This window comes from Microbacterium sp. 4R-513 (assembly GCF_011046485.1).
In the GTDB taxonomy this organism is placed as follows: Bacteria; Actinomycetota; Actinomycetes; order Actinomycetales; family Microbacteriaceae; genus Microbacterium.
The window spans coordinates 1,957,305-2,186,651 of record NZ_CP049256.1 but is presented as its reverse complement, the minus strand read 5'-3'; the positions used below and the strand labels follow the sequence as shown (position 1 = coordinate 2,186,651).

General features: G+C 70.5%; 205 protein-coding genes, 1 tRNA gene and 4 pseudogenes (1 of these 210 cut by a window edge). 90 read left to right on the top strand and 120 right to left on the bottom strand.

The annotated features are described in order from the left end of the window. Positions 1-62: 62 nt before the first annotated feature. Together G5T42_RS09515 and G5T42_RS09510 are read right to left on the bottom strand one after the other, a co-directional pair. Entirely contained in the window at positions 63-752 is a 690-nt protein-coding gene (locus G5T42_RS09515) for an NAD(P)-binding domain-containing protein (protein ID WP_165128006.1), read from the bottom strand. Positions 753-859: 107 nt separating this feature from the next. Then, positions 860-1,369, bottom strand: coding sequence for a tail fiber protein (locus G5T42_RS09510; protein ID WP_165128004.1), 510 nt, complete (start codon positions 1,367-1,369; stop codon positions 860-862). A 199-nt stretch (positions 1,370-1,568) separates the two neighbouring features. Here G5T42_RS09510 and G5T42_RS09505 point away from each other — a divergent pair, with 199 nt between their 5' ends. Then, complete coding sequence (locus G5T42_RS09505; protein ID WP_165128002.1) at positions 1,569-4,304, top strand: Ig-like domain repeat protein; 2,736 nt, start codon at positions 1,569-1,571, stop codon at positions 4,302-4,304. Positions 4,305-4,395: 91 nt separating this feature from the next. Here G5T42_RS09505 and G5T42_RS09500 read toward each other — a convergent pair whose 3' ends face one another. The 4 genes from G5T42_RS09500 to G5T42_RS09485 all read right to left on the bottom strand — a co-directional run bounded on the left by G5T42_RS09500 (position 4,396) and on the right by G5T42_RS09485 (position 6,885). After that, positions 4,396-4,665: a hypothetical protein gene (locus G5T42_RS09500; RefSeq protein WP_165128000.1), complete on the bottom strand. Its 270-nt coding sequence runs from the start codon at positions 4,663-4,665 to the stop codon at positions 4,396-4,398. 270 nt (positions 4,666-4,935) lie between these two features. Then, the gene (locus G5T42_RS09495) at positions 4,936-5,547 is read right to left on the bottom strand and encodes a GNAT family N-acetyltransferase (protein WP_165127998.1); all 612 of its coding nucleotides are present in this window, start codon (positions 5,545-5,547) and stop codon (positions 4,936-4,938) included. 136 nt (positions 5,548-5,683) lie between these two features. Further along, on the bottom strand, positions 5,684-6,079 hold the full coding sequence (locus tag G5T42_RS09490; protein ID WP_165127996.1) for a ChaB family protein: 396 nt from the start codon (positions 6,077-6,079) through the stop codon (positions 5,684-5,686). Positions 6,080-6,129: 50 nt separating this feature from the next. Next, entirely contained in the window at positions 6,130-6,885 is a 756-nt protein-coding gene (locus G5T42_RS09485) for a class I SAM-dependent methyltransferase (RefSeq protein WP_165127994.1), read from the bottom strand. A gap of 166 nt (positions 6,886-7,051) precedes the next feature. On the opposite strand from G5T42_RS09485, the gene dinB reads away from it, so the two are divergent. Next, a complete protein-coding gene (gene dinB, locus G5T42_RS09480; protein ID WP_165130175.1) occupies positions 7,052-8,248 on the top strand; it encodes a DNA polymerase IV in 1,197 nt (398 codons plus the stop codon). 15 nt (positions 8,249-8,263) lie between these two features. On the opposite strand, the gene G5T42_RS09475 is transcribed toward dinB, so the two are convergent. The 6 genes from G5T42_RS09475 to G5T42_RS09450 all read right to left on the bottom strand — a co-directional run bounded on the left by G5T42_RS09475 (position 8,264) and on the right by G5T42_RS09450 (position 16,379). Continuing rightward, positions 8,264-9,724 (bottom strand): family 1 glycosylhydrolase, encoded by a 1,461-nt coding sequence (locus tag G5T42_RS09475; protein WP_206535610.1) that lies wholly within the window; start codon positions 9,722-9,724, stop codon positions 8,264-8,266. Between the two features lie 5 nt (positions 9,725-9,729). After that, positions 9,730-11,967 carry an alpha-xylosidase gene (gene yicI, locus G5T42_RS09470; RefSeq protein WP_165127990.1) on the bottom strand — a complete coding sequence of 746 codons (2,238 nt, stop codon included), beginning with the start codon at positions 11,965-11,967 and terminating at the stop codon, positions 9,730-9,732. Beyond that, the gene (locus tag G5T42_RS09465) at positions 11,967-12,848 is read right to left on the bottom strand and encodes a carbohydrate ABC transporter permease (protein ID WP_165127988.1); all 882 of its coding nucleotides are present in this window, start codon (positions 12,846-12,848) and stop codon (positions 11,967-11,969) included. Before G5T42_RS09465 ends, yicI begins: the two co-directional genes overlap by 1 nt. Next, positions 12,848-13,867: a sugar ABC transporter permease gene (locus G5T42_RS09460; RefSeq protein WP_165127986.1), complete on the bottom strand. Its 1,020-nt coding sequence runs from the start codon at positions 13,865-13,867 to the stop codon at positions 12,848-12,850. Before G5T42_RS09460 ends, G5T42_RS09465 begins: the two co-directional genes overlap by 1 nt. Before the next feature lie 58 nt (positions 13,868-13,925). Next, positions 13,926-15,230: an extracellular solute-binding protein gene (locus G5T42_RS09455; protein WP_165127984.1), complete on the bottom strand. Its 1,305-nt coding sequence runs from the start codon at positions 15,228-15,230 to the stop codon at positions 13,926-13,928. A gap of 123 nt (positions 15,231-15,353) precedes the next feature. After that, the gene (locus G5T42_RS09450) at positions 15,354-16,379 is read right to left on the bottom strand and encodes a LacI family DNA-binding transcriptional regulator (RefSeq protein WP_165127982.1); all 1,026 of its coding nucleotides are present in this window, start codon (positions 16,377-16,379) and stop codon (positions 15,354-15,356) included. A gap of 185 nt (positions 16,380-16,564) precedes the next feature. Here G5T42_RS09450 and G5T42_RS09445 point away from each other — a divergent pair, with 185 nt between their 5' ends. After that, positions 16,565-17,308: an alpha/beta hydrolase gene (locus G5T42_RS09445; protein WP_165127980.1), complete on the top strand. Its 744-nt coding sequence runs from the start codon at positions 16,565-16,567 to the stop codon at positions 17,306-17,308. A 19-nt stretch (positions 17,309-17,327) separates the two neighbouring features. Here the strand turns inward: G5T42_RS09445 and G5T42_RS09440 are convergent, their stop codons facing one another. Then, a complete protein-coding gene (locus G5T42_RS09440) occupies positions 17,328-17,756 on the bottom strand; it encodes a cupin domain-containing protein (RefSeq protein ID WP_165127978.1) in 429 nt (142 codons plus the stop codon). A gap of 118 nt (positions 17,757-17,874) precedes the next feature. Between G5T42_RS09440 and G5T42_RS09435 the strand changes: the two genes are divergently transcribed. Next, a complete protein-coding gene (locus tag G5T42_RS09435; protein ID WP_165127976.1) occupies positions 17,875-18,084 on the top strand; it encodes a hypothetical protein in 210 nt (69 codons plus the stop codon). Between the two features lie 67 nt (positions 18,085-18,151). On the opposite strand, the gene G5T42_RS09430 is transcribed toward G5T42_RS09435, so the two are convergent. The 4 genes from G5T42_RS09430 to G5T42_RS09415 all read right to left on the bottom strand — a co-directional run bounded on the left by G5T42_RS09430 (position 18,152) and on the right by G5T42_RS09415 (position 19,980). Next, on the bottom strand, positions 18,152-18,823 hold the full coding sequence (locus tag G5T42_RS09430; protein ID WP_165127974.1) for a hypothetical protein: 672 nt from the start codon (positions 18,821-18,823) through the stop codon (positions 18,152-18,154). A gap of 1 nt (position 18,824) precedes the next feature. Next, complete coding sequence (locus G5T42_RS09425; protein ID WP_165127972.1) at positions 18,825-18,995, bottom strand: hypothetical protein; 171 nt, start codon at positions 18,993-18,995, stop codon at positions 18,825-18,827. A gap of 209 nt (positions 18,996-19,204) precedes the next feature. Continuing rightward, entirely contained in the window at positions 19,205-19,648 is a 444-nt protein-coding gene (locus G5T42_RS09420) for a DUF1622 domain-containing protein (protein WP_165127970.1), read from the bottom strand. A gap of 32 nt (positions 19,649-19,680) precedes the next feature. Then, entirely contained in the window at positions 19,681-19,980 is a 300-nt protein-coding gene (locus G5T42_RS09415; RefSeq protein WP_241245764.1) for a GNAT family N-acetyltransferase, read from the bottom strand. Between the two features lie 474 nt (positions 19,981-20,454). Here G5T42_RS09415 and G5T42_RS09410 point away from each other — a divergent pair, with 474 nt between their 5' ends. From G5T42_RS09410 to G5T42_RS09375, 8 genes are all read left to right on the top strand, one after another. Then, a complete protein-coding gene (locus G5T42_RS09410; RefSeq protein WP_165130174.1) occupies positions 20,455-21,189 on the top strand; it encodes a winged helix-turn-helix domain-containing protein in 735 nt (244 codons plus the stop codon). 153 nt (positions 21,190-21,342) lie between these two features. Further along, a complete protein-coding gene (locus tag G5T42_RS09405; RefSeq protein WP_206535609.1) occupies positions 21,343-22,341 on the top strand; it encodes a DNA-3-methyladenine glycosylase 2 family protein in 999 nt (332 codons plus the stop codon). A 45-nt stretch (positions 22,342-22,386) separates the two neighbouring features. Then, on the top strand, positions 22,387-22,773 hold the full coding sequence (locus tag G5T42_RS09400; RefSeq protein WP_165127966.1) for an STAS/SEC14 domain-containing protein: 387 nt from the start codon (positions 22,387-22,389) through the stop codon (positions 22,771-22,773). 116 nt (positions 22,774-22,889) lie between these two features. Next, complete coding sequence (locus G5T42_RS09395; RefSeq protein ID WP_165127964.1) at positions 22,890-23,306, top strand: VOC family protein; 417 nt, start codon at positions 22,890-22,892, stop codon at positions 23,304-23,306. A gap of 81 nt (positions 23,307-23,387) precedes the next feature. Further along, positions 23,388-23,627 (top strand): hypothetical protein, encoded by a 240-nt coding sequence (locus G5T42_RS09390; RefSeq protein WP_165127962.1) that lies wholly within the window; start codon positions 23,388-23,390, stop codon positions 23,625-23,627. An 82-nt stretch (positions 23,628-23,709) separates the two neighbouring features. Next, positions 23,710-23,895, top strand: a complete 186-nt coding sequence (locus G5T42_RS09385; RefSeq protein WP_165127960.1) for a DUF1918 domain-containing protein — start codon at positions 23,710-23,712, stop codon at positions 23,893-23,895. A 100-nt stretch (positions 23,896-23,995) separates the two neighbouring features. Continuing rightward, entirely contained in the window at positions 23,996-25,030 is a 1,035-nt protein-coding gene (locus G5T42_RS09380; protein ID WP_165127958.1) for a DMT family transporter, read from the top strand. Next, the gene (locus G5T42_RS09375; protein WP_165127956.1) at positions 25,027-25,767 is read left to right on the top strand and encodes an SDR family oxidoreductase; all 741 of its coding nucleotides are present in this window, start codon (positions 25,027-25,029) and stop codon (positions 25,765-25,767) included. Before G5T42_RS09380 ends, G5T42_RS09375 begins: the two co-directional genes overlap by 4 nt. A gap of 33 nt (positions 25,768-25,800) precedes the next feature. Here G5T42_RS09375 and G5T42_RS09370 read toward each other — a convergent pair whose 3' ends face one another. From G5T42_RS09370 to G5T42_RS09355, 4 genes are read right to left on the bottom strand one after another with little or no spacing between them, the layout of a single operon-like run. Further along, on the bottom strand, positions 25,801-26,646 hold the full coding sequence (locus tag G5T42_RS09370) for an aldo/keto reductase (RefSeq protein ID WP_165127954.1): 846 nt from the start codon (positions 26,644-26,646) through the stop codon (positions 25,801-25,803). A 31-nt stretch (positions 26,647-26,677) separates the two neighbouring features. Continuing rightward, positions 26,678-27,523 (bottom strand): Cof-type HAD-IIB family hydrolase, encoded by an 846-nt coding sequence (locus G5T42_RS09365; RefSeq protein WP_277601744.1) that lies wholly within the window; start codon positions 27,521-27,523, stop codon positions 26,678-26,680. After that, entirely contained in the window at positions 27,520-29,658 is a 2,139-nt protein-coding gene (locus G5T42_RS09360; protein ID WP_165127952.1) for an alpha/beta fold hydrolase, read from the bottom strand. Before G5T42_RS09360 ends, G5T42_RS09365 begins: the two co-directional genes overlap by 4 nt. Positions 29,659-29,706: 48 nt before the next feature. After that, on the bottom strand, positions 29,707-30,411 hold the full coding sequence (locus tag G5T42_RS09355) for a DUF899 family protein (protein ID WP_165127950.1): 705 nt from the start codon (positions 30,409-30,411) through the stop codon (positions 29,707-29,709). A 79-nt stretch (positions 30,412-30,490) separates the two neighbouring features. Here G5T42_RS09355 and G5T42_RS09350 point away from each other — a divergent pair, with 79 nt between their 5' ends. The 4 genes from G5T42_RS09350 (at position 30,491) to pgi (ending at position 34,830) form a co-directional block, all read left to right on the top strand. After that, a complete protein-coding gene (locus G5T42_RS09350) occupies positions 30,491-31,123 on the top strand; it encodes a TetR-like C-terminal domain-containing protein (RefSeq protein ID WP_165127948.1) in 633 nt (210 codons plus the stop codon). Between the two features lie 45 nt (positions 31,124-31,168). Then, entirely contained in the window at positions 31,169-31,636 is a 468-nt protein-coding gene (locus G5T42_RS09345; protein ID WP_206535608.1) for a DUF6194 family protein, read from the top strand. A gap of 466 nt (positions 31,637-32,102) precedes the next feature. Continuing rightward, positions 32,103-33,026 (top strand): phospholipase, encoded by a 924-nt coding sequence (locus G5T42_RS09340; protein WP_165127946.1) that lies wholly within the window; start codon positions 32,103-32,105, stop codon positions 33,024-33,026. A 121-nt stretch (positions 33,027-33,147) separates the two neighbouring features. Further along, positions 33,148-34,830, top strand: a complete 1,683-nt coding sequence (pgi, locus tag G5T42_RS09335) for a glucose-6-phosphate isomerase (RefSeq protein ID WP_165127944.1) — start codon at positions 33,148-33,150, stop codon at positions 34,828-34,830. Here pgi and G5T42_RS09330 read toward each other — a convergent pair. Then, a complete protein-coding gene (locus tag G5T42_RS09330) occupies positions 34,806-36,656 on the bottom strand; it encodes a DUF2207 domain-containing protein (RefSeq protein ID WP_241245763.1) in 1,851 nt (616 codons plus the stop codon). The genes pgi and G5T42_RS09330 overlap by 25 nt on opposite strands. 55 nt (positions 36,657-36,711) lie before the next feature. Here G5T42_RS09330 and G5T42_RS09325 point away from each other — a divergent pair, with 55 nt between their 5' ends. Continuing rightward, positions 36,712-37,158 carry a MarR family winged helix-turn-helix transcriptional regulator gene (locus tag G5T42_RS09325; RefSeq protein WP_165127942.1) on the top strand — a complete coding sequence of 149 codons (447 nt, stop codon included), beginning with the start codon at positions 36,712-36,714 and terminating at the stop codon, positions 37,156-37,158. Positions 37,159-37,173: 15 nt separating this feature from the next. Here G5T42_RS09325 and G5T42_RS09320 read toward each other — a convergent pair whose 3' ends face one another. From G5T42_RS09320 to G5T42_RS09300, 6 genes are all read right to left on the bottom strand, one after another. After that, positions 37,174-37,908 carry an ABC transporter permease gene (locus G5T42_RS09320; RefSeq protein WP_165127940.1) on the bottom strand — a complete coding sequence of 245 codons (735 nt, stop codon included), beginning with the start codon at positions 37,906-37,908 and terminating at the stop codon, positions 37,174-37,176. After that, positions 37,905-38,696 carry an ABC transporter ATP-binding protein gene (locus tag G5T42_RS09315; protein ID WP_241245762.1) on the bottom strand — a complete coding sequence of 264 codons (792 nt, stop codon included), beginning with the start codon at positions 38,694-38,696 and terminating at the stop codon, positions 37,905-37,907. The genes G5T42_RS09320 and G5T42_RS09315 overlap by 4 nt, the downstream gene beginning before the upstream one ends. Positions 38,697-38,982: 286 nt before the next feature. Continuing rightward, entirely contained in the window at positions 38,983-39,432 is a 450-nt protein-coding gene (locus G5T42_RS09310; RefSeq protein WP_165127936.1) for an Hsp20/alpha crystallin family protein, read from the bottom strand. 250 nt (positions 39,433-39,682) lie between these two features. Continuing rightward, a complete protein-coding gene (locus G5T42_RS17695) occupies positions 39,683-40,453 on the bottom strand; it encodes an L-serine ammonia-lyase, iron-sulfur-dependent, subunit alpha (RefSeq protein ID WP_241246061.1) in 771 nt (256 codons plus the stop codon). After that, positions 40,410-41,180, bottom strand: coding sequence for a serine dehydratase beta chain (locus G5T42_RS17690; RefSeq protein WP_241245761.1), 771 nt, complete (start codon positions 41,178-41,180; stop codon positions 40,410-40,412). The genes G5T42_RS17695 and G5T42_RS17690 overlap by 44 nt, the downstream gene beginning before the upstream one ends. A gap of 46 nt (positions 41,181-41,226) precedes the next feature. Continuing rightward, on the bottom strand, positions 41,227-41,595 hold the full coding sequence (locus G5T42_RS09300) for a methylmalonyl-CoA epimerase (RefSeq protein ID WP_165127934.1): 369 nt from the start codon (positions 41,593-41,595) through the stop codon (positions 41,227-41,229). A gap of 151 nt (positions 41,596-41,746) precedes the next feature. Between G5T42_RS09300 and G5T42_RS09295 the strand changes: the two genes are divergently transcribed. Together G5T42_RS09295 and G5T42_RS09290 are read left to right on the top strand one after the other, a co-directional pair. Further along, positions 41,747-41,905, top strand: coding sequence for a hypothetical protein (locus G5T42_RS09295; protein ID WP_165127932.1), 159 nt, complete (start codon positions 41,747-41,749; stop codon positions 41,903-41,905). A gap of 117 nt (positions 41,906-42,022) precedes the next feature. Beyond that, complete coding sequence (locus tag G5T42_RS09290) at positions 42,023-42,190, top strand: hypothetical protein (RefSeq protein WP_165127930.1); 168 nt, start codon at positions 42,023-42,025, stop codon at positions 42,188-42,190. Between the two features lie 15 nt (positions 42,191-42,205). On the opposite strand, the gene G5T42_RS09285 is transcribed toward G5T42_RS09290, so the two are convergent. Continuing rightward, positions 42,206-43,723 (bottom strand): glycosyltransferase family 39 protein, encoded by a 1,518-nt coding sequence (locus G5T42_RS09285; RefSeq protein ID WP_165127928.1) that lies wholly within the window; start codon positions 43,721-43,723, stop codon positions 42,206-42,208. Positions 43,724-43,953: 230 nt separating this feature from the next. Between G5T42_RS09285 and G5T42_RS09280 the strand changes: the two genes are divergently transcribed. Next, on the top strand, positions 43,954-45,351 hold the full coding sequence (locus tag G5T42_RS09280) for an FAD-dependent oxidoreductase (protein WP_165127926.1): 1,398 nt from the start codon (positions 43,954-43,956) through the stop codon (positions 45,349-45,351). A 1-nt stretch (position 45,352) separates the two neighbouring features. On the opposite strand, the gene G5T42_RS09275 is transcribed toward G5T42_RS09280, so the two are convergent. Next, positions 45,353-45,754, bottom strand: coding sequence for an ester cyclase (locus G5T42_RS09275; protein WP_165127924.1), 402 nt, complete (start codon positions 45,752-45,754; stop codon positions 45,353-45,355). Positions 45,755-45,933: 179 nt separating this feature from the next. On the opposite strand from G5T42_RS09275, the gene G5T42_RS09270 reads away from it, so the two are divergent. Further along, entirely contained in the window at positions 45,934-47,292 is a 1,359-nt protein-coding gene (locus G5T42_RS09270) for a D-alanyl-D-alanine carboxypeptidase (protein ID WP_165127922.1), read from the top strand. A gap of 4 nt (positions 47,293-47,296) precedes the next feature. Here G5T42_RS09270 and G5T42_RS09265 read toward each other — a convergent pair whose 3' ends face one another. The 3 genes from G5T42_RS09265 to G5T42_RS09250 all read right to left on the bottom strand — a co-directional run bounded on the left by G5T42_RS09265 (position 47,297) and on the right by G5T42_RS09250 (position 48,380). After that, a complete protein-coding gene (locus G5T42_RS09265; RefSeq protein ID WP_165127920.1) occupies positions 47,297-47,539 on the bottom strand; it encodes a hypothetical protein in 243 nt (80 codons plus the stop codon). 57 nt (positions 47,540-47,596) lie between these two features. After that, positions 47,597-47,824 carry an RNA-binding S4 domain-containing protein gene (locus tag G5T42_RS09260; RefSeq protein ID WP_165127918.1) on the bottom strand — a complete coding sequence of 76 codons (228 nt, stop codon included), beginning with the start codon at positions 47,822-47,824 and terminating at the stop codon, positions 47,597-47,599. 483 nt (positions 47,825-48,307) lie between these two features. After that, positions 48,308-48,380, bottom strand: a tRNA-Arg gene (locus G5T42_RS09250). A gap of 147 nt (positions 48,381-48,527) precedes the next feature. On the opposite strand from G5T42_RS09250, the gene G5T42_RS09245 reads away from it, so the two are divergent. After that, positions 48,528-50,615 (top strand): penicillin acylase family protein, encoded by a 2,088-nt coding sequence (locus tag G5T42_RS09245; RefSeq protein ID WP_165127914.1) that lies wholly within the window; start codon positions 48,528-48,530, stop codon positions 50,613-50,615. 25 nt (positions 50,616-50,640) lie between these two features. On the opposite strand, the gene G5T42_RS18000 is transcribed toward G5T42_RS09245, so the two are convergent. After that, on the bottom strand, positions 50,641-50,850 hold the full coding sequence (locus G5T42_RS18000; RefSeq protein ID WP_347103718.1) for a hypothetical protein: 210 nt from the start codon (positions 50,848-50,850) through the stop codon (positions 50,641-50,643). Positions 50,851-51,336: 486 nt separating this feature from the next. On the opposite strand from G5T42_RS18000, the gene G5T42_RS09235 reads away from it, so the two are divergent. Further along, positions 51,337-52,185 carry an SDR family oxidoreductase gene (locus G5T42_RS09235; RefSeq protein WP_241245760.1) on the top strand — a complete coding sequence of 283 codons (849 nt, stop codon included), beginning with the start codon at positions 51,337-51,339 and terminating at the stop codon, positions 52,183-52,185. A 6-nt stretch (positions 52,186-52,191) separates the two neighbouring features. On the opposite strand, the gene G5T42_RS09230 is transcribed toward G5T42_RS09235, so the two are convergent. Next, the gene (locus tag G5T42_RS09230; protein ID WP_241245759.1) at positions 52,192-52,623 is read right to left on the bottom strand and encodes a YdeI/OmpD-associated family protein; all 432 of its coding nucleotides are present in this window, start codon (positions 52,621-52,623) and stop codon (positions 52,192-52,194) included. A gap of 350 nt (positions 52,624-52,973) precedes the next feature. Between G5T42_RS09230 and G5T42_RS09225 the strand changes: the two genes are divergently transcribed. Further along, a complete protein-coding gene (locus G5T42_RS09225) occupies positions 52,974-53,387 on the top strand; it encodes a DUF4383 domain-containing protein (protein WP_165127912.1) in 414 nt (137 codons plus the stop codon). A 20-nt stretch (positions 53,388-53,407) separates the two neighbouring features. Then, a complete protein-coding gene (locus tag G5T42_RS09220; protein ID WP_165127910.1) occupies positions 53,408-53,965 on the top strand; it encodes a hypothetical protein in 558 nt (185 codons plus the stop codon). A gap of 37 nt (positions 53,966-54,002) precedes the next feature. On the opposite strand, the gene G5T42_RS09215 is transcribed toward G5T42_RS09220, so the two are convergent. The 14 genes and pseudogenes from G5T42_RS09215 to G5T42_RS09150 all read right to left on the bottom strand — a co-directional run bounded on the left by G5T42_RS09215 (position 54,003) and on the right by G5T42_RS09150 (position 74,939). Then, positions 54,003-54,953, bottom strand: a complete 951-nt coding sequence (locus tag G5T42_RS09215; RefSeq protein ID WP_165127908.1) for an aldose 1-epimerase family protein — start codon at positions 54,951-54,953, stop codon at positions 54,003-54,005. Positions 54,954-55,077: 124 nt separating this feature from the next. Continuing rightward, positions 55,078-58,050, bottom strand: a complete 2,973-nt coding sequence (locus G5T42_RS09210; protein ID WP_241245758.1) for an immunoglobulin-like domain-containing protein — start codon at positions 58,048-58,050, stop codon at positions 55,078-55,080. 86 nt (positions 58,051-58,136) lie between these two features. Next, complete coding sequence (gene araA / locus G5T42_RS09205; RefSeq protein ID WP_165127904.1) at positions 58,137-59,648, bottom strand: L-arabinose isomerase; 1,512 nt, start codon at positions 59,646-59,648, stop codon at positions 58,137-58,139. A 40-nt stretch (positions 59,649-59,688) separates the two neighbouring features. Next, positions 59,689-61,315 (bottom strand): annotated as a pseudogene (locus G5T42_RS09200) (FGGY-family carbohydrate kinase). Continuing rightward, positions 61,312-62,013, bottom strand: a complete 702-nt coding sequence (locus tag G5T42_RS09195) for an L-ribulose-5-phosphate 4-epimerase (RefSeq protein ID WP_165127902.1) — start codon at positions 62,011-62,013, stop codon at positions 61,312-61,314. The pseudogene G5T42_RS09200 and the gene G5T42_RS09195 overlap by 4 nt, the downstream one beginning before the upstream one ends. Beyond that, positions 62,013-63,080, bottom strand: coding sequence for a sugar ABC transporter permease (locus G5T42_RS09190; protein ID WP_206535606.1), 1,068 nt, complete (start codon positions 63,078-63,080; stop codon positions 62,013-62,015). Before G5T42_RS09190 ends, G5T42_RS09195 begins: the two co-directional genes overlap by 1 nt. After that, complete coding sequence (locus tag G5T42_RS09185; protein ID WP_165127900.1) at positions 63,077-64,165, bottom strand: ABC transporter permease; 1,089 nt, start codon at positions 64,163-64,165, stop codon at positions 63,077-63,079. Before G5T42_RS09185 ends, G5T42_RS09190 begins: the two co-directional genes overlap by 4 nt. Next, positions 64,162-65,763, bottom strand: coding sequence for a sugar ABC transporter ATP-binding protein (locus G5T42_RS09180; RefSeq protein ID WP_165127898.1), 1,602 nt, complete (start codon positions 65,761-65,763; stop codon positions 64,162-64,164). Before G5T42_RS09180 ends, G5T42_RS09185 begins: the two co-directional genes overlap by 4 nt. Before the next feature lie 122 nt (positions 65,764-65,885). Further along, positions 65,886-66,899 (bottom strand): substrate-binding domain-containing protein, encoded by a 1,014-nt coding sequence (locus G5T42_RS09175; protein WP_165127896.1) that lies wholly within the window; start codon positions 66,897-66,899, stop codon positions 65,886-65,888. 256 nt (positions 66,900-67,155) lie between these two features. Continuing rightward, complete coding sequence (locus G5T42_RS09170; RefSeq protein WP_165127894.1) at positions 67,156-68,178, bottom strand: LacI family DNA-binding transcriptional regulator; 1,023 nt, start codon at positions 68,176-68,178, stop codon at positions 67,156-67,158. Further along, positions 68,163-68,618: an LPXTG cell wall anchor domain-containing protein gene (locus G5T42_RS09165; RefSeq protein WP_165127892.1), complete on the bottom strand. Its 456-nt coding sequence runs from the start codon at positions 68,616-68,618 to the stop codon at positions 68,163-68,165. Before G5T42_RS09165 ends, G5T42_RS09170 begins: the two co-directional genes overlap by 16 nt. Continuing rightward, positions 68,615-69,682 carry a DUF916 domain-containing protein gene (locus tag G5T42_RS09160; protein WP_165127890.1) on the bottom strand — a complete coding sequence of 356 codons (1,068 nt, stop codon included), beginning with the start codon at positions 69,680-69,682 and terminating at the stop codon, positions 68,615-68,617. The genes G5T42_RS09165 and G5T42_RS09160 overlap by 4 nt, the downstream gene beginning before the upstream one ends. A 77-nt stretch (positions 69,683-69,759) precedes the next feature. Beyond that, entirely contained in the window at positions 69,760-70,386 is a 627-nt protein-coding gene (locus G5T42_RS09155) for a hypothetical protein (protein ID WP_165127888.1), read from the bottom strand. Positions 70,387-70,718: 332 nt separating this feature from the next. Beyond that, complete coding sequence (locus G5T42_RS09150; RefSeq protein WP_165127886.1) at positions 70,719-74,939, bottom strand: beta-L-arabinofuranosidase domain-containing protein; 4,221 nt, start codon at positions 74,937-74,939, stop codon at positions 70,719-70,721. Positions 74,940-75,122: 183 nt separating this feature from the next. On the opposite strand from G5T42_RS09150, the gene G5T42_RS09145 reads away from it, so the two are divergent. Continuing rightward, positions 75,123-77,819 (top strand): LamG-like jellyroll fold domain-containing protein, encoded by a 2,697-nt coding sequence (locus G5T42_RS09145; RefSeq protein ID WP_165127884.1) that lies wholly within the window; start codon positions 75,123-75,125, stop codon positions 77,817-77,819. Between the two features lie 247 nt (positions 77,820-78,066). On the opposite strand, the gene G5T42_RS09140 is transcribed toward G5T42_RS09145, so the two are convergent. Both G5T42_RS09140 and G5T42_RS09135 read right to left on the bottom strand, forming a co-directional pair. After that, complete coding sequence (locus G5T42_RS09140) at positions 78,067-81,027, bottom strand: immunoglobulin-like domain-containing protein (RefSeq protein ID WP_165127882.1); 2,961 nt, start codon at positions 81,025-81,027, stop codon at positions 78,067-78,069. Positions 81,028-81,145: 118 nt separating this feature from the next. After that, positions 81,146-84,637 carry a family 43 glycosylhydrolase gene (locus G5T42_RS09135; protein ID WP_165127880.1) on the bottom strand — a complete coding sequence of 1,164 codons (3,492 nt, stop codon included), beginning with the start codon at positions 84,635-84,637 and terminating at the stop codon, positions 81,146-81,148. A gap of 926 nt (positions 84,638-85,563) precedes the next feature. On the opposite strand from G5T42_RS09135, the gene G5T42_RS09130 reads away from it, so the two are divergent. Next, the gene (locus tag G5T42_RS09130; RefSeq protein WP_165127878.1) at positions 85,564-88,317 is read left to right on the top strand and encodes an immunoglobulin-like domain-containing protein; all 2,754 of its coding nucleotides are present in this window, start codon (positions 85,564-85,566) and stop codon (positions 88,315-88,317) included. Between the two features lie 173 nt (positions 88,318-88,490). Beyond that, positions 88,491-89,417 carry an oxygenase MpaB family protein gene (locus tag G5T42_RS09125; protein ID WP_165127876.1) on the top strand — a complete coding sequence of 309 codons (927 nt, stop codon included), beginning with the start codon at positions 88,491-88,493 and terminating at the stop codon, positions 89,415-89,417. A 137-nt stretch (positions 89,418-89,554) separates the two neighbouring features. Here the strand turns inward: G5T42_RS09125 and G5T42_RS09120 are convergent, their stop codons facing one another. After that, complete coding sequence (locus tag G5T42_RS09120) at positions 89,555-91,534, bottom strand: Ig-like domain-containing protein (RefSeq protein WP_165127874.1); 1,980 nt, start codon at positions 91,532-91,534, stop codon at positions 89,555-89,557. A gap of 27 nt (positions 91,535-91,561) precedes the next feature. Continuing rightward, positions 91,562-93,859, bottom strand: coding sequence for a beta-L-arabinofuranosidase domain-containing protein (locus G5T42_RS09115; protein WP_165127872.1), 2,298 nt, complete (start codon positions 93,857-93,859; stop codon positions 91,562-91,564). Between the two features lie 318 nt (positions 93,860-94,177). On the opposite strand from G5T42_RS09115, the gene G5T42_RS09110 reads away from it, so the two are divergent. The 3 genes from G5T42_RS09110 to G5T42_RS09100 all read left to right on the top strand — a co-directional run bounded on the left by G5T42_RS09110 (position 94,178) and on the right by G5T42_RS09100 (position 95,943). Further along, on the top strand, positions 94,178-94,426 hold the full coding sequence (locus G5T42_RS09110) for a twin-arginine translocase TatA/TatE family subunit (protein WP_165127870.1): 249 nt from the start codon (positions 94,178-94,180) through the stop codon (positions 94,424-94,426). Positions 94,427-94,493: 67 nt separating this feature from the next. Continuing rightward, entirely contained in the window at positions 94,494-95,339 is an 846-nt protein-coding gene (locus tag G5T42_RS09105; RefSeq protein ID WP_165127868.1) for an NAD(P)-dependent oxidoreductase, read from the top strand. A gap of 4 nt (positions 95,340-95,343) precedes the next feature. Beyond that, positions 95,344-95,943 carry a DUF1992 domain-containing protein gene (locus tag G5T42_RS09100; protein ID WP_165127866.1) on the top strand — a complete coding sequence of 200 codons (600 nt, stop codon included), beginning with the start codon at positions 95,344-95,346 and terminating at the stop codon, positions 95,941-95,943. 6 nt (positions 95,944-95,949) lie between these two features. On the opposite strand, the gene G5T42_RS09095 is transcribed toward G5T42_RS09100, so the two are convergent. After that, positions 95,950-96,168 (bottom strand): hypothetical protein, encoded by a 219-nt coding sequence (locus tag G5T42_RS09095; protein ID WP_165127864.1) that lies wholly within the window; start codon positions 96,166-96,168, stop codon positions 95,950-95,952. Positions 96,169-96,223: 55 nt separating this feature from the next. Further along, positions 96,224-96,718: a gluconokinase gene (locus G5T42_RS09090; RefSeq protein ID WP_241245757.1), complete on the bottom strand. Its 495-nt coding sequence runs from the start codon at positions 96,716-96,718 to the stop codon at positions 96,224-96,226. A 102-nt stretch (positions 96,719-96,820) separates the two neighbouring features. Between G5T42_RS09090 and G5T42_RS09085 the strand changes: the two genes are divergently transcribed. The 4 genes from G5T42_RS09085 to G5T42_RS09070 all read left to right on the top strand — a co-directional run bounded on the left by G5T42_RS09085 (position 96,821) and on the right by G5T42_RS09070 (position 101,463). After that, entirely contained in the window at positions 96,821-97,402 is a 582-nt protein-coding gene (locus G5T42_RS09085) for a hypothetical protein (protein ID WP_206535605.1), read from the top strand. A gap of 67 nt (positions 97,403-97,469) precedes the next feature. Beyond that, positions 97,470-97,871 (top strand): hypothetical protein, encoded by a 402-nt coding sequence (locus G5T42_RS09080; protein ID WP_165127860.1) that lies wholly within the window; start codon positions 97,470-97,472, stop codon positions 97,869-97,871. Positions 97,872-98,074: 203 nt separating this feature from the next. After that, positions 98,075-100,588 carry a circularly permuted type 2 ATP-grasp protein gene (locus G5T42_RS09075; RefSeq protein WP_165127858.1) on the top strand — a complete coding sequence of 838 codons (2,514 nt, stop codon included), beginning with the start codon at positions 98,075-98,077 and terminating at the stop codon, positions 100,586-100,588. Further along, the gene (locus tag G5T42_RS09070; RefSeq protein ID WP_165127856.1) at positions 100,585-101,463 is read left to right on the top strand and encodes a transglutaminase family protein; all 879 of its coding nucleotides are present in this window, start codon (positions 100,585-100,587) and stop codon (positions 101,461-101,463) included. The genes G5T42_RS09075 and G5T42_RS09070 overlap by 4 nt, the downstream gene beginning before the upstream one ends. Before the next feature lie 107 nt (positions 101,464-101,570). On the opposite strand, the gene G5T42_RS09065 is transcribed toward G5T42_RS09070, so the two are convergent. Next, positions 101,571-102,203: a TetR family transcriptional regulator C-terminal domain-containing protein gene (locus tag G5T42_RS09065; RefSeq protein WP_165127854.1), complete on the bottom strand. Its 633-nt coding sequence runs from the start codon at positions 102,201-102,203 to the stop codon at positions 101,571-101,573. A 70-nt stretch (positions 102,204-102,273) separates the two neighbouring features. On the opposite strand from G5T42_RS09065, the gene G5T42_RS09060 reads away from it, so the two are divergent. From G5T42_RS09060 to G5T42_RS09050, 3 genes are read left to right on the top strand one after another with little or no spacing between them, the layout of a single operon-like run. Then, a complete protein-coding gene (locus G5T42_RS09060; RefSeq protein ID WP_165127852.1) occupies positions 102,274-103,308 on the top strand; it encodes an agmatine deiminase family protein in 1,035 nt (344 codons plus the stop codon). Next, complete coding sequence (locus tag G5T42_RS09055) at positions 103,305-105,023, top strand: amidase (protein ID WP_165127850.1); 1,719 nt, start codon at positions 103,305-103,307, stop codon at positions 105,021-105,023. The genes G5T42_RS09060 and G5T42_RS09055 overlap by 4 nt, the downstream gene beginning before the upstream one ends. An 18-nt stretch (positions 105,024-105,041) precedes the next feature. Further along, positions 105,042-105,590, top strand: coding sequence for a YbaK/EbsC family protein (locus G5T42_RS09050; protein ID WP_165127848.1), 549 nt, complete (start codon positions 105,042-105,044; stop codon positions 105,588-105,590). Here the strand turns inward: G5T42_RS09050 and G5T42_RS09045 are convergent. The 3 genes from G5T42_RS09045 to G5T42_RS09035 form a co-directional block, all read right to left on the bottom strand. Continuing rightward, positions 105,587-106,945, bottom strand: a complete 1,359-nt coding sequence (locus G5T42_RS09045; RefSeq protein WP_165130166.1) for an aminotransferase class V-fold PLP-dependent enzyme — start codon at positions 106,943-106,945, stop codon at positions 105,587-105,589. The genes G5T42_RS09050 and G5T42_RS09045 overlap by 4 nt on opposite strands. A 219-nt stretch (positions 106,946-107,164) precedes the next feature. After that, positions 107,165-108,415: a D-arabinono-1,4-lactone oxidase gene (locus G5T42_RS09040; protein ID WP_165127846.1), complete on the bottom strand. Its 1,251-nt coding sequence runs from the start codon at positions 108,413-108,415 to the stop codon at positions 107,165-107,167. A gap of 70 nt (positions 108,416-108,485) precedes the next feature. Next, positions 108,486-109,223 carry a FadR/GntR family transcriptional regulator gene (locus tag G5T42_RS09035; protein ID WP_165127844.1) on the bottom strand — a complete coding sequence of 246 codons (738 nt, stop codon included), beginning with the start codon at positions 109,221-109,223 and terminating at the stop codon, positions 108,486-108,488. Between the two features lie 112 nt (positions 109,224-109,335). Here G5T42_RS09035 and G5T42_RS09030 point away from each other — a divergent pair, with 112 nt between their 5' ends. The 9 genes from G5T42_RS09030 to G5T42_RS08990 all read left to right on the top strand — a co-directional run bounded on the left by G5T42_RS09030 (position 109,336) and on the right by G5T42_RS08990 (position 119,392). Next, positions 109,336-110,745 carry an MFS transporter gene (locus G5T42_RS09030; protein WP_165127842.1) on the top strand — a complete coding sequence of 470 codons (1,410 nt, stop codon included), beginning with the start codon at positions 109,336-109,338 and terminating at the stop codon, positions 110,743-110,745. Beyond that, positions 110,742-112,496: a dihydroxyacetone kinase family protein gene (locus G5T42_RS09025; protein ID WP_165127840.1), complete on the top strand. Its 1,755-nt coding sequence runs from the start codon at positions 110,742-110,744 to the stop codon at positions 112,494-112,496. The genes G5T42_RS09030 and G5T42_RS09025 overlap by 4 nt, the downstream gene beginning before the upstream one ends. A gap of 1 nt (position 112,497) precedes the next feature. Next, a complete protein-coding gene (locus G5T42_RS09020; RefSeq protein WP_165127838.1) occupies positions 112,498-112,968 on the top strand; it encodes a ribose-5-phosphate isomerase in 471 nt (156 codons plus the stop codon). 40 nt (positions 112,969-113,008) lie between these two features. Beyond that, on the top strand, positions 113,009-113,773 hold the full coding sequence (locus tag G5T42_RS09015) for a triose-phosphate isomerase family protein (protein WP_165127836.1): 765 nt from the start codon (positions 113,009-113,011) through the stop codon (positions 113,771-113,773). Next, a complete protein-coding gene (locus G5T42_RS09010) occupies positions 113,770-114,564 on the top strand; it encodes a TIM barrel protein (protein ID WP_165127834.1) in 795 nt (264 codons plus the stop codon). Before G5T42_RS09015 ends, G5T42_RS09010 begins: the two co-directional genes overlap by 4 nt. Then, positions 114,561-115,469: a phosphogluconate dehydrogenase C-terminal domain-containing protein gene (locus G5T42_RS09005; RefSeq protein ID WP_165127832.1), complete on the top strand. Its 909-nt coding sequence runs from the start codon at positions 114,561-114,563 to the stop codon at positions 115,467-115,469. Before G5T42_RS09010 ends, G5T42_RS09005 begins: the two co-directional genes overlap by 4 nt. Before the next feature lie 35 nt (positions 115,470-115,504). Then, positions 115,505-116,284 (top strand): SDR family NAD(P)-dependent oxidoreductase, encoded by a 780-nt coding sequence (locus G5T42_RS09000; protein ID WP_165127830.1) that lies wholly within the window; start codon positions 115,505-115,507, stop codon positions 116,282-116,284. 1 nt (position 116,285) lies between these two features. After that, positions 116,286-118,043 (top strand): hypothetical protein, encoded by a 1,758-nt coding sequence (locus G5T42_RS08995; protein ID WP_206535604.1) that lies wholly within the window; start codon positions 116,286-116,288, stop codon positions 118,041-118,043. An 83-nt stretch (positions 118,044-118,126) separates the two neighbouring features. Further along, positions 118,127-119,392: a trehalase family glycosidase gene (locus tag G5T42_RS08990; protein ID WP_165127828.1), complete on the top strand. Its 1,266-nt coding sequence runs from the start codon at positions 118,127-118,129 to the stop codon at positions 119,390-119,392. 41 nt (positions 119,393-119,433) lie between these two features. Here the strand turns inward: G5T42_RS08990 and G5T42_RS08985 are convergent, their stop codons facing one another. Continuing rightward, positions 119,434-120,450, bottom strand: coding sequence for a substrate-binding domain-containing protein (locus G5T42_RS08985; protein WP_165127826.1), 1,017 nt, complete (start codon positions 120,448-120,450; stop codon positions 119,434-119,436). A gap of 245 nt (positions 120,451-120,695) precedes the next feature. Here G5T42_RS08985 and G5T42_RS08980 point away from each other — a divergent pair, with 245 nt between their 5' ends. From G5T42_RS08980 to G5T42_RS08970, 3 genes are all read left to right on the top strand, one after another. Then, complete coding sequence (locus G5T42_RS08980) at positions 120,696-122,012, top strand: extracellular solute-binding protein (RefSeq protein ID WP_241245756.1); 1,317 nt, start codon at positions 120,696-120,698, stop codon at positions 122,010-122,012. Between the two features lie 92 nt (positions 122,013-122,104). After that, a complete protein-coding gene (locus G5T42_RS08975) occupies positions 122,105-122,986 on the top strand; it encodes a sugar ABC transporter permease (protein WP_165127822.1) in 882 nt (293 codons plus the stop codon). Positions 122,987-122,997: 11 nt separating this feature from the next. Next, positions 122,998-123,912, top strand: coding sequence for a carbohydrate ABC transporter permease (locus G5T42_RS08970; protein ID WP_165127820.1), 915 nt, complete (start codon positions 122,998-123,000; stop codon positions 123,910-123,912). Positions 123,913-124,077: 165 nt separating this feature from the next. On the opposite strand, the gene G5T42_RS08965 is transcribed toward G5T42_RS08970, so the two are convergent. Then, positions 124,078-124,908, bottom strand: a complete 831-nt coding sequence (locus G5T42_RS08965) for an NAD(P)-dependent oxidoreductase (RefSeq protein WP_165127818.1) — start codon at positions 124,906-124,908, stop codon at positions 124,078-124,080. Positions 124,909-125,060: 152 nt separating this feature from the next. Between G5T42_RS08965 and G5T42_RS08960 the strand changes: the two genes are divergently transcribed. From G5T42_RS08960 to G5T42_RS17680, 8 genes and pseudogenes are all read left to right on the top strand, one after another. Further along, entirely contained in the window at positions 125,061-127,178 is a 2,118-nt protein-coding gene (locus tag G5T42_RS08960; protein WP_347103705.1) for a family 78 glycoside hydrolase catalytic domain, read from the top strand. Continuing rightward, a pseudogene (locus tag G5T42_RS17995) lies at positions 127,112-127,324 on the top strand (hypothetical protein); the annotation flags it as partial. The gene G5T42_RS08960 and the pseudogene G5T42_RS17995, both read left to right, overlap by 67 nt. Further along, positions 127,228-127,656, top strand: a complete 429-nt coding sequence (locus G5T42_RS17990) for an alpha-L-rhamnosidase C-terminal domain-containing protein (protein WP_347104471.1) — start codon at positions 127,228-127,230, stop codon at positions 127,654-127,656. The pseudogene G5T42_RS17995 and the gene G5T42_RS17990, both read left to right, overlap by 97 nt. Then, entirely contained in the window at positions 127,653-128,318 is a 666-nt protein-coding gene (locus G5T42_RS08955; RefSeq protein WP_165127816.1) for an aspartate/glutamate racemase family protein, read from the top strand. The genes G5T42_RS17990 and G5T42_RS08955 overlap by 4 nt, the downstream gene beginning before the upstream one ends. After that, entirely contained in the window at positions 128,315-130,351 is a 2,037-nt protein-coding gene (locus tag G5T42_RS08950) for a beta-L-arabinofuranosidase domain-containing protein (RefSeq protein ID WP_165127814.1), read from the top strand. Before G5T42_RS08955 ends, G5T42_RS08950 begins: the two co-directional genes overlap by 4 nt. Next, on the top strand, positions 130,351-131,613 hold the full coding sequence (locus tag G5T42_RS08945) for a RuBisCO large subunit C-terminal-like domain-containing protein (RefSeq protein ID WP_165130165.1): 1,263 nt from the start codon (positions 130,351-130,353) through the stop codon (positions 131,611-131,613). The genes G5T42_RS08950 and G5T42_RS08945 overlap by 1 nt, the downstream gene beginning before the upstream one ends. Further along, complete coding sequence (locus tag G5T42_RS17685) at positions 131,606-132,307, top strand: four-carbon acid sugar kinase family protein (protein ID WP_241245755.1); 702 nt, start codon at positions 131,606-131,608, stop codon at positions 132,305-132,307. The genes G5T42_RS08945 and G5T42_RS17685 overlap by 8 nt, the downstream gene beginning before the upstream one ends. Next, entirely contained in the window at positions 132,295-132,849 is a 555-nt protein-coding gene (locus tag G5T42_RS17680) for a nucleotide-binding domain containing protein (protein ID WP_347104469.1), read from the top strand. The genes G5T42_RS17685 and G5T42_RS17680 overlap by 13 nt, the downstream gene beginning before the upstream one ends. A gap of 157 nt (positions 132,850-133,006) precedes the next feature. On the opposite strand, the pseudogene G5T42_RS08935 reads toward G5T42_RS17680, so the two are convergent. Beyond that, positions 133,007-134,003, bottom strand: a pseudogene (locus G5T42_RS08935) (SDR family oxidoreductase). A 20-nt stretch (positions 134,004-134,023) separates the two neighbouring features. On the opposite strand from G5T42_RS08935, the gene G5T42_RS08930 reads away from it, so the two are divergent. Further along, positions 134,024-134,848 (top strand): alpha/beta fold hydrolase, encoded by an 825-nt coding sequence (locus G5T42_RS08930; protein ID WP_206535603.1) that lies wholly within the window; start codon positions 134,024-134,026, stop codon positions 134,846-134,848. On the opposite strand, the gene G5T42_RS08925 is transcribed toward G5T42_RS08930, so the two are convergent. From G5T42_RS08925 to G5T42_RS08880, 10 genes are all read right to left on the bottom strand, one after another. After that, positions 134,835-135,605 (bottom strand): enoyl-CoA hydratase/isomerase family protein, encoded by a 771-nt coding sequence (locus G5T42_RS08925; protein ID WP_165127812.1) that lies wholly within the window; start codon positions 135,603-135,605, stop codon positions 134,835-134,837. The genes G5T42_RS08930 and G5T42_RS08925 overlap by 14 nt on opposite strands. A 93-nt stretch (positions 135,606-135,698) precedes the next feature. Continuing rightward, positions 135,699-136,886 carry a 1,2-phenylacetyl-CoA epoxidase subunit PaaE gene (paaE, locus tag G5T42_RS08920; protein WP_165127810.1) on the bottom strand — a complete coding sequence of 396 codons (1,188 nt, stop codon included), beginning with the start codon at positions 136,884-136,886 and terminating at the stop codon, positions 135,699-135,701. Next, positions 136,886-137,464: a 1,2-phenylacetyl-CoA epoxidase subunit PaaD gene (paaD, locus tag G5T42_RS08915; RefSeq protein ID WP_241245754.1), complete on the bottom strand. Its 579-nt coding sequence runs from the start codon at positions 137,462-137,464 to the stop codon at positions 136,886-136,888. Before paaD ends, paaE begins: the two co-directional genes overlap by 1 nt. Beyond that, a complete protein-coding gene (gene paaC / locus G5T42_RS08910) occupies positions 137,461-138,264 on the bottom strand; it encodes a 1,2-phenylacetyl-CoA epoxidase subunit PaaC (RefSeq protein ID WP_241245753.1) in 804 nt (267 codons plus the stop codon). Before paaC ends, paaD begins: the two co-directional genes overlap by 4 nt. Before the next feature lie 53 nt (positions 138,265-138,317). Next, on the bottom strand, positions 138,318-138,623 hold the full coding sequence (gene paaB, locus G5T42_RS08905; RefSeq protein WP_165127803.1) for a 1,2-phenylacetyl-CoA epoxidase subunit PaaB: 306 nt from the start codon (positions 138,621-138,623) through the stop codon (positions 138,318-138,320). Continuing rightward, positions 138,620-139,705, bottom strand: a complete 1,086-nt coding sequence (paaA, locus tag G5T42_RS08900) for a 1,2-phenylacetyl-CoA epoxidase subunit PaaA (protein ID WP_165127801.1) — start codon at positions 139,703-139,705, stop codon at positions 138,620-138,622. Before paaA ends, paaB begins: the two co-directional genes overlap by 4 nt. Positions 139,706-139,795: 90 nt before the next feature. Further along, complete coding sequence (gene paaI / locus G5T42_RS08895; protein ID WP_165127799.1) at positions 139,796-140,200, bottom strand: hydroxyphenylacetyl-CoA thioesterase PaaI; 405 nt, start codon at positions 140,198-140,200, stop codon at positions 139,796-139,798. Next, entirely contained in the window at positions 140,197-142,260 is a 2,064-nt protein-coding gene (paaZ, locus tag G5T42_RS08890; RefSeq protein WP_165127797.1) for a phenylacetic acid degradation bifunctional protein PaaZ, read from the bottom strand. The genes paaI and paaZ overlap by 4 nt, the downstream gene beginning before the upstream one ends. Next, complete coding sequence (locus G5T42_RS08885) at positions 142,257-143,147, bottom strand: 3-hydroxyacyl-CoA dehydrogenase family protein (protein ID WP_277601740.1); 891 nt, start codon at positions 143,145-143,147, stop codon at positions 142,257-142,259. Before G5T42_RS08885 ends, paaZ begins: the two co-directional genes overlap by 4 nt. Continuing rightward, entirely contained in the window at positions 143,144-143,893 is a 750-nt protein-coding gene (locus tag G5T42_RS08880) for an enoyl-CoA hydratase/isomerase family protein (RefSeq protein ID WP_165127795.1), read from the bottom strand. Before G5T42_RS08880 ends, G5T42_RS08885 begins: the two co-directional genes overlap by 4 nt. 126 nt (positions 143,894-144,019) lie before the next feature. On the opposite strand from G5T42_RS08880, the gene G5T42_RS08875 reads away from it, so the two are divergent. After that, positions 144,020-144,643, top strand: coding sequence for a TetR/AcrR family transcriptional regulator (locus G5T42_RS08875; RefSeq protein WP_165127793.1), 624 nt, complete (start codon positions 144,020-144,022; stop codon positions 144,641-144,643). Positions 144,644-144,662: 19 nt separating this feature from the next. Here G5T42_RS08875 and G5T42_RS08870 read toward each other — a convergent pair whose 3' ends face one another. Further along, positions 144,663-145,016, bottom strand: coding sequence for a metalloregulator ArsR/SmtB family transcription factor (locus G5T42_RS08870; protein ID WP_165127791.1), 354 nt, complete (start codon positions 145,014-145,016; stop codon positions 144,663-144,665). A gap of 80 nt (positions 145,017-145,096) precedes the next feature. Here G5T42_RS08870 and G5T42_RS08865 point away from each other — a divergent pair, with 80 nt between their 5' ends. The 6 genes from G5T42_RS08865 (at position 145,097) to G5T42_RS08840 (ending at position 150,430) form a co-directional block, all read left to right on the top strand. Further along, the gene (locus G5T42_RS08865) at positions 145,097-146,401 is read left to right on the top strand and encodes an FAD-dependent oxidoreductase (RefSeq protein ID WP_165127789.1); all 1,305 of its coding nucleotides are present in this window, start codon (positions 145,097-145,099) and stop codon (positions 146,399-146,401) included. After that, complete coding sequence (locus G5T42_RS08860) at positions 146,398-146,910, top strand: GNAT family N-acetyltransferase (protein ID WP_165127787.1); 513 nt, start codon at positions 146,398-146,400, stop codon at positions 146,908-146,910. Before G5T42_RS08865 ends, G5T42_RS08860 begins: the two co-directional genes overlap by 4 nt. Before the next feature lie 24 nt (positions 146,911-146,934). Further along, positions 146,935-147,399 carry an arsenate reductase ArsC gene (locus G5T42_RS08855; RefSeq protein WP_165127785.1) on the top strand — a complete coding sequence of 155 codons (465 nt, stop codon included), beginning with the start codon at positions 146,935-146,937 and terminating at the stop codon, positions 147,397-147,399. A gap of 132 nt (positions 147,400-147,531) precedes the next feature. Continuing rightward, on the top strand, positions 147,532-148,680 hold the full coding sequence (locus tag G5T42_RS08850) for a zinc-dependent alcohol dehydrogenase (protein WP_165127783.1): 1,149 nt from the start codon (positions 147,532-147,534) through the stop codon (positions 148,678-148,680). Positions 148,681-148,696: 16 nt separating this feature from the next. Further along, positions 148,697-149,266 (top strand): hypothetical protein, encoded by a 570-nt coding sequence (locus G5T42_RS08845; protein WP_165127781.1) that lies wholly within the window; start codon positions 148,697-148,699, stop codon positions 149,264-149,266. Positions 149,267-149,476: 210 nt separating this feature from the next. Beyond that, on the top strand, positions 149,477-150,430 hold the full coding sequence (locus G5T42_RS08840) for a helix-turn-helix domain-containing protein (protein ID WP_165127779.1): 954 nt from the start codon (positions 149,477-149,479) through the stop codon (positions 150,428-150,430). 52 nt (positions 150,431-150,482) lie between these two features. Here G5T42_RS08840 and G5T42_RS08835 read toward each other — a convergent pair whose 3' ends face one another. The 8 genes and pseudogenes from G5T42_RS08835 to G5T42_RS08805 all read right to left on the bottom strand — a co-directional run bounded on the left by G5T42_RS08835 (position 150,483) and on the right by G5T42_RS08805 (position 157,115). Then, on the bottom strand, positions 150,483-151,379 hold the full coding sequence (locus G5T42_RS08835; RefSeq protein WP_165127777.1) for a hypothetical protein: 897 nt from the start codon (positions 151,377-151,379) through the stop codon (positions 150,483-150,485). A gap of 747 nt (positions 151,380-152,126) precedes the next feature. Then, complete coding sequence (locus G5T42_RS08830) at positions 152,127-152,861, bottom strand: dihydrofolate reductase family protein (protein ID WP_165127775.1); 735 nt, start codon at positions 152,859-152,861, stop codon at positions 152,127-152,129. Continuing rightward, positions 152,858-153,640, bottom strand: a complete 783-nt coding sequence (locus G5T42_RS17675) for a lysylphosphatidylglycerol synthase domain-containing protein (protein WP_347103704.1) — start codon at positions 153,638-153,640, stop codon at positions 152,858-152,860. Before G5T42_RS17675 ends, G5T42_RS08830 begins: the two co-directional genes overlap by 4 nt. After that, positions 153,556-153,852, bottom strand: a pseudogene (locus G5T42_RS17985) (hypothetical protein); the annotation flags it as partial. The gene G5T42_RS17675 and the pseudogene G5T42_RS17985, both read right to left, overlap by 85 nt. After that, positions 153,849-154,661, bottom strand: coding sequence for a class I SAM-dependent methyltransferase (locus G5T42_RS08820; protein WP_165127773.1), 813 nt, complete (start codon positions 154,659-154,661; stop codon positions 153,849-153,851). The pseudogene G5T42_RS17985 and the gene G5T42_RS08820, both read right to left, overlap by 4 nt. Continuing rightward, positions 154,658-155,746 carry a glycosyltransferase family 4 protein gene (locus G5T42_RS08815; RefSeq protein WP_165127771.1) on the bottom strand — a complete coding sequence of 363 codons (1,089 nt, stop codon included), beginning with the start codon at positions 155,744-155,746 and terminating at the stop codon, positions 154,658-154,660. Before G5T42_RS08815 ends, G5T42_RS08820 begins: the two co-directional genes overlap by 4 nt. Further along, a complete protein-coding gene (locus G5T42_RS08810; RefSeq protein ID WP_165127769.1) occupies positions 155,743-156,138 on the bottom strand; it encodes a 6-carboxytetrahydropterin synthase in 396 nt (131 codons plus the stop codon). Before G5T42_RS08810 ends, G5T42_RS08815 begins: the two co-directional genes overlap by 4 nt. Then, positions 156,135-157,115 carry a zinc-binding alcohol dehydrogenase gene (locus G5T42_RS08805; protein ID WP_165127767.1) on the bottom strand — a complete coding sequence of 327 codons (981 nt, stop codon included), beginning with the start codon at positions 157,113-157,115 and terminating at the stop codon, positions 156,135-156,137. Before G5T42_RS08805 ends, G5T42_RS08810 begins: the two co-directional genes overlap by 4 nt. Positions 157,116-157,198: 83 nt before the next feature. Here G5T42_RS08805 and G5T42_RS08800 point away from each other — a divergent pair, with 83 nt between their 5' ends. Beyond that, positions 157,199-158,008: a CDP-alcohol phosphatidyltransferase family protein gene (locus G5T42_RS08800; protein WP_165127765.1), complete on the top strand. Its 810-nt coding sequence runs from the start codon at positions 157,199-157,201 to the stop codon at positions 158,006-158,008. On the opposite strand, the gene G5T42_RS08795 is transcribed toward G5T42_RS08800, so the two are convergent. Then, entirely contained in the window at positions 157,971-159,032 is a 1,062-nt protein-coding gene (locus G5T42_RS08795) for an FUSC family protein (protein ID WP_241245752.1), read from the bottom strand. The genes G5T42_RS08800 and G5T42_RS08795 overlap by 38 nt on opposite strands. Positions 159,033-159,189: 157 nt before the next feature. On the opposite strand from G5T42_RS08795, the gene G5T42_RS08790 reads away from it, so the two are divergent. From G5T42_RS08790 to G5T42_RS08775, 4 genes are all read left to right on the top strand, one after another. Then, entirely contained in the window at positions 159,190-160,293 is a 1,104-nt protein-coding gene (locus G5T42_RS08790; protein ID WP_206535600.1) for an amino acid ABC transporter permease, read from the top strand. Then, on the top strand, positions 160,290-161,078 hold the full coding sequence (locus G5T42_RS08785) for an amino acid ABC transporter ATP-binding protein (protein ID WP_165127763.1): 789 nt from the start codon (positions 160,290-160,292) through the stop codon (positions 161,076-161,078). The genes G5T42_RS08790 and G5T42_RS08785 overlap by 4 nt, the downstream gene beginning before the upstream one ends. A gap of 165 nt (positions 161,079-161,243) precedes the next feature. Continuing rightward, positions 161,244-162,245 carry an ABC transporter substrate-binding protein gene (locus tag G5T42_RS08780; RefSeq protein ID WP_165127761.1) on the top strand — a complete coding sequence of 334 codons (1,002 nt, stop codon included), beginning with the start codon at positions 161,244-161,246 and terminating at the stop codon, positions 162,243-162,245. Positions 162,246-162,327: 82 nt separating this feature from the next. Beyond that, positions 162,328-163,563, top strand: coding sequence for an LLM class flavin-dependent oxidoreductase (locus G5T42_RS08775; RefSeq protein WP_165127759.1), 1,236 nt, complete (start codon positions 162,328-162,330; stop codon positions 163,561-163,563). Positions 163,564-163,696: 133 nt separating this feature from the next. On the opposite strand, the gene G5T42_RS08770 is transcribed toward G5T42_RS08775, so the two are convergent. The 14 genes from G5T42_RS08770 to G5T42_RS17670 all read right to left on the bottom strand — a co-directional run bounded on the left by G5T42_RS08770 (position 163,697) and on the right by G5T42_RS17670 (position 178,602). After that, on the bottom strand, positions 163,697-163,912 hold the full coding sequence (locus G5T42_RS08770; protein ID WP_165127757.1) for a hypothetical protein: 216 nt from the start codon (positions 163,910-163,912) through the stop codon (positions 163,697-163,699). Positions 163,913-164,006: 94 nt separating this feature from the next. Further along, complete coding sequence (locus G5T42_RS08765) at positions 164,007-164,471, bottom strand: pyridoxamine 5'-phosphate oxidase family protein (RefSeq protein ID WP_165127755.1); 465 nt, start codon at positions 164,469-164,471, stop codon at positions 164,007-164,009. Between the two features lie 432 nt (positions 164,472-164,903). Next, positions 164,904-166,007 carry an FAD-dependent oxidoreductase gene (locus G5T42_RS08760; protein ID WP_241245751.1) on the bottom strand — a complete coding sequence of 368 codons (1,104 nt, stop codon included), beginning with the start codon at positions 166,005-166,007 and terminating at the stop codon, positions 164,904-164,906. Beyond that, positions 166,007-166,522: a GNAT family N-acetyltransferase gene (locus G5T42_RS08755; protein ID WP_165127753.1), complete on the bottom strand. Its 516-nt coding sequence runs from the start codon at positions 166,520-166,522 to the stop codon at positions 166,007-166,009. The genes G5T42_RS08760 and G5T42_RS08755 overlap by 1 nt, the downstream gene beginning before the upstream one ends. Before the next feature lie 162 nt (positions 166,523-166,684). Further along, on the bottom strand, positions 166,685-167,542 hold the full coding sequence (locus G5T42_RS08750; RefSeq protein WP_165127751.1) for a DUF1684 domain-containing protein: 858 nt from the start codon (positions 167,540-167,542) through the stop codon (positions 166,685-166,687). 15 nt (positions 167,543-167,557) lie between these two features. Continuing rightward, complete coding sequence (locus G5T42_RS08745) at positions 167,558-168,928, bottom strand: NtaA/DmoA family FMN-dependent monooxygenase (protein WP_165127749.1); 1,371 nt, start codon at positions 168,926-168,928, stop codon at positions 167,558-167,560. A 23-nt stretch (positions 168,929-168,951) separates the two neighbouring features. Then, positions 168,952-170,157, bottom strand: a complete 1,206-nt coding sequence (locus G5T42_RS08740) for an LLM class flavin-dependent oxidoreductase (RefSeq protein ID WP_165127747.1) — start codon at positions 170,155-170,157, stop codon at positions 168,952-168,954. Positions 170,158-170,237: 80 nt separating this feature from the next. Beyond that, positions 170,238-171,290 carry an LLM class flavin-dependent oxidoreductase gene (locus G5T42_RS08735; protein WP_206535599.1) on the bottom strand — a complete coding sequence of 351 codons (1,053 nt, stop codon included), beginning with the start codon at positions 171,288-171,290 and terminating at the stop codon, positions 170,238-170,240. Beyond that, the gene (locus tag G5T42_RS08730) at positions 171,287-172,906 is read right to left on the bottom strand and encodes an ABC transporter substrate-binding protein (RefSeq protein ID WP_241245750.1); all 1,620 of its coding nucleotides are present in this window, start codon (positions 172,904-172,906) and stop codon (positions 171,287-171,289) included. Before G5T42_RS08730 ends, G5T42_RS08735 begins: the two co-directional genes overlap by 4 nt. Further along, positions 172,903-174,705 (bottom strand): ABC transporter ATP-binding protein, encoded by a 1,803-nt coding sequence (locus tag G5T42_RS08725; protein ID WP_165127743.1) that lies wholly within the window; start codon positions 174,703-174,705, stop codon positions 172,903-172,905. The genes G5T42_RS08730 and G5T42_RS08725 overlap by 4 nt, the downstream gene beginning before the upstream one ends. Then, entirely contained in the window at positions 174,702-175,637 is a 936-nt protein-coding gene (locus G5T42_RS08720; RefSeq protein WP_165127741.1) for an ABC transporter permease, read from the bottom strand. Before G5T42_RS08720 ends, G5T42_RS08725 begins: the two co-directional genes overlap by 4 nt. Next, positions 175,634-176,674 carry an ABC transporter permease gene (locus G5T42_RS08715; protein ID WP_165127739.1) on the bottom strand — a complete coding sequence of 347 codons (1,041 nt, stop codon included), beginning with the start codon at positions 176,672-176,674 and terminating at the stop codon, positions 175,634-175,636. Before G5T42_RS08715 ends, G5T42_RS08720 begins: the two co-directional genes overlap by 4 nt. Positions 176,675-176,836: 162 nt before the next feature. Then, complete coding sequence (locus tag G5T42_RS08710) at positions 176,837-177,916, bottom strand: Gfo/Idh/MocA family oxidoreductase (RefSeq protein WP_165127737.1); 1,080 nt, start codon at positions 177,914-177,916, stop codon at positions 176,837-176,839. Continuing rightward, positions 177,886-178,602 (bottom strand): ThuA domain-containing protein, encoded by a 717-nt coding sequence (locus G5T42_RS17670; RefSeq protein ID WP_165127735.1) that lies wholly within the window; start codon positions 178,600-178,602, stop codon positions 177,886-177,888. Before G5T42_RS17670 ends, G5T42_RS08710 begins: the two co-directional genes overlap by 31 nt. A 74-nt stretch (positions 178,603-178,676) precedes the next feature. Here G5T42_RS17670 and G5T42_RS08700 point away from each other — a divergent pair, with 74 nt between their 5' ends. Next, positions 178,677-179,693, top strand: coding sequence for a LacI family DNA-binding transcriptional regulator (locus G5T42_RS08700; RefSeq protein ID WP_165127733.1), 1,017 nt, complete (start codon positions 178,677-178,679; stop codon positions 179,691-179,693). A 6-nt stretch (positions 179,694-179,699) separates the two neighbouring features. On the opposite strand, the gene G5T42_RS17665 is transcribed toward G5T42_RS08700, so the two are convergent. Next, the gene (locus tag G5T42_RS17665) at positions 179,700-180,182 is read right to left on the bottom strand and encodes a rhodanese-like domain-containing protein (RefSeq protein ID WP_241245749.1); all 483 of its coding nucleotides are present in this window, start codon (positions 180,180-180,182) and stop codon (positions 179,700-179,702) included. Continuing rightward, positions 180,151-180,555, bottom strand: coding sequence for a rhodanese-like domain-containing protein (locus G5T42_RS17660; RefSeq protein WP_241245748.1), 405 nt, complete (start codon positions 180,553-180,555; stop codon positions 180,151-180,153). Before G5T42_RS17660 ends, G5T42_RS17665 begins: the two co-directional genes overlap by 32 nt. Before the next feature lie 418 nt (positions 180,556-180,973). On the opposite strand from G5T42_RS17660, the gene G5T42_RS08690 reads away from it, so the two are divergent. After that, positions 180,974-187,519: an SdrD B-like domain-containing protein gene (locus G5T42_RS08690; protein ID WP_165127731.1), complete on the top strand. Its 6,546-nt coding sequence runs from the start codon at positions 180,974-180,976 to the stop codon at positions 187,517-187,519. Between the two features lie 222 nt (positions 187,520-187,741). On the opposite strand, the gene G5T42_RS08685 is transcribed toward G5T42_RS08690, so the two are convergent. The 3 genes from G5T42_RS08685 to G5T42_RS08675 all read right to left on the bottom strand — a co-directional run bounded on the left by G5T42_RS08685 (position 187,742) and on the right by G5T42_RS08675 (position 191,350). Continuing rightward, positions 187,742-188,275, bottom strand: coding sequence for a MarR family transcriptional regulator (locus G5T42_RS08685; protein WP_165127729.1), 534 nt, complete (start codon positions 188,273-188,275; stop codon positions 187,742-187,744). Positions 188,276-188,434: 159 nt separating this feature from the next. Beyond that, positions 188,435-190,603: an RNA polymerase recycling motor ATPase HelR gene (gene helR, locus G5T42_RS08680; RefSeq protein WP_165127727.1), complete on the bottom strand. Its 2,169-nt coding sequence runs from the start codon at positions 190,601-190,603 to the stop codon at positions 188,435-188,437. Positions 190,604-190,747: 144 nt separating this feature from the next. Beyond that, complete coding sequence (locus tag G5T42_RS08675; RefSeq protein ID WP_165127725.1) at positions 190,748-191,350, bottom strand: TetR/AcrR family transcriptional regulator; 603 nt, start codon at positions 191,348-191,350, stop codon at positions 190,748-190,750. Positions 191,351-191,460: 110 nt separating this feature from the next. Here G5T42_RS08675 and G5T42_RS08670 point away from each other — a divergent pair, with 110 nt between their 5' ends. Further along, entirely contained in the window at positions 191,461-192,264 is an 804-nt protein-coding gene (locus tag G5T42_RS08670; RefSeq protein ID WP_165127723.1) for a sugar phosphate isomerase/epimerase, read from the top strand. After that, positions 192,264-193,400, top strand: coding sequence for a Gfo/Idh/MocA family oxidoreductase (locus G5T42_RS08665; RefSeq protein ID WP_206535597.1), 1,137 nt, complete (start codon positions 192,264-192,266; stop codon positions 193,398-193,400). Before G5T42_RS08670 ends, G5T42_RS08665 begins: the two co-directional genes overlap by 1 nt. Positions 193,401-193,564: 164 nt before the next feature. On the opposite strand, the gene G5T42_RS08660 is transcribed toward G5T42_RS08665, so the two are convergent. Both G5T42_RS08660 and G5T42_RS08655 read right to left on the bottom strand, forming a co-directional pair. Further along, entirely contained in the window at positions 193,565-193,789 is a 225-nt protein-coding gene (locus G5T42_RS08660; protein ID WP_165127721.1) for a hypothetical protein, read from the bottom strand. Between the two features lie 134 nt (positions 193,790-193,923). Next, positions 193,924-198,273: a family 43 glycosylhydrolase gene (locus G5T42_RS08655; RefSeq protein ID WP_165127719.1), complete on the bottom strand. Its 4,350-nt coding sequence runs from the start codon at positions 198,271-198,273 to the stop codon at positions 193,924-193,926. Positions 198,274-198,392: 119 nt separating this feature from the next. Between G5T42_RS08655 and G5T42_RS08650 the strand changes: the two genes are divergently transcribed. From G5T42_RS08650 to G5T42_RS08620, 7 genes are all read left to right on the top strand, one after another. Further along, on the top strand, positions 198,393-199,469 hold the full coding sequence (locus tag G5T42_RS08650; RefSeq protein WP_206535596.1) for a DNA polymerase IV: 1,077 nt from the start codon (positions 198,393-198,395) through the stop codon (positions 199,467-199,469). Between the two features lie 102 nt (positions 199,470-199,571). Further along, positions 199,572-200,336 (top strand): Rossmann-like and DUF2520 domain-containing protein, encoded by a 765-nt coding sequence (locus G5T42_RS08645; protein ID WP_165127717.1) that lies wholly within the window; start codon positions 199,572-199,574, stop codon positions 200,334-200,336. Then, positions 200,333-201,184, top strand: coding sequence for a pantoate--beta-alanine ligase (gene panC / locus G5T42_RS08640; RefSeq protein ID WP_165127715.1), 852 nt, complete (start codon positions 200,333-200,335; stop codon positions 201,182-201,184). Before G5T42_RS08645 ends, panC begins: the two co-directional genes overlap by 4 nt. Continuing rightward, entirely contained in the window at positions 201,184-201,579 is a 396-nt protein-coding gene (panD, locus tag G5T42_RS08635; protein WP_165127713.1) for an aspartate 1-decarboxylase, read from the top strand. The genes panC and panD overlap by 1 nt, the downstream gene beginning before the upstream one ends. Further along, positions 201,576-202,454 (top strand): 3-methyl-2-oxobutanoate hydroxymethyltransferase, encoded by an 879-nt coding sequence (gene panB, locus G5T42_RS08630; RefSeq protein ID WP_165127711.1) that lies wholly within the window; start codon positions 201,576-201,578, stop codon positions 202,452-202,454. Before panD ends, panB begins: the two co-directional genes overlap by 4 nt. Positions 202,455-202,654: 200 nt before the next feature. Continuing rightward, positions 202,655-203,515, top strand: coding sequence for a fumarylacetoacetate hydrolase family protein (locus G5T42_RS08625; protein WP_165127709.1), 861 nt, complete (start codon positions 202,655-202,657; stop codon positions 203,513-203,515). Beyond that, entirely contained in the window at positions 203,512-204,270 is a 759-nt protein-coding gene (locus tag G5T42_RS08620; protein ID WP_165127707.1) for an SDR family oxidoreductase, read from the top strand. Before G5T42_RS08625 ends, G5T42_RS08620 begins: the two co-directional genes overlap by 4 nt. Before the next feature lie 91 nt (positions 204,271-204,361). On the opposite strand, the gene G5T42_RS08615 is transcribed toward G5T42_RS08620, so the two are convergent. From G5T42_RS08615 to G5T42_RS08595, 5 genes are all read right to left on the bottom strand, one after another. Next, the gene (locus G5T42_RS08615) at positions 204,362-204,841 is read right to left on the bottom strand and encodes an ATP-dependent endonuclease (protein ID WP_165127705.1); all 480 of its coding nucleotides are present in this window, start codon (positions 204,839-204,841) and stop codon (positions 204,362-204,364) included. Between the two features lie 9 nt (positions 204,842-204,850). Further along, positions 204,851-205,552: an SDR family oxidoreductase gene (locus tag G5T42_RS08610; protein ID WP_165127703.1), complete on the bottom strand. Its 702-nt coding sequence runs from the start codon at positions 205,550-205,552 to the stop codon at positions 204,851-204,853. Between the two features lie 108 nt (positions 205,553-205,660). Next, a complete protein-coding gene (locus tag G5T42_RS08605; RefSeq protein WP_165127701.1) occupies positions 205,661-205,939 on the bottom strand; it encodes a GlsB/YeaQ/YmgE family stress response membrane protein in 279 nt (92 codons plus the stop codon). A gap of 173 nt (positions 205,940-206,112) precedes the next feature. Next, on the bottom strand, positions 206,113-206,916 hold the full coding sequence (locus tag G5T42_RS08600) for a DUF1206 domain-containing protein (protein WP_165127699.1): 804 nt from the start codon (positions 206,914-206,916) through the stop codon (positions 206,113-206,115). Positions 206,917-206,978: 62 nt separating this feature from the next. Beyond that, on the bottom strand, positions 206,979-207,671 hold the full coding sequence (locus tag G5T42_RS08595; protein ID WP_165127697.1) for a phosphatase PAP2 family protein: 693 nt from the start codon (positions 207,669-207,671) through the stop codon (positions 206,979-206,981). Positions 207,672-207,848: 177 nt separating this feature from the next. On the opposite strand from G5T42_RS08595, the gene G5T42_RS08590 reads away from it, so the two are divergent. Then, positions 207,849-208,193: a hypothetical protein gene (locus G5T42_RS08590; protein ID WP_165127695.1), complete on the top strand. Its 345-nt coding sequence runs from the start codon at positions 207,849-207,851 to the stop codon at positions 208,191-208,193. Positions 208,194-208,223: 30 nt separating this feature from the next. On the opposite strand, the gene G5T42_RS08585 is transcribed toward G5T42_RS08590, so the two are convergent. Then, positions 208,224-208,667, bottom strand: a complete 444-nt coding sequence (locus tag G5T42_RS08585; protein WP_165127693.1) for a MarR family winged helix-turn-helix transcriptional regulator — start codon at positions 208,665-208,667, stop codon at positions 208,224-208,226. A gap of 173 nt (positions 208,668-208,840) precedes the next feature. Here G5T42_RS08585 and G5T42_RS08580 point away from each other — a divergent pair, with 173 nt between their 5' ends. The 4 genes from G5T42_RS08580 to G5T42_RS08565 all read left to right on the top strand — a co-directional run bounded on the left by G5T42_RS08580 (position 208,841) and on the right by G5T42_RS08565 (position 213,933). Beyond that, the gene (locus G5T42_RS08580; protein WP_165127691.1) at positions 208,841-209,176 is read left to right on the top strand and encodes a hypothetical protein; all 336 of its coding nucleotides are present in this window, start codon (positions 208,841-208,843) and stop codon (positions 209,174-209,176) included. A gap of 136 nt (positions 209,177-209,312) precedes the next feature. Further along, complete coding sequence (locus G5T42_RS08575; protein WP_165127689.1) at positions 209,313-209,720, top strand: hypothetical protein; 408 nt, start codon at positions 209,313-209,315, stop codon at positions 209,718-209,720. 174 nt (positions 209,721-209,894) lie between these two features. Next, on the top strand, positions 209,895-211,094 hold the full coding sequence (locus tag G5T42_RS08570) for a hypothetical protein (RefSeq protein WP_165127687.1): 1,200 nt from the start codon (positions 209,895-209,897) through the stop codon (positions 211,092-211,094). 1 nt (position 211,095) lies between these two features. Then, a complete protein-coding gene (locus tag G5T42_RS08565; protein WP_165127685.1) occupies positions 211,096-213,933 on the top strand; it encodes a right-handed parallel beta-helix repeat-containing protein in 2,838 nt (945 codons plus the stop codon). Positions 213,934-214,047: 114 nt separating this feature from the next. Here G5T42_RS08565 and mmsB read toward each other — a convergent pair whose 3' ends face one another. From mmsB to G5T42_RS08540, 5 genes are all read right to left on the bottom strand, one after another. Further along, complete coding sequence (gene mmsB, locus G5T42_RS08560; protein WP_165127683.1) at positions 214,048-215,277, bottom strand: multiple monosaccharide ABC transporter permease; 1,230 nt, start codon at positions 215,275-215,277, stop codon at positions 214,048-214,050. Positions 215,278-215,299: 22 nt separating this feature from the next. Further along, the gene (gene mmsA, locus G5T42_RS08555; protein ID WP_165127681.1) at positions 215,300-216,826 is read right to left on the bottom strand and encodes a multiple monosaccharide ABC transporter ATP-binding protein; all 1,527 of its coding nucleotides are present in this window, start codon (positions 216,824-216,826) and stop codon (positions 215,300-215,302) included. Between the two features lie 104 nt (positions 216,827-216,930). Then, positions 216,931-218,061, bottom strand: a complete 1,131-nt coding sequence (chvE, locus tag G5T42_RS08550) for a multiple monosaccharide ABC transporter substrate-binding protein (RefSeq protein ID WP_165127679.1) — start codon at positions 218,059-218,061, stop codon at positions 216,931-216,933. An 11-nt stretch (positions 218,062-218,072) separates the two neighbouring features. After that, positions 218,073-218,879 (bottom strand): class II aldolase/adducin family protein, encoded by an 807-nt coding sequence (locus G5T42_RS08545; RefSeq protein WP_165127677.1) that lies wholly within the window; start codon positions 218,877-218,879, stop codon positions 218,073-218,075. A 129-nt stretch (positions 218,880-219,008) separates the two neighbouring features. Next, positions 219,009-220,022, bottom strand: a complete 1,014-nt coding sequence (locus G5T42_RS08540; RefSeq protein ID WP_165127675.1) for a LacI family DNA-binding transcriptional regulator — start codon at positions 220,020-220,022, stop codon at positions 219,009-219,011. 165 nt (positions 220,023-220,187) lie between these two features. On the opposite strand from G5T42_RS08540, the gene G5T42_RS08535 reads away from it, so the two are divergent. Next, positions 220,188-220,766, top strand: a complete 579-nt coding sequence (locus G5T42_RS08535) for a hypothetical protein (RefSeq protein ID WP_165127673.1) — start codon at positions 220,188-220,190, stop codon at positions 220,764-220,766. Here G5T42_RS08535 and G5T42_RS17895 read toward each other — a convergent pair. After that, positions 220,750-220,875 carry a hypothetical protein gene (locus G5T42_RS17895; protein WP_277601739.1) on the bottom strand — a complete coding sequence of 42 codons (126 nt, stop codon included), beginning with the start codon at positions 220,873-220,875 and terminating at the stop codon, positions 220,750-220,752. The two genes, G5T42_RS08535 and G5T42_RS17895, sit on opposite strands and share 17 nt — an antisense overlap. 65 nt (positions 220,876-220,940) lie before the next feature. On the opposite strand from G5T42_RS17895, the gene G5T42_RS08530 reads away from it, so the two are divergent. Then, complete coding sequence (locus tag G5T42_RS08530) at positions 220,941-221,309, top strand: MmcQ/YjbR family DNA-binding protein (protein ID WP_165127671.1); 369 nt, start codon at positions 220,941-220,943, stop codon at positions 221,307-221,309. Between the two features lie 27 nt (positions 221,310-221,336). Here the strand turns inward: G5T42_RS08530 and G5T42_RS08525 are convergent, their stop codons facing one another. Beyond that, on the bottom strand, positions 221,337-222,650 hold the full coding sequence (locus tag G5T42_RS08525; RefSeq protein WP_165127669.1) for a sensor domain-containing diguanylate cyclase: 1,314 nt from the start codon (positions 222,648-222,650) through the stop codon (positions 221,337-221,339). Positions 222,651-222,979: 329 nt separating this feature from the next. Here G5T42_RS08525 and G5T42_RS08520 point away from each other — a divergent pair, with 329 nt between their 5' ends. Next, positions 222,980-224,920: a family 43 glycosylhydrolase gene (locus G5T42_RS08520; RefSeq protein ID WP_165127667.1), complete on the top strand. Its 1,941-nt coding sequence runs from the start codon at positions 222,980-222,982 to the stop codon at positions 224,918-224,920. Here the strand turns inward: G5T42_RS08520 and cofC are convergent. The 4 genes in view from cofC to cofG are tightly spaced (each overlapping or abutting the next) and all read right to left on the bottom strand, a layout consistent with a single transcriptional unit that may run on beyond the window. Beyond that, a complete protein-coding gene (cofC, locus tag G5T42_RS08515) occupies positions 224,878-225,534 on the bottom strand; it encodes a 2-phospho-L-lactate guanylyltransferase (protein WP_165127665.1) in 657 nt (218 codons plus the stop codon). The genes G5T42_RS08520 and cofC overlap by 43 nt on opposite strands. Further along, positions 225,531-226,541: a glucose-6-phosphate dehydrogenase (coenzyme-F420) gene (fgd, locus tag G5T42_RS08510; protein WP_165127663.1), complete on the bottom strand. Its 1,011-nt coding sequence runs from the start codon at positions 226,539-226,541 to the stop codon at positions 225,531-225,533. Before fgd ends, cofC begins: the two co-directional genes overlap by 4 nt. Further along, positions 226,538-228,046: an NAD(P)/FAD-dependent oxidoreductase gene (locus tag G5T42_RS08505; RefSeq protein WP_241245747.1), complete on the bottom strand. Its 1,509-nt coding sequence runs from the start codon at positions 228,044-228,046 to the stop codon at positions 226,538-226,540. Before G5T42_RS08505 ends, fgd begins: the two co-directional genes overlap by 4 nt. Beyond that, positions 228,043-229,347, bottom strand: the 3' portion of a protein-coding gene (gene cofG, locus G5T42_RS08500) for a 7,8-didemethyl-8-hydroxy-5-deazariboflavin synthase CofG (protein ID WP_241245746.1). The gene runs 1,113 nt beyond the window's last position; 1,305 of the gene's 2,418 nt are visible here — the last part of the coding sequence; the start codon falls outside the window, past its right edge; it ends in the stop codon at positions 228,043-228,045. The genes G5T42_RS08505 and cofG overlap by 4 nt, the downstream gene beginning before the upstream one ends.

Genomic DNA, 229,347 nt, shown 5'->3' with positions numbered 1-229,347 from the left:
TTGGGAGGAAGCTCCCAGGGCTCGGCGATGGTCGCCCCCTTGATCGCCGTCGCGTCTGTCGCCTACTCCTCGGAGCGGAGCGCCGCCGCTCGGCGCCGGCCGCGCTGCGAATCGGCGAAGCGGTCGACGAGGGCGCGGAGCTCGGTCGCGTCGACGTCGGCGCCGAAGGGCTCCGTGCCGGGTTCGAGCTTGACCCCGTCGGCGAGGGGACCCACGACGACCGGGTCGAAGCCCAGGTCGTCCACGAGGTCGGCGACCAGGCCCACATCGCGGGCGTCGTCGCCGGCGATGCCGATCGCTTTGCGGCCTGCCCGGCCGCGCGGCCGGGACTCGTCCTCGACGTCGGCGTATCCCATGTGGTTGAACGCCTTCACGACCCGCGACCCGGCCAGGTGGCGCTGGACCACCTCGCTGCTGGAACCCAGCGGATCGGTGAACTCCGCCAGCAGACCGTCGGATTCCCACCAGAAGTTCATCGCATCGATCACGAGCTTGCCGGCGAGGGGCCGCGTCGGGATCTCCCGATATCTGCCCAAGGGCAGGGCGAGGATCACGACGTCGGCCCGCTCGGCGACATGCTCCGATGTACCGGCGCTCACGCGAGGCCGCAGCCGAGACGGCACGGAGATCCGCCCCGGGTCCCCGGAGCCGGCGACGAGGACCGTGTAGCCGGCGTCGGCGGCGAGTCTCGCGAGAACTCTTCCGAGCCGGCCCGCGCCGATGATGCCGATGACGGGCCTGTCGACGGTCATGCGTGGTCAGCCCCTCCGAGTCGCGGTGGTCCTCCCCATCATCACGTTTCGGAGGCGGACTCGGGCGGAACGGCGTGCGGCGGCTCCTGCTCCGCCCGAGCGCCGAATCAGGGGCGCGAGGGGAAGACGCCCTCCAATGCGATGCACCAGTTGAGCACGAGGTAGGGCTGCATGTTGTCGTGCGGCTGGGCGGATCCGCCGCCGCCGATCATCGACGGACTCATGGTCAGGTCCGTCGTCGTGCCATAAGAGGACCCCGCTCCGGTCACCGCCGGAAGCGAGCCCGACGGGTTCTTCGTCGTCGCCGTGGCCGATGCGGCGACGGTGTGGCCGTGGGGCGGAAGCGCGCCCGCCGTCAGGGTCACTGCCTCGGAGCCGGCCAGCTCACCCTGCGTGCGATTGGTCAGGCCCGGACCCTGGCCGAAGCCCAGGGAGGTACGGCCGCGCAGGTCGGGGAGGCCGAACGTCGTCTGGCCGTTGCCGCCGTACATCGTGCCGAGGAGCGAGAAGAGGGCGGTGTTCTGCGAGATGGACAGGAGCTGTCCGTTGCACAGCGCCCACCCCCTCGGGGCGAAGTTGAAGCCGAAGCAGCGGATCTCGCCGATGAAAGGGTCCATGCATCCTCCTGGATAGAAACGGGCCCTCCCCCGGGTCCGCGACGCCACCGCGCACTCTGTACACGGCACCCTTCGCAGTCATAGTGTGCCGTCAGAGGACAGTGTCCGCCAGCACCGCCCGAGGGGCGGCTCCGCGAAGCGGGTCTCTACGAGGGAGTGGCAGACGATGGCCGGATCCGACGCACGACGCCGAGCCGCCATGCCCTTCCGATCTCGGCGGCGGGGGCTCGCAGCATCCGTCGCCGCGGTCCTGGCCATCGTGGCAAGCGTCGTCGTCGCACCCTCTCTGGCCCGCGCGGACGGCCCGACGACGTTCTCGAATCCCGCGCCGATCGCCATCCCCGCCGCCGGGGCGCCGGATCAGACTGGGCCGGCCAGTCCCTATCCGTCCACCATCGCCGTCTCAGGCATGGCGGGACTGGTGACCAAGGTGCAGGTCGTCTTCACCGGCCTCACGCACAGCACACTCAACGACGTCGACGCCATGGTGGTCGCGCCCTCGGGGCAGAACCTCGTCGTGCTCTCGGACGTCGGCGACCCCAACACCCTGGCCTTCACGAACAACGCGACGCTCACCTTCGACGATGCCGCGGCAAGCGGCGTGCCCACGGGCAACGTCCCGAGCGGAACCTACCGTCCCACCAACACCGCCGGGGTGGAGGCTTTCCCCGCACCGGCACCCGGGCCGTCGGCGCAGACGACTCTCGCCGGCGCCTTCACCGGCATCAACCCGAACGGGAACTGGCAGCTGTTCATCGTCGACGACACCTCGGGGGACATCGGCTCGATGGCCGGTGGGTGGAGCCTCGTCATCACGACCGAACAGGCAGCCGTTGCAACGACGACCGTGGTGACCACGTCTGGCTCGCCCTCGGCGACCGGAGCGCCGGTGACCTTCACCGCGACCGTCACCGCGGCGGGCGGCCCCGTCACCGGGACCGTCGCGTTCACCGCTGACGGCGCACCGTTGGGTACCGTCGCCCTGAACGCCGCCGGGATCGCGCAGGTGACCACGTCGACGCTCACGGAGGGCACCCACGCGATCGTCGGCACGTACTCGGGCAGCACCGGCTTCCTCGCGAGCAACGGCTCGGTGTCGCAGCGGGTGGACAACCCCACCACCGTCACCGGCACCACGTACTGCAATCCGGGATCGCTGACCGTCCCGGCGAACGGTCCCGCTGCCCCGTACCCGTCGAACATCACCGTGACGGGGCTGACCGCTCCCGTGACGAAGGTCACCGCGACCCTCAACGGGGTCTCGCATGCCGTGCCGGTCGATCTCGACGTGCTGCTGTCGGGGCCGGTGCCGACGACGAACGTCATGCTGATGAGCGACGTCGGCGGGACCTCGCCCGTGAGCGGCGCGACGATCGTCTTCGACGACGCCGCCGCCGGTCCGGTGCCGACACCGCTCGCCTCGGGCACCTTCCGGCCGACGGACGACGACGCGGATGCAGCGGATGCCGCGTTCCCGGCCCCCGCGCCGGTCGTGAGCCCGGCGACGACCCTCGCGACCTTCAACGGCACCAGCGCAAACGGTGTGTGGAGCCTGTGGGTCGTCGACGACGCCTCGGGCGACGCCGGATCGATCAGCGGCGGCTGGTGCCTCACCTTCACGACAGCGAGCCCGACAGCGACGACCCTCACCTCGAGCGTCAACCCCTCGACCTTCGGACAGTCCGTCACGTTCACGGCGACCGTCACGGCGGACGGCCAGCCGGTCTCGACGGGCACCGTCGCATTCGCGGACGGCGTCAGCCCCCTCGCCGCCGCAGTGCCCCTGAGCGCGTCGGGAACGGCGACCTTCACCACCAGCACTCTCGCGGTCGGGTCGCACACCGTCACCTCGACCTACTCCGGCGATGCGGGCTTGAGCGCGAGCGACGCGACCGTGACCCAGGTGGTGGACCTCGCGCCGACCACGACGACGATCACGTCCAGCGTCAACCCCTCGGTCGTGGGTCAGGCTGTCACCTTGACGGCGACCGTGACGGCCGGCGGTTCGCCCGTTCCGACTGGAACCGTGGCCTTCTTCGACGGCGTCATCGCTCTCGGCGCCCCGGTAGCCCTCGCGCCGGACGGAACGGCGACCTTCACCACGAGCGCCTTCGCTGAGGGGACGCATCCCATCAGCGCCGTCTACTCCGGCAGCCCCGCCTACGCCACGAGCACCGGCAACCTCATCCAGGCCGTTCTGCCACCCGTCGTCGCGGACGCGGGCGGCCCCTACTCGGTCGCTGAGGGAGCCGCGCTCACCCTGGACGGGTCCGGGTCGAGCCCCGGCGCGACGTATGCGTGGGATCTGAATGCCGACGGCGACTTCACCGACGCCACCGGCCCGACACCGACTCTGAACTGGGCCGAGCTCGAGGCTCTCGGCATCGACGACGGCCCGTCGACGCACACCATCACACTGCGGGTGACTCTGGGGCAGCAGGAAGCGACCGACTCGACGTCGCTCGACGTGGTCAACACGGCACCGGACACCGTCGTCACGGGCGGGCTGACCGCGACGGTCGGGGTTCCCTTCACCATCAAGGTGGGGGCGGACGATCCGTCCTCGGCCGACATGGCGGCGAGCTTCACCTACACGGTGGACTGGGGCGACGGCTCTCCGGTGGTGAGCGTGGTCGGACCGGCCGACCCGCCGATCACCCACACCTACGCCGCCGCCGGCACGTACACCGCGTCGCTGACCTCGACCGACAAGGACGGCGGGACCGGAGCCCCGCTCGAGATCCAGGTCGTGGTGACGGCCGCGCCGGTGGTTCCGCCCGCCGAAGAGGCACCTCCGGTCGCTGCGCCGGCTGCAGGAGGCCTGCCGGTGACCGGGGCAGATCCGACGGGGCCGGCACTCGGGGCGGCATTGCTCCTGCTCGCGGGAGCCTCGCTCCTCGTCATCGGACGCTACCGCCGGACTCGCCGCAGCTGACGGGAGACCCACCACCGCCGCGCCGCCTCGATCAGGCGAGAACAAGCCGGCGCCGGTGCCGGTCGGCCAGCGACCGGCGACCAGCCGCGTGTCAGAGGTCGGACCACTCCAGCACGTCGCCGCAGGTCGTCGAGCTCACGTCGTCGGGGGCCTCGTCGGGGATGAGCGTGCGTTCGATGAACACCGGAACGCCCGGGCTGATCAGCACCGCCACGGTGGACTGCGTTCGAGGCGTCGGCAGGACGACCACCCCGCCGCCCGCGTGGACGGCGTCCGTCAACTCGATGAGCAGAGCGCTCTCGTCGGTGTCCATCGGCAGGCGATGGACATGCTCTCCGATGATCAGGTCTACTGCGTGCACGTCGTGCTCCCTCCGCCGTGAACCGCGGACCGAGAGCGCGTCGCCGCCTCCAGACGGCGGCCGGATATCGACCGGATGCTCGCGGGCGCGACGGACGCCGTACTGCGATGCAGGGTGCGCGTCATCGTTCCTCCTCGATTCAGGATCCTTCGAAGGTACGCGCGAGTGGGTTACGGCCAGGCCACAGGACAACCTCGCGCGTCCCACAATCTGCTCCGTGCGCGCAGCCGACGACGCCCGGCTGCGGACGCGCAGACCTGGCGAACCGCGTCAGGCGGCGGCGGGAGCGACCATCTTCCGCATCACCGTCTTGCTCTTGCCGATGTGACGCTCGAACCTGAATCCGGCCTTCTCGAACATCGCCCGGGTGCCGTTGTGCAGGAACGACGACGACGTCTTCTTGCCCGATACGAGCTCATTCGGGAAAGACACGACCTCGCCCCCACCGGCTCGGGCGATGAGGTCGAGGGCGCCGTCGAGCGCCTCCCGGGCGACCCCGGAGCGCCGGTGATCCCGGTCGACGAAGAAGCATGTGATGCGCCACGGCGCCGGGTGGTCCTCCCCCGCCTCGTACTCCTTGCGGTGATAGATGCCCGGCAGCTCGAGCGGACTCCCGTACTCGCACCAGGCAATCGCGTCGTCGCCCTCGAACACGAGCGCGGCGTGCGCCACCCCCTCCTCCACGAGTCGCCGCTTGAACGTCGCCCTGTCGTACTCGCTCTTGACGGTCTGCTCGGTGTCGCCGTGGAAGTAGGAGCAGTAGCATCCGCCCCAGACGCCGTTGTGCTTCTCGGCGAGCGCCAGCCAGGCCGGGAAGGTCTCGGGTGTGAGCGGCTTGATCACGTGCCCGGAAGGTCCCGTGGGGAGGTCGTCATCGGCCATGGCAGGCTCCTCGCATCGGTGGCTGCAAGTCTGCCCATCGGCCCAGGACGCAGACAAGGCCGATCGCGCCGTCCTCTCGCGGGTGGAACCGCCTTCGCGTCGGTGCCACATCGGCTCGAGGCCTCACCCGGTGCGATCACCGCTCCGCTTCGAGACTCCGCCGGCTCTCCCGGTCGTTCGCCTTCTGGATCGCCTCGACGAGCTCGTCCTTCGTCATCCTGGTGCGCCCGCGCACGTCGAGGCGCTTCGCGACGTCGAGCAGGTGCTTCTTCGTGGCATTCGCGTTGACGCCACCTGCCGTCTCGCCGTCCCGGCTCAGGGCGCCCTCGTCCGAGGGGCCCTTCTCCTCTTTGAGCTCCCAGTGGTCCCCGACCTTCTCGTACTGGTGCTTGAGCGCCGAGAACGCGGTCCGGTGTGCTCGCTCCCCTTCGCCGTATGTCTCCACGGCCGAGTCGTGCGTCGCGAGCCAGATGTCCTGAGCGTGCTTCGGCGACCGCTTGATCGTCGCCGGGAGTTCTTCGCGGGCCGGCATGGGCGCTCCTCTCGAACGGCTCTTCGGTCACGAGGCTACGCCGCGGCGGGTCACGCCGGAGGGGGTTGCCGTCGCGGAACGAGCTCGATCAGCCACGACGAATAGTGTTCGATCACCTGGCCGCCGAGCTCCCGCACGGCGTCCGCGGCTTCGCGGGCCTCGTCGGCAGACCAGTTGCTGAAGGTGCGGAACAGCCGGTCGATCTCGTGGGAGTCGAGGGCGATGCTCCATCGCCACTGGCAGATCTCGTGCACCGCGAACAATCCTGACCGGCTCAGCCTCTCGGCGGTGGCCGCCGCATCCTCCGGATCACCGCCCGAGACCGTCTCGCCTCGCCTTTCGACGATCTGACTGACCCGTCTCCGGAAGGGGGTCACGGGTGCCTCGGCGTCCCCGAAGACATTCCGCCACACGAGGAACCGCCCATCGGCCGTGAGCGCTCGGTGGACCGCGGGCAGCACGACATCGAGGTCCATCCAGTGGATCGACGTCGCCGCCACCGCGAGATCGAACGACGCGTCGGCCGGCGTGAGATCCTCCGCCCGCGCCACGACGACCTCCGCTCCGGGATGCCGCGCCCGCAGCAGCGCCGCCAGCCTGTGCCCGGGCTCGACGGCTGTGACGTCCGGTCCCATCGCCAGAAGCGGTCCGGTCGCCTGACCCGTGCCGGCTCCGAGATCCAGCGCCCGGCGACCGGGGCCCACCAGCCCGGTGTCGCGCACCCGCGCCCACAGCTCGGGAGGATACGGCGGCCGGGCGGCGGAGTAGTCGTCCGCAATCGCGTCGAAGTGCATCGGATCCCGCACGCCCCGAGCCTACGAGTCGCCCTGGCAGGGGGCGACCGCGGGCCACCTATACAGCGGGCGGATGCCTCGACCCCGGCCCCCGGCATCCGTCCCCCCTGATCGGCTCCCGGCGGTGTCGGCGGTGCGTGCGACGATCCGCAGGACGGATGGTCGGCGGGAGGCTGGGATGCGGGGCGAGGCCACCGTGCTGCACGCGGATCTCGACGCGTTCTACGCATCGGTGGAGCAGCGCGACGCACCGGAACTCCGCGGCCGGCCCGTCATCGTCGGCGGCGGCGTGGTGCTCGCCGCGAGCTACGAAGCGAAGGCGCGCGGTGTGCGCACCGCGATGGGTGGCCGGCAGGCCCGGGATCTCTGCCCGGATGCCGTGGTCGTGCCGCCGCGGATGGATGCCTACTCCGCCGCCAGCAAGGACGTGTTCGCGATCTTCCGAGACACCACACCGCTCGTCGAAGGCCTCTCGATCGACGAGGCGTTCCTCGAGGTGGGGGGCCTGCGGAGGATCGCCGGCACACCCGAGCAGATCGCCGTGCGGCTGCGGGAGCGGGTGCGCGCAGAGGTCGGCCTCGCGATCTCGGTGGGGGTCGCGCGCACCAAGTTCCTCGCGAAGGTCGCGAGCGCCGTCAGCAAGCCCGACGGGCTGCTCGTCGTCGAGCCCGAGCAGGAACAGGCGTTCCTCCTCCCCCTTCCCGTCGAGCGGCTGTGGGGCGTCGGCGCCGTCACCGCCGCGAAGCTGCACGGCCTCGGCATCCACACCGTCGGAGAGCTGGCCGAGCTGGAAGCGGCCACCGCCGAGAGGCTGCTGGGCAAGGCGACGGGGGCGCACCTGCACGCGCTGGCGCGCCTCCGAGACCCGCGGCCCGTCGACAGCACGCGGCGACGGGGGTCGATCGGGTCACAGCGGGCGCTCGGCAGTCGTCCCCGCTCGGCCGACGAGCTCGACCTCATCCTCACGCAGATCGTCGATCGCCTCGCGCGGCGCCTGCGCGACCGCGATCGCGTGTGCCGGACCGTCGTGCTGCGCCTGCGCTTCGGCGACTTCGCGAAGGTCACGCGCTCGCGCACCCTCCGTTCCCCGACCGAGCGCACCTCGGTCGTGCTCGCCGTCGCTCGGGGACTGCTCGCCGCCGCCCTCCCCGAGATCGAGGAGCGCGGCATCACCCTCATCGGCATCTCGCTGACGCAGCTCGGCAGCGCGGAGGGCGTGCAGCCGGAGCTGCCGCTCGACTGGGAGGACAGTGCACGGCTCGACACGGTCCTCGACGCGGTGCGGGACCGTTTCGGCGCCGCCTCCGTCGCTCGTGCCACGCAGCTGGGTCGCGACCCGGGCTGGTCGACGCCGCTTCTGCCCGAGCACGAATGACTTCGGCCCGACCGGTCAGTCCGGGATCGCCCGCTCCCGCACGAGCTCGGCGTACCACCTGCCCGAGTTCTTCACGGTGCGCTCGAGCGTGTCGAAGTCCACCCGCACGATCCCGAACCGCTTCGCGTACCCGTAGCCCCACTCGAAGTTGTCGAGCAGCGACCAGACGAAATAGCCCCGCAGATCGACGCCTCGGGCCATGGCCCGGTGTGCCGCGGTGAAGTGCCGGCGCAGATAGTCGAGGCGCTCCGGGTCCGGTACCGACCCGTCCTCCGCCACGACGTCGTCGAACGCCGCCCCGTTCTCGGTGATCATGAGCGGCTGCTCGGGGAACTGCTCCGACAGCGACACGAGCAGCTCCTCGAGGCCTTCCGGCGCGATGTTCCAGCCCATCGCCGTGTAGGGACCGGGCTGCTCGACGAACTCGACGACCCGATCGCTGCCAGGCCATGCGGTGCCGCCCGCGGCGCCCTTGTGGCCGTCGTTCATCTGCTTCGGCGAGACGCCGTCCCACAGTCTCACCGTGGCGGTCGAGTAGTAGTTGACGCCGAGCACGTCGATCGGCTGATGGATCGCCGCGAGGTCGCCGTCCTGCACGAACGACCAGTCGGTGACGGATGCCGTGTCCTCGAGCAGATCGGCCGGGTACTCGCCCTTCAGCATCGGCCCGGTGAAGGCGCGGTTCGCCAGCGCGTCGATGCGACGCACGGCGTCGGCCGCGCCATCCCCCGCTCCGCGAAGCACGTGGAAGTTGAGGGTCACGGAGTACTCGGGCGAGCCGGCCGAGGTCGCGCGAAGCGCGGAGACGGCCCGGCCATGAGCCAGGTTGAGGTGGTGCACCGCCGCGAGCGCGGCCGCCGGCTCGTGTCGCCCGGGTGCGTGCCCGCCCTGTCCGTAGCCGAGATACGCCGAGCACCAGGGCTCGTTGAGCGTCGTCCACGTGTGCACGCGGTCGCCGAGGGCTGCGCCCATGATCGACGCGTACTCCTCGAAGGCGTCGACCGTCGCGCGGACGGGCCAGCCCCCGGCATCCTCCAGCGCCTGCGGTAGATCCCAGTGGTAGAGCGTCGCGACGGGCTTGATGCCCCGCTCGAGCAGGCCGTCGACGAGGCGCGAGTAGAAGTCGATCCCCTTCTGGTTGACGACAGCGGTCGGTGAGCCCGCCGCGCCGTCGAACGACTGGATCCGCGGCCACGCGATCGAGAACCGGTACGCGTCGAGGCCGAGGTCCTTCATCAGATCGAGGTCGGCGTCGACCCGGTGGTAGTGGTCGCACGCGACGTCGCCCGTGTCGCCGTTCCAGACCTTGCCGGGCGTCTTGGAGAAGGTGTCCCAGGTGGACGGGCCGCGGCCGTCCTCGTCGAACGCGCCCTCCACCTGGTACGACGCCGTCGCCGAGCCGAAGGTGAAGCCGGGCGGGAAGACGAGACCCGAGTCGCGGTAGTCGGGATTCCCCTGAGTGGTGGGTTCAGTCACGAATGTCACTTCGTCACCTCCGACAGGTCGACCGTGAACGTCTGGGCGCGTCCGTCGGGGTTCGTGACGGTGACGGATGCCTCGCCCTCCCCGCCCGGGAAGACCCGCAGCTGCAGGCCGTCGAGGTAGTCGTAGTCGGGGCGGTCCGTCCGCGCGCCCCACGGGATGACCGCTCCGCCCCGCACGTAGAGCGGGAGCGACGTGAACCCGTGGTCCTCCTTGCGCCAGCCGCCGCCGCGCACGACCTCGCCGGTGAGCAGGTCGGTCCAGGTGCCGCGGGGAAGGTAGAACTCGACCTCGCCCGACTCCGAGAAGACGGGTGCGACGAGGATCGATGATCCCAGCATGTACTGCCGGTCGAGGTGACCGACGGCCGGGTCGTCGCAGAACTCGAGCTGCATCGGCCGGAGGACCGGCACTCCGGTGGACGCGGCATCCACCCCCGCCTGGAACAGGTACGGCATGAGACGCATCTTGAGATGCGTGAAGACCCGCGTGACCTCGACCGCCTCGTCGTCGAACGCCCACGGCACCCGGTACGAGTTCGAGCCGTGGAACCGCGAATGCGAGCCGAGCAGACCGAAGGCGGTCCAGCGCTTGTAGACCGCGGCATCCGGAGTCCCCTCGAACCCGCCGATGTCATGGCTCCAGTGCGCGAAGCCGCTCATCGCGAGCGACAGGCCGCCCCGGAGCGTCTCGGCCATCGAGGCGAAGGTCGACGTCGAGTCGCCGCCCCAGTGCACGGCCATCGACTGGCCGCCGGCCGTCGCCGACCGGGCGAAGACGACGGCGTCGCCCTCGCCCCGCTCCTCGACGAGGACGTCGTGCACGGCCTTGTTGTAGAGCTGCGTGTAGAGGTTGTGCATGCGCGACGGATCGGAGCCGTCGAAGTACTCGACCTCGAGCGGGATGCGCTCGCCGAAGTCGGTCTTGAAGCAGTCGACGCCCTGGTGGAGCAGGCGCCGCAGATGCGCCTGGAACCACGCGGTCGCATCCGGATTCGTGAAGTCGACCAACCCCATGCCCGCCTGCCACAGGTCCCACTGCCACACCGAGCCGTCGGGACGCTTGACGAGGAAGCCCTGCGCCGCGGCCTCCGCGAACAGCGGCGAGCGCTGACCGATGTAGGGGTTGATCCACACGCACACCCGGAGGTCCTTGTCGCGCAGGCGCGCGAGCATGCCGTCCGGGTCGGGGAAGGTGCGCGGGTCCCACTCGAAGTCGCACCAGTTGAACTCGCGCATCCAGAAGCAGTCGAAGTGGAAGACCGAGACCGGCAGTTCCCGCGCGGCCATCTGGTCGATGAACGACGTCACCGTCGCCTCGTCGTAGTCGGTCGTGAACGACGTCGACAGCCACAGACCGTACGACCACGCGGGCACGACCGGCGGCCGTCCGGTGAGCGCCGTGTACCGGCTCAGCACGTCCTTCGGCGTCGGACCGGCGATGACGAAGTACTCGAGCTCCTCCCCCGCGACCGAGAACTGCACGCGCTCGACGGCCTCCGACCCGATCTCGTACGAGACATGCCCGGGGTCGTTGACGAAGACGCCGTAGCCGCGGTTGGAGAGGTAGAAGGGCACGTTCTTGTAGGACTGCTCGCTCGACGTGCCGCCGTCGGCGTTCCAGATGTCGACGGTCTGGCCGTTCTTGACGACGGGTCCGAAGCGCTCGCCGAGGCCGTAGATGAGCTCTCCGACGCCGAGGTCGAGCTGCTCATGGACATACGTGTGCGAGGTCGGCGCTCCGAGGCCGCTGCGCGCGTTGCCCGCGACGCCGTGCGACACATCGGCGCCGTCGGCGAGCTGGATGTAGCCCTGCGCCTTGTGGCCAGACCCGGTGACGCGCTTCCCGTCCACCTCGAACGACAGCGACCAGGGCGCGTCGGGTGCGACCCGTGCCGTGAGCGGCCCGGTGCTCAGCACTCCCCCGTTGTCGTCGGTGGATGCCTCGCCCGCGCCGCCCTCGACGGCACCCGGAAGATCGAAGCCACCGTGCCAGCCGCGGCCGGTGTGGTGCGAGATGCGGACCCGCACGACACCCTCGAGGGGCGACGAAAGGGTCACGGTCAGCACGGGCCGGTTGAGCGTGTCGCCGCGGCGGCTGATCACCGTGGTGGGGGCGGTGATGACGAGGCCGTCGCCGTCCGGCGAGGCCGACGATTTCCAGATGTCGTACGCCTCCTGGGCGTACAGAGCCGTGACGCCCGGGCGCAGCTGCCAGAACCCGTCGGTGAACTTCATTACTTGACCGCTCCTGCCGTGATGCCGCGTGTGAGAGTGCGCTGGAAGATGAGGAAGAAGATGAGCGTGGGGATGATCCCGAGGAGCGCCGACCCGGCCGTCGTGGTGACGTCCATGAGCCGATCGCCCTGCAGCACGCTGATCGCCACCGGAACCGTCTGGTTCGAGTTCGACGCGAGGAACGTCAGCGGGATGAGGAACTCGTTCCACGTCCAGATGAAGAAGAAGATCAGCAGCACCGCGAGCGTGGGCCGGCTGATGGGGAACACCACCCGCCACAGGATCTTCCACCGACCCGCTCCGTCGAGGGACGCCGCCTCGAGTATCTCCTTCGGGAACGTGCCGAAGACCGAGGACAGGAGGTAGGTGCCGAAGGCCGCCTGAACGACGGTGAAGACGATGATGACCGACCACACGTTGTCGTACAGGTGAACCGACTTGAACATGTAGTACAGCGGGTAGAGCAGCGCCTCCTGCGGCAGCAGGTTCGCGAGGAGGAAGAGCAGCACGATCCACGTGCGGCCGCGCACCCGGCCGATGCCGATCGCGAAGGCGTTGAGCACCGAGATCAGGACTGCGAGCACCGACACGACGGCCGAGATGAAGATCGAGTTCCACACCTTCTCGGGGAAGTTGACGCGGTTCCAGAACTTCTCGATGCCGGACAGGTCGATCGCCTGCGGAAGGGCGAAAGGCCCCGAGGTGGCGTACTCGATCGGCGATTTGAAGGCGTTCACGAGGATCAGGTAGAAGGGCACGACGATGACGATGGCGCCGAGGATGACGGCGACGAGCAGCACCCAGTCGAGCGGCCGCTTCTTGGTCATGCCGCCCCGGGGGCGGCGGGGCTTGCCCGTGACGATTGCGGTGGTGGCGGCCATCAGAGCCCGGCCCTTTCCTTGCGCTCCAGCGAGCTCTGCGCGCGGATGAAGATGATCGAGACGATGACGACGAGGATCGTGAGGACCGTCGCGATCGTGGCGCCGTATCCGATGTTCCGCTTCGTGAAGAACTCGGTGTAGGCGTAGTACGCCGGGACGAGGGTCGCGCCGGCCGGTCCGCCCTGGGTGATGACGTACACGGGCCCGAAGACCTTGAGCGCCGCGATCGTGCAGGTGAGGGTCACGACGAAGACCTCGGGGCGGATGATGCTCAGCGTGATGGCCGAGAACCGCTGGAACCAGTTCGCGCCGTCGAGCTCCGCGGCTTCGTAGAGCTCGGGGTCGACGCGCTGCAGGGCGGCCATGAAGACGACGATCGGGTAGCCGATCTGCACCCACACGAGCACGGCCATGAGGACGAGGAGCGCCGACGGCATCTGGCCGAGCCAGTCGACGGGTGGGATGCCGAGAACGCCCAGCAGCTGGTTCATCGCACCTGTCGCACCGGGCCGGAAGATCCAGCCGATCACGATCCCGGCGACGGCGATCGGGAGGATCTGCGGCAGGTAGTAGGTCGCGCGGAGGAAGCTGCCGACCTTGCCGCCGAACTTGCGTCCGACGACGTCGAAGAGGAGCGCTGCCACGACGAGGCCGATGATCGTGGGGAGCACGACCATCGCGACGACCATCCAGATGGAGTTGACGAACGAGGTCCAGAAGTCCTCATCGGTGAAGACCTTGGCCCAGTTGTCGAGCCCGATGAACTCGGGGCTGCGCACGCCGCGCCACTTCGTGAACGTCAGATACACGTTGAAGATGAGCGGGATGACGATGATCACGAGGAGCAGGACGAAGCCCGGCAGGAGGTAGAGCCAGTAGCCGGCCGTGCCTCCCTTGCGCTGCGGGATCGCGGGCTCCTCGGGAGGAAGCTTGGTGCGCGCCTTGCGGCTCCTGCCGTCGGCACGGGTGGCGCCGGTCTCGGCGCGGGCGGCGCTCTCGGCGCGGGTGAGGACTGACATGTTCGACTCCGTTGAGGGGGCGGGGGCGGCGAGGCGAGTCACCGCCCCCGCGTGTCGGTCAGCGGAAGTCCGCTGTTCCTTCGTCGTACTGGGCGCCGAGGTTGGCGTTCGTCGTCTCCGCGTCCTGCGTCCCGGTGACGAGGCCCTGCAACTCCTGCACGATCACGTCGTAGAAGCCGGGCGCGGGCCAGTCCGGGTAGAACGAGAGGCCGTCGTCGTCGAGGATGCCGTTGAACGTCGCGATGAGCTCCTGGCTCTTCGCGTCGGTGATGTCAGCGGGATCGGCGGCGACGGGCAGGCCTCCGTTGTTGCCGATGATCGCCTGGATCTCGGGGCGCATCGTGATGTCGATGAACTTGTAGGCGAGCTCCTTGTTGGCCGCATTCTCGGGTACGACCCACAGGTTGCCCGACGAGCCGAGCGACAGGTCGGCGCCCGGGAAGGCGGTCATCGTCCAGTCGAAGCCGGTGGCCTCCTCGACGAAGCGGCCGTACCACCACGAGCCCGAGACGAAGATCGGCGCGGTGCCGTTGATGAACGAGACCCCGGCGTCCTCGGCCTTGACGGACGAGACATCCTTCGCGATGTAGCCCTTGTCGACGTACTCCTTGAGCGTGTCGGTCGCGTAGGAGATCTCGGGGCCCTGCCAGTCCACAGGGTTCTTGTAGAGCTGGTAGTCGTCGACGAAGGACCGGTCGGCCTTCGACAGCGCCAGCTGGTACCAGAGCTGACCCAGCGGGTATTCGGCTCCGGCCTCGGCGAGGGGCGTGATGCCCTTCGCGACGAAGGCGTCGAGCACCTTCACGAACTCGTCGTACGTCGTGGGGATCTCCAGGCCTGCCGCGGCGAAGGCGTCCTTGTTGTAGTAGACGCCGACGAACTCGCCGTAGTTCGGCACGCCGTACCAGGTGTCGCCGCCCATGACTCCGTCTTCGGAGTACTTGGCGGTCGTCTGCAGCGACGGCGCCAGCTTGTCGGCCCAGCCGTACTCGTCAACGGCGTCCGAGATGTCCGAGATGAGACCTGTCGAGGCGAGGAAGCCCGCGGTCGCATTGCCCTTGTTGAACTCCATGAGGTCGGGAGCGGCATCCGTGTCGAGCACCTGGCTCGCGGTCTTCTGGATCTGCTCGAAGGACTTCTCCTCGAACTCGACCTTCGCGCCAGTCTCCTTCTCGAACGTCTTGATGGCCTCGTTCCAGGCCTTGCCCATGGCGCTGTCTTCGCTCTCGTAGTGCCAGAGCTTGAGCGTGTCGCCGTCCGAGCCCGAGTCCGAGCCCGAACCCGAGCACCCGGCGAGCGCGAGGGCGGCGACGGCGAGGGCCCCGGCGACCGCGAGGGTCCTTCTCTTGGTGATGCGTGCCATCTTCGGCACTCCTTTCTTGGTCCCCTGTCGGGGTGGGGGTGGTGGGCCGAGCGCATCGAAGCGCTTCGACAATGGTGATGCGGGTGCGGTATCGAGTTGTGTGCGGAGAGTCGGCGAGCGCGGTCAGCCCTGCCGGCGGGCCGGCGCGGCGACCGAACCCCGGTCGTAGTAGGTGGGCGGGATCAGGTGGAGTCCGGGTGTCGGCCGGTCGTGAGGACCGAGGCTGCGGACGGCGAGGTCGACGGCGAGATCGCACGACGGCTCGGGCATGAGCGGGATCACGTCGACGGGGAGCGGCAGGCCGGCAGTGTCGAAGGATGCCGCGACGGACACGAGCGACACGTCGCCGGGGACGGAGAGCTCACGGTTCTGCAGCTCGGCGAGCACGGCGGCGTGCACATCGTCGGCGCCGTGCACGAGGAGCGCTGTCGCGCCCCCGTCGAGAAGCTCCGAGACGGCGGAGCGCGTCACCTCTGCGCTCGTCTGCCGGTCGCCCGACACCCGGAAGTCGTGACGGATGCCTCGTTCCCCGGCCCGCCGCTCGAACGCCCGGCGGACCCGCGGCGGGAAGTTCGACTTCTCGTACGCGACCTGGGTCTGCCCGACGAGTCCTATGGCGCGGTGACCCGCGTCGGCGAGCCGGTCGACGGCCAGCACCGCGGCAGCGTCGAAATCGAGATCGACGCAGATGAGGCCCTCGTGGTCGTCGGGCACGCCGATGAAGACGCAGGGCGTGTCGATCGCCCGCGCGAGCGCCACCCGCTCATCGTCGGGCGCGACGTCGAGAACGAGGATCGCGTCGACGAGCCCGCTCGAGGCGACCCGTGCCATGCCGGCGGAGGCCTGCTCCTCTGTGAGCAGGAGGATGTCGTAGTCGTTGCGTCGCGCTGCGACAGCGGTCGCGAGCACGAACGACATGTGGGTCGGGGCGTGCGTGTCGCGGCGGAGCGGCTCGGTCAGCGCGAAGATCTGGGTGCGGCTCCCGGCGAGCATGCGCGCGCCGGCGTTCGGGCTGTATCCCAGCTCGCGCACGGCCTTCTCGATGCGGATCCGGGTGGCCGGCGAGACGGGGCGCTTGCCGCTCAGGGCGTACGACACGGTGCTGATCGAGACGCCGGCGGCCTCGGCCACCTCGTTGATCTTCGCCACGTCGACTCCGTCGTTTCCGTGCGGCTGCCATCGCCGCAACTCGGCTGCGACTCCCGATCGAGCCGGGAGTCGAAGCGCTTCGCGAAGCGCTTCGACAGCATGCTACGCACACCTTCCGCCGGGGCGCAAGAGTTTCGTGGTCAAACCCAACAAATGCGTCCTCATCGCTCGGGTAGCGTCGAGGGATGGTCTCCCCCGGACACGTCGCGCGCTTCACGTGGCGCGGCGCGACGATCGTCGCGGAGCGCACGGGGGACGGACCGCGCACCTTCGTGCTCGTGCACGGGATCGGCATGGGCCGGAGCGTCTTCTCTGACCTCACGCAGCGCCTGGGCCATCACGGCCGGGTGGTGGCGATCGACCTGCCGGGTTACGGCGAGGCGCCCGAGCCGCCGCGCACCCTCACGGTGGAGCGCAACGCCGACGTCGTCTCGGCGTATCTGCGCGAGCACGACCACCCCGACGTGACGATCATCGGGCACTCGATGGGCGCTCAGATCGCCGTCGAGGTGGGGGCGAGGCATCCGTCGTCCGTTCGTCGTCTCGTGCTCGCGGGCCCCACCGTCGATCCGCGGGCCCGGACGGCATCCGCCCAGCTCGGGAGGCTGCTGCGCGACATCGCGATCGAAAGCCCTGTCGTGTGGTCCCGGGGCGCCCGCGAGTACCTCCGGGCGGGACCGAACGTGCGCACGAAGATGCGCGCGATGCTCGTGCACCGCCCGGAAGAGGCGTTCCCCCGCGTCCACGCGCCCGTCCTCGTGCTGCGGGGCGACGACGACCGGGTGGCGCCGCTCGAATGGTGCCAGGAGGTCGTGAGGCTGCTCCCCGATGCGACCCTCGCCGAGATCCCGGAGCACGGCCACGAGACGATGATCCGGGATGCCGCGCCCGCCGCCGAGCTCATCGTCCGGTTCGCCGAGCGGACGTGAGTCGCGGCTCAGGAGCGGCTCACCAGGGTGAGGGCCGGTGCTCGTCGCGCTCGCTGTCGTCGGGGAACTCCGGAAGCGCGTAGCCGCCGGCGCGGATGCACAGCCAGCGGAGCTCCTCGGGGCTGTCGGGCAGGCAGCGCCACGTCCGCCAGACGCCCTGTCCGACGCGGACGACCGTGCCGGGACCGACGTCGACGACGTCGTCGTCGAGTCCCATCTGGCCGCGGCCCTGGAGGAAGACGTAGAGCTCCTCGATCTTCGCGTGGGCGTGCCAGTAGCCCGCCTGCTCACCCGGCTCGAAGGCGTTCGCCGTGAGCCCGATGTACTGCATCGCCAGCTCGTGGTCGACGACGCGCCGGCCGTCCCGCGAGGTCGTCGGTCGGAAGCCGCCGTAGTGCTCCCGCCACTCGTCGAGGCCGCCCATCTCCAGCACCTGGTAGTCGCTCACGGCGCCACTGTAACGCGCTCGGATGGCCGCAGATCGCGCGATTCCTGCCAGCTTCGGCCCGCCCGGCAATGTCGTAACCCGCGCGTAGGTTTCAGACATCGGAACCAACGGAGGAATCATGCTCTCGATCGTCCATGGCGCAGAAACGCAGTTCCGTCACGAGTCGGCATTCCGCGAGCGCGAGCGAGCCGTCCTCGCCGCGATCCGCGAGCGCAAGGCCTACCTCGCCGAGCACCGAGCGCCGGCGCGGGCTCCGCGTCAGGTGGCTCCGTGGCCCCGGCCGATCGGCGTGGCCTCGTGCTTCGAGGCGGCCTGCGCGGTCGCCTGATCGGTCCGTGGCCCCTTCCTGATCAGCGTCCAGCTGATCACGAAGCGACCGTGATGGATGCCGCGGGTTACGCGTCGCCCGTCGTGATCTGGCGCGCGAGCTCCTGGATCTCCCCGTCGGGCAGGTCGATGCCGGACTGCTCGAGCCGCTGCTTGAGCACGTCGTAGACGCGCTCGGGCTGCGTGGAAGCGATGTCGTCGCGGGTCTGCACCACGATCCCCGAGATCTTCTCGACGTCGTTGGCGTTGTTCTGCGACATGGCGGGGAGGTTCTGCTCCTGCTCGGTGCCGAGCGCGCCCTGCCTCTGAGCCTCGCCGACGGTCATGGTCTCGCGACCGCCGTCCTGACCCTGATGACCGCCCTCGGCCTGACCGCCGTAGGTAGGGCCGTCCTGGCCGCTCTGCGACTGACCACCGGGCGTGCCGCCGGCCGCCTGCGGATCGGTCGTGTCGTCGTCGATCACGCCGACCCCGACCGCCTGATGCGTGGGCTCGTCGCTCGGGGGCGGGAACGACCCGCTCCAGCCCTCTTCCGCGGCGCCGGCACCGGGCACGCCGGCCGCCTGCTCGGGGTTCTCCACTTCACGCTGCACGGGCACCTCGGCGTTCTCGCCTTCCATGCTGCGCTGGTCGCCGCGCACGGGCTCACCGCCCGCGGGGGTGCCTGCTGCGCCGTCGGCGTCGTTGCGATCGGGGTAGTTCACACCCGGCTGCTCGTTCTCGTTGCCCGTGGTCGACATGTCACTGCTCCTCTTCCGTGTCCGCGTCCGCCGCCAGATCGGGGTCCGCCCCCTGCGTCGGAACGTCCCCCTCGACCTGTCCCACGTCCGTTCCGCCGCCCGTCCCCGCGGCGTTCTTCGCCTGCGGGATGCCGGACACCCAGCCGTCCGTGATCGCAGCGTCGTGCTGCATGTCCGACTCCTCGGCGGTCTCGCCGTCGGCCGACTGAGCGCTCTCCCAGCCCCCCGGCCGGGTCGGCGTTGATCACACCTTCGGGAAGATCCCGCTTCTCTTCGCGCATCGCCCGCTCCTCTCGACGATCCCAGCCTCACCCGGGCCGGGCCGCCCCGCATGGGGTTGACGATCGCCGACCCGGGGGCTACGGCGGGGCCGGGGTCGGGTCAGGACGGCCGAGCGGACGGGTCGGGCGGAGCGGCGGCGCGGGCCGCGGCATCCCGATCCCGAGCGACAGCCTGCCCGAGCAGCTGGCCGCCGTTCGTCAGGAGGGCACGCCGCCACGGCGCGACGCCGTCGATCTCGATTTGGATCGAGATCGAGAGGATCGTCCGGATGATGACGATGATGCCGAGGATCAGGGCATCCTCGAGCGAGGGCTTGGAGGTGATCGTGCGGACGAGGTCGGCGGCGACGAGCACCTCGAGGCCCAGCAGGATCGCGGCGCCGAGGGTCGTGCGCAACGCCGTGTAGGCGGCGTGCGCACCTTCGCCGCGTGAGAGGGAGCGGATGCCGAGCACCACCGCCATGATGAAGCCGACGACCATGACAGCGGCGCCGACGACCTCGAAGCCGACGGCGATGGCGGTGAAGACCGACTCGATGTCCACGGCGTCAGCGTACGCGGCGCCCGGCCCGGATGCTACGCCGAGCGGCGGTGCTGAAGAATCGCCGAGCGCTCGGGGTGGGCGGCGAACCAGTCCGCGACGTACCAGCACACCGGGATGACCGAGCGGTCGCCCTTCGCCTCGAGCTCGGCGACGGCCCGATCGACGACCTCTCCGGCGTAGCCGTGCCCGCGGAAGGTGGGGACGGTGTAGGCGCGGGTCATGGCGACGCTGCGCCCGTCGTCGCGGTAGTCGAGGACGCTCACGAGGTCCGACCCCTGGGAGAGCGTGTACCGCGAGGCATCCGGCTCGTGTGCGAAGGTCAGCTGGGTCACCCCGAAAGGGTACGCCCGCTGCACGGAGCCGGCGCCGAATGAGCGCGGGTGTTCGGCGGACGCGAAGGCGGCAGGAGGGTCCTCTTTCGCCTGACTGAGCAAAGTGTCATATTTCGTCATCGTCGAGGCCCGCCATCCGTGCGATTTGACACATTCCGACGCACTCGGACATAATCGGCGCATGACTGACAACGCACGCTCTCTGTCCGCCTTGGAGGCGAACGGGACTGCCGGCATGATGATGGCCGGCCGCGTTGCCATGTGTTGTCGAATGTGCCGCTAAATCGGTGACACCAGCCGACTCTCGCGCCGCTTGATCTGAATCGCGCGCGAAGAGTCCCCGAGGCCCGAGAGAGCGCCATGAGCGCGACTCCGGATGCCTCGCACATCGCCCTTCTCATGGGCCCGGCCGTCTCGGCCGAATCGCAACGCACCCACCGGCTCCGCCGGACACCCCCAAGGACTTTCATCATCATGTCGAACACCGCCCTTCTCGAGCGCACCGCCCCCGTCCGCCACCTCCGCGCCGTGACCGCCCCCGTCCCCACCGTCTCGCCCGAGCCGGCTCCCGCCGCCGAGGCTCCCGCACAGCGGGCCCTGCCGCCCGGGACGGCGCCCCGAGGCTTCGCCCTCTACGTCGGTCTCGACGAGGCGAAGGCCGCCGCCGCCGGCGTCTCGCTCGGCACGATCGTCGAGGCGCTCCGCCGGACGATCTCGGAGCTGGCGCCCAACGCCGAGACCTACGCGACCGTGGCTCTCGCGCCGGTCGGCTCCGGGGGCCGCGACGTCGACGTCGTCCGCCTCGCGCTGCACGAGCCCTCGGCGATCGCACGCACGAAGCAGGATGAGACAGAGGAAGAGGACCGCGCCCCCGGCGGGGTCGTCGTCGACATCTCGCGCAAGCGCGTGCTCATCGAGGGCGAGTCGGCTGCGTTCACCTTCAAGGAGTTCGAGCTGCTGCAGTACCTCGTGCTGCGGGAGGGCCGCACGATCGAGCGCACCGAGCTCGTGTCGTCGCTGTGGCACGCGGGCGACGAAGAGGCTCCCGGGGAGCGCACGATCGACGTGCACGTGCGCCGCCTGCGCGCCAAGCTCGGTCGCTATGAAGACATCGTGCGCACCGTGCGCGGGGTCGGCTACCGCTTCGACCGGCACGCCGACGTCGTCATCCGGTACGGGCACGGCACGCCGTCTCCCGACCGCTTCTGACACTCGCACCGCCCGCCGTCCGGCGTCCCCGCTCGTGCCGTTCGCACGGTCTGCGGGCGGCGCGCCGGGCCCCGGCGGCCTCGCCACGGCGTGTCGTCGATCGGTCGTGCGGACGGCACCAGGATGTCGGGGGCAGGCGCGTAGGGTGAGCCCATGACCACCTCGCTGTCGCGCATCCGCGCCGCCTCGGGCGCGCCGGCGAGACAGCGACCCCGCGATCCCCGGCCCGACCATGGCCGGCCGATCGAGACTGAGTACCGACCGACCCATCCGCTCGACCTCCGTCGCACCGTGCTGTACCAGCGGCGCGGCGCGGGCGACCCGACCATGACGACCGATGCCGCCGTCATCTGGAGGGCGAGCCGCACGCCGGACGGCGTCGCGACGCTCGCGCTCCGCGAGACCTCGCCCGGCGTGGTGAAGGGCGCCGCGTGGGGGCCGGGTGCCGGCTGGGCGCTCGCGCAGCTGCCGGCGCTGTGCGGGGCGGGCGACGACCCGACCGGATTCGACGCGGCGCGGCATCCGCTCATCGCCGATGCGCACCATCTCAACCCGGGGCTTCGGCTCAGCCGCACCGACCTCTTCTTCGACGCCCTCGCCAGCGCGATCTTCGAGCAGAAGGTCACCGGCATGCAGGCGTTCGGCGCGTGGCGGCGCATCGTCTCGTGGTTCGGCGTGCGGGCGCCCGGTCCGACGCCGCGCCCGATGTTCGCTCCGCCGACCGTCGAGGAATGGCGGCGCATCCCGTCGTGGGCCTGGCACCGCGCGGGGCTCGAGCCGCCGCAGTCGCGCGCCGTGGTCGAGTGCGCGCGCCGGGGTGAGTCGCTCCTGCGGGTCATCGCCGAGGCGCCCGATGGCGATGCGCACGAGCGCATCCTCACGAGTCTGCGGGGCGTCGGACCGTGGACGAGCGCCGAGACGCGCATCCGCGCCTTCGGCGATGCCGACGCCGTGAGCGTCGGCGACTACCACCTGGCCCACGAGGTCGGCTTCGCCCTCACCGGCGCGCGGACGGACGACGACGGGATGCTGGAGCTCCTCGCGCCGTGGAAGGGTCACCGCCAGCGGGTCATCCGCCTGATCGGCGCGTCGGGCGTGCGCGAAGCGCGCCGGGGGCCGCGGCTGCACCCCGAGGACCATCGGGAACGCTGAGTCAACCACCTTTCGGCCGGCGATCCCGGGGGCCAGGATGAGGGCATGATCGAGCCGCTCCCTGACCTGCCCGAGGGTGTGCTGGGCTTCCGTGCCGTGGGAACCGTCGACGCCGCCGACTACCGGAAGGTGCTCGACCCCGCGATCGACGCCTGGATCGCGAAGGGCAAGAAGGTCAATCTCGTCTATGTGCTGGGCGCGGAGTTCTCGCGCTACTCGCTCAGCGCGCTGTGGCAGGACATGCTGCTCGAGGGCAAGCCCGAGCACAGCTGGGGACGCGTCGCGCTCGTCACCGACCACCGGATCCTGGGCGAGCTCGTCAAAGGACTGGGGTCGCTCTCGTCTGCCGAGCTCCGTCGATTCAAGCTCTCGGAGCTTCCCGTCGCGCTGGACTGGGCGGCGGGGAAGGATGCCGCGGCCGCCGCGTCCTGATCCACGGCGCGCCTCGCCTCGGTGCTCTTGCAGATGTCGGAGGCCCCGAGGACACTGGGTGGCGCCGCGGGCCGGTCGCGGCATCCATCCCACCCGACACACCCCAGGAGATCGGCATGCCCATCCTGAACCCCTACCTCTCGTTCAAGAACAACGCCCGCGAAGCGATCGAGTTCTATCGGAGCGTCTTCGGCGGCGACCTTCAGATCTCGACGTTCGGGGACTTCCCCGGCATGGTCGAAGACCCGGCCGAGAACGACCTCGTCATGCATTCGCAGCTCACGAGCCCCGACGGCTTCGTCCTCATGGCCTCCGACACGCCGGACCGCATGCCCTACGAGGCGCCCGCGGGGGTCGCCGTCTCGGTGAGCGGCGAAGACGAGGCACAGCTCCAGGGCTACTGGGACGCCCTCTCCGCCGGCGGCAACGTCACGATGCCGTACGACACCCCGCCGTGGGGCGGCAAGTTCGGCATGCTCACCGACAAGTTCGGCGTCGACTGGATGGTGTCGCTCAACGCGCCGCAGCAATAGACGGCGCTTCCCTCCTCCGGAAGGGGTGGATGCCGCGGGTCCGGCTGTCCCCCGCCGCGCGGCCGCCCCTAGGCTGACGCCATGACGCAATCGGGTGCCGGGGGATCCGGACGGGGCTGGCCCAAGGGCCGCGTGGGCTGGATCGTCGGCTCGATCATCATGCTTATCGTCGGCGCGATCATCGGGCTCGTCCTCGGCAGCATCTGGCTCGGCCTGGTGATCGCGGCCGTCGTCGCTCTCGGCTGGATCATCGCGTACGAGTCGCAGCGAGGGCGCACACCCGATCTGTACGACCAGGACGACGACGGGGCGCGCCTCTAGTCCCTCTCGCGCAACGGTTCTCGCCTCTCCCCCTTTTGGCGGTGCGCCCCCGCGGCGTAGCGTGACGCGCAGGAGGTGCGCCATGCGAGCCAGCGTCGGCGACCGCGTGCTCATCCACGGGCGAGCGGTCGGAATGGTGGAGCGGACCGGCGAGGTCATCGAGATCCGCGGACACGAAGACGATCCGCTGCTCGTCGTGCGATACGACGACGGGCACGAGACGATCCTGTCCCCGGGGACTGACTGCGAGATCCTGCACACGACCTGACGGGCCGGCACACTCGGCTCCACCAGGCCGCGCGCCGGGCGCGGTCTGCGAGTTCGACTCGACCGAGCCGCGCGCCGGGTGGCGCCTAGAATGACTCGTCGTGTCGAAGCGCTGGCTGCCCCTCGGCGCGATCGGGCTCTCGGTCGTGCTGTGGTCGGCGGCGTACGTGCTGTCGGGGTGGGCGCTCGAGACCGCGTCGCCCGCGGTGCTGTCGGTGTCGCGCTTCGCGATCGCCCTCGTCGTGCTGGTGCCGATCGCCGCACGTCGGCCGTTGTTCCTGCGGACCCTGCGCGAGCCCCGCACGATCCTCCTCGGCCTCACGGGCGTCACGCTCTACTACTCGTTCGCCAACATCGGCCTGCTGTTCACCACGCCCGGCACGGCGGCGCTCGTCGTCTCGCTCCTGCCGGTCCTCACCGCCATCGCCGCGGTCGCGATGCTGCGCGAGCGCCTGACGCGCCGCACGATCGTGGGCCTCGCCCTCGCCACGATGGGCGTCGGGCTGGTCGCGGCATCCGGATTCCGCCTCGATCTCGGCGTCGTGCTCAACGTCGTCGCCCTCGCCTCCTACGCGATCTACACCGTGCTCCTGCGCCGCGACGGCGAGCGGCCGGACCGGCCGGACGCGATCGTGCTGGCGACCGCGACGGGCATCTGGGGCACCGCGCTCATGCTGCCCTGGTTCGGATGGGAGCTGGCCGTCGGCACGGCGGCCGTGCCGACGGATGTGCGCGGCATCCTGAGCATCCTCGCCCTCGCGCTCGTCGTCACGGCGCCGACGCTCGTGCTCTTCAACTACGGCGCCGAGCGCGTGCCGGCTGCCATTTCGGGCGTCGCGACGGCGGCCATCCCGGCCCTGGGCTACGGGTTCGCCCTGTTGCTCGGTGAACCGCTCGATCCGGTGAAGGCGATCGGCGGCGCCATCGCGCTCGCGGGCGTGCTGCTGGCGACCCTCGAGCAGCCGGACGTCGAGCCCAGCCCACCGGGGCTCGCCCTCCCCGAGCCTGCAGAGCTGGCACCGCGGCCTCTCCAGGACGAGAGACCGCCGCACCGGTCCCCCGCCGACGGGGGTAGCGTCGGGCCCAGCGCGGCGGACGACACCGCCGCGCACCCATCCGAGGGAGGGCGCACATGAGGATCGCGGTCGCAGGAGGCACGGGTCAGGCCGGTTCCGAAGCCGTCGCGACGGCTCGTTCGCGGGGTCACGACGTCGTCGTGCTGGCGAGGTCGACCGGCATCGATCTCGTCTCGGGCGACGGTGTCGCCGCCGCCCTCGACGGCGTCGAGGCGATCATCGACGCCTCGGGCGTGCGCGGCAACATCGACCCCACGGGGTTTCACAAGGCCGTCATTCGCAACCTCGCACGCGGCGGCGCGCGCCACCTCGTGGTCCTCTCGATCGTCGGCTGCGACCGCGCCGCTTCGTATGCGCTGTACGGCGGGAAGCTCGCGCAGGAGCACGCCGCCGAGGCATCCGGAGTCCCGTTCACGATCGCGCGCACGACGCAGTTCCACGAGTTCTCGCGCCAGATCTGGCACATCGGGCACAAGGGTCCGATGCACTTCGCACCCCGCATGCGCACGCAGCCCGTCGCAGTCGCCGAGGTGGGCGCGCGCCTGGTCGATCTGGCCGAGGCGGAGCCGGTCGGCGGACGCGCGGCGGACTTCGGCGGGCCGCGGGAGGAGTCGCTCGTCGAGATGGTGCGCGCCTATGCACAGGCCACCGGCCTATCGCCCCGCATCGTGCCGGTCAGCCTGCCGGGCGACTTCGGGCGCGCGCAGCGCGACGGGTCGCTCCTGCCGGGGTCGGATGCGGTGCTCGGTGCTCAGACCTTCGACGAGTGGCTCACGCTGCAGCGCGCGGAATCCTGAACCCAGGCCCCTGAACCCGCCGGGGCTGCCGGGTCACATCTCTTCGTGCGAATTCGGGTCGCCGCCCCACAGACGTCCGCGCTCGAGACCCGAGATCGCCGCGACCTCGTCGTCGGTCAGCTCGAAGCCGAAGACGTCGGCGTTCTCGATCTGACGCTCGGGGTCGGCCGACTTGGGGATCGGAGTCGATCCGAGCTGCACGTGCCAGCGGAGCACCGCCTGGGTCGGGGTCACCCCGTGCGCGGCGGCGATGTCGCCGACGACCTGCTCGCTCAGCAGCTCGGTGCGCCGGGCCAGCGGGCTCCAGCTCTCGGTGCGGATGCCGTGCTCGCGGTGGAACGCGCGCAGCTCGTTCTGCGGGAAGTACGGGTGCAGCTCGACCTGGTTGACGGCGGGGGTGACGCCCGTCTCGTCGATGAGCTCGGTGAGCATCGCGTCAGTGAAGTTCGAGACGCCGACCGACCCTACGAGGCCGCCCTCGCGCAGGGCGATCATCGCCTGCCACGTCTCGAGGTACTTGCCGACGCTCGGATTGGGCCAGTGGATGAGGTACAGGTCGATCCGCTCCAGGCCGAGCGTGGCGACGGATGCCTCGGCACTGCCCATCGTCGCGTCGTAGCCGTGGTCGCGGCCGGGGATCTTCGTCGTGACGATCAGCTCGTCGCGCCCGACGCCGAGCTCGCCGTCTGCGCGGCGCACCGCTTCGCCGACCTCGCGCTCGTTCTTGTAGTTGACGGCGGAGTCGAGCAGGCGGTAGCCGTTCGAGATGGCGGCGACCATCGCATCGACGCCCTGGGCGTCTCGCAGGTTGTAGGTGCCGAGCCCGAGCTCCGGGAAGGCCGTTCCGTCGTTCAGAGTCACAGTAGGGATCGTGGGCATAGGTCCATCCTGCCCCTGACATCCCGCGATGTCAGCGCGCCGGCGCAGCCTCTTCGAGCGGCTCACCGTCGAGGATCCGCCGGATCGTCGTCAGCACCCCGAGTTCGACGTTCGACGGCGCCCGGTACCGGGCACGGGCGAGCACGTCGGGGTGGGCGTTCGACATCGCGAACGACATCGCCGCCGCATCGAGCAGTTCGAGGTCGTTCAGGTAATCGCCGAACGCCGCCGTCTGCGACCGGTCGATGCCGAGAGCCGCCTGCAGCTTCTGCAGCGCGATGCCCTTGTTGACGTCGCCGTTCATGACGTCGATCCAGTGATGCCCCGACACGACGACCTGATGGGTCTCGCGCAGGTCGTCCAGCTCCGGTGCCGTCGTCTTCTCGGCCTCGCCGAAGTCGTAGATCGCGAGCTTCAGGATCTGGTCGTCCACGGTGAGGAGGTCATCGACGGTCTGGAGCTTCGCGTAGTACTTATCGGACTCGGCGAGGAACGACGCATCCGTCCTCTCGATGTAGGCGGAGCGCTTGCCGCACACGACCACTCCCGCGTCGAACCCGCGACCCACGAAGGACCGCACGCGCCGGACGACGGATGCCGCGAACCCCGCGTCGAGCGTGTCGCTGCTGATCTCATCCTCGCCCCGCACGACGTACGCGCCGTTCTCGGCGATGTACACGACGTCGTCGCGCGCGTGGTCGAACGAGCGCTGGAGCGTCGCGAGCTGCCGCCCGCTGGCCGGTGCGAACAGGATGCCGCGCTCGTCGAGCTCGTCGAGGAGCGGCCACAGCGCGTCGGGGATGTGCCCGTCGCCGTCGAGGAGGGTGCCGTCCATGTCGACGGCGATGAGCCGGATGTCGTGTGCGGCAGCGCTCACCCGAGCGCCTCGGGACGCACCCAGTCCCGACCTCGGACGTGCTGATCGAGGAACGCGAAGACCGTCTGATACCAGACCACGGCGTGCTGGGGCTTGAGCACCCAGTGGTTCTCGTCGGGGAAGTAGAGGTAGCGGTGGGGCACCGTGCCGTCCTCGGCGCCGAAGTGCTCGTTGAGCTCCGACCACAGTCGCAGGCCCTCCCCGATCGGCACGCGGTAGTCCTTGTCGCCGTGGATGACGAGCATGGGTGTGCGGATCTCGCGGACGAACCGATGGGGCGAGTTCTCGATCATCGCCTGCTCCGTGAAGATGCTCTGCCAGTACGCCGACGAGTCGGTCGTGCCCGCGAACTGGTCGAGAGCCCAGAGGCTGGCATGCGTGACGATCGCCTTGAAGCGATCCGTGTGACCGGCGACCCAGTTCGCCATGTAGCCGCCGAACGAGCCGCCCATCGCGGCCGTGCGCGACTCGTCGATGTCGCCGCGCGCGACGACGGCATCGGTGATCGCGAGGAGGTCCGTGTAAGGCGAGGCTCCCCACGCGTTCCAGCCGCGGGCGATGAAGTCGAGCCCGTAGCCCGTCGAGAGCGCGGGATCGGGCAGCAGGACCGCGTAGCCCTGGGCGACGGCGAGGTTCGGGTTCCACCGCCAGCTCCACGCGTTCCAGCTGTTGAGCGGACCGCCGTGGATCCAGAGCAGCAGCGGCGCGGGGTTCTCGTCGGACGCGCCCTCGGGCAGCAGCAGCCATCCGCGCACCCGCGCGCCGTCTTCGGCGGTCGCCTCGACCTCGGTCATGGTGCCCGGTGTCGTCGGCAGGGCGACCGGGCTCGCGAGCGGCGTGACGCGACCGTCCCGCGCGATGCGGACCGGATGCGACGGCGCCACCCACGACGAGCGCAGGGCGACGACGTCGCCGGTCTGCTCGTCGACCGACACGTGCGAGTACGCGAACCCGTCGTCGGTCAGCTGCTCGACGTCGCCGCGATCCAGTCCGATGCGGAACACCGGCCCTCGGCCGTCGTGGTCGGCCGTCACGACGAGGGCGGCGTCGCCGGCGTCGAAGGCGATGCTCGTCGCCCACCGGTCCCATTCCGCGGCGATCCGGCGAGCGCCCGACCCGTCGATGGCGGACGTCCAGAGCTCCGAGTGGTTGGGGCCGGCGGGCGTGCTCTTCGGCGTCCGCACGAAGGCGATCGCCCGTCCGTCGTGGCTCACCGCGGGCATCTCGAAGTCGACGTCGGGCTCGTCGAACAGAACGGTGTGCTCGCCCGACTGCGTGTCGATCGCAACGACGCGGTAGCGGTCGTCGCGCCCTGCGGGAACGGGCAGAGACACGACGAGCGTCGCGCCGTCGGGCGTGAGCGCCGCACCCGCAGGCGACGCCGTGCGCACCGGTCGCGGAGTGAGGTCGCGGGGACGGGGAAGCGTCGAGGGATACGGCTGCGCGGCATCCTTGTCGTCCTTGGCTGCGGAGGCGACGTCGTCCGACACGGCGGCCTCGACGGCGGCCTCGGCCTCGGCGGCCGACTCCTCGGGGATGGCCGCGAGGGTGTCGCGAAGCTCGCCCACGTCGAGTGCCAGCAGGTGCGGGAACGCCGGACCGAGATCGTGGTCCCAGAACCGCACCGGATAGGTGTCATGGAGGATCGCCGACACCTTCTTCTTCTTGCGCAGCGCGCGCAGGCGGGCATCGTCCTCGAGGGTCTCGGCGCCGGGCAGCAGGTCGGCCGCGATGACCACGCGATCGGATGCCGCGGCCGTCGCCGCGATCGACGAAGCGCCGCCGACGAGCCGCGTGACGGGGCGCGCCTCTCCCCCGCTTGCCGGCAGGACCCACAGCTGGCCGGACTCCTCGTCGGGCTCGCCCTCGGCGTCGGGGCGTGCCGACACGAACAGCAGATCGCCGTTGCCGATGAAGGCGGCACCGGATTCGCCCTTCGCCGAACGGGTGAGGCGCCGCGGCGCGCCCGAGCCGTCGGCGGGCACGAGCCACAGCGAGCGCTCGTACGCCGTGGCGTCCTTCTTGAGGGTGGCGACCGTCAGGACGGCGCGCGTGCCGTCCGGTGAGAGGGCGAGCGCCTCGATGCGGGGAAGGGCGATGTAGTCGTCGAGCGAGTGGAAGGGGGATTCCGGCATGCGTACACGCTACGACGTGCCGGCGACTTCCCGCCCGCGGAAGCGGCCTCAGGCCCCGTGCGGTCCGTAGTGCGCGGCGACGTCCTGCGCCGAGAACCAGCGCGAATAGGTGTCGTCCTGCGGCCAGCCGTCGGGCACGTCCTGCCACTTCTCCTGGCGGCCCCACGGGAGGAGGTCGATGAGCGGAAAGGTGTGCGACAGCTGCTCCGTGCCCCGGCCGTTGGTGTGCCACGTGCGATAGACGTCGTCGCCGTCGCGCAGGAAGACGTTGACCGCGAAGCCGCCCCGGGGCGGGGCATCCATGTCGGCTCCGAAATCGCTGTCGGCGGTCGAATACCACTCCATGCGGTTGCCGACCTTCTCGCGATAGGCCAGAGCATCGTCGATCGGGCCCTGCGTCACGATCACGAAGCGCGCGTCGTAGGGCTCGAGGAAGTCCAGGCGCGTGAACTGCGACGTCAAGCCCGTGCAGCCGGGGCACTGCCACTCGGAGTCGGGGAACCACATGTGGTTGTAGACGATGAGCTGCGACCTGCCCTCGAAGACGTCGGCGAGACGGACGGGGCCGTCCTTGCCGACGAGTGTGTACTCCGGGAGCTTCACCATCGGCAGACGCCGCCGCTGCGCTGCGATGGCATCGAGCTCACGCGTCGCCGCCTTCTCGCGAACGCGCAGTTCGTCGAGCTCACGCCGCCACGTCTCGTAGTCGACGACGGGCGGAAGTGCCGCGCGGGCCGTGTCTGCACTCGTCATGTCGATCGCTCCTTCATGATGTGAACACCGTACACATGATATGTTGACATCGTACACATCGGGAGGGCGGTGTCAAGGGATGCCTCGATCGACCGCCGCGCGCGCCGACCGCGACCGCCCGACGTATCACCACGGCAACCTCCGCGAGGCGCTCATCACCGCGGGCCTCGAGCTGACCCGCACGGGCGGCCCTGACGCCCTGTCGCTGCGCGATGCCACGCGACGGGTCGGGGTGTCGCCCAACGCCGCCTACCGCCACTTCGCGGATCGCGAAGCCCTCCTCGCGGCGATCGCCGCGCGCATCCAACAAGGCATGGCGGAGCGGATGCGCGGCTTCACGAGCCCCGCTCCCGCCCACCTCACCCCCGCTCGCGCCGCACTGCGCGCGGTGGGCCTCGGGTACATCGCCTTCGCCCGCCGGGAGCCGGGCTGGTTCGAGGTCGCATTCGGGAACGCCGACGCGGTCCCCGCCGTCGAGCCCGGCGCCATGCCGCCGCCGCTCGCGATGCTCGTGTCGGCCCTCGACGGGCTCGTCGCTTGGGGAGAACTGGATGCCGCGGCCCGCCCGGGGGCCGAGTGGCCGTGCTGGTCGGCCGTGCACGGCTTCGCGCTGCTGGCCCTCACCGGCCCCCTGCGCGGACTGCCCGCGACGGACGTCGACGCCGCCGCCGAGCGCACGGTGGATGCGATCATCGCCGGCCTGCTCGACTGAGCCGGCGGTATGGCGCGGACGGTCGCCCTTTTGCAGACTGAGGACATGAGCATGGAGCAGATCCTCGACGCCGTCCGCGCCTTCGACGGGGTCCTCGAGCTTGCGCCTGCGGAGGGCGGCCCCTACCCCGAGATCGCCTGGGGCGATCACTTCTTCTACTACGCCCCCGACGGCGAGGTGCCCGAGAACACCCAGCCGTACGCGACGATCGTGACGAAGGACTACCCCGACGACTCCGGCTCACGCCTCGGCGGCGGCCGCTGGAGGCTCAACGTCCACGTCGGGCGGCAGCGCTTCGTCGATCTCCTCGGCACCGATCCGAGGGATGCCTCGGCGGACGACTACTCCGCCGCAGACGTCGTGCTGCCGCATCCGGTCTACGGTCCGCTCGGCTGGATCTCGATCGTCGACCCGGCCGACCGCACGATGCCGCTCGCGCTCGAGCTTCTCGCGGCCGCCCACGCCGATGCCCGGACCCGCGCGGAGCGGCGGGATCGGCATCCCTCGACCTGAGCGCCGGCTATGCCTTTCAAAAGAGTCACGAAAAGATAACGCCGAACTCTTCCCTTCCGTTACCTCGCCGTTATAGAGTGCAAGCACGGTAGTTGTTTTGCTGTGGCAGCTACCGGCATGTGATTGCAGGACACTCTTGGTGCAAGGGACAAGGGCCGGTCGGGAGCCTCTCCGACCGGCCCTTACTCTTGCTCTCAGTACGCGAGCGGACTGACGATTCCCACTGAGCGGGCCTGCCGCGAGGTTCTGGCCGCCGCGCCGCGCACGTGCCGCCGTTCCGCGCCATGACGCGGAAAACAGCCCCTAGATCAGCCGTTTTCGAGATGGGCGCTCCCACGTTCCTCTCAGGCAAGCCTGGGGGACCGTCCAGAAACGCCACGCAGACTCGGGACTTCGTGCCCCGACCCGAGGGGCGCCGCTGTCGCATGCCGACAGCCATGCAACCTCGAAGGAACCGCCTACTCGTATGCTCGCTGATCGTCGCGCGCTCCGCGCTGCCCGTCCTCGCCGCCACCTCTCGACCTCCGCCCTCATCGCCGGCGCCGTCATCGGCGCCGTCGCGATCACCGGACTGACGGCGGCCGCGTCGGCGTCGGCGTACGCGGACCCCGGCGCCGGCTCGTCGCTCGCCGACGTCGTCGCGGCGACGACCCCCGCTGCGGTGGCGAGCTCGCGCGCCGAGTCGATCCACGAGATCTCGACCGACGCGAAGACCACCCTCGTCGCGGCGCGCACCGCCGTGACCGAGGCGTCGCTCGTCGCGACGGACATCGCCGCGTCCGGCCTGGACGTGGGGGCCGAGACGAGCGTCGACACGTCCATGCTCACCGATCACATCGCTGAGCTGTCTTCGATGCGGGTCCTCCCCCTGCTCCTCCTTCCGGGCATCGCCGAAGACACGGCCGCCGAGACCGCGAAGGTCGCCGCCCAGACGGCGACCCTCCGCACGAACCTCGAGGCCGCGCAGGAGAAGAAGGCCGCTGAAGAGGCCGCGGCCGCCGCAGCCGCTGCGGCCGCCGCCGAGGCTCAGCGTCAGGCCGAGGCAGCCGCCGCCGCGGCTGCCTCGCAGGCCGCCGCGAACACCCCCGAGGGGGCCCAGGCAGCCGCGCGCCAGATCGCGGCATCCGAGTACGGCTGGGGCGACGGTCAGTTCTCGTGCCTCGTGTCGCTCTGGGACCGAGAGTCTGACTGGAACTACCAGGCCTACAACTCCGGCAGCGGTGCGACCGGCATCCCGCAGTCCCTCCCCGGCAGCAAGATGGCCAGCGCCGGCGCCGACTGGCAGACCAACGCCACGACGCAGATCCGCTGGGGCCTCGGCTACATCGCCGGGTCGTACGGCTCGCCGTGCGCCGCGTGGGGCCACTCGAACGCGACCGGCTGGTACTGAACGACCGATGCCTCGGCCCGGCGGAGACATCGGGCCGAGGCATCCATCCCCCACGGCGCCGTGTGCGCCATCGGCGGAAACAGGCGGGTCCCCCCGGCCCACCGCGCGCTAGCGTGGACGCGTGAGTGCTCCCATCGATGCCACCTCCACGTCCGCCTGGGCCGAGCTCGACGCCCTCCGTTCGGGTTTCGAGCCCGACCTCAGAGGCTGGTTCGCGAGCGACTCCGAGCGCGTGCGGAAGCTGAGCCTCCCGCTCGCGGACTTGCACGTCGACCTGTCGAAGAACCTCGTCACCGACGAGGTGCTCGCGAGCCTCGTCCGTCTCGCCGAGCAGACCGGCGTCGCCGAGCGCTTCCAGCAGATGCTGCGCGGCGACCACATCAACACGACCGAGGACCGTGCGGTCCTCCACACGGCTCTCCGCCGGCCGCCCGGCGCGTCTCCCGACCTGAGCGTCGACGGGCAGGATGTCGACCACGACGTCCAGGCGGTGCTCGATGCCATGGACGCCTTCGCCGACAAGGTGCGCTCGGGTGAGTGGCGCGGCGTGACCGGCAAGAAGGTCGAGACCGTCGTCAACATCGGCATCGGCGGCTCGGACCTCGGGCCGTACATGATCTTCGAGGCGCTGAAGCCCTACGCCGACGCCGGGATCACCGCCCGCTTCGTCTCCAACATCGACCCGGCCGACATCTCGATGAAGACCGCCGGCCTCGACCCCGAGACGACGCTCTTCATCGTCGCGTCGAAGACCTTCACGACGCTCGAGACGCTGACCAACGCGAAGCTCGCTCGCGACTGGCTGTGGGCGGGGCTCGAGGCATCCGGAGCCATCACGTCCGACGAGTCCGACCGCACCGACGCCGTCGCCCACCACTTCGTCGCCGTGTCGACCGCTCTCGACAAGGTCGAGGCGTTCGGGATCGACCCGGCCAACGCGTTCGGGTTCTGGGACTGGGTGGGCGGGCGCTACTCCGTCGACTCCGCGATCGGCCTCTCGCTCGTCATCTCGCTCGGTCCCGACGTCTTCCGCGAGCTCCTCGCCGGCTTCCACGCCGTCGACGAGCACGTCGCCTCCACACCTCTTGCCCAGAACGGGCCGATCGTCATGGGACTCCTCAACGTCTGGTACTCGAACTTCCTGGGCGCCCAGACGCACGCCGTGCTCCCCTACGCGCAGCAGCTGCACCGGTTCGCCGCGTACCTGCAGCAGCTGACGATGGAGTCGAACGGCAAGTCGGTGCGCTGGGACGGCTCCCCGGTCACCACCACGACGGGCGAGGTGTTCTGGGGCGAGCCCGGCACGAACGGCCAGCATGCGTTCTATCAGCTCATCCATCAGGGGACACGGCTCATCCCGGCGGACTTCATCGCCTTCGTGAACCCCGCCTACCCCCTCGAGTCCGACGGTCGCGATGTGCACGGGCTGTTCCTCGCGAACTTCCTCGCCCAGACCAAGGCCCTCGCGTTCGGCAAGACGGCCGAGGAGGTCGAGGCCGAAGGCACGACCGGCGCCCTCGTCGCTGCGCGCACCTTCCCGGGCAACCGGCCCACGACGTCGATCTTCGCGCCGGCGCTCACCCCGCGCGTCCTCGGCGAGCTCATCGCGCTCTACGAGCACATCACGTTCACGCAGGGTGTGATCTGGGGCATCAACTCCTTCGACCAGTGGGGCGTCGAGCTGGGCAAGCAGCTGGCCCTGCAGATCGCGCCGGCCCTCGAGGGCGACGCCGAGGCCCTGCAGGCTCAGGATGCCTCGACCAAAGCGCTCCTCGAGTACTACCGCGAGCACCGCACGGCGTAGGCGGCGTCAGACCCCGCCGCCTCCGCCGCCCCCGCCACCGCCGCCGGCGGACCCGCCACCCCCGACCCGCCCGACGAGGACGACGACGATGCGCTCGTCGACAGCGTCGCGATGCCCGCCGAGAAGGCGGCGGCGTTGAAGCTGCCGCTGGATCCGGAGTACCAGCCCGGCGAGGCGCCCTCGCCGTAGAGGATGGCGAGCTCCTTCGCCCACTGCTTCTCCTGGCCGAAGACCACGGCGTAGGGCAGCAGCGCCTCGTAGAGCTTGAGCATCTCGCCCCTGCTCGTCGTGTCGATCCGCACCCGCTCCGCCCCCTGCGGCGACTGCAGCATGCGGATGCGGTCGGCCTCGGCCCATTCGATGAAGACCTTCAGCCCTGCGAGGTGGTCCCGCACCTCGGCGCCCAGCGCCGTGAGCGGCTTGTGCGACAGAAGCGCGATCGCGAGGAACTCCCCGCCGAACGCCGCCACGATGAGCACGAGCGGAATCCACGCGTCGACCGAGGCATCCAGCGCCGCCATCCCGAAGACGAACACGAGGCCGCCGGCCAGCGTCGTGAGGATGATCGGCCACGCGCGGACCCAGGCCGAGACCTTGCGCCGCAGGCCGCGGCGCTCGAGCTCGCTGTTGGCGGCCTTGAGGATCTTCTGCGCGGCCGTCGAGAAGCTCTTGTCGGTGCGCCCGAACTCGTACTCGTCGCCGGGCACGAACCCGGGGAAGAGCCCGTCGAGGAGCATGAGGCCGTCGCCGTCGGCCCGGGTCGGATCGACGAGCTGCGCCTTCAGCCGCGTCGCCCCGAACCAGCGCTTCTCGCCCTCCACGATGCGGATGCTGCCGACCACCGCCTGCTCCAGCACCTCTGCGGGGATCGCCTTGCTGGTCCGGCCGAGCAGCACGGCGCTCTCGAGCGCGTCGATGCGCGCCGGAGGCGTGTACTCGGCGATGATCGTCGGCCGGCCCGGGTCGTCGCGCAGCCGGCGCGCACGGGTCACGGCCGCCCACACGACCCCGGCGACGACCCCGAGCGCCGCGAGCAGCTGCAGCCAGCTCCACGGCGACGCGAGGTACGACGAGTCGAACGGCGTGAAGGTGCCGGGCTCGAAGCCGACGGCGATCGTCATCGTCTCGTACGGCAGGACGTCGCCCGTCTCGGCGATGACGCGGGTCGAGGCATCCGTCCCCGCCTCCGTGGTGATGGGGCAGGTGTCGGTCGCGCCCTGCGAGCCGTGGTAGCAGGCGAGGCCGCCCGTCATCGCGTCCGCGAGATCGGAGTCGAGGTGCAGGGTCGCCGTGATGCGCCCGAAGGGCTGCGCCCAGTCGACGCCGTTGACGTCCCAGTAGAACTCGTCGGCGTTCGTGTCCGCGAACGCTCCGATGACGTTCTCGAGGTTGTACGTGAAGACGTACGTCTGGGCGCCGTGGACGAACCCATCGGCGCGAGAGGTCATCGAATAGGCGCCGTCGTCGTGCTCAACCTCCTGCGCCCGCGCCGCTCCGTCGCCGTCGGTGATCGAGACGAGCTCGGGATGCAGCGGCACGCCGTTGTACGAATCGGGGATGATCCGCCGCATCCCGTGGTTCTGGTCGTACTCCGGGAACTGGGCGACGAACCGCTCCACGACCTCGAGCCGGCTGGTGCCGTCGTCGGCCCGCGTGAGGGTGTAGTCGACGTCGAGGCTCGTGAAGGTGAAGTCGTCGACGTTGGTCGAGACGGGCGCGCCGGAGGTGTCGTCGCCGACGGTCACCGACACGCCGCTGCACGCGGCCAGCGCGAGGACGGATGCCGCGAGCGCCGCCGCCGCGGCGCGCCGAAGGAGGCTCCCCATGCGCACAGCCTACGGCTCGTGCCCGACGCGGCTCGTTCGCCGTAGTCTGTTCCACATGAGCGACCGGCGACTCGCGATCGACGCGTGGGAGAGCCTGTTCCGTGCCCAGCACGAGATCTTCGGCGACATCAACGACGACTTCGATGCGGGAACCCTCTCGCAGGCGGAGTACGACGTGCTGCTCACCGTCACGCGCGGAGACGGCATGACGGCCCGCCTGCGCGACGTCACGGCGAACATGCTCATCAGCCAGCCGAGCGTGTCGCGCCTCGTCGACCGCATGGTCGCGCGGGGGCTCATCTCGAAATGCCCCGACCCCGACGACGGACGCGGGGCTCTCGTCCGCGCGACGGAGGACGGCGCCGCGGCCTTCCGGCGGATCGCGTCACTCCACGGGCGGGCGATCGCCGAGCGGATGTCGGTGCTCGACGACGCCGAGCTGGCTCAGTTGCGTGAGCTCACCGCGAAGCTGCGCAAGCCGAAGCCCGCAGACGACTGCTGATCCGTCCCCTCCCGGTTACGGCGTCCTCCGCCGGAGCGTCAGCGACGCCAGGATCAGCGCGCCGACGAGGAAGGCGAGCACGACCAGCAGCGGTCCATAGACGTCCCACCCCTCATCCCCCGCGGTGACGGCATTGATCGCGTCGATGGCATAGCTCAGCGGCAGGAACTTGCTGATCGTGTAGAGGGCGTCGGGCATCTGGTCCCGGGGCATGAAGAGGCCGCCCAGGAGGATCTGCGGGAAGACGATCAGCGGCATGAACTGCACCGCCTGGAACTCCGTGCGCGCAAAGGCGCTCGCGAGGAGGCCTAGCGCCATGCCGAGCACCGCATCGGTCACGGCGACGAGCCCGAGCTGCCACACCGGTCCGTCCGTCTCGAGACCGCACACCCAGACCGCGAACGACACCGTCACGACGGCCTGGAGAACGGCCATGAGCCCGAACGCGAGGGCGTAGCCGACGATGAAGTCGGCTTTGCCGAGGGGCGTCGTCATCAGACGCTCGAGCGTGCCGGACCGGCGCTCGCGCAACGTCGTGATCGACGTGATGAGGAACATGATGATGAACGGGAAGAGCGCCAGGATCGGCGGCCCGTAGATGTCGAAGACGCCGTCCTGCTCACTGAAGAGCCAGGCGAAGAGACCGACGAGCAGACTCGGGGCGATCAGCATGAGGGCGATCGACCGCGGGTCGTGGCTCAGCTGACGGAGGACCCGTCCGGCGGTGGCGAAGGTGCGGACGCCGTTCACTCGGCCGCCTCCTCGCGCGCCTCTCGGCGGGTGCGCGGGTGGTGGCCGTCACCGTGGGCGCGAGCCGCGGCATCCCGTTCGATGAGCGCGAGGAACGCGGAATCCGGATCGGGGGCCCCCGTATCGGAGAGCAGCCTCGAGGGGGTCGTGTCGGCGATGATGCGGCCCGAGCGCAGCAGCACGATGCGGTCGCAGCGGAGGGCCTCGTCCATCACGTGGCTCGAGACGATGATGGTCGTGCCCGTCTCCGCGACGGTGCGGAAGATCTCCCACAGCTCCGATCGCAGCAGGGGGTCGAGTCCCACGGTCGGCTCGTCGAGGACGACGAGGTCGGGATCGCCGAGCATCGCCACGGCGAGCGAGACGCGCTTCTCCTGTCCGCCGCTGAGCGAATCGACGGTCTGCTTCGCCTGGTCGGCGAGCCCCACCTGGGCGATGACGCGGTCCACGTCGCTCGAGGGCGCGCCGATGATGCGTGCGAAGTAACGGAGGTTCTGCTGGATCGTCAGGTCGCCGTACACTGACGCGGCCTGGGTGTCGTAGGCCACCCGCCGACGCTGCACGTGCGTGCCGGCGGGGTCGCCGAGAACAGCGACGGTCCCACCCGCGATCTTCTGCACACCCACGATGGACCGCATGAGCGTCGTCTTGCCGCAGCCCGACGGACCCATCAGGCCGGTGATCTGTCCGCGCGGGATGTCGAGGTCGAGCCCCCGGAACACGTCGGTCGTGCCGCGGCGCACGCGCAGGCCGCGCACCTCGACGGCGTTGACGGATGCCTCAGCCACGGCCGTCCCCGCGGAAGCGTGCTTCGTCGCTGACGTGACCGAGGATCGGCGCGGCGCACTGGGCCATGGCGTCAGCATAGATCCCGGCCGGCGCGGCGGCCGGTCGGCAGACCGGCCGAGATCACAGGAACGGCGGGCCGGCGGAAGCGCACCGGTCACTGCTGCGATCTCGGTGCCGAGTCGAGCCCGGACACGACGACAGCCCCGAGCCTGGGTGGGCTCGGGGCTGTCGGCGGTGCGGGCGCGCGGGAGCGCCGGCGTGGGCTCCCGCGACTCGCGGATCAGATCACTGCTCGACCGGCTGGGGCTCGCTCTCGTGCGCCATGATCGTCGGCTGCTCCGCCTCGGAGGTCACCTCGATCTTGCGCGGCTTCGCCTTCTCGCTGACGGGGATCGTGACGCTCAGCACGCCGTTGTTGTAGTTGGCGGTGATGCGGTCGGTGTCGATGCCCTGGCCGAGGTTGAGCTGCCGGAGGAAGCTGACGGCCTCGCGCTCGCGGGTGATCCACTTGACGCCCTCGCCCGTCGTGAGCGTGCGCTCGGCGCGGATCGTCAGCAGCTGGCCGTCGACGTCGATGTCGACCGAGCCCGGGTCGATGCCGGGCATGTCGGCGGTCAGCACGTAGTGGTCGCCGTCACGGTACAGGTCCATCGGCATGCGGCGGGGGCCGCGGCGTGCGTCGAGAAGGCCGGAAGCGAGGCGGTCGAGGTCGCGGAACGGGTCGTACTGGGCCATTGTTCTCTCCTTCTTGTGTGTTGTTCGGGTTGTGGTCGGTGGAAGTTGAGCCGTGGTGGCTCAACTACGTTCAGATTAGCACTCGGCGTGTGCGAGTGCCAACGCTTCGCCCACGGCGAACGCCTCCCCGACGCGCGGTCGTCACCCCACACATCCGCGCTCCACCCCGCACACCCGGTCAGCCTCGATATGGGGGTTCGCGCGGCGAAGTGAGGGCTCGCGGGCGCGGCGGGGCGCTCGCGGAGGGGTGTCAGCACTCGATGACGTTGACCGCGAGACCGCCCTCGCTCGTCTCCTTGTACTTGTGCGACATGTCGATGCCGGTCTGACGCATCGTCTCGACCACGGCGTCGAGCGAGACGTAGTGCTGCCCGTCGCCGCGGAGCGCGAGGCGCGCGGCGGTGACCGCCGTCGACGCCGCGATGGCGTTCCGCTCGATGCACGGGATCTGCACGAGCCCGCCGACCGGGTCGCACGTGAGGCCGAGGTGGTGCTCCATCGCGATCTCGGCGGCGTTCTCGATCTGGCGGTTCGTGCCACCCATCACCGCGGTGAGACCGCCCGCCGCCATCGCGCACGCCGACCCGACTTCGGCCTGGCAGCCGCCCTCGGCACCCGAGATCGAGGCGTTCGCCTTGAACAGCGAGCCCAGTGCGGTGGCGGTGAGGAGGAAGCGGCGGATGCCCCGGCGGCGGTTCGCCTCGGCGATGAGCTCGTCGTCCACGGCGTCGGGGACGATCGGCCCGAGCTGCTGCCGCGCCGCGAACCCGAGGAGGGCGCTGCCGACGAGCTCGCCGTGGGGCGTCACGGCATTGCCGACGCCGAGCCCGGAGTCGGCGAGGAAGCGCCACCAATACATCGCGACGGCGGGCAGGATCCCCGCCGCGCCGTTTGTCGGTGCCGTCACGACGCGCCCGCCCGACGCGTTCTCCTCATTGACGGCCAGGGCGAAGGCCCCGAGCCACTCCCCCGGAAGCTCACGGTGCCCGCTGGCCTCGGCATCCTCGAGCTGGGCCCGGATCGCCGCCGCGCGGCGCTTCGACGCGCAGCATGCCCGGAAGCTCCCCGTCGGCGGCCAGGCCCGCCTCGATGCAGGCCGACATCGCGTCCCAGATCGCATCCAGGCCTGCCGCGACCTCGGCCTCGCTCCGCAGCGCCTCTTCGTTGATTCGCGCGGCCTCGGCGATGGTGAGGCCGTGCTCGTCGCAGATCGCGAGCAGCTCCTCGGCGTTGTCGAAGGCCAGCGGGAACGGGTGCGACGCGACCCGCGCCGGCTCTCCGTCGCGACGGATGAAGCCGCCGCCGACCGAGTAGTACGTCTCTTCGGCGAGCGCCGCGCCGGCCGCGTCGAGCGCCGAGAGCGTCATGGCATTCGGATGCCCCGGCAGCCGAGTCCGGGGCGCGAAGACGATGTCGTCCTTCGCGAAGTCCACATCGTGCACGCCGGCGAGCAGCAGCGACCCGCCCGGCCAGTCGCTCCACGCTCGGCGGACCGCATCCGGATCCACCGTCGCCGGATCCTCGCCGCGGAGCCCGGCCACCACGGCGTCCGGTGTCCCGTGCCCGATGCCGGTCGCACCGAGCGAGCCGTACAAGGTGCACGTCACGCGGGCGACACGATCCAGCAGACCGGCGTCGAGAAGACGCGCGGCGAAGTCGCGGGCGGCGCGCATGGGGCCGACCGTGTGGGAGCTCGAGGGTCCTACACCGATGGAGAACAGCTCGAACGCCGAGACGTAAGCGCTCACCCGATCAGTTTACTGACCGATCGTTCAGTCCGCCCGCCCCCGGCGCTCAGCGCCGGCGCTGGAAGGCGATCAGCCCGATCGTGTTGCCCTCGGAGTCGCGGATGAACGCCTGCCACTCCTCGTGGTTCGCGGGCCCGAGGGTGTCGTCCTCGTGGGTGAAGATGACGTGGGGGTGCGACACGACCTCGACGTCGGCGCCGAGCCGCTCAATGGCCTCATGCACGTTGTCGACGCGCAGGTACAGCAGCGACGACGGCGCTTTCTGGTCGAGGAGGAGCCGCACGCCGTCGAGGTCGAAGAAGAGCAGTCCGGGCGGATCGAAATAGCCCGTCGGCTCGGCGTCGAGCAGCCCTCCGTAGAACGCCGCGGCGCGTTCGAGGTCATCGGCGTGCTGAGCGATCTGCACGAGTTGCATGGTGCCTCCCCGGGATTGCTGGCCGGACCCGCTGAAGGTCCGGCGGCGATCACGCTAGCAGCGCTCGCCGACGTCGGTACCGACGCCTTGCACAACTCGCCGACCGCTTCAAGGGCTACCCGTGGACGGTCGGGGATGGGAAAGTCGTTGCATGACCGCACTGGCTGTGATTCTGCTCATCATCGGAGTCGTACTGCTCCTCTTCGGCATCTTCGTTCAGGCCGCCCAGTTCCTGCTGTGGATCGGGATCATCATCCTCGTGGTGGCGATCATCATCGGCCTCATGCGCTACATCAGACGAGGGGCCTGACCGATCCGAAGTGGCGAGGGAGTCCGCATCGGACTCCCTCGCCCTTTGCGTACGATGAGAAGCATCCGCGGCGGCGCATCAGGCGCCGGCACCCGCGGGCTGACGGAGGTGTGACGGATGCTGTTCATCATCTACGGGATCCTGCTCGTGGGCGGCATGTTCGTCCTCGGCATCTCGTTCTCGCTGCCGGCCTTCCAGGCGCTGGTGTTCGTCATCGGCCTGCTCATGGTCGTGGGCGCGATCGGGGTCCCGATCGCCGCGGGTGCGAACGAGCACCGCAGATAGCGCCACCCGGCCCCGCTAGGGCCGTGTGAAGAGCAGGACCATCGTGCTGTGCAGCCGCACCTCGTCGACCTGCTGGAATCCCAGGGCCTCGAGGTCCGCGATGCCGTAGGTGTTGGCCTCGCCTTTCGTCATATACTCGACGACCCATACACGCTTGACGTCGACGAACCGGCCCATCGCAGCCGCTTCGGCGACGGAGTAGTCCGACGAGTGCCATGACGAGCTGTCGGCGTACGACGTCTTGAGGGTCGCATCGGTCACCGCCTGGAACTCGTCGGGGTTCGTGTCCAAGGCCAGCCGGGGGCGCCGGGACGGGCGCACCGAATCGTCGAAGACGATCGCGTCACCGGGCCGTGCGTGGGTCGCGACCGTAGCCGCGATGTCGTTCCAGTCCGACTTGTTCTTCGCCCACGGCTCGCGCTGACCAACCCAGATGGGCGCCGCGATGAGGACCGCCGCGGCCACCGCAAGCGCCGCGGCCCAGCGTTGGCGCGCGAGCTGGCGGACGCCGCAGGCCATGAGGATCGCGGCGGCGGGCGCGGAGAAGGTGCCGTAGCGCGGCGTGTAGATCGCCGTGATGGGGTTCGCCGCGATGAGGATGCCCATGGGCAGCACGAGCCACAGGAGCGCGAGGATCTCAAGGCTCCCGCCGATCCCTCGCCCGCGCCGGCTGTGGATGACGAGGCCCACGATCGCCAGGAGGATGAGCGCCCAGGCGAGCACCGCGAAGGGAAGCGCACCGAACCACATCTTCACGAGCACCGCTGAGAAGGTGACGCGGTCGCGGTGCTCGAGGAAGGCGATCTGCTTGCGCTGAAGGAAGGCGAGGACGATGACCGGCGATGCCGCCAGGACGGCGGCACCCGAGGCGACCGCCCACCGCCGCAGCTGCGAGCGGCTCCTGGGGTCCAGCGCGAGTGCGACACCGACGACGACGACCATCAGCGCCAGGTAGAGGAACGTGTAGATGCCGACGGCCAGCACGGCGGCGTAGGCGACCCACCACCGGCGGGACGGGGCATCCCTTCTCATGATCTCGACGACCACGACGCACAGGAGGGTCGCGAGCGCCGCGTCGAAGGCGTATGCCCGGGCCTCCTCTCCGGCATACGTCAGACGCGGGAGGATGGCGGCGAGAAGCCCCGCCACGATGGCGAAGCGCAGGGAGCCGAAGCGGCCGCAGATCCAGGTGACCGCGCCCCCGGCCACCCCGACCGCGATCGCCGACGGCAGACGCACGGCGAACGGCTCGGCTCCGAAGAGATCGACCCACAGCTGCAGTCCGAAGTAGTAGGCGCCGTGGACGGCGTCCACGTGCCCGAGCATCGCGACGAGCGACTCGGGTGGACGCATCGCCGAGAGCACGCTCGCGGCTTCATCCCCCCACAGCGAGGGGATCCACGAGCCCGTCGCACTGACGACGGCGGCGAACACGCCCATGACGACCGACGTCCAGAGCAGTGCCCGGTGGGCGGCGACGGGCCGGCGCGACGAGAGCGGAGAGCGCAGGACCGGCTCGGCGACGGCCGTCATCGCTCACCCGCTCGGGCGACCCGCCGGCACGCGGCGGGGCAGAGCCCCCGCTGACCCGCCGTCGACCTGGTCATGCGTCCATTGTCGCGGTCGATCCTCAGAAGCGGCACAGAATCCCGGGTCGCATGCGTGATATCCGGCTCGCAACGGATGCCCCGTTCCGGTTGCGAACCCTCCGCCGGCCGACCGCGGACTTCTGCTCCTGTCGTCCGCACGAGAGGATCGCTGTCATGCAGACGGTCTTCGAACGCCGCCCGCCGCGGGCGAGCGTCGTGCGGCACTCCCTCGCCTCGACGCGGCAGGGGGTGTTCTGGCTCGACGATGTCGAGCGGCCGAGGCATCCGTCCCTCTCGGACTCCCGCACAGCCGACCTCGTCGTCGTCGGAGCCGGATACACGGGCCTGTGGACCGCGCTCCGCGCGAAGGAGCGCGACCCGGGGCGGCGGGTCGTCGTCCTCGACGCGGGCCGCGTCGGGTGGGCCGCCTCGGGCCGCAACGGAGGCTTCTGCGAGGCGAGCATCACCCACGGCGAGGAGAACGGGCGGCGGCGCTGGCCCGATGAGCTCGAGACGCTCGAGCGGCTCGGCCGCCGGAACCTCGACGAGATCGGCCAGACCGTCGAGCGCTACGGGATGGACGCCGAGTTCGAGCGCACCGGTACCCTGTCGGTGGCGGTGGAGCCGCACGAGGTCGATTGGCTCGCGGAGGAGGAGGGATATCTGGATGCCGCGGCCACCCGCGCGCTCGTCGACTCGCCCACCTACCTCGCCGGCGCCTGGGAGCGCGACGACACCGCCCTCGTGCACCCGGGCAAGCTCGCCCTAGAGCTCGCCCGCATTGCGGGGGACCTGGGCGTCGAGATCTTCGAGGGCTCCCGGGTGACGGGGATCGACGACGACGGCTCGGCCGTCGTGGTCCGCACCCCCGCCGGATCCGTCCGCGCCGAGCGGGTCGCGCTCGCGACCAACGTCTTCCCCTCGCTGCTCAAGCGCACGCGCCTGCTCACCGTGCCGGTCTACGACTACGTCCTGATGACCGAGCCGCTCTCGGCGGAGCAGCGTCGCGCGATCGGGTGGGAGGGCCGCCAGGGCATCGCCGACCTCGCCAACCAGTTCCACTACTACCGGCAGACCGCCGACGGCCGGATCCTGTTCGGCGGCTACGATGCCGTCTACCATCCGGGGGGCCGCATCCGCGCCGGGTACGAGAACCGTCCCGAGACGTTCGAACGCCTCGCGAGCCACTTCTTCACGACGTTCCCGCAGCTCGAGGACTTGCGATTCACTCATCGGTGGGCGGGCGCCATCGACACCTGCTCGCGCTTCTGCGCCTTCTACGGGCTCGCCCGCAAGGGGCGGGTCGCCTACGCCGCGGGCTTCACGGGACTCGGGGTCGGGGCATCCCGTTTCGCCTCCGACGTCATGCTCGATCTCCTCGCGGGCGAGAAGACCGAGCGGACCGAGCTGAAGATGGTGCGCGAGAAGCCCATCCCGTTCCCACCGGAACCAGCCGCCTCGATCGGCGTCTCCCTGATGAAGCGGGCCATGGATCGCGCAGACCACCAGGAGGGCCGGCGCGGTCTCTTCCTTCGGACCATGGATGCCGTCGGCATGGGGTTCGACTCGTGACCTAGACGCGCGGGGCGCCGAGCTGCGCGAGCAGCTCGAACTCGTAGCCGCCGCCGGAGAACTCCGCGATGCGGCCGTTCGCCACGCGGTACATCGCGAACTCGGCGACGTTGACATGACGGCGGGTGGGGGCGATTCCGCGGAAGTCTCCGACATGCGTGCCGCCGGCGCGGAGGTGCGCGGCGATGCGGTCCTCCTCGACGACGAGCTGGATGCGCCGCCAGCGCCAGTCGGGGAAGGCGCGGAAGAGGTCGTCCAGGTCGGCGACCCACGCGTCGGCCCCGCCGGGAAGGTGGGCGCGGCGCACCGACGGGTCGACGAATCCGCGAACGGCGTCGAGATCGTGGCGATTGCAGGCGTCGAGGTAGTCGGCGTACCACTCGCGCATCTCCCAGGGCTCCACTTGCCCATTATCCGAGGCGGTGCTCTCCGCCGGCGCCGGCGACGTTGCGGGGCTCCGGGCACCGTTATCCACAGTCGGCCGACGCTCCCGCGGCGGCACGCCGGGACGTGAGAGTCTGGGGCGATGGGCGGTCCCGGGAAGCAGCGTGGGACGGGATCGGGCCGCGGCGGTGCGGCCTGGTGACGACCGACCAGCCCTCCCCCGACGAGTTCTCGACTCTCGCCGACCTGATCGGCGACGAGCGGGAGTTCGCGCGCCGCGCGACCGACACCGATCCGCGGGTCCGCCGGCGGCGCAGGCTCCGGCGGTCCATCATCGCCCTCGTCGTGATCCTGCTCCTGGTGGGCGTCCCGAGCGGCTACACGGCATGGGCGCTCACGGCGCCCCTCGCACCGCCCGTTGCGACGGTCCAACAGCCGCCGCCTGTCCTCACGGCGCCGGACGCACTCGCGATGCCGGCCGAAGGCGCGTCGGCGATCAGCGTCTCGGGCGGCGACGTCTACCTCGGCCCCACGGCGAGCGGCATCTGGACCACGAGCGGATCGGACGAGCCGCGGCCGATCGCGAGCATCACGAAGCTGATCACCGCCCTCGTCGTACTCGACGCCAAGCCGCTCGCGACCGCCGACGACGCGGGCCCGATCATCACCTTCGACAAGGCCGCCAACGATCTGTACGACAAGTACTACCTGATGGGCGCGACGATCGCGGCGATGCCGACGGGCACCCGGATGTCGCAGCGCGACGCCCTCGCGATGATGATCATCCCCTCGGCGAGCAACTACGCCGAAGCCGTGTCGACCTGGGCGTACGGGTCGCAGAGCTCGTTCCTGCGCGCCGCGCGCGCGTGGCTCGCCGCCAACGGCCTGACCGGCACGACCATCGTCGAGCCGACGGGGATCAGCCCCGAGAACACGAGCACGCCGACGGATCTGATCGCGCTCGGCAGGCTCGCGGCATCCCATCCGGTGATCGCGAAGCTCGCGTCCACCAGCTCTCTCGCCATCGAGGGCGTCGGCGCCTTCGGCAACACCAACAGCCTGCTCGGCAGCAGCGGCGTCACGGGGCTCAAGACCGGCAACCTGGGCGAGGGCGCGTTCACCCTGCTGTACTCCGCCACGATCGACGTGGGCGCGGATCAGCCGCTCGGTGTCATCGGCGTCGTGCTGGGCGGCGCGTCGCGGCAATCGGTCGATCACGACGTCGTGGCCCTGCTCGACAGCATCCGCGCCGGCTTCCACGATGTGACCGTCGCCACGCGCGGCCAGCAGATCGGCACATTCACCACCCCGTGGGGCGGCAGCGCCCGCATGGTGCTGGCGAAGGATGCCTCCGTGTTCACGTGGTCCGACACACCGATCACGATGAACGTGCAGACGGTGACGCCCAAGCGCTACGCGCAGGACGAAGAGATCGGCAGCATCACGTGGACGGCCGGGCCGAACTCCACGACGGTTCCCATCGTGATCGAGGGGACGATCGCGCCGCCGACCGATTGGTGGCGCCTGACCCATCCGTCCGAGCTCGGGGCGGGTTAGCGCCTCAGGGGGTGGGCGGAGCCCCGCCGGGACGGCCGCGGGTCTCGCGACGCCGTCGCACGGCGATCGCGATCGCGATCCCGATGAGCACGAGCCCCACGACGAGCACGATGGGGCCGATGACCGCCCACAGCGTCGAGCCGCTCATCGCGGAGCCGCCGAGGACGTTGAGACCCTGGAGCGTCCAGACGAGCCCGATGGCGACCAGGATGACGCCGGAGACGGCGAACGGCCACACTCGCTTCACAGACCCGACGATAGATCGTTCGATGCGCCTCCGGAAGACGGCACCGCCATCCGCCCTCTATGGGCAGACGCGCACCGTCCGACCGTCGAAGGTCACCGTGTCGCCGAGCTGAAGCTGTCTTCCGCGGCGGCGGTCGACCTCGCCGTTCACGAGCACATAGCCGTCGATGATCGCCTCTTTGACGTCGCCGCCCGAGTCGAGGAGTCCGGCGAACTTCATGAACTGCCCGAGCCGGATGCCACCGCCGCCGATCGGGACGTCGTCGATCGGAGCGGCGTTCGTCATCCCCGAATGCTAGCCGAGCCTTCGGTGGCCGCCCTCCCCCGTCCTGACCGGGCCCTGAGAGCGACCCCCGGCAGATCTGGTTCAGCCGAGCTGAGCGCTGCAGCGCGCGTCCTCGGTCTCACACAGCCGGCCGTATCCACGCAGCTGAAGGCTCTCGAACAGGTCGTCGGCGAGCAGCTCTTCATGCGGGGTGCGCGCGGGGCAGCGCCGACGCCCGCGGTTGCAGAAGGTGTCCGCGTCCAGCTCGTACCGGGATTGCCTGACGCGCTCTTCGACGCGCTCCGGGCCGGCACCTTGGACCTCGTCATCGCGTCGCAGCGGCCGCCAGGTCGCACCATGACCGCGGAGCCACTCGCCGACGCTCGCGCGTCGGATCCGCGCTAACCACCCTCAGCCGAAGGCTCATCCAAGGGCCGACTTATCGGAAACAACGAAGACCCGCGGAAATCCGCGGGTCTTCGTCAGTACTGTCTCAACACAGTGCGCGCCCGAAGGGACTCGAACCCCTAACCTTCTGATCCGTAGTCAGATGCTCTATCCATTGAGCTACGGGCGCACGTGCCCCGCACGAGACGGCGCGGAGGCACTAGGCGAGCTTACCCGATGGTCGGCCGAGGCGCGAAATCGAGCGCGGATCCCGTCGGGACAAGGCATCCGTCACCCGCGGTCGCCCGCGCCCGCGCTGGTGGGCCAGACTCGTGAGGTGACCGCCCGCCTCTACCGCGACGACCTCGGCATCCCGCATGTGCGCGCGGACCACGTGCTCGACCTGGCCGACGCGCAAGGCGAGGTCACGGCTCGGGACCGCGCCTGGCAGATCGAGGTGGGCCGGCTGAAGGCCGAGGGGCGGCTCGCGGAGCTCATCGGGCGAGCCGGGGTCGCGTGGGACGTCTTCGCGCGCCGCGCGCGGCTCGACGACACCGCCCGGCGCGCCTTCGGCGGGCTCGACGCCGGCACGACCGCGTTCGTGCGGGCGTATGCCGAGGGGGTGCGGCGCGGGCTCGCAGCGACGACGGCGAGCGAGTTCGCCGCGCTCGATGCGCACTTCGGAGTCGGTTGCGACCGAGGCGAATGGCCCGATCACGGTCCGCTCCTCGTCATGCACGCCGCGCACGTGCTCTTCACGTCGTACCCCGCGATCCTGTGGCGCGAGCACGTCGTGCGAACGCTCGGCGAGGACTGGGCAGAGCTTTTCGAGGCGGGCGAGGCGGGGCCGACCTCGGGCAGCAACGCGTGGGCGCTGCACGGCTCACGGACGGGATCCGGGATGCCGCTGCTCGCCGGCGACCCGCACCGGATGTTCGAGCTGCCCGGCGTGTACCAGCAGGTGCGGCTCGCGTGCGACGAGTTCGACGTCGTCGGCCTCACCTTCCCGGGGGTCCCCGGCGTGCAGCACTTCGGCCACGCGGGCTCGGTCGCGTGGGGCATCACGAATGCGATGGCGCACGGTGCCGACGTCCTCCGCGAGACGCTCCGCCGCGCCCCCGACGGCTGGGAGGCCCTCGGGCCCGGCGGCTGGCAGCCCGCGCGCGTCGAGCGCTCGATCATCCGCGTCCGCGGCGGCGACGACATCGAGGTGGAGGCGATCGAGACCGCTCGAGGGCCGGTCGTGACGGACCTGCGCGAAGACGGCAGTCACCTCGTGGGCTGGTCGGTCCGCCTTCCCGCGCGCGCCGACGGCGACCTCGGATTCAGCTCCCTCCTCCCCCTTCTTCACGCCCGCAGCGCCGACGACGTCGTGACGGCGTTCGGCGGGTGGGTCGACCCCGTCAACCGACTGCTCGCCGCCGACACGACCGGCGCCGTCCGCTCCGCGACGGTCGGCCGGCCCTTCGCCCGCCCCGCCGCGCAGCGCCTCCTGGCGCTCGACGCCCCCCTCGACGACGTCGCGCCGGCTGCACCGCTGCCGCGCGCGATCGACGTGGAGGACTGCGCCGTCGACGCGAACGAGCGCCCCGACCGCCCCGACGTCGACCTGGGGTCGGGTTACGCCGCGCCATACCGCGCGGACCGCATCCGCGTGCTGCTCGACGAGCTTCGGCCGCGGAGCATCGACGACTTCCCGCCGATCTGGGGCGACACGCGGCTCGGATCGGCGGAGGCCCTCCTCGCGCACCTGCCGAGCGGACCGCTCGCGGGCCCGGAAGAGGACGTGCGGCGCGCACTCGCACAGTGGGATGGACGCATGGATGCGGCATCCGTCCCCGCGGCCATGTTCGCGGCATGGCGGGACGCACTCGTGCGCAGGGTCGTGTCGCACCCCGCGCTCGCGCGGCTCCACGAACCGCACGCTTTCGGCGCGGTGTACGACTCGTGGTTCGGACTCGAGGCGCACGTCGCCCGCGGACTGCTGCGCCTGCTCGCGCATCCGCCTCTGGCGCAGGATGCCGCGTCCCTCGCCCGCGACGCCCTGAGCGACGTGGCCGGGACCCAGGCCGACGCCTGGGGCGCACGGCATCGGCTGATGGCTGCTCATGTCCTGGGCGCGGTGCCGGGGATGGACGACCCGGCGGCCGGATTCGCCGTCGCGCTCGACGGCGACGGCGACACCGTCCGGTGCACGGCGTCGACGCCCGGGTTGAGCGCACGAGCATGGCGCGGGTCGGTGGCCAGGTGGGCGTGGGACCTCGCGGACCGCGAGCGGAGCGTGTGGAACGTGCCGTTCGGAGCTTCGGGCGATCCGGCGTCGCCGCACCACGCGGATCAGCTCGGCGCCTGGGTCGAGGTGCGGCCGGCACGCATCGTGACCGCGTGGGAGAGGCTGCGCGACGAAGGGACGATCGGCCGCTGAGGCGACCCCGCCACTCGGGGACCGGTCAGGCTGGGTCCAGGTCGGCCTCTGCCAGCTCCCGCTCGGCCTGCCCGAGACGGCGGCGGTGCGCGCGCAGGCGCGGGAGGTCGACCAGCCGAAGCGCCTGCATGCGGGCGTCGCGCATGGTGTCGTAGTCGGGGTCGTTCTCGGCCCGCATGCTCTCGACCTGGAGGCGCCGTTGCAGGTTGGCCTCGACATCCCCCCCACGCGGCATCGCGTGCCTCCTCGACGAGCGCGCGCACCGCCTCCGGGTCGTCCGCGCGCCGTCGCAGCTCCTTCGAGACGCCGACGTACTGGCGCTCGCGGCGACGGAGGTTGCGGGTGTCGCGATCGCGATAGTCGTGCGTGCCGTGCGAGTCGCTGTACTTGCCCCAGGCCGCCTTGCGCTGCCGGCGCACGGTGGCGGCGGCATCCGCCTGCTCGTCCGCGAGCGCGAGGAGCGTCTCGCGCGCGAAGGCGGCGACCCGGTCCGGGTCGTAGTTCTCGCCGTTCGCGATGGCGTCGACGAGGATGTGGTTGCGCACGGTCAGCCGGGCAGCGGCCGATGCGATCGACAGGCCTTCCTCGACGGCTTCCGCAGTCCGGGCCATGCGTCCACCTCCTCCCCTTCGAGGCTACCGAAGACGCCCCGATGACGAGGCCTCCGGGAATTCGGAGAGAATCGTCTCTGCGGTCCTGCAGGGACGCAGGGAGGACGACGATGGCGAGGATGCAGCGGCTCGACGTGCGAGGGCGCACGACGGTGATCACGGGGGCGGCGAGCGGCATGGGCGCCGAGGTGGCGCGGGAGCTCGACCGCCGCGGGGCACGCCTCGCGCTCCTCGACCGCAACGCCGACGGGCTCAGGGAGCTGGCCTCGTCGCTCACCGGCACGAGGCACACCACCCACGTCGTCGACCTGACCGACGACGACGCGGTGTTCGCGCTCGCGGGCGGGATCGAGGCATCCCATCCTCACGTGCAGGCCCTCATCACGTGCGCCGGATCGTCGATGCTCGGCGACATCGACCAGCTCACGATGGAGGAGATGCGCTGGCTCATGGAGGTCAACCTCTGGGGCACGGTGAACGTCACGAAGGCGCTCCTTCCCGCTCTGCGCCGCGCGCCCGCCGCCCACATCACGCACCTCGTGTCGATCTACGGCCTGGCGGCGCCTGCTGGGCGGATCCCCTATGCCATGAGCAAGTACGCCGTCCGCGGCTTCACCGAAGCGCTGCGCCACGAGCTGGAGGCGTCGAGCGTGAGCGTCGGCGCGATCTACCCCGCGGGCGTCAAGACCGGCATCATCCTGCACGGGCGCTTCGCGGCGGCCATCGAGCCGGCCGTGGCGGAGCGGGTCGCTCGGGCGGGCGCGGCGATGTACCACACCGAGCCCGCCGACGCGGCCCGCAGGATCGTCGATGCGACGATCGCCCGCAGGGCGCGGACGATGGTCGGGCGGGAGGCCCGCCTCGTCGACGTGCTCGCGCGCGTCACGCCGAACGGCTACTGGCGCTTCATGCGCCGGGCTCTGCGCGACACGATCGACACGAGGACGCCCGTGCGCTGACGGCGGTCAGCCCGCCAGCTTCGCGACGACCGCGTCGATGCGCCGCGTGCGGGTCTCGGGTGCCTTCGCCGACTCGACGCTCGTGACGTGCGCCTTGCGGTGGCTCGGCGCGAGGGCGTCGAATGCCTCGCGGACGCCCGCGGCCGCGAGCGCAGCGGCCAGATCGTCGGGCACGTCGACACCGCGCGGTGCTGTGTCGAGCTCGACGTCGACCGTGATCGGGTCGCCGCCCTTGATGCCGCTCGCGGCACGCCTTTCGGCGCTGAACGGGATGAGCGATCGGCCCCCCATGACCCCGACGGTGCTCTCATACTCGAACCCGTTCACCGAGACCTTGACCGCGGGGCGCTTGCCGCCGCCGAGGGCCTCGATGATCTCGGCCGGCACCTCGATGCCCGTGTTGTTGCCCAGCTGACTCATCGTCGTCTCGAATCGCACGGCACGAGTCTGACATGAAGTAGCAACGCATACGCCGGTTGGCAAGCCCTTCGGCGGCCCGAGGATCGCCGGATACCGTCCTCATACCGCCTTCAGGCGGGCACGACCCGGTCGACCGGCGCAGCGGAGCAGCCAGCCCAGCGCGGCGACGACCGTCGAGGCACGCCGCGGCCCTTGCGCGCCGCTCGGCCACGGCGTCCGAATGCAGAGAGCCTCGGAGAACACTCCGGGGCTCTCTGCTGCGCGCGGAGTGCGGATTCCCCAGCCGGAATGCCCAAACCGATCGCAATGGCGCTCCGAAGAACTCCCGACGCGGTCAACAGCGCCGCGCACGAACAGGAGGTCCTCCCATGAGCTCGTCACCGAACCGCATCGTCGCCACGATTTTCGGCGCCGTCTACCTGCTCGTCGGGCTGCTCGGCTTCGCCGTCACCGGCGGCGTGGGCTTCATCTCGACCGAGGGCGGCCTGCTGCTCGGCATCTTCGAGGTGAACCCGCTGCACAACGTCGCGCACCTCCTCATCGGCGCGGCTCTGCTCGCGACCGGCCTGCTCTCGGTGAAGGCCGCCAAGACGACGAACATCACCATCGGCGCCGTCTACCTGCTGCTCGGCATCGTCGGCTTCTTCCTTGTGGGCACGGCGCTGAACATCCTCGCGCTCAACACCTTCGACCACTTCCTGCACCTCGCGAGCGCCATCGTGCTGCTGGGTGTCGGGCTCGCCGCTGACCGCGAGCCCCAGCTGTCGGGCCGTACGGCCTGACCCGCCGAGACGAGACGGACGTGCACACTGCGACGCAGGCAGCGCCGGCCCAGGCTTCCCGACGGGGGACGCGGGATGCCTCGGTGGCGATGTGGCCCGCGATCGCGGCCTGGGGGGCAGGGCTCGTCCAGCTCGCACTCGGCGCGGGTGCGGTGACGGGATCGAGCGGACAGCCAGCCGGTCTCCCGCTCATCGCGCTCGGCCTTCTCGCCCTCGCCTGGGGGGCGTGGGCACTCGCCCGCGGACGCGTGATCGCGCCGCGGGCGGGTGTCGCCGGCGTCCTGGCCGGCCTCGTCTCGGGGGCCGTCGCACTCTCGATCGACCCCGCCCGCACGAGCGTCGTGGCGATGGCCGCGGCATCCGCTCTGCTCATCGCCGTCGCGATCGGGTGCGGTCGCGCGCTGCGCGCGAAGGACCGGGCGACGGATGCCTCGAAGCCGGGCCTGGCCGGCATCTTCATAGGCGCGGTGCTCGTCGCCGCGATCGTCACGCCCGCGCTCGGAGCGACCGAGGCGGGGCGGCTCGCCCCCGACCACAGCGTGCACGGCGGGGTCATCGAGGACCCGCACCACCACTGACCCGCTGCTCGCCCCGTCCCGCGGATGGCGAGCGGGGTCAGAGGGCCGAGATGCGCCAGGAGGCGGACGACTCCTCGCCGGGCTCGAGGACGACAAGGCCCGCGTCGTAGTCGTAGGTATCGACGTTGTAGGCGTCGGGGGCGCACGTCATCGGCTCGACCGCCAGGCCGGCGCGATGGCCGGGGGTGATGTCGCCGCCCGGAAGGTCGGCCGTGTGGATCTGCACCCACGGGCACGCGGCATCCCACGTCATCGCGACACCCGTGCCCGAGGCATCCGTGAGGGTCACCGTCGCGAGCCCCTCGTCGTCCCGCGCGAGACCGGTGTACGCGTGGTCGATCTCGACCCCGCCGAGGGGACGCGGCGTGCGGTAGTCGAAGCGCGCTGCGTCGGCCTCGGCGACCGGCGTGAGGGCCGTGGGGATGAGGCGGCTGTCGGTCACGAGCAGCACGTCGTCGGCCGGAAGCCCGAAGGTCCACTCGTCGAGTCGCGACGAACCGGCGACGAGGTAGGGGTGCGGCCCGGTCCCCCACGGAGCCGCCGAGCCGCTGTCGTTGCGCGCCTTCACCGTCTGCGTGAGTCCGTCGGCCGACAGCGCGTAGGTCGTCGTCACCTCGACCCGCCAGGGATAGCCCGCCTGCGGCTCGATCGTCGCCGAGAGCGTGACATGGTCGGCGCCTGCGTCGGTGACATGGAAGTCGAGCCACGGGGAGAGGCCGTGAAGGGCATGACCGCGACCGGGCTCGGTGAGCGGGAGCTGGTGGTCGGTCCCGCCGAAGGAGTAGCGACCGTCGACCACGCGGTTCGGCCACGGCGCGAGGGTGGTCCCGCGGTAGCCGGGTCGCAGCTCGTCGGCGTCGAAGGGGACGACGAGGTCGCGCCCCTCGTGGCGCAGGGAGCGCAGCGACGCGCCGACGCTCGCGACGACGGCTTCGTAGGCTCCCGAGCGGAGGGTGTGCTGGATGCCGGAGACAGGCGTGCGGGCCATGGGGGGCTCCTTGATCGACGGGGGTTCGGGCGTTGTTCAGATTAGCGGCGGGAGCGGATGCCCCGTCTCGGGGGTCGCATGGCGAAGGGCCCGCGCCGTGCAGCGCGGACCCTTCGCGCGGCGGTCAGTTGCAGCCGGCAGCGGGCACCGTGACGGTGGAGCTGTGGCTGCGGCCGTCGGTCGCCGTCGCGGTGACCGTGACGGCGTCCGCTCCGATGGAGGCGAGGCGCGTCGTGAACGACACCGAGACGCTCTTGCCCGCGGCGACCGTGACGGTCTTGCTGCCGTAGGCACCGGTCACCCTGACGTCGGCCGAGACGCCGTCGGCGTTGCGGACCGTGAGCACCTCGGTGATCTTGCCCGCGACGCAGCGCGTCGCCGCCGTCGTGACGATGTCGACGGCGAGCGAGACCGCCGAAGACGTCGACACGCTGACGCGGGCATCGGTGTAGCCGTCGTACTTCGCCGTGACGCTTCCGACACCGGCAGGCACCTCGGTCGTGGCCTTGCCCGCCGAGAGCTTGACCGTCTTGCTCCATGCGCCACCCGTGAAGGTGACCGTGCCGGCGACCTCGCCGCCGTCGGCGGCCTTGACCACGGCGGTGACGTCGCGGCCGTCCGCCGTCAGGGTCGTGGTGGATGCCACGGCCTTGACCGCCGACCAGGAGTTGACGGCGTTCAGCACCGACTGGTTGACGCTCACGAACGAGCCGTGGCGCGGGCTGGCCGGGAGCCCGCCGACGGGACGGACGTTCCACTCGGCACGCTGCGACAGGCGGTCGGCCTGCGAGCTCGATGCGATCGCCGACCCGCTCGTCACGAACGCGCGGTAGCCGCCCGCTCCGTAGTTGTCGACCAGGAAGACGTAGCCGTCTCCGGCCGCGTTGTTGTTCGGGTCGCCCGCGTTGAGCTTGACGATCTCGGGGCCTTCACCGGCCTGGCCGGTCTCGAGGCTCGTCATGCGGGTGTCGGTGAGCTGCCATGTCGTGTTCGGGTCGGCCGACCAGTTCGACTGCGTCGTGGGGGCCGTCAGCACCTTCGACTTCTCGAGGAAGATGTCCTTCCCGGCCTCGAGGATGCCGGCGGTCCCGCTCTCCTCGTTCTTCGAGAAGCGGTAGTAGTAGTCGCCGATCTTCGTGACGGTCGAGTCGATCCGGGCGTAGCCCGTGTCCTGCCAGCTGGTGGGCGGGTAGGTGAAGGTGCGGAAGTCGCGCGTCAGGACGTAGTACACCCGTGCGTAGAGCTTGTCGCTGTTCGTGTGGGCCGCGTCGGCGTACATGCGCGACGAGAAGAACACGACGTACGACTGCAGCGCGTCATCCCAGTACGCCTCGGGCGCCCACGTCATGCCCGCTTCGGGCTGGTTGATCGTGATGCCCGTGTTGGCGCCGTTCGTCCGCGTCCAGCTCACGAGGTCGGTCGACTCCCAGACCTCGATCTTGAGGCTGCCGTTCGACTGCGCGGGGCCCCAGCCGGTGCCGCAGCTGATGCACAGGTCGGTCGCGACCATGTAGTACTTGTCGCCGTCCTTCGAACGGAGGATGTACGGGTCGCGCAGGCCCTTGGTGTCGGCCGTCGAGGTGATGACCGCGTTGCCGCCGTTGACGGGCGAGAACGTGAAGAAGTCGTTGCCCGACGTCGCCGCCTGGTAGATCTTCTCGTCCGAGTCCGACTTGAAGTACGCCGCGGCATAGCCCGCATCAGGGGCCCAGCGGCCCTTCTCGGCGACCGTCACCTGGAAGGTGCGCTCCTGCGTCTGGCCGTTGAGCGTCGCACGAGCCGTGAGGGTGACCTGCTTGTCGCCGTCGCCGTAGGCGGGGCGCTTGACGATGCCGCCACCGGCATACGGGTCGGCCGCACCGACGGCAGGCGCCGCGTACGAGGCATCCGTCCCCGTCACGAGCGCGGGGTCGGACGACGTCCACGTGATGGCGGCGCCGTTCGCCGAGCCCTTGACCGCGAGCGGGAGGTTCTCGGTGGTGCGCTGCGCGAGCACGATCGCGTCGAGGTCGGCCGAGACGTTCGGCGCCTTGACGATGACGTCGAGCGTGATGGTCGTGCCGAGCGACGTCGTCGCGGTGAGCGTGACGGGGGTGTCGGCCGAGATCGAGCGCGAGACGACGCCGGTCGTCGAGACGACCGCCGGGTTCGAGCTCGCCCACGTCAGGGCGATGCCGTTCGAGGATGCCGGGAGCGTCAGCTTGCTCGTCACCTGGTCGAGCGACGGGTTGGCGCCGAGGACCGTCGGGGTGATGTCGAGGCGGATGACGCCGTCGGTCGACGCCTTCTTGTCGGCAGCCGTCGGCATGCTCGAGGAGACCTGATCGGCCGTGAGCGAGACATCCCAGAACTTGACGTCGGTGACGTCGGCGCGCAGCAGCGCATCGCCCGTGTACAGCGAGCGGCCGAGGTAGCCCAGGGTGCTGCCGGCCGGGATGATGGAGCTCAGCGAGTTGGTGTGCGTCACCGTGGAGATCTGCACGCCGTCGCGGTACAGGGTCAGCGTCTGGCCGCTGCCCACGAGCGTGAGGGTGGTGAAGCCGGGGTTCAGGCCGCCGCCGTTGGGCATGCGGGTCTCACCGTTGGCGGTCGCGGTCTTCACGCGGATGCCCGAGAGCACCGCGTTGCTGTACGCGGATTCGCCGGACCGCGGGTTGACGAAGACGTGGTTGCCCAGCGCCGTCGTGTTCCACGCCCCGACGCCGTCTCCGATGACCCAGCCGAACTGGTTCGTGGCCGTCTGGGTGGTGACGGTGTACTCGACGGTGAAGTTGTTGTCCGTGCCCGTCACGAGCCCCTTGGGAAGCGCCGCGTAGCCGTCGGCCTTGAACCGCAGGACGTCGTCGTTCGAGCCGACCTTGACGAACGACGAGTCCGTCAGGCTCGTCAGCGTCGCATTGCGGCCGTTGCCCGACACATCGAGGAGCGACGTGCCGGAGTGCGACATGTCGTAGTGGGCCGACGGCGCCGGGACATCCGCCGCCTGGGCGGCCGTCGGCGCCGCGAGCCCGAAGGCCGTGACAGCGAGGACGCCCGCGAGCGACGAGGCGAGGGCACGGCGACCGAACCCCCGCCGGACCGCGCTCACCTTCTTCATGGTGGTTCCTGATCTCATCTGCGAGACCCTTCCTCTGGGTGGTTGATTCGGGCGCGGTCGACGGGCCGGCGGTGCCGGCCCTGCGCTCAGAGCCCCTGGGCGAGTCGGTAGTACGCCTGGTTCCAGCGCAGTTCGCGCTGGAAGTCGCGGACCGTGGTGCTGTCGTCGATGACGATGAGCTCGGTCCCCGCGATCTCGGCGAAGTCGCGGAACACCTCGATGCCGACCTGGGTCGTCATGACGGTGTGGTGCGCGGCGCCGGCGGCGAGCCAGCACGCCGCCGACGTCGCGAAGTCCGGCGCGGGCTTCCACACCGCGCGGCCGACCGGCAGGTTCGGCAGGTCGGGCGCAGCGACGTTCTCGACGACGTTGGCGACGAGGCGGAAGCGGTCGCGCATGTCGCTCATCGCGACCACGACGGCAGGACCGGGGTCGGCGGTGAAGACGAGGCGGACCGGGTCGTCCTTGCCGCCGATGCCCAACGGGTGGATCTCGAGTCGCGCCTTCTGCGACGACAGGGACGGGGCGACCTCGAGCATGTGGGCGCCGAGGATCTTCTCGTCGCCCGCGACGAGGTCGTACGTGTAGTCCTCCATGAGCGATGCGCCGCCCGGGAGGCCGGAGCCCATGACGTTCGCGACGCGCACGAGGATCGCGGTCTTCCAGTCGCCCTCGGCGCCGAAGCCGTAGCCCTCGGCCATGAGGCGCTGCACCGCGAGACCGGGCAGCTGCTTCAGCGCGCCGAGGTCCTCGAACGAGGTAGTGAAGGCGCCGAACCCGCCCTCCTCGAGGAACGAGCGCAGCCCGACCTCGATCGCGGCGCCGTCCCGCAGCGACTGATGACGGTCGCCGCCCGGGAGGAGCTCCTCGACCACGTCGTACTCGTCGAGGTAGATCTGCACGAGGGCGTCGATCTCGGCATCCGTCGCCTGAGCGACACGCTCGGCCAGCTCGTTGACGCCCCACGTGTTCACCTGCACGCCGAACCGCAGCTCGGCCTCCGTCTTGTCGCCCTCGGTGACCGCGACGTAGCGCATGTTGTCACCGAAACGGGCGAGCTTCAGGGTGCGCGACGCGGCCCAGCCCGCCGACGCCCGCTGCCAGTCGTCGACCTGCTGACGGACCGCCGGGTTCGACACGTGCCCGACCACCGTCTTGCGCGCGACGCCGAGACGGGTCTGGATGTAGCCGAACTCCCGGTCGCCGTGGGCGGCCTGGTTCAGGTTCATGAAGTCGAAGTCGATGTCGGCCCACGGCAGCTCGACGTTCGCCTGCGTGTGCAGGTGCAGCAGCGGCTTCTGCAGCGCGTCGAGCCCCGCGATCCACATCTTCGCCGGGCTGAACGTGTGCATCCACGCGATCACGCCGATGACGTCGTCGCGCGCGTTGACGTCCAGGGCGAGCCGACGGATCGAATCGGAGTCCTTCAGCACCGGCTTCCACACGACCTTGACCGGAAGTCCCGCGAGCCCCTCGGCGACCGCCTGCGACTGCTCGGCGACCTGCGCGAGCGTCTCCTCTCCGTAGAGGTCCTGGCTGCCGGTGACGAACCAGATCTCGTAGCCGTCGAGCGACGTGGAAAGCGGGGTGCGGGTCATGGGATTCCTTTTTGGGGTTCTATCTGGGACGGGTGTCAGGTCAGAGCTTCGCCACGGCGGTCGCCTCGACGGCGAGCCCGTCGCGGTAGCGCGCCAGGTACGCCGCGAACCCGGGGACGTCCTCCGGGTCGGGTTCGATGACATCGATGGATGCCTCGGCGAAGACGTGCTCGCGGAGGTACGCGCCGAGATCGAGACCGGCGGACTTCGAGAGGTAGGCGGCGAGGACGGCGATCCCCCACGCCCCGCCCTCCGAGGCCGTCTCGCCGACGGCGACAGGTGCGCCGAGCGCACCGGCGAGGAAGCGCTGCGCGACCCCGGCCGTGCGGAAGACGCCGCCGTGCGCGAACATCCTGTCGAGCGCCACGCCCTCCCCCCTCGAGCACGCGCATGCCGAGGGCGAGCGTGCCGAACACGCCGTAGAGCTGGGCCCGCATGAAGTTCGCGAGCGTGAAGCGGCTCTCGGGCGTGCGGACGAACAGCGGCCGGCCCTCCGAGAGCTCAGCGATGGGCTCGCCGGCGAGATGGTTGTAGGCCAGCAGGCCGCCGGCGTCGGGGTCGCCGTCGAGCGCCTCCCGGAAGAGGACCGCGAAGATCTCGTCTGTGTCGAGCTCGCCGCCGGCCACCGCGGCGAAGCGCTGGAACAGGCCGACCCACGAGGCGAGCTCGCTGGCACCGTTGTTGCAGTGCACCATCGCCACCGGGTCGCCGGCAGGGGTCGTGACGACGTCGAGCTCATGGTGGACGCGGCTGAGCGGACGCTCCAGCACGACCATCGCGAAGATGCTCGTGCCTGCACTCACGTTGCCGGTGCGCGGGGCGACGGACTCGGTCGCCACCATGCCGGTGCCCGCATCGCCTTCCGGCGGGCAGAGCGCGGCGCCGGGGCGGAGCGCGCCGCTCGGGTCGAGGAGCGCGGCACCCGCGTCGGTCAGGCTGCCGGCGTCCTGGCCCGCGAGGAGCACCTCGGGAAGGAGCTCGGCGACGTGCAGGCCGTACGCCCGCTCCGAGACGAGGCGGTCGAACTTCTCGATCATCGCCGTGTCGTAGCCGCGGGTCGCGGGGTCGATCGGGAACATGCCGGACGCATCGCCGACGCCGAGCACCTTGCGCCCGGTGAGCTGCCAGTGCACGTATCCGGCGAGGGTCGTGAAGAAGTGAACCTTCCCGATGTGCGGCTCCTCATCGAGCACCGCTTGGTAGAGGTGGGCGATCGACCACCGCAGGGGGATGTTGACGCCGAAGAGCTCGGACAGCACGACGGCCGACCGCTCGGTGTTCGTGTTGCGCCACGTGCGGAAGGGGACGAGAAGCTCCCCCTCCTCGTCGAACGCGAGGTAGCCGTGCATCATGGCCGAGACGCCGATCGCGCCGATCGTCTCGAGCGGCGTGCCGTAGCGGGACTGCACCTCAGCGGCGAGGCCGGCGTAGGCATCCTGCACGCCCGCCCAGACCGATTCGAGGGAGTAGGTCCAGCTGCGGCCGACGAACTCGTTCTCCCACTCGTGGCTTCCCACGGCGAGCACGTGCGACGGGTTGTCGGCGTCGACGAGGCAGGCCTTGATGCGGGTCGAGCCGAACTCGATGCCGAGGGCGGTGCGGCCCTCGCGGATGGCCGCGGACGCGGCATCCCGCGGATCCGCTCCCGAGTCCTGTCGAACGATCATCGGCGCGCGTCCCCCGACTGCCCGTAGACGTTCTGGTAGCGGTCGAACAGCTTGTCGATCGCCTCCTGCGGGATGGGGATGAGCGGCCCGGCCTCGCGCGCGAGGTGCACGGTGCGCGCGACGTCCTCGACCATCACGGCGGCCTTCACGGCATCCTTCGCGTCGACCCCGATCGTGAAGGGGCCGTGGTTCTGCATCAGCACCGCCCGCGAGCGGTGACCCGTGAGCGTCTCGACGATGCCGCGGCCGATCGAGTCGTCGCCGATGATCGCGAACGGCCCGATCGGGATGGGTCCGCCGAACTCGTCCGCCATCGCCGTGATGACGCAGGGGATCTCCTCGCCCCGCGCAGCCCACGCCACGGCGTAGGTGGAGTGCGTGTGGACGACTCCCCCGACGTGCTCCATGTGGCGGTACACGTAGGCGTGCGCCGCCGTGTCGCTCGAGGGGCTCCGCTCACTGCCGGGAGTGCCCGGGATGACGTTTCCGTCGAGGTCGCACAGGATCATGTTGTCCGGGCGCAGATCGTCGTACGAGACGCCGGAGGGCTTGATGACGAACAGATCGGCCCCCGGAACACGACCCGACACGTTTCCGCCCGTCCAGACGATGAGCCTGTAGCGCACCAGCTCGGCGTGCAGCGATGCGACCTCTTCGCGAACCCTCTGGATCGCGGCGTCCAGTTGATCGTTCGCCATCAGCTCGCCCGTCGCCGGGTCAGCGCGCGCTGGAGGAGGACGAAGACGAGCAGCACCGCACCGGTGATGATCGTGAGGTACTCGGGGTTGATCGTGCCGTCCTTGGTGATGATGAGGCGCAGCGCCGCGATGACGAAGACGCCGACGATCGATCCGAGGATGTAGCCGTAGCCACCGGTGAGCAGCGTGCCGCCGATCACCACCGCGGCGATGGCGTCCAGCTCCCAGCCGATTCCCGTCACGTTCTGCGCCTTGCCGCCGACCTCCGCGGTGTAGACGATCGCGGCGAGGCCGGCGAGGGCACCGGAGACGACGTAGATCCAGATACGGGTGCGGCTGACGGGCAGGCCCATGAGCTGGGCGGACGACTCGTTGCCGCCGATCGCGTAGACGGTCCGGCCCATGCGCGTCCGGTGCATGAAGTACATGCCGCCGAGCACGACGAGCACCGCGATGAGGAGCCCCGGCGTGATCGTGAAGTCGTTGACCTTCGGACCGTCGATGATCTTCCAGTCCGTCGCGAGCAGGAGGATCGGCGAATCGTCGGCCGCCACGACCGGAGTCGTGGAGAGGATCGACGCCAGACCGCGCGCGAGGAACATCATGGCGAGCGTCGCGATGAAGGGCTGCACGTTGAAGTACTGGATCATGACGCCCGAGATGAGGCCGAACGTCGCGCCGAACAGGATCATCAGCAGCATCGACAGCCAGCCGTTGACGCCGATGTTCATCAGCATCACGCCCGCCACCGAGCTGAAGGCCACCACGGCGCCGACGGAGAGGTCGATGCCGCCCGACACGATCACGATCGTCATTCCGACCGCGAGGATGATCGTCGGCGCGAAGCTCACGAGGAGGCTCGACATGGTGCCGGCGTGGAACACGCGGCCGTACGCGATCTCGGCGTAGATGAGCATGCCGAACAGCAGCACGAGGGCGGCGAGCGTGGGGATCAGCGTCTGGCTGCGCTCCCACAGGCCCGAGAAGCGGGCCGTCTGCTTCGGCTGCTTCGTCTCCGGGAGATCGGCTACGGGCGGGACGGACTCGGCAAGAGTGCGCGCGCTCATGCGACGACCTCCTTCTCCTTGACAGGGGCGCTCTGGTCGGCGACCGGCGCCACCGGCGCGGCGGGCGTTCCGCCGGATCTCGCGCGCCCGAAGGCGAACGACCGGACCCGCTCGGACTGGAGCAGCACCAGGACGATGATGACGAGCGCCTTGAACGCGGGCGTTGCCGCGGCGGGGATGCCGAGGAACAGCACGGTCTTGTTCAGGGTCGCGATGAGGAGGGCCCCGATGGTCGAGCCCAGGATCGAGAACTTTCCGCCGGCGAGGGATGTCCCGCCGATGACGACGGCGAGGATCGCGTCGAGCTCCATGAGGTTTCCAGTGCCCGACACGCTCACCGTCATGACCTCGGAGACGCTGAAGAGGCCGCCCACGGCGGCGAGAGCCGCCGACAGGATGTACACGCCGAAGAGGATCGGACGAGGACGGATGCCGGCCAGCCGGCTCGCGTGCGGGTTGATGCCGATCGACTCGATCATGAGGCCGAGCGCCGTGCGGCGCATGAAGAGGGCGATGATGACGACGATCGCGATCGCGATCACGAAGCTCGTCGGCAGGCCGAGGATCTGACCGTTCGCCAGCTGCCGGAACGGCTCGTTCGTGGCGTTGGTGTTCTGCCCGTCGGTGATCACGCGGGCGATGCCCCGCGCCGCCATCATCATGATGAGCGTGCTGATGAAGGGCTGCAGCCCCACCACCGCGACGAGCAGGCCGTTGATCGCGCCGAGCACGATCGCCAGCGCCAGCGCCAGCCCGATCGCCGTGAGCATGGCGCCCACCGAGGTCGGGTCGTTCACGGTCGAGAGCGTCTGCATCGCCACCGCGCCGCCGACGGCCATCATCGAGCCGACCGAGAGGTCGATGCCCTCGGTCGCGATGACGAACGTCATGCCCAGCGCGATCATGATGATCGGCGCCGATACGCGCAGGATGTCGAGCACGTTGCCCGTCAGCTGGCCCGTCGTGGGGTTGATGCTGAGCGCGAGGTAGGCGGGGTTCTTGAGGGTGTTGATCAGCAGCAGCACCGCGATGCCCACGATGGCCCAGAACCACGGGGTCCTGAGCGCGGTCTTGACGCGACTCATGACGCGTTCCCTTCGTTTGCGGCGTCGCCCTCGGCGACCTCCTCGGCGAGGACGTCGGCCTGGGCCTCCGCCTCCGCCCCTGATTCGGTGGCGATGACCGAGACGATGCTCTCCGCGGTCACCTCCGGGCCGTTCACGACCTCGCCGACCTTCTGGTGGTCCTTGAGGATCACGATCCGCTCCGAGAGGCGCACGACCTCTTCGAGCTCGGACGAGATGAAGACGACGCCCATCCCGCCTTCGGCGAGCTCGGCGACGGTCTCCTGGATGTCGGCCTTCGCGCCGACGTCGATGCCGCGGGTGGGCTCGTCCAGCAACAGCAGGTCGGGGTTCGTCGCGAGCCACCGGCCGAGCAGCACCTTCTGCTGGTTACCGCCGGAGAGCAGGCGGATCGGACGGTTCGGGTCGTTGGGGCGCACGCTGAAGCGCTCCATGTAGGTGTTCACAAGCTGGTCGACCTCGCGCGCAGGCACCCGGCGGAACCACCCCTTGCGAGCCTGGACGGCCAGCATGATGTTCTCGCGGATGCTCAGGTCGCCGACGATGCCGTCTTCGCGGCGGTTCTCGGTCGAGTAGGCGATGCCGTGGGCGAGCCCGGTCACGGGCGAGTTGAGTGCGACCTTCTTGCCGCGCACCCGCACGGTGCCCGAGTCGGCCTTGTCGGCGCCCGCGATGAGACGTGCGAGCTCCGTCCGGCCCGCGCCCAGCAGACCCGCGAAGCCGACGACCTCGCCGCCGTGCACCTCGACGTCGGTGGGCTCGATCGATCCCTTGCGGCCCAGGCCCTCTGCGGCGAAGACGGGCGTCTGCGAGCGGTCGCGCGCCTCGGTCTGCCGGTTGGAGCCCAGCGCGCGGAGCGATTCGAAGTCCTTGCCGATCATCTTGGAGATGAGCTCGGTGCGGTCGAGATCGCGCGTGAGGTACTCGCCGACGAAGCGTCCGTTGCGGAGGACCGTGATGCGATCGCTGATCGCATAGACCTGATCGAGGAAGTGGGAGACGAACAGGATGGCGACACCCTGGTCGCGCAGGCGCCGGATGACGCCGAAGAGCACCTCGACCTCGTTCGCGTCCAGGCTCGAGGTCGGCTCGTCGAGGATGAGCACCTTCGAGTCGGTGACCATGGCGCGGCTGATGGCGACGAGCTGCTGCATCGCGATGGAGATGGAGGAGAGCGGGGCGCGCGGGTCGAGGTCGCCCAGACCCATGCGCGCGAGGGCCTCACGGGCCAGGGCATGCGTCTTGCGCCAGTTGACGCCGGTGAGACCGCGCACCTCGTGGCCGAGCATGACGTTCTCGCCGATGCTCAGGTTCGTGCACAGGTTGACCTCCTGGTACACGGTGGAGATCCCCGCGGCCTGAGCGGAGGCCGTGCCGGAGAAGCTGCGCACCGCGCCGTTCACGACGATCTCGCCGGAGTCGATCTGGTAGACGCCGGTCAGCGCCTTGATGAGCGTCGACTTGCCGGCGCCGTTCTCCCCCATGAGGGTGTGGACCTCGCCGGGGAGGAGGCGGAAGCTGACCTCGTCGAGCGCCTTGACGCCCGGGAAGGTGATGGACGCGCCGCGGACCTCGACGATGGCGATCGGTTCAATCATCGCTGGGTGACTCCTTGTTGCTGACTGCGTGGATTCGGGCGGGAGAAAGGGAACGAGCGGGGGCCGCCGAGAACGGCCACCCCCGCTCGCACTGATCTTCCTCTTACCGACGCTCGGTCGGGTCAGAAGCCCTTGCCCGCGTCGATCGCGGCCTGACCGGCCTCCGCGGAGTCGAACGTCTCGCCGGGGACGACGATGGTCTTCTCCACGCTGTCACCCGCGAGGGCCTTGTTCACGGCGTCGACGGCGAGGTCGCCGAAGAACGGGTTGTACTGGGCGACGAAGCTGAGGTCGCCCTTGGCGAGCGCCTCGAGCGCCGGCGTGGTGCCGTCGATCGTCGCGATCTTGACGTCCGTGCCGGGGACGAGGCCGGCGGCGGTCACGGCCGCAGCGGCGCCGATGCCCATCTCGTCGTTCTGGGCGAAGATGAACTGGAGGTCGGGGTGCTCCTTGAGGACGGTCTCGATGACCGACTTGCCCTCGTCAGCGGTCCAGTTGGCCGTCTGCGCGCCGATCTTGTTCCAGCCGTCCTTGCCCTCGATGGCGGCGTCGAAGCCCTCGTTGCGCTCGTTGACGACCGACAGGCCGGGAACGCCCTCGAGCGTGTAGTAGTTCGCACCCTCGGGGAAGGTCTCGGTGGCCCACTCGCCCACCGAGCCGGCGACCTTGACGTTGTCCGGGGCGATGCGCGTGACGTACAGGTCGTCGCTCGCGTCGACACCGCGGTCGAGCAGGATGACGGGGATCTCGGCCTCCTGAGCGAGCTTGAGCGAGTCCTCCCAGCCGGATGCCTCGGTCGCGGTGAGGAGGATCACGTCGACCTCGTCGTTGACGAACGTCGAGAAGGCGTCGAGCTGCGACTTCTGGTCGGTCGGGCTCGCGGCGGGCGCGTACTTGAGGTCGAAGCCGGCGTCCTTGGTGAACGCATCCTTGATGGCCTGCTCGTTGGCGTTGCGCCAACCGCCCTCGGGACCGACGGCGACGAAGCCGACGGTGGTGAGGTCGCCGCTGCCGCTGTCGCCGCTGTCGGCGTTGTCGCCGTCGCCGGAACCGCCCGAGCAGCCGGCCAGGCCGAGCGCGAGGACGCCCGCCCCGATGAAGCCGAGCACGCCCAGCATGCGCTTCTTGTGTGCCATGTGATCTCCTCCTTGAGACTCTCCGACGCGCTTCGTCGAAGAGAAGTGTGTGCCCCGGGCGGGACACCCTCGGGTGTTGTGTGACTCATTGTGCGCGCTAACAATGTCCGCGCGCAACTCGAATCGCGATATTCGTTATTTTCTCGTTACCGCGAACAACCCAGCGCCCGCGCGGAAGTGCGCTCCGCGGCCCCACCTGCGGCCGACGGAGCGCAGCGGACGTGGTGAGTGTGCCTCGGCCGACGCCTCGCCGAGGTCAGGAGCCCGGCGCGGCCGTCGAGCCGCGGACGATCAGCCGGGGCTCGATGACGTCGTGCTGGAAGCCGTCCTCTTCGCCGTCGATCGCGTCGATGATGAGCTTGAGGGCCAGCTCGCCGAGGGCGGCGAAGTCCTGTCTCACCGTCGTCAGGGGCGGCAGGAAGTGCCGCGCATCGGGGAGGTCGTCGAAGCCCACGACACTGATGTCGTCGGGCACGCGGATCCCCCGCTGGCAGAGCCCGTGCACGAGCCCGAGAGCCATCTGGTCGTTCGCGGCGAAGACCGCCGTGACGCCGCCGAAGTCGTAGGTCGAGCCGAACTCGTAGCCGTAGTCCGATGTCCAGTCCCCCGCGACGGGCGGGACGATCGGCAGGCCCGCATCCGCGAGGGCGTCGCGCCAGCCCTCCTGGCGCTCCCGGGCGTCGTACCAATCGAGCGGACCTGCGACATGGAGGATCCGCTGATGGCCGAGCTCGATGAGGTGCGAGACCGCGAGGGTGGCTCCCGCTCGCTGATCGACGGCGACGGTGTGCCACGCGGCATCCGGCTCCGCTTTGATGACGATCGTCGGAAGCCCGGTGGTCTGCTTGCGCAGCAGGTCGAGCGACGATGCGCGCGGGGCGATGACGCAGAGCGCGTCGACGCCCTGCGTCACGAGCTCGACGACGCCGGTGTCGATCTGCGACTCCTCCTCCTCCGAGATCGAGAAGGCGCTGATGGCGTAGCCGACATCGCGGGCCGCGCTCTCCAGCGCGCGCAGCGTGCTGTTGGGGCCGTACTGGACAGGCCCGTCGACGAGCACGCCGATGCGCATGGCGCGCCGCGTCGCGAGGGCACGCGCGATCGAGCTGCGCGTGTAGTTCATGTCGTCGATCGCGCGCAGGACGCGCTCGCGCGTCGACTCGCGGATGTTGGGATGACCATTGAGCACGCGCGAGACGGTCATGTGCGAGACGCCCGCCTGGCGTGCGACGTCGTAGATGCTGGGCCGCTGCCAGCCTCGCGTCACGTCCTCCGACACTGCGGATCTCCTTGCTCGCCGTCTGGCCCGGCGCCCTCTTGGAACGCCGGCGATCCGTCGACCCGAGCGCGAAGCCCGGCCTCCGACGATCGCCCACGGCGTCCGCTGACCACATCGTAGGGGGTTGATCGCTCCCAGAAACGCCACCCCGCACCGGCGGGACGCAGGCGATGCCGCAGCGCCAGGAGCAGGCCGGCCGCGACCAGGGCCACCGCTCCCCACAGCACCATGGCCGGGAAGGCGCCGCCGGTCGCGGGAAGATCGCCATCCCCCGCGCACGCGCCGACGCACGCCTGCAGGGGAGTGATGACGACGGAGATCTGGATGCCGTCGCTGCTGACGTCCTGCTCGGCGGCGAGCGCCGCCCCGACCGGATAGAGGGCGAGGATCGCGGCGGCCGCCGTCATCGCGAGGCCGGCGATCCGGACCCGCCGGCTCACGGGGTGACCACCGGCGCCTCAGCCGCCTTGCGGCCCTCCTCGCGCGCATCGGCGAGGAGGCTCTCGAGCCTGCGCCGGGAGCGGATGCGGTTCCAGAGGATCGCGAGGACGATGAGGACGATGCCCGCCAGGATGATGAGCTGCGGCCACGGGATCGCCCATGCCACGGTGCCCTCCTGGACGGGTGCGAGAGTGTCGGTGCTGCCGTCCATGGTCAGCACGGTCGCATCGAGAGTGACCGTCGTCGGGACGACGAAGAGGGGCCACACGCCGTCGACGACGACGGTGAGGGTGCGGACGTCGCCAGGGAGAAGCTCCTGCTGGGACTCCCCCTCCGCCGGGAACGCGACCTTCTGGCCGCCTGCCTCGACGGTGCCCTGTGCGAGCAGCCGGGTGTTGCCGTCGTTCGAGACGTCGAACGTGACGTTGAGCTCGCCGGGCTTCAGCGGGTTCCACGAGGTCTCGTAGTCCGGTGAGATCGTGCCGATCGATGCGGCGGGCGTGATCTCGCCCTTGACGCGCGTGAGCACCCGGAAGCCGACGCGGCTCTCGACGCCGAGACTCGTGCCGTCCTCGGCGGACTGCACGGAGAGGACGGATGCCGTGATCCCGGCGGCGTGATCGCCGGGCTCGGCGCGCTCCGGCACCGTCACGGAGTAGGGGATGACGGCGGTTTCGCCGGCCGGAACCGTCACGGTCTCGGGGATGGCGATCCAGGTGCCCGAATCCTTCGACTCCTTGTCGGCCGCGAGGATGTCGAAGCGGCCGGTGCGGGTGTAGTAGCCGTCGGCGGCGGTGAGCTGAAAGGTCACCTCGCTGTCGCCGACGTTCCGGACGGCGAAGTAGTCGTCGACCGTCGCGCCCGGGTCGACCTCATGCTCCGCTGAGCGGCGGCCATCCGGCCCGTTCGCGTCTGCGGGCGACACGGACCAGCGCACCTCCGGCGTCGCCGGCGGGTCGTCCGCTGCGAGAGCGGGAGCGGCGGGCAGGACGAGGGCCACGGCTGCGGCGAGGACCGCCAGGGTGCGAGTCAGGGCCGACGGGCGGCGGGTGAGGTGAAGCACGGGGTTCCAAACGTTTGGGCCGGGGCCGCCGACGACGGCCCCGACCCGATTTCAACACGGATCAGATGTGATCGCGTTTACTGCTCGTCTTCCCACAGCGTGAGCGTGAGCTTCGACGTGTAGGCGCCGGGCGTCACGTTCTTCGGCGTCTTGAGCGTGAGGTCGGCCGACGCCTTCCACTCGCCGACGGTCGCGGCATCCTGCGAGTCCAGCGCGAGCGCAAGGAGCTCCTCGCCGACGACGCCGACGTTGTTCGGATCGGCCTGCGGGTCGAGGACAGTGCCCACCTCGGGACCCTCCGCAACCTCGCCGTCGCCCTCGGCGGTGAGGAGCTTCGGCGCCCAGCCGAGGTGACCCGCCGAGATCGTGGCGCCGCCGGGGCCGGTGAAGTCCGACGCCTGACCCGTGACGTACCAGAAGACGCCCGCCGGAACCTCCGCGCGGTCGTCGGTCACCGTGACCTCGGGAAGGCTCCCCTTGAACTGGCGGATCGTGTCCGTCGAGCCTTCCTCGGTCAGGGTCGTCGAGTCGGCGGCCACCGAGAACGTCAGTGCGCCGACCGGCTGAATCGGCGCGATGTCGACCTTCACGTCGACGTTGTCGTCGTCGAGGGTGTCGGCGATGGCCGCACCCGCGCCGCCGATCAGAAGCAGGCCACCGAGCGCACCGGCTGCGGTGCGGGCGATGATTCCACGCTTGTTCATTCCTATTACTCCAATTCCCGGCCGGTTTCTTCCCGGACCGAACTTGGCGAGCGACCGGACCGTCCGGCCGTCGGGTCTCGCAGGAGGCTCAGCCCAGGCTGAACGCAACCCGCTTCTGTTGAGTCGCCGTGGACGCGGAGACCGCGCCGTCGACAGATGTTGCGTCTGCGCCCTGAGCCAGCCGACGCCACGGAGCGGGCACGTCGCCACGCCGCTGGGGGCGGGTGAAGTGTGTGAGCATCATGCACCTTTGCTCTGGATCCGACAGTGGATTCGATGGGCTCTTCACGCGATGTTAGCGGGAACTGTTAGCGAGAACAACCCTCCCGTCGTCACCCGCATGTCAGACCGGCGAACGGCGCCGGGACGGTGATGGAAACCGGCTTCCCGTCGACCGTCGCGGATGCCGCGACCGACGCCTCCCCCGGCACCAGGGCCGCCAGGCGCGTCGTGAAGGCCGCCGACGTCGACTTGCCGGGCGCCAGCTCCGCGATCTGCTTCGAGCCGTACGGCGTGGTCATGGTGAGCGCGACCGGCACACCCGAGACGTTCGTCGCCGATACGGTCAGCACGGCCTTGCCTGCCACGCAGCGCGCCGACGCCTTCGCCGTCACCTGAAGCACGGGCGCGGGCTTCGCCCGCACGATCTGCACGGTGTAGGTCGCCGAGGTGGTGTGGTCCTGCGCGGTGGAGCGCAGCGTCACCACCGTGGGCTGGTCTCCCGCGGCGAGGGTGACGGTGCGGGGCTGCGTGTCGTCGATCAGCACGTCCCCGAGGTAGACGAGACCGCTCGGCGTCGCAGGATCGGCGTCGAAGGTCGCGGTCGTGGCATCGGAGGCAACGGTCGCGGTGTAGGCGTACGTGCCCTTGGCCAGCGCCGGGGTGAGCGTGCCCTCGTCGAACGAAAGGGCTGAGAGCTCGGCATCCGTCGCGTACGTGGTCTTCGATGTCGTGTAGACGCCGAACACGCCGCCGACGTAGCTCGTGCCGTTGCCCTGGAAGCGCACCGTCACGACGGGGATCTTCTTGCCGTTCTTGTCGAGCACGTAGTTGCCCGCCTGGTCGCGCTTGTAGCTGTCGCGCGCGGCGATCCCGTCGAGGACGGATGCCGGGATCTCGTCGTACTGGACGTAGAACGTGGTCGAACCGGCCGCGTTGGTCACCCGCTCGTGCTTGAGGAGCACGTCGTTGAGATACACGTCGAACGTCCTGCCGTTGTCACCGCCGTAGTACCGCACGCCGAGGTAGTTCTTCGGCAGAGTCGGGTCGACGCTCATGTCGTACTGGAAGAAGGCATCGGTCGCGATCTGTCCGTCGCGGTACCCCTCGCCGAGCCACACGCCGACTCCCGACTTGTTGAACTTGTAGTTCTTGTCGGCCTCGCTGTTGTTGTCGTCGAACGAGGTGAGCGAGTCGATCGTGGTCTCGGAGATGCGCAGTTGCTGCTTCTCCTTGAGGATCTGCGCCTGCGACTCGGGCGAGTCCGGCTGCACGAGCGTCATGTACATCGCGTATCGGGCGTTGTAGAGGCTGTAGTACGGCTCGAAGGTCAGCGCCTCCGATGTCGCATCGACGTTGTGCAGCTTGAACCGCATGGTGGTCATGCCGTTCTTGTTCACGCCGTTCGGGATGCGCTCGAGGTTCTGCTCGATGCCGGCCTTCCAGGCCTCCGCGTCGTCGACCACCACGTTGCCGTTGAGCGACTTGTCGGCTGTGCTCATCTGCACGAGGACGCCCGCCGTGTAGCTGGCGTTGACATTCGCACGGCTCAGCTCGCTGGCGAGCAGGACGGGGCCGTACTTGAAGGCGACCCAGTTGGGGTTCTCGGTGCCCGCGTCGACCCAGACCTTCGCCGGAAGCGTGTAGGTGATGACGTCACCGGCGGCGACCTCGAACGACACATAGCCCGCGGCGGAGAGTGCCGCCGCATCCTTCGCGACGCCGTTGACCGCGAGCGTCGGCGAGCCGGCCACCCATGACGGGATGCGCAGACGCACCGTCGTGCCCGCGGGGAGCGTCCCGCCGTCGAGAGCCGCGACCTGGATGGTCACCGTGTCCTGGTTGGGGATGTCGGCCGTCTGCGTGAGCCTCAGGTTCTGGACCGTCGATGAGTAGACCGACGATCGGAACTGGTTGACGTAGACGGATGACGCGTCCCGGAAGTAGAACGAGTCGCCGAGTTTCGTGAAGCTCTCGATCCCCGTGCCGTGGTCGCACCAGAACTGGTCGAACCGCGTGCCGAAGATCTTCGCGTACCCCGCCGTCTGGGGCTGGAAGTACGTCACCATGCCCGTCTCGGGATTCTGCGACGCCAGGATCGTGTTGATGTAGGTCGACTCGTAGTAGTCGGCGTACTTGACATCCTTCGTCACCTGGAACAGGGCGCGGCTGAGCTTGAGCATGTTGTACTCGTTGCAGCCTTCGACCGTGGAGTTCTCGCCGTAGCCGCTCGTCGTGCCGTTGGTCGCCACCTCGTACAGGGTCTCGGCGTCGTGGAAGTGCTCCGACTGGCTGTTGCCGCCGTTCGCATAGGTGTGATCGCGGATGACGATCTCCCAGAACTTCTCGGCCGCCGTCCGGTACATCGGCAGCGCGGCCTTCTCGGCGGACGTGAGGGTCGCGTAGAGGTCCGGGTTGTCCATGAAGACCGTGTAGCGCTTCAGCGCGCCGACGAGCTTGGGGATCGTCGTGTTGGCGTGCTTGCCGCTGAGCACGTCCTGGCCCGCGGCGAGCTGCTGGAACAGCGTGACCTCGTCGAAGTACTCGGCGGCACGCTTGTGCACGGGGTTCTTCGTGATGCTGTACAGCTCGTAGAGCGCCTCGTTCATGCCGCCGTACTCGGTCGTGAGGATCGAGGCCGGGTTGGCCTGCGTGCTCGCCCAGTTGCGCACCCACGTTCCGAAGCCCGACGCGACGGTGCGCGCCCTGGCGGCGACGTCGGAGGGAGCGTACGCGTACGCGTCGAGCAAGCCGGCGAGCACCTTGTGGAGGTTGTAGAACGGCACGAGCAGTCCGCCGCCGCCGTTCGGCAGCACGTTCAGCCCGAAGGGCGCGACGTAGCCGGCGTTGGCCGGGTTGGCCGCGGCGAAGGCGTCCTGGCTGCGCTTGAGTCCGTCGACGGCCGCGGTGAGCTTCGCGAGCAGCTGCGCCTTGGTCGAGGCATCCGTCTCCGTCGCATAGGACTGCGAGAGCGCAGAGATGTAGTGGCCGAAGAAGTGGCCCTGGAATCGGGTGCCCGTGGGGCGCTCCCACCCGCCGTAGGGGGCCGCCGTCGTCGGCAGGCCTGCATTGACGTAGAAGGAGTAGAGGAACTTCTCGGGGTCGAGCGCGAGAAGGTACTCGACCGTCTTGGCGTGGCCGTTCTCGAGGTAGTCGTCCTCGATCGCGACGTTGCCGAGCCCCGCCTCCTCGAGGTACACCGAGGGGGTCGTCGAGCCGACCGCCGGGACGACGACCTGGAAGGTCTTCGTGACCGGGGCGCTGCCGCCGTAGGTCGCGCTCGCGGTCAGGGTCACGGTGAACGACGAGGTGACCGGTCGCGTGACGTGCGCCTCGCCGCCGTTCATCGAGATGACGCCCGAGTTCGACGATGCCCAGCTGATCGCCGTTCCCTTGGCGCCGACCGTCGGCAGGGCGAAGTCGGCATCCGCTGTCGGCTGCACCGAGAGCGAGTCGAGGTCGGACTGGGCGACGGTGGCGGGGTCGAACGCCGGGTTGTTCTGCTGCGTCAGGGACACGACATCCTGGATCGTCGCCACGCCGTTGTAGAGCGTGTAGTCGTCCATCAGGCCGTTCGCGTGAGCACCGTTATAGGTCGGGCCGTTGTAGCCGAGGGTCTTCACCGAGGTGCTCTCGGACCCCAGCACTCCGGTCGTGGTGCCCGAGGCGGCGTACTTGACGGTCGAGACCTGACGGACGCCGTTGCGGTAAAAGGCCACGGCCTTCGTGGCCCTGTCGTAGGTCGCGACGACGTGGGTCCACTGACCGGTCGGGAAGAAGTCTGCGCGCGGCGCGTCGACCGCGACCTTGTAGGGCTGACTGGGCGACGGGCCGATCGACAGCACGAGCGGCGACGTCGCGCTCTCGGACGTCAGGTACCAGCCGTCGGAGTTGTAGACCGTCTTGCTCCACGCGAAGACCTGCTCGCCCGACATCGCCGCGTTGGGCTTGTACCAGAACGAGACCGTCAGGTCCTGCGGCTGCAGGTTCGCGGCGGTGCCGAGGCGGATGGCGTTCGAGCCGGTGAAGTTGAAGGCGCGCCCATGGATGCCATCGCCGTACGCGGCGGTGCCCTTCTGCATCGTGACGGCCGCGGCGTTCGTGCTCGCGTCGGTGAGAGCGTCGTCGAAGCGCAGATCGAGCACCTTCGACGACTCGATCGAGAGCGGCCCCGCAGCCGTGGCCGCCGCAGGTGCGACGACGGCGAGCCCCGCCGCTGCGAGCGCTGCTGCCGTCGCGACGGCGACGGCACGCCGGAGAACCCGGATCGGGCGGCGGCGTGCGATGGATGCCTCGGCCCCCGCAGTGGGGATGTCATGGATGCTGTGCGCCATTGCTGCTCTCCTGTTAGCGGTACCAGATTGCCCGCTCCGCCATTGTTAGCGCGAACGGATACGGGCTGTCAAGGGTGGGCCGCGAGTGGGAAGCCATTGCCCTTCCCCTAACGTGAGCGCTAACATCCTCACGCGGCGCATGATCTCGTGCGGCGCCCCTCCCCGAACAGCAAAGGAGCTGGAGTGGCACACACGCACACGTCGTCGCCGCCGGCGAAGCATCCGTCCCGGCGCACGCTGCGCTCTCTCGTCGCGACGGCGGCAGGCGCGGCCCTCACGGTGACCGCCCTCGTCCCACTGGCGGCGTCGACCGCCTCCGCCGACTCGACCGTCCCCAGGGCGGGACTCCTCGCGGAGTACCTCTTCGACGAGACGAGCGGTTCGACGGTTCCGAACACCGCAGCGAGCACCGTCGGTCCCGCGACGGTCGTCAACGGCACCGACAGCCTCTGGACCGGGTCATCCCTCGTCTTCACCGGCGGCAGCAAGACGAGCACGACCGCCAGCTGGGTGCGCCTCCCCGACTCGCTGCTGGGAGGCAAGACGTCGGCCACCATCACGATCGAGACGAAGCTCGACGCGTCGATGAAGAACACCTTCAACTTCCTCTGGAACATCGGCAACGACACGACGACGCAGTACTACTTCACGTCGGTGCGCGACAACGCGCGCACCGCGATCACGACGTCCGGGGGCGGCGGAGAGGTCAACGCCCGCTCCGCCACCGCGCTCGCCGCCGACCGCTGGTACAGCCTGACCTCGGTGATCGGCGGCGGGCGCATCACGTTCTTCGTCGACGGTGAGCAGGTCGCGTCGGCCGCGACCACCCTCACTCCCGCGTCGATCACGAATCAGACGCTCAACGCCATCGGACGCTCGCCGTGGCCCGACCCCATGTACAAGGGTGAGGTCTCGACCTTCCGCGTGTACGACCGTGCACTCAGCGCCGCCGAGGTGAACGCCGTGTCGGACGCGGATGCCGCGCTCCACGCCGCGTCGTTCCAGCAGGCTGCGCAGACCATCGCCGACGGCGTCGCGAACGTGACGATCGACGAGGGGACGACGACGCTTCCGAACTACGGCGGACGCGTCACGTGGGCCTCGAACGATCCCCGCCTCGCCATCGGCGCGGACAAGCTGACCGTCACGGCACAGCAGCCCGCGCAGGGCCAGCCCACCATCCAGACGACGCTGACGGCGACGGCATCCGTCCGGGGGAAGACCGCGACGCGGCAGGTGCCCGTCACGGTCCAGCCGGTGCCGGCAGCCGAGACGCCGTACGGCTATGTCATGGTGCACTTCATCGAGGACTCGGCGGGCTACGCAGAGAAGATCTATCTCGACGTCTCGCGCGGCGACAACCCCGAGCACTGGGATCCGCTCAACGGCGGCAAGCCCATCCTCGCGTCGCAGCTCGGCACGACCGGGGTGCGCGACCCGTACCTCACCTACAACCCCGAGACCAAGACGTACTACATCATCGCCACCGACCTGCGGGTCTTCGGCGGCGACCAGGGCGTCAGCGGCTGCACGACCTGGTGCTACTGGAGTTCGAAGGGCAGCACGAAGCTCAACGTCTGGGAGTCCAAGGACCTCGTCTCGTGGAGCGCGCCGAAGCAGTTCGACGTCGCCCTCTCGGGCGGTGCGAAGGTCGCCGAGCTCGGGATGGCGTGGGCACCCGAGGCCACGTGGGTGCCGAACTACAACGCCGACGGCTCGGGCGCGTTCGTCCTCTACTGGTCGTCCAACGTGTACCCGGATGCCTCGCACTCCGGCTCGTCGTACTCCCGCATCCTGTGGGGCGCGACGACGGACTTCTCGCAGAGCACCTATCAGTACGGCGGCGTGTTCATCGACGCGGGCGGCAACACGATCGACACCACGATCATCCAGAACGCGGGCAAGACCTACCGCATCACGAAGGACAACTCGGCGGGCAAGGGCATCTACATGGAGTCGACGTCGGCGGCCGATTGGTGGAAGCCTGCAGCGACCTGGACCCGCCTGCAGACCGCGATCGGCGCCGTGTGGGCCGGCGGGAACGCCGGCGGCGTCGAGGGCCCGGCCGTCTTCCAGCGCCACGGCGAGAGCAAGTGGTACCTCTACGTCGACGTCATCCCGTCAACCGGCTACCGGCCCATGCAGACGACGAATCTCGACGCGGGGTGGTCGCAGCTCGTGAGCAGCAGCTTCTTCATGGCGCCCAGCACGAAGCACGGCGGCATCGTCGGCCTCACCCGCGGACAGTACGACACGATCCGCGCGGCGGACTCCGCGGCGGCGGTGACGAGCGACCTCGGCTCCGTCGAAGTGACCGAGGACGCGACGGATGCCTCGATCCGCGCCGCCCTGCCGGCGAAGGCCGCTGTCACCCTCGCCTACAACCGTGGCACGGCATCGCAGCCGGTCGACTGGAACGTGTCGACGGTGGATGCCTCGACCCCGGGCACGTACGACGTGACAGGGACCGTCCGCACGATCGGCGCCAACCTCAACCAGTGGGTGGGCGCGGGCGGCTCGACGGCGTGGAACGCGACCGACCGGACGCTCTTCAGCTCGACCGCGATCACGGTGAAGGCCAAGGTCGTCGTCACGGCGGCGCCGCTGCCGGTGACGGCCGTCGCCGGCACGCGGTGCGTCGCGGGCAAGGTCGTGCTGGCTGTCACGGTGACGAACGACGGCACGGCGGCGGTCGCGCTCGACGTCGGCACGGCGTACGGCTCGAAGTCGGTGGCGACGCTCGCGCCGGGCAAGTCGACGTCGGCCGCCTTCACGACGCGTCTGGGCTCGATTCCCGCCGGCACGGCCGATGTCACGGTCTCGGCCGGCGGCGCGACGGCGCACACGACTGCCTCGTACGCCACGGCCGCCTGCGGCTGACGCGCCGGCTCCGGCTCCGGCTCCGCCGAACGGCCCGCAGTCTTCGGACTGCGGGCCGTTCCGCGTCTCCGGTCCGCGGGTCTCCGCTCGCGGGCCCGCCGAGATCGCGCGAATCACCGGCCCGGGCCCCGGGCATCCGTCATCTGTGCGATCTCGGCCGCCCGCCCCGTCCGGAAGGGCGCAGAGGTCGTGTCCGGCGCGACGAAGGACCCGCCCGGCCGAAGCCGGACGGGCCCTCGCGCATACGTCAGTTGCAGGCCGCGGCCGCGAACGGCAGCTGCTGCTCCAGCGTGACGGTCTTGCCGTCGACGACCGCGGAGGCCTTCAACGCGACCGACCCGGCCGGAATCCCGGCGAGCCGCGTCGAGAACGTCGTCGAGACGGACTTGCCGGCCGCGACCGACCCGAGGTTCTTCGACCCGTAGGGTGACACGATCGAGATCGAGAGCGCGACGTCGTCGGCGTTCGACACGGTCACCGCCTGCACGACCTTGCCGGCGACGCAGCGAGCGACCACGGCGCCTGAGACCGCGAGCTCCGGCGCGGGTGAGCCGACCGTCACCGCGACGGTCGGGGCATCCGACCCTGCCAACACGTCGTAACCCTGGAACGAAGCGGAGAGCGACACCGCCGCGTCGAGGTCGGGCACGACGGCCTCGGCGACGTACCCGTCGCCGCTCGGCCGGACCGCGGCATCCACCGTCGACTCACCGAACCGGAACCGCACCGATCCCGCGACCGTGCCGCCGTCGGCGGCGGTGACCCACGCTGACACGACGTCGCCGGGCTCGAGGACGTCCCCGTCCGAGATCCCAGCAAGGGCCGTCGTCGTCGAGACCTTCGTGGGCGCGGCGCCCTTGGCGGACTCCCACTGGTTCAGCGTCACCGGCAGCACACTGCCGTGCCGGGACTTGGGCAGAGCACCCGTCGCCGTCCGCCACTGGGGGTTCGCGAGCGTCTCGGTGAACAGCGGCAGGTAGCCGGCGCCCGTGAAGTCGTCGACGAAGAGGTAGAAGCCCTCCGTCGATCCCGCAGGCAGGGCGGTGTCGCCCTTGTTCGCGCGGAAGATCGTCGGGCCCTCGGTCGTGCGGGTGGTGTTGCGGGCCGTCTTCGAGATGCACGTGGCATCCGTCTTCCACGCGTAGTCGCCAGGGAGCGAGAGCGCACGCAGCGCGTCGGAGCTCTCCTGCACGATGTCGACGCAGCCCGTGACCTCCTTCGTGAAGCGGTAGAAGGTGCCGTCGTCCTCGATCACGGTCGAGTCGATGCGGTCGCCGGCGTCCTGCCAGACCTTGGCCTTCGAGAACGTCTGGAAGTCGCGGGTCGTGGCGTACATGACCTTCGAGTACGTGTAGTTCGGCGTGCCGGCCTTGTCGTACGGACGCGTCGCATCGAGGAAGACCCGCGACGACCAGTAGACGACGTATTCGGCGGCCGCCTCATCCCAGTACGCCTCCGGCGCCCACGTCATCGAGGCGAACGGGCCCGACACCTTGACGTGGCGCTGGGCGCTCCAGGTCTTGAGGTCGGTCGACTCCCAGATCTCGAGGTAGGCGCTGCCGTCGTCGAGCGCAGAGTCCCACGACGTGCCGCCGCCGATCGAGAGATCGGTCGCGATGAGGAAGAAGCGGTCGCCCTCCTTCGAGCGGAGGATGAACGGGTCGCGGAGCCCGGTCGTGCCCTTCGTCGACGTGATGACCGGGTTGCCGCCGTTGAGGACGTCCCAGCTCATCGCGCTGTTCCCCTGCGACGCGGCAAGCGAGATCTTCTCCCCCGCGACCGTGTCGGCCGTGAAGTACGCGAAGACGTACCGCTCGTCCGCCGCGGGACGGGGGGATGCCGCGACCCTCACGTCGAACGCACGAGTGACCGCAGATGCACCCGCGCCGACCGTCGCGGTGAGCGTGACCGGGACGTCGGGCTGGCCCCACGCCGGCCGCGTAACGACGCCCGCAGCCTTGGCGCCGGCGGCGGCATCCGTGATCACTGCGGTGTTCGAGGACGTCCACGTGACGGGCGAGCCCGCTGCGCCGCGCGAAGGCAGCGTGACGTCACCCCGCACCACCGAAGGAACCGACAGGGCGTCGCGGTCAGCGGCGATTTCGGCCGCTGTCAGGGCGGGCACCGTCACAGCGAATGAGCGGGGGGCGGATGCCGCGACCCCGCGCGTCGTCGCCGTGGCGACGAGCGTCGCGGTCGCCGCCGGGAAGCCGGGCGCCGGCCGCGTCACGACGCCGTCGGACGTGACCACAGACGGGTTCGAGGAAGCCCACGAGATGCCGCGGAGCGTGAACAGGTCGAGGTCGCCGGTGACGGCGCCGGTGTCGCCCAGGTCGATCGACGCGAGCTTGGAGGCCGACGCGGCAGCGAGGTCGGCGGCGTGCGCCGCTCCGTCGCGGTCGGACAGAGCGACGACGTCCGAGTCGCTCAGTGCCCGGTCGTAGACGTGGAAGGCGCCGACCGAGCCCTTGAAGAGGGCGTCGGGCCACGGCGAGCGGCCGATGGTGTTGAGCGACTGCGCGATGGCGGCCGGAGTAAGGGTGGTCGTGCCCACGCCGGACCGCTGCCCATCCGTGTAGAGCGTGATGGTGTCGGCGTCCGCGTCGATGACCGCCGTCAGGCTGTGCCAGCGGTTCGCGGTCACGGCGTAGCCCGTGCCGTTGCGCTCGCCGCCGCCGGACGCCGTCGTGATCGCCGAGCGCGCGCCGCGGGCTGTGGCGAACCAGTACTGCTGGTTCGCGTCGTTTCCGATGTTCCACAGGAAGTGGTTCGTCGTGAGCATCGTGGGGTCGACCTTGACGTCCATCGAGATGGTCGCCGACGACGCGCTCTTCAGCAGGTCGTCGGGAAGCTCGACCCAGTTGCCGGTCGAGGTCTTCGCGCCACCCGTGAACCGCAACGTGCCGGGCTCCGACCGCTGGTCGGCTGCAAAGTTGCGCACGATGGCGTCGAGCGGGTCTCCCGCCGCGGCAGCGCCATCGGCCGTGTTGCGGATCGCGTCGCCCGATGTCTCGTCGAACAGGTATTGCGCGACCAGTCCGTCGGCGAGGGAGTCGGCCGCGACGGCGGGCGCGGCGATGGCCGCGGGGAGCCCTGCGCCGGCCAATGCCACGGCGGCGGCCGTCGCCAGCGCGATGCGGCGACGCGCCGCACGTCGCGGGCTGCGCTCGTGCGGGGGTGCGCCGTCCGCTTGAGTCCTCGGCGTCATGTGCTGCCTCTCCTGTTCGGAAGGGATCGGGTGATGCGGAATCCGGCCGCGATGGGCGGGCCGGAATGGCACAAAGCCGGGCGCGACGGAGTGTCTGCGCCCGGCTTCGTGGGCTTGATCAGCCGCAGTTCACCTGCGGGTAGGCGACGGTCTGGCTCGCGGTGACCGCCTTGCCTCCGACGGTCGCGGTCGCGTCGACCTTCACGGTCCCCGCGGGCATCGTGCCGAGCCGGGTCGTGAACGCGTACGAGACGCTCTTGCCGGCCGCGAGGGAGGCGGTCGCCTTCGAGCCGTACGGCGAGGTCGTCTGGAGCGCGAGCGCCACGTCGTCCGTGTTCGTGATGGTCACCGTCTGCACGACCTTCCCTGCCACGCAGCGCGCCGAGGCGGTCGCGGTGTACTCGAGGGCCGGAGCAGCCTTGACCGTGACGGTCACCGAGACGGTGCGGTTGTCGGGGGCGACCTCCTCGTCCTCCTCCATGTCGAACACGGGGAGCCCGTCGGCAGCCCAGTGCACGCGGCGCACGAACATGTCGCGCCCCGAGAGGCCGTTGTGGTCGGTGCGGGCGTGGAACACGTAGATGAGGTTGTCGTCCTCGTCGTACGACCACATGCCGTGACCCGTGCCGAGCTGCCAGGCGCCGTTGAACAGGCCCGACTTCTGGATCGGGTAGTTGAGCTTCGCCCACGCGGCCGGGTTCGTGAGGTCGACGCTCTGGCCGGCCGTGGCCGTCAGCAGGCCCGTCGTGTACGTGTCCCCCACGGTCGATCCCGAGTAGATCAGGAAGAGCTTTCCGTCGTGCGCCTGCACGTTGGGACCCTCGGCGATCGTGTTGTCCCACGCGTACTCGGGCACGCCGATGCGGACGGGAGCCGAGGTCAGCCGCGTCGGGTTCGCCGGGTCCATCTTGGCGATGAAGAGCGCGCCGACCATCTGCCACACGTAGTACGACTGACCGGAGTCCTCGAAGTACGTCATGTCGAGCGAGATGTTCTGGATGGGGTTCAGGATCGAGCCGTCGGTGCGCAGCACCTTCTGCGGCTTGGTCCAGTTCGCCGGAACCGACGGGTCGAGGTCGTCGCCCTGGGCGTCCTGCTTGAGCTGCATGATGCTCGCCCGGCCCGTCCACATGTCGGGCGCACCGTTGGTGTTGTAGCAGGGCATGAACAGGATCGAAAGCTTCCCGCCGATGACGTGGAACTCCGGCGCCCAGAAGCACCCCGTCATGGCCGCGCCGTCGGCGTCGGTGTCGCCCCGCTTCAGCAGGTCGATCTCGACGTTGCGCCCCGCGGCGATCGCGGCGTCCGAGAGGTCCTCGATGCTGTCAGCGACGCGGATCGGCATGTGCGCCGAGCCGATGTTGTTGCCAAACCGGTCGTCGGTCGCGATCATGAGGAACTTCGTCGTGCCGTTCCAGTCGAACCGGAACACCGACGGGTCGGCGCGCTCGTCGGCGAAAGGCGTCGGGTACTGCGGCTGCTTGACGGCGCCGGTCACCTGGTACGTGCCGGGCGTGGCCGTGTCGACGGCGGCGAGGGATGCGGCATCCCATGCGATCGCGCGTGTCGCGTCGGTGCCGTCGTCGTACGAGAGCTGCGCACGCTGCGGCAGATCGGCCGCGCTCAGGCTCGCGCCCTGCTCGACCTCGACGCCGGCCAGGGCTTCGACTTCGGTGTTGGCGATGCGCCCGAAGCGCACCTCGAGCGCCTCGACGACGTCGGCGGTGACCGGGACGGAATTGCCCGAGGCGTAGTTCGCGACGCCCGCGCCGGGGTTGCCGGCGGTGCTGCCGACCGCGCCGCGCAGGACCGCGCCGCGGGTCGAGACGTCGGCGAGGTCGGTGAACGTCGTGTAGTACGGGGCGCCCGCATCCGAGGTCCACGAGACGACATAGCGGCTGGAGGCCGAGTCCCACACGACGGCCGGCTCGTTGACGCCGCTCGTCACGCCGAGATTCACGAAGCCCACTTCCTGGTAGCTCAGGAGGTCGGAGCTCTTCGCGAAGAGGAGGCTCGAGGTCTGCGTGCCGTCCGAGGTACCGCCGCGCGCGGTGCGCGTCGCGACGATGCCATATCCTCCGTCGGCGAGGTAGAAGAGGTGCGGGTTGCGGAGGCTCCGGATGATGGAGTCCGACGTGCCGCTCGCAGGCGGGGCCACCGAGGTCTTGGCGAAGAAGATGCCGTAGTTCTCGTTGAGGGGCGTCCAGCCGGCGCCGTTCTCGAGCGCGAGGTGCATGCTCAGGGCGACGTCGGCATTGTTGGCCTCGCCGACCGTCGTCGCGTTGCGGCTATAGGCGAGCAGCTGCGTCGTCGTCGCGGCGGGCAGCACCCGGACCTTGAAGGCGCGGTCGGTGCTCGCCCCCGTCGCCGAGTCGGTCACGCGGACGGTGATGGTCGAGTCGACCGCCTCCGCCGAGGTGATCGAGATCTTGTCGTCGATCGAGACGACGCCGGTCGTGGCCCGGATGGCGATCGTCGTGCCTTCGGGAGCGGCGGGGAGGGCCGTGCCGGACTCGACGACGGCGGGGATGACGAAGCGCTGCGCAAGGCGCTGGATGCGCTGCTCGGCGGTCTCGGTCGAGGCGAGGACGGTCACGGTGATCGTCTTGGTCGCGATCACGCCGCGCACGGACGCCGTCGCGGTCAGCTGAACCGGGACCGACGGCTGGCCCGCTAGCGGCGCCGTGACGGTGCCGTCGGTCGCGACCACCGCGGGGTTGCTCGAGGACCACGTGACGCGGCCGCCCGAGGTCGGGAGGTCGATGTCGGTGCTCGTCTGGCTGTCGGCGAGGTTGAGGCTCGTGAGGATGGCCTGGGCCTGGGCCTGCAGCTCCGCCGCATGGGCCTGGGCATCCGAGTCCGAGACCTGGGCGATCTCCGAGGCGTTGAGCGCGCGGTCGTAGACGCGGAACGCCGAGATCGCACCCTGGAAGAGGGGGTCGGGCCACGGAGCGCGTCCGATCGCATTGAGCGACTGGTCGACCACGTCGGCGGGGGTGACGGGCATGGCGCCCTGCGCCGCGCGCTTGCCGTCGATGTAGAGGGATGCCGTGCCCGCGGCGCCGTCGACGACCGAGACGACGCTCACCCACTGGTTCGCCGTCACCCCGCAGGAGCCGGACTGCACGAGCCGCTCGACGCCGGCAGCTTTGAGCCCGACGAGGGGCGAGCGTCCCGAGCCGCAGTTCAGCGACGCGAAGAAATACTCCGTCGCGGAGGAGTCGTTGCCGATGTTCCACAGGAAGTGGAAGCCGTTGAGCATCGCCGCCGACGCCTTGACCTCGGCGACGACGGTCGCGGAGGTCTTGCCCTTGAGGATGTCGTTGGGCAGCCGTACCCAGTTGCCGGTCGACGTCTTGGCGCCGCCGCGGAGCGTCAGCTGCGAGCCCGTCCAGTCCGAGGCCTGCAGGTTCTGCACGGTCGCCGCGCCGAGGCTCGACCCCGCTGCCGTGTTCGGCACGGATGCGCCGCTCGTCTGCGTGAAGTCGTACTGCGCGACGAGGCCCTGGTCGGGCACGGCCGCCTGTGCAGCGGTGGCGCCGAGGCTCAGGATCATTGCGCCGATCGTCGTCGCGACGACTGCCGCAGTGCGCCGGGGGAACAGTCTCATTCCACTCTCCATCAAGTGTCTGAACATCGTCGGACAGGCTGTTACCGCTCACGTTAGCGGTAACTCCGGATCGTGGCTAGCGCGCGTCGCGTGATTGTTCCCGCCGGCCAGTTCACGTCGCGCTCCGTCGGGGCAAGAGGGCGCCGAAATCGCAGAGAAGACGGATGCCGCGGCATCCCGCCCGTGATTCGTGCGATCTCGCCGGGGTATCGGCGCGCTCCTTCTCCGCGCTCTTCGAACCGGCTCGCGCGGTACGCCGAGCTCGCAGAGAAGACCGATGCCCGCGGCATCCCCCGGTAATCCGTGCGATCTGGAAGACGGATGCCGCGGCATCCCGCCCGTGATTCGTGCCATCTCGGCGGGTGTCATCGTGGGTGACCGCGGCGGCGAACCCCGCTCTCCGTCGGACCCTGCACTCGCCACTGCAGGCCCTCCGCACGACGTGGTCGACGACATGCCGCCCGCCAGCCGCCAGAAACCGGCGTGCCGCCACGGCGTCGTGCGGACGGCAGCGCGAGTCATCCCGAAAGCCGGAAAGCGCGGTCGACGGCCGAACTCCGATCCGCTCTTGACAGTCGACGAGGTGCGCTCTTACCGTGTACGCACCGGGATGTTCCCGGTAACATCTCCCGACCCACCGCCCGAGAGGGCTGACAGGGCAGCGCGACGACGCACACTCCACCGATCCCGACGGCGACGTCGGGCACGGAGCATCCGCCTCGCCGCCACCCCACGAGAGCGAGGCACGAGCGCATGCGAGCGCGCAGCAGATCCCGATTCCTGGCGAGAGGCACCGCGGTCGCGACCGCGGCCGCCATCGCGCTGGCCGGCGCCGTCGTCCCCGCGACCATGGCGAGCGCGGCCATCGACGCCACCCCCTCATCCACTACACGTTCGACGCGGACGCCGGCACGACGATCGCCGACGTGACGGGCAACGGCAACAACGCGACGCTCCGCCAGGCCGGCGGCTCGATCGCGAACGGCCTGCTGAGCCTTCCGGGCGGCTCCCGGGCGACGGCGGCGTACCTCGACATCCCGACGACGGCGCTCGTCGGCAAGAAGGACCTCACGATCTCGACGTGGATGTCCAACCGGTCGGGCCCCGCGAACGTCGCCTCGGCGTTCATCGGCGCCCCTGTCGCCTCGGGCGCCTCGTACTCCTCGGGGTACTGGCTGCTCAACCCGACCAACCCGAGCGGGTACGTCAAGTCCGTCGTCACGAACTCCGTCAACGCCTCGGCCCCGTGGGGCACCGAGGTCGGCCCCGGGGCGACGAACGCCGCGACGACCGGCATCCGCACCCCCGCCGGCATGTCGCTCTACACGTCCGTCATCGACGGCACGAACGGCCAGCTCCGCGTGTACGTCAACGGCGCGCTCGTCACCACCACCGCGATCGCGCGGAACGTCTCGTCGTTCGGCTCGTCGCTCGTCTCGTACATCGGCCGCTCCACCTACAACGACGCCAACTGGAACGGCGACGTCGACGACTACGCCGTCTACGGCGAGGCGCTCGACAGCGCCAAGGTGCAGCAGCTGTACTCCGACGAGGCGCTCGACCGGGCGGTCGGCGGGGTCACCGTCCCGGCCACCGCGACGGCGAACTTCACGCTGCCGACGACGAGCTACGGCGCCTCGGTCTCGTGGGCCTCGAACAACGCCGCCATCGCGGTCACGGGGGGCGCGGCATCCGTCACCCGTCCCGCCGCCGGGTCCGGCGACGCCGCCGTCACGCTCACCGCGACCTTCACGGTCGGCGCGCAGACGCGCACCAAGACGTACCTCGTCACGGTGCCCGCCGACATCTCGAGCGAGACGAAGGTGCAGCAGGACCTGGATGCCGTGACCACCGCGAACCTCGACGACATCCGTACGAACTTCTCGGTGCCGACGACCGGCGCCTTCGGCTCGACGATCGCCTGGTCGGTCACGAGCGGCTCGGAGTTTGCGACCATCCGCAACGGGGTCACGGCCACCTCCAAGACGATCGAGGTGAAGCGTCCCGCCGCGGGCACGCCCGCCGCGGACGTCGTTCTGACCGCGACGGCGACCAACGGCACGGCGACGCGCACGAAGGAGTTCCGGGCCAAGGTGCAGCCCATGCCCGGCGGCTCGGACAAGACCGAAGCCTACGTCTGGGCCTTCTTCACGGGTGAGGGCGCCGGCGCCGAGCGCGTCAGCCTCGCGGCCTCGAAGGGCAACGACGCGCTCGCGTGGAACACGCTGAACAACGGCCAGCCCCTCTTCACCTCCGACCTCGGCACGAAGGGCCTCCGCGACCCGTTCATCATCCGCGCGCCCGAGGGCGACCGCTTCTACATGCTGGCGACCGACCTCAAGGTCGACGGTCTGGCCGGCGGCTTCACCACTGCGCAGATCTCGGGCTCGCGGTACATCGAGGTGTGGGAGTCGAACGACCTCGTGCACTGGTCGGCCCAGCGCCACGTGAAGGTCTCGTCGGACTTCGCGGGCAACACGTGGGCGCCCGAGGCGTACTGGGATGAGGATCTCGACACGTTCGTCGTGTTCTGGGCCTCGAACCTCTACCCGACGACGAACCCCGCCGACCGCACGGCAGTCACCTACAACCGGATGATGTACGCGACGACCGACGACTTCGTGACGTTCTCGGAGCCGAAGATCTGGAGCGACGTCCGACGCGGGGCGGGCCTCGGCCTGATCGACTCGACCGTCGCGAAGGTCGGAGATGTCTTCTACCGCTTCACGAAGGACGAGGCGTCGATGACCATCCGCGAGGAGAAGTCGACCAACCTGCTCGCCACGATCACGGGCACGCTCCCGGGGGCGACCGGTCCCGCGGACCAGTGGACCCTCATCAAGGAGCGCGTCGCCTCGGGCCTGCCGAACGGCGAGCCCGGAGGCACGTACTCGAGCGGCGAGGGCCCGAGCATCTTCCCGGCGAACGACGGCGACGTGAACAACCTCGACTGGTTCCTGTTCATCGACCAGCCGAACTACCACGGCGGACCGAACTACTACATCCCGTTCGGCTCGAACGACCTCGAGAACGGCGACTCGTGGGTGCCCCTCGGCTCCAAGCTGCGGGCGAACCTGCCGCAGAACTCCGACGGCGGCAAGCCCCGCCATGGCACGGTCATCCCCGTCACCCGCGCGGAGTACCAGAAGGTGCTCGAGGCGTATGCCCCGGCGATCGCCGTCACGTCGGTCGGAGCACTCTCCGCCACGACGAAGGCGGGCGTCGCCCCGACGCTGCCCACCACGGCGCAGCTGACCAAGAAGGACGGCTCGCTGGAGACCGCCGCGGTCACGTGGGAGGCGATCGCACCGTCGAAGTACGCGACGGCCGGGACGTTCACGGTGAAGGGCGTCGCTCAGGATGCCTCGCGCCAGCCGGTCGAGGCGACCGTCACCGTGGAGCCCGTGCTCGACGTGACCGTCACGGCCGAGACGCGCTGCGTCGCCGGTAAGGTCACGCTGACGGCCCGCATCGCCAACGGCTCCGACGCCACGGTGAACCTCGCCGTGACGACCGCCTACGGCGACAAGTCGGCTCCGCTCGCGGCCGGGAAGTCGGTGTCATACGCCTTCACGACGCGCCTCGCGACGACGCCTGCCGGTGAGGTCAGCGTGACCGCGACCGCGGACGGTGCGACGACGACGGTCAAGGCGAACTACGCCGTCAAGGCCTGCGGCTGACGCCTCGTCTCGAGAAGGAGCCCCGCCGGAGCGATCCGGCGGGGCTCTTTCGTCTGTCGACGGATGCCGCGCCACCGCGGCCGTCGCAGGCCCGTGGCGGGGCCGTCCCCAGGCCGCCCTCGCCTCGTGGTCCGGCCGGCGCCTTGGCCGTCTGGGCGTGCGACGCTGGAAGCATGGCCCGAACTGCGCTGCGAGCACGCATGCTCACCGCCCTCTCCGGCGACCCCGACGGCACGCCGGCCTGGGTGAGGGCCCTCGCCGAGGGCGACGACACCGGCTATTTCGTCGAGGACGGGCCCGCCTGGACCGTGCACTCCGGCACCGCGACGTTCGTCGCCGGCATCCGGGCGCTTCTTCTGCAGGCGCTGCATCCCGGGCCGATGGCGGGCGTGCACGACTGGTCGCGCTACCGCGAGGACCCGCTCGGCCGGCTGTCGGGCACGGTCCGCTGGATCATCTGCCTCACTTACGGCTCGCGCGCCCAGGCCGACGCCGAGAGCGCCCGCGTCGGCCGGCTGCACACGCGGGTGCAGGGCACGTTCACCGACGGTGCGAACGAGACGCGCGCCTACTCGGCGAGCGACGCCGGCCTCTCGGACTGGGTGCATCTCGCCTTCACCGACGCGTTCCTCACGTGCCATGAGACGTGGGGGCGCGGCATCCCGGGCGGTCCTGACGCCTACGTCGCGGAGTGGGCGACCGCGGGGCGACTGATGCGCGTCGACGCTCCGCCGCTCACCGAGGCGGCGCTGCGGCGCCGGCTCGACGCCTACCTCGAGTCGGGACAGCTGCGCCGCGACGAGCGCGTTGACGACGTCGTGCGATTCCTCCGACGATCCCCTTTCCGCGGCTCGCCCATGATGACGGTCGCCTACCGGCTGCTCTTCGCGAGCGCCGTCGCGACGATCCCCGCGCGCTACCGCCGGGTGCTCGGCCTGCGTCGCTCGCCCCTGCCGGTCATCACGCTGACCCGATTCGTCTTGGCGGCGAGCCTGCGCACGCTCTCGTCGGGTCCCCGTGCTCAGGACTTCGCGCGGGTGCGGCTGCGCCGGCTGGAGACGGTGGATGCCGAGGCCGAGGCCGGGGGCGATCGGCGGTAGAGGGTTCGACCCTTCCACAACCTCAGGGACCCGCGCTGCGCGGGGACCGGGGGGCGCCACGACCGCGGGGGGACATGGGGATGGCCCGCAGCCGCGGAGGCTGCGGGCCATCGCCCTGACATCAGACGCTCAGGCCGTCATTGCGCGGCACCGCAGGAGGCGGCGGACCATGCTGCGGTCCCCGCGTAGGCGCGATCGTCGCCCGACGCGGTGACGGTGGCCGATCCGGGGCCGACCGAGACGAGTCGGGACGAGAACGCGCTCGACACCGTGGCACCGGCCTTCGCCGTCACGGACTTCTCTCCGTACGGCGTCTTGACGACGACGTCGGCGGCGAAGTCCTCGCCGTTTCGGACCGAGACGACGAGCGTCACCTTGCCCGCGACGCACCGGGTGGTGGCGGTCGGGGTCAGGTCGAGAGACTGCTCCGTCAGCGTGGGCAGCTCGACCGTGACGTGCTGCTCGACGTTGCCTGCGGCATCCTGAGCCTGCACGTGCACGTAGCGGGGCTCCTCGGTCAGCTGCACCGAGAAGGGCTCCTCGTACGTCGCGTACATGTTGTTCGTCTCGCCGGTCGGCGACGAGTCCGGCCCGTCCGACCACACGGTGCGCGTGACGCCCGAGCCCGGCTCGGGGTCGGTCGGCGTGAGGGTGACGGTCGCCGTGCTGCCCTCGATCACGACGTAGTTGATGACGGTGGTCGGGGCGATGGTGTCGACCTTGATGGTCTCGGATGCCTCGCCCACGGCGTCGTCCTCGCTCGTCGCGCGTGCGCTCACCGTGACCTCGCCCTGCGCCGACACGGCGAACGGCTGGGTGTAGGGCGTCCACGTCTGCCCGTCGAGGCTGTACTCGATCGATGCGATCGGGCTCGCCGTCTCCTCCGCCGTGATCGTCGCGGTCGGCGCCGTCGTGTACCACCCCGAGCCCTGCGGCGCGGAGTCGAAGTCGATCGAGACGATGGGCTCGGCCTGGTCGAGGGGCTCGACCACGAACACCGTGGCCAGAGCGCCGTCGGCGAAGCCGGGCACATCGCCCTCGACGTCGAAGATCGCATCGGCCTCGGCGTACGAAGCGGCAGGGATGGCGTCCCAATCGACGTCGACCGAGCTGCTCACCGTGCCGTCGCTGTAGGTGGCTCGGACGCTGTCGGGCAGCACGGGTGCGACCCCCGGCGTCGTGATCGACACCGAATAGTCGACACTGTCGATGACGTTCGAGAGAGTGCTGGCGACGAACACCGTCGCCTCGACGGTCTGGCCGGTGTAGCCCGCGGGCTGACCGACGACCGTGAACGAGCCCGCGGTGGCGTACGAGGATGCCGCGACGCTGCCCCACTGCACATCGACGTACTTCAGCGGCCCGTTCTCGCCGATGACCCACATTTTCGACGGGAGCGCCGGAGCTGTGCCGACCTGCGTGCGTACCGCGACGTGCTCCGAGTCGATGAAGCCGCTCGGGTCTTCGGGCTCGGGGTCGACGACCGGTGCGTTGACGCCCCAGACCTGCCACTCGATGACGCTCGTCGCCTTGCGCTGGCCGTCGAAGACGACGCGGTCGAGCACGAGGCGGACCGCCGTCGTGGTGACGGCGTCGAACTTCGCCTCGACGGCCGGGAGGGATGAGACGGGAGCCGCCACGTCGAGCACGGGCAGCGGATAGGTGAGGCCTGCCCCGGTGACCGGCGCCCATTCGCCGGCGCTGTTGCGGTACTCGATCTTCCACGCCGACGGGATCATCACCCCGGCGTCGCCCGTGATGCGGTTCTGCCACAGGTAGAGCTTCGACGAGCTGATCGTGACGGGGCGCTCCCATGTGTAGGTCGCGATGTCCTGCGTCGGATTGCCCGGCGCACCCCACGTCCCCCACATCTGGGTGTAGGTGTTGGTCGGCCCGATGTTGCCGTTGTTGAGCGCGGCGGCGGAGTTCCATCCCGTCACGTAGCTCACCTCGACCGCCGGCGCGTTCTCCCCCGAGGCGAGCGCGACGTTGATCGGCTCGTCCGCCGCCATCGCGGGGGCGACCGCCGCGGCGCCCGCGCTGGCGAGCACGAGCATCATCGCGACGGCCGCGGCGATCCGCTTCACCCCGGCTCGTCCGGATCGAAGGTCAGACATGTGCTTCCTCTCGGTCTTCATCGACGGTCACTTCACCGAGTCGATCGGCGCGCGACCGGCCGCGAGCAGGATCTTCTGGCGGTTGCGGGCGGTCAGCACTCCGTCTCCGACGTACGACCCCGTGACCTCGCCTACCGCATCGAGAAACGCCGAGCGGTCGGCGAAGGGGGCGCGCGCCCACACCTCGTCGAGCAGGGTCGTCCCCGATCGCTTCGGGTTCGCCACCCCCGAGTCCTGGCCGGCGAACGTCACGGTGGGCTCGTTGCGCTGGAAGTACATGTGATACGCGACGTCCTTGCCGTTGTAAGCCGGCTCGTAGGTCAGCGTGCCGACCGTGAAGACGTTGGCCGCAGTCTTCGCGACTCCGCGGCGCACGGCGCCGTCGAGTCCGAGTCGATCGGCGAGCGACACCTTGAGGTAGCTGGTCGAGGAGCTCGACGCGAGCAGCACGACGGGCCCGTAGACGAGCGCCTGGATGTCGGGACGGTCGAAGGATGCCTCGGCCCGCAGCTCGAGCGGGATGCGCACCGTGATGGTGTCGCCGGGTGTCCACGTGCGCGCGACCGTCGCGTACCGGCCGGCGGTCACCTCCCCGTCGATCGGCTCGCCGTTCACCTCGATCTCGACGCCCCGCGACCAGCCCGGGACGCGCAGATGCACCGTCAGGGGGCCGGTCGGTGCCGTCTTCACCGTGAGGGTCGACGTCTCACCCTCGGGGTACGAAGACGTCTGCTCGAGCACGAGCCCCGTCTCGTCCCAGGTGAGCGTCGACGCGATGTAGAGGTTCACGTAGAGCTCGCTCTGGTCGGCTGAGCGGTAGTAGATGCCCTCCTGGTACTTCACGTGGCTCTCCAGGCCCGTGCCGCCGCAGCACGTGCCGATGTTGCCGTTGCCATACTCCTTGCGGGTGCCGGGGTTGACCGGGAACATGTACAGGTTCTCGGGGCCCGACGTCGACTCGTTGTTGCGGCGGCCGCCCAGGATGTGGTTGAGCACGGTGCGCTCGTAGTAGTCCATGTACTTCGGGTCCTGCTCGTTGAAGAACAGGTAGCTCGCGACCTTGAGCATGTTGTAGGCGGCGCAGGACTCGGCGTTGCGGGGGCCGATGTCGCCCGCGACGGCGCCGGCCGGACCCCACAGCTCGCCCTCTCCCGTGCCGCCGTGCGCGTAGGCGCGGCCGGGCACCACCATGTCGAAGAAGCCCTTCGTGGCCTGCAGGTAGTGATCGTCGTTCAGCTCCGCGCCGAGCTTGACGTACCCGGGGAACTGCGGGATGTGCTGGTTGGCGTGCTTGCCGTTGAGCGTGTCGGTGCCGTTGGCGCAGGCATCCACCAGTGTCCGGAGGGTGAAGAGCTTCGACGCCTCGAGGAACTCGCTCCTGTTCGGGTCGGATGAGCGCCAGTAGAGCTCGACGAGCACCTCGTTCATGCCGCCGTACTCGCCGGCGATGTACGAGCCCCACATGCGGTCGAGCTGCGCCTGCGTGCACTTCGACAGTCGGCTGAACACCCAGTGGCCGATGCCCTCGGCGAGCTGCAGCGCCTTCTGATTGCCGGCCAGCGCGTGGGCGTCGAGCAGCCCCGCCACGATCTTGTGCAGCGTGTAGTACGGCGCCCAGATCTCGCCGTACGGGGCGAAGGCTTCGAGCGCCGAGAACTGCCACTCGCCGTAGGCGGAGAAGAAGCCGGGGTGCGAGTAGCGCGGTGCGCCGTTGTACTGCTGGGCCGCGAGGGCTGCGCGGCACTCCTCGAAGCCGTCGACGATCGCATTCACCTTGTCGAGGAGGGCCTGCTCGCCCGTCGAGGCGTAGGCCATCGAGATGCCACTCAGGAAGTGCCCGCCGTAGTGCCCACGAAGGCACCCGCCGGCCCCCGCCGTGTTCTGGCCGCGGGTGTACTCGGCGGGGCCCCATCGCTGTGCGTCGGGGTTGGGGCCGTACTCCTCCCAGCCGCCGGGGGGTGTCGCACCTTTGGTGTCGAGCCCCGCGTTGCGGCGGTACACGGCGAGGATCTTGTCGATGTTGTACGACCGGTAGAGCACGAGGTGCTGGTTGAGCGCACGCGTGAAGACGCTCTGCCCCAGCTTGACCGAGGTCAGCGGGAACGGCCGGACGCTCCACGACTCGGGGTAGACGAGGGTCTGCGAGGCGCGGACGAGGCTCGCAGGATGAGCCGGTCCGGCCGCACGGAAGGCGGCGCCGTCTTTCACGGCGGCCGCGGCTCCGCGCACATCGAGCGCTCCGGCGGCGGCGATCATCCCCGCGAGCACCAGCCCGCCGCCCAGAACGTGGCGACGGCTCAGGTCGGGACGGATCTCTCCGGTCATCTTCGATCCTTTCGAGAGTTCATCGAGGTCATCGGCTCGGGACGGTCGCCGTACGACCGGTTCGTCACCGGCGCGAGAACCGACCGCGGCCGACTCGATGCACAGGCGTGACTCCTTCGTGCACGATGCGTCCGCACGCCATGCAACCTCGGCGGACCTTCGTCACGTTAGCGATATCAGAGAGAGGTGACAAGGTTTTCGGAACTTTTCGCCGAGCGGTTGACCGAGGCCGGGAATCCGGGGCAGACTGATCGAAACCTGGTCTCTGTTACAGGTAACACACTGGCTGATGCAGCGGATCGAAGGAGAACCGGGCACATGTTCGCGAACCTCAACGGCTGGCACCTGCTGATCCTGCTCGCCGTCATCCTCCTGCTGTTCGGGGCGGCCAAGCTTCCCGGCCTCGCGAGGAGCGTCGGGCAGTCGGCGCGCATCCTGCGGGGCGAGCTGAAGACGGATGCCGCACCTCATGCGGTCGCCCCTCCCGGCGGCGTCGATCTCCGGGTCAGTCTCCCGCCCTCTTCTGCGGCCTCAGTCCCACCCACGGGCGAGCGCGGCGCCGCGTAGAGGACGCCCGCCGCCGAAAGAGGACCACTCCGCGCCCGCGGCGGTCACCTCGTGTCAGGCTGGACACATGCGCATCGCCCTCACCGGATCAACCGGCAAGCTCGGCACCGTCGTCGCCCGCGAGCTCCGCGAGGCGGGGCACGACGTCGTCGGCCTCGACGTCGTCGGGCCGCGCGGCTCCGGCTTCCTCCAGGTCGACCTGACCGACTACGGGCAGGTGATCGACGCGCTTTCGGGCGTGCACGGGGAATCGGGACCGTTCGACGCCGTCGTGCACCTCGCCGCGATCCCGGCCCCCAGCATCCGCAGCGACATCGCGACCTTCCGCAACAACATCCTCACGACCTTCGACGTGTTCTGGGCGGCGGTGCGCCTCGGCATCCGTCGCATCGTCTATGCGTCCAGCGAGACGGTCCTGGGCCTGCCCTTCGACGTCCCGCCGCCGTACATCCCCGTCGATGAGGAGTACGCGGCGCGCCCCGAGTCGGTGTACTCGCTCGTGAAGCACCTCGAGGAGCAGCTCGCGATCGAGCTCGTGCGATGGCATCCCGACCTGTCGATCACGGCGCTGCGCTTCTCGAACGTCATGAACCCCGAGGACTACGCCGAGTTCCCGTCCTTCGATGCCGACGCGACGCAGCGCAAGTGGAACCTGTGGGGATACATCGACGGCCGCGACGGTGCGCAGGCGATCGAGAGGGCACTGGATGCCTCGACCCCCGGCTTCGATCGGTTCATCATCGCCGCCGCCGACACGGTCATGAGCCGGCCCAATGCCGAGCTCGTCGCCGAGGTCTTCCCCGATGTGCCGCTCAAGGGCGACCTCGGCGAGAACGACACCCTTCTCTCGATCGACAAGGCCCGGCGCGTGCTCGGCTTCGACCCGAAGCACTCCTGGCGCGACCACGTGTAGAGCCATGACCGAGGATCCACGGGAAGCGGCCGAGCGCTATCGCCTGGAGAAGTGGCGTCGCGAGCACGAGGGCGAAGAGGAGGCCGGCGCCGAGGAGGCCGCTCCCGAAGGACCGCAGCGCGGCTCGAGCGCGGCGGAGCGCGCCGCGTACGTCGAGACGGCGATCCAGCAGGCGATCCGCCGCGGCGAGTTCGACGACCTGCCGGGAGCGGGCAAGCCCCTCGAGGGCCTCGGCGAGCGTCATGACCCGGACTGGTGGATCCGACGCAAGATCGAGCAGGAGCAGCTGCGGGGCCTCGGCCCGCCGGCGCTCACCCTGCGCGTCGAGCACAACGAGATGGAGCAGCGCCTCGACGACCTGAAGACCGAGGGCGACGTGCGCGAGTACCTCGAGGACTTCAACAAGCGGGTGATCGAGGCGCGGCGGCAGCTGCTCGGCGGTCCGCCCGTCGTCACCCCGACGCGCGACGTCGATGAAGAGATCGCGCGGTGGCACGAGCGGCGGAGCGCCCGCACGAGCGCCGAAGCGGCGACCGTGGCGGAGGCCGAGGCATCCGCTCGCCGCCGGCGCTGGCGGATGCGCCGCAGGCGCGTGGACGGATGAGCGCGGTCAGAGAGCCTGGATGCGCTGGGTGAGCGTGGACACCGTCGCCGGGTCGAGCTGGCTCCCCGCCATCTGCAGCAGCTGATTGACGGGGAGATTCTTCACGAACCCGATCATCGGGTGGTTCGGCAGCTCGGGCACGACCTCGACGATGACCGCCCGAGCGCGCGGGTCGTCGAGCAGCTGCGCGAGGGTCGTGGTGTCGAGGTCGAACGTGCCCGGCATGTGCTCTCCTCCGATGGAACTGCGCCGCGGGGCGCGAAGTCGGAAGGTCAGCCTCTCACGGCTGCGCGAGCCAGCGCGAGAGGATCGCGTCCGCGATCCGGTCCGGCTCGCGGGCGATGTCGACCCGCAGTCCCTCTTCGTCGGGCTGGAGCGATTCCAGCGTCGCGAGCTGGGAGTCGAGGAGCCCGAGCGGCATGAAGTGCTGCTGCCGCCCGCCCATGCGCTGGGCGAGGAGCTCGCGAGTGCCGTCGAGCTCGGCGAACAGCACGCTCCCCGCGCGCTCCCGGATCGCATCGCGGTAGACCCGCTTCAGGGCTGAGCAGGCGACGACGACCCGTTCGCCTGAGTGGTCGGCGATCACCTCTCCCACCCGCGCGAGCCACGGCATCCTGTCCTCGTCCGTCAGCGGAATGCCGGCCGCCATCTTCTGGACGTTGGACTCGGGATGGAGGTCGTCGGCGTCGATGAACGCCGCTCCCGCGCGCTCCGCCACGAGCGCCGCGACGGTCGATTTCCCGGAACCGGACACGCCCATGACGACCAGCGACATCGCACCCCCTTCGACCCGATCCACGCTATCTCAGCGGCCGGCCGGCCGACCGTCGCCGATAGGCTCGCGGCATCCGTCCCTCTCCTCGAACCGGGAGACCCCGTGTCCGACGCCACGCCCGCCGACGCCACCCCCGACGACGGCACGCCCGTCGATGCCACGTTCGACGACGGCATCGTGCACGACCGCGAGTACGCCGCGCGCCGCGCGAGAGCCGACCACCTCAAGGAGCGCATCTACCTGTCGTTCGCGGCGCTCGCCGTGCTCCTCGCGATCAACGCGCACGGGCATACGGAGGCTCTCGACGCGTTCCTGACGCTCCTCGTCACGGTGCTCGGCACGCTCCTGGCGGTGTTCGTCGCCGACGTCATCTCGTTCACGGTCGTGCACGAGCGGGCCATGAACCGCCCGGAGCGGCAGCACGCCGTGTTCGCGAGCTTCGGCACGCTCGGCGCCATCACACTGCCCTTCGTCTTCCTGCTCCTCGCGGTCTTCGGCATCATGCAGACCGAGACCGCGGTGCGCGCGGGGATCATCGCGCTGGTCGCGACGCTCGGGATCATCGGCTGGGTGGCCGTGCGCAACGTCCCGCTGAAGTGGTGGCAGCGCCTGATCGCCCTCGGTGCGGAGGCGGCGCTCGCCCTCGGCGTGGTCGGCCTGCAGCTGCTCGCCCACAGTGCGTGAGCTCTCCCCGCGGCACAGGAGCCCGCGCGAGTAGCCTTCCCTCAACGGCCGTCGGAAAGGGGTCAGGGTGCGCGCGAGACCGGCGGGGGGCGTCGTGCTCGTCGGTGTGCTCGCCTGGATCTCAGGCATCCTGCAGCTGTTCGCCGGTGTGCTGATGCTCGTGGCGGGCGACCATCCTCTGACCGGCTGGACGCATCTGCTGGTCGGCTTGGTGACCTTCCCCGTGTGCCTGGGGATCTTCCGCGCACGCGCGAGCGCGCGGGTGGTCGTCACCCTCGTCTTCGCGGTCGAGATCGCGGCCGTCGTCTTCTCGCTCATCGACCTGCGCCTGCTCGCGACGCCCGCCATCACGTCGGCCGTGCTCGCGGTGTTCGGCCTTGCGCTGCTCTACACGCCGTCCGCCAACGCGTCGTTCCGCCGGGCGACGCTCGAGCGCCGCCGCGCGAAGGCCGCGGAGGCCGCTCTGTAGGGTCGCGGTACGCCGGCGCGACGCCGCCGGCGAGGGAGCGCGCGTCATCTCGTCACCTCTCAGCAGCGCCCGTTCGGCGATGGCGACGAGCCGCACGGCCATACGTCCGGTACCGTCGATGTCTCGGCACTGCGCGAACGGGCCCGACGCGCGGCCAACCCCGACTACCCACGGACCCTGGACCTGCGGAGGGTTCCCCAGCAGTGACAGTGCTCCGCGACTACGCGACGACCCTCGCACAGCCGACGCTGCCCCTCGGCGAGCCCGGCGGCGTGCGCTACGACGAGGTCGTCGCCCCCGACGGGTCGCTGCGCCCCGCGTGGAAGGGCCTCGCGCAGGTCGCGCTGGGCCTCACCCCCGAAGAGCTCAAGCGCGTCGGCTCCGAGATCTCGCGCTTCCTGGCCGACCGGGGCGTCACCTACGTCCCGCGAGGCTCTGCGGCTCAGCCGTGGCAGCTCGACCCCGTGCCGCTCATCATGGAGTCCGCGGCGTGGGGGCGGCTCGAGGTCGGCCTCGCCCAGCGCGCCGAGCTGCTCAACGCGCTCCTGGTCGACCTCTACGGCGAGCAGCGGGTGCTGCGGGAGGGCATCCTGCCGCCGGCCGCCGTCTTCGGCCATGCGGGCTACCTTCGCCCGCTCGTGCGGCCGAGCGCCCACGACCCCGAGCCGCTCCTCCTCTCGGCGACCGACCTGGGCCGCGATGCCGAGGGCGAGTGGCACGTGCTCGCCGACCGCGTCCAGGCGCCGTCGGGGCTGGGCTATGCGATGGAGAACCGCCGGGTGCTTGCGCAGGTCCTGCCCGACCTGTACCAGGAGACCGACCTGCACCGCATGGAGCCGTACTTCGCGGCGCTGCGGTCGGCGCTCCTCAACGCGGCTCCCGAGGGTGTCACCGAACCGCGGGTCGTCGTGCTCTCGCCGGGCACGCACTCCGAGACGGCCTACGACCAGGCGTTCCTCGCCAGCACGCTGGGCTTCCCGCTCGTGCAGTCGAGCGACCTCACGGTGCGCGGGGGCTGGATCTGGATCAAGCCTCCGGGATGGCCGAAGAACGGACCGACCGAGCGGGTCGACGTCATCCTCCGTCGCGTCGACGCCGATTGGTGCGACCCGCTCGAGCTCCGGGGCAACTCGCGACTCGGTGTCGCCGGCCTGACCGAAGCCGTACGGCGCGGACGGGTGCGGGTCGTCAACGGCCTGGGCGCCGGCGTCCTCGAGAACCCCGCGCTCCTCCCCTTCATGCCCGCGATCTGCGACGCGCTGCTGGGCGAGCAGCTGCGCCTGCCCGCCGTGCAGACGTGGTGGGGCGGCGACGCCGACGGGCTCGACGTGCTGCTCGACCGCCTGGGCGAGAGCGATGAGAAGTTCGTGGTGCGCAGCATCGACGAATCCCGCCGCGCCCACGCCTCTCTGACGGCCGACGAGCTGCGCGCACGCGTCCTCGCCGCCCCGTACCGCTTCGTCGGACAGGAGCGCCTGGCGCTCTCGCAGGCACCCGTCTGGTCGGGCACCGGACGCGCAGACGCGCAACCCGTCGTCATGCGCGCCTTCACCGTCCGGTACCGGCAGGCCTTCCGGCCGCTCGTCGGGGGTCTGGCGACGGTCATGGCGCCGGCCGCGGCATCCCTCGTCACGAAAGACGTGTGGGTCGTCAAGGGAGCGTCCGACGACCCGGATCAGGGACTCGTCGATGTCGCGCCGCTCGACTTCCGCCCGAGCATCCCCGCCATGGCGCCCCGCGCGCTCGAGGACATGTTCTGGGCCGGCCGCTACGCGGAGCGCGCCGAAGACCTGCTCCGCGTGCTCATCACCGCCGACGCGCACCTCGAGGAGCTGACGGCTCCGGTCGAGTCGGAGCACGGCATCCCCGCGCGTGCGCTCCTCGGCGTGCTGCAGCGGCTCGCCGGCCGGCGCTCGCCCGACCCCGAGGAGGAGTTCCGCTCGCTCCTGCTGGACGAGGACCGGCGGGGTTCGGCGGCGCAGGCGCTCGACCGGCTGCGCGAGGCGCTCGAAGGCGTGCGCGATCAGCTCTCGGCCGACACGTGGCGCGTCTTCGCCCACACGGATCGCGCCAAGAAGGCGCTGCGCACCTCGGAGCGCTCGCACCGCATCACGGAGTCGGCCGGTCGCCTGCTGACCGCCGTGCTGTCGCTCCACGGCGTGACGGCGTCGATGATCCGCGATCCCGGGTGGCGCATGATCGAGGCCGGCCGCTACCTCGAGCGGGGCCTGCAGCTGTGCACGCTCCTCGCCGCGACGACGACCGATCGGCACGGTCCGCAGGCCGACCGCGAGGTGCTCGAGGCGGTGCTGACGGCGGCCGAGAGCTCGGTCACGTTCCGTCGCCGCTACCGCGGCAACGTCCGCACGAGCGGCGTGCTCGAACTCCTCCTCCTCGACCGCGACAACCCCCGGTCGCTCGCCTTCGCCTTCCGCGAGCTGCGGATGCATCTGGCGGCGATGCCCGCGTCGACGGGCTCGACGCGCCCCGAGCGTCTGCTCGAGCACCTCGAGACCGCCCTCGAGAACCTGGATCTCCAGGCTCTCGCGGCGCCTTCGGGTCTGCGCCGCCCTCGCCTGCAGCGGTACTTCGACACGACCCGCTCGCAGCTCATGCAGCTCGCGGACTCGATCGGCGACGTGCACTTCGCGAGCGGACCGGAGCCCCAGACCCTGTCGACCATGTCGCTCATCGAGGTTCAGGCGAAGAAGTCATGAAATACGTCGTCTCGCACCGCACCGCCTACACGTACAGCTCGCCCGTCCGGGACAGCCGCGGGATCTACCACCTCTCGCCGCGTTCGCTGCCGTGGCAGGACGTCGCGACCCACACGGTCGCCGTCGAGCCGCTGCCGATCGACCTGCACCGCGACACCGACTCGTACGGCAACGCTGTGACGTACTTCCAGGTGACGGATCCGCACCGCGAGCTCGTCATCGAGGCGACGAGCGAGGTCTCGATCGTCCAGCCGCTCTACGACGAGGACGCCCTGTCGGTGCCGTGGGAGCGGGCCCGACCCCTCTTGAACACGGATGATCCGGATGCCTGGGCCGCCGTCGAGTTCGCACTCGAGTCGCCGCGAGCGATCCACGCCGAGGGCGCCGCGGAGTATGCAGCGGCATCCCTCACCCGCGGACGTCCCATCGGCGAAGCGGCCACCGACCTCATGACCCGCATCCACGCGGACTTCGACTACGACAGCACGGCGACGACCGTCACCTCGACCGTCGCCGAGGTGCTGCGCAAGCGCGCCGGAGTCTGCCAGGACTTCGCGCACCTCGCCCTCGCGTGCCTGCGCAGTCACGGGATCGCCGCCCGCTACGTGAGCGGCTACCTCGCGACGCAGCCGCCGCCGGGAAAGGAGCGGGTCGTCGGAGCCGACGCCTCGCACGCGTGGCTGGCCGTGTGGATGCCGGGCTCGTCGGACTGGCTCGCGATCGATCCGACCAACAACCAGTGGGCGAACGAGCGCTACGTCACCGTCGCGTGGGGACGCGACTACGGCGATGTCTCGCCGGTGCGGGGCATCATCTTCACCAAGTCCAAGAAGTCGACGCTGCAGGTCAACGTCGACGTCGCCCCCGTCGGCTGAGCCCGCCGGCCGCGCCGCGGAGTCGTCCGCACGATCGGTCGACGACACGCGGGATGGATGCCTCGTCGCGGCGGCGTGTCGCGCGTGCGCCGTGCGGACGGCCGACGCTACGGCCGGTCGAGGGCGAGCCGGTCGAGCCCGAGCATCCCCTCGATCGCGCGATGCAGCGCCGAGCCGCGCGCGCGCTCGTCGTTCCAGCGCACGAGGGCTTGGGCGTTGAGGCCGTCGATCATCCCGAGGATCTGCCACGCGACATCGGCGGTGGCCGAGGCATCCGTCTCGAACTCCCCCGTCCGCACTCCCTCGTCGACGACGCCCTTGACGACCGCCTGCCATGCGTCCATCTCGGCGCGCACGGCCGCAGCGAGCGTCTCGTTGCGCCGGCCCATCGCCCAGGCTTCGACCCAGACGACCGTCACGTCATCGCGCGTGCCGTCGAGAAGGGTCGCGAGAAGTCCGGCGAGCGCTACGGTCGCCGTCGGTGCGGCCGCGATCACGCGGCGCATCTCGTCGAGCTCGGGTGAGACGACGGTGCGGAAGGATGCCGCGACGAGGGCGTCCATGTTGGGCTCGTAGTGCGCGACGAGCGCCGGTGCGACGTCGATGCGGGCGGCCACGGCCCGCAGGCTCACGGCGGAGAGGCCCTCGGCGAGCGCGAGGTCGCGTGCTGCCTCCGCGATCTCGGCGGAGCGCTCGGCCGCCGACTTGCGGGCGGCCTTCTTGCGCGCGGTGCTTGACATCCCGACCTCCTCCTGGCTATCTTCGCATCTTATTGATCACTTGATCAACTAATGACACGGAGGTGCCGGCATGGCCTGGCGCATGCCCGCCGAGACCGCTCGGCACGATCGCACGTGGATGGCGTTCCCCCGCGAGGGGCTGACCCTCGGCGACACCGACGCCCTGCGCGACGAAGGCTACGCGGCGTGGACCGCCGTGGCGCATGCCGTCGCGGAGTTCGAGCCGCTCACGATGGTCGTCGACCCGTCGGAGACCGGTCGCGCGCGGCGGATGCTGGGGTCGGACATCGAGATCCTCGAGGCTCCGCTCGACGAGTTCTGGATGCGGGACGTCGGACCGACCTTCGTCGTCGACGACGAGCGGCCCGGCGCGCTCGGCGCCGTGGACTGGACCTTCAACGGCTGGGGCGCGCCGGAGTGGGCCGAGTGGCAGCTGTCGGCCGAGCTCGGCCGCATCGTCGGCACGGCCGCGGGTGCCGAGGTGGTCAGCTCCCTGCTCGTCAACGAGGGAGGCGGCATCCACGTCGACGGCGAGGGCACCGTGCTCCTCACCGAGACGGTGCAGCTCGACCCGCGTCGCAACCGCTTCGCCGACAGGGCGCGCGTCGAAGCCGAGCTCGCCCGCACGATCGGGGCGACGACCTTCGTCTGGCTTCCCCGGGGGCTCACGCGCGACTACGACGACTTCGGGACGAACGGGCACGTCGACATCGTCGCGACGATCGTCTCGCCCGGCCGGCTCCTGCTGCACCGTCAGAACGACCCCGGGCATCCCGACCATGACGTCACGCGCGAGCTGCGCGCGCTCCTCGAGCAGCAGACGGATGCCGCGGGTCGCCGCTTCGAGATCGTCGACCTGCCCGCGCCCGAGACGCTCCGCGACCACGAGGGCTTCGTCGACTGGAGCTACGTGAACCACCTCGTCGTGAACGACGGCGTCATCGCCTGCGGCTTCGGCGAGGAGGGGGCGGATGCCGCGGCCCGCGAGATCCTCGCGGACGCCTACCCCGGGCGGCGCGTCGTGACGGTCGACGCGCGTCCGATCTTCGACCGCGGCGGAGGCATCCACTGCATCACGCAGCAGCAGCCGGAGGTCGCGAAGTGATCGACGTCGTCGAGGCATCCATCGCCGACCTGCGCGCGGCGCTCGAGGCGGGCGAGACCACGGCCGTCGAGCTCGTGCGCGCGTACCTCGCGCGCATCGACGCCTACGACGGGCCCGACACCGAGACGAAGCTCAACGCCGTCGTCGTGCGCAACCCCGACGCCATCGCCGAGGCCGAGGCGTCCGATTCCCGCCGCTCGCGGGGAGAGACGCTCGGCCCGCTCGACGGCATCCCGTACACGGCAAAGGACAGCTACCTCGTCCGCGGACTGACGGCGGCGGCCGGCAGCCCGGCGTTCGCCGACCTCGTCGCCCAGCGCGATGCCTTCACGATCGAGCGGCTCCGAGCCGGCGGCGCGATCTGCCTCGGCCTCACGAACATGCCGCCCATGGCCAACGGCGGGATGCAGCGCGGCGTCTACGGCCGCGCCGAGAGCCCCTATAACGGGGATTGGCTCACAGCGCCGTTCGCCTCCGGCTCGTCGAACGGCTCGGGCACGGCGACCGCGGCAAGCTTCGCGGCTTTCGGGCTCGGCGAGGAGACGTGGTCGAGCGGCCGCGGGCCCGCGACGAACAACGCCCTGTGCGCGTACACGCCCTCGCGCGGCGTCATCTCGACGCGCGGCAACTGGCCGCTGGTCCCCACGATGGACGTCGTCGTCCCGCACACCCGCACGATCGCCGACCTCCTCGAGGTGCTCGACGTCATCGTCGCCGACGACGCCGAGACGCGCGGCGACTTCTGGCGCGCCCAGCCGTGGGTGTCGCTCCCGGCTGCGTCCGCGGTGCGACCCGAGTCGTACCCGGCTCTCGCGATGACCGATGCCTCGGCCGCGGCATCCGTCCTCGACGGCCGTGTGATCGGCATCCCGCGCATGTACATCAACGCCGACCCCGACGCCGGGACCGGCACGGGCATCGGCGGACCGACCGGCGAGCGCATCGAGACGCGCGCCTCCGTCATCGCGCTCTGGGAGGCCGCGCGCCGCGACCTCGAGGCCGCGGGCGCGACCGTCCTCGAGGTCGACTTCCCCGTCGTCTCGAACTACGAGGGCGATCGTGCCGGCGCGCCGACGATCTTCACACGCGGCCTCGTGACGCGGGAGTACCTCGAGCGCGAGATCGTCGACCTCTCGGCCTGGTCGTGGGAGGACTTCCTCACGGCGAACGGCGATCCCGCCCTGTCGACCCTCGCCGACGTCGACGGCGCGCGGATCTTCCCGCGCCCGCCGGGCTCCGAGCTCGACCGCTACACGGGCTTCGACGACGACATCGCGGAGTACCCCGAGTGGGTCCGAACGCACCCGGGCGCATCGCCGTGGACCGACATGCCCGAGCTCGAGGGGGGCCTGCGAGGTCTCGAAGAGACCCGCCGTGTGGATCTCGAGGAATGGATGGACGGCCTGGGCCTCGACGCCGTCGTCTTCCCCGCTGTCGCCGACGTCGGACCCGCCGACATGGACCGGGTCGAGGCATCCGCGGATCTGGGCTGGCGCAACGGCGTGTGGGTCGCGAACGGCAATCTGGCGATCCGGCACCTGGGCATCCCGACGGTGACGGTGCCGATGGGGACGATGGCCGACATCGGGATGCCGGTGGGCCTGACCTTCGCGGGACGCGCGTACGACGACACAGCGCTGCTGCGGCTCGCGGCGGCGTTCGAGGCGACGGGCGCCCGGCGCACGGAGCCGCCGCGTACGCCCCGCCTCGGCTGAGTGCCGTAGCGTCGGAGGGTGCCGTCGCTCGAGTTCTCCCCAGCCCTCGACCGCCCCGAGCTGCTCGCCGGACCCGTCCGTGCGGGACTCGAGGACCTCGACCCGGCCCTCGCAGCCGAGGTGCGCGTGACGCCGATCGACGCGTCGCTCGCCGACACGGCGGCCTTCTGCGAGGCGTACGGCGTCGGCATGGACGAGGGCGCGAACTGCATCGTGGTCGTCGGCACGCGCGGCGACGTCACGACGTATGCCGCGTGCCTCGTGCTCGGGACGACGCGGGCCGACGTCAACGGGGTCGTGCGCAAGTTCCTCGGCGCCCGCCGCGCGGGCTTCGCTCCGATGGACGACGCGGTCGCCCGCACCGGCATGGAGTACGGCGGCATCACGCCGATCGGCCTCCCCGAGGACTGGGCGATCCTCGTCGACTCCCGCGTCGCCGCTCTTCCGTCGGCGATCGTGGGCGCCGGCATCCGCGGTGCGAAGCTCTCGGTCCCCGGCCGCGTGCTCGCCTCCCTGCCCGGGGCTCAGGTGCTCGAGGGCCTCGCCCGCGAGGCGCCCAACGACTAGGCCAGGGTGTCGAGGATGCCGACGAGCAGGTCGTACGTCGTCAGCGGGCTGATGATCGCGAAGCGCAGCACGGGCTCGCCGGCGTGCGAGCTCGGCACGACGAACGCCGTCTGCTCGTCGAGAAGCCGATCCGACCACGCCTGGTAGTCGGCGAGCGTCCATCCCTCGCGACGGAACACGACGACCGAGAGCTGCGGGTCGCGCACCAGAGAGAGGCCGTCACGCGTCTCGATCTCGTCGGCGATCCGGCGCGCCAGGTCGATGCCGTACTCGATCGCGGAGCGGTACTCATCGGTCCCGTAGGTCGCGAGCGAGTACCAGAGCGGCAGTCCGCGCGCCCGGCGCGTGAGCTGCACCCCGAGGTCCGACGGGTTCCAGTCGGCGGTGTCGGTCAGCGTGTCGAGATACTCGGCCTTCTGCGTGTGCGCGAGCAGCGCCTGCGACGGGTCGCGGTAGATGAGCGCGCAGGCGTCGAACGGCGCGAAGAGCCACTTGTGCGGGTCGACGATGACCGAGTCTGCGCGTTCCACCCCGGCGAAAGCGGGCCGCATCCGCTCCACGAGCATCGCGGCGAGGCCGTACGCGCCGTCGATGTGCAGCCAGATCCCACGCTCCTTCGTCACCTCGGCGACCGAGGCGATGTCGTCGACGATCCCGAAGTTCGTCGTCCCGCCGGTCGCGACGACGGCGAACACCGCCTCGCCGTAGGCGTCCAGCATCCGCTCGACCGACTCGCCGTGCAGCCGACCGTCGGCGTCGACGGCGGCCTTCACGACGTCGACGTCCATCACGGCGGCCGCCGACGCGATCGAGGAGTGCGCCTCGGCGCTGCAGACGACGACCCACCGGCCGGGATCCGGGCGTCCGGCCTCGGCGTTGCGCCGGCGCGCGGAATCCCGAGCCGCGACGAGCGCCGAGAGGTTGCCGATCGTGCCGCCCTGCACGAAGACGCCACCCGACCCGGCCGGCATCCCGAACTCCGATGCCAGCCAGTGCAGCACCTCGTTCTCGGCGAAGACGGCGCCGGATCCCTCGAGCCACGATCCGCCGTAGATGGCGGATGCCGACACGATGAGGTCGAACGCGATTGCGGCCTTCGTCGGAGCCGACGGGATGAATGACAGGTATCCCGGATGATCCGTCGAGACGCAGGCCGGCGCGAGCACATTCTCGAACAGCGCCGTGGCGCGGCGAGCGCCGATGCCCTCGGCGGTGATCGATCCCGAGGCGAGGCGCGAGAGGTCGCGCGGCGTCAGCGGCTTGTCGAGCGGCACGTCCTGGTAGAGAGCCCGGCGGCGGGCGTAGTCCAGCACGACGTCGACGGTCGCGCGCGTCTCGTCCGAGATGGCGTGCATGCGTTCGGGCGTAGGGGCGTCGGTCACAGGATCCTCCCGAGGTCGACTCCCATTGTCGTGCCCCGCGATCTCCGTGCCACAATCGCGACGCCATTCGCCGCGTCGAGAACATACGATCTCGCCGAGTGCACACGTCAGCGCCGTCGCGGACGTGTGCTCTCGACGATTAAGTACGCTCTCGACGCGGGCGGCGGGCGGCAGGGTGCGGGACGCGCGAGCTCAGCGCGGCTCGCGCAGCCCCACGCGCTGCAGATGCGTGTTGACGAAGCGGCCCTCGGGGTCGAGTCGCTCGAACACGGCGCGGGCATCGCCGAGGCGGGGATGCACCCGCTCGATCGCCGCAGCGTCGAATCCGTGCACCTTGCCCCAGTGCGGCCGCGCCGCGAACGGGTGCAGCGCCTCCTCGATCCGCGGCAGCAACGCACCGACCTCGTCGGGGTGGTCGAACCACGTGAAGTGGATGATCACGACGTCCTGCTCGTAGGCGCCGCTCAGCCACAGGTCGTCGCGGGCGGCGGTGCGGATCTCGCTCACCGCGAGATGGGGACGGATGCTGTCGCCCAGGCGTCGCACCGCGTCCAGGGCCGCAGCGCCGTGCTCGCGGGGCACGAAGTACTCGGTCTGGATCTCGTCGCCGAGCGAGGGCTCGCTGTCGAGGCGGAAGTGCGGGAGCCGCAGCATCCACGGTCCCGGGACACCCCCGACCTCTGTGATGTTGTCACCCATGCCGAGCGGCGAGTCCTTGCCCTCGACGCGTCGACCGTCGAGGAGCGTGTCGGGAACCATGTCGTCGTCGGACTCGACGCGCGTCTTGACCCAGACGAACCCGGCGGTGCCCGGCTCCCACTTCGTGAAGAGCGACACGCTGTACCCCGCGCCCGTGAGGGCGGAGAGGTCGGCGAGCGCCGCCTCCCACGTCACGCCGCTGTAGATGTCCTGCCGGGCGCGGAAGGAGGGCTGGATGTCGAGGGTCACCGCCGTCACGATGCCGAAGGCCCCGACGCCCACCGCGAGCGCCGCGAAGTCGGCGTCACCGCGCCGCACTTCGTGCACCTCGCCGTCGGCGCCGACGTACCGGATGCCGCGCACGGCGGTGGTGAGGACCCCGTTGCCGTCGCCCGAGCCATGCGTTCCGGTCGCGGTCGCACCGCCGACCGAGATGTGCGGCAGCGACCCGAGGTTGTGGAGGGCCCAGCCCTGCTCGTCGAGAGCGCTCGCCACGATGCCGTAGCGCGTCCCGGCGGCGACCGTCACGGTGCGCGCGCCGGCATCGAGGTCGAACTCGCCCACGAGCCCCGACACGTCGACGAGCGTGCCGTCGGTGTCGGGGAGGTCGGTGAAGGAGTGCCGGGTGCCGAGGGCGTGCACGCGGCCGCCCTCGCGGACGATGCGCTGCACCTCCTGCTCGGTCGCCGCTTCGACGATGCGCGGGGCGGCGTATTCGTAGGTTCCGGCCCAGTTGCGGGGCATCCGTCCTCCTTCTCCGGCGCGAGCCGGGTTGCCTGCGGGGCTTCGGGTGATGCGGCGATCGGCGCGCGGCTCAGCCCGTCGCGGCGGCGGCGACGCGCGCCGAGGCCGTCGCCATGTGCACGGCCATCGCGGATGCGGCACCGTCCTCGTCGCGCGCCTCGACCGCACGGAAGACGGCGTCGTGCTCGGCGATCGCCGCGAGCGCTTCGGCCTCGTCGTGGACGGCCCGGTCGGCGTAGACGTGGAGCAGCGAGCGCACGACGTGCAGCATGTCGATGAGCATCGCGTTGTCAGCCGTCCGTGCCAGGGCGTCGTGGAAATCGAGGTCGGCCTTCGCGAACGCCTTCAGCGTGCCGACGCTCTGCCGCATGCGATCGAGGCTCGTGCCGAGCGCTTCGAGATCGGATGCCTCGACCCGTGCCGCCGCCAGCCGGGCGACGTAGATCTCGAGGCCCGAGCGCAGCTCGAGCAGCTCGGCGGTGTTGCGCTCGCCGATGAGGAGCCCCCACCGCAGCGTCTGCGGCAGAAGCTCGCTGGCGTTTCCGCGGAGGTACGTGCCCGACCCGGGGCGGACCTGGACGATGCCGAGGATCTCGAGGGCGGCGAGCGCCTCGCGGACGGCGGACCGACCGACCTCGAGGGTCGCAGCGAGCTGACGCTCGGGAGGAAGTCGGGTGCCGGGGGCGATCGATCCGCTCGTGAACAGGTCGAGAAGCCGGCGGGCGACCTCCGAGACCGGGGTGCCCGAGGGCAGCGCGCCCAATGCGGCGGTGATCTCCGCCGATCGGTCGCCGGGGTACGCGGGCATGGTCACAAGCTACACGCTCGGCTGCCGCATCGGTATTGCAATTGGTCAACCGGTTTGCCATACTCTCTTCAACACCTCGTGCAATCGCTGACGATTCGAAGACGGAGTCACCGTGGACCAGACCCTCAACACCGCACAGAGCGACGTCGCGCGCTCGGCGATCCGGAAGGTGGCGTGGCGCCTCGTCCCCTTCGTCGCGCTGATGTTCTTCATCAACTACCTCGACCGCACCGCGATCGGGTTCGCCGCCCCCAACGGCATGAACGAAGACCTCGCGCTCAGCGCCGCTCAGTTCGGCTTCGCCTCCGGGGTCTTCTTCATCGGCTACATCCTGCTCGAGGTGCCGTCCAACCTCGCCCTGCACAAGTTCGGCGCCCGCCGGTGGCTCTCGCGCATCATGGTCAGCTGGGGAATCGTCGCCCTGCTCTTCACCTGGGTGCAGAACTTCGAGCAGCTCGTCTTCCTGCGCTTCCTCCTCGGCGTCGCCGAGGCCGGCTTCTTCCCGGGCGCGATCCTCTTCCTGAGCCTGTGGGTGCCGTCGCAGTACCGCAGCCGCATCCTCATGCTCTTCTACCTCGCCCAGCCCCTCACGACCGTCTTCGGCGCCCCGCTCGCCGGCTGGCTCATCCAGCAGCACGCGGTCTTCTTCGGCCTCGAGGGCTGGCGCTTCATGTTCTTCGGCGTCGCCATCCCGGCGATCATCGTCGGCGTCATCGCGTGGTTCTACCTCAAGGACAAGCCGGCCGACGCCAAGTGGCTCTCGAACGACGAGCAGGTCTGGCTGACCGATGCCCTCGCGAACGAGCGCAAGGCGACCGAAGCGCGCGAGAAGCACGTCTCGGTGCGCTTCGCCTTCAAGTCCGGCCGCGTGTGGGTGCTGTCATTCATCTACTTCGGCTTCATCTACGGCCTGTACGCTCTGGCGTTCTTCCTGCCGACGATCATCGAGGGCTTCCAGGCGCAGACCGGGCAGACGTTCGACACCCTCCAGAAGGGCCTCATCACGGCGATCCCGTATCTCCCGGCGGCCATCATCATGTTCTTCTGGGCACGGGATGCCTCGAAGCGCGGCCTCAAGACGTGGCACATCGCCATCCCGGCTCTCGTCGGCGGCGTCACCATCCCGATCGCCCTCTTCGCAGGCTCGCCCGTCGCGACCATCGCCGTGATCACGGTGACCGCCTCCGCGATCTTCGCCGCGCTGCCGAACTTCTGGACGCTGCCTACGCGCTTCCTCACGGGTGCCGCCGCGGCGGCCGGCGTCGCCCTCATCAACACCATCGGCAACCTCGCCGGGTTCAGCGCCCCGTACATCACCGGCGCCGTCCACGACTGGACCGGCGGCTACGAGGTGCCGATGTTCATCGTCGGATTCTTCATGCTCGTCTCGGCCCTGCTGATGCTGCTCCTCGCCCGCAGCAATCGCATCGCCCCGGTCGATCGGATCGTCGACGAGCAGGCCGGCACGGACGCGCACGTCGAGGTCGCCGAGGCCAAGGCGCAGGAGGCGAACGGCCGATGACCCGCTTGTGGAACGAGCCGTCCGCCTTCGCGGACGAGATGATCGACGGCTTCGTCGCGGCCAACGGCCGCTACGTCCGGCGCGTCCAGGGCGGCGTCGTCCGGTCGACGGTCGCGCCGGAAGGTCAGGTCGCGGTCGTGATCGGCGGCGGCTCGGGCCACTACCCCGCCTTCGGAGGCCTCGTCGGACCGGGCCTCGCGCACGGTGCGGCGATGGGCAACCTCTTCGCCTCGCCGTCGGCACAGCAGGTCTTCGCGGTGGCGAAGGCGGCCGACAACGGCGGCGGGGTCTTCTTCAGCTACGGCAACTACGCCGGCGACGTCCTGAACTTCGACGCGGCGCAGGACCGGCTCCGGGCCGAGGGCGTCGCGTGCGAGACCGTCACGGTGACCGACGACATCGTCAGCGCGAATCCCGACGAGAAGCACAAGCGCCGCGGCATCGCGGGCGACCTCACGGTCTTCCGCGCGGCCGCCGCCGCAGCCGACCGCGGCTACGACCTCGCCGAGGTCACGCGCGTCGGCCGACTCGCCAACGACCGCACCCGGTCGTTCGGCGTGGCATTCACCGGGTGCACCCTCCCCGGCGCGGAGCAGCCCCTGTTCAGCGTGCCCGAGGGGCGCATGGCGGTCGGCCTCGGCATCCACGGCGAGCCGGGCGTCGACGAGACCGACATCCCGACGGCCGACGGCCTCGCGGAGCTTCTCGTCGGACGGCTCCTCGACGAAGTGCCCGAGGGCGTCGAAACCGCGGGCGCGCGCGTCGTGCCGATCCTCAACGGCCTCGGATCGCTCAAGTACGAAGAGCTCTTCGTCGTGTACCGACGGGTCGCCCAGCTCCTCGCCGACGCCGGCATCGACATCGCCGACCCGCACGTGGGCGAGTACTGCACGAGCTTCGACATGGCGGGCGTCTCGCTCACGCTGTTCTGGCTCGACGACGAGCTCGCCGACCTCTGGGAGACCCCCGTCGACACGCCGGCCTACCGCCGCGGCTCCGTCGCTCCTCAGGAGCGCCGGAGCGACGCCGAGGCCGCGTCCGACGCGGAGGAGGCCGTCCCGCCGGCCGACGACGCATCGCGCGTCGCCGCGCAGACCGTGGTCGCGGCGCTCGAGACGGTCGTCGCGACCATCGACACCCACGTCGACGAGCTCGGCCGGATCGACGCCATCGCCGGTGACGGCGACCACGGCATCGGCATGCAGCGCGGGTCGCACGCGGCGCTCGATGCCGGCCGGGCCGCCGCCGAGGCGGGGGCAGGCGCCGGCACGACGCTCGCCCGCGCCGCCGACGCCTGGTCGGACCGGGCCGGGGGCACGTCGGGTGCGCTCTGGGGCGTCATCCTGTCGTCCCTCGCCGGCGCTCTCGGCGACGAGGGCCGTCCCTCGCGCACGGCCGTCGCGTCCGGCGTGGCCGGGGGCCGGGCCGCCGTCATGGCGTACGGCAAGGCCGAGGTCGGCGACAAGACCATGGTCGACGCGCTCGTCCCCTTCAGCAGCGAGCTGTCGCAGCAGATCGACGCGGGCGCACGCCTCGTCGACGCCTGGCGTGTCGCCGCGGACGCCGCGACCCGCGCCGCCGGTGCGACCGCCGACCTCCTCCCCCGCATGGGCCGGGCACGCACGCACGGACAGAACAGCGTCGGGACGCCCGATCCGGGCGCCTTCTCGCTCGCCCTCATCGTGACGGCGGTCGGCGACGTGCTCGCTGCCGCGGCCGCCGACCTCGACCAGCCCCTCGAAAGGAACTGACATGGCTGAGCCCCTCCGCATCGTCGTCGGAAGCGACGACGCCGGCTTCGACTACAAAGAGGCCCTCAAGAAGGACCTCGAGCAGAGCGACGGCGTCGCGTCGGTGATCGACGTCGGCGTGGACTCCGACGGGCACACGGCGTACCCGAAGGTCGCCATCGCCGCTGCCGAGCTCGTCGCCAAGGGCGAGGCCGACCGTGCCCTGCTCGTCTGCGGCACGGGCCTCGGCGTCGCCATCTCGGCGAACAAGGTCGCCGGCATCCGCGCCGTCACGGCGCACGACAGCTTCTCGGTCGAGCGCAGCGTGCTCTCGAACGACGCGCAGGTCCTGACGCTCGGTCAGCGCGTCATCGGTCTCGAGCTCGCCCGCCGCCTCGTGCGCGAGTGGCTCACCTACCGCTTCGACCCCACCTCGGCCTCGGCCGAGAAGGTCGCCGTCATCGACCAGTACGAGACGACCGGACAGTGCTGACCGCAGACCAGACAGTGCTGACCGTGGGAGGAGAGGGCTGATGCCTCGCGCCGTGGTGGGCGTGAGCCTGAAGATGTACTTCGGGCATCATCAGGCGATCGACTGGTGCGCGCGCGTCGCCGACCGCGTGCGCACCCACCCGGCCGTGGCATCCGGAGACGTCGCCCTCTTCGTCATCCCCACCTATCTCGGCATCCTCCCCGCCCTCGACGCGTTCGTCGGCACCCGCGTGCTCATCGGAGCGCAGGACGTCGCAGCCCACGAACCCGGCGCGTACACCGGCGAGGTGAGCGCCGCCGAGCTCGCCGAGGCGGGCGTCCGCGTCGCCGAAGTCGGTCACGCCGAACGTCGCCGCCTCTTCGGCGAGACCGACGAGGTGGTCGCCGCCAAGACCGCCGCCGCCCTCCGCCACGGCATCACTCCCGTGCTCTGCGTGGGCGAGACCGAGCGTCAGGAGGCGACGGATGCCTCGGCCGCCACGATCGCGCAGTTCCACGCCGATCTCGCCGGGGCGCCGGCAGGACCCGTCATCGTGGCGTACGAGCCCGTCTGGGCGATCGGTACCCCCGAGCCGGCCCCCGTCGCGCACATCGTGACGGTCGCCCGCGCCCTGCGCGAGGCGCTCCTCGCGATGCCCGATCGTGCGGGCAGCGCCGTCATCTACGGCGGCTCGGCCGGCCCCGGTCTGCTGACCGAGCTGGGCGACGCCGTCGACGGCCTCTTCCTGGGCCGCTTCGCCCACGACATCGACAACCTCGCGGCCGTCCTCGACGAGGCCGCCGCCCACGCGGGGGCAGCCGCATGATCGGGCTCGGCACCTACGCCTTCTTCTGGCAGCACTCCGAGCGTGCGCCGGAGCCGCTGAGCCTGCGCGGCGCGTTCGAGGCCACCCGCGAGCTCGACGTCGATCTCTTCCAGATCTGCGACTACGCGCCCCTCGATGGAATGTCCGACGCCGAGCTCACGGACGCCGCCGCAGCCGCCCGCGACCTGGGCCTCACGATCCAGCTCGGCACCAAGGGCGTCGAGCCCGACCACCTGGCGCGCTACCTCCGCCTCGCAGAGGCGTTCGATGCGCGCCTCGTCCGCAGCATGCTCTACGGCCCCGACTCGCGACCGACGCTCGCCGAGGCATCCGTCTGGCTCCGCGAAGCGCTCCCCGCCTATGAGGCCGCCGGCGTCACGCTCGCCCTTGAGACGTACGAGCAGGTCGGAACGGCCGATCTCGTGGCCCTCGTGGAGTCGTTCGGCAGCCCGCAGCTCGGCGTCTGCCTCGACCCGGCGAACGTCGTCGCCCGGCTCGAGCTCCCGCGCGCGTGCGTCGAGCTCACCGCCGACGTCGTCGCGAACGTGCATGTGAAGGACTTCGCCTTCGACCGGCAGGCCGGCTGGGTCGGCTTCACCTACAGCGGCGCCCGCATGGGCGACGGCCTGCACGACTACCCGCACCTTCTCGAGACCGTCCGCCCGCGCGAGCGCGGCATCGACGAGATCGTCGAGCACTGGCTGCCCTGGCAGGGCGACCCCGACACCACCATCCGAACCGAGCGGGACTGGACCCGCGCCACCGTCGACTACCTGAGGAGCACATCATGAGCACCACCACCGACCCCTCGACGAGCTCGGGGACCGCCGAGCCGAACAGCGCGACCGGCCCGTACAAGATCGCCGTCCTCGGCGCGGGCGGGAAGATGGGCATGCGCGTGTCCAACAACCTCGTCAAGACCGACCACACCGTCTGGTACGTCGAGAACTCCCCCGCGGGTCAGCAGCGCACCCGCGAAGCCGGCCGAGAGCTGACGGATGCCTCGACCGCCGTCGCCGACGCCGACATCGTCGTGCTCGCCGTCCCGGACCTCGCGCTGGGCCCCGTCACCGCCGACCTCGTGCCCCAGCTCAAGTCCGGCGCGATCGTGCTCACGCTCGACCCGGCCGCGGCTTACGCAGGCCTCCTGACGACGCGCGACGACGTCGTCCAGGCGGTCGCGCACCCGTGCCACCCCTCGGTGTTCCTGGAGCGCACCTCGAAGGAGGAGTGGGCCGACACGTTCGGCGGGATCGCGGCGCCCCAGGACGCCATCGCGGCCGTCGAGAGCGACGACCCCGCGCACAAGGCCATCGTCGAGGCCACGGTCCGCGCGATCTACGCCCCCGTCATCGACGTGCACTTCGTCACCGTCAAGCAGCTCGCTCAGCTCGAGCCCACCCTCGTCGAGACCGTCGCGTGCATGATCGGCGCCCTGCTCAACGAGGCGCTCGACGAGGCGATCAACACGATGGGAGTCCCCGAGGCGGCGGCCCGCAGCATCCTGTACGGCCACACCCAGGTCGCCCTCGCCAACGGCCTGCGCGGCGACAACCCGTTCAGCGACGCGTGCCTCATCGCGATGGACTACGGTCGCGAGAGCATCATCAAGGACGACTGGAAGAAGATCTTCCGCGACGACGAGCTCGACAAGAACCTCGCGCGGATGCTCCACCTCGACCACATCGAGCGGTGACTCCGCGAGAGCGGACTCGGGAAAGGCACTCGACCATGGGACAGCTGGAAGGCAAGACCGCGCTCATCACGGGCGGGGCGCTCGGCATCGGCCTCGCTGTGGCGCAGCGATTCGCCCGCGAGGGCGCACGTGTCGTGCTCGCCGACCGCAACGGCGAAGGCGCGGCGCATGCGGCGGCTGAGATCGGCGATAACGCCCGTGCAGTGACGATGGACATCTCGGACGAGGAGGCGGTCGCCGCGGCCTTCGCCGAGGTCGAGGCCGACGGCTGGGCGCCCGACGTCGTGGTCGCGAACGCCGGCGTGCAGCTCTTCGGCCAGGACGCACAGGCGGCCGACCTCGACCTCGACGTCTGGCGACGCACGATCGACATCAACCTGACCGGGACGTTCCTGACCGTCAAGCACGCGGTGCGCTCGATGCTCCGCAGTGCCGATCAGCAGGCTTCGCGCTGGGGCGGCGGGTCCATCATCCTGACGGGCAGCCCCACGGGGGTCAACGGCGAGGGCAAGGACTTCACCGCCTACAGCGCCTCGAAGGCCGGCATCCACGGCCTCGGCCGCACGGTGGCCGCCGCCTACGCGTCGAGGGGCATCCGCGTCAACACGGTCCAGCCCGCCTACACCGAGACCCCGCTCGTCGCCGCGATCAGCGAAGACCCGGAGTCGCGCGCAGCGATCATCAGCCGCATCCCGATCGGTCGCGCGGGGACCCCCGACGATGTCGCCGGCATCATGGTGTACCTCGCCAGCGACGACGGCTCGTTCGCGACCGGAGGGCTGTTCCAGGTCGACGGCGGCATGACCTCGCTCTGAGATGACCGACGCCTGGCATGACTCGCACGGCCCGTCCCGCTTCTGGGTGGGCGGCCGCTGGGCGCTCGAGCTCCGCGACGACGAGATCGCCGACCTGACGTTCGACGGGCGGCGCGTGCTCCGCAGCGTCCGGGCCGTCGTCCGGGACCGCGACTGGAACACGGCGACCTGGGTCGTCGAGCAGATCGACGAGACCTCCTCCAGCCTCGAGCTGCTCGTCCACTCCAAGGGGTACGGCGCCGAGCTGCGCGGGACGGTCCGCGTCGACGCCGCCGACGACCTCCTCGTCGTGAGCTTCGACGCCGTCTCGACGACGGCCTTCGACACGAACCGGACGGGACTGGTGGTGCTGCATCCGCCGCAGCTCGCCGGCTCGCCGCTCGCCGTGACGCACAGCGACGGGTCGGTCGAGGCATCCGGCTTCCCGACCGACATCAGCCCCGACCAGCCGGCGTACGACATCGCGGGCCTGGAATGGGCCGACGACGGTCTCGAGATCGACGTGCGCTTCACGGGCGACGTCTTCGAGATGGAGGACCAGCGCAACTGGACGGATGCCTCGTACAAGACCTACTCCCGGCCGCTCTCGCTGCCCTTCCCGTATGCGCTCGCAGCGGGCGATCACGTGCGCCAGTCGATCGCGGTGCGCGTCACGCCGCGAGCCGCCGCCTCGATCCCTCCCGATCCCGACCGGATCGAGCTGACGGATGCCGGGGCCGCCTTCCCCGCGGTCGTCGTCGGCGCCTCCTCGGCGCCCGATCCGGCGCCGGTCCTCTCCCCCGTCGCCCCGACCCTGCTGGTCGAGATCGACCTCTCCGCGCCGAGCAGGCACGCGGCTCTCGCCCGCGCTGCCGCATCCGCTCGCCCGCTGGACGTGCGGCTCGTCGTGGACCCCGCGAATCCGGCGACCATCGAAGAGTTCGTCACCCGGCTCGTGGGGCTCCCCGTCGTGCGGATCGGGGCGTTCGACCCTCTCACCCATGTCACAGACGAGGATGCCGCCGCCGCCGTCCGCGCGGCGCTCGCCGCAGCCGGCATCGAGGTGCCGGTCGTCGGAGGCGCGCGCTCGCACTTCACCGAGCTGAGCCGGGAGCAGGGGCGCATCGCGCACGGCCTCGACGGCGTCGTCTTCAGCAGCACCCCCCTCTTCCACAGCCTTACGACCGAACAGCTCGTCGAAGCGCTCGGGATGCAGCGGCTCGTCGCCGAGCAGGCCGTCCGCCTCGCGGCCGGCGCCCCGGTGCATGTCGGCCCGGTCACCCTCCGACCGCGGTTCAACGACGTCGCGACCGTCCCGCCACCGGTGCCTGCCGATACCGACCTCACCCGCGGCTACGGTCCGCAGTCCGCCGACGCGGACGACGAGCGGCAGGATGCCCCGCAGCTCGCGGCGTGGACCATCGCGAGCGCCGCCGCACTCGCCGTCCCGGGCGTGTCGAGCATCGCGTGGTTCGAGGAATGGGGCCCGCGGGGCGCCGTCCGCGCCGACGGCTCCGACCGCCCGGTGGCCGCCGCGCTGCGCGGCCTCGCCGGCCTCGCCGGTTCGCGCCTCCTCTCCTCGACGAGCCCCGACGGCTCCGTCTGGGCGATCGGGGCCGAAGGGGCGGACGGTCGCACCGTGCTCGTCGCGAACCTCGACGTCGCGACGCGAGAGCTCACGATCGTCGTGGACGATGCCGAGGTCGCGGCATCCGTCCCCGCCGAGAGCTGGCTCGCGATCGCCAGCCGACCCGCGGACACGTCCATACCCGGTCCCTGAGCTTGTCGAAGGGTCGAACCGAAGTCGCCGGAGGCGGCGCGCGCGACCCCTCGACCTCGCGGACCACGAGAGCAGGAGCAACGATGCACGAACGCTGGGCCCGTCTTCTCGAGTCCTACATCCACGAGAGCGCCGAGCAGATGACGCGCGAGCCGGAGGGGCAGCTGAAGCATCCCTACACGGTGCCGAGCAGCCCCGGCTCGCCCTACTACTCGAGCGCCCTGTGGGACTGGGACTCGTGGACGATCAGCATCGCGCTGGCGCAGGTCGAAGCCGACACCGGTCAGCAGGGCCGGTTCTTCGAGTACGAGCGCGGCAGCATCCTCAACTTCCTCGATCACACGGACGACGACGGGGTCGTGCCGATCCAGCTGACGCCGACGGGCTCGCTCACCCACGGCGAGGCGGGCCGCGGGGGCGGCTTCTCGCAGAACATGCACAAGCCGGTCCTCGCCCAGCACGCCGCCCTGCTCGCGCAGCGGCGCGGCGACGTCGAGTGGGTGAAACCGCAGCTGGCGACGATCGGCGCGTTCCTCGATCGCTATCTCGAGAGCCACGTGCACGCCGAGACCGGCCTCGCGTACTGGCAGACCGACTTCGCCGTCGGCGTCGACAACGATCCGTCGGTGTACTACCGCCCCGACAGGAGCACGGCCGCGATCTACCTCAACAGCCTCCTCTACCGCGAGCTGCTTGCCTACGGCTACCTGCTCGAGCTGTCGGGCGACGCACCCGCCGCCAACGCGGCGCGCGGCAGGGCCCAGGATCTCGTCGACGCGCTCAACCGCCACGCATGGGACGAGCGGGACGGCACGTTCTACAGCGTCGACCTCGGCCTGCGCGCGATCGACCCCGAGGACTGGCTGCATCGCGGCGCCCCGCGGCGGTGGAGCTCCCTCCCCCTCCGCATCGACAACTGGTCGAGCTTCCTGCCGCTGTGGGCGGGCTTCGCCACGCAGGAGCAGGCGGATCGCATGGTCGAGCGCCACCGCGACGAGCGCACCTTCTCGGCGAACTACGGCATCCGCACCCTGTCGCGCCTCGAGAAGATGTACGACCTGCGCGCCTCGAACAATCCGTCCAACTGGCTCGGACCGATCTGGGGCATCAGCAACTACCTCGTCTTCCGGGGCCTCGTGAAGTACGGATACTCGGATGACGCGGCCGCCCTCGCGGAGAAGACCGTGCGCCTGTTCGGCCAGGACCTCGAGACGAACGGGTCGCTCCACGAGTACTACCACCCGGACAGCGGGGAGCCGATCATCACGCACGGCTTCCAGAACTGGAACTTCCTCGTGCTGAACATGATCGCGCACCTCGAGGGCCGCAGGACCGTGAGCGAGTTCTGACCGGGCGGCGATCGGCGGGCAGGCTCGGCCCGACGCCGTGTCTATCGGCCGCCGAACCCGCGCGTACTCGCGCGGACGACGAGGTCCGGAGCGAAGACGCGGTGCGGATCGTCGATCGCGCGACGTTCGATGACATCGAACAGCAGGTCGACCACCGCGGTGCCGTAGCCGTCGTGCCGGCCCCGCACGCTCGTCAGCGGGATGAGCGAGCCCTCGGCGAAGGCCGTGTCGTCGTAGCCGATGATCGCGGCATCCTCGGGAACCCGCACTCCCCCGAGCACGAGGACCTGCATGATGCCGAGCGCCAGAAGGTCGTTGACGGCGAAGATGCCGTCGGGCCGCATCTCGGGCGGCCGGGCCATGAGGGCGGCTCCCACCGAGAGCCCGCCGCGGACGCTGCGGTCGGTCTCGTCGATGAACTCCAGGGTCGCGCCGCCCGACTCCCGCACCACCTCGCTGAGCCCCGCGAAGCGGTCGGCGATCTGCGGCAGGCTCAGCGGTCCGCCGACGACGGCGAGGCGGCGGCATCCGATCTCGAGAAGATGACGGCCCGCCTGGCGACCGCCCGACACATCGTCGATCGACACGGAGGGCTGCTCGGACGACACGGCGCGCTGACCCACGAGAACCGATGGGGTTCCCCGTCGACGCACGCTCGCGAGGCGGTCCTCGATGGGACCGTCGGACGACACGAGGAGCCCCAGCACCTGGTGCTGCTCGAAGACGGCGAGGTAGTCGTCCTCGCGCTCGCGGCTGCGGTGCGAGTTGGCGAGGAACACGGTGACGCCGCGCTCGGTCGCGCGCCGCTCCACGCTCTCGGCGATCTCGGAGACGTAGGGGTTGCTGACGTTCGGCGAGATGTAGCCGATGACGCTGCTGACGCCGAGCCGCAGCTGCCGGCCGGCGTTGCTCGGGACGAACCCGATCTGATCGATCGCCTCCTGGATGCGCAGCGCCTTGTCGGCCGAGACGCGGTCCGGGTGGTTGAGGTAGTTCGACACGGTGCCCACCGCCACGCCGGCGACCTCGGCCACCCCACGGATGCCGGTCTTGGCCATTGGACTGCCCCTTCTCCATCGGTCGGCCCCAGCGCCCACAGATTGAACAGCACTGTAGCGGAGCCGCCGTTGCACGCACACGTCGACTCGGAACGTTTCAACGAGGTTCGCCCACCGGCGCCGCCTGCAACAGCCTCGTTATCGCATTGTGACGTTTCAAATCTGCTTGACAGAGAACCGCAATGCATCTTACGATCCTTTTGAAACGTCTCAAAGGAGATGCTCCCACTTTTCAAGGAGGAAATGTGTTCACAGCAGAACGACGGCGTCTGCGGAAGCCGCTCATCGGTGCAGCGGCTCTGCTGGGCGCCAGCGCGCTCATCCTCGCCGGCTGCTCGGGCGGGGGCGATTCCGGCGGCACGGAGGACGTCAAGAGCCTCGAGTTCCTGAAGAACGCCGAGAACACCACGACCGAGCCCGTCCTCCAGGCACTCGCCGACAACGAGTGCACCGACGAGAACAAGGCTCTGCCCCTCGAGGTGAACTCCATCCCGCAGGCTGACCTCGATGCGCAGGTCCAGCTGCTCGCGACGCAGGACGGCCTGCCTGCCATGTTCTCCGCCGGCGGGAACCCGGCTGAGGGAGCGAAGCTCGCCGACAACAACTACCTCGTCGACTTCGACAAGGCTCTCACCGAGCTCGGCGTCCGCGACAAGATCGCCGAGGGCGCGGTCTCGACCATCGAGAAGCTGTACGGCGGCAAGTTCACGTTCCTGCCGTTCCAGTACAACATCGAGGGCATCTTCTACAACAAGCAGGTCTTCGAGGAGAACGGCTGGGAGGTCCCCGAGACGTGGGACGACCTCCTGACGATCGCCGATGAGGCGAAGGCCGCCGGCCTCACGCCGTTCGCGGCATCCGGCGAGCAGGGCTGGCCCCTCACGCGTCTCGTGAGCGGCTACCTGTTCCGCACGCTCGGGGCGGATGCGCTGCAGAAGGTCGCCGACGGCGACGCCAAGCTGACCGACCCGGAGTACGTCGAGGCGGCGGCCGCGATCGCGGACCTCGGCGCCAAGGGCTACTTCGGCGACAACGTCGCCTCGCTCGACTACGACGCCGCCTCGAACGAGTTCCTCACGGGCAAGGCCGCCATGATCTACATGGGCAGCTGGCTGCTGGGGAACATCAACGGCGACGGCAACCAGATCGGCGCCGACAACGTCGGGTTCTTCAAGTTCCCCTCCGTCGACGGCGGCAAGGGGTCGATCGACGAGTACCCCTCGAATGTCGGTCTCCCCGCGACCTTCAACGCCAAGACCTACTCCAAGGACAACGGCGTCGGCGACTGGCTGAAGTGCATCGCGACCAACTACGGGAACGAGGCGCTCAAGCAGGGCCAGATCACCGGCTTCATCGCCGACGAGGACGTGGAGCTCCCCGCCATCTCGCAGACCATCGCCGACGAGATCTCGTCCGCGAAGGACAGCGTGCTGTGGTTCGAGGCGCTCTTCAACGCGAAGGCGAGCAACATCTCGTCGACGAACGCCGCGCTCCTCGTCACGGGCCAGCTCTCGCCCGAGGAGTTCATGAAGCTCGTCCAGGACGCCCTCGACCAGGGCTGATCCTCGCGCCCCGGCGCGTCTGGTCTCAGGCGCGCCGGGGCGTCATCCTGTCACAGACGCCACCGCTCACGCTCTCCCGAAAGTTGCCGCACATGAAGTCCGTACTGGGCGATCGCAAGGCGATCACGCTGCTGCTCACGCCGGCGCTGTTCGTCTACACCCTCATCATCCTGGTGCCCGTGATCTGGTCGTTCGGCCTGACGTTCTTCACGGGAAGCGTGCTCACCGGCTTCGAGTTCACCGGTCTCAAGAACTTCCAGCGGCTATTCAGCGATCCCTACGTGTGGGACGCGTTCTGGTTCACGGTCAAGTACGCGATCCTCATGACACTCCTGCAGGTCGTGCTGGGCTATGGCCTCGCCCTCCTGTATCAGTTCGTGCTGCGCAAGTCGTCGGTGCTGGTGCGCACCTTCGTCTTCTTCCCGGTGGTGCTGCCCACCGTCGCGATCGCGATCCTCTACCAGAAGCTCTTCCAGTCGGCACCGACCGACGGCCTCGTCAATGAGCTGCTCGTCAACGTCGGCCTTCAATCGGTGGACTGGCTCGGCGCCGGCACGACGGCCTTCGTGGTCATCGTCATCATGGACGTCTGGCGCTCGGTCGGCTTCTATGGCGTGCTCATCTTCTCCGGGCTGCTCGACATCCCGGACGACATCGTCGAGTCCGCCCGCATCGACGGGGCGAAGTCGTTCAAGCTCTTCCGGCACATCATCCTGCCGATGTCGCTCCCGATCCTCTTCGCGTCGTTCATCTTCAGCATCAACGGCACGATCAAGGTCTTCGACTCCGTCTTCGCCCTCACCGGCGGCGGCCCCGGCAACTCCACGACCCCGCTCACGCTGTACATGTACCGCACGGCGTTCCAGTACAGCGACTTCGGCTACGGCTCGACGATCGCCCTGCTCCTGACGATCATGTGCCTCGTCGTCACCCTGCTCATCTTCCGCTCGTCGCGTCGCGACAACACCGTCTGAGAGCGCCGACCATGACCACGACACTCGATCCCGAGACGACCGCCGTCCACACGCCGCGCGCCTTCGAGCCGCACACCCGCACGCCGGGCCAGGCCTTCCTCCACGGGCTGCGCCGCATCCCGACCTGGATCACGATCGCGTTCCTGCTGATCGTCACGGTCTATCCGCTGTTCTGGATGGTCATCAACTCGCTGAAGTCCAACGCGGATTTCCTGAGCAACCCGTCCTACGCCTTCCCGCAGGAGTGGCACTGGGAGAACTACGTCATCGCGTGGGAGACGGGGAACCTCGCGACGACGATCTCGAACTCGCTGATCGTCACGATCCCGTCCCTCGTGCTGATCGTCCTCCTGGGAACGGCCGCCGGCTACGCGCTCGAGATCCTCGTGTTCAAGGGCCGCGGGCTGATTCTGCTGGTGTTCCTCGCCGGCATCATGATCCCCGGCCAGATGATCGTGCTCCCGCTGTTCAACGCATTCTTCAAGCTCGGCATCAACAACTCGTACCTCCCGATGATCCTCATCTACACCGCGGCCGGTCTCCCGCTGACGGTGTTCATGATGGCCACGTACTTCCGCGCCATCCCGCGCGAGATCTTCGAGGCGGCGACGATCGACGGAGCATCCATGACCCGTTCGTTCTTCGCGATCGGGTTCCCCATGATGCGCAACGCCGTCATCACGGTCGCCATCGTGCAGTTCTTCCTCATTTGGAACGACCTGCTGATCGCCCTGATCTTCGGCGGCAAGCGCAGCCTCAACACGATCCAGGTCGGCCTGCTGAACTTCTCCGGAGAGTACGGCGCCATCAACTACGGCCCGCTCTTCGCCGCGATCTGCATCACGACCTTCGGCATCCTGATCCTCTACCTGTTCCTCAACCAGCGCATCATGAAGGGCCTGGCGGCCGGCGCGGTCAAGGGATGACGACGGATGCCGCGGCACCGCGCGGAGGCGCCGGCTGAGCGCCCGCTCGCCACAGCGCAGGAGATCGCCACGGCGTCGGATCGGATCGGGGGGCTCGGTCCGGCGCTTTGGCGATCTCCTGCGCTGCGGAGTCGACGGATGCCGCGTCCCGGCGCCGCCGACGGGTCAGCGCCAGTCGTGCCTCGCGACGAAACCGAGCTGCTCGCGCAGCTTGCGCGTCGAGACGAGCGACTCGAACTCGCCGAGGTCCTCGGCGACGGGGGTGCCGGGGAACCAGCGCTGGGCGAGCTCTCGCGACGGGATCGACAGGCCGGACTCCGGCGCCGCGACGTTGTAGACCTCGAAGCCCGGCCGGGCGTTCGCGAGGGCGAGTGCGACGGCGAGCGCGCCGTCGCGCGCGTCGATCCACGTGCCGAGAAGATCGCGGCGATAGTCCGGGTCGCTCGCCCGCTCGAAGGTGTCGTACCCGGCCTCGTCGACGACGTTCGTGAAGCGGAGCGCGGCGATCGACGTCTCGGGATGCCACGACACGAGCTGGCCCGCCATCGCCTCCTCGACGACCTTTCCGAGGCCGTAGGTGTTGTTCGCCTGCGTGTACGACTCGTCCACGGGCAGGGCCGGCGGAGCCACGTCGAAGGGGAATCCCATCGCCGTGATGCTCGACGCCGAGACGATCCTGCGGATGCCCGCGCGATGCGCCGCGAAGAGGACGTGGAACGAGACGCTGACGTTGTTGTCGAACGTCGTCGCGTCGGGCACGAGACCGTTGACCGGCAGGGCAGCGAGATGCACGAGCGCGTCGAGCCCGTCGTGCCGGGCCGTGACGCCGAGGAAGGCATCGAGCGTCTGGCCGTAGTCCGTGAAGTCGACACGGACGAATCCCGGTCCGGCGGGGCCCGTGAGGTCGAAGCCGATGACGTCGTGCCCGCGTTCGCGCAGCTCGGCGACGGTCGCTCGTCCGAGCTTTCCGCCGCTGCCGGTCACACCGATGATCATGGCTGCCTCCGAGTTCGCCACCGTACCGCGCTTCGCGCGCCGGCGTCGTGTTTTGAAACGTCACAACACCGTTGTCGCAGTCTTTGCGCTTCGACTATAGTTCTAAATGAAACGTTTCGAAATCGAACCTGGAGTGTCCAATGACGGTCACCGTGTCCGCACCCCGAGTCGAGCATCACCGCGAGCCGCGGGGGATCGGCGAGTCGCGTCCGCGCCTGTCGTGGACCATCACCTCTGCGCCCGAGGGCTGGGCGCAGACCGGCTACCGGGTCGAGGTGCGGCGGGACGAGGCATCCGTCGTCGTGGACATCGAGGGATCGGACCAGGTGCTCGTTCCCTGGCCGGTCGAGCCGCTCGAGTCGCGCACCATCGTCGACGTGCGCGTGAGCGTACGCGGCGATGACGGGTCGTGGTCGCAGCCCGGCGGCTGGACGACGGTGGAAGCGGGCCTCCTCGCTCCCGGCGACTGGGCTGCCGGGCCGATCGGCGCGGTCTGGAACGAGAACCCGCACTCCGACCGCCGTCGACCGTCGCTCGTGCGGACGGAGTTCTCGGTGCGCCCCGGCCTCGTCCGCGCGCGCCTCTACGCGACGGCGCACGGCGTGTACCAGGCCGAGATCAACGGTCGGCGTGTCGGCGACGACGTGCTCTCCCCCGGCTGGACCGTCTATCGCGAGCGGCTGCGGTACTACACCTACGACGTCACCGACCTTCTCGAGACAGGCGACAACGCGATCGGCGCCTGGCTCGGCGACGGCTGGTATCGCGGCAGGCTCGGCTGGCGGGGCGGCTTCCGCAACCTCTCGGGAGACGACCTGTCCTTCCTCGGTCAGCTCGAGCTCACATACGACGACGGCACGCGGACGGTCGTGGCGACAGACACGACCTGGAAGGCAGCCCTGAGCCCGATCCTCGCGTCGGGCCTCTACGACGGGGAGGACTACGACGCCCGCGAGGAGCTGCCCGGCTGGTCGCGCGCGGGCTTCGACGACAGTGCGTGGGGCCGCGTGCAGCTGCGCCGCCGCGATCCCGCCACTCTCGTCGCGCCGACGGCGCCGCCCGTCCGGGTGACACAGGACGTGCATGCCGTCGCGGTGCTGACCACTCCGTCGGGGCGTCGCATCCTCGACTTCGGGCAGAACCTCGTCGGCGTCGTGCGCCTGCGCGGATCGGCGGCGGCCGGCACGACCGTTACCCTGCGCACCGCGGAGGTCCTGCAGGACGGCGAGCTCTACACCCGCCCGCTCCGCGAGGCGAAGTCGACCGACCGCTACACCTTCGCGGGCCGGCCCCAGGGCGAGGAATGGGAGCCCCGCTTCACCTTCCACGGCTTCCGCTACGCAGAGGTGGACGGATGGCCGGGCGACCTCGACGCCGCCGTCGCGGACGGTGCGCTCGTCGCCCGCGTCCTCCACTCCGACCTCGAGCGGACGGGCTGGTTCGAGGCATCCGATCCGCTGCTCGGACGCCTGCACGAGAACATCGTGTGGGGCATGCGCGGCAACTTCGTCGACGTCCCCACCGACTGCCCCCAGCGCGACGAGCGGCTCGGGTGGACCGGCGACATCCAGGTCTTCGCACCGACCGCGTCCTTCCTCTACGACTGCTCGGGCATGCTGTCGGGCTGGCTACGCGACCTCGAGGCCGAGCAGCTGCCGGACGGCACGGTGCCGTGGTTCGTGCCCGTCATCCCGGCCGACACGATGTGGACGCCGCAGCGCCCGGGCGCGGCGTGGGGCGATGCGGCCACCGTCGTGCCCTGGACGCTCTACGAGCGGTTCGGCGACCTCGGCGTGCTGCGCGCGCAGTTCGAGAGCGCCCGCAAGTGGGTGGATCTCCAGGCCGACATCGCCGGACCCTCGCGCCTGTGGGACTCCGGCTATCAGCTGGGCGACTGGCTCGACCCCGCCGCGCCGCCGCAGGACCCGGCCGACGGCCGCACCGACCGCTACCTCGTCGCGACGGCCTACTTCGCACTTTCCGCGGAGCTCGTCTCCCGCATGGCCGATGCCCTCGGCGAGACCGCGATGGCAGCGCACTACGCGACGCTCGCCGGCGAGGTCCGCTCAGCGTTCGTCGCACGCTACGTCGACGATGACGGCCGTATGGCCTCCGACGCGCAGACCGCCTACGCTATCGCGCTGCGATTCGAACTTCTCCCCCGTCGCTCCGGGATGCCGCGGCCGAGCGCCTCGCGGAGCTCGTGCGAGGCGCGGGCAATCGCATCGCGACCGGGTTCGTCGGCACTCCGGTGCTCGCGGACGCGCTGAGCGCGCACGGCCGCCTCGAGACGGCCTACGACCTCCTGCTCGAGGAGGAGTGCCCGTCGTGGCTGTACCAGGTGCGGATGGGTGCGACGACCGTGTGGGAGCGGTGGGACTCGATGCTCCCCGACGGCACGGTCAACCCCGGATCGATGACGTCGTTCAATCACTACGCCCTGGGCGCGGTGGCCGACTGGCTCCACCGGGTCGTCGCGGGACTCGCCCCGGACGCGCCGGGCTACCGCCGCATCCGGTTCGCGCCGAGGCCGGGGGAGGGCTCACATCGGCGAGCGCGCGCCACATCACCCCGTACGGTGAGACATCGATCGAGTGGCGCCTCGACGACGCCGGGCTGCACGTCACGGTGGTCGTTCCCGTCGGCGCCGAGGGAATCCTCGACCTCGAGGGCGAGGATGTCGAGGTGCTGGGCCACGGCACCCACGAGCGCACCGTCTCGATGACGGTTCTGGAGGAGATCGCATGAGCACACGCATCGCTTTTCTGCACACGGGGGCCGTCAACATCGGTCCGGTCGGAGACAGGGCGCGAGCGGCCCTGCCCGACGCGACGTTCGTGAACTACCTCGACGACCGGATCGTCGCCGACCTCGGCGATCCCGATCGTGCGGCTTCCGTTCCCGGCCGCATCACCGACCTCGTCCATGCGGCGAAGGCCGCGGGCGCCGACGTCGTCATGCTGACGTGCTCGTCGATCTCGGAGCTCGCCGCTCCCATCGGCGCCGAGGTCGGCATCCCCGTCCTGCGGATCGATGAGGCTATGGCGGATGCCGCGGTCTCCGCCGGCGACCGCATCGCCGTGATCGCCACCCTGCCCACGACCCTCCGCCCCACGGTGGGGCTGCTCGAAGAGCGAGCCGCGCTCGCGGGCCGTGCGCCGTCGATCAGGTCAGAGGTCGTCGACGGCGCGTTCGCCGCCGTGTCGTCCGGCGATCGCGCCGAGCACGACCGACTGGTAGCCGCGGCGATCGAGCGGCTGGCCGGAGGCGCAGACGTCGTCGTGCTCGCCCAGGCTTCGATGGCGTCGGCCGCGGAAGCCGTCGAGGTCGGCGTGCCGGTGCTCACGAGCGTCGGGCCGGGGATCGAGCGGCTCGCCGCGACGATCGGGGCCGGGGAGCGCGGGCGATGAGCGCCGGCGCAGGTGCAGCGGTCCGACCGTCTGCGGGATCGGCGGGTGCGGCCCATCGCTCGGCGACGCCGGGAGCGCGGCTGACCGCCCTCGGGGCCGAGGGCGCCCGGTGGACGAGCGGGTTCTGGGGCGACATCCACGCGCGCACCCGCACCACGACGGTGCCCGATATGTGGCGCGCGCTCAGCGACCCGGCCGTCAGCCCAGGGCTCACGAACTTCCGCATCGCGGCGGGCCTCGAAGAGGGTGAGCACCAGGGCCCCCCGTTCATGGACGGCGACTTCTACAAGTGGCTGGAGGCAGCGATCGCGCAGCTCGAGACGGACCCGGAGCCCTGGCTGGCCGAGGCCGTCGAAGAGGTCGCCCAGCTTCTCGCGTCGGTGCAGAGAGAGGACGGGTACCTCCACACGCCGACGATCATCTCGTCGCGCAACCACGAGGATGCGATCGCCCTCGCCGACCGCTTCAACTTCGAGACCTACAACCTCGGCCACCTCATCACGGCCGGGGTGCGGCACTACGAGGTGACCGGGTCTAGGACCCTCCTCGAGGTCGCCGAGCGCGCGGCATCCTTCCTCGAAGACCTCGCCACGAACAAGCCGCTCGAACTCGCCCGCAGTGCCATCTGCCCGTCGCACTACATGGCGGTCATCGACCTCTACCGCGCGACGGGCGACGAGCAGTACCTGCGGCTCGCCGAGGCATTCCTGCGGGTGCGGGACGACTTCGAGGGCGGGGACGACAACCAGGACCGCCTCCCCGTGCGCGAGCAGAAGGTCGTTGCCGGTCACGCCGTGCGCGCCAACTACCTCTACGCGGGCCTCGCCGACCTCGTCAGCGAGACGGGAGACACCGGGCTGCAGGCCGTGCTCGAGAACCTCTGGGACGACGTCGTCGACACGAAGCTCTATGTCACGGGCGGCTGCGGCGCGCTGTACGACGGCGCCTCTCCCGACGGCTCGCCCTGGCAGGAGCAGATCAGCCGCGTTCATCAGGCCTACGGACGCGCGTACCAGCTGCCCCACACGACGGCCCACAGCGAGACCTGCGCGAACATCGGCATGATCCTGTGGAGCGAACGGATGCTGTCGCTCACCGGTGACGCCAAGTACGCCGATGTCATCGAGCGCATCGCCTTCAACACGCTGCTCGCCGGAGTCTCGCTCGCGGGCACCGACTACTTCTACACGAACGCCCTGCGTCAGGTGCGCGACCTGCCGTTCCCGCTGCGCCGTCCGGGCGACACCGGGCTCCACCCCGTCCCGCCCCCTCCCCCGTCGGACGAGCGCCTCCGCGAGCGGTATCTGAGCTGCTACTGCTGTCCGCCCAACCTCGCCCGGACGCTCGCGCGATTCCACGAGCGGGCGGCGTCCGTATCACCGGACGGACTCTTCGTCCATCAGTACGGCGGCAGCGAGCTGCGATTCGACGCCGACGGACGGGTGCTCGCCTTGCGGGAGGACAGCGACTATCCGTGGGACGGGCGCATCGCCTTCACCGTCACCGAAGCCGTGGACGGAGGGATGCCGCTGCACCTCCGGGTGCCGGGCTGGGCGGCCGAGGCGGCACTCGAGGTCAACGGCAACGCGTTGCCGGCCCCGGCGCCTGGCACCTACGCGCGAGTGGATCGCACGTGGGAGGTCGGCGACGTCGTCGTGCTGACGCTCCCGATGCCGGTGCGGGTGCTGCGCGGCCATCGCCTCGCCGAAGAGCTCACGGGACAGGTGGCCGTGCAGCGCGGACCCGTCGTCTACTGCCTCGAGAGCGCCGATCTGCCGGGAGGCGTGGCGCTCGAGCAGGTGGCGCTGCGGCGCGGGGCGCCCCTGGAACCCCGCAAGTCCGACGTCGACGGGTACGGGCTCGTGGAGCTCGCGGGCGACTTCGCGGTGCTTCCCTTGGAGAACTCGGACGAGCTGTACGCCGAGGTCGGTGCGGCGGAGCTCGGCTCGATCGAGGCACGGCTCATCCCGTACTTCGCCTGGGGCAATCGCGGATCCTCCGAGATGTCCGTGTGGCTCCCGCTGGTCTGGTGATGGACGCGTTCGTGCGGGCGACGTACGTCGTCGAGACGGCCATGCCGATCGAGCGCGCCGCGGAGGTGCTCGTCGGCGAGCAGTCGACGGGCACGTTCGTGCGCGTGGAGCGCGAGACCGACGACCTCCGCGCACGTTTCGCGGCGCAGGTGGAGTCGGTCGACGAGGCGCCCCTGGTCGGGGCGTCGCCGCTTCCCGGCACCGTGGGCGCCGGCCACCGCCGCCGCGCCCGGCTCACTCTGCGCTTCCCGCTCGGCAACTTCGGTCCGTCGCTTCCCAACCTCCTCGCCGCGGTCGCGGGCAACCTCTTCGAGCTGAAGGAGTTCGCCGCCGTCAAGCTCGTCGACCTCTCGCTTCCTCCCGCCTTCGGCGAGCGGTACCGCGGCCCACGTTTCGGAGTCGCGGGGACGCGAGCGCTCATGAGCCGCCCCGACGGCCCCATGATCGGGACGATCGTCAAGCCGTCGATCGGCCTCTCACCGGACGACCTGGCGGCGCTCGTCGGCGAGCTCGCGGAGGCGGGCGTCGACTTCATCAAGGACGACGAGCTGCAGGGCAACGGCCCGTCCGCGCCGCTCGCCCAGCGCGTCCGCGCCGTCATGCCCGTGCTCGAGCGCCACGCCGACCGCACCGGTGTGAAGCCCATGTACGCGTTCAACATCACCGACGACATCGACCGGCTCGAGGCCAACCACGACCTCGTCGTCGAGGCGGGCGGCACGTGCGTCATGGTCGTCATCCCTAACGTCGGGCTCGCCGGGCTCGAGTATCTCTCGCGTCGCACGCAAGTGCCCATCCACGGACACCGCGCCGGCTTCGGCGCCCTCAGCCGCTCGGAGCAGGTGGGAATCGGCTTCCGAGCGTGGCAGCAGCTCGCCCGCCTCAGCGGCGCCGACCACCTTCACACGAACGGCATCTCGAACAAGTTCTACGAATCGGATGCCGAGGTCCTCGACTCGATCGCCGCAGTCCGCGCCCCTCTGCTCGACCTCACGCCGACCGTCCCCGTGCTGTCGTCGGGGCAGTGGGCGGGGCTCGCGCACGCGACCTACGCCGCCGTCGGCACGGCCGACCTCCTGGTCCTGGCGGGCGGCGGCATCCACGGTCATCCCGACGGCTCGGCGGCCGGAGTCGAGAGCATGCGCGCCGCATGGGACTCGGCGCTGCGCGGCGAGCCCGTGTCGAGCGCGCTCTCCGCCTCGCCCGCCCTGCGGCGTGCCGTGGAGACGTTCGGACCCGTGCGGGAGCCCGCCGGTGGCTAGAGCCGCCGTCGCCTTCTACGGCGACGACTTCACCGGCAGCGTCGATGTGCTGCTGCAATTCGCGCGCTACGGGCTCGCCGGACGGCTTTTCACGGGGCTTCCCGCCGAGGGGGTGCTGCGCGCCGCGGCCGACGAGGTCGACGTCGTCGGCATCGCAGGGATCGCGCGGTCGCTGTCGACCCCGTCGCTCGAGGCCGAACTGACCCCCGTCTTCGGGGCTCTGCGCGACCTCGGCACCGGCGTCGTGCAGTACAAGGCGTGCTCGACGGCCGATTCGTCGCCGACGATCGGATCGATCGGGCGCGTCATCGAGATCGCGCGCTCCTCGTTCGGCACGCGAGCCGTGCCGATGCTCTTCGCGCAGCCCGACTTCGGGCGCTACACGGTGTTCGGCCAGCACTTCGCGCGCGAGGGCGACACCGTCTACCGGCTCGATCGGCAGCCGACCATGTCGAACCATCCGTCGACGCCGATGCGCGAGGCCGACCTCGCAGCGCATTTCGCCCTGCAGACGACGCTGCCGATCGGCTCGGTGCACTCGGTCGCGTACGACGACGACGACCTCGCGTCCGTGATCGAGGGAACGGATGCCGCGGCCCTCGTCCTCGACGCGCTCACCGATGAGCACGTCGAGATCGTCGGCCGTGCCGTCGCAGCGGTGGCGCCGGTCTTCGCGATCGGATCGGGGGGCTGAGCCGCGGGCTCGCCGCGGCGACGGGCTCCGGGAGGGTCGAGCTGCCGCTCAGGGGCGACGCGTCCGGGCCGGTTCTCGCTGTCTCGGGCAGCCGGTCCCCGCAGACCCGTCGGCAGGCGGATGCCGCAGCCCAGGCGGGCTGGCTGGTCGAACCCCTCCGGCTCGACGACGCCGATCAGGCGTCGGAAGTCGTCGCCGCCCTGCGCGCGGGGCGGAGCGTCGCGCTGACCTCGGACGACGCGGACCTGTCCGGGCCGGCAGGGGCTCTGGAGCGGATCGCGGATGCCGCGGCATCCGTCATCGAAGCGGCGGTGCGCGCGGGAGCGACGCGACGCGTCATCGTGTGCGGCGGAGACACGTCGAGCCGGGTGACACGCCTCCTCGGCATCGAGTCGCTGTCGATCGCCGCGAACCCCGTGGCGAACGTCGTGCTGCTGCGCAGCCACGCCTCGGATCCGGTCGTAGACGGCCTGGAGCTGCTGCTGAAAGGCGGGCAGGTCGGCCCGGTCGACCTCTTCGAGCTCGTGCGCGCCGGCGCCTGACCCCGGTCGCCCCCGGTCCCTCCGGCCGCGGACCCGCCCGCGGCGTGACGAGCGGAGGTGAACCCACGAGCGGAGGACCGAAGCGCGGTATCCGCCCTCCCCTCGACGAATCTCCTCCGCCCGTGCCGCCGCCGAGGCAGCGGAGGAGCCTGCCGGGTCAGCCGGCCGAGCGGGCGTGATCCACCATGCGGTCGAACGCCGCGTCGAGATCGGCATCCACCCGCTGGAGGTCGGGCTGCGCGTCGTAGTGCGCGAGGATCTCTCGCGCCCCCTCGTCGAACCGGATCGTCGTGCCGAAGGCCGGCACGAGGCGCTTGATCTTCGAGTTGTCGAAGAGGGCCGTGTGGGCCTTGTCGCCGACGAGGCCCGGCCCGTGGTCGGGCGCGAACACGGCGACCGTGTCGGATGCGACGTGCACGAAGTCGGGGTGATCGACCCCCGCGGCGTCGGCGAGCCACTGGTAGATCTGGTTCCAGGTGGGGGCGTGGTCCCCCGTGATCGTGTATGCCTCGCCGATCGCGAGCGGGTTGCCGAGGAGGCCCGTGAACCCGACGGCGAAGTCGCGGGAGTGGGTCAGGGTCCAGAGCGACGTGCCGTCGCCGTGGATCACGACCGGCTTGCCCTCGCGCATGCGCGCGATGTCGGTCCAGCCGCCCATGTTCGGGAAGAGGCCCTTGTCGTAGGTGTGCGACGGCCGCACGATCGTCACCGGGAACTCCCGCTCGCGGTACGCCTGCACGAGCAGGTCCTCGCACGCGATCTTGTCGCGGGAGTACTTCCAGAAGGGGTTGCGCAGCGGCGTCGACTCGGTGATCGGCACCGACCGCGGGGGGCTTCTCATACGCCGACGCCGAGCTGATGAAGATGTACTGCCCCGTGCGCCCCTCGAAGAGATCCAGGTCGAGCGAGACGTGGTCGGTCGTGAACGCGAGGAACTCGGCCACCACGTCGAACTCGGCATCCCCGATCGCCTCCCGCAGCGAGTCGGCGTCGCGCACATCGGCGACGAGCTCGCGCACCCCGTCCGGCAGGTCCCTGCGGCCGGAACCGCGGTTGAGGACGGTGACGTCGTGGCCGGCAGCGACGGCGTCGGCGACGCACGACGCGCTGATGGTTCCGGTCCCGCCGATGAAGAGCACCCGTTGGTCAGTCATGCCAAGTATTCTTCCGTCTCGTGGCTACCCTGGGCCGGATCCTCTCGTGGTGGGGGCAGGACTACGCCTACGCCGCCTACTGGCAGGTGCGCGGAACCCTTCGCCCGGGCAAGCGCGATGCGCTGCAGGACGGCACGGAGCGCCCGGTGCTGATCGTCCCGGGGGTGTGGGAGCCGTGGGGATTCCTCGGCCCGGTGATCGATGCCCTTCACAAGGCCGGTCACCCCGTGCACGTCATCCCGGCGCTCGGCCGCAACAGCCGGCCGGTCGAAGACACCGCCCGTGTCGTCGCCAAATACCTCGACGAGCATGACCTGCACGACGTCGTGATCGTGGCGCACAGCAAGGGCGGACTCATCGGCAAGTTCGTCATGAGCGAGCTCGATCCGAACGAGCGCATCACGAGCATGGTCGCGATCTGCACGCCTTTCGCGGGTTCGGACTACGCCCGCTTCATGATGATGCGGACGCTCCGCGCCTTCTCGCCCGACGACCCGACGACCGTCCGCATGGGCCGCAACCTCGAGGTCAACGCGCGCATCACGACGATCACCGGCGTCTTCGACCCGCACATCCCGCGGATCGTCGCCCTCGAGGGCGCGACGAACATCACCGTCGAAGACGGCGGGCACTTCCGCCTCCTCGACAGCCCCGACGTGATCGACATCGTGCTCGACGTCGCGGGTCGTCCGGCCGTCGTGCAGGAGCAGATCGTCGACGAGACGGTCGCCGCGGCGGCGACGGATGCCCCGGCACCGCCCGCGACGCCGGACACCGGCATCCCGATCCCGCCCGATGCGGACGTCGAGCGCGGTGCGACGCCGGAGACGCCTAGCGTCCCCTGAACTGGGGCGTGCGCTTCTCCTGGAACGCGGCGAAGCCCTCGCGGTAGTCGTCGCTGTCGCAGAGCGCGGCCTGCGCCGCGTTCTCGACGTCGACGGACTCCCAGAGGCCCAGCCGCTCGTCGCGAAGACGCCGCACGAGGGCTTTGCTCGCGAGGAACGCGCCCGTCGCGCCCGACGCCGCACGCTCGGCGGCCGCGACAGTGGCGGAGACGACCTCGTCGGCCGGGAAGACCTGCGAGAAGAGCCCGGACTGCACGGCCTCCGAGCCCGTCATGAGCCGGCCCGTGTAGATGAGGTCGAGGGTCTTGTGCGCGCCGAGCCGCTCGAAGAACAAGGCGTGCCCGCCCGAGTCGAGCGTCGCTCCGAGCGCTGCGAAGGGCGACCCGATCTTGGCGGTGTCGGCGACGTACACGACGTCCGTCGCGATGAGCAATCCGAGGCCCACGCCGAGGCAGGCGCCGTGCGCGGCCCCGAACGTCGGCGCCGGGAACCGCGACATCCGCTGCAGCAGGGGCGTCACGAGACCCCCGAGATAGCCCATGACGTCGTCGTGGCGCGGGTCGACGCCCGAGATGTCGCGGCCCGCGCAGAAGGCGCGGCCCTCGCCCCGGAGCACGAGCGCGCGGACTCGGGATGCCTCGGCTTCGGCGTACGCGGCATCCAGTTCCCGGATCGCCTCTTCGTCGAGGGCGTTGAGCTTCGCGGGATTGTTCAAGACCACGTGGGCGACGTCGTTCTCGATGGTCAGCTCGATCATGAGGGCTCCTCGGCGGGTCGGTCGGGGGAGGCGATTCGGCGGAAGGAGGACGCGTGGGCCGGATCCGTCCTCCGCACGCCGAATCCCCTCCCCTCACACGTCGTAGTCGACGACGACGCGGTCGGTCTTGGGGTGCGACTGGCAGGTGAGCACGTAGCCGCGCTCCAGTTCGTCGGGTTCGAGGGCGTAGTTCTCGGTCATGGCCACCGAGCCCTCCACGAGCCGCGCGCGGCACGTCCCGCACACGCCGCCGGCGCACGCGAACGGCACGTCGGGCCGCACGCGGAGCGCGGCGTTGAGGATCGACTCGTGCGCGTCGAGGGGGCTGTCGACGGTCGACGACTGGCCGTCGAGCGAGAACTCCAGGCGGTAGACCGGCGTGTCCTCGCGCACCACGACCGGTCGCCCGCTGGAGGGCGCCTCGGCACCCGGCTCACCCGTCGTGAAGAGCTCGTAGCGGATGTGCGCGGCGTCGACGCCGATGTCTGCGAGGGTGTCGCGGCAGAGCTGCACGAGGTCGAAGGGTCCGCAGAGGAACCACTCGTCGACCGTCTCGGGGAAGACGAGCTCGTCGAGGATGCGGCGCAGGCGATCCTCGTCGATGCGGCCGGAGAGGAGCGGAGCCGTGCGCTGCTCGCGCGACAGCACATGGTGCAGCGCGAGGCGCGTCGGGTAGCGGTCCTTGAGCTCGGACAGCTCCTCGACGAACATGACATCGGTCGTCGAGCGGTTCGTGTACACGAGGGTGAAGCGCGAGGTGTCGGACCGCGCCAGCACGGTGGAGGCGAGCGCCATGAGAGGCGTGATTCCCGAGCCGGCCGCAATGCCGGCGACATGGCGGCCGTCGAGGTCGGCGAGCGCCGAGGTGAAGCTCCCCTGCGGGCTCATCACGTCGAGGGTGTCGCCGACCTTCAGCTCGGTCTGCGCCCACGTCGAGAAGCGACCGCCGAGATCCCGCTTGATCGCGACGCTGATGGTCTGCGGGCCATCGCCGCCCCCACCGGAGTCCATCGCGCGGCAGAGGGAGTACGAGCGGCGCACCTCGTGCCCGTCCAGCATCGTGCGAAGGGCCACGTGCTGTCCGGCGAGGTAGTCGTAATCGCCGCGGAGCTCTTCGGGAATCGCGAACGTCACCTCGATCGAGGCATCCGTCAGCGGCCGCACCGCGGCGACCCGCAGGGTGTGGAAACGCGCACGATGCCGGCTGCCGCGCGGGCCGCCGACGGCGCTCGCGAGGAAGCTCTCGGCGATCCGCGCCCTCTCGAGCGGCGACTCCGCCATCAGTGCGCCTTGAAGTGGTCGAACGGCTCGAGGCACGCGCGGCACTCGTAGAGCGCCTTGCACGAGGTCGATCCGAAGCGCGCGAGCTCCCGTGTGTCGAGCGAGCCGCACCGCGGGCACCGGACGCTGAGCCGGACCGGGATCGGGCCCCCGACGGCCGCACGCCCCGTCGGCGGAGCGATGCCGAACTCCTCGAGCTTGCGCTTGCCCGCGTCGCTCATCCAGTCCGTCGTCCAGGCGGGGGCGAGGGTGAGCCGCACGTCGACCTGCGCGAAGCCCGCCGCCGACAGCGCGAGCACGAGGTCGTCGCGGATCGTGTCCACGGCCGGGCAGCCCGAGTACGTGGGGGTGATCGTCACGACGACGCGGTCGCCGTCGACGTCAACCGACCGCAGGATGCCCAGATCCTCGATCGTCAGGACCGGGACCTCGGGATCGGTGACGGATGCCGCGACCCGGCGGGCGAGGCCGAGGGACGACCCCTCGACAAGCTCGGGGACCGGGGATTGCTCGGGGACCGGGGGGTGCTCGCGGACCCGGGAAAGCTCGGGGACCGGGGTGGCGGTCGAAACGGTCACCATGTCGCCCCCGGGTGCTTGCGGGCGAGCACCTGCATCTCGGCGAGGACGTAGCCGAGCGGTGCCGCGTGGCTGCCCCGCCGGCCGCCGCCGGCCGAGACGAATCCGGCGGGGGTCTCGATGTCCGCCTCGGCGAATACCGCGGCGATCACGGCGTCGAAGCCCTCGCGCAGGTCGGACGGACGCACAGCGACGCCAGAGGCCGCCAGCGCGTCGGTCAGCGGCTCGTCGCGGAGGAGCTCGCCGACATAGGGCCACACGTCGACGACGGCGCGCAGCATCCGTCGCCTGGACTCGTCCGTTCCCCCGGCGAGCCGCAGCGTCCACTGCACGGCGTGGTCGCGGTGGTACTCGACCTCCTTCACGGCCTTCGCAGCGATCGCCGCGAGCGTCGCGTCGGACGACCCCTGCAGTCGCGAATATAGCTCGAACCAGTAGACGGATGCCGCGAGCTGCCGTGCGATCGTCTGCGCGAAGTCGCCGTTGGGCTGCTCGAACAGCCAGGCGCTGCGGAACTCCGGCTCGTCGCGCCAGTAGGCGAGATCGTCCTCGGTGCGGCCGTCCCACGCCGCGGCGTAGCGGAGCAGCGAGCGGGCATGGCCGAGGAGGTCGAGCGCGATGTTGCCGAGGGCGACGTCCTCCTCGAGCTCGGGCGCGCGCGAGATCCAGGCGCTCAGCTGCTGAGCGAGGATGAGCGCGTCGTCACCGAGCCACAGGGCGTACTCGGCGATCTCGGCCGAGCCGGGGCGCGCGTCGCCTCCCGCGAGCTCGGCGGAGAGGGCGATGTCGTCGACGGTCACGTGGACTTCACCCGCCGATCCCGGGGGGACCGTTTTCTGAGGTGTCCGGGATGTCACAGGTGCGGCACCCCCTCGGAAGCCGTGTAGTACTTCGCGTGCCGATAGTTCTTGCCCGCGGGCGACTCGAAGAAGGCGCCCTTCGCGTCGGGGTCGCTCGTCGTGATGGCCTCGGCCGGGACGACCCACACCGACGTGCCTTCGCCGCGACGCGTGTACACGTCACGCGCGTTGCGCAGCGCCATCTCGGCGTCGGGAGCGTGCAGCGAGCCGGCGTGGACGTGGCTGAGCCCGCGGTTCGCACGGACGAAGACCTCGAACAAGGGCCACGTCTCGCGGGCGGATGCGCCGGGGGCGGTCATCGGTTCGACCCTTCGACGAGCTCAGGGACCGGGTGGGGGTCAGGGACCGGATGGGGGTCAGGGACCGGATGGGCGTCGGGTACTGCGTGGGGGTCAGCGCGGTTGGGCTCGCTCCGCTCGCTCAAGGAGCGGATGCCGGCCTGCTTGCGCGCGTACTCTGCCGCGGCCTCGCGCACCCAGGCACCGTCTTCGTGGGCGGTTCGGCGGTTGCGCAGGCGCTCGGCGTTGCACGGGCCGCGACCGGAGAGCACCTCCTTGAACTCCTCCCAGTCGATCTCGCTCATGTCCCACCGCTGGGTCTCGTCGTTCCATCGGAGGTTCGGGTCGGGGAGCGTCACGCCCAGCACCTCGGCTTGGGGCACGAGCATCCCGATGAACCGCTGCCGCAGCTCGTCGTTCGAGAAGCGCTTGATCTTCCACTTCATGGACTGCGCGGAGTTCGGCGACTCGTCATCGGGCGGGCCGAACATCATGAGCGACGGCCAGTACCAGCGGTTCACTGCATCCTGAGCCATCTCGCGCTGCGCGTCAGTGCCCTGCATGAGAGTCAGGAGGATCTCGAAGCCCTGCCGCTGGTGGAACGACTCCTCCTTGCAGATGCGCACCATCGCCCGCCCGTACGGACCGTACGAGGCGCGGCAGAGCGGCACCTGGTTGCAGATCGCGGCGCCGTCGACGAGCCATCCGATCGCACCCATGTCGGCCCACGTGGGCGTCGGGTAGTTGAAGATCGACGAGTACTTCGCCTTGCCGTCGATGAGCTGCTCGGTCATCTCGTCGCGCGTGATGCCGAGGGTCTGCGCCGCGGAGTAGAGGTAGAGGCCGTGGCCCGCCTCGTCCTGCACCTTGGCCATGAGGATCGCCTTGCGCTTGAGACTCGGCGCCCGCGTGATCCAGTTGCCCTCGGGCTGCATGCCGATGATCTCGGAGTGCGCGTGCTGCGAGATCTGCCGGATGAGCGTCTTGCGGTACGCCTCGGGCATCCAGTCGCGCGGTTCGATGCGCGACTCGGCCTCGATGAGCGCGTCGAAGGCGGCCTGCGCCTCTTCTTCGGCATCCATCACGGATTGCACTGTGGTCATCGTCGACTCCCCTCCCGTTTCCGAGCGTTTCGGAGGATTACAGAACGAGCGTTCAGTAATTGTAGCGCGGCTCGCATCTGCGGGGAACCGTCACTCCTCGAGGCGCCGATTCGTGGTCAGCGAGCGCCCCCTGAACTCGGCGACCACGTCGCCGGTCTCGTCGGTCACCGTCACGTCGTAGAGGCCGTTGCGACCCGATCTCGTGCGACGCCGCGCCTCGGCCGTCAGCACCTGCCCGGCACCCGTCGCCTTGAGGAACGTGATGTCGGCGCCCGCCGCGACCGTGATCGACTCGTCCTCGTTGCACGCCATCGCGAAAGCCGTGTCGGCGAGGGCGAAGACCAAGCCGCCGTGCGTGATGGCGAAGCCGTTCGTCATGTCGTCGCGCACCGGCATCGACACCACCGCATGGCCCGGCTCATCGACCACCACGCGCATCCCGAGCATCGCCGACGCCCGGTCGCGCTGGAGCATCGTGCGCAGCTCCTCGCTCATGCCCGCGCCTCCGCCGGCTGCTCCTTCGCGACGAGCGTCAGGACGTCATAGGTCGCGACGATCTCGTCGTGCTGGTTCAGGATGACGGCATCCCAGCGCACCTCGCCGTACTCGTCGGTCTCGCGCGGCGTGATCTGCTTCGCCGTCAGGACGACGCGGATCGTGTCGCCCGGCGACACCGGCGTGAGGAATCGCAGGTTCTCGAGTCCGTAGTTCGCGAGCACGGGGCCGGGATCGGGGTCGACGAAGAGCCCCGCGGCCCACGAGACGAGCAGGTAGCCGTGCGCCACACGACCGGGGAAGAACGGGTTCGCGGATGCCGCGGCCTCGTCCATGTGCGCATAGAACGTGTCGCCCGTGAAGTTCGCGAAGGTCTCGATGTCGGCGAGCGTGACCTCGCGGGACTCCGAGACGACTTGATCCCCGAGCTCGAGCTCGGCGAGCGACTTGCGGAACGGGTGCCGCCCCTGGTGCACGGCCGCACCCTGATGCCACACTCCCGTCAGCGCCGTGAGCATCTCGGGCGACCCCTGCACCGCCGTGCGCTGCATGTAGTGCAGCACCGCGCGGATGCCGCCCAGCTCCTCGCCGCCGCCGGCCCGTCCGGGGCCGCCGTGCACGAGGTGCGGCACGGGCGAGCCGTGCCCGGTCGAGGTGCGCGCGTTGTCGCGGCTCAGGAAGAGCACGCGGCCGTTGAACGCCGCGATGCGGCTCATGAGCTCGGTCGCGACGCCTGGGTCGTTCGTCGCGACGCTCGTGACGAGCGAGCCGCCGCCCAAATCGACCAGCGCCGCCGCCTCGTCGAGTGTGCGGTACGACAGGACGCTCGCGACGGGGCCGAAGGCCTCGACATCGTGGACCGCGGGGGCCGAGGCATCCGCGAACCCCACCAGCATGGGCTCGAGGAACGCGCCGTCCGGCGCCGCTCCCCGAGAGCCGTCGGCACGGACGACCTCGGGCGCATCGGTCGACCCGAGAAGAAGCCGCCCGCCGGCCGCTCGCAGCGCGTCGACCGCGCCGAGCACTTCGTCGCGCTGCTCGGTCGAGACGAGTGGCCCCATCGTCACCTGCTCCGCATGCGGGTCGCCGATCACGACGCGCTCGGAGATCTTCTCGCGCACCGCCTCGACGAAGGCGTCGACGGATGCCTCGGGCACGATGGCCCGCCGGATCGCCGTGCACTTCTGCCCTGCCTTCGTCGTGAGCTCGACAAGGAGCTGCTTGACGTACGCATCGAACTCCGGTGTGCCGGCCACGGCGTCGGGGCCGAGCACGGAGGCGTTGATCGAATCGGTCTCGCTGGTGAACTTCACCCCGGGTGCGGCCTGCGCGCGCAGGCGCTCCGCCGTCGAGGCGCTCCCGGTGAAGCTCACGGTGTCGCCCAGTCGCAGGTGCTCGAAGATGCCGGACAGGCCTCCGCTGACGAGCTGCAGCGACCCCTCGGGCAAGGCACCCGTCTCGACCAGGATGCGCATCCACGCCTCCGCGAGGTAGGCGGTCGGCGTGGCGGGCTTGACGAGGCTCGGCACCCCCGCGAGGAACGCCGGGGCGAACTTCTCGAGGGCGCCCCACACGGGGAAGTTGAAGGCGTTGATCTGCACGGCGACGCCGGGAAGGCGCGTGTAGACGTGACGGCCGAGGAACGAGCCGTCCTTCGACAGCGACTCGACGGGGCCGTCGAGGTAGACCCGGCCGTTGGGCAGCTCGCGCCGACCCTTGGACGAGTACGTGAACAGGACGCCGATGCCGCCGTCGATGTCGCTCAGCGAATCGCGCTGGGTCGCTCCGGCGCGCTTGGAGAGCTCGTACAGCTCCTGCTTGCGGTCGGTCAGCGCGAGGGCGAACTCCTTGAGCAGCACCGCGCGCTGGTGGAAGGTCATCGCTCCGAGCGAGGCCTGGCCCGTCGTCCGCGCGTACTCGAGAGCACCGGAGAGGTCGGCGCCCTCGGCGCTCACGACGGTGATGAGCTCGCCCGTGGACGGGTCGCGCACCTCGGCGCCGGATCCGGTCGTCGGCGTCCACCACGAGCCCCGGAGGTAGCTCGGCAGGAAGTCGGTCATGCATCGCTCCATTCGTAGAAACCTCGGCCGGTCTTGCGGCCGAGACGCCCCTCGGCCACCATCCGCCGCAGCAGCTCGGGCGGCGCGAACCGCTCCCCCAGCCGCTCGCGCAGCTCGTCGGCGATCGCGAGCCGCACGTCGAGGCCCACGAGGTCGGTCGTGCGCAGGGGGCCGACGGGATGCCGGTACCCCAGCTCCATCGCGGCGTCGATGTCCTCTGCCGACGCGACTCCGTCCTCGAGCATCCGGATGGCCTCGAGGGCGAGCGCGACGCCGAGCCGGCTCGAGGCGAAACCGGGGGCATCGCGCACCACGACGGGGGTCTTGCCGAGAGCGCTCACCCAGTCGCGAGCGCGCTCGACGACGGGGACGGATGTCGCGTCCCCCACGACGATCTCGACGAGCAGCGACGCCGGCACGGGGTTGAAGAAGTGCAGGCCGAGGAAGCGCTCCGGCAGCCGCAGACCGGCGGCGAGCCCGCCGATGGAGAGCGAGCTCGTGTTCGACGCCAGGACGGCCTCGTCGGCGATGACCGCCTCGACGCGGCTGAGGGCCTCGCGCTTGAGAGCCGGGTCTTCCGGGACCGCCTCGACGACGAGCCCGCAGTCGGCGAAGGCCGAGGCATCCGTCGCCGTCGACACCGAGGCGAGCAGGTCATCGAGCGCCCGCGAGCTCGTGCCGCGCTCGACCGAACGGGTGAGCGCCTGCGCGATGCGGCCGGCGGCGCCGTCGGCCGCGGCGGCGTCGGCCTCGACGACGACCACCGTCGCTCCGGCGAGGGCGAAGGCGTGGGCGATGCCGGATCCCATCCGACCGCCGCCCAGCACGCCCACGCGGGCAGGCACGGCGCCGGGCGCTTCGGCGCCGGGGGTCGAGGCATCCGTCACCGATTCCTCCGTTCGAGGAAGGCCGTCATGCGCTCGTGCTTCTCGGGGCGTTCGAAGAGCTCGGCCTGCAGCTCGAGGTCGACGTGCGGGTGCGCGTCGCGCGGGGCGCGGAGCGCCGACTTGGTGTGCCGGACGGCGAGCGCGTCGTTCGCGGCGATGCGGTCGGCGATCTCGTGGGCGGCGGCGAGCAGATCGTCGGGCTCGTGCAGCGAGGAGAGCAGCCCCCACGCGAGCGCCTCGTCGGCGTCGAGGATGCGGCCCGTGAAGAGCAGCTCGGCTGCCCGCGACGGACCGACGATGCGGGGAAGTCGCCACGTCGCACCGGCGGCGGCGATGATCGCGAGGCCCGTCTCGGGGTTTCCGAGCCGGGTGCGCGGCGTTCCGAGACGGATGTCGGCGGCATAGGCGAGCTCGGCGCCGCCACCGAGCGCATAGCCGTCGACGGCGGCGATGACGGGCATGGGGAGCGCCGCGATGCGCTCGAAGGCGTAGGTGTTGATGCCCTGGCGGGCGTCTGCGGCACGGCGGTCGCGCAGCTGCGCGATGTCGGCCCCCGACGCGAAGACACCGCCGGCGCCGGTCAGGATGAGGGTCCTCGGCTCCTGCTCCAGCTCGATGCAGAGGGCGTGCAGCGCGTCGACCGTCGCCAGATCGATGGCATTGCGCGAGGCGGGACGATCGAGGGTCGCCACGACCCTGTCGTCGCCGCACTCGACGATGAGAGGAGGCCGGATGCCGTCCGTCATTGGTCGCGCTCCGCGTCGTTCTGGAATATCTAACCGATCGTTCAGTAATAATGGCAGACACGCGAAGGATCGCCAAGAGAGGCCGCTCCCGCCGGACGGCAGGCGGCCGGATGGGAGACTGGGTCGATGACCGCGACACCTGCGACGGGCGCCCCCACCGGGCAGCCCGCTCGGCGCGGTCGCCCGGGCTACGATCGGGCGCGGATCCTCGAGGTCGCGGTGAGCCTCTTCAACGAGCAGGGATACGACGCGACCTCCGTCGCCGATCTCGCCGCGCGCCTCGGCCTCACGAAGTCCGCGCTGTACCACCACTTCGACTCCAAGGAGCAGCTGCTCGCCGAGGCGCTCGACGACGCGCTGGGCGCCCTCGAGGGCGTGCTCGACGAGCCGGAGGCGTCGACGGGCACTCCCGCCGAGCGCCTCGACTTCGTACTGCGCGCCGCCGTCGAGGTGCTCATCGACCGGCTCCCCTCGGTCACGCTGCTGCTGCGCGTACGCGGCAACAGCGTGACCGAGCGCGACGCGCTCGAGCGCCGGCGCCTGTTCGACCAACGGGTGACCGAGCTCGTGCGAGCCGCGCAGAACGCGGGCCTCGTCCGCGCCGACATCGACGGCGCGGTCACGACCCGGCTCGTGTTCGGAATGATCAACTCCGTCGTCGAGTGGTACCGCCCGACGGGACCCATCGATCGAGATCGGCTCGCCCACGATGTGGTGACGATCGCGCTCGACGGCATGCGCACACGGTGAGGCGCCGGCTCGCCGCCTCTCAGGGCGAGAGCACCTGCGCGACGCGATCGAGAGCGTCGGGCACGAGTGCGTAATACGCCCAGGTGCCGCGTTTGGTGCGAGTGAGGAAGCCCGCCGCGGTCAGCACCTTGAGGTGATGCGACACCGTCGGCTGCGAAAGGCCGACGGGCTCGATGAGATCGCACACGCACGCCTCGGCACCCTCGGAGGCGGCGACGATCGAGAGCAGGCGCAGGCGCGCGGGGTCGGCGAGCGCCTTCATCGTGAGCGCGAGCTGCTCGGCCTCGTCGGCGGAGAGGGGCTCCCGCACGAGGGGCGAGCAGCACGCTCCGGCGGAGGAGGAGACGTCGGTGACCTCGAGCATCGTCGGCATGCATCGATGCTAGTCGATATTGACACCGATCGATATAAGGATGACAATCGCATCGACATCCATCGATATGCGGAGGCACGGTGACACTCATCGATCTCACCCGGCCCTCATCCGAGGCGCCGACGACAGCACTGCCCGTGGCGATCATCGGCGCAGGGCCGATCGGTCTCGCGGCGGCCGCCCACCTCGCCGAGCGGGGCATCCCCTTCGTCGTCTTCGAATCGGGAGCGGATGCCGTAGCCAGCGTCCGGGCGTGGGGCCACACCCGGCTCTTCTCGCCGAGGAAGCACCTCGTCGATCCGGCGGCTGCGCGCCTCCTCGCCGAGACGGGGTGGACGCTGCCCGCGCCGGAGCGCGCCCCGACCGGAGCCGAGCTCGTCCGCGAATATCTCGAGCCGCTCGCGGGCCTCGACGCCATCGCCCCGCAGATCCGCACGCACACGCCGGTCATCGGCGTGAGCCGGGAGGGCATGGACCGCACACGGACCCGGGGACGCGCGCAGGCGCCCTTCGCCGTGCGCATCCGCACGGCGGAAGGAGCGATCGAGGAGGTGGCCGCGCGCGCCGTGCTCGACGCCTCAGGCACCTACCTCTCGCCCAACTCCCTCGCCTCCAACGGCCTGGAGCTCCTCGGTCTCGCGGAGGTGGCGGCCGACGTGGTGCCGGCGCTCCCCGACGTGATGGGTCGCGACCGGCCGACCTTCGCAGGGCGCCGTGTCACCGTCGTCGGAGCGGGGCACTCCGCGGCGAACACGCTCCTCGCGCTCGCGGAGCTCGCGCGGACCGACCCGGAGACGACCGTGACGTGGCTCATCCGCAACGCGCGCGCCACGCGGGTCTCCTCCTCCCCCGGCGACGAGCTGGCCGATCGCGCCCGCCTCGGCTCCCGGGTGGAGGCGGCCCTCGAGCGGGGCGAGGTGGCGCTGGTGGACGGATTCGAGATCGTGCGAGCCCATCGCAGCGACCAGGGCGTCGAGCTCGTCGGGCATCGGGCCGGAGAGCTGGTCACGCACGTTACCGATGTGGTCGTCAACGCGACCGGGTTCCGGCCGGACCTCTCGATCCTCCGGGAGCTGCGACTTGAGCTCGACGACATCGTCGAGGCGCCCCGCCGGCTCGCGCCGCTCATCGACCCCAACGTGCACTCGTGCGGCACCGTCGAACCGCACGGATACCGCGAGCTCGCACACCCGGAGCCGGGCTTCTTCATCGTCGGCATGAAGTCGTACGGCCGCGCGCCGACGTTCCTCCTCGCGACCGGCTACGAGCAGGTGCGCTCCGTGGTCGCCTGGATCGCGGGAGACGCGGATGCCGCGGCATCCGTCCGGCTCGTCCTCCCTGCGACGGGCGTCTGCTCGACCGACGCGGGAGGATGCTGCACATGATCGACGTGCGGGAGCTGAGGGCGGCGGACTGGCCGGCCGTGGAGGCGATCTACCGGCAGGGGATCGAAGACGGCGAGGCGACCTTCGAGACCCGAACCCCGACGTGGGAGGAGTTCGACGCCGGAAAGGTGCCGGCCCCGCGGCTGGCCGCCGTAGATGCCGGAGGCGACCTGCTCGGCTGGGCCGCGGCATCCCCCGTCTCGTCCCGCGCGGTCTACCGCGGGGTGATCGAGCACTCGATCTACGTCGAACGCTCGGCCCAGGGACGCGGCGTCGGACGGATGCTTCTCACCGCGTTCGTCGAGGCGGCGGATGCCGAGGGTTTCTGGACCGTCCAGTCGGCGGTCTTCCCCGAGAACGCTGCGAGCATCCGGCTGCACGAGGCGCTCGGGTTCCGAACCGTCGGACGCAGGGAGCGCATCGCCCGCTCGGCGAAGGGGCCGAACGCCGGCCGATGGCGCGACACCGTGCTGCTCGAGCGGCGGAGCACGATCAACGGAACGGACTGAGCGCCCCGTGGGAAGGTGGAGACCATGAGCACCCGACCGACCGTCCTGTTCGTCTGCGTGCACAACGCGGGGCGATCGCAGATGGCTGCGGGCTACCTGCGCGCTCGCGCCGGCGATCGCGTCGAGGTGCTCTCCGCGGGCTCTGAGCCGAAGGGGAGCATCAACCCCGTCGCGGTCGCGGCGATGGCCGAGGAGGGCATCGACATCGCGTCCCAGATCCCGAAGCTCCTCGAGGTCGACGACGTGCGGGCGTCGGACGTCGTGGTCACGATGGGCTGCGGCGACGCGTGCCCGATCTTCCCCGGCAAGCGCTACGAGGACTGGGACCTCGACGATCCCGCGGGTCAGCCGCTCGAGGTCGTGCGGCCCATCCGCGATGAGATCCGCCGGCGGGTCGACGAGCTCGTCGCCGAGCTGCTGGCCGAGGCCCCGGACGGGCGTCGCAAGCACCGTGCACCGGACGTGCCGCCACCGCGCTTCACCGTCTGAGCCGACGCGCCGAGGCATCCGGCGCCTCTCGCTGGATCCGGGCGCGCTATATCCGGCGTCCGAGCCTGACGCAACCCCCTCAGAGGTCGCCGGAGCGTCGCGCAGTCTGGCAGGGACCAGAGGAGGTTGCGCATGAAGGCGATGACGTACCGAGGTCCGTACAAGGTGCGGGTCGAAGAGAAGCCCGATCCGAAGATCGAGCACCCGAACGACGCGATCGTCCGCGTCGAGCTGGCCGCGATCTGCGGATCGGACCTGCACCTGTTCCACGGCATGATGCCAGACCTCCGGATCGGGCACACGTTCGGTCACGAGTTCATCGGACGCGTCGAGCAGGTCGGCCCGTCCGTGCAGAACCTGAAGGTCGGCGACCGGGTCATGGTGCCGTTCAACATCTACTGCGGCTCGTGCTTCTTCTGCGCGCGAGGGCTGTACTCCAACTGCCACAACGTCAACCCCAATGCGACGGCCGTGGGCGGGATCTACGGCTACTCGCACACCACGGGCGGCTACGACGGCGGGCAGGCGGAGCTCGTGCGCGTGCCCTTCGCCGACGTCGGGCCGTCGATCATCCCCGAGTGGCTCGACGATGAGGACGCCCTCCTGCTCACCGACGCCTTCTCGACCGGCTACTTCGGCGCGCAGCTCGGCGACATCGTCGAGGGCGACACCGTCGCCGTGTTCGGGGCGGGCCCGGTCGGTCTCGCGGCCGCGCGATCGGCGTGGCTCATGGGCGCCGGCCGGGTGATCGTCGTCGACCATCTCGACTACCGGCTCGCGAAGGCCCGCGACTTCGCCTTCGCCGAGACGCACAACTTCGCCGAGACCCAGGACGTCGTCGTCGACCTCAAGAAGGCGACCGACGGCCTCGGGGCCGACGTCGTGATCGAGGCGGTCGGCGCCGAGGCCGATGGCAACCTGACGCAGCACATCACGTCCGCCAAGTTCAAGCTGCAGGGCGGCTCGCCCATCGCGCTGAACTGGGCCATCGACTCCGTCCGCAAGGGCGGCAACGTCTCGGTCATGGGCGCCTACGGGCCGCTGTTCAGCGCCGTCAAGTTCGGCGACGCGATGAACAAGGGGCTGACGATCCGCACGAATCAGGCGCCGGTCAAGCGCCAGTGGCCGCGGCTCCTGGAGCACATCCAGGCGGGGTACCTCAAGCCGAGCGACCTGATCACTCACCGCATCCCCCTCGATGAGATCGCCGAGGGGTATCACATGTTCTCCGCCAAGCTCGACGACTGCATCAAGACCGTCGTGCGCCCGACCGCCGCCTGATCCGAGAGGAAGAGCCATGCCGTACACCGCAGACAAGCCGCCGCTTCCCGAGACGACCGAGGAGCTTCGGGCTCGCATCCCCGGCTGGGGTGCCGATCTCGACCCCGCGAACCGGCCCTCGTACCCGAAGGAGCGGTTCGCGCCGCAGGAGACCGGCGCGCACTGGGACCTCCCCGAGAGCCAGCCCGACCCGAACGGTCGGGAGCGCTCGATCGAGCACCTGCGCCTGACCCCGGTCTTCGGGACCGCTCAGCCGCTGCACGGCGTCTCGGGCGCCATTCGCCGCTTCGCATACGCGCACTACAGCGAGGGCCGGGCCGCCCACTGGCTCCTCCTCGTGGTCGGCGATCGCGTCGACTCCGTCGGCGCGCACCTGCGCTCCTTCGCGACGCTGCGTCCGGACAATCCCGTGACGCAGACGGGGGTTCTCGGCGAGCGCGGACGGCGACCGCTGGCATCGCGGTTCGGCCGCCACCGCGCCGACCTGAAGCACGCGTGGCTCGATCCGGTCATCGTGGTCGGACCGTGGGTGCTCTCGATCGTCGGCGCCGTGGCGATCCTGCGGCGGGTTGCCCGTCTCTTCTGAGGCGGCGCGGCCGGGTCGCACCCGACCCGGCCGGGGCGCCGCATGCACCATCCGGAATACGGCTCGGACGACGAGGATGACGCGCCGCCGCGCACCGGACAGGCGGGGCCGCGCGCAGAGACGGGATCCTGCGCACAGAGGACGCCGCATTCGGGAACGGGACAGTGTCGCGGCTCCCGCGACGGCCGTCGGAGATGGTGGATCCGGAGGATGATGGACGACCTGGAGACGCCCTATACGCGTCGCTTCGCGCGCAGCACGAACGTCGATGAGGCACGCGGCTCGATGCGCGAGCTGTACGGGACATCGATGGCACTCGTCGCCGATCCGCCGCAGGAGTTCCGGTACGAGGCCGCCGCCGTCACCGATGAGGGATTCTCGGCGGCGACGCTCCGATTCATCGGCGCGTGCCGCTCGGGCACGGACTCGTTCCCGGACCTCATCGTCGCCCACGCTCCCGCCGGACGTCACCGCTGGCGTGCCGGACGGGAGTCGGGCCCGGGTGCCATCCCGTTCCTCGTGCCGCCCGGCCGGGATCTGCGCGTCGAGTTCAGCGGCCTGCACCTGCGCACCCTTCGCATCGAAGGGGACGCCCTCCGACGGACGGCGCAGGCTCTCACGGGGAGGGAGCCGGGGCCGTTGCGACTGGAAGGCCTCAACGGCAGCTCGCAGCACCACGCCCTCATGATCGAGACCCTCCGGTTCGTCGAGGCGACGCTCATCGCCGACCCGACCCTGCGCGACGCCCCGCTCGTCCGCTCGCAGATCGCCCACCAGGCGCTGACGTCGGTCTTCGCCACCTTCCCGCTCATCGATCTGACCGCCACCCGTCCCGCGGCCACGTCGCGTGCCCTGCGCCGGGCGATCTCGCACATGGAGCAGCATCTGCAGGACCCACTCTCGATCGCCGACATCGCGATCACTGCGGGCGTCTCGACGCGCGCGCTCCAGTCGGCCTTCCAGCGGCAGTTCAGCATGACGCCGTCGCACTATCTCCGGCGCCTGCGCCTGCGCGCCGCCCACGAAGACCTGCGCAACGCCACCGATGCCCGCGTCGCCGTTCGGGACGTCGCACGCAAGTGGGGCTTCGTCCATGCGGGCCGCTTCGCGCAGCTGTACGCGGACCAGTACGGCGAACGCCCCTCCGACACCCTCCGCCGCTGACTCGCAGTGCTGCGGCCGCGCGGCCGAGTGATCGGTCGAGGGATGCCTCGGCTCACCCTCCGCTGAAGGCGGTGAAGAAGCGGTCGCGGAACGCGTCCATCCTCCACACCGGTGCGTCGGGCGACGGGTGCACTCCGTCCTCCCACCCCCACGAGTCGATGCTCGCCATGACGGCCGGGTCCTTGGCGATGACGGTCACAGGCACGTCGTGGTCGGCATCCTCTCCGCTGACGATGCGCGCCGGCTGGTGGTCGCCCAGCACCACCAGCACGAGGTCCGGCGAGTCGTAGGTCTCGAGGTACGAGAAGACGGCGCCGAGCGAATACTCGATCGACTCGCCGTAAAGCTTCCGCACGCGCTCCGGGTCCTGCCAGACGACGACCGGCGGGTCGCCGGCATCGGCCTGCGCCTGGAACACCGAGCCGTCGCCGAGCTCGTCCCACGGAACAAGGCTCGGAAGGGGCGTCCACGGCGTGTGCGAGGAGACGAAGTCGATCTCGGCCATGACGGGGGCGTGGCCGGGGGCGAGCTCGCGATCGCGGAACTGCTGCAGCGTGAACTGGTCGGGCACCCGCGCGTAGCTGAACCGGGGCCCGTGATAGTCGAGATTGCGCGAGTCGAGCACCGCGTCGTAATGGTAGAACGTGCGGGCGACGTCCCAGGGCTCCTTGTTCGACGGGACGACATCCACGGTCCGCCAGCCCGCCTCCGCGAAGGCGTGGGCGAGGGTGAACCGCTGCGTGGCCGTGAGCTGCGCGTACTTCTGCGGCGAGTCGACCCACAGGCCGCTCTGGAGGGTCGAGTGCGCGAGCCAGCTGACTCCTCCGAAGGTCGGAGAGCTGAGGAAGGCGCTCCGCGACAGGTAGCCCCCCGCGGGCGAGCCGCTCCCCGCCCTGCCGCAGCACGCGGTCCACCCCCGATGAGAAGCTCGACCCCTCGACGGCGACACGCCCGTAGCTCTCGATGAAGGCGAAGACGACGTCCTTGCCCGCCAGCCGCGCAAGCAGGTCGTCGCCGGGCCCGAAGTCGTCGGCGCGGATCTCCCGCGCGAACACCTGACGCGCGCGGATGCCCTCCGCGGTCTGCTCTGTGGTGGCGGCGATCGCCCGCGCCGAGTCCGCCGATGCCAGCGGGACGCCGGGGACGAGCTGCGAGCCGAGCAGGGCTCCGACGATCCAGGCCGCCGCGACGACGGCAGCCGCCCGGCGGCCGGCCGTGCCGGTGGTCGCGACGCAGCGGCCGGCGCGGAGCGCCGCGACCGCGAGCGCGCCTACGAGGGCGACGGCGACCACCGCGAGCAACGCCAGGAGGGCGAGAAGGCCGGCCGGCCCTGTCGCGTCTGCGACGACGCCACCGGCGGCGATCACCTCAGGCCAGTCGTCGGCGGCGCTGAAGGGTCGGTCGATCGTCGACAGGAATCCCAGGTCGAGCGCTCCGACGACGATCGCCCCGACGACGACCACCCCGAAGAGCACCGCCACGGTGACCCGGGCGGCCCGCCACGGCAGCACGATCATCAGCAGGACGAGCGCGACCACTTCGAACGGGATGCCCAGGAGCGCCCGCGGGCTCCCCGCGCTCAACGCGCCCGGGAGAAGGGAGGCGAGGACGATGGTCGCGAACGCCGCCACCGTCGCCGCGGGCGATCCCCGTTCGACCTCCCGCCGGCGAGACCCGCTCCGCACGCCCGCTCCCGCTACGACCGCGCGAGCGGACGGCGGGCGCACGCCGACTCGTCGCCCTCGAGCGAGAACCGGTCCGAGAGCGCATAGCGGAGCAGCACGACGTCGCCGATCTGGCGTGTCTCGGCGAGGGTCGCGCGGTGCTTCGCGTTCCACGGGAAGCGCCCCGCCTCGACGAAGCGCGGTGCACGCGCCTCGCCGACGAAGAACGGGGCGACGACGAGCTGCAGCTCGTCAGCGAGCTGATCGACGAGGAACTGCGTGTGCACGTGCCCTCCGCCCTCGACCATGAGCCGCCTGATCCCCCGGGCCTCGAGATCGTCCAGGACCTCCGCCATCGCCATCTCGCCGCGGCCCAGTCCCACGACGGTCGCGGTGCCGTCCAGCCGTGCCGCGAGCCCCGGCGCGACCTCGCGCGGGCAGTACACGATCTTCTCGGCATCCCCCTCGCGGAAGAATGCCGCCTCGCACGGGATCTCGCCCGTCGCCGTGACCGTGACCTTGGTCGGCGAGCAGGGCAGTCCCGCGGCGGTGCGCACGAGCTGCCGCTCGGGGCTCCGCACCATGAGGCGGGGGTCGTCGCGCCGCAGGGTCGACGCCCCGACCAGGATCGCGTCGCTGTCGGCACGGAGCTGGTCGACGCGGTCGAAATCGGCGCTGTTCGACATCGGGAGCTTGTGCGGCGCTGCGCTGTCGAGATAGCCGTCGAGCGACATCGCGCAGCTGAGCGTCACGTAGGGCCTCGTCATGTCGACGGCTCCTCTGCGGTCAGTACGAGGGGACGCGCGCGGTCCACGGTCGCCGCGCGGCGACGGCGCAGAGCGGATGCCGCGATCACGGCGGCGCCCGGGGCGACGGCGATGAGCGCCAGCACGCCGTACGCGGTCGAGGCCGCGATGCCGGTGGCCGCCCCCATGCCCACGCTCGCGAAGGCCCAGCCGGCCGCTCCCTCGCGCGGACCCCAGCCCGCGAGGTTGAACGGGATCGACCCCGCCATCACGGCGATGAGACCGACGGCGGCGAGACCGGCGGGCGATGCGTGAGCGCCGACGGCGACGGCCGCCACGACGAAGGTGAGGACGTGGCAGAGGACAACGACCGCCGACGCGACGACGACGCCGACCACGACACCCCGGCCGGCGAACGCGGAACGGAGGTGCGCGAGCTCCCGCTGCAGAGCCGCGCGCGCACGCCGGCTGATCGCCGCAGCGAGGACGACCCCGGCGCAGGCGACGAGGACTGCGAGGAGCATCACGCCCACAGCGGGAGCGTATGCCCAGACGCCGAGGGATGCCAGTACGACGGCGGCGAGGACGAGCTGCACGGCCTGCCCTGCCGTGCGCTCGGCAGCGACCGCACGCGACGCGTTCGCGACCGATTCGACCTGCTGCCCGTGTGCGACGGCGCGGTGGACGTCTCCGACGACTCCCCCGGCAGCACCGAGTTGAGGAACTGCGAGCGGTAGTACGCCGCGACGGCACCAGGCTGACCGAGCGGGATGCCGAGGCCTCCCGCGATGAGGCGCCACCGCCACGCCGCGGCCGACGTCGCGACCGCAGCGAGGATCAGGGCGGCGGCGATCGCGGCCGGCGAGAGCGACCCCAGCCCGCGCAGGAAAGGCTCAGTCCCCACCTGCAGCAGGACGGCGACGAGGATCGCGGCGCCGAGCAGCGCCTCGGCCCACACGCGCGCTCGCCGGGACCCGAGAAGCGCCCGCCCGCCCTGCGCCCACGCGGTCATGTCGGATACGCGAGGAGGTCGGCGTGGTGGACGATCACGCGCAGCTCGCCTCGCGCGAGCTGGCGCATCCGGCGGAGGAGGTACTCGTCCCCCCACTCGAGGAGTGCGGGACGCTGCTCGATCCCCGCCGCGATCCAGCCCTCGAGCCAGCCTGAGGTGAGCGCGCGGTCGTCGGCGCCCAGCCGCCACGCGGAACCCGCCGCCCGGACGTTCCACCCCGCGCGCCGGAATGACTCGGCGGCGGCGCTCGCGGCATCCGGTCCGAGCAGCCGGCGATCGTCCGCCAGCCGGCGCTGATGGTCGTTGAAGGCCTCCTGGAAGATCCGGTCACCGGGGTCGGCGGGCTCCAGCCGCACGCGGCCGGTGACGCTGAGGCTGAAGAAGGCGGGGGCCCCGACGGCGACGCACGCATCGACGACGGCATCGAGCTCATCGCGCGTGAGGACGTCGAGGAGAGCGGATGCCGTGACGAGCGACGCTCCGGCCAGATCGTCGGGCCGCAGGTGCTCGGCGTGCTCGACGCTCGTCTCGACCTCGACCTCGTTGCCCTGCGCGTCGGTTCCCGGCACCGCAGCGGCTCGCGCGAGCAGCTGGGGATTCCAGTCGTGCAGCACCCACCGCTGCGGACCGGGGAGGAACGGCGAGAGCCAGCGCATCATCGATCCCGTGCCGCTGCCGAGGTCGTGCACCACCACGGGCCCCTCCACGAGCCGCGCGGCCGCGCGGGCGAGCCGCCGCGAGCGCGAGCGGGCGTCGGCCTCCTGACGCATCGTCAGCCACTCCGCCGAGACCAGGATCACGTCGGTCATGGCGCCCCCTCGAGGGCCTCGGCGATCCGCGCGGCGGTGTCGCTCCAACGTCGGCCGCGCCCGCGCTCGCTCCGAGCACGCGCGGTGAGGCGGGCGCGAAGCGCGGGGTCGGCGATCCACCGGCCGAGCGCCTCACCGAGGGCGGCCGTGTCGCCGGGCGGCACGAGTATCGCGGCGGAGCTCCCCCGCGCGGCTTCGGGGATTCCGCCCACGTCGCTCGCGAGGACCGGGATGCCGCGGCCCAGCGCATCCGCGACGGCCATGCCGTAGCTCTCGACCCGCGAGGGCGCCACGACGAGGTCGGCCCGGCCGTAGGCCCGGTCGAGCGCGCGCCCCGCGAGCACGCCGGGGAACGAGATGCGGCCGTCGATGCCCTCGGCCGACGCCCGGTGCTCGATCTTCTGGACGAATGCGGGCTCGACGTCGACGGCGCCCGCGATGGTGCAGGCCCACTCGAGGTCCGTGTCCAGGCTCGTGAGAGCGTCGACGAGCACGTCCTGGCCCTTGTGCGGCGCGACGACGCCGACGCAGAGGAGCGATGCGCCGTTCGCGCTGCCCTCGGCTGCCGGGGCCGGCTCCACGCCTGGCGGCGCGGCCACCACCGCGACCGGGTCCGCGAGTCCTGAGTCGACGATACGTCGACGCAGCCACTCACTGGCCGTCACGATGCGCGACGCCGCCGCGAAGGCGCGCCGCTCCCCCTCGACGACGGCGGCCTCGGCATCCGGGAACTCGTCCGACACCATATGGGCCAGCACGACCACCCGGAGTCGCCGGCACTCGGCCTCGATGACGCCCGCCGACCGGCCGGCCACGAGACCGTCGACGAGCACCACCGCCCCGTCGTCGAGCGCGGGCAGGACGGATGCCGCGGACGGCACGACGACCGCTGGGGCTTCCGACGGCTCGTCGACGATGCGTGCAGCGGGGCTGACGCCCGCCGTCACCGGCGTCAGCCGCACGTCCCACCCGAGCGCCGCCAGCGCCTCGGCGACCCGGAGGTCGAAGACGTTGCCGCCGCTCACGCGCGCGGGGTCATCGACCCCCTCGGGGACGACGAAGTGCACGGTGCGGGCTGGGCTCACAGGGCCACCTCGTACGACGCCCAGGCGATGTGCGACTCGTGCAGGGTCACGACGATGCCGTTCAGTCCGGCCCCACCGAGCCCGCCGTCGCGCGCGAGGTCGACCAGGCGGTCGGCGATCACGCTGCACAGCCGCTCGGTCGTGGTGTTGACGCCCCGGAACTGCGGCTCGTCGTCGAGATTGCGGTACGACAGCTCCGAGAGGATGCCTCGGAGCGCCTCGGACGCGCGTCCGATGTCGACGACCACTCCGTCGGCGTCGAGCTCGGCGGCGCGGAACGTCGCATCGACGACGAACGTCGCACCGTGCAGCCGCTGCGCCGGGCCGAACATCTCGCCCGTGAAGCTGTGGGCAACCATGATGTGGTCGCGGACCGTCAGCGAGTAGGTCATGCCGCGTCCCTCCAGTCGATCGTGTGACACAGTCCCGGCGTGGACCCGTCCGCGATCCCCGCCATGATCCGGGGCAGGTCGCGCCACGACGAGTCGCCCGTCAGCAGCGCGTCGAACGCGGGATCGCGCAGCAGCAGCACCGCGAGGGCCATCCGGTCGGCGAGGGTGCGGGTTCCGCGGCGCCGTGGGGCCACCATGCCCACCTGGCTGGAGCGGATCGATAGACGGCGCGAGTGGAAAGCGCCCCCGAGATCGATCGTGACGGATCGGTCGCCGAACCAGCTCGCCTCGATCACCTCACCCTCCGTCGCCGCGAGGCCGAGGGCGAGCTGCAGCCCCGCCTGCGAGCCGCTCGTGTCGATCACGAGGTCGCGCTCGTCCGGCGCGTGATCGGGATGGGCGAACCGCACGCCCAGGCTCTTGCACACCGCCGCCTTCTCGGGGTCGACGTCGACGACGGCGACATCGACGCCGGGCAGCCCGCGCGCGAGCCGCGCGACCGCGCATCCGATCATGCCGGCTCCGATGACGGCGATCCGGTCGCCGACGAGGGGCGCGGCATCCCACAGCACATTGACGGCGGTCTCGACGGCGCCGGCGAGCACCGCGCGCCGGGCGGGGATGTCGGGCGGAACGATCGAGACGGCGGACTCGGGGACCACGAACGCCGACTGGTGGGGGAAGAGCGTGAAGACGGTGCGTCCGACGAGCGCATGGGGCCCGTCCTCCACGACTCCGACGTTGAGATACCCGTACTCGACCGGCGCGGGGAAGTCCCCGCTCTGGAAAGGCGCCCGCATGCGGGTGTGCTCGCTGGGCGGCACCTCGCCGCGGAACACGACCGATTCCGTGCCTCGGCTGATGCCCGTGTAGATCGTGCGCACGAGCACTTCTCCGCGGCGCGGCTCGGCGAGGCGCTGCGTGCGCAGCGCTCCTCTCCCGGGCTCTTCGACCCAGAACGCGGTGGCCTGCCTCATTTCGATCCGATCCGCAAGTGAACTGCGGAGCGGGTCCAATCCGTGTCATGACTTGTACCCACGAAGGGAGAACGGTCACCGCGATGGGAAAGGTTCAGCTCGCTCCACTGTGGTCTGTGGCCGGCGGCGTCGTCGGCCTTGTCGTGATCGCCCTCACGGGTCATCTGTCGCCCCTCGGTTGGTTTGCCGGTATCGCCTACCTTCTCGCGACGACCGTGCTCCTGACGAGGGGGTTGCGCCGCAGCGGCCTGGAGCGCTTCGGGCCGGCGAATGCCGTCACGCTGACGCGGTCCACCCTGGTCGCCCTCGTGACGGCCCTCGTCGCGACGGCGTTGTGGGAGCCGGTGCCGCCTGCCCTGCTGGTCTGTCTCGCGGCGCCGGCGCTCGCACTCGACGCGGTCGACGGCTGGGTCGCCCGGCGGACGGGGAGCACGAGCGAGCTCGGCGCGCGATTCGACATGGAGGTCGACGCGTTCCTGCTGCTCGTGTTGAGCCTCGCCGTCGCCCCGGAACTCGGGTGGTGGGTCGTCACGATCGGAGCCCTCCGTTACGCCTTCGCCGCGGCGGGCCTGGTCTGGCCGTGGATGAACACGATCCTCCCGCCGAGGTACTGGCGGAAGGTCGTGACGGCCGTCGCCGGGATCGCGCTGGTCGTCGCGGTGTCAGGAGCCTTCCCGCGTTGGGTGGACTACGCCGCGACCGCCGTGGGTCTCGCCCTGCTCCTCGAGTCGTTCGGGCGCGATGTGCTGTGGCTCGTGCGCGAGCACCGCCGCGCCACTGCGGTGGATCGTCGCTGGAGGGGCGCCGATCTGCCCGGCACGGCGGCCCCTCGCGGCCGCGTGGGCGAGCGGCGTCTCAGCGCCGGGCCGCACGCGAGTGCAGAAGGCCCGTGATCGCACCCAGCGTCGCTCCGACGAGGGTGTCGATGACGCGCTCGCTCGCGACCTCGATCGATCCGGAGACGCCCGTCGCGGCGCTCGTGAGCAGCAGCACGAGCGGCGTGATGAACGTCAGGGCGAGGGCGTAGTTGCGCACGACCACGATCTCGATCGCGAACTGCAGCCCGCCGAGCACGAGCGCGAGCGCGATGCCCGTGATCGGCACGGGAGCCACGAGCAGGTAGAGCACGACCCCGACGAGGGTGCCGACCATGCGGTGCAGACCGCGGTGGAAGGCCGCCTGTCGCTCCGCTGCGGTGCCGATCACGGCGATCGCCGCGCCCACGATCCAGTACACCCGGTCGGGGTCGATCGCGATGCCCAGTGCCGTTCCCACGAGCGCCACGATCGCGGCCCGCAGGAACAGCATCCCCGCCGGCCCCGACCACGACGGACCCGGAAGCAGCTCGCGCAGCGGATGGCGAGGCATCCGTCGCCTGCTCGCGAGGACGAGCGGAGCTGCCGTGATGAGGATCGAGAGCAGGATGCCGCCCGCGACCGCCGCGAGGTAGACACCCGCCGGCGCGCCGACGCTCGAGACGTGCGCCGACAGGCCGAAGATCAGCACCGCGAACAGAGGCCCGGGCGGACCCAGGGAGAAGCCGAAGGCGGCCGCCGAGGCGGCGAGTGTCACGAGCGCGAGCCCCAGGATCGTGAGGAGCGGCGAGGATCCGGCCCAGACGCCGAGCGCCGCCGCAGCGAAGAGCCCCGCACCCACGACCGGCACGACGCGCACACGATCGATCGCGGCACGGTTCGAGGCGTACAGGGCTGCGAAGGCGCCGGTGGCCGCCTGGTATCCGATGTCGGGATGGCCGACGACCGTCATCACGGCGATCGGCACGGCCATGGCGAGGCTCGCCTGCAGCGCGATCGGCCACCGCGGCCCCGGTGCGGGCCTCAGTGTGAAGAGGCTCCCGAACGCCTGACGCAGGGCTGCAGCCAGCCGCTGCCCGAAACTCCCGCGTGCGTTCGCCACCGCTCTCCCTCGCTCCCCTCGATTCTCCCCCGCCCTGTGTTACCCCCTGCGACGCATCTTTACGGCATGTGATTCGCCGGCCGGTGACGGATGCCGCGGCCCGCCTACCGTGATCGACACCCGGCCCCACGCCGGCGACCACGAACCGAGGACCGCGATGACCACCACCGCTGACGACCGCACCCGCGTCGAGGTGCGTCCCCCCGCCACCCCGGCGCCTCCGACCGCGGGCGCTTCAGGGACGGATGCCGAGGCATCCCGCGACCGCGTCGACCTCGGGTCGTTTCCCGTCGTGCACACACGACACTGGTTCCGCTGGACGCTCGCCGCGATCGTCATCTTCGTCGTCGCGCAGTTCGTGTGGTCGGTCGTCACGAACCCCAACTACGAGTGGGACGTCTTCGCGCACTACTTCTTCGCCGAGCCCGTGCTCATCGGCGTCGGCTACACCCTCGCCCTGACGGCCATCTCGGCCGTCATCGGCTTCACGCTCGGAACGGTGCTCGCGCTCGGCCGGCTGTCGAAGTCGCCGCTGCTGTCCGCGGCGTCGTGGTCGTACATCTGGTTCTTCCGGTCGGTGCCGCTCGTCGTGCAGATCATCGTCTGGTACAACCTCGGCTACCTGTACCCGACGCTCGGCCTCGGCACACCCTTCACGACCGACTTCTGGATCGTCGAGTTCCCGACGGTCAACGTCATCAGCGCCTTCGCTGCGGCGATCCTCGGGTTGGGGCTCCACCAGGCGGCGTACTCGGCCGAGATCATCCGCGGCGGCCTGCTGTCGGTCGACCAGGGGCAGACCGAGGCGGCGGCGGCCCTCGGCATCCCGGCGCGCCAGCGGCTCTTCCGCATCGTCCTGCCGCAGGCCATGCGCTCGATCGTCCCGAACGCGACCAACGAGGTCATCGGGCTCGTCAAGGGCGCCTCGGTCGTCTTCGTCATCGCGATCCCCGAGGTCTTCTACGCCGTCCAGGTCATCTACAACCGCAACAGCCGCGTCATCCCGCTGCTCATCGTCGCGGTCGTCTGGTACACGCTCATCACGACGATCCTGAGCATCGCGCAGTACTACATCGAGCGGCACTACGCCCGTGGGACGGTGCGAGTGCTGCCGCCGACCCCGCTCCAGCGCTTCCGCCGATGGACATCGGTCCAGTGGGCCCGCCTCGGAGACTCGCCCGCTCCCCCGCCGTCCGCCGTCCGGACCGCAGTCCCGATCGCGCCGGATGCCGGCATCGACGCCAATGAGGAGACCCGATGACCACCGCGCCCGCGACCGAGACCCGTGGTCTCGTCGAGATCCACAACGTCCACAAGAGCTACGGCGGTCTCGAAGTCCTCGCCGGCGTCGACCTGACGGTCGCCCCCGGAGAGGTCGTCGCGATCCTCGGGCCGAGCGGCTCGGGCAAGTCGACCCTCCTCCGCACGATCAACCACCTCGAATCGGTGGACCGCGGCTCGGTGACCGTCGACGGACAGCTCATCGGCTACGAGCGCCGCGGCGACCGGCTGTACGAGCTGCGGGAGCGCGAGATCCTCAAGCGCCGCACGCAGGTCGGCATCGTCTTCCAGAACTTCAACCTCTTCCCGCACCTGACCGCCGTCGACAACGTCACCGAGGCGCCGGTCGCCACGGGAACCCTCGAGAAGGATGCCGCGCGCCAGCTGGCCCTCTCGCTGCTGGAGCGGGTCGGGCTGGGCGACAAGGCCGACCACTATCCCCGTCAGCTCTCGGGCGGCCAGCAGCAGCGCGTCGCGATCGCCCGCGCGCTCGCGCTGAGCCCGAAGGTGCTGCTCTTCGACGAGCCGACGAGCGCCCTCGACCCGGAACTCGTCGGCGAAGTGCTCGACGTCATCCGCGACCTCGCCCGAGGCGGCACGACCCTTCTCATCGTGACGCACGAGATCGGCTTCGCCCGGGAGGTGGCCGACCGGATCGTGTTCCTCGACGGCGGCCGGATCCTCGAGGAGGGCCCGCCCGACCGGGTGCTGGTCGCCCCGGAGCATCCGCGCACGCGGGAGTTCCTCGCCAAGGTCCTGGCCTGAGGGTCCGCGGCCGTCCGAAGCAGCCGATAGCCCCGACGCATCCCGCACATCCCGCAGTCCCGAAGCATCCCGCACAGCCCGAAGCATCCCGCACAGCCCGAAGCATCCCGCACAGCCCGAAGCATCCCGCACATCCGAAGCATCCCGAGAAGAGAGAGACACAGCATGGCCATCAGCAAGAAGCAGGGCATCGCGATCGGCGTCGGCGTCGTCGCGGTGGTCGCGATCGTCGGCGGCATCTTCGCCGCGATCAACCTCAATCAGCCGTCCGCAGCCGATGCGGCGGCGGCACCGGCGCCGACCGAGACGAACACGACGACCGACGAGATCCGGTGGTTCCACACGGATGCCGTCCCCGAGGCCGTCGAGGCGCTCAAGGCGAGCGGCTTCGAGCCCATCCAGCCCGGCAAGCTCACGGTCGCCGTCGGCGCCTTCGTCCCGCCGCTGAGCTACCAGCCCGAGGGCACGTCGGCGGCGACGGATGTCGCGGGGACCGAGCCGAACATCGGCTCGCTCATCGCCGAGGGACTCGGCCTCGAGTACAACCCGCAGGTCGTCGCGTGGGCCGATTGGCCGCTGGGCATCCAGTCCGGAAAGTACGACCTGATCGCCTCGAACGTCACCGTCACCGAGGAGCGCAAGGAGCTCTACGACTTCGCGAGCTACCGGGAGGATCTCCTGGGCTTCTACGTGAAGGCCGACAGCGACATCGACTCGATCAAGGGCGCGGAGGACATCTCGGGCCTCAAGATCATCGTCGGCTCGGGCACGAACCAGGAGCAGGTCCTGCTCCGCTGGAACGAGGAGCTCGAGGCCGCGGGCGAGGCGCCCGCCGAGCTCGTGTACTACGACGACACCGCTGCGGCGACGCTCGCGATCCAGTCCGGCCGCGCGGACGCCACCTTCGGGCCGAACGCCACGTCGGCCTGGTCGGCACGTGAGACGGGCGACACGAAGCTCGTGGGCATCGTGCCCGGCGGATGGCCCGACACGGCGCAGATCGCCGCGGGCACGGCCAAGGGCAACGGGCTCATCGAGGCCGTGAACATCGTCCTGAACAAGCTCATCGAGGACGGCACCTACACCGAGCTCCTCGAGTGCTGGGGCCTCGATTCGGAGGCCGTCACCTCGTCCGAGATCAATCCTCCGGGGCTCCCCAAGCCCTGACTTCCCACCCGTGGCGGGACCGGAGCATCCGGTCCCGCCACGCCTATCCGCATCCGCCCCCACTCCCCTAGCCGAGGCATCCATGACCACCGTTCCTCTCTCCGTCCTCGACCTCTCGCCGTTCGGCTCCGGGCAGACCCCCGCCGACGGGCTGCGGGCGACGATCGCGCTCGCGCAGAGCGCCGAGCGCCTCGGCTACTCCCGCTACTGGCTCGCCGAGCACCACCTGAACCCCGGCGTCGCGGGCGCCGCGCCGCATGTGCTCCTCGCCTCGATCGCCGACAAGACCTCGCGCATCCGCATCGGGACCGCCGCGACGATCATCGGCAACTACTCCCCGCTGCAGGTCGTAGAGGCCGCCGGCGTCGTGTCGGCGCTCCACCCCGGACGCTTCGACCTCGGCATCGGCCGCTCCGGCTCGACGAGCTCGGCGCAGACGCCGCCCCGCGGCGGCCACCGCGAGGACCGCGTCGTCGACGGCATCCTGCTTCCCGCGCCCCACGCGTTCTCGATCGACGCGGCGCGATTCGTCGCACAGGCCCGGCTCCTCGGCCGCACGCCCGGGGACGCCGACCGGTTCGAGCAGGACGTGCTCGACATCCTCGCCCTCATCGACGGCACGTACGTCGCGCCGGAGGGCGTGCCGATCCACGCGACGCCCTCCGAAGGGCAGGACATCCAGGTGTGGCTGCACGGCAGCACGGCCGGTCCGAGCGCAGAGCTCGCCGGGCGGCTGGGCCTTCCGTTCGGAGCGAACTACCATGTCGCGCCCACGTTCGTCCTCGAGGCGGTCGAAGCGTATCGCCGCGCCTTCCGCCCGGGTGTGCTCGCCGAGCCGCGCGTGATCGTGTCGGTCGATGTGCTCGCCGCCGACTCGAACTCCGAGGCGCTGCGACTCGCGGCCGGATACCCGCACTGGGTCCACAGCATCCGAGCGGGCGACGGAGCGATCCCCTACCCGAGCCCCACGCAGGCGCTCACCGCGCCCCTCGACAGCGCGTCGCTCGCCGTCGTGCGCGACCGTGTCGCGACGCAGTTCGCGGGTAGCGCCGCCGCCGTCGCCGAGCGCCTCGACGGCCTGCGTCGCGTGACGGGCGCCGACGAGCTGCTCGTCACGACGGTCACGCACGACCCCGCCGACCGCGAGCACTCGTACGAGCTGCTGGCCCAGGCGTGGGGACTCCAAGCGCCTTCCTTCGAGAACGATGAGGCGACGGATGCCTCGGCGGACGCGTCTTCGGACGGTTCATCCGACGCCCGCTCCGGGCAGTCGACGGATGCCGCGGCCGCTCGCGCCGCGGACTCCGTGCTGGCGTAGCCCTCGCACCCTGCGCCCGTACCGCACGCGCGAGCGGAGGAGATCCCGCGAAGGGAGGGCGGATTCCTCGATCCTGACCTCCGCTCGCTCGATCCCCTCCGCTCGGCGAGGGGTACGCCCAGCCGCGCCAGCGTCAGCTCGCGCCGAGACGCACCTGCTCCAGCACACGCCATGGGTAGACATGCTCATCGCGGTCGAGCTCGAGGAGCGACCCGATCCCCATCATCGTGAGGTGCAGCCACTCGAGAGGGACGACGTCCACGGCCGGTTCGCCCCCGATGCGGCGGCCGAATGCCTCCGCGGCCGCATGCAGCTCGTCGGCACCCTCGAAGGTGAGGTGGAAGGTCACGTACCGCGTGCCGAGACCCCACCCCGGACGCCACCACCAATGACTGCGGGTCTGCTCGAATCCGCCCTCGTGAATCGCATCGCCGACTCCCCTTCTACGCGACCCGCACCCGCTCGTCGTGGTCGTCGAGCACGAACGACTCGAGAGCGACGGCGCGATAGAGCCGATGCCGTGCGGGTTCCCTCAGCCGGGCGGCATCCCATTCGTCGAGGCCTCGTTCGACCGACTTCGCGTTGTAGACGGCGAGGGCCTCGTCGAACGACGAGTCGCCCACCAGCTCGGCCTCCGCGGACACGTAGAAGGCGCTTCCGGCCCCGGGCGGCCTGCTGGAGTCGAAGATCACGATCGACACGCGGGAGTTCTCCGCGATGTTGCGCGAGTGCCGCGCTCCCGGCTTCGAGGCCCACACGAAGAGGTCTAGTCCGCGGGCGGCGAACCACACCGGTGACGCCCACGGCGCTCCGTCGACACCCGCCGTCGCGAGGGTCAGGTACGCGTTCTCGGCCACAAGGCTCCGAGCCAGGCCGGTGGGGTCGTTCGCGGCGGCGTCGGGAGTCATGCCTCCAACCTAGGAACTCACCGCCGCGGAGCGCCAGGCACTCCGCCGGCGCCGGTCACCGCGCGACGCCGCGCGCGAGCGGAGGAGAACACACCAAGGGAGGACGGATGCCTCGGATCCGCCCTCCGCCCGCTGAATCCCCTCCGCTCGATCCGGCGGCCGAGGGCGTGTCAGCCTGTGCCGTCCGCCCCGCGACGCCAGGCACGAGCGGAGGAGAACACGCCGAGGGAGGACGGATGCCTCGGATCCGCCCTCCGCCCGCTCAATCCCCTCCGCCCGATCCGGCGGCCGAGGGCGCATCAGTCAGCGGCGCGTGAGCCCCGCGGTGCCGCGCGCGAGGGGAGGAGAATACTCCAAGGGAGGACGGATGCCTCGGATCCGCCCTCCGCCCGCTCAATCCCCTCCGCCCGATCCAGGCGACCAAGAGGCGGGTCAGCGGGTGACGAGGTCCGCGAGGACCCGCCCGACGACGGGCGCGAACTTGAAGCCGTGGCCCGAGAACCCGGCGCCGACCGCGACGGGCCCGATGCGCTCGAGGAAGAAGGCCGAGTCGGGCGTCGACGTGTAGGTGCACGTGATCTCTGCGAGCGACGCGGCATCCACGCCGGGAAGCCACTCCTGCGCATACCGGCGGATCCTCGCCGTGAGCTCGGGATCGGGCACATAGGTGCGGCGGTCGGGATGCGTCTCGGGCCCGACCCCGTGCCACCCGGCTTTCACCCCCTCACCGGGAGATCCCATGCCGTACACGGCGCTCGGGAACCACGCGGTCGCGGGATCGTCGGAGGACGGCGCGTGGTTGAAGCCCGGCCAATCTTCCGGCGCGCCGATGAGGGGCGCGAAGAACGCGGGCTGCTCCTGCGTCACGCGAAGCGGCGGCAGCGCGAACGACGCTCCCAGCCCGGCGAGCACGTCGACCGTCCACGCGCCGGCGGTCACGACGGCGCGATGCGCCCGCAGCTCGGTCTCGCCCCCAGCGGAGCGCACCCGCAGGACCACTCCGTCGTCGCCGACCGACCCGCCGACGACGGCTGTCGAAATCAGGACGCGCGCACCGCGCGCGCCCGCGGCATCCGTGAACCCGGCGACGGCCCGGTCGGCGTTCAGCCGTCCCGCCTCCGGTGTGTGCAGCACCCGCCCCTCGAAGCGGAGCCCCGGCCAGCGCCGCTCCGCCTCTGCGCCGTCGAGCAGGTCGCCCGCGAACCCGCCCGCCGATACCGCCGCTGCGACCGCCGGGAGATCCCGGCCCGGCCCGTGGTTGACGATGCCGGTGCGGGTCAGCACGGCAGACCCCGCCTCGGCCTCGAGTTCGCGCCACAGCCCCTCGGCCTCACGAAGCCACGCGAGCAGCGCCGGATCGTCGTAGCTCAGGTTGAAGTTGCGCGAGGCCCCGTGGGATGCGCCGCGCGTATGGCCCCCCTCGAACTGCTCGAGGAGCACGACGTCGACTCCGCGTCGCGCGAGACTCCACGCCGTGGCGGCGCCCATGACACCGCCGCCGACCACGACGACCTGGGCGTCCATCGCACCGGCCATCAGAGTGCGACGTTCTTGGCGAAGCAGTGCGAGAACGAGATCTCCGTGTAGGGCGGATAGATGGGGATCGGCGTGTAGCCGAGCCTCTCGTACAGCGCGATGGCGTCGGGCTGCCGATCGCCGGTCTGGAGGATGAGCCGGCGGGCGCCCGCCTCGGCCGCGATGCGTTCGAGCTCGGCCATGAGCGCGCGGCTCAGACCCGTGCCGCGGGCGGTGGGCTCGACATAGACGCGCTTGACCTCGAGCGAACCGTCGAACCCGTCCCCGAGATCGCGGAGGGCGGCGTGCGCGACCGGCCGGCCCTCGGCATCCGTCGCGACGATCGTGGCGACGATCGCCGCCGGATCCACCGTCAGGGCCTCGCCGATGCGCGCAGCGATGTCTTCTGACACGTCGTCCAGCCGGTCGGCGTAGCGCGGAGTGAGCTCGGCATCCATCGCCAGGCGCAGAGCGGATGCGCGGTCGTCGTCCCACGGGACGGTCTCGATCGTCCACACGGCGGTCGTCTCAGGCATGATGCCATTCTCCGTGGTGGTCGAAGGACAGCTCCCGAGGGGGCGCGGGAGCGGAGGAGATCCCACCAAGGGAGGACGGATGCCTCGCACCTCTCCTCCGCTCGCCATTTCCCCTCCGCTCGATCCGCCCAACGAGGAGTACGGCAGCTCTCGACCCCGACATCACCCCGAGACACCCACCGAGGCATCCGCGCGCCAGCGTGAGAGGGGCGTCTTCTCGCCTGCCTCGACCGCGATCGGCAGGCGGTTGCCCGCCGGCGGAAGCGGACACGTCGCGAAGTCGGTGTAGGCGCACGGGAGGTTGACGGCGCGGTTGAAGTCGATGACGGTCCAGCCCTCGGCATCCGGGGTCGCCACCGACAGGCTGCGATTCGCGGCGTAGGTCGTGACGCCGCTCGTCGCATCGGTGAACAGCACGAGCAGGTCGCCGTCGCCGTGCCCCGGGAACGCCACGAGCCGGAACTCCTTGCCGGCGATCACGAAGACGAGCTCCCCCGGCGCCTCGTACACGTGCGTGAGGCCGTCGACCGCGGCCCCGACCTCCGTCGCACGGGGCGTGTCATACGCTTCGAACCGGGCAGCCACGCGCCAGCGCGGATCGGGGACGTACACCGGCGTCCCGCTGTACGTGGCGAGGAACGGGTGATCGGGCCGACGGGGGCGCAGGATGTCGTGGCCTCCGCGCTTGGCGACCTCGATGACCCCCTCGGCGAAGCCGACGGTCAGGCCGCCGCGTTCGGGAATCACACCGAACGCCTGCCGACCCGACACGGACCGGCCGTCGACCTCGAGGCTCTCACCCGCGGCGAGGTCGACGACCGGGCCCCCGGCATCCGTCGACCAGAGGCCGGGGATCCCCTCGAAGGTTGAGGGCTCCGCGGTGAGCCAGTGCAGACCGGTCACGGCGAGGAAGCCGTGCGGTGCGGCGCGCCCGGCTTCGTGGGCACGGTGCCACACCTCCCACTCGCGAGCGAACTGCGCGCTGTCGGTCACCGGAGCGATGGTCGTGTCGATCGTCATGTCTTCTTCGCCTTTTCAGGCCGTCGCGGCCAGTTCGCCGACCCGCTCGGGGACGGGGATGCCGAGGTTGTCGCGCAGCGTCGTGCCGGAGTAGTCCGTCCGCAGCGAGCCGCGCTCCTGCAGGATCGGCACGACCGTGTCGACGAACTCGTCGAGACCGCCGGGCGTGAAGTGCCCGCCGAGCACGACGCCGTCGGCGCCGTCGTTCTGGATGAAGTCGTCGAGGCCGTCCGCGACCTGCGCCGGCGTGCCGATGAACTGCGCGCGGGGCGAGATCTCGGCGGCGAGGCCGCGGATCGTGAGGTTTTTCGCGTCGGCGAGCTCGCGCCACTTCCGCACCGTCTCGAACCGGTCCTGGTAGATGAAGGCGCGGCCCTGGATGATGGGCGCCGCCTCCGGGTCGGGATCGACGTCCGGCAGCGGTCCGTCGATGTCGTAGTCCGACAGGTCGCGGTTCCACACCTGCTCGAGCGTCACCTGCACCGTGCGGTCGGTCAGCTGCTGCTCGAGAATGTGACGCGCCTTCTCCTCGGCATCGGCCACCGAGTCGCCGATGACGAACCCGGCGCCCGGGATGATCTTGAGGTGGTCGGGGTTCCGGCCGTGCGCCCGCGCCCGCGACTTGATGTCGACGTAGAAGTCTCGGGCCTCGGGGAGGCGCGAGTACGGCGAGAAGATGAGGTCGGAGTTTGCCGCCGCGAAGTCCCGGCCCTGCGGCGAGACACCGGCCTGCACGATGATCGGCTGCCCCTGGGGGCTCCGCGGCACAGTGAAGCGCCCTTCGATGTCGAACTGGGCGCCCGTGTGCGAGAACGCGCCGGCCGAGGCATCCGCGAGGAACTCGCCCGTGGTCTTGTCAGCCACGATCGCGTCGTCGGCCCACGAGTCCCACAGCTCGCGCACCGTCCGCACGAACTCCTCGGCCCGCGAGTACCGCTCCTCGCGCGGAAGGAACCCGCCGCGGCGGAAGTTCTGCCCCGTGAAGGCATCCCAGCTCGTGACGACGTTCCAGCCGGCGCGACCGCCCGAGAGGTGGTCGAGGCTCAGCAGCTGACGCGCGAGCTCGTACGGCTCGTTGAAGGTCGCGTTCAGCGTGCCGACGAGGCCGATGTGCTCGGTCACGCCCGCGAGCGCTGCGAGCACGGGCAGCGTGTCGGGACGGCCCGCGATGTCGTGATCGAAGACCTTGCCCGCGCGCTCGCGCAGCGCGAGGCCCTCCGCGAGGAAGAAGTAGTCGAACCGGCCGCGCTCGGCTGTCTGCGCGACGTGCCGGAAGGTGTCGAAGGCGATCTGGCTGCCGGCCTCGGGATGCTCCCAGAGGGTGTGCTCGTTCACGCCGCCGACGTAGGCGGCCAGGATGATCTGCTTGCGGGGTGTCGTGGTCATTTCCAGCTCCTGGATGTCGCAGCTCAGCCGGCGAGGGCCGGCGAATAGCGGTTCGGGACGGTGGTCGGAAGGCCGAGGCGGGTGCGAAGCGAAACCGGCGCGTCCTCGACGGCGAGCGCCTCGCGGTGCCGCAGCGCGGGTACGAGGTCCTCCACGATGCGGGGAAGATCGTCGGTGAGGACGCCCGGGCGCAGCCGCACACCGGAGTATCCGAGCGCCGCGAGCGCCTCGATCTCCTCGGCCAGCTCCCCGGCCGAGCCCGTGAAGATGCGCGTGTCGCTCGTCAGCGGGCGGCCGAGGCCGTCGAGCCGGGCCAGGCGCGCGGCAGCCGGCTCTTCCCCGTCGAGGAAGACCACGATGTCGGCGTAGACCCGCAGCGGCTCCCCTTCGCGGGCGACGGATGCCTCGGCATCCCGCACTTGGTCGAGGATCGACGCGGCTGACGCGACGTCGAGAGGCGTCACGAAGACGAGATCCGCCGACGTCGCAGCGAAGCGGTACGGCAGCTCGGCGTGGGCGAGGGCGGCGACCACGGGCTGACCCTGCGGGGGCCGCGGCGTGATCGAAGGACCGCGGATCGAGAACCGCTCGCTAGCGAAGTCGATCGTGTGGAGCTTGTCGGCGTCGAGGAAGCGGTCGGTCGCGACATCCCGGATCTCGGCGCCGTCCTCCCAGCTGTCCCAGAGCCGGCGCACGACCTCGACGACGTCGGCCGCCTCGGCGAAGAGCTCGGCGACGACGGCCTGCACAGCGGGGTCGTTGTTGTAGTCGACGATCTCGGGGATGTCCCGGCGGCCGACGTGGCGGGCCTCGTCGGCGCGGCCCGACACCTTGGGCTGCCATCCGGCGCGGCCGAGGCTCGCGTAGTCCAGTGTCGCGACGGCCTTGGAGACGTGGAACGGCTCGGTGTGGGTCGTGGTGACGGTCGGGATGAGGCCGATGCGCTCGGTGACGGGGGCGAGCCGCGCCGCGAGGAGGAGCGCGTCGAGGCGTCCGCGCACCTCGTCGGTACGGTCGTCGGGCTCGAAGGGACGGCTCGACTGCAGCCCGAAGGAGTCCTCGATAGTAGCGAAGTCGATGTGGCCGCGATCGGCGAGCCGCACGAGGTCGGTCCAGTAGGCGGGGCTGAAGAGCTCCCGCGGGCGCGACGAGGGCTCGCGCCAGGCCGACGGGTGCCAGCCGGCGCCCTCCAGTGCGATCCCGAGTCGGATCTTGTCGTTCGTGGTCATGTCTGCTCCCGTGCGATCGGTTCGTCGTGGTCAGCCTCGCCCGCGTGCGCCGGCACGTGGGCGAGGGGCGTCAAAGGTGGTCACGCGGCTTCATGAGCCGTAACGGAGACGGATGCCGCGGCATCCGTCGCAGCCGGCTCCCATCCGAGCTCCGGCAGCACGGCGTGACGGATGTCGAAGAGGATCTGGCGGTACTCGTCCTCGCGGAAGCCGTACGGCAGGGCCACGCGCAGCTCGGTGCGGCCGTCGAACGACGGATCATCGAGGAGCCGCTCGGCGATCTGCTCGGCCGTGCCGACGAGGTCGCGCTGGAACACCACGCGGCGGCCGGCGAGCTCGGCCGGCTGGGCCGTGCGGGCATCGCGAGCCTCGGCGTAAGCGAGGTAGTGCGCGCGCTGCTCGGCCGTCGCCGTCGTCGTCGGCACGATCACCCGCTCGACCCCGACGACCGCCTCCCCCGGCCCCTCGAACTCCGAGTGGTAGAGGTCGAGGTGGTCGCGCTGCGCCGGTTCGAACCGGTCGTGGCCGCCCGCGTCGCTCAGATTGCCGAGCAGCAGCCTGAGGCCTTTCGCCGCCGCCCAGCGGATCGAGCGCTCGGATCCGCCGCCGAGCCATACGCGGTGCCGGAGGCCCTCGACGTGCGGTTCGATGCGCGGCACCTGCGGTCCGTAGGGCGTGGAAAGCGGCTGGTCGGCCAGCACGTGCCCCTCGAGCGCCTCGAGGAAGCGCTCGATGAGCGCGTAGGAGTCCGCCGCATCGTCGGACCGCCCGAGCGATGCGAGGAGGTCGCCGTGCGGCGACGAGGTGCTGATGCCGACGTTGACACGCCCCCCGGAGAGGGCGTCCACCGTCGCGTAATCCTCCGCCAGGCGGAAGGGCGTCTCGTACCCGAGCGGCACGACGTCCGTCTCGAGGCGGATCCGCGCTGTGCGCTGCGTGGCCGCCGCGAGGAACGGCAGCGCCGACGAGATGCCCCGCTCGAGGTGACGCTGCCGCACGCCGGCGACGTCGAATCCGAGGTCCTCGCCGAAGGCGAAGAGCCGCAGCGTCTCTCCGAGGCCGCGGGCGGGGTCGCCCTCGGGGTGGTTCCCCGCGAGGATGAACCCTGCGCGGGGAACGCGCCGAGCCGTCACTGCCCGGCCTTCCATGCGCCGACGAGCGAGTCGAGACGCGAGTCCGCACCGAGCGTCACGCCGTGGACGTCCTGCTGCGTGCCGAGGATCGACGTCAGCTCGTGGACCGGGATCTGGTAGTGCTGGCTGGCGATGCGGGCCTGCGCCTCGGCGAGGATCTGGTCGCGCTTGGCCGGGTCCGGCTCGGCGAGCTGCGCCTGCAGGAGCGCCTCGAGCTCGGGATCGTCGATGTGGGTCTTGGTCGTCGCCTGGGAGAACTGCGTCCGCAGCACGTCGCCGTCCGCGCGCGACAGGTTGCCCCACGCGAGGTCCCACTCGCCGGAGTCCTGCTTGGCGATGAAATCGGGCACGGCGGTCCCGGAGAGCTGGATGTCGATGCCGACCTTCTTGAGCTGCTGCTGGATGAGCTCGAGGCTCGTCTGGTTCGGACCGAAGTTCGTGACCCAGAGCACTTCGAGCGAGAGCGGCTCGCCGTCCTTCTCGCGGATGCCGTCGGCGCCCTTCTTCCAGCCGGCCTCGTCGAGGAGCTTCCCGGCCTTCTCTGCGTCGAATCCGAAGGACGAGCTCTGGTCGGCGTACGAGGGCGTGCTCTTCGCGAGGGCGCTCGTGCCGACGTTGAAGAGGTCGTTGAGGGCGGTGTCGCGGACCTCCTGGGCGTCGATGGCGGAGGCGATGGCCTCTCGAACGGCGGGGTCGGCCACGATGGGCCGCGCGACGTTGAACGTCAGGCCGAAGCTGATGCCGGGGTTCGCGCGGTACACGAGCGGCAGGCCCGAGCCCTCGACGACGGGGACGTCGTTGGGCTGCACGCCCCCGATCACGTCGAACTGGTCGGAGGAGAGTCCGCCGGTGCGGACGCTCGCCTCGGGCACGATCTGGAACGTCACGCTGTCGAGGTGCGCGCCTCCGTCGTTGCCGCGGGATGCCGGGGCCCACGCGTAGTCGTCACGCTTGTCGAGGACGGTCGAGACGTCCTTCGTGTAGCTGTCGAGCGTGAAGGGGCCGGTGCCCACGACAGCCTGGCCATCGGCGCGGTCGGCGTACGGCGTCTCGAGCGTCGCGGCGCCGACGATGCCGAGGCCGACCGTCGACGTCGCCTGGGGGAAGGCCGCGTTCGGCTTCGAGAAGTGCACCTCGACGGTGTCGTCGTCGACGGCGACCGTCTCGGCGTAGCCGACGAACGAGCCGATCGAGGCGCTCAGTGCGCCGGCTGCGACGATGTCGTCGAAGGTCGACTTGACCGAGGCGGCCGTGAGCGGCGTGCCGTCCGAGAAGGTCACGTCATCGCGCAGATCGAAACTGAACACCGTCGCGTCGTCGTTCACGGTGTAGGACTCGGCGAGCCACGGCTCGAGCTCGTTGGTCTCAGGGTTCTGGTAGAGCAGCGAATCGACGAGCTGGCGGGTGACGTACCACGTGTCGTTCCCGGAACCGAAGCCGGACGGGTTGAGCGAGATGGGGTCGTTCGCGACCGCGAACGTGAGATCGCCCCCGTCGACGGGCTCGTCCGAGGCGTCGGGCGTGCTCGACGAGCCGGTTCCGCTGCTCGCGCACGAGGTCAGGACAAGGACGGCTGCGAGCGCGACGATCGCGCCTACCGTGCTGCGGGTTCTCATGATGCTCCTTGGTGTGCGGGGGTCTGTGGTGCGAGGGAAGGGGATGCCGGGCCGCGCGGTGCGGACCTGCGGGATGCCGGGTCGAGGGCCCGGCCTCCGCCGGGGATCGCGTCGATGAGGTCGCGCGTGTAGGCCTCGCGCGGCGCCTCGAAGATGGCGTCGACGGCGCCGGACTCGACGATGCGGCCCGCGCGCATGACGGCGACCCGGTGCGCGACCTGGCGGACGACGGCGAGGTCGTGCGAGATGAAGAGGTAGGTGAGGCCGTGGTCGCGCTGCAGGTGCGCGAGAAGCGTCAGGATCTGGTGCTGGATCGACACGTCGAGCGCCGACACCGGCTCGTCGAGCACGAGCAGGTCGGGCGACAGCGCGAGGGCACGCGCGATCGCGACACGCTGCCGCTGCCCGCCCGAGAGCTCCGCGGGTCGTCGGTGCAAGGCCGAGACCGGGAGGGCCACGACGTCGAGCAGCTCCGCCGCGCGGCGACCACGGGACGCGCGGTCGCCGACGCGGAACGCCCGCAGCGGATCGGCGACGAGCTCCCCCACGGTGTGTTTCGGATTGAGCGTCGCGTAGGGGTTCTGCTGCACGAGCTGCACGCGACGGCGCAGCTCACGGACCCGCCCTCCCTCAGCCGTCGTGACATCGGCGCCGTCGAGCAGGATCGACCCGGCCGTCGGCTCGACGAGCCGCAGCGCGAGGCGCGCCGTCGTGGTCTTGCCCGACCCCGACTCGCCGACGATCCCGAGCGTCGTTCCGCGCGGGATCGCGAACGACACGCCGTCGACCGCCCGCTGCACGCCGGCGCCGGAGCCGGCGCCGGAGCCGTGAGGAAGCGCGAACTCCTTCACGAGGTCGCGCACCTCGAGCACGGGCACGCCCGCGCCGCGGCCGGCCGCGTCGGTGCGCGGCGCCGCGGTCCACGCGACGCTTCTCCCACCCGGTGGGGAAGAGAGGAGGACGGATGCCTCGCTCCGCCGCGCATTGAGGCTCGGTGCCGCGGCGATGAGGCGCCGCGTATAGGCGTCGCGCGGGTCGCGGAGCACCTCGTCGGGTGTTCCGGCCTCGACGATGCGGCCCGCATGCATCACGACGATGCGGTCGGCGCGATCCGCCGCGACCCCGAGGTCATGCGTGATGAGGAGGATGCCGGTTCCCCGGTCCGCACGCAGGCGGTCGAGCTGATCGAGGATCTGCCGCTGCACCGTGACGTCGAGAGCGCTTGTCGGCTCGTCGGCGACGATGAGGTCGGGCCGGGCGATGATCGCCGTCGCGATGAGGACGCGTTGCCGCATGCCGCCCGAGAGCTCGTGCGGATACTGTCGCGCCCGTACGGCCGCGTCGGGGATGCCGGCCTCGGCCAGCGCCTCGACAGCCCGGTCCCACGCCGTGCGGCGGTCGGCCAGCCCGTGCACGAGCAGCACCTCGGCGACCTGGGCGCCGATGCGCGTCACGGGGTTGAGGCTCACGGTGGGGTCCTGCGGGACGAGCCCGATGCGGCGCCCCCGGATGCCGGCCAGCTCCGAGGCCGTCGCCGCGGCGACGTCGACATCGCCGACCCGGATGCGCCCCGACGGGATGCGCGCAGCCGCGGGGAGCAGCCGGACGATGGCGTGCGCCGTCGTGGACTTGCCCGAGCCGGACTCCCCGACGATCGCGACGGTCTCACCTTCCGCGACCTGGAACGAGACGCCCTGTACGGCGTCGACGGCGCCTCGGCTCGTCTCGTACGTCACGGCGAGGTCGTCGACGGCGAGGACGACGCGGGTGCGGACGGCTGCTTTCGAGATGGCGCTCATCGCGAGCTCCGTTCCGTGTCGAGGGCGCGGGACAGGCGGTTCGCCGAGAGCACCGTCAGCGCGATGACGATGCCGGGGAACGTCGTGAGCCACCACGCGTAGCGGAGGTAGTCGCGGCCCGCGGCGACGAGCGATCCCCACTCAGCGAGCGGCGGCTGCGCACCGTAGCCGAGGAAGCTCAGCGCCGAGACGGCGAGGATCGCGCCGCCGAGCTCGAGGACCGCGAGCACGAGCACCGGCCCGATCGCGTTCGGCAGCACGTGTCTACCGAGAACGGCGACCCAGCGGTTCCCCGACGTGTACGCGGCCTCGATGTACGGGGCCGATCGCACGCGCAGCACCTCGGAGCGCATGATGCGCGCGACCGAGGCGATGCTCGCCGCGCCGACGGCGATCGCGACGTTGACCGTCCCGAAGCCGAGCGCCGTGATGATCGCCAGCGAGAGCAGGAGTCCGGGGATCGCGAGCAGCACATCGGCCCCTCGCATGATGAGGTCGTCGATGCGCCCGCCCGTGAAGCCCGCCACGAGGCCGAGCACCGCCCCGAGGACGATGCCGACGCCCACCGCGATCGCCGCCGATGCGAGCGTCAGCGAGGCGCCGTGCACGACCCGCGTGTAGAGGTCGCGGCCGATCTGGTCGGTGCCGAACCAGTGCGCGCCGGACGGCGGCTGGAGCTTGTCGGCCGGGATGCCGAGGAACGGGTCGCCGGGCGCGAGGAGCGCCGGCCACGCCGCCGCGATGACGACGAGGAGCAGCCACACGGTCGCGACGATGACCGAGGGGCGGCGGACGAGCGCCACGAGCCGAGAGCCGCGAGGGCGCTTCGCACGATCCGAGACGGCGTCGTCGAACCGTCCCGCGGCAGTCTGCGCGAACGGATCGGCCGAGTGCTCCGAGGTGTCCGGCAGGAGCGCGGTCGTGTCGGTCATCGTGCGCCTCCCGCAGGCTCGAGCGCGCGCCCGTCGGCGTCGGCGAGGGCAGAGGCATCCGTCGCGTCCGTCACGGAATCGGCGATGCGCCGTCGGCGTCGGGGAGCACCGCCAAGGACGATCCGCGGATCGAAGAGGGGGTAGACGAGGTCGACGACGAGGTTCGCGACGACGAAGACGGTCGCCGCGAAGAGGACGACGCCCTGGACGACCGGGATGTCCTGCTGCTGGACTGCGGATGCCGTGACACGCCCGACTCCGGGGCGCGAGAAGACCGTCTCGGTCACGACCGTGCCGGCGAGGAGCTGGCCGATGATCAGGCCCGTCATCGTGAGGGCCGGGAGCGCTGCATTCCGGAGGGCGTGCCGCACGTGCACGCGCCCGCGGCGCGCACCCTTCGCCCACGCCGTGTCGATGTAGGGCTCGCGGAGCGTCGTGTCGAGGCTCTTCGCGAGGAGCTGGGCGATCGTGGCGCCGGTCGGGATCGCCAGGGTGATGGCGGGCAGCACGATCGACGCGGGGCCTCCGTCGCCGACGGCGGGGAACAGCGGGATCGTGAACGAGAACCACTGGATGAGGAGCAGGCCGAGCCAGAACGACGGCACGGCGACGCCGAGCGGCGGGAGGCCGATCAGGAAGTCCTGGAGCCGGCGGCTCTGCGTGAACGTCGCGAAGAAGGCGAGTCCCCCGCCGACGACGACGGCGAGCAGGAACCCGACGGCGGCGATCTGAGCCGTCGGCGGGATGGCCTCAGCGAGGATCTGCGTGACCGGCCGGCCGGTGACGATCGACGTGCCGAGGTTGCCGCGCAGGACCTGGCCGAGCTGGACGAGGTACTGCACGATCAGCGGCTGGTCGAGCCCGAGCTTCGCCCGCAGCTCGTCGAGCTGCGCTCCCGTGACGTCGGTCGCATCACCGCCCGCGAGCAGCCGCACGGGGTCGGCCGGAAGCGCGTAGAGCACGAGGAACGACACGGTGTAGGCGGCCCACAGCACCCCCACGGCCTGCAGCAGTCGCCTGCCGAGATAGCGCGCCACGAGCGGCTCCCTCACTCCGTCGAACGTCCGTCCGCGACCCGGACCTCGGGTCAGACGGCAACGTTCGCAGGGGCGGTGGGAGGGCGCGGGGCCCGCATGTCAAAGCCGGTCACGCGGCTTCATGCGGCGTAACGGATGCCGCGGCATCCGTCACGCCCGGACTCACGGGAGCGGCACGAGAGGCGGGCGCTCGACAGTCGTCGTGAGGGTCACGCGGGAGCCGGATGCCGCGGAGTCCAGCAGCCCGGTCATGATCTCGAGCGCGTGCAGAGCCATCTCGCCGGAGGCGCGCGGGGCCACACCGTCGGGGGCCCGCAAGAGGTCGAGCAGGCCGATCCCGCGGGCACCGCCCGGGACGCCGGCGCGCGGCGACACCGGTGCCCAGCCCGTGCCGCCCAGCTCGTGCAGCGAGACCTCGCCGTCGAAGTGGTTGGGGTCGGGCACGCCAAGTGAGCCGTTCTCGCCGTGCACCTCGATGGGCGGGGCCTTCGTTGCGGTGCCGTCGAACGTCGTGGTGATCGTCGAGAGGGCGCCGGAGGTGTGCTCCAGGATGCCCGTCACGTGCGAGTCGACGGCGACGGGCACCGCTTCGCCGGCACGCGCACCGCCCCCGATGATGCGCTCGGAGCGCAGCCGGCTGCCCGCGCCGAAGACGGATTCGACGGGTCCGAGGAGCTGGACGAGCGCCGTGACGTAATACGGACCCATGTCGAGCAGGGGTCCGCCGCCGGGCTGGTAGTAGAAGTCGGGGTTGGGATGCCACCGCTCGTGTCCCGGCGTCACCATCTGTGCGGTCGCGGCGATGGGCCGGCCGATCTCGCCGGCGTCCACGACGGCGCGTGCGGTCTGGAGGCCCGTGCCGAGCACCGTGTCGGGTGCGCAGCCGACACGCACGCCGGCGGCCTCGGCGGCGCGCAGGATCTCCTGGGCGTCGGCGAACGCGGCGGCGAGCGGCTTCTCGCCGTAGACGTCCTTGCCCTGCGCGATCGCCGCGAGCGCGACGTCGGCGTGCGCCGCGGGGATCGTGAGGTTGAGCACGACGTCGACATCGTCGGCGGCGAGGAGCTCGTCGACCGAGCGCGCGCGTGCCGACGGGAGGGCGTCGGCCGCGGCATCCGCTCTCGAACGATCGAGGTCCGCGACGGCGGTGATCTCGACGTCCGGCGCGGCGGTGAGCGTCTCGAGATAGACCTTCGAGATGAAGCCGAGTCCTACGACGCCGATGCGGTGCGCGCTGCCCACAGCATCCCCCTCTCGATGATGGTGCGGACGCTCGGGTGGTCCAGGATGTCGAGGCTGTGGCCGGGCGTCGCCACCGCGATGCGACCGGCTCCCCACTCGCGGGTCCAGACCGCCGGCGAGGTGTGTGGGCGATGCCACGGCTGCTCGGGCTCGGCGGGGTGGGTCGTCGTCGCGAGCACGTCGTTCAGCTCGTCGAAGAGCACCCAGTACTGCTCGGTGCGCAGCGTGAAGTTCTCGAGGCCCTCGGTGATGGGATGCCGCCGCCCGAGCTCGGTGAACTCCACGACGTAGTCGCGATAGTTCTCCTCGCCTTCCGCGCGTTCCACGCCGGGACCCACCGCGGGGTGCGTAGCGAACTGGCCGCCGACGAGCTGCAGGTAGTCCGACGATGCGCGGAACGAGTCGGCGATGCCGCCGTGCCATCCGGTCAGTCCCGTGCCCGCTTCCACGGCCGACCGCAGGCCCCCGAGCTCCTCCCGCGAGATCTCCGACATCGTGACGGACTGCACGATCAGGTCGGTCGCGGCGAGCGCCGCGGCATCCGCGTAGACCTCCGTCGACTCCTCGACGCGCACGTCGAAGCCGTTCTCGCGCAGGAACGGGAGGAACCGCTCCGTCGCCTCGACCGGCTTGTGCCCGTCCCATCCCCCGCGAACGACGAGGGCCTTTCTTGTCGGTGTCGTCATCGATCACCACCTCCGGCACCCGACGATGCCAGGCCGCGGCATCCCTCGTCCGAATACTGCGCAAAAATGGGTGAGTGAGCGACACGACGGACCGGCGCGCTTCGCTCGTCGATGTCGCCCAAGCGGCGGGCGTCTCGGCGAGCACCGCCTCGCGCGTCCTCTCGCGGCGCGGCGACTACTCGCCGGCCACGAGACGCGCCGTCCTCGACGCGGCGGCCCGGCTCGGGTACGACCGTGACACCACCGCGCGCGGCCGCCGGGCGCAGACCGACCAGCGCCTCGTCGAGCTCGTCCTCGGTGGCCTCGGCGGACCGTGGAGCCACCAGGTGATCGTCGGCGCCCACGAACGCGCCTTCGCGCTCGGCTACGACCTCGTCCTCACGAAGGAGCGCGACGACCCCCTCGACGACTGGCCCGGCCGCATCGCGGCGCGGCGCTCGTCCGGCGTCGTCTTCGCCATCATCACGCCGACTCGGCGCCAGCTCGACCTCATCGCCGACTTCGCCGTCCCGAGCGTCGTGCTCGACCCGCGCGCGGACACCGAGCCCGGGGTCGTGACGGTCGGCGCGACGAATCGCCAGGGCGGGAGGGATGCCGCGCATCACCTGGTGGCGCAGGGCTACGAGCGGTTCGTCTTCGCGACGAGCGCCCTGCGCTACCGGTTCGGGCGTGCTCGCGAGCAGGGCTTCCGCGAGGAGCTCGCACGGCTCGCCCCCGGGGCGGAGGTGGAGGTCATCGACGCGGACTGGATCGGCGGGGTGTCGCGCGCCGGCATCGATCGGCTCGTCGCCCTGTCGGCCGATGCCCGGCTCGGCGTCTTCGCCGTCAACGACGCCGTCGCGCACACCGTGGTCTCGGCCGTGCTGCGCTCGGGGCGCCGCGTTCCCGACGACATCGGCGTGATGGGCTTCGACGACGACCCTCGGCCGCCGGGCGGCATGCCGCTGACCACCGTGCGGCAGCCGATCCACGAGATGGCCGCCCTCGCCGTCGACCTCGTCGATCGGCTGGGACGAGGAGAACCCCTCGCCGACCGGCAGGTGGAGCTGCCCACCGAGCTCGTCGTTCGACGCTCGACGTCAGCCGCCTGAGGCGCGCTACCAGACCTGCAGTGCGTCGGACGGCGTCCGCCCCACCGCGACGGGCCGGGTGGACGAGCGCGCCCACTGGCTCCACGAGCCGGTGTACACGCGGGTCTCGACTCCGGCGTGCGCGAGGGCGAGCGCCGTATGCGCCGAGCCGATCCCGGCCGCGCAGTACAGCGTGATGGGCCTGTCGAGGTCGACACCGGCCGCGACGAACGCCGCGCGGATCTCGTCGGGTGAGCGCAAGGTGCCGTCCCGGAGGATGTGCGTGATCGCCGGCACGTTGATGGCGCCGGGGATATGACCCGTAACCGGATCGAGGCCCGTGGTGATCCCGCGGTACTGCTCCGGGGCGCGGGTGTCGACGAGATGCCCCTCGATGGGGGCGCGGGCCGCCTGGTCGATCGTCGCCGCTCCCGGATCGGCATCGAGGAGGTGCACGGTGCCGGGTCGCGGCGCACGGTCACCGCGCTCGAGCGGCAGACCATTCGCCACCCACACACGCAGACCACCGTCGAGCACCCGGATGTCGACGCCGCGGCGCCGGAGAAGCCACCACGCGCGCCGCCGCCGCGACGGCGTCGTTGTCGTCGTACGCGACGACGAGGTCGCCGTCGTCGATGCCCCAGCGTCGCGCCGACTGCTCGAGCGCGGGGAGGTCCGGCGGCGGATACCGGCCCTCCTCCGGATACCCGCGCTTGGCGAGCTCGCGCTCGAGGTCGACGTACACGGCACCCGGCAGGTGCGCGGTCACATACGCCGGCCGGCCCTCCGGCGCATCCAGCCTCCAGCGCACGTCGAGGAAGCGCACGGTGCGGCCGGAATCGAGCTCGGCCTGCACGTCTCGTGGACTGATCAGGTGCGGCATGGCACGAGTCTCTCGGGGGTCTGCGCGGCCGCGCGCGGGACAGCGAAACATCCGGCAACGTGACGAAAGAAGACGACTCAAACCCCCGCCGGGGCGCGCCGCGCAGGACGGATCGCCCGTCAATTCACCCTCGACGGGCGAGCGAGGGCTCCGCGCGGCGCGCTTCCTCTTGATCCCGCTTTCGGTCCAGGGCTAGCGTGAGGCCGTCGCGCAGGACGACCGGCGCGACGCCTGCAATTCGGGGGAGCGGATCTGTGGGGAGTGGCCGTGAACCGTTCGGGCGGGACAGCGACTGCGAAAGAAGAGAACTGGGGAAGGGTCGGCACGCGGCGGGTGACCGCGGTGATCGCGGCGCTCGCTCTGCTCGCGGGGACCTTCGCCGCCGCGCCCCCCCGCGGCCGCCGGACCCGGGAGCCTCGTGTCCGGCGTCGTCTGGGCCGACACGAACCGCAACCAGGTGCGCGACGCCGGCGAGCTGGTGAAGTCCGGCGTCACCGTCGAACTCGTGAGCTCGCCCGGTGGTGCTGTCATCGCCACGACCACCAGCAGCGCGCAGGGCGCTTACAGCTTCGCCAACGTCGCCGACGGCGGTTTCGTCGTGAGGGCCACCGCTCCGGTGCAGTTCACGTTTCCCGCCACCCGGGCGGGCGACAACGACTTCGCCTCGACGGGCGCTCCCGCGCCCGGCCAGCCCCAGCAGGGGGCGACGGTCCCGTTCACGATCACGGGTGCCACCCAGGTGACGGGACTGGATGCCGGCATGCAGCCGCTCGCCGCCATCCAGGTCGTGCCGACACCGCAGGACAACGCCTGCCAGGGACTCATCACGACCGGAACGCCGCCCTTCGACGCGACCGACGGCGGGGGCCTCGACTCCAGCGCCGCCAACTGCCTCGTCCGCACGAACGACTCCACGACGCAGCTCTTCTCGGTGTCTCTCACCGGCCTGCCGACGGGCGGCTCGGTCACGAACGTCGTGCTCGACATCACCGCCTCGAGTGCCGACGGGGCGCGTTTCCAGTTCACAGGGCCGCAGTCGGGCGGGCTGCCGACGGGATGCCTCACCACCGGTGTATCGCCGGCCTCGAACATCACGAACAACCCCGACGGCACCGTCACACTGCACTGCAACATGGGCACCTTCACCTCCGCGGTCGGCATCGTGCAGGTGCCGGTGACGCCTCTGGGCAACTCGATCAACAACTCGCACTTCCGCCTGGTGGCAACCGCGCGCGCGGCGGGCGGCGACGCCATCGCCTCCAATGTCGTCACCAACCCCGATGTGCAGGTGACAGGTCTCCCCCGGTGGGATGTCTCGAAGAGCAACTTCGGGTCGACGGCGACGCCGACGACGCGGACGATCAACGGCCAGTCCCGGACGGGGTACCTGCTCGCCTTCCTCATCGTCTTCTCCCCGACGGGGGGCCTGCGCGGGCAGACGGGACTGACCTCACCGCTCACCTTCACGGACCAGCTCAGCATCCCGGGAGCGATCTTCGACTCGTGCGGCCCCACTCAGAACGGCGGCGGAACCGGGATCGGCGCAACGCCCGGGACGATGACGTGTCCCACCCAAGGCACTCCCGCGGGCAGCAGCACGACCTTCACGATCCAGGGGATGTCCTCGCAGCAGACCAGCGGCTATCACGTCCGATGGTTCCTGCCGCTCGAGGACGCGTATCGGCTGATCGATCCGACCTGGGACCCGGGCGAGCCCATCCCGACCGGGAACATCCCCGTCTCGAACTCCGTCATCAACACGCAGGGCTACACGGATGCCGGGGGCAACCTGAACTACGGGACGTCCGCCACCCCGGGCTTCGAGCCGGGGTGGAACGGCACGACGGCGTCGGGGAACAACGTCACCTCGATCGGGCCGCTCCAGGTACGGCCGCCCGCCCCCGGTATCCCGGGAAGCGGCAAGAGCTACTGGTCGACACTCGGCGGATGCTGCACCCCCGAGGCCAATGCCGGCGGCACCACCGGCACACAGGTCGTACTCAACACTGACGCCCAGACGACGGTGGTGAATCCGATCCTCGTCGACGTCTTCGACGTGTCGGTCTGGCAGATCGCAAGCCTCCCCGCCGCGCCCGCCGGCTACCTCCTCGAATACGCGATCGGCCCCAACACGACGAACACCCAGGCGGGCCCGCCCGTCAACGGCGTGTACCCGTTCAACTCGACGGATCTCAAGGCCGCCGCATCGATCGGCAACCAGGTGCCCGGTCCGTACACGTGGGCATCGGATCCCACCTCGTTCGGAGCGAACTGGCGCGACACCGTGAACATGGTGCGGATGCGGCCGATCAACCCCACAACATTCCTCCCGCCCTCGTCGAGCCTCCGCCTGGCATTCGTGCTCACCGCGCGGTCGATCTACAACGGCGGTCCGAACGCGGGTCAGGAGATACCGGCGGGAGTTCGGTCGATCAACGAGGGCGGCTGGACCGACCCGACGAAAGCCGAGAACTGGTCGACCGGCGAGGCGCTCCTGGCCTTCAATCCGTATCGGGTCAGCGTCTCCAAGAGCGCTCCCCAGGCCCAGTACCTGCCGGGCGACGCTGTCCCCTGGACCGTCCGTCCGGTCATCTTCGCGGGCGGTCCCGGCGGGATCGTCAACCAGGTCGTCGTGACCGACAGGCTTCCGGCGAACCTCGAGATCGACGTCACCTGCACGCAGAACGCGCTGCCCGCGGGGGTCACGCTCGCGTACAACCCCGTCAATCGCCAGGCGACGTTCAGCTACGGCGATGTGACGATCCCGCAGAGCGGGGTGCCCTACAACCTCCCGCCCTTCACGGTGTGCACCCGCGTCTCGACGCTCGCCAACCCGGGCGCCCAGCTGACCAACCCGGTGTCGATCACGACCCCCGACGCGCCCACGGCGACGGGATCTGCACTCATCACCATCAACGGCAGCGGACAGCTCGCCATCCAGAAGTCGGTCGATCGTCCGCTCATCGGCGTCGGCCAGACCTTCACGTGGCGCATCGACTGGTCCAACACCACCACGGCGATCCCGTTCCAGGCCCCCGACCTCATCGACGTGCTGCCGTGGAACGGCGACGGAGCCGACGGATCGCTCTCCAAGCGCGACCAGTACGACTCGGACTACACCGGCACGACGGGTATCACGGGCGCGCTCGCGCAGCCGACCTACACGACCGGCGCGACGGGCAACGTGCCGGGGACCTGGTACTACGCGACGGCGGCACCCGCGACGATCTCCCACGATGCGCGGGACGCGACCAACGCCGACCCCGCCGCCGCAGGAGGGCTCTGGCAGACCGCCGCCGAGATCACGGCCGGCGCCGGGTTCGGCGCGGTGACGGCGGTGCGCTTCGTGTCGTCGACCCCGCTCGCCCAGGGCCAGTCGGTGCGGGCGCTCCTCCCGTCGACGGCCACGCCGTCGGTCGTGGACGGCGACACGGTGCTCGACGGGCTCTACGTGAACCGCTCGATGATCTTCTCCGGGACGTTCGCGCAGCAGCCGCTGCCATCCAACGAGCCGTACGTGCTCATGCCCGGATTCACGATGGGCGACCTCGTGTGGCTCGATCGCAACGCCGACGGCGTGTTCGACAGCGGCGATGAGCCGGTGGCCGGTGTGCCGATCGAGATCCTCGACGCGAACGGCGGGGTCGTCCAGACCCCGACGACGAACGCCGGCGGGCGCTGGGTCGCGTCGGGGCTGAAAGCGGGCACTTATCGAGCCCGCATCCCGGCCTCCGCCTTCGGCGACGGCGCACCCCTGGACGGCACGCAGGTGCTGAGCAACGGCTCGTCGACCAACATGGCGATCGGCGAAGGCCAGGGCAACAAGAACACCGCTGCGCCCGAGCCCGCCGTCAGCGGGCTCACGAGCGCCCCGGTCACGTTCGCCTACACGACTTCGGCCGACGGCTCGATCACGGGCGGGAACCAGCCGCCACAGGCCGCGGCCGACCCCGGCGGCCTTCTCGATCCGCTGCTGCCCGCCGGCTTCATGAACATGAACGTCGACCTCGCCGCCACTCCGCTCGCGGACATCAGCATCGTCAAGTCCGCCGACACCGACGAGATCACCGAGGTGGGCCAGGTCGTCGGCTATTCGTTCCTCGTCGAGAACACCGGCGAGCTCGCACTCACGAACGTCGGGGTGACAGACACGCAGACACCACCCGCGGGAGCGCTGGACGCCGCGCCCGTCTGCGCCGACACGACGCTCGACCCCGGTGAGACGACGACGTGCACGGCGACCTACACCGTGACGCAGGCCGACATCGACAACGGCAGAGTCGACGACTCCGCCGCGTCGTTCGGCACGCCGCCCGGTGGCCTGCCGCTCGTGCAGTCGGAGCCGGACGCGCTCTCGATCCCCGTGACGGATGCCGAGGCATCCATCGCGCTCGAGAAGTCGGCCGACACCGACGAGATCACCGCCGCGGGCCAGGTCGTCGGATACTCCTTCGAGGTGACGAACACGGGCGATCTGACACTCACCGGCGTCTCGGTGACCGATGTGCAGATCGCGCCTGCGGGAGACCTCGACGCGGCGCCCGTCTGCGACAGCACGACGCTCGCACCGGGAGAGTCGACCACGTGCCGCGCCACGTACATCGTGACGCAGGCCGACATCGACAACGGAAAGATCGACGACACGGCGACCGCTGCGGGCAACCCGCCCGGAAACGCACCCGCCGTCGAGTCCGAGCCCGCCGACCTCTCGATTCCCGTGACGGGCCAGGTGCCCTCGATCTCGATCGAGAAGTCGGCCGACCGCGCGGAGTTCACGGCGGTCGGACAGCTCGTGACCTATTCGTTCCTCGTGACGAACACGGGCGACCTGACCCTGAGCGAGGTATCCGTGGACGACGTCCAGGCACCGCCGGCCGGAGCGCTCGACGCGCAGCCCGTGTGCCTCGCGACGTCGCTCGCGCCCGGAGCGCAGACGACCTGCACAGCGACCTACACGGCGACGCAGGCCGACATCGACCACGGGCGCGTCGACGACACGGCGCGCGCCATCGGGACGCCGCCCGCCGGCGGCGTGGTCGAGTCGGCTCCGGACGACCTGTCGATCCCGGTGGCGGGGCAGACGGCGTCCATCGCCCTCGACAAGTCGGCGAGCGTGCAGACCATCGATGCCCTCGGGCAGACGGTGATCTACTCGTTCCTCGTGACGAACACCGGCACGCTCACGCTCACCGGCGTCTTCGTGACAGACGTGCCGCTCGCTCCCGCGGGGCCGCTCGACGGGCCCGTCGACTGTCCGGTCACGACGCTGGCGCCGGGTGCCTCGACGACCTGCACGGCCGAGTACACCGTCACCCAGGAGGACCTCGACCACGGCCGGGTCGACGACACGGCGACGGCGACGGGAACACCCCCCGGCGCGGCGGCGCCTGTCGTGTCCCCCGAGGACTCCGTGTCGATCCCGGTCGACGCCACCGCGAGCATCACGCTCGACAAGACGGCGGACCGCACGACGATCGACGAGGTCGGCCAGATCGTCACGTACTCGTTCCTCGTGACGAACACGGGCGAACTGACGCTCCACGACATCGTCGTCAGCGATCAGCAGCTCGCCCCCGCCGGATCGCTGAACGGGCCCGTGACGTGCCCCGAGACGACTCTCGAGCCGCTGGAGTCCACGACGTGCACGGCGACCTACACCGTCACGCAGGCCGACCTCGACCACGGACGCGTCGACGACACCGCCGCGGCGCAGGGGATCCCGCCCGACGACGGGGCTCCGGTCGTCTCGGCACCCGATCAGGTGTCGATCCCGGTGACCGGCCAGGTGCCGTCGATCTCGATCGAGAAGTCGGCCGACCTCGAGGAGATCACGGCGGTCGGCGACGTCGTGACCTACACCTTCGTGGTGACCAACACCGGCGACCTCACGCTCACGGAGGTTGGAGTCGAGGATGTGCAGACGCCGCCCGCCGGTACGCTCGACGCCGCACCCACGTGCCTCGTCACGACGCTCGCCCCCGGCGCCTCGACGACCTGCACCGCGACGTACACGGCGACACAGGCAGACGTCGACAACGGGCGCATCGACGACACCGCGACCTCGGTCGGCTCCCCGCCGAACGGCGCGTTCCGCGTGCGCTCGACGCCCGACGCCGTCAGCATCCCGGTGACGGACCAGTCGGCGTCGATCGCGCTCGTGAAGTCGTCCGACACCGATGAGATCACGACGCTCGGTCAGGTCGTCGGCTACTCGTTCGACGTGACGAACACGGGCACCCTGACCCTCGCGAACGTGGGGGTCGCCGATGTCCAGGCGCCACCGGCGGGCGCTCTGGACGCCGACCCCGTCTGCGCGGAGACGACCCTCGCGCCGGGCCAGACGACGACGTGCACCGCGACCTACACCGTGACGCAGGCCGATCTCGACAACGGCCGACTGGACGACACCGCGACGGCCCACGGCTCGCCGCCGGGCGATGCCGCCCAGGTGGTGTCGGAGCCGGACGACGTCTCCATCCCGGTGACGGGTCAGACCCGCTCCCTGACGATCGTCAAGACGGCGGATGCGACGCGCCTGACGGCGGCCGGGCAGGTCATCGTCTACGGCTTCGTCGTGACCAACACCGGCACGCTGACCCTCACGGACGTCGCCGTCGAGGACAACCAGGAGTTCTCGGAGGATGTGCTGTCGGCACCGCCGGCCTGCCCGCAGACGACGCTCGCACCCGGCGAGTCGATGACGTGCCACGCCACGATGATCGTGTCGCCGACGGCGTACGAGCGCGGGCGCATCGGCGACACCGCGACCGCGACGGCCTTCGGCGGCGCCGAAGGTCTGACCGTCGAGTCGGGCGAGTCCAGCGTGCAGCTGAACGCCCCGCCCGCTCCCCCGTCGAGTCCGCCGGCAGCCTCGGGCGGGCTCCCCCGACGGGTCTCGGCGCACCGTGGTCGGGTCTCGCCTTCGCGCTTCTCCTCGTCGTCGGCGGCGCACTGCTCATCCTGATACGCCGGGGGAGCCGGAACGAGGTCTGACGCCCGGCGAGCCGATCCCGCCGAGTCGTTGCGGCGCGGAGTGCGCGGTTGATCGAATGTCTGCATGCAGGCAGTCGCGGCATCCGATCCTCCCGGACTCGGTGTGAGCCTGCGCGGCATCGCGCGGGAGGCGCGCGTGCCCTCGACCGCACTCGTCGACGGCGGGCTGACGACCGCGATCCCCGAGCTACCGCTAGCCCACGTCGGGCTCGGCGTCCTCCCCGTCGCCCGCGTCGGGCACGTCGTCCATCAGCACGCGCAGCAGCTCGATCAGGGTCGCGCGGTCGCGGGGCGACAGCTCGGCGAGCGCCTCCTCCTCGCGTCGCACGAGCTCGCGCATGGCGAGGTCGACCCGGGTCGTTCCCTCGTCGGTGATGCGGACCAGGATGCTGCGCCCATCGTTCGGGTTGCGCTTGCGCTCGATGAGGCCGCGCTCCATGAGGCTTGCGAGCCGCGCGGACATGCCGGCGCTGCTCGTCATCGTCCGCTCGATGAGCTGCGCCGGCGCGAGCTGGTGCGGCGGATCGGCGCGGCGGAGGGCCGCGAGCACGTCGAACTCCCATGCCGCGAGCTTCGCCGTGCGGAACGCGCTCGCGCGGAGGCGAGCGAGGCGTGCCGCGACGCGACGCAGCCGCGACATGACGTCGAGGGGCGTGAGGTCGACGTCGGGCAGCCGCTGCGACCACGCGTCGATGAGCAGATCGACCTCGTCATCCCGCACGGCCATGCTTCGACCGTACTTGTTCCGTGCGCACCGGGGCACGCGCCGCACGGGCCGGCCGTCTCGAGGGCCGCACTTTCCTGCGAACGCCCCGTCGGGCGACGCCGCGTTCGCAGGAAAGTGCGGCGGTCGACGGATGCCTCGACCCCGCGAAGACGACGGGGGTCAGCTCGTGAGAATCGCGAGCTGCTGCGTCGCCCGCGTCATCGCGACATAGCGGTCGACCGCGCCCTCGATCCCTCCGCCGAAGTCGTCGGGATCGACGACCACCACGAGATCGAACTCGAGGCCCTTGACGTGCTCGGGGTCGAGCGAGCGCACGCGCGCCGAATCGCCGAACGACGGATCGCCGATGACGCACGCGACCCCCTCGCCCTCGGCGTGCGCGGCGAGCCACTCCGCGACGATCGCGTCGCGCTCCGACGCCGGCCCGTAGCGGACGGGCACACCCGCCGCACGGATCGATGTCGGCACGTTGGCATCGGGGATCGCAGCGCGGATGACGGGCTCGGCCGCCGCCATGACCTCTTCGGGAGTGCGGTAGTTGATCGTGAGCGCCGCCAGCGAGACATCTCGCAGTCCGATCCCGGCGAGTCGCTCCTCCCACGACTCCGTGAAGCCGTGCCGCGCCTGCGCGCGGTCGCCGACGATCGTGAAACTGCGCGACGGGCAGCGGCTCAGCAGCATCCGCCACTGCGCATCGGTCAGCTCCTGAGCCTCGTCGACGATGATGTGCGCGAACGGACCCGCCAGCAGGTCCGCGTCGGCCCGCACGACCCCGGACTCGTCGTCCAGCGAGTTCACGAAGTCTTGCCCCCGCAGCATCGTCATGATCATCATCTCGGAGTCGTCTGCGGCGATCAGCTCGTCGGCGACCCGCTCGCGCTCGGCCCGCTCGGCCGCGAGCGTCGCCTCGCGCTGCTGCCGGCGCCGGGAGGCGGCCGGGTCACCCAGGCGCTGGCGGGCGGCGTCTAGGAGCGGGAGGTCCGACTCGGTCCAGGCCGAGGCATCCGTCCGCTGCAGGAGCGCGACCTCGCCGGCCGTGAGCCACGGAGCGCAGCGGCGCAGGTACGCGGGGACCGACCACAGGTCGGCGACGACGACGGATGCCTCGATCAGCGGCCACGAGCGCTGAAAGGCGCGGGACAGCTCCTCGTGGCGGGCGAGCACACGGCGCAGCTGGTGCGGCGGCGGGGCGTCGTCGTCGCCGAGCCGTTCGCCCACCTGGTCGCCGAGGATCTCGAGCACTGTCTCCCACACCTGGTCGCGCGCCTCGTTGTGCGGCGTGCCGGGCTCCGGCGAGGCGAACGCCTCAGCCCAGTCGTCCGGGGTCAGAACGAGCTCGGTCCACGGCGTCTCGATCACGAGGGCCTTCGTCGGCGGCTCCTCGTAGAGGGCCACGGCCGGCTCGATGGCGTCGACCATGCGCGCATCGGCCTTGAGCCGAGCGACGACCGGGTCGGCCTCGGGCCGCGCCGCCGCACCCTCCCGCACGAGATCGCGCACCATGCAGGTCTGCACGGACTCCTCGCCGAGGCTCGGCAGGACGTCCGAGACGTAGGCGAGGTACTGCTCGTGCGGTCCGACGAAGAGCACGCCGCCGCTCCCTTCGCCGAGGCGGGGGTCGGCGTAGAGGAGGTACGCGGCGCGGTGCAGCGCCACGACCGTCTTGCCAGTACCCGGCCCGCCGTCGACGACGAGCGCGCCCTCGGAGCCCGCGCGGATGATCGCGTCCTGGTCGGCCTGGATCGTGCCGAGCACGTCGCGCATGCGCGCCGACCGGTCGGCTCCGAGGCTCGCGATGAAGGCCGACTGGTCATCGAGCGCGGCTTGGGACTCGAGGCCCGCCGGCGTGAACACCTCGTCCCAGTAGTCACGCACCCGGCCGCTTCCCCAGCGATAGCGCCGGCGGCTCGCCAGGCCCTGGGGGTGGGCGTGCGTCGCCGCGAAGAAGGGCTCGGCCGCGGGCGCGCGCCAGTCGACCAGCAGGCGACGCCCCGCGCTGTCGGTCAACCCGAAGCGTCCGATGTACACGGGCTCTCCGCCGCCCTCGGGCACGATGCGCCCGAGGCACAGGTCGAGGCTGAAGCGGCGCAGAGCCCGCAGGCGTGCGCTCACGCGGTGGATCTCGAGGTCGCGTTCCAGGGCGGCCTGCCCCTTGCCGCCGGGCAGGAGACGGAGGGCGTCGAGTCGTTCGGAGAGCTCGGCGAGGGTCTCCGCGAGGCTCTCGGCGATCGCGACGAAGTGGCGCTCGTCGGTCTCGATGAGAGCCGGGTCCGCCTTGGCGGCGAGGTTCGGGGGCAGGTCGAAGGCGCTGGTGGTGAGGGGTGTCATGGGGTGGCTCCACTTCCGAGGACGCTCAGCGACGCGGCCGATGGGCGCGCCGAGAGCGAAGCGGGGATCGATTCTGCCCCCTCGGGGGGCCCTTGCCGCAAGCCCCCGTCCCGCCCGTAAAATGGAAGGGGAAGGGGAGCCCGCTCAGGGGTGCGCGAGCAGCTTCTCCAGCAGCGCGAGCGCCGCGTCCTGCGGAGCGTCCGGGTCGAGCAGCCACTGGGTCTGCAGGCCGTCGGATGCCGCGATCACGAGTGCCGCCACCGCCTCGGGGTCGACATCGTCGCGCAGCACGCCCTCTGCCTGGTTGATCCGCACACGTTCGGCGATGTCGTGGCGCAGCACTGCGAAGCGCGTGGTGGCGAACTCCCGTGCGGCCGGGTGCCCCTCTTCGAGCGCGGCCGCCACAAGGGTCGAGTAGAGCTGCACGAGGCCTGCGACGGCGCGATTGCGCCGCGCGGACTCCTGCATCATCGCGATCGGCGTCGCTTCGGGGGGATGCGGATCGAGCCTGTCGCCTCGCCTCTCCGACTCGCGGTACACCTCGACGAGCAGTTCCTCGAGTGACCCGAAGTAGTGGGTGAGCGCGGCGTGCGTCACCCCGACCTCCTGCGCGATCGACCGCAGGCTCGTCTTGTCGGACCCGCGCTCGGCGAACACCTCGATCGCCCGGTCGAGGATCTCCTGCCGGCGTGCGACGCCCTTGGCATACGACCCGCGGGAACGGGCCGGAGGGGCATCGTCGGTCATGTCGGCATCCTATCCGGAAAAACCTCCACGCGGAGGTTTTCTGTGCTACGTTGACCGTGCACGAGCGGATGCCTCGTCCCTTTCATCGCCGAATCTAGGAGCGCTGACCGATGCCGGTCCTCACGTCCATCCAGCTGTTCACCCTCCGCGAGGCGCTCGAGAGCGACCTCGACGGCACCCTGGCCGAGGTCGCCGCCCGCGGTTTCACCGCCGCCGAGCCCTACGACTTCGTCCGTCGCGCCGAGCCCCTCGCCGCGGCGCTGACGGCGCACGGCATCGCGGCGCCATCGGGCCACGCGTTCCTCGCGTCCGAGTCGTTCGTCAATCCGGACGGCAGCGGAACCTCGCTGCCCGTGCCGCCTCCGGCCGAGGTCTTCGCCGCCGCGAAGACGCTCGGGATGGAGATCGTGATCGACCCCTACACGGCGCCCGAGCGCTGGCAGTCGGTCGAGCAGATCGAAGAGACCGCGCGCCTGCTCAACGCCGCCGCCGAGATCGGCGCGACCGAGGGCATCCGCGTCGGCTACCACAACCATGCGCACGAGCTCGAGGCGACCTTCGACGGCACGACGGGCCTCGAAGTGCTCGCCGGCCTCCTCGACCCGCGCGTCGTGCTCGAGGTCGACCTGTACTGGGTTCAGCGGGGCGGAGTCGACCCGGTCGAGCTCCTGCAGCGCCTCGGCGACCGCGTGGTCGCGGTTCATGCCAAGGACGGCACGCTCGACGCCGAGGCCCTCGCCGCCTATCCCCCGGCCGATCAGGTGCCCGCCGGCGAGGGCGTCGTGCCGCTGGCCGAGGCCATCGAGGCGGCCCCCGCACTCGAGCTCGCGATCGTCGAGTTCGATCACTACAACGGCGACCTCTACGACGCGATCGAGAAGAGCCGCGTCTACCTCGACGGGATCGTCCGCTGATGGCGTCGTCGGGTCCCGTCGGCGTCGGCCTCATCGGCGCGGGAAACATCAGCGACCAGTACCTCACCCACCTCACGAGCTTCCCCGACGTGCGGGTGCTCGCCATCGGCGACCTCCTCGAAGACCGCGCACGTGAGCAGGCCGCCAAGTACGGCGTTCCCTCGGCGGGCGGGGTCGACGTCGTGCTCGACCACCCCGACATCGAGATCGTCGTCAATCTGACGATCCCTGCGACGCACGTCGAGGTGTCCGAGGCGATCCTCGCCGCCGGCAAGCACGTCTGGAGCGAGAAGCCCATCGGTGTCGACCGCGAATCGTCGCTCGGGATGCTCGAGAAGGCGGATGCCGCGGGCCTGCGCGTCGGCCTCGCCCCCGACACGGTCCTCGGCCCCGGCATCCAGACCGCCAAGCGGGCGATCGCGCGCGGCGACATCGGCCGCCCCCTCGTCGCGTCGACGAGCTTCCAGTGGCAGGGCCCGGAGATCTTCCACCCCAACCCCGGATTCCTGTACGCCCGCGGCGGCGGACCGCTCCTCGACATGGGCCCGTACTACGTCTCGGCTCTCATCCACGTCTTCGGACCGGTCGCCGCCGTCGCCGCGCTCGGTCTCAAGGGCTCCGAGACACGCCAGGTGCAGGTCGGTCCTCAGGCCGGCGAGGACTTCCCCGTCGAGATCCCGTCGACGGTGTCGGCACTCATCGCCTTCGAGCAGGGCGCGCAGGCCCAGAGCCTCTACAGCGTCGATTCGCCGCTGTTCCGCCACGGCGTCGTCGAGATCACGGGCACCGAGGGCACGATGGTCATCCCCGACCCGAACACGTTCGGCGGCGCGATCACCATCACGCGTCCGCTCAAGGAAGCCGTCGTGCCGCCGGCTCCCGTCGTGCAGGAGGTCATCGACGTTCCGCAGGAGGGCGTCCTCGCCGGTCGCGGCCTCGGCCTGCTCGACATGGCGCGGTCCATCCGCGCAGGTCGCCCCCACGTCGCGACGGGCCGATTCGGCTACCACGTGCTCGACACGCTCCTGTCGATCGAGGAGGCCGTCGAGCAGCGCACGTTCGTGCCGGTCGAGAGCACGCTCGACGAGGTCGGCTCGATCCCAGCGGACTTCGATCCGCTCGCGTCGACTCTCTGAGGCATCCCTCTTCCTGAGCAGTCCCTCTTCGGACCGGCGTCGCCCACGGGCGGCGCCGGTTCGTCGTTCCCTTCGCAGTTCCGGTCCCGCAGACACAGGTCGACCACGTATCTGCAGGACGGATTCGGCCGAACCGTCCTGCACGCGCGTGGTCGACCTGTCGATCAGTTGGGCCGCGGAGGCTCCTCGGGGTTGCCCGGCCGCACCGGCGCGTCGTCGCGGATGTCGATGCGCGTGACGCCCTCGGCGGGGTGGCTCACGTCGATGCGGGGCGCCGCGTCCTCCTCGACCGCGTCGGGCGCGGCGAGCAGCTGATCCCGCCGCTTCTCCTCGTCGGTCATGTCGTCGGTCGCGTGCCCGTCCGGGGTCGGCTCATGCGAAGCATCCATGGCCCGACCGTACGACGCGACCGACCGCGAGAACCGGGGGTTTACACCCCCGGGCCATCGCGCTAGCGGCGTGGAAAAGGCGGCGGCGCCGAGGCATCCGCCCCGGCACCGCCGCCCTTCTCACCTGCGCGGGATCAGCCGCAGACGGCTCCCGCGTAGGTCGCCGTCGTGGTCGACGTGACGGGCGTGCCGCCGATCGTCGCCGTCGCCGTGACCTCGGCCGAGCCGCCTTCGAGGTTCGCCAGGCGCGTGGTGAACGCCTGAGACGTCGCCTTGCCTGCCGCGAGCGCCGCGACGTCCTTCGTGCCGTACGCCGACTTGACCGACAGCGACGCCGAGACCTCGTCGATGTTCTTCGCCGTGACGGTGAGCACCGCCTTGCCCGCGACGCACCGCGTGGCGGTCGTGACCTGGATCTTCGGCCCCTTCGAGGGCACAGTCTGCGGCGCAACGCTCTCGAGCGTGGGCTTGACGGTCTTCATCAGTCCGTCGGCGCCGAACTCGAGCTTGTCGATCGTCGTCTCGCGGTGCGTGCCGTCGCCGCCCGGCATCCCGAAGCGGTGGTACGCGATGTACCAGTCGTCGGTGCCGGGGACGTTGATGATCGAGCTGTGGCCCGTGCCCTTGATGCCGAGCGACAGATCCTTCTGCAGGATCACGCCGCGGTACGTCCACGGTCCGCTGATGCTCGTCGCGGTCGCATAGCCCACCCGGTAGTTCTCGGAACCGGTGTCGTCGATCGAGTACGTCAGGTGGTACAGACCCTGGCGGTAGTTGAGGAAGACGCCCTCCCGGAAGTCGGTGAGACCGTTGATCCGCTGGTAGGTGCCCGCCTTGATCGACACCATGTCATCGTTCAGCTCCGCCATGACCGGCGACCCGTTGCCCCACGCGAGGTACCACTTGCCCGTCACCGGGTCGTGGAACGCGGCGGGGTCGATCGCCTGGCCCGACGTGACGGCCTCGTTGTTGAGGATCATCGCCGTCGGCTGCGCGACGAACGGACCCTCGGGGCTCGAGGCCACCGCGACGCCGATCGTCTTGCGGTTGTACGTCGGGTTGTGGCCGCTGAAGTAGAAGTAGTACTTCCCGTCGCGCTCGATGATCGTGGGTGCCCACGCGTTGCCGGACGCCCACGGAACGTTGCCGTTCGCGCCGTCGAGCTTCAGGAACGGCTGCTCGGAGCGCGTCCAGTCCACGAGGTTCTTGGACTTCCACACGTAGAACTCGTTGCCGCCCCAGCCGGGGAAGCCGTCGGTCGTGGCGTAGATGTAGTACGTGTCGCCGAAGACCGCGATGTTGGGGTCGGCGTAGAAGCCGGGCAGGACGGGGCTGTTCACCACGAGCGCCTCGAACTTCCACGTCACGGTGCCGCCGTCAGGCTTCGTGAGCGTGTAGTTCACGGGCTGGGTGAGGTTGACCGTCGTGCCGGAGGCCGGCGAGACGGTGGCCCCGGGGACAGTCGAGAACGTCGGGGCGAGGGCTGCGACATCCGTCCCCTTCTTCACGGGCAGCACGACGGTGTGGGCCGCCGCGTCGACGATCGGTGCGAGCTTCAGCGCGTCGGGGTTCGCGAGCGAGACGTCGAGCAGCTGGTCGGTCACTCCCGCGTTGGCCAGCACCTCGGTCGACGAGAGCGCGCGGTTGTAGACGCGCACGTTGTCGAACCAGCCCTGGAAGTACCCGTCCGCCGAGTAGAACGACTTGCCGAGGTACGCCGCGAGGTTGGTGCCGAGGTCGCCGATCTTCGCGCTGAGCGCTTCGTTGGCGCCGAGCTTGATGCCGTCGGAGTAGACCGTCATCTTGGCGCCCTCGAAGACGACGTCGAGATGGTGCCACTGCCCCGAGGTCACGGTGCCCGTCACGGCCGATTCGTTCTGCCACGACGACTGCGTGATGGCGCTGCGCACATCACCCCCGCGGACCCGGAGGAAGTAGTACTTGTCCGTGTCGGCGCCGAGCGCGAACGTGAAGAAGTTCCCGCTCGTCTTCTCGGACTTGACGTCCATCGACACCGTCACGGTGCTGCGGCCGTCGAAGAACCCGGTGGGGAACGACGCGAAGCCGTTCGCCGAGCCGTCCAGCTTCAGCGCCTTGCCCTTCACCGCATCGGTTGCGACCGTCGCCGTCCCGCTCTTGGTCAGGTCGGCGGAGCCGATCGAGTCGTCGAGCGTGCCGTCGTCGAACGTGTACTGCGCGATCGGGTTCTGCTGCGGCTGCTCGGGCTCCTCGGGATCGGTCGGCTCGTCGCCGTAGGCCGCGAGCAGGCGCCGCTCCTCGGCGGCCGACAGACGCAGCACCGACCCGTGACGGAAGGCCTGGTCGAACGAGTACTGGTTCGCGCCCGACCCGGTGCCGAGCTGAGTGAACTGCAGGCTCGCCAGCGTGTTCGCGGTGTGCGCGTAGTAGCCGCTCTGGTCGCCCATGACCGACCAGCGCCCATCGGGGAGCTGGTAGACCGTCAGGCCCTCCATCGAGGCCCGCATTCCGTGAGCGGATGCCTCGCCCCGCGCGATCACGGTGGTCCAGGGACCGTCGAGGCTCGTCGCGGTGTCGACGACCGTGTTCCAGTCCGACGTCGCGAAGCGGTAGTAGGCGTTCCCTTCCTTCGCGATGGTCGTGTCGATGATGTTGGGGCCGGTCGCGCCGTCGCCCTTGGCGTTGAGCGACTGCCAGATCTCGGGCTTCGTGAAGGTCGTGAAGTCGCGGGTCTTGGTCAGGTAGACGCGCAGGGCCCAGTCGTTCGTGCCGTTGTCGGTCTTGTCGCGTGCAGACCAGTAGACGTAGTACTCACCGGTCGCCTCGTTGTAGATCGCCTCGGGCGCCCAGACGCACCCTGCCTGGTCGAAGCCGGCGAACACGATGCGCTGATCGCTCCAGTGCACGAGGTCGGTGGACTCCCACACGACGATGTTCTGGCTCGCGTTGAGCTGATCCCAGCCCGAACCGCCGGCGCCGCCGCCTTCAGCGTGCAGGTCCGTGCCGATGATCCAGTACTTGTCGCCTTCCGGCGAGCGGACGAGGTGCGGGTCGCGCACGCCGAGGTCGCCCGCGAGGTTCGCGAGGATCGGCGCGTTCTGGTTGAGCTTCTCCCAGTGCAGGCCGTCTTCGCTGTAGCCGTAGAAGATCTTCTCGTAGCCGCCCTGCGCCGCGAAGTGCGTCCACAGGTAGCCGGCGGTGTAGTCCTTGTCGAGGCCCGCCGGAGCGGCCTTGACGGTGACGGGGATCGCGCGCTGCACGCCCGAGGCCGCAACTGTCGCGGTGAGGGTCACGGCCGTGTCGGTCGCCCCGCGCGTGACGACGCCGGCTGCCTTGCCGCCCTGTGCGGTCGTCGTGATGACACCGGCCGGCGACGCCGACCAGGTGATGGCGCTGCCGTTCTTCGAGCCCTTCGAGGGGAGCGTGACGTTGCCGCGGATGTCGGTGGCGTTCGGGATGACGATCGCGTCGAGGTCCTGCTGTGCGAGCACCTCGCCGCCCGGCTGCGGGAGCACCGTCACCGTGAACTGCTTGGTCTGCGAAGAGCCGCCGCGGGTGAGCGTCGCGGTGAGCGTCACGTCGACGGGCGCCTGACCGGCAGCGGGGCGCGTGACGACACCCGTCGCCGTCACGGCTCCCGTGTTGCTCGACGCCCACGAGACGCTCGAGCCGTTCGCGGCGGTCGTCGGCAGCGTGAGGTTCGCCGTCACGCCGCTGGTGTTGCCGAGGGAGAGGGATGCCGCGTCCCGCTGCACCCTCGTCGCATCGGTCGGGGCGAGCCCGGCCACCTCGGTCGCTGACAGTGCCGAGTCGTAGATCCGCACGTCGCGGAGGCTGCCGGCGAGGTACTTGTCGGCGTTGTACACCGAGCGGCCGAGGTAGTTGGCCGTTGTGACACCGCCGCCGATCGCGCCGGGCGTGATCGTGACGCCCGTGCTCTGGCCGACCTGGACGCCGTCGAGGTAGATGCGCGCGGTGTCGGTCGCGTCGTCGAGCGTGTATGTGATCGTCTTCCACACGTCACGCGCGAGGTTCGCGCTGCTGTTGACGGTCTGCTCGGTCGTCCAGTTGCCCGTCGCGATCGAGGTCTTGTACGAGTTCCCGGTCGAGTAGAGGTAGCCGTTGCCGACCCCCGAGGCATCCGTGTTCCCGAACCCGTAGATGAAGTAGGGGGTGCCCTGCGCCGCGCGCACCAGCACGTCGGCGCTGACCGTGATCGAGCTGAGTCCGGCGAGCAGGTTGTTCGGCAGCTTCACGTGGTCGTCGGTGCCGTCGAGCCGAGCGCCCTCGCCACCGGTGAGCGTGGGGCCGCCGACGTAGACGGCGTTCCGGCCCGAGCCCGAGGCATCCGTCGCCACCGTCCCCGACGTCTCGTTCAGCGGGTAGTAGGCGACGAGGTGAGGCTCGGCCGCGGCCGCCGGCTGGATGGCCGCGACGGCGCCCGTGAACCCGATCGCGAGGGCCGAAACGCCGGCGACGACGCGGCGCAGAACTTGCTGCTTCATTGCACATCCTTCTCGCCCGCGACATCGGCGGGGCGGTCCGTTCGGGATGTTATCGCTCACATGGCGTTCGTGCAACGCTTTCCTCGCAGGATGTCGGGCGCCGGCACCAGACTGTTCGCATGGAGGCCGTGCGACCGTGGGTGCTGCACGTCGACCTCGACCAGTTCATCGCGGCGGTCGAAGTGCTGCGGCATCCCGAGCTCGCGGGCCGGCCGGTCATCGTCGGCGGACGCGGAGACCCGACCGAGCGGGCGGTCGTCTCGACCGCCTCCTACGAGGCGCGGGAGTTCGGCGTGGGGTCCGGGATGCCGCTGCGCATCGCCGCTCGCAAGGTGCCCGACGCCGTCATCCTCCCCGTCGACGCCGAGGCGTACCGCGAAGCGTCCGACGAGGTGATGGCCGAGCTCCGCGCCCAGCCCGGAGCCGTCGTGCAGGTGCTCGGGTGGGACGAGGCGTTCGTCGGCGTGAGCACCGACGACCCCGAGGCCTCCGCACGCGAGATCCAGCGATCCGTCCTGGCGCGCACCCGCCTGCACTGCAGCGTCGGCATCGGCGACACCCTCGTGCGGGCGAAGATCGCGACCGGGTTCGGCAAGCCGCGCGGCGTCTTCCGCCTGACCCGCGAGAACTGGCTCGAAGTCATGGGCGCCCGCCCGACGGTCGAGCTGTGGGGCGTCGGCACCAAGGTGTCGCGGCGGTTGGCGGGTCTCGGCATCCACACCGTCGACGAGCTCGCTCACGCCGACGAGGGTCCTCTCATCGGCGAGTTCGGCCCCAAGATGGGACTCTGGTACGCGCAGCTCGGCCGCGGCGACGGGTCGGCGGTCGTCGACGACACCCCCTGGGTCGCGCGCGGTCACGGCCGTGAGACGACGTTCCAGCAGGACATCGCCGAGCCCGAGCAGATCGAGCGGGCGGCGCTCGAGCTCTTCGACCAGGTGCTCGCCGACGTCCGGGCCGAGGGCCGGCCCGTGGTCGGGCTGGGGCTCAAGGTGCGCTACGCGCCCTTCCTGACCAAGACCTTCACCAAGAAGATCCCCACGACGAGCGATCGCGACGAGATCCTCGCCAAGACGATGGAGCTCGTCGCCAGGATCGAGCCGGGGCGGCCGCTGCGGCTGCTCGGCGTGCGGCTCGAGATGGCGATGCCCGACGATGCGCGGGGCGATCACACGCCGACCCGCAGCGGCTGGTGAGTCGAGGGCGGCGATGAGGCTCGGGCCGTTTTTGAGCGGGGTGCAACAACGGCGTACCCTTTCATCGTCGCGCGTCGTCCCTCCGGACCGCGACATCCCACGATGACTCCCTCCCCCGCCCCGCTCCGTCACGCCGAAGCTGCCGTGGCCGTCGTCGGCGGCGGTCAACTCGGAAGTGCCCTGTCTCGCGCTCTGCGCGAGGCCGGCGTCCGCGTCGACGGCCCGCTCGGGCGCGGTGAGGACGCGGCATCCGTCGATGTGGTGCTTCTGTGCGTGCCCGATTCCGAGATCGCGGCAGCCGTCCGCGCGCACGCGCGAGACGGCCGGCAGATCGGGCACACCTCGGGTGCGACGGAGGTGGCGCAGTCCGGTGCCGATTTCGGCCTGCACCCGCTGCAGACGTTCCTCGGCGGCGAAGGGCTCGAGGCCTTCGACGGGATCGGCTGTGCGATCGCCGGGCGGACTCCGGCCGCGCTCGCCACCGCACGCCGACTGGCCTCGGCCCTCGGCGCGATTCCCTTCGAGATCGCCGACGACGCCCGGCCCGCGTACCACGCGGCGGCGTCGATCGCGTCCAACTACCTCGTCACGCTCCAGGCCGCGGCCGAGCAGATCGCGGCCGGGGCGGGGCTCTCCCGAGGCGACGCCCGCGCGCTCCTGGCGCCACTCGTCCGCAGCACCGTCGAGAACTGGGCCGCGCACGGACCCGCATCCGCCCTCACGGGCCCGATCGCGCGCGGCGACGAAGCGACCGTCGCACGGCAGCGTGCGGCCGTCGCGGGCCACGCCGCCGAGCTCCTCCCCCTGTTTGACGTGCTCGCGGACCGCACCCGCGTTCTGGCGGCGACGAGAGAGACCGCCCCGTGAGGATCATGCGCACGATCGCCGACGTGCGCGCCGCCGTCGGCGAGGCCCGCGACAGCGGGAGCACGGTGGGCCTCGTCCCGACGATGGGGGCCTTCCACGAAGGCCATCTGTCGCTCATGCGGCGCGCCCGCGCCGAGAACGACCTCGTGGTCGTCTCGGTCTTCGTCAACCCGACGCAGTTCGGCGTCGGCGAAGACCTCTCGACCTACCCGCGCGACGAGCAGCGCGACGCCGCGCTCGCGCGCGAGGCGGACATCGACATCCTGTTCGCGCCACCCCTGACGGAGGTCTACCCGCGGGGGTTCGCGACGACGATCCACGTGGCCGGCGTGACGGAAGTGCTCGACGGTGCGAGCCGCGGCCCTCACCACTTCGACGGAGTGGCCACCGTCGTGACCAAGCTCTTCCAGATCGTCGCGCCAGACACCGCCTACTTCGGCCAGAAGGATGCGCAGCAGGTGCTCGTGGTCCGACGCCTCGTGCGGGATCTCGACATGCCTGTGCGGATCGTCGCCTGCCCGATCGTGCGCGAGCCGGACGGTCTCGCCATGAGCTCCCGCAACGTCTACCTCGACCAGGACGCGCGCCGGCGCGCCACTGCGCTGAACCGCGCACTGGACGCCGCGGAAGCGCTCGTCGCGGCAGGGCGCAAGGATCGGGATGCCGTCATCGCGGTCGCACGCGCCGAGCTCGAGGCATCCGCGATCCAGCCCGAGTACGTCGAATTGCGATCGACCGACGATCTGCGCGAACTCGACCGCATCGACTCGACGGCGCTCCTCCTCGTCGCCGCCCGGGTCGGCGCGGCACGGCTCATCGACAACCGGACCCTGGAGGTGTCGCCCTGATGCGACGGACCATGCTGAAGTCCAAGATCCACCGTGCCACCGTGACCGGCAGCGACCTGAACTACGTCGGCTCGATCACGATCGACCCCGACCTGCTCGAGGCGTCCGACATCCTCGAACACGAGCAGGTGCACGTGGTCGACGTCGACAACGGCGCACGCTTCGAGACGTACACGATCGCGGGCGTCAGGGGCACGGGCGAGATCCGGGTCAACGGCGCCGCCGCGCGCCTCGTCCACCACGGCGACACGATCATCGTCATCTCGTACGCCGAGTACGACGCGGCGGAGCTCGAGAAGTACGCGCCGGTGGTGGTTCACGTCGACCGCAGCAACGCGATCATCGACGTCGATGCGGCGGTCGCGGAACTGCGCTTCGCGGGGGTGCCGACGTGAGCGCCCGTCCCGCCGCGGGCGCGCGCCCGCCGGTCACGCTCGCGGCTCTCGCCGCGCAGAAGGCCCGGCACGAGCCGATCGTCATGGTGACCGCGTACGACTACCCGAGCGCGCAGATCGCCGAGGCGGCGGGCGTCGACATCGTGCTCGTCGGCGACTCGGGGGCCATGACCGTGCTCGGGTACGACAGCACCGTGCCGATCACGGTCGATGAGATGCTCGTGCTGACCTCAGCCGTCCGCCGCGGGCTGTCCACGCCGCTCCTCGTCGCCGATCTGCCGTTCGGCTCCTACGAGGTCTCCGACGAGCAGGCCGTCGCGACCGCCCAGCGCTTCGTCAAGGAGACGGGCTGCGATGCGGTCAAGATCGAGCGCGGGGGAACGACCGTCGATCGCGCGCGCGCCATCGTCGCCGCCGGCATCCCCGTCATGGGACACGTCGGACTGACGCCGCAAACGGCCGTGGCGATCGGCGGCTACCGCTCCCAGGGCCGCACGGCCGAAGACGCGCTCGCCGTGGCCCGCAGCGCGTTCGCCCTGCAGGACGCCGGCTGCTTCGCCGTCGTCTTCGAGGCGATCCCCGGCGAGGTGACGGATGCTGTCATGCCGCGGCTTCAGATCCCCGTCATCGGCATCGGCGCCGGCGCCGCGACGGACGGCCAGGTGCTCGTGTTCCACGATCTTCTCGGGATCTACGACGGACACCCCGCACGGTTCGTGAAGCGCTATGCCGACCTCCGCTCGGCCATGATCGAGGGCGTCAGCGCCTATGCCGCTGAGGTGCGCTCGGGCGCCTACCCGCAGCCGCAGCACGGGTACGGGATGGCGGAGCATGAGGCCGCACACCTTCGCGAACTCCTCGACGAGGAGCCCTGAACCGCTGTACGCGGTCCGCGCGTCGTCCCCGCCGGGTGAGGTCGACGGTCGGCGAATCGCGTCATCCTGGCCCAGTCCCGCGGGATGCGCAATGCACGAGGGGCCGCTGCGCCACCAAGATGGAGGGATCGCGCTGCTCCCACGTAAGCGCACAGGATCATCGCACTGGTGAGAGATCGATCTCGGGCGGAAGGAACCCCATGAAGTTCGCAAGGCTCGGACCCGAGGGACAGGAGCGTCCGGTCGTCCTCGTCGACGACCAGGCATTCAGCATCACCTCGCTCGTCGACGACATCGATGCTGGATTCTGGACCTCGGGAGCACCCGGGCGCATCGCCGAAGCCCTGGCCGCCGGCCGGCTGCCGCTCGTCGAGGATGCGGACCGCCTCCGTATCGGCGCTCCGCTCGCGCGACCGGGTGCCCTCGTCTGCGTCGGGCTCAACTACGCCGCCCACGCCGCCGAGTCCGGGGTTCAGCCTCCCGCGGCGCCTGTCATCTTCCTCAAGGTGCCCAACACCGTCGTCGGTCCCGACGACGCCGTGACGATTCCGAGGAACAGCACGAAGACGGACTGGGAGGTCGAGCTCGGGGTCGTCATCGGGTCGCGCGCCTCCTACCTGGCCACCCCCGAGGAGGCGCTCGGCCACGTCGGGGGCTACTTCATCGCGAACGATGTGTCGGAGCGCGAGTTCCAGCTCGAGCTCTCGGGCGGACAGTGGAGCAAAGGGAAGGTCTCACCGGGATTCAGCCCGCTGGGACCGTGGCTCGTGACGGCGGACGAGATCGACCCGAGCCGCCTCGGGCTGCGCAGCTTCGTCAACGGGGAGCCCCGTCAGGACTCCAGCACCGCCGACATGATCTTCGACGTCGCCTACATCGTCCATCACCTCAGCCAGTTCATGACGCTCGATCCGGGCGACGTCGTACTGACCGGCACGCCCGAAGGGGTGGCGCTGTCGGGCCGGTTCCCCTATCTCGCCCCCGGCGATGTCGTCGAGCTCGAGATCGACGGCCTCGGGCGGCAGCGTCAGGAGTTCGTCGGGTTCGGAGGCGTCCGATGACCGCCGGCGAATTCGACGGGCTCGTCGCGATCATCACCGGCGGCGCGTCGGGCATCGGGGCCGAAGTCGCGCGGGTCCTCCTGGACCGGGGCGCGCGGGTGGCGGTGTTCGACCTCGATCCCGCCGGCGCCCCCGAGGGCGTCCTCCGGATCGGAGCCGATGTATCGTCCGACGAGAGCGTGCGGGCGGGCGTCGCTCGGGTCGTCGACGCCCTCGGCCGCCTCGACATCGTGGTCAACAACGCCGGCATCGGCGCGCAAGGCGATGTCTCGCGCAATTCGGACGAGGAGTGGCACCGCGTCTACGACGTCAATGTGCTGGGAGCCGTCCGCGTGTCGCGGGCCGCCCTGCCGCACCTGCGCCGGTCGCCCTCCGCCGCGATCGTCAACGTGGCGTCGGTCGCCGCGACGACCGGGCTGCCGCAGCGGGCGCTGTACTCGGCGACGAAGGGCGCGCTGCAGTCGCTCACCCTCGCCATGGCCGCCGACCACCTGCGGGAAGGGGTCCGCGTCAACTGCGTGAACCCGGGAACGGCTGCCACACCGTGGGTGCAGCGGCTCCTCGACGCGGCCGACGACCCGGCCGCCGAGCGTGCCGCCCTGGAGGCGCGCCAGCCCCACGGCCGCCTCGTCTCGCCGCACGAGGTCGCCCTCGCCATCGCCTACCTCGCGAGCCCCGCCTCCGGGTCGACCGCCGGGACGGCGCTCGCGGTCGACGGCGGCATGGCGAGCCTCCGCCTTCGGGCACCGGAATAGGTCGCCGTCCGGCTGAGCGGCCCGGCGACGTGCGCTGATCCGGCCGGGGGGCGGTACGCGCGATCCCGCGATGAGCCTCGCGCATGAGGCCTCAACGGCTGGCGTCCAGGACCCCCGTGATCGGCGCGGGGATGCGATCGAGCGGGACCGACTCGGCGAGGAGCCGGGCGTAGCGGCTCTTGTTGCCGCTGCGGCCGCCGAAGAAGCGCGCGAGCTGCGCCTCGACGGGGCGGCCGCGTTGGAACGGCTGGCGCTGCAGTCGACGGAACGACTCGAGCTCGCCCTGTGCGGCGATCACCGCCTCGACACCCGCGACTCCGAGCGCGCGCACGAACTCGCCCTCGAGGTCGGGATCGCACACGAAGACGACCTCGAGCACCCGCTCGAAATCGGCCCGCTCTGGCGCGTCCACGAGACCGACGATCGAGCCGTACGGAAGCTCTGCGGCGGCCCGCCGCGCGCCCTTCGACCCGCCCACCGCGAGCACGGTCGGAACGACGGATCCCGTGCGGCGTGCGATGACCTCGAGAGCGACCCGATCGCTCTCGCCCTCGACGAGGACGACGGTCATCGCGGGAACCTACTTCGGCCGAGGCCCGGGGCGCACCGTCAGGTCGCTGATGACGGCGTCACGGGGCAGATCGAGTGCCGTCAGGACCGCCGTCGCGACCGACTCCGGATCGATGAACCGCGAGGGGTCGTACTCCTGCCCCTCCTGCTCGTGCACCTTGGCCTGCATCGGCGTCGCAGCACGGCCGGGGTACACCGTCGTGACGCGCACCCCGTGCGGCGCCTCCTCACCGCGGAGGGCGTCGGCGAGCGCCTTCAGACCGTGCTTCGAGGCCGCGTACGCGGCCCATGACGGATGAGCCGTCAGGCCCGCACCGGAGTTGAGGAAGACGACCTGCCCACGAGCCGCCCGGAGCGCCGGCAGAAGCAGGCGTGTGATCTCGGCCGCCGAGACGAGATTGACGGCCAGCTGCGACGACCACGCCTCGACCGGGAGCTCGGCCACCGCCCCGAGGTCCACGACGCCGGCGGCGTGCACGACCGAGTCGATCTCGTCGGGCAGTCCGGCGTTCGCGAAGGCGGCGGCGAGGGACTCGGGATGCCGCAGATCGGCCGCGACGCTCGCGGATGCCCCGAACTGCTCGGCGAGCTCGGCGGCTCGTAGCGCGTCGCGGGCGACGAGGATGAGCCGATCACCGCGATCGGCGAGTCGCCGGGCGATGGCCGCGCCGATGCCGGACCCGGCTCCCGTGACCACGTGGGTGTGAGGCATCCGTCCATTCTTCCGTGCGCGTCGGCGAAAAGAACTCGCCCAGCGGCCGTCCCGGAGGACGCCCGCTGGGCGAGAGGACTGTCGGCGTGGAACGCCGCCGGTCGGGGGTTACCGCGTGATGCTGCGGCGGCGCGTGACGGCCACGTAGATGCCGAGGACGATGATCGCTCCGATGATCGAGCCGATGATGCCCGCGGGCTGCAGGAAGCCGCCAGCGGGGTCGGCGCGGAAGATCAGGAAGCCGAGGAAGCCTCCGACGAACGAGCCGACGATGCCGAGGACGATCGTCATCAAGATGCCGATGTTCTGCTTGCCGGGGATGACGGCACGCGCGATGAGTCCGGCGATGAGTCCGATGATGATGAGTCCGAGAATGGTCCAGAGCATGATGTTCTTCCTTCCTCCGTGGATACGAGGTTGGTCGGCGCCGGCGGGTCCGGCGCGGGGGGTGGAGCCAAGCTAGCAGTGCGCTTCGGATCCGGACCGGAGATCGGTTTGGGGGTGTACAGGAGCCGAGGCGAGCGCTATCATCCGCGCGGCGCGGGCGCCGGCATCCGTCGTCACATCCGCGTGTACCGCGCGCGGGCGACGCAGAAGATGCCGTACAGGGCGAGACCGGCACCGACGATCCAGAGGAGCACCGTTCCGAACGGCAGGGCCGCCAGGGCGTGGAGGGCGCCGTCGAGGCCCCCCGCGGTCTCAGGATCGTGCGTCAGCGCCGCGACGATGAAGAGGATGCCGGTGATCCCGATGGCGATGCCCTTGGCGACATAGCCGACGACTCCGAGCGTGACGATTCCGCGACGCGCGGCGTTCGGGGGAAGGGCCAGGTACTTCTCGAAGGCGCGCCGGATGCCGCGGATGATGAAAGCGACCCCGAGCGCGGCCACACCGAGACCCAGCACCGCGACGAGCACGACACCGGCGGGGTTCGCCATCAGTTGTGCGCTGAACGACTGCGTCGACTCGGACGAGTCCGACTGCCCGCCCAGCGCGTACACGAGGGCGGTGAAGGCGATCGCGAGGTAGATGACGGCGGTCCCGAGATACTTGAGCCGGTATCCCCACTTCTTCTTCGTGTCGGGATTGCGCTCGACCAGGGCCTCGCCGACCTGCCAGGCGGCGAGGGCCGTCAGGCCCAGCACGACGAGCCACAGCACGAAGATGCCCGCGGGCGCCTTCTGGATCTGCTCCATGGCTCCGCCCTGGTCGGCCTCGCCTCCGCCTCCCGTGGCGATCGAGATGGCGATGCCGCCGATGACGAGGTGGAGGATGCCGAGCACGACGTAGCCGATGCGCGCCGCCACGCGGAAGGCTGTCGAGTCTTGTGCCGCCCGGGCAGCGGCTTGGGGGGTGTTGTCCATGCGCGGAAGAGTATCCAGCTACGACCGCACGAGGTATGGCTTGACGAGAGCGGTCGGCGTGCTCACGACTCCGTGGGGGCCGGTTCGTCGGAGCGCACGGCTCTGCGATCTCGCAGGGCCTCGACCGCGCACCACACCAGGCCCGCGACGGCCAGGCCCTCCAGCATCCCGGCGATGACATCGCTCAGCCAGTGGGCGTGCAGATAGGTGCGGCTCCACATCATGAGCAGCACCCAGGCGGCGCCCACCACCCAGACGTACCAGCGCCGCAGCAGGAGCCCGAGCGTCACGACGACGGTCGTCGCAACGGCGGTATGCCCCGAGGGGAACGAGGTCGCCACGCTCTCGGCGAGCGAGTCGTTCGGGCGCGAGCGGGCGATGATGGACGCCATCGGCGCCCCGATCGCGACGACGAGCACGATCGCGCACGCCATGTTCGCGGCATCCCCCCTGCCTCTTCGCCACCACAGGAGGAGCACGATCAGGATGCCGATCACGATCATGCCGATCGTCCCGCCGACGATGGCGGGCACCCACGCGACGACGATCCCGACATCCGTCTCGGTCGCCACCATGAGGTTGTGCCACCACTCGTCGACGGGTAGAGGGCTGTGGCCGCTGAGGGCGACGACGAGGCGCAGGACGACGAAGGCGACGGTCGCGGCGATCGAGACCGTGAGGACGAGCGCGCGACGAGCGTCCACGTCGCGGATGGCCTGGAGCTCGGCGCTCTGCTCCTGAGCGTCGGTGGTCATGCGGCTGCGAGCGGGATGTGAGGCTGACCCATGGAACGATCGTCGCAGAACCTCGCAAGATCCGAGATCCGCTTGACGCGCCCGTCTTTCGGCATGTGGATCGCCGCACCCACATTTCCGGGGCTACCGCGTACATTTGCTGCATGACGGTCGGACACACGGTCAGGAGCGATGGTGATGCCGTTTCGGAGCCAGCAGACGCTTGAGGGCTGGCTGGATGAGTTCCGCGCTCTGGGGCACCCGATAACGGGTTCGCTCAAAGTCATGCAGCAGGACGGCGACGACGGCGCCGACACGGGACTCGTCGGCGTGCGGTTCGCGAACACGTCGACGATCACCTACCTGCAGCCCGACGGGCCCTACTCGGCCCACTGGGTGGTGACGATGGAGCCGAGGGAGGAGCCGGTCGTCCTCGACGCGGAAGGCGTGCACGCGCTCGCCGCGGAGCTGGCGATGGTCGGGACGCTCTGCCGGTTCCTCGAGGAAAAGTCGGCCGACTTCCCCCGCGCGGACACGCCCTGACTCAGGCCTCGAGGCGGACGAATCGGCGGGTCAGCGCTCGCCGCGGCCCACCGTGACGGCGGTGAGCGTGTCGAGCAGTTCCGCGAATCGCAGCGTCTCGACCTCATCCGCATCCAGGAGCGCGACATCGAAGTCGTCGTCGAAGCGCGTGAGCTGCACCCACGGCTCCTCCCCGATGTCGATCGTGAGGCTGATGCGGTTGACGCGGCGATCGGTGGGATCGACGTCGCGTCGCACGGCTCCGCGCTCGACCAGACGGTCGATGAGGGCGGTGATGCCCGCCGCAGTGATCCCCAAGTGCTCGCGCAGATGGGTGGGACGGATGCCCGGATGTGCGGCGATGTGCAGGAGGGCGTTGGCATCGCCCTCCCCGATGCCGAGGGCTCGGCGCGCGGCTCCGAGCGCGGCGGAACGGGCGCGGACATAGTCCGTCAGGGCTCGTCGCAGGCCCGGCACCACCACTTCGTCAGTCATTTTGCAGTACTCCCCGAGAGCCCGATTAGCGGCAGTTTACCCCCATTTATCTCAAGCATCGGATAATTCACTCAACTATTTAAATCAGTGAACTTTCGTGTTACCCTCCCCACATCCGGAAGCAGCGGCGCACCCCGCGTCGGTGACCCCCATTCCGACCGAAGGAGGCCCTCATGGGCTGCCTGTACTACGGCGATGATGAACACGGCATCGAGGTGCCCGACGCACTCCTCGCTCATCTCAAGGTCGTCATCACGACCAAGCTGCGCCGCCGTGAGAGCTTCACCCTCACGTGGCGCCACGACCTGGCAGAACCTCGGGGCCGATCCGCCCTCTGGCTCCAGGAGTCCATCCCGCTGCGATTCGTCTTCAGCAGGGAGGAGCCCGAACAGCTCCAGCCCGCCCTGCTCCAGGAGTTCAGCCGGCTCGCGAACTCGACTGCGGGCCTGACGATCGACATGAACGACTGGCTGGAGATCGAACGGCAGGCAATCCCCTCGGCCGCCTGAGCCGCACCGATGAAGGGCTGGTCCTCACGGACCGGCCCTTCGTCGATTCCGGAAGATGTGAACCCTGACGCCGCCGGGCTCGTGTCTCTCCAGAAGGCCCCTGCAACGGGCCACGGATCGGAAGCCGGTGAAGGTCATGGCCGAAAACAGTTCACGCGCGCTCTGGGTCATGCGCATCCTGAGCGCTCTCTTCCTCGTCGTCGCGGGCGGCATCCACCTCTACCTCGCGTTGAACGGCGTCGGAGGCATCCTCGGGGTGATGTTCATCCTGAACGGCATCGCGGGCATCGTGCTGGCAGTCGCCGTGGTGGCCTTGCGAGGCAGGCTGCTGCAGGTCGCGACGGTGCTGGGGCTGCTCTTCCTCATCGCGAGCCTCGGCGCCCTTCTCCTCGCGCTGACCGTGGGACTCTTCGGAATCACCGAGACGTGGGACTTCACACTCGTCCCGCAGACCGTCGTCATCGAGTCGATCGGGATCGTCGTGCTCGCGGTGACGGCGTTCCTCGTCCTGCGCGCACCACGACCCGTGACATCCCGGACCTGATCGTCTTGCGGTTCCGCCGCCTCGGCTCCGGGCAGACGCATCATCGCGCTCCTCAGATGCCATACCCTCCGCGACCGCGGCCCGTTAGCATGACTCGCAGGGGAGGCTTGCCGCCGGGTCGGCAATGCTCGGTGAGCGTGTCCCATCCGGCTCGTGCACCGGAGGTGGCCGCCCATGGAAGACGTCGACGACGCGCGGGAGCTTGTCGAGCAGCGCATGCGCGACACCGGGTTCGAGGAGGACATCTTCGACCGCGTGCTCGAGCTGCTCGAACGCTTCGACACGGATCGCGAGAAGCTCTTCGAGGAGATGCTCGACAAGCTGGAGGCGCCGGGCTACGACGGGCTTCGGGACCGCTGGGCGACGAACTGCGTGCAGGCAGAGGCGCTGCTGGACCGGCTCGAGGAGGACATGACATCGATCCTCGAGGACAGCGAGGCGAACGCACTGTCCGCCGAGGAGCGGATGGAGGCCGTCGGCCCGGGTGACTTCCTCGCTGGCGAGCGCAAGATCTGGGCCGAGGTTGCCAAGCTCGACGTTCCCGATGTCGCGACCCTCATGGGAAAGGTGCTCGAGACCGATCTCGCGATCATCAAGAAGTGCGAGGAGGACTTGAAGCAGGCGCTCAGCAGCGACGCCATCGTGCAGCGGGTGCTCGAGAAGAACTTCGGCGGCGTCAGCGAAACGGCCAAGGGCCTCGTCGTGAAGTACACCCAGCTGCCCACCGCCTTCGCGCGGCTCGTCGTCTTCTTCATGCAGGACCGGGCTGCGAAGGATGCCGCGACGGAGGCGATCCAGGCGTGGGAGAAGGCCGCGGCGGAGATGTACCAGGCGGCCAGGGACAAGCGCGCGGCGAAGCAGACCGTGCTCGCCAACATCAAGCTTCTGACGGACGCCCGCGAGCAGCTCGACGAAGGATGGATCGACCAGCTCCTCGCGCGCGGCTCGGACGCGGCGGAGAGCTGGGCCGGGATCGGCCAGTCGGGCGACTATCGCGCCGCGGATTGGGAGGAGCTCGCCGATCACGTCATCGACGACGGACTGGAGCCGCGGGCCGTAGCGGCCAAGGAGCAGTCCGCGCGGCTCTACGACGAGCTGTACCCCACGTTCATCGAGCAGAGCTCGAAGGCCTTCGCCCAGCTGACCGACGATCCCGCTGCGCTGCAGAAATTCACGGATGAGCTGAGATCGACGTTCGACTCCCTCGAGGACCTGCTCGCCAGCGAGACCGACTATGTGGCCGACCTCGCCGACGGCGACTACAAGCAGACCGCGGTGGCGACGCTCGAGCAGACGAAGCTGATCCTGCGGACGGGCTGGGACGCGCTCTTCCAGAAGACGAAGGAAGCGGACGAAGAAGTGAAGAAGTCGTGAGATGACCGATCTCTTCGTGGCCGCCGCGGCGACGACCGGCGACGGCAGCAGGCAGCATCCCTTCCACGACCCCTGGCTCGCCCTGCGGGCGGCGACACCAGGGGACACTGTCCACATCGCGGCCGGAACGTACACCGGCCGGCTCGAGCGGTCGTCGTGGGTCGTCGACTGCCCGGAGCTGACGGTGCTCGGGGGCTACTCGGCCGACTTCGCCGCGCGGACGCCATGGCGCACCCCGACGGTCCTCGCAGCGCGGTCCGCGCTGCGGGTGGCGACCGAGTCCAACATGCTCTCGGGGGTCGGCGACCACGCCGGCCTCGTCCTGGACGGTCTCTTCTTCGACGGGTCCGGGCGGGACGACTACGACGACGCGGGCGGCCTCGAACGGGCTTCGCACGGCGACGGACCCCTCGTCAGCCTCAACGCCGAGCGCATCACGGTGCGGGGGTGCGTCTTCGCGAACGCGAGCGCGGGGGCGATCGAGCTCGGCGGCTCGGGGGCCGTGTTCGAGGACAACCTGCTCATCAACTGCGCGGGACTCGCCCTCCTGAATCTGCGCGGAGCACCGCCCGAGGCGCCGGCCACTGTCAGCCGCAACAGCTTCCTCTTCGCCCACGACGACACCGACCCCCCGCGCGGCTCTGGCGGCGACAGAGCCGCGGGCGTGCGGGTCGACGGCGCGGCGACGATCGCCGACAACGTCTTCGTCGCTTGCGGCAACGCCGCCATCGCCTGCCTGAGCGACGTCGGGCAGATCGGCGTCGACCGCAATCTGTTCTTCGCGACGCTCCGCGACGTCGTGCGCAGCCGCGCCTCGGGCGCCGAGGCCGAGATCACCGAGGAGTACGTCGGAGACCTCGACGACGTCGGGCTTCGCTCGGCTTCCGGGAACTCGGTCGGTGACCCGCAACTGAGCGGCCTGCCGACCGCGTGGCTCGACGGGTACACGCTCGACACCGCCGCGACGTACGCCCGACCGCCGATTCCCGCACTCAACGCTCTGCGCGCTGCGGTGGGCCTGGCCGAGCTGCCCGAAGCGCTCGACAGCGACGCCCAGCGGCCCATCATGCGGCGCCTCTCGCCCAGCGAAGTGCTCGCGGTCACGATCACGGCGGCACAGGGCAGCCACCCGGCCGAACCGCCCGTGCCGGCGCCGTTCAGCGAACCGCGCCCCGCTCCCGCCTATCAGGCGATCGACTGGACCCCGCTCGCGGCGGCGGACCCCGCGCGCTCGAACGCGCCGGTCGAAGTGCGTGCCGGGATCGGAGTCGACCAGAACACCCAGCTGATCCCAGCGCTGTCGGAGTCCCACGTCGGCGTGGCGCTCTACCGGCCGGGAAGCGACGACAGCCCGTGGTGGGCGCTCGCTCCGCGCTTCGGTCTCGCGCACCACCAGACCGAGGAAGCCACGCGCTATTCTCGCGGTCTCGATGTCGAATCGACCTATCTGGTGCGAGGCACGTATCGCACCGATGTGGCACCGGACGGGCGACAGCCGGCCACGATCGTGGTCGACTCGATCGCACCCTTCATCGACCTCACGCTGCCGACGGCCGTGCGCCCCACGGGCCGCGACTGGTTCGTGCGGGCGGGTGCCGCCGACGGCGACGGGAGCCGCGAAGCGCCCTGGAAAGACCTGTTCAAGGCGCTCGAGGTGGCTGCTCCAGGCGACCGGATCCTCGTCGCAGAGGGAGAGTACAGCGGACGACTCCGCTCCGGCACGTGGCAGATCCCCCTCCCCGACCTCGAGCTGCTGGGCGGGTGGGACGCGGAGTTCACCACTCGCGACCCGTGGCGGCATCCCGTCCGGTTCGTCCTTCCCGCAGAGACCAAGGCGAAAGGAATCTTCGGCGAGCCGATCCTGACCGTCGCCGATTCCGCCGCGGGTCTCATCCTGGACGGTTTCGTCTTCGACGGGTCGACGTACAACACCTACACGGATGCCGGCGCCCTCGAAGCCGGTCAGTCCCAGTCCGCCACGCTCGTGGACCTCCGCGGCGGAAGCGGTGGCATCACGGTGCGCCACTGCGTCTTCATGAATGCCGCGAACGGCGGGGTGAACCTCAGCGCAGCCTTCGGGGTGTTCGAGGACAACGTCGTGGTCAACACGAGCGGCACCGCCGTCCGGCTCCAGATCCCGGGCGCCGGACCATGGATCGTGCGGTCGAACACGGCGCTCTTCGCGGCCGACCCGACGGGCCGCGCATCGACGGGTCAGTCGACCAGCGGCTGCCTGCTCGAGGTGTCGGGCCGAGGCATCCTGAGCGTGACGTCCAATGTCCTCGCCTTCGCGGACAGCATCGCGATCCGGACCGGGATGCCGGGGCAGAACGTGCTCCTCGAGGACAACGTGCTCGCGGCGAACCTGTACGGCGACATCTACGACGGCGGAAGCGTGCTCGTCGATGCGGCCAATCGCGATCGGGTGCTTCTCGACGCGCCCTTCGGCGTCCAGTCGGGGACGCGGTTCGAGCTGCCGGCGATACCGGTCGACCCCGCCTTCGCCCGCGAAGCGGTCGGCCGGCTCTCGGCGCTCGCGGCCGCGATGCCGAAGGACGGACTCGATGCAGCCGCGGCGGCACTGGGCGTCTCGATTGCGGCGGCACCCCCGGAGGCGGCGCCGGCGGGCGACGAACCGGCCTCGACGACGGGCGAGCCCTCGGTCGCCGATCTGCTCGCCGACCTCGGCCGCGCTCGCGAGGCGCTCGAGGCGAAGGACGAGCCCGCCGCCGAGTCGGGCGCGCCGCTCTACTGCCCTGTCTATCCGGTTGCGGCGGCGCTGAAACTGGCGACGGATGCTCCCGCGGGCGAGCCCGGCGCCCACGCCGGCGCCATCTGACCTGACGACGGCGATTGCGCACGCGGGCGCGGGTGCGTGGCATCCGCACCCCTGTGAAGGAGGAAGGGCCCGCCGGGTTCCTCGGAACGCGGCGGGCCCTTCTCTCGCTGAGTGTCAGACGCCCGAGCGTCGCTTGTTGTAGACGTCGAAGGCCACGGCGAGCAGGAGCACCAGGCCCTTCACGGCCTGCTGCCACTCGATGCCGATGCCCATGATCGACATGCCGTTGTTCAGGACGCCGATGATGAGACCACCGATGATCGCGCCGCCGATCGTGCCGACGCCGCCCTGGACAGCCGCGCCGCCGATGAAGGCAGCCGAGATGGCCTCGAGCTCGAAGCCGTCACCGGCCTTGGGCCCGGCGAGGTTGAGTCGCGCCGTGAAGATGAGCCCGGCGAGCGCTGCGAGGAAGCCCATGTTGACGAACAGCCAGAAGTCGACGCGGCGCGTCTTGATGCCCGAGAGCTCGGCGGCGTGACGGTTGCCGCCGATCGCATAGATATGGCGTCCGAACACGGTGCGGTTCATGACCACGCCGTACACGAGGATCAGGATCGCCAGGATGATGAGCGTCACGGGGATGCCCTTGTATGACGCGAGCGCCCACGTGAACCATGCGATGACGGCAGCGACGAGCACGAGCTTGATGATGAACCACGTGAAGGGCTCGACCTCCTGGCCGTACTTCTGGCGGCCGCGACGCGTGCGCAGCTGCTGGACCACGAGGGCCACGATCCCGACCGCACCGATCAGCAGCGTGAAGAGGTCGGGGTCGCTCTCGCCGAAGATGCCGGTGAGGAATCCGTTGCCCAGCGCCCGGTACTCGGTGGGGAACGAGCCGATGTTCTGGTTGCCGAGCACGACGAGCGCGAGCCCGCGGAAGATGAGCATGCCCGCGAGGGTCACGATGAAGGCCGGGATGCCCGCGAACGCCACCCAGAAGCCCTGCCAGGCGCCGACGAGGGCGCCGATGGCGAGCGAGAGCAGGATCGACAGCCACCACGGGAGACCCCATTGCGTGGCGAAGACTCCCGAGCACGCCCCGACGAACGCGGCGACCGAGCCGACCGAGAGGTCGATGTGCCCGGCGATGATCACCATGACCATGCCGATCGCGAGGACGAGGATGTAGCCGTTCTGGACGACGAGGTTCGAGATGTTCTGCGGCCGCAGGATGATCCCGTTGGTCAGAAACGCGAACAGCGCGACGACGGCGATCAGCGCGATGAAGATGCCGTTCTTGCCGAGGTCGGCGAGGACGTGGCTGAGCCAGTTGGTGAACTTGTTGTCGGGCGGGTTGACGTTCGCTCCGACGGCCGTGTCGCTGGTGGATGTCTGTGTCATGTTGATCACTCCTGCGCGCGGGTCAGCGCGGCTTCTCCATGGTCATGAGCTTGAGGACGGTTTCGGGAGTCGCTTCCTCGATGGGGAGCTCGCCGGTGATGCGGCCCTCCGAGAGGGCGTAGACGCGGTCCGAGATCCCCAGGAGCTCGGGCAGCTCGGAGGAGATGACGATGATCCCCTTACCGGATGCCGCGAGCTGATTGATGATCGTGTAGATCTCGTACTTCGCGCCGACGTCGATCCCGCGGGTGGGCTCGTCGAGGATGAGGACGTCGGGGTCGGAGTAGATCCACTTCGACAGCACGACCTTCTGCTGGTTGCCGCCCGACAGCTTCCCCGTCTTCACGAGCACGTTCGGCGCCTTGATGTTCATGCTGCGCCGATAGTCGTTCGCGACCTTGTACTCCTCGTTGTCGTCGACGAGGCCGCCCTTGGTGAGCCGCCCGAGTGAGGCCATCGAGATGTTCCGCTTGATGTCCTCGATGAGGTTCAGCCCGAAGGTCTTCCGGTCCTCGGTCGCGTAGGCGATCCCGTTGTCGATCGCCTCGGCGACGGTGCGGGTCTTGATCTCCTTGCCGCGCATGAAGACCCTTCCCGAGATGCGCGAGCCGTAGCTGTGGCCGAAGAGGCTCATCGCGAACTCGGTGCGGCCGGCGCCCATGAGGCCGGCGATGCCGACGATCTCACCGGCGCGAACGGTGAGCGACACGTTGTCGACGACGACGCGCGTCGGGTCCTGCGGATGATGCGCGGTCCAGTCCTCGACGCGAAGCAGCTCCTCGCCGATCTGGGGCTCGTGGTCGGGATAGCGGTGCTCGAGGTCGCGGCCGACCATGTCCTTGATGATGCGGTCTTCGGTGACGTCGGCCTTCGAGATCGTCTCGATCGTCTTGCCGTCGCGGATGACCGTGACGGTGTCGGCGACCTTCTTGATCTCGTTGAGCTTGTGGCTGATGATGATCGACGTGATGCCCTGGTCCCGCAGGCTCAGGATCAGGTCGAGCAGGTGGTCGGAGTCCTCGTCGTTCAGAGCGGCCGTCGGCTCGTCGAGGATGAGGAGCTTGACCTCCTTCGACAGGGCCTTCGCGATCTCGACGAGCTGCTGCTTGCCGACGCCGATCTGATTGATCTTCGTGGTCGGGTTGTCGCGCAGGCCGACGCGCTTGAGCAGCTCCCCCGCCTCGAAGTTCGTCTTGTTCCAGTCGATGAGGCCGCCGGAGGTGCGCTCGTTGTTGAGGAAGATGTTCTCGGCGATCGACAGGTACGGGCTGAGAGCCAGCTCCTGATGGATGATGACGATGCCCTTGGCCTCGCTGTCGTTGAGGTTCCGGAACTCGACCTCTTCGCCGGCGTAGATGATCTGGCCGTCGTAGGTGCCGTGCGGGTAGACGCCCGACAGCACCTTCATCAGTGTGGATTTGCCGGCGCCGTTCTCGCCGCAGATCGCATGGATCTCGCCGCGCTGCACCTCGAAGTTGACGTTCGAGAGTGCCTTGACGCCGGGAAAGGTCTTCGTGATGCCGCGCATCTCGAGAATCGTGTTGCTCACGTTCGCCGACTTCCTCGTAGGGCTGACAGGTGCAGGTTAGTGGTGCCGGCGGCGGCGGGGAGGCACTCCTCGCCGCCGCCGGGGATTCGGGCGGATGCCTCGGCTCAGAGGCCGAGGTCCTCCTTCGTCCAGTAGCCGGTGTCGACGAGCGCCGACTCGACGTTGTCCTTGACGACCTGGACCGGCTTGAGCAGGTACGACGGGACGACCTTGACGCCGTTGTCGTACGTCTCGGTGTCGTTCACCTCGGGCTCGTCGCCCTGGAGAAGCGAGACGGCCATGCCGGCCGCGACCTTGGCGAGCTCACGCGTGTCCTTGAAGATCGTGGCGTACTGCTCGCCCGAGAGGATCGCCTTGACGGAGTCGACCTCGGCGTCCTGACCCGAGATGACCGGCCAGTCCTCACCCGTCGAGTAGCCGGCGTCGGTGAGGGCCGAGATGATGCCCCGCGAGATGCCGTCGTACGGCGAGAGCACCGCGTCGACCTTCGTGCCGTCGGAGTAGTTCGCCGTGAGGATGTCCTCCATGCGGCTCTGCGCGGTCTCGCCGTCCCAGCGGAGCGTGGCGGCCTGCTCGATGTCGGTCTGGCCCGACTTCACGACGAGCGTTCCGTCGTCGATCAGCGGCTGCAGGACGTCCATCGCGCCGTTGAAGAAGAAGAACGCGTTGTTGTCGTCGAGCGAGCCGGCGAAGAGCTCGATGTTGAAGGGGCCCGCCGGAGCGTCGGCCTTGGCGGTCCCGTCGAGCTCGGTGAGACCGAGGCCGTTGAGGATCGTCCAGGCTTGCTGCTGGCCGACGAGGAAGTTGTCGAACGTCGCGTAGTAGTCGACGTTCTCGCTGTCGCGGATGAGGCGGTCGTAGGCGATGACCGGGATGTCGCTGTCCTTGGCGGTCTGAAGCACCTCCGAAAGCGTCGTGCCGTCGATCGAGGCGACGATGAGCGCCTCGGCGCCCTTCGTGATCATGTTCTCGATCTGCGACACCTGGGTGGGGATGTCGTCCTCGGCGTACTGCAGGTCGACCTGGTAGCCGGCGTCCTCGAGCGCAGCCTTGACGGCGTCGCCGTCCTGGATCCAGCGCTCCGAGCTCTTGGTCGGCATCGCGACGCCGATCAGGCCGCCGTCTCCGCCGCCGTCACCGCTGTCGCCGCTTCCGCCTGCGCCGCCTCCGGCACATGCCGACAGCATCAGCGCGCCCGCCGCGAGCGCGGCGAACACGAACTTCTTTGCCTTCACTGTGGTTCCTTTCATCGTGACGTCTTCGTCTTGGTGTCGATATTCAGTTGTCGTCTCTTCTGCTTGGGGCTGCCGACGGCAGGGGTACCGGGCGTCGGCGCGTCGCCGCGTGCCCGGCGGCTCTCCCACAGGCGATCGATCTCGGCCTGCGGCAGCGGCGTCGCCGCGCCCCCATCGCGCGTCACATGCGCGACGCGGGCGACGTCTTCGAGCAGGGCTGCGTGCATCGCCGCCTCCCGGGGGGTCGCGCCGACGGTGACCGGCCCCTGCTGCTCGAGGAGCACGGCACGCGACCGCTGGCCCTCGAGAACCTCCACGACCGCGCGGCCGAGCGCTTCGTCATCCGTCCCCGCATAGGGGCCGACCGGGACCGGTCCGCCGAACTCCTCGGCCGCGACCGCGAATGCGCAGGGGATCGGCTCGGCCCGGGCGGCCCAAGCTGTCGCGTAGGTCGAATGCAGCTGCGCGATGGCGCCGATGGCCGGCATGCGGCGGTACACGTGAGCGTGCGCCTGCGACGACGGGTGCGGCAACAGGTCGCTGCCCGGGGTGCCCGTCACGACGGCGCCGTCGAGGTCGCACAGCACGAGGTTCTCGGGGCCGACCGCCGCAAAGGGCACGTCGGCGGGAGTCACGACGAAGAGGTCGGCGCCCGGGATGCGGGCCGAGAGGGCACCGCCGACGGCGAGGGCCAGTCCGCTGATCAGCAGTTCACCGTGCAGAGTCGCGACGTCGGCGCGTACGCGGGCCGTCGTTACCTCGGTGCGGACTCCGCTGACGTAGTCCTCGCGAAGCTCGGTGCCCCTGCCCTGCGCCACCGTGCGACTCCCTCGTTGGATGCTGTTCACGTGACGGCGTGTGACCGTTCACATCGAGACACTATAGCCAGCCGATCGAACGCCGTGTCAACTGAGAATGGTCTCGGCTTCGTAACGGCCGGGTGCGGGTCAGCCGGGGAGACCCGTCGACCTGCGCACGATCAGCTCGGGGACGATCGTCGCGGGCGCCGGCTCGGCGTCAGCCTCGGCGCGGCCCAGCAGAAGCTCGACGCACCGGCGTCCGAGTTCGGCGAAGTCCTGCCGCACCGTCGTCAGCGGGGGCCAGAAGTGCGCCGCCTCGGGGATGTCGTCGAACCCGACGATGCTGATGTCGCGCGGGACGTCGAGGCCCTCGTCGCGGACGGCGTGCATGAAGCCCAGGGCCATCTGGTCGTTCGACGAGAAGACCGCGGTGAAGTCGCGCACCTGCAGCAGCTCCCGCCCCGCGTAATACCCGAACTCGGCCGTCCAGTCCCCAAGGATCGGCGCGGTCGTGGGGACGTCGTTGGCGCTCATCTCGGCGAGGAAGCCGCGCATCCGCGCCTCGGCCTCGATCCAGTCCTGCGGGCCGGCGAGGTGGTAGATCCCGCGATGACCCAGGCTGATCAGGTGTTTCGTCGCGAGGCGGGCCCCCGCGAGCTGGTCGACCGACAGCATGTGGTCGACGTCGAGGTCGGTCGACTGCAGCGTCACGTACGGCACTTCGAGCGGCTGCGAGGCGAGCGCACGGACGACGCGCACCTGCGGCGCGATGACGACGAGTCCCTCGATCGACTGCGCCATGAGGTGGGCAAGACCCTCCGGGATGGAGGTCGGATCCGACGGGTCGATGTTCGCCGTGCTGACCCAGTAGCCGCGCGTGCGCGCCGCGGCCTCGATCGCGGCGATGCTCGACGCCGGGCCGTACATCGAGCTCGCCGCCGCCAGGATGCCGATGGTGTGCGAGCGACTGGTGACGAGGGCGCGCGCGGCGAGGTTGGGGCGATACTGGAGGTCGCTCATGACCTGCAGCACGCGCTCGCGCGTCTCGGGCCGCACGCTCGGGTGGTTGTTGAGCACCCGCGACACGGTTTGGTACGACACGTCGGCCAGCCGTGCGACATCTCGGATGCTCGGTCGGCGCACCGCGGCGTCTTCGCTCATTTCATTTCCATCGTGGAATGTGTACGGTCACACACAGCGTGGCACACTCCGGCCGCCGATGCGCATTCCGGCTCGTTCGCGCCATGTGACAGTCACACGAAACGCCCGGACCGCCGGAGGGTCTCCGCCGCGCCTGTCACATCGTCACATTCCTAGGATGGCACCGTGGACTTCTCGAAGTACCTCCCGCTCAGTCAGCGACGCACCGGCGAAGAAGCCGCCGCGACGAGCGATCGCCGTCAGGACGTGGCCCTCGTCGTCGAGCGTGCGCTCCAGCTCGCCCTGGCGGCGCCCGTCGAGCGGGGCGACGAGCTGGCCCGGGGCTTCGCCGAGGCATCCGCTCTACTGTCCGAGAAGGATGCCGCTGCCTTCGCGGTCGATGATCTCGGCGGGCTCGCATCCGACGTGCGCACCGGCAGGAAGCGCAGCATCGCGGCGCTCAGCCGTGCGGTCCGTGCGCTGCTCGTCCTCGCCGACGAGCTCGGCGTCGCTGCCGGCGTCGAGCCGCTGACTCTCGGGTCCGTCGCGCTCTACGCCGCGACATCCGGCCCCTTCGACCGGCGCGCGGCCATCAAGGGCCACACGGTCAGAGCGACCGACGCCGTCTGGCGGTTCGGGCACGGGCCCGAGCTCTCGGCGACGGCGGAGCAGATCGCCCGCTTCCTGCTGGCGCTCTCCGACACCCCGCCACGGCGAACCGCGCCCGGTGAGGAGCCCGGGCGCGGTCTCAGCCGCCCGACGTGAGCGCGGCGATGAGGCCCGAGACCACCATGTAGACCCCGATCCCGCCCACGACGATCCAGATCCCGATGCGGGCAGGGCTCACGCGGGGGCGGTTCTCCTCGGGAGGCATGCACCGAGCATAGTTGCCGCGACCCCTCCCCTTGCCCACGGCGTCCGCGGCGGGATACTGATGCGATGACCCCTGATGAGATCCACTCGTACTGTGCGGCGAAGCCCGGAGCGTGGGAGGACCGGCCATGGGAGGACGACCTGGTCTTCAAGGTCGGTCCCGGCGAGCGCGGCAAGATCTTCGTCTTCTACGGCGACGGGACCTCGATCGGCATCAAGGCTGCGACGACCCGCGACGAGGCGGACGACTGGCTCGCCCGCTATCCCGACCATGCGCGCGTGTCGCGCTACATCGGCAGGTCGGGGTGGAACGTCCTCGACGCGGGCGGAGGCATCCCGGATGACGAGCTTCGCGAAGCGATCGACCGATCGTACGAGCTCGTCGTCGCCGGCCTCCCCCGGAAGGTGCAGGAGACGCTCAGCGCGGAGGACTGACGGCTCTCGCAGTCGGCGGGGCTGCGGCTAGCCGGCCGCGACCTCGATGCGGTCGCCGCCCGCGGCTTTCGCGCGGTACATCGCCAGATCGGCGCGGCGGATGAGCTGCTCGGGCAGGACCGCACCGCCCGGGCGCGCGATCGCGACGCCGACGCTCGCACTGAGCGGCTGGCCGGAACCGCCGGGCTCGCTGCGGAGCGCCTCGAGGATCCGCTGCGCGATGTCGAGGGCCACGGTCTCATCCGCGACATCGCGCGCGACCACGACGAACTCATCGCCTCCATAGCGGGCGACGAGGTCACCCGAGCGCACTCCCGAGAGCAGGCGCTTCCCGGCTTCGTGCAGCATCCGGTCACCCGCGTGGTGGCCCAGCCTGTCGTTGACGCGCTTGAAGTCGTCGAGGTCGATGAAGAGCACGGCGCAGCCGGTCGATCCGGCGAGCTCGTCCATCTGGGCCTCGAGCAGCCGGCGGTTCGGCAGCCCGGTGACCTCGTCGTGCATCGCCGCATGAGCCAGGCGCTCCTGAAGCCGCAGCGTGGCCAGCGCCTGAGCGGCCTGACCGGCCAGCGCCTCCGCGAGGGGCGCGGCTTCGTCGTCGAAGGCCCGCTCGTGGTGGAACCAGCTGATGAAGGCGCCGAAGTCGCTCTCCTCATGGTGCAGGGGTGCGCCGATCAGGGCGCGGATGCCCGCCGACCGCATCGCGTCGCCCAACCCCTCGAGGAGCGCCTCCGCCTCATCCGGACCGACGACCTTGATCACGCGCCGGGGAGCGCTCACGAGTCCGATGAGGGTATCGGGGTCGAAGCGCCCGTTCAGCGGGTCGCGGCCGCCGCCGACGACGCTCGTGCCGTCGGCCTCGTGGAAGTAGACCGTCGACTCCTCGGCTCGGTACGAACGCGCGGTGGTGTCCGCGAGCACTTCGGCGAGACGCTCTTCCGTCGTCGCGGTCGCGAACGCGACGGAGGAGGCCAGAAGAAGCTGGAGGCGTGTCCGGGTGCGGTCTGCGAGCGCGTACCGCTGGCGAAGGTCGGTGAGCGCCTGGAATCTCTCGGATGCCTCGGAGACGATGAGCACGTCCTCCGCCCCGTACCGCTGACGCGTGACCATGACGGCACGTCCCGGCCGCGCAGTGTGGAGCATCACCCACGGCCCCGGCCCGGCACCGCTGGGGAGCAGGTCCTCCGGTGGATGCACGAGGAACTCGTCGATCGAATGCCCGATGAGGTCGTCGCGATCGCGGCCGACCCACCCGGCGAACCAGGGGTTGGCGTCGGCGACGGTCCCGTGCCGATCGACGCGGACCACACCTACCGGAAGCGCATCGGCTTCGCCCACATCCACGCATCTCCTCCGTCGCGCCAGCCGGTCCCCTGAACCCTATCTTCCGCGATCCGACGACGCCTTCCCACGGTTCTCTCGCCGCAACACACATTCGGATCGCGCACTCGCGCTTCGCATCCAGCGCCGGTCCGCGGGACGTCGGAACGTCGGCGCGGTCGGTCTCGTCGAGCACAGGGGGACTCGGCGCGGGAATGTACTGCCTTTCGGAGGCGCGCGCAATGGGGGGCCGGCACCGAGCGGCCGAGGACTAGCGTGCGGAGCGAGGGGCCCGGTGCCTTCTGACGCGCATGCCGTGGGTGCGAGGGTCTCTTCTCGTTCGAGGAGCGTCGATGAAGAAGTCGTCCAGCATCCGTCTACTCGCCGCGGTCATCGCGTCGGCGTTCGCGATCGCGGGTCCCGCGGGGCTCGCCACGGCAGCGCAGCCGACAGCCCACACAACCGGCTCGTCGGGGCATGGCTCCAACCCAGGCAGCTACACCAACCCGCTGCAGCCGGTCATCCCCGGTGACGGCGTGGTCGAGAGCTGCGCCGACCCGAACGTGCTGCGCGGGCAGCGTCCGGGCGACACGACCTGGTACCTGTACTGCACGACGGATCCCCTCAACGACGAGGACGTCGATGCGAACGGCGACCCGGTCTTCCACCGGGTTCCCACCATGACCTCCGAGAATCTCGTGGACTGGACGTACGTCGGCGACGCGTTCTCGATGCTGCCGAGCTGGGCCGATCCCACCGCGGCCCTGTGGGCGCCCGATGTCGTGTACTCGAGCACCTTCGACCAGTACTACATGTTCGTCGTCGTGACGAACACCGCGAGCTCCGTGAGCGGAGTGGAAGGGTGCGACAGCGACAACGCGATCGGCGTCGCGACCGCCCCCGACCCGACCGGCCCTTGGACGTTCTCGGACACGCCCGTCGTGGGCCCCCGGCAGAACGGGGCCGGATGCAACTTCCTCTGGACCTACGATCCGGACGTGCTCGGTGACACGATCACCGACTCGAGCATCATCTACTACGGCAGCTACTACGGCGGGATCTATGGCACGACGCTGCAGCTGACCGAGACCGGCGCGACCGCGGCCACCGGATCGGCGACCCAGGTGGCGATCGACAACAAGTACGAGGGCGCCAACGTCGTCTACAAGGACGGCTACTACTACCTCTTCGTCTCGGCCACCAACTGCTGCAACGGCGCGCTGACCGGGTACAGCGTCTTCGTCGGACGGTCCACGAGTCCCCTCGGACCCTTCTACGACCGCGAAGGCGTGTCGCTCACCGCCGAGAACACCGGCGGAACGCCCTTCCTCACGATGAACGGCAACCGGTGGGTCGGAACGGGTCACAACACCGTCTTCCAGGACGCCAACGGAGACTGGTGGACGATCTATCACGCCGTCGACCAGCGGGACCCGTTCTTCGCGTTCCAGCCGGGCTTCACCAAGCGCCCGGCGCTCCTCGACGCGATCGACTGGGTCGACGGGTGGCCGACGGTCAACGGCGGCGCCGGCGCCTCCGTGGACAAGCAGCCGGCACCCGCCGGGCAGGCCGGTGAGCAGACCCGCCACCGCTACCGTCCGGCCGCCGTGCAGGAGCCGAAGCGTCTGCTCCCGCAGTACTCCGACGAGTTCGACGGCACGGCGCTCGACCCCGCCTGGTCGTGGCAGCGCGACGACATCGCGCCGACGGCGACCGTCGCGAACGGGGTGCTGAGCATCCCGATCCAGGCCGGCGATCTCTACGTCGACGCCGACAGCGCGGCCGTCCTTCTCCGCGACGCCCCCAAGGCCGACTACGTGATCGAGGCGAAGGTGCGGATGGACCTCCCGAGCGGATGCTGCTTCAACTACGCCCAGGTCGGCATCCTGGCCTACGCGAGTGACGACGACTACGTCAAGCTCACCGAGACGTCGATCTGGAACACGCGCCAGACCGAGTTCGCGAAGGAGATCTCGCAAGCACCCGAAGGCTGGGCGCGCTACGGCAACACCGTCGTCGGCCCTCCGGGTGACGACTGGACGTACCTGCGCATCGTCGTGCAGAAGCTCACGGGCGCCGCGAGCCAGGAGGCCGGCGGCGACACCCAGAGCTTCACGGCCTACACGAGCCGGGACGGCCAGACCTGGGTGAAGGGCGGGACGTGGACCCACTCGCTCGGCGACGACGTGAAGATCGCACTGGTCGCGTACGGTCTTCAGGACCCCAACCAGCACTACACGGCGCAGTTCGACTACGTCCGCGTATCGACGGTCAAGGAGAGCCCCCGGGGCTGATCGCCGCCGACAGCTGTCCACCACGCGAGCGTGCGGCCGCGGAGCCCGAGCTCCGCGGCCGCCGCGAGGTGGTCGGGTGTGTCGACGTCGCGTCGGAGTGACGAGCCGGCCGGCACGGGCAGCGCCTCGCAACCCAGCGACAGGTGCTGCTCGAACGAATCCCGCCCGAATGCCGAGGCCCAGCGCACCCCGGGGGCGGCCGTGACGAGGGTCGAGCCCCGTTCTTCCGCATCCGCCACGACGGCGCGCGGATGCCCCAACGCGGCCTCGAGAGCGTCGGCGAGGTCGCCGGGTCTGAGCGCGGGCAGATCGGCGAGCAGCGCGGCGCGCGGGGCGGTCTCGGCGAGCATCGACATCGCCGCCGCGATGGCGGCATCAGGACCCCGTCCCTCCCGGTCGGCGATCACCTCGACGTCGGAGGGGACGGATGCTTCAAGCCCGCCGTCGTCCGTGACGACGACGACCCTCCCCACGGCGGAGCACTCGCGCACCGCGTCGATCGTGTCGAGCGCGATCGCCCGTGCGAGTGCGCCGTCGCCGCGACGCAGCTCTCCCAGTCGGGACTTCGCGCGAGACGCCTCTTTCACGGGCAGGACGATGATCCAACCGCTCACGAGAACCTTTCGCGCAGGCGCGGCAGGATGTCGTCGCGGTAGAGGCGCAGGAACTCGGCCTGGTCGGCGCCGGGATCGTGGAACACGAGGTGGCGGAAGCCGAGCCCGACGTACCACGCGATGCGTTCCACGTGCTCCTCGGGGTCGTCCGAGACGATGAACCGGGAGGCCGCCCGCTCGATCGGCAGCTGCTCGCCGAGCCGCTGCATCTCCAGCGGATCGTCGACGCCCATCTTCTCTTCGGGACTCAGCGCGAGCGGGGCCCAGAAGCGCGTCTTCTCGAGCGCCGTCGCGCGATCGGGATGGTACGAGACCTTGATCTCGATGAGGGTGTCGATCGCGTCATCGGGCCGACCGGCCTTCTCCAGCCCTTCGTGCAGGGCGGGCAGCAGCGTGTCGGTGTAGAGCTCGCGCTTCTTGCCGCTCGTCGTGATGAATCCGTCGGCGATGCGTCCCGCCAGGCGTGTCGCAGCGGGACCGGCCGCGCCGATGTAGATCGGCACGGGGTCGTCCATCTTGTCGTAGATCGTGATGTTGCGGGTCGTGTAGAACTCGCCGTCGAAGTTGACGCGGTCCTCCGACCACAGCCGCCGGATCAGGCCGATGGCCTCCTTGAGGCGCCGGAACCGCTCGGGCGGCTCCGGCCACGGGATGCCGAGGTTCGCCTCGTTGAGCGCCTCGCCCGTCCCGACGCCCAGGATCACCCGGCCGGGGTACATCACGCCGAGAGTCGCGAAGTCCTGCGCGACGACCGTCGGGTTGTAGCGGAACGTGGGCGTCAGCACCGACGTGCCGATGAGCACGCGAGACGTCTTCGCGCCGAGAGCCCCCAGCCAGGGAACGGATGCCGGGGCGTGCCCACCCTCGTGCAACCAGGGCTGGAGGTGATCCGACACGAAGACCGAGTCGAAGCCCGCCTCCTCCGCCATGACGGCGTACTCGAGCAGCTCCGCAGGTCCGAACTGCTCCGCCGATGCCTTGTATCCGAAACGGATGGGCACTGTCACGATCCCGCCTCCTCCTGCGTACGAGCGGCAACAGCCGCCATCGGCGTCATGGCCTCGAACTCGGCCCCGTCGCTCGCGGCGAGCGCCGCGCGGTAGTCCGCCACGGTCCCCGGCCACACGAGGGTGAGCCGTCTCGACCCCTCGTCGACATACCAGTTGCGGCAGCCGCCGGTCAGCCAGGGGGTCCCCGCCGCTCGGTCGTCGACCATGCGGGTGTAGTCTCGTTCGGCCTCGGCCCGGACCCTCAGCACGGCGCCGGGCGCACGACGCGCGAGCGACGCGGCCACGTATCGGGCCTGCGCCTCGAGCATGAGGACCGACGACGTGTGACCGAGCGACGCATTCGGTCCGTTGAGCACGAACAGCTGCGGAAAGCCCGAGACCACGGTCGAGCCGAACGACGTCATGCCGTCCGCCCAATGCTCGGCGAGCGCGACGCCGCCCTCGCCGCGGACGATCCGCGCGTAGGGCTGCCTGGTGGTCTGGAAGCCGGTCGCGAGCACGAGGGCGTCGACCCCGCGATGACGCCTCCCGGATGCCGCGACCAGCTCGCCTCCGTCGATCGCGGCGAGCGCGCTCGGCTCGAGCGTGACGCGGTCCGAGGCCACGGCAGGGTAGAACTCGTCGGAGAGCAGCACCCGCTTGCAGCCGAAGGCGTAGTCGGGCGTGAGGACGGCCCGCAGCGCCGAGTCGGCGACCTGCGCGGCGAGGTGCGCACGGGCGGCACGCTCGGCGTCGGCCGCGTCCGGACCGCCGGAACGCGACGCGAACCGCGCCTCGCCCTCGGCGTCGAGCCGTTTCCTCAGGGCGGCGATCTCGCTCCGATCCTCGGCGAACCGCGCACGCTCGGCGTCGGAGTACGCCCGCCCGCCGCGCGGCAGGATCCAGGCGGGGCTCCGCTGGAAGAGCGACACCTTCGCCGCGCTGCGCGCGAGCTGCGGCACGAGCTGCACAGCGCTCGCGCCCGAGCCCACGACAGCGACGTGCCGCCCGTCGAGGTCGACTCCGTGATCCCACCGCGCCGAGTGGAACAGCGGCCCGGCGAACGACTCGAGCCCGGCGATCGGCGGGATGCGCGGCTCGGTGAGGCGCCCACAGGCGAGGACGAGCGCCTCGGCCTCGACGGTCGCCGGGGCGGCGCCGCCGAACTCGAGGCGCCAGGCCGAGGCATCCTCCCGCCATTCGGCATCGAGGAGCGGGGCGTCGAAGGTGATCGCCGCCCCCAGTCGCTCCCGGTCGACGACCCGCTCGATGTAGGCCTGGATCTCGCCGCCCGGCGCGAACTCGGCCGACCACGACGGTTCGGGATGCCGCGCGAACCCGTACAGGTGCGACGGCACATCGCACGCGACACCGGGATAGGTGTTGTCGCGCCACGTGCCGCCGACTCTATCGGCGCGCTCGAAGACGGCGATGTCGTGCCCCGCATCGCGAAGGGTCATCGCGGCCGCGAGGCCGGCGAACCCCGCTCCGACGATCGCGACGCCGACCGAGCGGCGCATCATGCCGAGGTCCTTGCCGGGACCGCCTCGCGGTAGTCCGTCGACCGCTGCCGCAGGGGCCGGAAGATCCGCCGGACGGATGCCGCGGCCTCCGCGTACGGGTACTCCAGGCCGTGCTCGACCCCCGACTCCGGCAGCACGCGCCCGTCGAGCAGCGTTCCGCCCAGGTCGTCTCCGCCCGCCTGCAGGAGCGTGATCGCGAGGTCGCGGCCGTGCCGGGTCCACGGGATCTGGATGTGCGGGATGCTGCCTGCCAGCATGAGGCGCGCGACCGCGACCATCGCCCGGTGCTCGTCGGCGTCGGCGCGGTCGTTCACGAGGGGCACGCCGTGGCCAGGAAGCGGAATCGGGACGAACTCCGTGAAGCCGCCCGTCTCGTCCTGGATCGAGCGCAGGCGGCGGAGGTGCGCGATCCGCTCCCCCGCCGTCTCGACGTGGCCGTAGAAGAGCACCGACGACGTGCGGAGTCCGGCGCGGTGCTCCGCCGTGATGATCTCGATCCAGCGGTCGATCTCGAGGTCTCCGGGTGCCACAAGCGTGCGCACGCGCTCGCTCAGGATCTTCACGCCCGTGCCGGGCATCGTGCGAACGCCCGCCGCCTTGAGGCTGTCGAGCGCCGCCTGGAGCCCGATCCCGCCGCGGTCGGAGAGGTCGGCCACGTCCTGCGGTCGGTAGGCATGGAGGTGGAGGCTCGGCTCGGCCGAGCTGATCGCGCGGACCAGCTCGACGTACAGGCCGGGATCTTCCGTCGGCGGCAGAGCGCCCTGCACGCACACCTCGGTCGCACCGAGATCGGCGGCGTCGTGGGCGACCGCAGCTGCATCGGCCAGTCCGAACGTCGGCGGACCGGCCGGCACCGCGCGCAGGTGCGTCGAGGTCAGATTGCGGTTGACGACCATGCTCACGGCGTCGCCGACGGTGTACCGGCGCACGTCGTCGGCCGTGCGGACGACCGCCTCGAGGTCGTCCCGGGTCGCGGTGAGGAGGGCTTCCCACTCGGTGTCGTCGAGACTGCGGGGGTCTCGCGCGGCCTGCTCGGCCAGACGTTCCATTGGCGGTTCGGTGCGTTTCGTCTCGCTCCGCTCGCTCAACGACCGAGGGGGAACGCCGGCCCCGGCCCCGGTCCCGGTCGTTGAGCGGAGGCGCGCAGCGCCGGAGACGAAACGCCCCGAATCCGCAGCGCCGCCCCCGGTCGTTGAGCGGAGGCGCGCAGCGCCGGAGACGAAACGCTCCGGATCGACGGGATCGGCCCGGCTCGAGGCATCCGTCGCCGCGAGACCCGTCACCGGGTCGGCCAGCCGTTC

Excerpts from the sequence above, each read along its gene's own strand:
- G5T42_RS09515 (WP_165128006.1), bottom strand. The coding sequence starts at position 752 with ATGACCGTCGACAGGCCCGTCATCGGCATCATCGGCGCGGGCCGGCTC.
- G5T42_RS09510 (WP_165128004.1), bottom strand. The coding sequence starts at position 1,369 with ATGGACCCTTTCATCGGCGAGATCCGCTGCTTCGGCTTCAACTTCGCC.
- G5T42_RS09505 (WP_165128002.1), top strand. The coding sequence starts at position 1,569 with ATGCCCTTCCGATCTCGGCGGCGGGGGCTCGCAGCATCCGTCGCCGCG.
- G5T42_RS09495 (WP_165127998.1), bottom strand. The coding sequence starts at position 5,547 with ATGGCCGATGACGACCTCCCCACGGGACCTTCCGGGCACGTGATCAAG.
- G5T42_RS09490 (WP_165127996.1), bottom strand. The coding sequence starts at position 6,079 with ATGCCGGCCCGCGAAGAACTCCCGGCGACGATCAAGCGGTCGCCGAAG.
- dinB (WP_165130175.1), top strand. The coding sequence starts at position 7,052 with ATGCGGGGCGAGGCCACCGTGCTGCACGCGGATCTCGACGCGTTCTAC.
- yicI (WP_165127990.1), bottom strand. The coding sequence starts at position 11,967 with ATGAAGTTCACCGACGGGTTCTGGCAGCTGCGCCCGGGCGTCACGGCT.
- G5T42_RS09465 (WP_165127988.1), bottom strand. The coding sequence starts at position 12,848 with ATGGCCGCCACCACCGCAATCGTCACGGGCAAGCCCCGCCGCCCCCGG.
- G5T42_RS09460 (WP_165127986.1), bottom strand. The coding sequence starts at position 13,867 with ATGTCAGTCCTCACCCGCGCCGAGAGCGCCGCCCGCGCCGAGACCGGC.
- G5T42_RS09455 (WP_165127984.1), bottom strand. The coding sequence starts at position 15,230 with ATGGCACGCATCACCAAGAGAAGGACCCTCGCGGTCGCCGGGGCCCTC.
- G5T42_RS09445 (WP_165127980.1), top strand. The coding sequence starts at position 16,565 with ATGGTCTCCCCCGGACACGTCGCGCGCTTCACGTGGCGCGGCGCGACG.
- G5T42_RS09435 (WP_165127976.1), top strand. The coding sequence starts at position 17,875 with ATGCTCTCGATCGTCCATGGCGCAGAAACGCAGTTCCGTCACGAGTCG.
- G5T42_RS09430 (WP_165127974.1), bottom strand. The coding sequence starts at position 18,823 with ATGTCGACCACGGGCAACGAGAACGAGCAGCCGGGTGTGAACTACCCC.
- G5T42_RS09425 (WP_165127972.1), bottom strand. The coding sequence starts at position 18,995 with ATGCAGCACGACGCTGCGATCACGGACGGCTGGGTGTCCGGCATCCCG.
- G5T42_RS09410 (WP_165130174.1), top strand. The coding sequence starts at position 20,455 with ATGTCGAACACCGCCCTTCTCGAGCGCACCGCCCCCGTCCGCCACCTC.
- G5T42_RS09405 (WP_206535609.1), top strand. The coding sequence starts at position 21,343 with ATGACCACCTCGCTGTCGCGCATCCGCGCCGCCTCGGGCGCGCCGGCG.
- G5T42_RS09400 (WP_165127966.1), top strand. The coding sequence starts at position 22,387 with ATGATCGAGCCGCTCCCTGACCTGCCCGAGGGTGTGCTGGGCTTCCGT.
- G5T42_RS09395 (WP_165127964.1), top strand. The coding sequence starts at position 22,890 with ATGCCCATCCTGAACCCCTACCTCTCGTTCAAGAACAACGCCCGCGAA.
- G5T42_RS09390 (WP_165127962.1), top strand. The coding sequence starts at position 23,388 with ATGACGCAATCGGGTGCCGGGGGATCCGGACGGGGCTGGCCCAAGGGC.
- G5T42_RS09385 (WP_165127960.1), top strand. The coding sequence starts at position 23,710 with ATGCGAGCCAGCGTCGGCGACCGCGTGCTCATCCACGGGCGAGCGGTC.
- G5T42_RS09375 (WP_165127956.1), top strand. The coding sequence starts at position 25,027 with ATGAGGATCGCGGTCGCAGGAGGCACGGGTCAGGCCGGTTCCGAAGCC.
- G5T42_RS09370 (WP_165127954.1), bottom strand. The coding sequence starts at position 26,646 with ATGCCCACGATCCCTACTGTGACTCTGAACGACGGAACGGCCTTCCCG.
- G5T42_RS09360 (WP_165127952.1), bottom strand. The coding sequence starts at position 29,658 with ATGCCGGAATCCCCCTTCCACTCGCTCGACGACTACATCGCCCTTCCC.
- G5T42_RS09355 (WP_165127950.1), bottom strand. The coding sequence starts at position 30,411 with ATGACGAGTGCAGACACGGCCCGCGCGGCACTTCCGCCCGTCGTCGAC.
- G5T42_RS09350 (WP_165127948.1), top strand. The coding sequence starts at position 30,491 with ATGCCTCGATCGACCGCCGCGCGCGCCGACCGCGACCGCCCGACGTAT.
- G5T42_RS09345 (WP_206535608.1), top strand. The coding sequence starts at position 31,169 with ATGAGCATGGAGCAGATCCTCGACGCCGTCCGCGCCTTCGACGGGGTC.
- G5T42_RS09340 (WP_165127946.1), top strand. The coding sequence starts at position 32,103 with ATGCTCGCTGATCGTCGCGCGCTCCGCGCTGCCCGTCCTCGCCGCCAC.
- G5T42_RS09330 (WP_241245763.1), bottom strand. The coding sequence starts at position 36,656 with ATGGGGAGCCTCCTTCGGCGCGCCGCGGCGGCGGCGCTCGCGGCATCC.
- G5T42_RS09325 (WP_165127942.1), top strand. The coding sequence starts at position 36,712 with ATGAGCGACCGGCGACTCGCGATCGACGCGTGGGAGAGCCTGTTCCGT.
- G5T42_RS09310 (WP_165127936.1), bottom strand. The coding sequence starts at position 39,432 with ATGGCCCAGTACGACCCGTTCCGCGACCTCGACCGCCTCGCTTCCGGC.
- G5T42_RS09300 (WP_165127934.1), bottom strand. The coding sequence starts at position 41,595 with ATGCAACTCGTGCAGATCGCTCAGCACGCCGATGACCTCGAACGCGCC.
- G5T42_RS09295 (WP_165127932.1), top strand. The coding sequence starts at position 41,747 with ATGACCGCACTGGCTGTGATTCTGCTCATCATCGGAGTCGTACTGCTC.
- G5T42_RS09290 (WP_165127930.1), top strand. The coding sequence starts at position 42,023 with ATGCTGTTCATCATCTACGGGATCCTGCTCGTGGGCGGCATGTTCGTC.
- G5T42_RS09285 (WP_165127928.1), bottom strand. The coding sequence starts at position 43,723 with ATGACGGCCGTCGCCGAGCCGGTCCTGCGCTCTCCGCTCTCGTCGCGC.
- G5T42_RS09280 (WP_165127926.1), top strand. The coding sequence starts at position 43,954 with ATGCAGACGGTCTTCGAACGCCGCCCGCCGCGGGCGAGCGTCGTGCGG.
- G5T42_RS09260 (WP_165127918.1), bottom strand. The coding sequence starts at position 47,824 with ATGACGAACGCCGCTCCGATCGACGACGTCCCGATCGGCGGCGGTGGC.
- G5T42_RS18000 (WP_347103718.1), bottom strand. The coding sequence starts at position 50,850 with ATGCCGCGTGGGGGGGATGTCGAGGCCAACCTGCAACGGCGCCTCCAG.
- G5T42_RS09235 (WP_241245760.1), top strand. The coding sequence starts at position 51,337 with ATGGCGAGGATGCAGCGGCTCGACGTGCGAGGGCGCACGACGGTGATC.
- G5T42_RS09225 (WP_165127912.1), top strand. The coding sequence starts at position 52,974 with ATGAGCTCGTCACCGAACCGCATCGTCGCCACGATTTTCGGCGCCGTC.
- G5T42_RS09215 (WP_165127908.1), bottom strand. The coding sequence starts at position 54,953 with ATGGCCCGCACGCCTGTCTCCGGCATCCAGCACACCCTCCGCTCGGGA.
- G5T42_RS09210 (WP_241245758.1), bottom strand. The coding sequence starts at position 58,050 with ATGAAGAAGGTGAGCGCGGTCCGGCGGGGGTTCGGTCGCCGTGCCCTC.
- araA (WP_165127904.1), bottom strand. The coding sequence starts at position 59,648 with ATGACCCGCACCCCGCTTTCCACGTCGCTCGACGGCTACGAGATCTGG.
- G5T42_RS09195 (WP_165127902.1), bottom strand. The coding sequence starts at position 62,013 with ATGGCGAACGATCAACTGGACGCCGCGATCCAGAGGGTTCGCGAAGAG.
- G5T42_RS09190 (WP_206535606.1), bottom strand. The coding sequence starts at position 63,080 with ATGAGCGCGCGCACTCTTGCCGAGTCCGTCCCGCCCGTAGCCGATCTC.
- G5T42_RS09185 (WP_165127900.1), bottom strand. The coding sequence starts at position 64,165 with ATGAGTCGCGTCAAGACCGCGCTCAGGACCCCGTGGTTCTGGGCCATC.
- G5T42_RS09180 (WP_165127898.1), bottom strand. The coding sequence starts at position 65,763 with ATGATTGAACCGATCGCCATCGTCGAGGTCCGCGGCGCGTCCATCACC.
- G5T42_RS09175 (WP_165127896.1), bottom strand. The coding sequence starts at position 66,899 with ATGGCACACAAGAAGCGCATGCTGGGCGTGCTCGGCTTCATCGGGGCG.
- G5T42_RS09155 (WP_165127888.1), bottom strand. The coding sequence starts at position 70,386 with ATGAACAAGCGTGGAATCATCGCCCGCACCGCAGCCGGTGCGCTCGGT.
- G5T42_RS09150 (WP_165127886.1), bottom strand. The coding sequence starts at position 74,939 with ATGGCGCACAGCATCCATGACATCCCCACTGCGGGGGCCGAGGCATCC.
- G5T42_RS09140 (WP_165127882.1), bottom strand. The coding sequence starts at position 81,027 with ATGACGCCGAGGACTCAAGCGGACGGCGCACCCCCGCACGAGCGCAGC.
- G5T42_RS09135 (WP_165127880.1), bottom strand. The coding sequence starts at position 84,637 with ATGAGACTGTTCCCCCGGCGCACTGCGGCAGTCGTCGCGACGACGATC.
- G5T42_RS09125 (WP_165127876.1), top strand. The coding sequence starts at position 88,491 with ATGGCCCGAACTGCGCTGCGAGCACGCATGCTCACCGCCCTCTCCGGC.
- G5T42_RS09120 (WP_165127874.1), bottom strand. The coding sequence starts at position 91,534 with ATGTCTGACCTTCGATCCGGACGAGCCGGGGTGAAGCGGATCGCCGCG.
- G5T42_RS09115 (WP_165127872.1), bottom strand. The coding sequence starts at position 93,859 with ATGACCGGAGAGATCCGTCCCGACCTGAGCCGTCGCCACGTTCTGGGC.
- G5T42_RS09110 (WP_165127870.1), top strand. The coding sequence starts at position 94,178 with ATGTTCGCGAACCTCAACGGCTGGCACCTGCTGATCCTGCTCGCCGTC.
- G5T42_RS09105 (WP_165127868.1), top strand. The coding sequence starts at position 94,494 with ATGCGCATCGCCCTCACCGGATCAACCGGCAAGCTCGGCACCGTCGTC.
- G5T42_RS09100 (WP_165127866.1), top strand. The coding sequence starts at position 95,344 with ATGACCGAGGATCCACGGGAAGCGGCCGAGCGCTATCGCCTGGAGAAG.
- G5T42_RS09095 (WP_165127864.1), bottom strand. The coding sequence starts at position 96,168 with ATGCCGGGCACGTTCGACCTCGACACCACGACCCTCGCGCAGCTGCTC.
- G5T42_RS09090 (WP_241245757.1), bottom strand. The coding sequence starts at position 96,718 with ATGTCGCTGGTCGTCATGGGCGTGTCCGGTTCCGGGAAATCGACCGTC.
- G5T42_RS09070 (WP_165127856.1), top strand. The coding sequence starts at position 100,585 with ATGAAATACGTCGTCTCGCACCGCACCGCCTACACGTACAGCTCGCCC.
- G5T42_RS09065 (WP_165127854.1), bottom strand. The coding sequence starts at position 102,203 with ATGTCAAGCACCGCGCGCAAGAAGGCCGCCCGCAAGTCGGCGGCCGAG.
- G5T42_RS09060 (WP_165127852.1), top strand. The coding sequence starts at position 102,274 with ATGGCCTGGCGCATGCCCGCCGAGACCGCTCGGCACGATCGCACGTGG.
- G5T42_RS09045 (WP_165130166.1), bottom strand. The coding sequence starts at position 106,945 with ATGCACGCCATCTCGGACGAGACGCGCGCGACCGTCGACGTCGTGCTG.
- G5T42_RS09040 (WP_165127846.1), bottom strand. The coding sequence starts at position 108,415 with ATGCCCCGCAACTGGGCCGGAACCTACGAATACGCCGCCCCGCGCATC.
- G5T42_RS09035 (WP_165127844.1), bottom strand. The coding sequence starts at position 109,223 with ATGCCCGCGTACCCCGGCGACCGATCGGCGGAGATCACCGCCGCATTG.
- G5T42_RS09025 (WP_165127840.1), top strand. The coding sequence starts at position 110,742 with ATGACCCGCTTGTGGAACGAGCCGTCCGCCTTCGCGGACGAGATGATC.
- G5T42_RS09020 (WP_165127838.1), top strand. The coding sequence starts at position 112,498 with ATGGCTGAGCCCCTCCGCATCGTCGTCGGAAGCGACGACGCCGGCTTC.
- G5T42_RS09015 (WP_165127836.1), top strand. The coding sequence starts at position 113,009 with ATGCCTCGCGCCGTGGTGGGCGTGAGCCTGAAGATGTACTTCGGGCAT.
- G5T42_RS09010 (WP_165127834.1), top strand. The coding sequence starts at position 113,770 with ATGATCGGGCTCGGCACCTACGCCTTCTTCTGGCAGCACTCCGAGCGT.
- G5T42_RS09005 (WP_165127832.1), top strand. The coding sequence starts at position 114,561 with ATGAGCACCACCACCGACCCCTCGACGAGCTCGGGGACCGCCGAGCCG.
- G5T42_RS09000 (WP_165127830.1), top strand. The coding sequence starts at position 115,505 with ATGGGACAGCTGGAAGGCAAGACCGCGCTCATCACGGGCGGGGCGCTC.
- G5T42_RS08995 (WP_206535604.1), top strand. The coding sequence starts at position 116,286 with ATGACCGACGCCTGGCATGACTCGCACGGCCCGTCCCGCTTCTGGGTG.
- G5T42_RS08990 (WP_165127828.1), top strand. The coding sequence starts at position 118,127 with ATGCACGAACGCTGGGCCCGTCTTCTCGAGTCCTACATCCACGAGAGC.
- G5T42_RS08985 (WP_165127826.1), bottom strand. The coding sequence starts at position 120,450 with ATGGCCAAGACCGGCATCCGTGGGGTGGCCGAGGTCGCCGGCGTGGCG.
- G5T42_RS08975 (WP_165127822.1), top strand. The coding sequence starts at position 122,105 with ATGAAGTCCGTACTGGGCGATCGCAAGGCGATCACGCTGCTGCTCACG.
- G5T42_RS08970 (WP_165127820.1), top strand. The coding sequence starts at position 122,998 with ATGACCACGACACTCGATCCCGAGACGACCGCCGTCCACACGCCGCGC.
- G5T42_RS08965 (WP_165127818.1), bottom strand. The coding sequence starts at position 124,908 with ATGATCATCGGTGTGACCGGCAGCGGCGGAAAGCTCGGACGAGCGACC.
- G5T42_RS08955 (WP_165127816.1), top strand. The coding sequence starts at position 127,653 with ATGAGCACACGCATCGCTTTTCTGCACACGGGGGCCGTCAACATCGGT.
- G5T42_RS08950 (WP_165127814.1), top strand. The coding sequence starts at position 128,315 with ATGAGCGCCGGCGCAGGTGCAGCGGTCCGACCGTCTGCGGGATCGGCG.
- G5T42_RS08945 (WP_165130165.1), top strand. The coding sequence starts at position 130,351 with ATGGACGCGTTCGTGCGGGCGACGTACGTCGTCGAGACGGCCATGCCG.
- G5T42_RS08925 (WP_165127812.1), bottom strand. The coding sequence starts at position 135,605 with ATGATCGAGCTGACCATCGAGAACGACGTCGCCCACGTGGTCTTGAAC.
- paaE (WP_165127810.1), bottom strand. The coding sequence starts at position 136,886 with ATGGCGGAGTCGCCGCTCGAGAGGGCGCGGATCGCCGAGAGCTTCCTC.
- paaB (WP_165127803.1), bottom strand. The coding sequence starts at position 138,623 with ATGACCGCCCCCGGCGCATCCGCCCGCGAGACGTGGCCCTTGTTCGAG.
- paaA (WP_165127801.1), bottom strand. The coding sequence starts at position 139,705 with ATGACCACAGTGCAATCCGTGATGGATGCCGAAGAAGAGGCGCAGGCC.
- paaI (WP_165127799.1), bottom strand. The coding sequence starts at position 140,200 with ATGAGCGAGGAGCTGCGCACGATGCTCCAGCGCGACCGGGCGTCGGCG.
- paaZ (WP_165127797.1), bottom strand. The coding sequence starts at position 142,260 with ATGACCGACTTCCTGCCGAGCTACCTCCGGGGCTCGTGGTGGACGCCG.
- G5T42_RS08880 (WP_165127795.1), bottom strand. The coding sequence starts at position 143,893 with ATGACGGACGGCATCCGGCCTCCTCTCATCGTCGAGTGCGGCGACGAC.
- G5T42_RS08875 (WP_165127793.1), top strand. The coding sequence starts at position 144,020 with ATGACCGCGACACCTGCGACGGGCGCCCCCACCGGGCAGCCCGCTCGG.
- G5T42_RS08870 (WP_165127791.1), bottom strand. The coding sequence starts at position 145,016 with ATGCCGACGATGCTCGAGGTCACCGACGTCTCCTCCTCCGCCGGAGCG.
- G5T42_RS08860 (WP_165127787.1), top strand. The coding sequence starts at position 146,398 with ATGATCGACGTGCGGGAGCTGAGGGCGGCGGACTGGCCGGCCGTGGAG.
- G5T42_RS08855 (WP_165127785.1), top strand. The coding sequence starts at position 146,935 with ATGAGCACCCGACCGACCGTCCTGTTCGTCTGCGTGCACAACGCGGGG.
- G5T42_RS08850 (WP_165127783.1), top strand. The coding sequence starts at position 147,532 with ATGAAGGCGATGACGTACCGAGGTCCGTACAAGGTGCGGGTCGAAGAG.
- G5T42_RS08845 (WP_165127781.1), top strand. The coding sequence starts at position 148,697 with ATGCCGTACACCGCAGACAAGCCGCCGCTTCCCGAGACGACCGAGGAG.
- G5T42_RS08840 (WP_165127779.1), top strand. The coding sequence starts at position 149,477 with ATGATGGACGACCTGGAGACGCCCTATACGCGTCGCTTCGCGCGCAGC.
- G5T42_RS08830 (WP_165127775.1), bottom strand. The coding sequence starts at position 152,861 with ATGACGAGGCCCTACGTGACGCTCAGCTGCGCGATGTCGCTCGACGGC.
- G5T42_RS08820 (WP_165127773.1), bottom strand. The coding sequence starts at position 154,661 with ATGACCGACGTGATCCTGGTCTCGGCGGAGTGGCTGACGATGCGTCAG.
- G5T42_RS08810 (WP_165127769.1), bottom strand. The coding sequence starts at position 156,138 with ATGACCTACTCGCTGACGGTCCGCGACCACATCATGGTTGCCCACAGC.
- G5T42_RS08805 (WP_165127767.1), bottom strand. The coding sequence starts at position 157,115 with ATGAGGCAGGCCACCGCGTTCTGGGTCGAAGAGCCCGGGAGAGGAGCG.
- G5T42_RS08800 (WP_165127765.1), top strand. The coding sequence starts at position 157,199 with ATGGGAAAGGTTCAGCTCGCTCCACTGTGGTCTGTGGCCGGCGGCGTC.
- G5T42_RS08790 (WP_206535600.1), top strand. The coding sequence starts at position 159,190 with ATGACCACCACCGCTGACGACCGCACCCGCGTCGAGGTGCGTCCCCCC.
- G5T42_RS08785 (WP_165127763.1), top strand. The coding sequence starts at position 160,290 with ATGACCACCGCGCCCGCGACCGAGACCCGTGGTCTCGTCGAGATCCAC.
- G5T42_RS08780 (WP_165127761.1), top strand. The coding sequence starts at position 161,244 with ATGGCCATCAGCAAGAAGCAGGGCATCGCGATCGGCGTCGGCGTCGTC.
- G5T42_RS08775 (WP_165127759.1), top strand. The coding sequence starts at position 162,328 with ATGACCACCGTTCCTCTCTCCGTCCTCGACCTCTCGCCGTTCGGCTCC.
- G5T42_RS08765 (WP_165127755.1), bottom strand. The coding sequence starts at position 164,471 with ATGACTCCCGACGCCGCCGCGAACGACCCCACCGGCCTGGCTCGGAGC.
- G5T42_RS08760 (WP_241245751.1), bottom strand. The coding sequence starts at position 166,007 with ATGGCCGGTGCGATGGACGCCCAGGTCGTCGTGGTCGGCGGCGGTGTC.
- G5T42_RS08755 (WP_165127753.1), bottom strand. The coding sequence starts at position 166,522 with ATGCCTGAGACGACCGCCGTGTGGACGATCGAGACCGTCCCGTGGGAC.
- G5T42_RS08750 (WP_165127751.1), bottom strand. The coding sequence starts at position 167,542 with ATGACGATCGACACGACCATCGCTCCGGTGACCGACAGCGCGCAGTTC.
- G5T42_RS08745 (WP_165127749.1), bottom strand. The coding sequence starts at position 168,928 with ATGACCACGACACCCCGCAAGCAGATCATCCTGGCCGCCTACGTCGGC.
- G5T42_RS08740 (WP_165127747.1), bottom strand. The coding sequence starts at position 170,157 with ATGACCACGAACGACAAGATCCGACTCGGGATCGCACTGGAGGGCGCC.
- G5T42_RS08730 (WP_241245750.1), bottom strand. The coding sequence starts at position 172,906 with ATGAGAACCCGCAGCACGGTAGGCGCGATCGTCGCGCTCGCAGCCGTC.
- G5T42_RS08725 (WP_165127743.1), bottom strand. The coding sequence starts at position 174,705 with ATGAGCGCCATCTCGAAAGCAGCCGTCCGCACCCGCGTCGTCCTCGCC.
- G5T42_RS08720 (WP_165127741.1), bottom strand. The coding sequence starts at position 175,637 with ATGACCGACACGACCGCGCTCCTGCCGGACACCTCGGAGCACTCGGCC.
- G5T42_RS17670 (WP_165127735.1), bottom strand. The coding sequence starts at position 178,602 with ATGACGACACCGACAAGAAAGGCCCTCGTCGTTCGCGGGGGATGGGAC.
- G5T42_RS17660 (WP_241245748.1), bottom strand. The coding sequence starts at position 180,555 with ATGCCGCACCTGATCAGTCCACGAGACGTGCAGGCCGAGCTCGATTCC.
- G5T42_RS08685 (WP_165127729.1), bottom strand. The coding sequence starts at position 188,275 with ATGGCCGTGCGGGATGACGAGGTCGATCTGCTCATCGACGCGTGGTCG.
- helR (WP_165127727.1), bottom strand. The coding sequence starts at position 190,603 with ATGACACCCCTCACCACCAGCGCCTTCGACCTGCCCCCGAACCTCGCC.
- G5T42_RS08675 (WP_165127725.1), bottom strand. The coding sequence starts at position 191,350 with ATGACCGACGATGCCCCTCCGGCCCGTTCCCGCGGGTCGTATGCCAAG.
- G5T42_RS08670 (WP_165127723.1), top strand. The coding sequence starts at position 191,461 with ATGCCGGTCCTCACGTCCATCCAGCTGTTCACCCTCCGCGAGGCGCTC.
- G5T42_RS08665 (WP_206535597.1), top strand. The coding sequence starts at position 192,264 with ATGGCGTCGTCGGGTCCCGTCGGCGTCGGCCTCATCGGCGCGGGAAAC.
- G5T42_RS08660 (WP_165127721.1), bottom strand. The coding sequence starts at position 193,789 with ATGGATGCTTCGCATGAGCCGACCCCGGACGGGCACGCGACCGACGAC.
- G5T42_RS08655 (WP_165127719.1), bottom strand. The coding sequence starts at position 198,273 with ATGAAGCAGCAAGTTCTGCGCCGCGTCGTCGCCGGCGTTTCGGCCCTC.
- G5T42_RS08650 (WP_206535596.1), top strand. The coding sequence starts at position 198,393 with ATGGAGGCCGTGCGACCGTGGGTGCTGCACGTCGACCTCGACCAGTTC.
- G5T42_RS08645 (WP_165127717.1), top strand. The coding sequence starts at position 199,572 with ATGACTCCCTCCCCCGCCCCGCTCCGTCACGCCGAAGCTGCCGTGGCC.
- panD (WP_165127713.1), top strand. The coding sequence starts at position 201,184 with ATGCGACGGACCATGCTGAAGTCCAAGATCCACCGTGCCACCGTGACC.
- G5T42_RS08625 (WP_165127709.1), top strand. The coding sequence starts at position 202,655 with ATGAAGTTCGCAAGGCTCGGACCCGAGGGACAGGAGCGTCCGGTCGTC.
- G5T42_RS08620 (WP_165127707.1), top strand. The coding sequence starts at position 203,512 with ATGACCGCCGGCGAATTCGACGGGCTCGTCGCGATCATCACCGGCGGC.
- G5T42_RS08615 (WP_165127705.1), bottom strand. The coding sequence starts at position 204,841 with ATGACCGTCGTCCTCGTCGAGGGCGAGAGCGATCGGGTCGCTCTCGAG.
- G5T42_RS08610 (WP_165127703.1), bottom strand. The coding sequence starts at position 205,552 with ATGCCTCACACCCACGTGGTCACGGGAGCCGGGTCCGGCATCGGCGCG.
- G5T42_RS08605 (WP_165127701.1), bottom strand. The coding sequence starts at position 205,939 with ATGCTCTGGACCATTCTCGGACTCATCATCATCGGACTCATCGCCGGA.
- G5T42_RS08600 (WP_165127699.1), bottom strand. The coding sequence starts at position 206,916 with ATGGACAACACCCCCCAAGCCGCTGCCCGGGCGGCACAAGACTCGACA.
- G5T42_RS08595 (WP_165127697.1), bottom strand. The coding sequence starts at position 207,671 with ATGACCACCGACGCTCAGGAGCAGAGCGCCGAGCTCCAGGCCATCCGC.
- G5T42_RS08590 (WP_165127695.1), top strand. The coding sequence starts at position 207,849 with ATGCCGTTTCGGAGCCAGCAGACGCTTGAGGGCTGGCTGGATGAGTTC.
- G5T42_RS08585 (WP_165127693.1), bottom strand. The coding sequence starts at position 208,667 with ATGACTGACGAAGTGGTGGTGCCGGGCCTGCGACGAGCCCTGACGGAC.
- G5T42_RS08580 (WP_165127691.1), top strand. The coding sequence starts at position 208,841 with ATGGGCTGCCTGTACTACGGCGATGATGAACACGGCATCGAGGTGCCC.
- G5T42_RS08575 (WP_165127689.1), top strand. The coding sequence starts at position 209,313 with ATGGCCGAAAACAGTTCACGCGCGCTCTGGGTCATGCGCATCCTGAGC.
- G5T42_RS08570 (WP_165127687.1), top strand. The coding sequence starts at position 209,895 with ATGGAAGACGTCGACGACGCGCGGGAGCTTGTCGAGCAGCGCATGCGC.
- G5T42_RS08565 (WP_165127685.1), top strand. The coding sequence starts at position 211,096 with ATGACCGATCTCTTCGTGGCCGCCGCGGCGACGACCGGCGACGGCAGC.
- mmsB (WP_165127683.1), bottom strand. The coding sequence starts at position 215,277 with ATGACACAGACATCCACCAGCGACACGGCCGTCGGAGCGAACGTCAAC.
- G5T42_RS08540 (WP_165127675.1), bottom strand. The coding sequence starts at position 220,022 with ATGAGCGAAGACGCCGCGGTGCGCCGACCGAGCATCCGAGATGTCGCA.
- G5T42_RS17895 (WP_277601739.1), bottom strand. The coding sequence starts at position 220,875 with ATGCCTCCCGAGGAGAACCGCCCCCGCGTGAGCCCTGCCCGCATCGGG.
- G5T42_RS08530 (WP_165127671.1), top strand. The coding sequence starts at position 220,941 with ATGACCCCTGATGAGATCCACTCGTACTGTGCGGCGAAGCCCGGAGCG.
- G5T42_RS08520 (WP_165127667.1), top strand. The coding sequence starts at position 222,980 with ATGAAGAAGTCGTCCAGCATCCGTCTACTCGCCGCGGTCATCGCGTCG.
- G5T42_RS08505 (WP_241245747.1), bottom strand. The coding sequence starts at position 228,046 with ATGATGCGCCGCTCGGTCGGCGTCGCGATCGTCGGAGCGGGGTTCGCC.